This window comes from Paenibacillus sp. M2 (genome assembly GCF_046713495.1).
GTDB classification, from domain to species: domain Bacteria; phylum Bacillota; class Bacilli; order Paenibacillales; family Paenibacillaceae; genus Paenibacillus; species Paenibacillus amylolyticus_B.
Genome location: NZ_CP169648.1, coordinates 2,017,929 through 2,248,614 on the forward strand (window position 1 = coordinate 2,017,929; position 230,686 = coordinate 2,248,614).

227 protein-coding genes and 1 tRNA gene (2 of these 228 only partly in view) are annotated in these 230,686 nt (G+C 45.8%); 180 read left to right on the forward strand and 48 right to left on the reverse strand.

The window, feature by feature from the left end; genetic code table 11:
• Positions 1-197: the 5' portion of a serine hydrolase domain-containing protein gene (locus ACETMN_RS09325; RefSeq protein ID WP_411736045.1), read on the reverse strand. Its footprint begins 721 nt before the window's first position; 197 of the gene's 918 nt are visible here — the first part of the coding sequence; it begins with the start codon at positions 195-197; the stop codon falls past the left edge of the window.
• Between the two features lie 473 nt (positions 198-670).
• Between ACETMN_RS09325 and ACETMN_RS09330 the strand changes: the two genes are divergently transcribed.
• The 6 genes from ACETMN_RS09330 to ACETMN_RS09355 all read left to right on the forward strand — a co-directional run bounded on the left by ACETMN_RS09330 (position 671) and on the right by ACETMN_RS09355 (position 8,337).
• The gene (locus ACETMN_RS09330; protein ID WP_091014675.1) at positions 671-1,435 is read left to right on the forward strand and encodes an alpha/beta hydrolase; all 765 of its coding nucleotides are present in this window, start codon (positions 671-673) and stop codon (positions 1,433-1,435) included.
• A gap of 11 nt (positions 1,436-1,446) precedes the next feature.
• Positions 1,447-2,406: an ABC transporter permease gene (locus tag ACETMN_RS09335; protein ID WP_017689585.1), complete on the forward strand. Its 960-nt coding sequence runs from the start codon at positions 1,447-1,449 to the stop codon at positions 2,404-2,406.
• A gap of 18 nt (positions 2,407-2,424) precedes the next feature.
• Positions 2,425-3,327: a carbohydrate ABC transporter permease gene (locus ACETMN_RS09340; RefSeq protein WP_036610027.1), complete on the forward strand. Its 903-nt coding sequence runs from the start codon at positions 2,425-2,427 to the stop codon at positions 3,325-3,327.
• Between the two features lie 53 nt (positions 3,328-3,380).
• On the forward strand, positions 3,381-4,976 hold the full coding sequence (locus ACETMN_RS09345) for an ABC transporter substrate-binding protein (RefSeq protein ID WP_091014670.1): 1,596 nt from the start codon (positions 3,381-3,383) through the stop codon (positions 4,974-4,976).
• A 98-nt stretch (positions 4,977-5,074) separates the two neighbouring features.
• Positions 5,075-7,243 (forward strand): beta-glucosidase BglX, encoded by a 2,169-nt coding sequence (gene bglX / locus ACETMN_RS09350; RefSeq protein ID WP_411736046.1) that lies wholly within the window; start codon positions 5,075-5,077, stop codon positions 7,241-7,243.
• 77 nt (positions 7,244-7,320) lie between these two features.
• On the forward strand, positions 7,321-8,337 hold the full coding sequence (locus ACETMN_RS09355; protein WP_411736047.1) for a LacI family DNA-binding transcriptional regulator: 1,017 nt from the start codon (positions 7,321-7,323) through the stop codon (positions 8,335-8,337).
• A gap of 302 nt (positions 8,338-8,639) precedes the next feature.
• Here ACETMN_RS09355 and ACETMN_RS09360 read toward each other — a convergent pair whose 3' ends face one another.
• Positions 8,640-9,704 carry a phosphodiester glycosidase family protein gene (locus tag ACETMN_RS09360; RefSeq protein WP_411736048.1) on the reverse strand — a complete coding sequence of 355 codons (1,065 nt, stop codon included), beginning with the start codon at positions 9,702-9,704 and terminating at the stop codon, positions 8,640-8,642.
• Positions 9,701-10,111, reverse strand: coding sequence for a uroporphyrinogen-III C-methyltransferase (locus ACETMN_RS09365; RefSeq protein ID WP_091014659.1), 411 nt, complete (start codon positions 10,109-10,111; stop codon positions 9,701-9,703). The genes ACETMN_RS09360 and ACETMN_RS09365 overlap by 4 nt, the downstream gene beginning before the upstream one ends.
• Before the next feature lie 439 nt (positions 10,112-10,550).
• Here ACETMN_RS09365 and ACETMN_RS09370 point away from each other — a divergent pair, with 439 nt between their 5' ends.
• From ACETMN_RS09370 to ACETMN_RS09380, 3 genes are all read left to right on the forward strand, one after another.
• On the forward strand, positions 10,551-11,207 hold the full coding sequence (locus ACETMN_RS09370; RefSeq protein ID WP_411736049.1) for a response regulator: 657 nt from the start codon (positions 10,551-10,553) through the stop codon (positions 11,205-11,207).
• A gap of 136 nt (positions 11,208-11,343) precedes the next feature.
• On the forward strand, positions 11,344-12,567 hold the full coding sequence (locus ACETMN_RS09375; RefSeq protein ID WP_411736050.1) for a PLP-dependent aminotransferase family protein: 1,224 nt from the start codon (positions 11,344-11,346) through the stop codon (positions 12,565-12,567).
• Between the two features lie 191 nt (positions 12,568-12,758).
• A complete protein-coding gene (locus ACETMN_RS09380; RefSeq protein WP_091014655.1) occupies positions 12,759-13,385 on the forward strand; it encodes an FMN-dependent NADH-azoreductase in 627 nt (208 codons plus the stop codon).
• 116 nt (positions 13,386-13,501) lie between these two features.
• On the opposite strand, the gene ACETMN_RS09385 is transcribed toward ACETMN_RS09380, so the two are convergent.
• Entirely contained in the window at positions 13,502-14,347 is an 846-nt protein-coding gene (locus ACETMN_RS09385) for a DUF2161 domain-containing phosphodiesterase (protein WP_411736051.1), read from the reverse strand.
• 361 nt (positions 14,348-14,708) lie between these two features.
• Between ACETMN_RS09385 and ACETMN_RS09390 the strand changes: the two genes are divergently transcribed.
• The 5 genes from ACETMN_RS09390 to ACETMN_RS09410 all read left to right on the forward strand — a co-directional run bounded on the left by ACETMN_RS09390 (position 14,709) and on the right by ACETMN_RS09410 (position 24,832).
• The gene (locus tag ACETMN_RS09390) at positions 14,709-16,604 is read left to right on the forward strand and encodes a PrkA family serine protein kinase (RefSeq protein ID WP_036610009.1); all 1,896 of its coding nucleotides are present in this window, start codon (positions 14,709-14,711) and stop codon (positions 16,602-16,604) included.
• Between the two features lie 244 nt (positions 16,605-16,848).
• Entirely contained in the window at positions 16,849-17,856 is a 1,008-nt protein-coding gene (locus ACETMN_RS09395; RefSeq protein WP_091014650.1) for a globin-coupled sensor protein, read from the forward strand.
• Between the two features lie 129 nt (positions 17,857-17,985).
• Entirely contained in the window at positions 17,986-18,990 is a 1,005-nt protein-coding gene (locus ACETMN_RS09400) for a LacI family DNA-binding transcriptional regulator (RefSeq protein WP_091014649.1), read from the forward strand.
• 273 nt (positions 18,991-19,263) lie between these two features.
• The gene (locus tag ACETMN_RS09405; RefSeq protein WP_411736052.1) at positions 19,264-22,086 is read left to right on the forward strand and encodes an endo-1,4-beta-xylanase; all 2,823 of its coding nucleotides are present in this window, start codon (positions 19,264-19,266) and stop codon (positions 22,084-22,086) included.
• 265 nt (positions 22,087-22,351) lie between these two features.
• On the forward strand, positions 22,352-24,832 hold the full coding sequence (locus ACETMN_RS09410) for an EAL domain-containing protein (RefSeq protein WP_091014646.1): 2,481 nt from the start codon (positions 22,352-22,354) through the stop codon (positions 24,830-24,832).
• 136 nt (positions 24,833-24,968) lie between these two features.
• Here the strand turns inward: ACETMN_RS09410 and ACETMN_RS09415 are convergent, their stop codons facing one another.
• Positions 24,969-26,405: a SpoVR family protein gene (locus ACETMN_RS09415; RefSeq protein WP_076252399.1), complete on the reverse strand. Its 1,437-nt coding sequence runs from the start codon at positions 26,403-26,405 to the stop codon at positions 24,969-24,971.
• On the reverse strand, positions 26,402-27,571 hold the full coding sequence (yhbH, locus tag ACETMN_RS09420; RefSeq protein ID WP_036609998.1) for a sporulation protein YhbH: 1,170 nt from the start codon (positions 27,569-27,571) through the stop codon (positions 26,402-26,404). The genes ACETMN_RS09415 and yhbH overlap by 4 nt, the downstream gene beginning before the upstream one ends.
• Before the next feature lie 310 nt (positions 27,572-27,881).
• Between yhbH and ACETMN_RS09425 the strand changes: the two genes are divergently transcribed.
• The 10 genes from ACETMN_RS09425 (at position 27,882) to ACETMN_RS09470 (ending at position 38,099) form a co-directional block, all read left to right on the forward strand.
• A complete protein-coding gene (locus ACETMN_RS09425) occupies positions 27,882-29,216 on the forward strand; it encodes an MFS transporter (RefSeq protein ID WP_091014645.1) in 1,335 nt (444 codons plus the stop codon).
• 423 nt (positions 29,217-29,639) lie between these two features.
• Complete coding sequence (locus ACETMN_RS09430; protein ID WP_091014644.1) at positions 29,640-30,908, forward strand: sulfotransferase family protein; 1,269 nt, start codon at positions 29,640-29,642, stop codon at positions 30,906-30,908.
• Complete coding sequence (locus ACETMN_RS09435) at positions 30,905-32,836, forward strand: asparagine synthase-related protein (protein ID WP_091014639.1); 1,932 nt, start codon at positions 30,905-30,907, stop codon at positions 32,834-32,836. Before ACETMN_RS09430 ends, ACETMN_RS09435 begins: the two co-directional genes overlap by 4 nt.
• 65 nt (positions 32,837-32,901) lie before the next feature.
• Entirely contained in the window at positions 32,902-33,036 is a 135-nt protein-coding gene (locus ACETMN_RS09440; protein WP_105598020.1) for a paeninodin family lasso peptide, read from the forward strand.
• Positions 33,037-33,089: 53 nt separating this feature from the next.
• Positions 33,090-33,227, forward strand: a complete 138-nt coding sequence (locus tag ACETMN_RS09445) for a paeninodin family lasso peptide (RefSeq protein ID WP_174806426.1) — start codon at positions 33,090-33,092, stop codon at positions 33,225-33,227.
• A 138-nt stretch (positions 33,228-33,365) separates the two neighbouring features.
• Positions 33,366-34,313, forward strand: coding sequence for a hypothetical protein (locus ACETMN_RS09450; protein WP_091014638.1), 948 nt, complete (start codon positions 33,366-33,368; stop codon positions 34,311-34,313).
• Positions 34,310-34,609, forward strand: a complete 300-nt coding sequence (locus ACETMN_RS09455) for a lasso peptide biosynthesis PqqD family chaperone (RefSeq protein WP_017689560.1) — start codon at positions 34,310-34,312, stop codon at positions 34,607-34,609. The genes ACETMN_RS09450 and ACETMN_RS09455 overlap by 4 nt, the downstream gene beginning before the upstream one ends.
• A 4-nt stretch (positions 34,610-34,613) precedes the next feature.
• Positions 34,614-35,096, forward strand: coding sequence for a lasso peptide biosynthesis B2 protein (locus tag ACETMN_RS09460; RefSeq protein ID WP_091014637.1), 483 nt, complete (start codon positions 34,614-34,616; stop codon positions 35,094-35,096).
• A 52-nt stretch (positions 35,097-35,148) separates the two neighbouring features.
• On the forward strand, positions 35,149-36,282 hold the full coding sequence (locus ACETMN_RS09465) for a nucleotidyltransferase family protein (RefSeq protein WP_256975113.1): 1,134 nt from the start codon (positions 35,149-35,151) through the stop codon (positions 36,280-36,282).
• A gap of 20 nt (positions 36,283-36,302) precedes the next feature.
• Complete coding sequence (locus ACETMN_RS09470; protein WP_223199905.1) at positions 36,303-38,099, forward strand: ABC transporter ATP-binding protein; 1,797 nt, start codon at positions 36,303-36,305, stop codon at positions 38,097-38,099.
• 185 nt (positions 38,100-38,284) lie between these two features.
• On the opposite strand, the gene cysC is transcribed toward ACETMN_RS09470, so the two are convergent.
• Positions 38,285-38,923: an adenylyl-sulfate kinase gene (cysC, locus tag ACETMN_RS09475; protein WP_091014633.1), complete on the reverse strand. Its 639-nt coding sequence runs from the start codon at positions 38,921-38,923 to the stop codon at positions 38,285-38,287.
• 207 nt (positions 38,924-39,130) lie between these two features.
• Between cysC and ACETMN_RS09480 the strand changes: the two genes are divergently transcribed.
• Both ACETMN_RS09480 and pdaA read left to right on the forward strand, forming a co-directional pair.
• A complete protein-coding gene (locus tag ACETMN_RS09480; RefSeq protein WP_091014632.1) occupies positions 39,131-39,541 on the forward strand; it encodes a hypothetical protein in 411 nt (136 codons plus the stop codon).
• A 96-nt stretch (positions 39,542-39,637) separates the two neighbouring features.
• On the forward strand, positions 39,638-40,417 hold the full coding sequence (gene pdaA, locus ACETMN_RS09485; protein ID WP_091014629.1) for a delta-lactam-biosynthetic de-N-acetylase: 780 nt from the start codon (positions 39,638-39,640) through the stop codon (positions 40,415-40,417).
• Positions 40,418-40,609: 192 nt separating this feature from the next.
• Here the strand turns inward: pdaA and ACETMN_RS09490 are convergent, their stop codons facing one another.
• Both ACETMN_RS09490 and ACETMN_RS09495 read right to left on the reverse strand, forming a co-directional pair.
• The gene (locus ACETMN_RS09490; RefSeq protein WP_091014628.1) at positions 40,610-41,458 is read right to left on the reverse strand and encodes a DegV family protein; all 849 of its coding nucleotides are present in this window, start codon (positions 41,456-41,458) and stop codon (positions 40,610-40,612) included.
• Positions 41,459-41,563: 105 nt separating this feature from the next.
• Complete coding sequence (locus ACETMN_RS09495) at positions 41,564-42,034, reverse strand: hypothetical protein (protein ID WP_091014627.1); 471 nt, start codon at positions 42,032-42,034, stop codon at positions 41,564-41,566.
• A gap of 328 nt (positions 42,035-42,362) precedes the next feature.
• On the opposite strand from ACETMN_RS09495, the gene ACETMN_RS09500 reads away from it, so the two are divergent.
• On the forward strand, positions 42,363-42,749 hold the full coding sequence (locus ACETMN_RS09500; RefSeq protein ID WP_091014626.1) for a DUF423 domain-containing protein: 387 nt from the start codon (positions 42,363-42,365) through the stop codon (positions 42,747-42,749).
• Between the two features lie 125 nt (positions 42,750-42,874).
• On the opposite strand, the gene ACETMN_RS09505 is transcribed toward ACETMN_RS09500, so the two are convergent.
• Complete coding sequence (locus ACETMN_RS09505) at positions 42,875-43,447, reverse strand: hypothetical protein (protein WP_091014625.1); 573 nt, start codon at positions 43,445-43,447, stop codon at positions 42,875-42,877.
• A gap of 463 nt (positions 43,448-43,910) precedes the next feature.
• Here ACETMN_RS09505 and ACETMN_RS09510 point away from each other — a divergent pair, with 463 nt between their 5' ends.
• From ACETMN_RS09510 to ACETMN_RS09520, 3 genes are all read left to right on the forward strand, one after another.
• Positions 43,911-44,171 carry a hypothetical protein gene (locus tag ACETMN_RS09510; RefSeq protein WP_091014624.1) on the forward strand — a complete coding sequence of 87 codons (261 nt, stop codon included), beginning with the start codon at positions 43,911-43,913 and terminating at the stop codon, positions 44,169-44,171.
• A 146-nt stretch (positions 44,172-44,317) separates the two neighbouring features.
• Positions 44,318-44,926, forward strand: a complete 609-nt coding sequence (locus ACETMN_RS09515) for a hypothetical protein (protein ID WP_091014623.1) — start codon at positions 44,318-44,320, stop codon at positions 44,924-44,926.
• Positions 44,927-45,140: 214 nt separating this feature from the next.
• Positions 45,141-45,443, forward strand: coding sequence for a YunC family protein (locus ACETMN_RS09520; protein WP_091014620.1), 303 nt, complete (start codon positions 45,141-45,143; stop codon positions 45,441-45,443).
• Positions 45,444-45,570: 127 nt separating this feature from the next.
• Here ACETMN_RS09520 and mtnA read toward each other — a convergent pair whose 3' ends face one another.
• Positions 45,571-46,644, reverse strand: coding sequence for an S-methyl-5-thioribose-1-phosphate isomerase (gene mtnA / locus ACETMN_RS09525; protein ID WP_036609936.1), 1,074 nt, complete (start codon positions 46,642-46,644; stop codon positions 45,571-45,573).
• A gap of 23 nt (positions 46,645-46,667) precedes the next feature.
• A complete protein-coding gene (gene mtnK, locus ACETMN_RS09530) occupies positions 46,668-47,885 on the reverse strand; it encodes an S-methyl-5-thioribose kinase (RefSeq protein WP_179198443.1) in 1,218 nt (405 codons plus the stop codon).
• 296 nt (positions 47,886-48,181) lie between these two features.
• Here mtnK and ACETMN_RS09535 point away from each other — a divergent pair, with 296 nt between their 5' ends.
• The 10 genes from ACETMN_RS09535 to ACETMN_RS09580 all read left to right on the forward strand — a co-directional run bounded on the left by ACETMN_RS09535 (position 48,182) and on the right by ACETMN_RS09580 (position 57,749).
• On the forward strand, positions 48,182-48,643 hold the full coding sequence (locus ACETMN_RS09535) for a Dps family protein (protein ID WP_017689542.1): 462 nt from the start codon (positions 48,182-48,184) through the stop codon (positions 48,641-48,643).
• A 124-nt stretch (positions 48,644-48,767) separates the two neighbouring features.
• Positions 48,768-49,343, forward strand: a complete 576-nt coding sequence (locus ACETMN_RS09540; protein ID WP_411736053.1) for a DUF1802 family protein — start codon at positions 48,768-48,770, stop codon at positions 49,341-49,343.
• Between the two features lie 368 nt (positions 49,344-49,711).
• A complete protein-coding gene (gene sufC, locus ACETMN_RS09545; protein ID WP_036609931.1) occupies positions 49,712-50,494 on the forward strand; it encodes a Fe-S cluster assembly ATPase SufC in 783 nt (260 codons plus the stop codon).
• Between the two features lie 25 nt (positions 50,495-50,519).
• Complete coding sequence (sufD, locus tag ACETMN_RS09550) at positions 50,520-51,824, forward strand: Fe-S cluster assembly protein SufD (protein WP_091014617.1); 1,305 nt, start codon at positions 50,520-50,522, stop codon at positions 51,822-51,824.
• Entirely contained in the window at positions 51,821-53,041 is a 1,221-nt protein-coding gene (locus ACETMN_RS09555; RefSeq protein ID WP_091014616.1) for a cysteine desulfurase, read from the forward strand. Before sufD ends, ACETMN_RS09555 begins: the two co-directional genes overlap by 4 nt.
• On the forward strand, positions 53,031-53,462 hold the full coding sequence (gene sufU / locus ACETMN_RS09560; protein ID WP_017689537.1) for a Fe-S cluster assembly sulfur transfer protein SufU: 432 nt from the start codon (positions 53,031-53,033) through the stop codon (positions 53,460-53,462). Before ACETMN_RS09555 ends, sufU begins: the two co-directional genes overlap by 11 nt.
• A gap of 20 nt (positions 53,463-53,482) precedes the next feature.
• Positions 53,483-54,880, forward strand: a complete 1,398-nt coding sequence (gene sufB / locus ACETMN_RS09565) for a Fe-S cluster assembly protein SufB (protein ID WP_036669904.1) — start codon at positions 53,483-53,485, stop codon at positions 54,878-54,880.
• A 300-nt stretch (positions 54,881-55,180) separates the two neighbouring features.
• Entirely contained in the window at positions 55,181-56,530 is a 1,350-nt protein-coding gene (locus ACETMN_RS09570; RefSeq protein ID WP_179198442.1) for a jacalin-like lectin, read from the forward strand.
• Between the two features lie 208 nt (positions 56,531-56,738).
• Complete coding sequence (locus ACETMN_RS09575; RefSeq protein ID WP_091014615.1) at positions 56,739-57,458, forward strand: M23 family metallopeptidase; 720 nt, start codon at positions 56,739-56,741, stop codon at positions 57,456-57,458.
• 150 nt (positions 57,459-57,608) lie between these two features.
• Positions 57,609-57,749, forward strand: coding sequence for a hypothetical protein (locus tag ACETMN_RS09580; RefSeq protein WP_017689533.1), 141 nt, complete (start codon positions 57,609-57,611; stop codon positions 57,747-57,749).
• 132 nt (positions 57,750-57,881) lie between these two features.
• Here ACETMN_RS09580 and ACETMN_RS09585 read toward each other — a convergent pair whose 3' ends face one another.
• A complete protein-coding gene (locus tag ACETMN_RS09585) occupies positions 57,882-58,931 on the reverse strand; it encodes an HD-GYP domain-containing protein (protein ID WP_091014614.1) in 1,050 nt (349 codons plus the stop codon).
• A 124-nt stretch (positions 58,932-59,055) separates the two neighbouring features.
• Entirely contained in the window at positions 59,056-59,802 is a 747-nt protein-coding gene (locus ACETMN_RS09590) for a molybdenum cofactor biosynthesis protein (RefSeq protein WP_091014613.1), read from the reverse strand.
• Between the two features lie 120 nt (positions 59,803-59,922).
• On the opposite strand from ACETMN_RS09590, the gene ACETMN_RS09595 reads away from it, so the two are divergent.
• From ACETMN_RS09595 to ACETMN_RS09625, 7 genes are all read left to right on the forward strand, one after another.
• Positions 59,923-61,353, forward strand: a complete 1,431-nt coding sequence (locus tag ACETMN_RS09595) for a bifunctional metallophosphatase/5'-nucleotidase (protein WP_091014612.1) — start codon at positions 59,923-59,925, stop codon at positions 61,351-61,353.
• 73 nt (positions 61,354-61,426) lie between these two features.
• The gene (locus ACETMN_RS09600) at positions 61,427-62,548 is read left to right on the forward strand and encodes an HD domain-containing phosphohydrolase (protein WP_192134750.1); all 1,122 of its coding nucleotides are present in this window, start codon (positions 61,427-61,429) and stop codon (positions 62,546-62,548) included.
• A gap of 220 nt (positions 62,549-62,768) precedes the next feature.
• Positions 62,769-63,905 carry a radical SAM/CxCxxxxC motif protein YfkAB gene (yfkAB, locus tag ACETMN_RS09605; protein WP_411736054.1) on the forward strand — a complete coding sequence of 379 codons (1,137 nt, stop codon included), beginning with the start codon at positions 62,769-62,771 and terminating at the stop codon, positions 63,903-63,905.
• Between the two features lie 46 nt (positions 63,906-63,951).
• A complete protein-coding gene (locus tag ACETMN_RS09610; RefSeq protein ID WP_411736055.1) occupies positions 63,952-65,304 on the forward strand; it encodes a hemolysin family protein in 1,353 nt (450 codons plus the stop codon).
• 171 nt (positions 65,305-65,475) lie between these two features.
• The gene (locus tag ACETMN_RS09615) at positions 65,476-65,715 is read left to right on the forward strand and encodes a spore coat associated protein CotJA (protein ID WP_124113811.1); all 240 of its coding nucleotides are present in this window, start codon (positions 65,476-65,478) and stop codon (positions 65,713-65,715) included.
• Positions 65,705-65,980, forward strand: a complete 276-nt coding sequence (locus ACETMN_RS09620) for a spore coat protein CotJB (RefSeq protein ID WP_091014607.1) — start codon at positions 65,705-65,707, stop codon at positions 65,978-65,980. The genes ACETMN_RS09615 and ACETMN_RS09620 overlap by 11 nt, the downstream gene beginning before the upstream one ends.
• 93 nt (positions 65,981-66,073) lie before the next feature.
• Positions 66,074-66,643, forward strand: coding sequence for a manganese catalase family protein (locus ACETMN_RS09625; protein ID WP_091014606.1), 570 nt, complete (start codon positions 66,074-66,076; stop codon positions 66,641-66,643).
• Positions 66,644-66,816: 173 nt separating this feature from the next.
• Here the strand turns inward: ACETMN_RS09625 and ACETMN_RS09630 are convergent, their stop codons facing one another.
• The 4 genes from ACETMN_RS09630 to ACETMN_RS09645 form a co-directional block, all read right to left on the reverse strand.
• A complete protein-coding gene (locus ACETMN_RS09630; protein WP_091014604.1) occupies positions 66,817-67,809 on the reverse strand; it encodes a 3-oxoacyl-[acyl-carrier-protein] synthase III C-terminal domain-containing protein in 993 nt (330 codons plus the stop codon).
• 54 nt (positions 67,810-67,863) lie between these two features.
• The gene (locus tag ACETMN_RS09635; RefSeq protein ID WP_036609902.1) at positions 67,864-68,214 is read right to left on the reverse strand and encodes a hypothetical protein; all 351 of its coding nucleotides are present in this window, start codon (positions 68,212-68,214) and stop codon (positions 67,864-67,866) included.
• A gap of 187 nt (positions 68,215-68,401) precedes the next feature.
• A complete protein-coding gene (locus ACETMN_RS09640) occupies positions 68,402-68,770 on the reverse strand; it encodes a carboxymuconolactone decarboxylase family protein (RefSeq protein WP_091014603.1) in 369 nt (122 codons plus the stop codon).
• 12 nt (positions 68,771-68,782) lie between these two features.
• Entirely contained in the window at positions 68,783-70,414 is a 1,632-nt protein-coding gene (locus ACETMN_RS09645) for a thiamine pyrophosphate-binding protein (RefSeq protein WP_091014602.1), read from the reverse strand.
• A gap of 411 nt (positions 70,415-70,825) precedes the next feature.
• Between ACETMN_RS09645 and ACETMN_RS09650 the strand changes: the two genes are divergently transcribed.
• Entirely contained in the window at positions 70,826-71,797 is a 972-nt protein-coding gene (locus tag ACETMN_RS09650; protein ID WP_091014601.1) for a Gfo/Idh/MocA family protein, read from the forward strand.
• 179 nt (positions 71,798-71,976) lie between these two features.
• On the opposite strand, the gene ACETMN_RS09655 is transcribed toward ACETMN_RS09650, so the two are convergent.
• On the reverse strand, positions 71,977-73,695 hold the full coding sequence (locus tag ACETMN_RS09655) for a methyl-accepting chemotaxis protein (RefSeq protein ID WP_411736056.1): 1,719 nt from the start codon (positions 73,693-73,695) through the stop codon (positions 71,977-71,979).
• Between the two features lie 294 nt (positions 73,696-73,989).
• Here ACETMN_RS09655 and ACETMN_RS09660 point away from each other — a divergent pair, with 294 nt between their 5' ends.
• From ACETMN_RS09660 to ACETMN_RS09695, 8 genes are all read left to right on the forward strand, one after another.
• Positions 73,990-74,676 carry an HAD family hydrolase gene (locus ACETMN_RS09660; RefSeq protein ID WP_047844222.1) on the forward strand — a complete coding sequence of 229 codons (687 nt, stop codon included), beginning with the start codon at positions 73,990-73,992 and terminating at the stop codon, positions 74,674-74,676.
• A gap of 207 nt (positions 74,677-74,883) precedes the next feature.
• A complete protein-coding gene (locus ACETMN_RS09665) occupies positions 74,884-75,774 on the forward strand; it encodes a carbohydrate ABC transporter permease (protein ID WP_091014599.1) in 891 nt (296 codons plus the stop codon).
• A gap of 22 nt (positions 75,775-75,796) precedes the next feature.
• Positions 75,797-76,666 carry a carbohydrate ABC transporter permease gene (locus tag ACETMN_RS09670; protein ID WP_091014598.1) on the forward strand — a complete coding sequence of 290 codons (870 nt, stop codon included), beginning with the start codon at positions 75,797-75,799 and terminating at the stop codon, positions 76,664-76,666.
• A 14-nt stretch (positions 76,667-76,680) separates the two neighbouring features.
• Complete coding sequence (locus tag ACETMN_RS09675; protein WP_411736057.1) at positions 76,681-78,522, forward strand: sensor histidine kinase; 1,842 nt, start codon at positions 76,681-76,683, stop codon at positions 78,520-78,522.
• 11 nt (positions 78,523-78,533) lie between these two features.
• On the forward strand, positions 78,534-80,138 hold the full coding sequence (locus ACETMN_RS09680) for a helix-turn-helix domain-containing protein (protein ID WP_091014596.1): 1,605 nt from the start codon (positions 78,534-78,536) through the stop codon (positions 80,136-80,138).
• A 134-nt stretch (positions 80,139-80,272) separates the two neighbouring features.
• Complete coding sequence (locus tag ACETMN_RS09685; RefSeq protein WP_091014594.1) at positions 80,273-81,670, forward strand: ABC transporter substrate-binding protein; 1,398 nt, start codon at positions 80,273-80,275, stop codon at positions 81,668-81,670.
• Between the two features lie 67 nt (positions 81,671-81,737).
• Positions 81,738-82,073 carry a cupin domain-containing protein gene (locus ACETMN_RS09690; RefSeq protein ID WP_036669940.1) on the forward strand — a complete coding sequence of 112 codons (336 nt, stop codon included), beginning with the start codon at positions 81,738-81,740 and terminating at the stop codon, positions 82,071-82,073.
• A complete protein-coding gene (locus tag ACETMN_RS09695) occupies positions 82,070-83,992 on the forward strand; it encodes an alginate lyase family protein (protein ID WP_091014592.1) in 1,923 nt (640 codons plus the stop codon). Before ACETMN_RS09690 ends, ACETMN_RS09695 begins: the two co-directional genes overlap by 4 nt.
• Before the next feature lie 62 nt (positions 83,993-84,054).
• On the opposite strand, the gene ACETMN_RS09700 is transcribed toward ACETMN_RS09695, so the two are convergent.
• The 5 genes from ACETMN_RS09700 to ACETMN_RS09720 are packed head-to-tail and all read right to left on the reverse strand — an operon-like array spanning position 84,055 to position 90,417.
• A complete protein-coding gene (locus ACETMN_RS09700) occupies positions 84,055-85,233 on the reverse strand; it encodes a YheC/YheD family protein (protein ID WP_091014591.1) in 1,179 nt (392 codons plus the stop codon).
• A 35-nt stretch (positions 85,234-85,268) separates the two neighbouring features.
• Positions 85,269-86,375, reverse strand: a complete 1,107-nt coding sequence (locus ACETMN_RS09705) for a YheC/YheD family protein (protein WP_091014589.1) — start codon at positions 86,373-86,375, stop codon at positions 85,269-85,271.
• On the reverse strand, positions 86,375-87,748 hold the full coding sequence (locus ACETMN_RS09710; protein ID WP_036609869.1) for a YheC/YheD family protein: 1,374 nt from the start codon (positions 87,746-87,748) through the stop codon (positions 86,375-86,377). Before ACETMN_RS09710 ends, ACETMN_RS09705 begins: the two co-directional genes overlap by 1 nt.
• A gap of 60 nt (positions 87,749-87,808) precedes the next feature.
• On the reverse strand, positions 87,809-88,999 hold the full coding sequence (locus ACETMN_RS09715; protein WP_091014587.1) for a YheC/YheD family protein: 1,191 nt from the start codon (positions 88,997-88,999) through the stop codon (positions 87,809-87,811).
• Between the two features lie 50 nt (positions 89,000-89,049).
• A complete protein-coding gene (locus ACETMN_RS09720; protein ID WP_091014585.1) occupies positions 89,050-90,417 on the reverse strand; it encodes a YheC/YheD family protein in 1,368 nt (455 codons plus the stop codon).
• Positions 90,418-90,653: 236 nt separating this feature from the next.
• Here ACETMN_RS09720 and ACETMN_RS09725 point away from each other — a divergent pair, with 236 nt between their 5' ends.
• The 3 genes from ACETMN_RS09725 (at position 90,654) to ACETMN_RS09735 (ending at position 92,978) form a co-directional block, all read left to right on the forward strand.
• Complete coding sequence (locus tag ACETMN_RS09725; protein ID WP_036609862.1) at positions 90,654-91,001, forward strand: YlbF family regulator; 348 nt, start codon at positions 90,654-90,656, stop codon at positions 90,999-91,001.
• A 112-nt stretch (positions 91,002-91,113) separates the two neighbouring features.
• Positions 91,114-91,398, forward strand: a complete 285-nt coding sequence (locus ACETMN_RS09730; RefSeq protein WP_085981456.1) for a hypothetical protein — start codon at positions 91,114-91,116, stop codon at positions 91,396-91,398.
• A 245-nt stretch (positions 91,399-91,643) separates the two neighbouring features.
• Positions 91,644-92,978 carry a DRTGG domain-containing protein gene (locus ACETMN_RS09735; RefSeq protein WP_091014583.1) on the forward strand — a complete coding sequence of 445 codons (1,335 nt, stop codon included), beginning with the start codon at positions 91,644-91,646 and terminating at the stop codon, positions 92,976-92,978.
• A gap of 143 nt (positions 92,979-93,121) precedes the next feature.
• Here ACETMN_RS09735 and ACETMN_RS09740 read toward each other — a convergent pair whose 3' ends face one another.
• The 3 genes from ACETMN_RS09740 to ACETMN_RS09750 form a co-directional block, all read right to left on the reverse strand.
• Positions 93,122-93,463: a YtpI family protein gene (locus ACETMN_RS09740; RefSeq protein WP_091014581.1), complete on the reverse strand. Its 342-nt coding sequence runs from the start codon at positions 93,461-93,463 to the stop codon at positions 93,122-93,124.
• Between the two features lie 82 nt (positions 93,464-93,545).
• On the reverse strand, positions 93,546-94,034 hold the full coding sequence (locus ACETMN_RS09745) for a hypothetical protein (RefSeq protein ID WP_017689500.1): 489 nt from the start codon (positions 94,032-94,034) through the stop codon (positions 93,546-93,548).
• A 21-nt stretch (positions 94,035-94,055) separates the two neighbouring features.
• Entirely contained in the window at positions 94,056-94,385 is a 330-nt protein-coding gene (locus ACETMN_RS09750) for a YtrH family sporulation protein (protein WP_026081169.1), read from the reverse strand.
• 267 nt (positions 94,386-94,652) lie between these two features.
• On the opposite strand from ACETMN_RS09750, the gene ACETMN_RS09755 reads away from it, so the two are divergent.
• The 9 genes from ACETMN_RS09755 to ACETMN_RS09795 all read left to right on the forward strand — a co-directional run bounded on the left by ACETMN_RS09755 (position 94,653) and on the right by ACETMN_RS09795 (position 104,970).
• On the forward strand, positions 94,653-98,786 hold the full coding sequence (locus tag ACETMN_RS09755; protein WP_411736058.1) for a DNA polymerase III subunit alpha: 4,134 nt from the start codon (positions 94,653-94,655) through the stop codon (positions 98,784-98,786).
• Positions 98,787-99,097: 311 nt separating this feature from the next.
• Complete coding sequence (locus ACETMN_RS09760; RefSeq protein WP_036609851.1) at positions 99,098-99,589, forward strand: phosphatidylglycerophosphatase A; 492 nt, start codon at positions 99,098-99,100, stop codon at positions 99,587-99,589.
• Positions 99,590-99,873: 284 nt separating this feature from the next.
• Positions 99,874-100,062 (forward strand): hypothetical protein, encoded by a 189-nt coding sequence (locus ACETMN_RS09765; RefSeq protein WP_017689496.1) that lies wholly within the window; start codon positions 99,874-99,876, stop codon positions 100,060-100,062.
• Positions 100,063-100,269: 207 nt separating this feature from the next.
• Positions 100,270-100,404: a hypothetical protein gene (locus ACETMN_RS09770; RefSeq protein ID WP_258170212.1), complete on the forward strand. Its 135-nt coding sequence runs from the start codon at positions 100,270-100,272 to the stop codon at positions 100,402-100,404.
• A gap of 63 nt (positions 100,405-100,467) precedes the next feature.
• Positions 100,468-101,361, forward strand: coding sequence for an acetyl-CoA carboxylase, carboxyltransferase subunit beta (accD, locus tag ACETMN_RS09775; protein WP_036609844.1), 894 nt, complete (start codon positions 100,468-100,470; stop codon positions 101,359-101,361).
• The gene (locus tag ACETMN_RS09780) at positions 101,362-102,393 is read left to right on the forward strand and encodes an acetyl-CoA carboxylase carboxyltransferase subunit alpha (RefSeq protein ID WP_210107639.1); all 1,032 of its coding nucleotides are present in this window, start codon (positions 101,362-101,364) and stop codon (positions 102,391-102,393) included.
• A gap of 105 nt (positions 102,394-102,498) precedes the next feature.
• Positions 102,499-103,926, forward strand: a complete 1,428-nt coding sequence (gene pyk / locus ACETMN_RS09785) for a pyruvate kinase (protein ID WP_017689492.1) — start codon at positions 102,499-102,501, stop codon at positions 103,924-103,926.
• A 101-nt stretch (positions 103,927-104,027) separates the two neighbouring features.
• On the forward strand, positions 104,028-104,564 hold the full coding sequence (locus ACETMN_RS09790) for an acyl-CoA thioesterase (RefSeq protein ID WP_091016122.1): 537 nt from the start codon (positions 104,028-104,030) through the stop codon (positions 104,562-104,564).
• Positions 104,565-104,571: 7 nt separating this feature from the next.
• On the forward strand, positions 104,572-104,970 hold the full coding sequence (locus ACETMN_RS09795) for an FxsA family protein (RefSeq protein WP_091014578.1): 399 nt from the start codon (positions 104,572-104,574) through the stop codon (positions 104,968-104,970).
• Between the two features lie 101 nt (positions 104,971-105,071).
• On the opposite strand, the gene ytvI is transcribed toward ACETMN_RS09795, so the two are convergent.
• The 3 genes from ytvI to ACETMN_RS09810 all read right to left on the reverse strand — a co-directional run bounded on the left by ytvI (position 105,072) and on the right by ACETMN_RS09810 (position 108,131).
• A complete protein-coding gene (gene ytvI / locus ACETMN_RS09800) occupies positions 105,072-106,190 on the reverse strand; it encodes a sporulation integral membrane protein YtvI (RefSeq protein WP_036609832.1) in 1,119 nt (372 codons plus the stop codon).
• 381 nt (positions 106,191-106,571) lie between these two features.
• Positions 106,572-107,759: a tyrosine-type recombinase/integrase gene (locus tag ACETMN_RS09805; protein WP_405131859.1), complete on the reverse strand. Its 1,188-nt coding sequence runs from the start codon at positions 107,757-107,759 to the stop codon at positions 106,572-106,574.
• A gap of 18 nt (positions 107,760-107,777) precedes the next feature.
• Positions 107,778-108,131: a helix-turn-helix transcriptional regulator gene (locus ACETMN_RS09810; RefSeq protein ID WP_167433577.1), complete on the reverse strand. Its 354-nt coding sequence runs from the start codon at positions 108,129-108,131 to the stop codon at positions 107,778-107,780.
• Positions 108,132-108,286: 155 nt separating this feature from the next.
• Between ACETMN_RS09810 and ACETMN_RS09815 the strand changes: the two genes are divergently transcribed.
• The 61 genes from ACETMN_RS09815 (at position 108,287) to ACETMN_RS10115 (ending at position 144,418) form a co-directional block, all read left to right on the forward strand.
• The gene (locus tag ACETMN_RS09815) at positions 108,287-108,520 is read left to right on the forward strand and encodes a helix-turn-helix transcriptional regulator (RefSeq protein ID WP_405131860.1); all 234 of its coding nucleotides are present in this window, start codon (positions 108,287-108,289) and stop codon (positions 108,518-108,520) included.
• Positions 108,521-108,565: 45 nt separating this feature from the next.
• Positions 108,566-108,745, forward strand: coding sequence for a helix-turn-helix domain-containing protein (locus tag ACETMN_RS09820; protein ID WP_405132413.1), 180 nt, complete (start codon positions 108,566-108,568; stop codon positions 108,743-108,745).
• The gene (locus tag ACETMN_RS09825; RefSeq protein WP_411736059.1) at positions 108,729-109,448 is read left to right on the forward strand and encodes an ORF6C domain-containing protein; all 720 of its coding nucleotides are present in this window, start codon (positions 108,729-108,731) and stop codon (positions 109,446-109,448) included. The genes ACETMN_RS09820 and ACETMN_RS09825 overlap by 17 nt, the downstream gene beginning before the upstream one ends.
• Before the next feature lie 15 nt (positions 109,449-109,463).
• Positions 109,464-109,715, forward strand: coding sequence for a hypothetical protein (locus ACETMN_RS09830; protein ID WP_411736060.1), 252 nt, complete (start codon positions 109,464-109,466; stop codon positions 109,713-109,715).
• Positions 109,712-109,870, forward strand: a complete 159-nt coding sequence (locus ACETMN_RS09835; RefSeq protein WP_411736061.1) for a hypothetical protein — start codon at positions 109,712-109,714, stop codon at positions 109,868-109,870. Before ACETMN_RS09830 ends, ACETMN_RS09835 begins: the two co-directional genes overlap by 4 nt.
• Positions 109,867-110,289 carry a hypothetical protein gene (locus ACETMN_RS09840; RefSeq protein WP_411736062.1) on the forward strand — a complete coding sequence of 141 codons (423 nt, stop codon included), beginning with the start codon at positions 109,867-109,869 and terminating at the stop codon, positions 110,287-110,289. Before ACETMN_RS09835 ends, ACETMN_RS09840 begins: the two co-directional genes overlap by 4 nt.
• Before the next feature lie 14 nt (positions 110,290-110,303).
• Positions 110,304-110,678 (forward strand): hypothetical protein, encoded by a 375-nt coding sequence (locus ACETMN_RS09845; RefSeq protein ID WP_411736063.1) that lies wholly within the window; start codon positions 110,304-110,306, stop codon positions 110,676-110,678.
• Complete coding sequence (locus ACETMN_RS09850) at positions 110,671-111,564, forward strand: DnaD domain-containing protein (RefSeq protein ID WP_411736064.1); 894 nt, start codon at positions 110,671-110,673, stop codon at positions 111,562-111,564. The genes ACETMN_RS09845 and ACETMN_RS09850 overlap by 8 nt, the downstream gene beginning before the upstream one ends.
• Positions 111,561-112,088: a Holliday junction resolvase RecU gene (locus ACETMN_RS09855; RefSeq protein ID WP_411736065.1), complete on the forward strand. Its 528-nt coding sequence runs from the start codon at positions 111,561-111,563 to the stop codon at positions 112,086-112,088. Before ACETMN_RS09850 ends, ACETMN_RS09855 begins: the two co-directional genes overlap by 4 nt.
• Entirely contained in the window at positions 112,085-112,483 is a 399-nt protein-coding gene (locus ACETMN_RS09860) for a hypothetical protein (protein WP_411736066.1), read from the forward strand. The genes ACETMN_RS09855 and ACETMN_RS09860 overlap by 4 nt, the downstream gene beginning before the upstream one ends.
• Positions 112,484-112,668: 185 nt before the next feature.
• Positions 112,669-112,878, forward strand: coding sequence for a zinc-finger domain-containing protein (locus tag ACETMN_RS09865; protein ID WP_411736409.1), 210 nt, complete (start codon positions 112,669-112,671; stop codon positions 112,876-112,878).
• Positions 112,879-112,883: 5 nt separating this feature from the next.
• Complete coding sequence (locus tag ACETMN_RS09870) at positions 112,884-113,357, forward strand: hypothetical protein (protein WP_411736067.1); 474 nt, start codon at positions 112,884-112,886, stop codon at positions 113,355-113,357.
• A gap of 37 nt (positions 113,358-113,394) precedes the next feature.
• Complete coding sequence (locus tag ACETMN_RS09875; protein WP_411736068.1) at positions 113,395-113,565, forward strand: hypothetical protein; 171 nt, start codon at positions 113,395-113,397, stop codon at positions 113,563-113,565.
• Positions 113,566-113,791: 226 nt separating this feature from the next.
• Positions 113,792-114,415 (forward strand): hypothetical protein, encoded by a 624-nt coding sequence (locus tag ACETMN_RS09880; RefSeq protein WP_411736069.1) that lies wholly within the window; start codon positions 113,792-113,794, stop codon positions 114,413-114,415.
• A complete protein-coding gene (locus ACETMN_RS09885) occupies positions 114,412-114,798 on the forward strand; it encodes a hypothetical protein (RefSeq protein WP_411736070.1) in 387 nt (128 codons plus the stop codon). The genes ACETMN_RS09880 and ACETMN_RS09885 overlap by 4 nt, the downstream gene beginning before the upstream one ends.
• Complete coding sequence (locus ACETMN_RS09890; protein ID WP_411736071.1) at positions 114,795-114,977, forward strand: hypothetical protein; 183 nt, start codon at positions 114,795-114,797, stop codon at positions 114,975-114,977. The genes ACETMN_RS09885 and ACETMN_RS09890 overlap by 4 nt, the downstream gene beginning before the upstream one ends.
• Before the next feature lie 50 nt (positions 114,978-115,027).
• Entirely contained in the window at positions 115,028-115,249 is a 222-nt protein-coding gene (locus ACETMN_RS09895; RefSeq protein ID WP_411736072.1) for a hypothetical protein, read from the forward strand.
• 33 nt (positions 115,250-115,282) lie between these two features.
• Positions 115,283-115,726 carry a BC1872 family protein gene (locus ACETMN_RS09900; protein ID WP_411736073.1) on the forward strand — a complete coding sequence of 148 codons (444 nt, stop codon included), beginning with the start codon at positions 115,283-115,285 and terminating at the stop codon, positions 115,724-115,726.
• A 26-nt stretch (positions 115,727-115,752) separates the two neighbouring features.
• The gene (locus tag ACETMN_RS09905; RefSeq protein WP_411736074.1) at positions 115,753-116,022 is read left to right on the forward strand and encodes a hypothetical protein; all 270 of its coding nucleotides are present in this window, start codon (positions 115,753-115,755) and stop codon (positions 116,020-116,022) included.
• A gap of 32 nt (positions 116,023-116,054) precedes the next feature.
• Positions 116,055-116,498, forward strand: coding sequence for an HNH endonuclease (locus tag ACETMN_RS09910; protein WP_218780901.1), 444 nt, complete (start codon positions 116,055-116,057; stop codon positions 116,496-116,498).
• 62 nt (positions 116,499-116,560) lie between these two features.
• On the forward strand, positions 116,561-116,986 hold the full coding sequence (locus ACETMN_RS09915) for a YopX family protein (RefSeq protein WP_411736075.1): 426 nt from the start codon (positions 116,561-116,563) through the stop codon (positions 116,984-116,986).
• Entirely contained in the window at positions 116,983-117,219 is a 237-nt protein-coding gene (locus ACETMN_RS09920; RefSeq protein ID WP_411736076.1) for a hypothetical protein, read from the forward strand. The genes ACETMN_RS09915 and ACETMN_RS09920 overlap by 4 nt, the downstream gene beginning before the upstream one ends.
• Positions 117,209-117,490, forward strand: a complete 282-nt coding sequence (locus tag ACETMN_RS09925; RefSeq protein WP_411736077.1) for a hypothetical protein — start codon at positions 117,209-117,211, stop codon at positions 117,488-117,490. The genes ACETMN_RS09920 and ACETMN_RS09925 overlap by 11 nt, the downstream gene beginning before the upstream one ends.
• Complete coding sequence (locus tag ACETMN_RS09930; RefSeq protein ID WP_411736078.1) at positions 117,487-117,726, forward strand: hypothetical protein; 240 nt, start codon at positions 117,487-117,489, stop codon at positions 117,724-117,726. The genes ACETMN_RS09925 and ACETMN_RS09930 overlap by 4 nt, the downstream gene beginning before the upstream one ends.
• On the forward strand, positions 117,723-117,956 hold the full coding sequence (locus ACETMN_RS09935; RefSeq protein ID WP_411736079.1) for a hypothetical protein: 234 nt from the start codon (positions 117,723-117,725) through the stop codon (positions 117,954-117,956). Before ACETMN_RS09930 ends, ACETMN_RS09935 begins: the two co-directional genes overlap by 4 nt.
• A complete protein-coding gene (locus ACETMN_RS09940; protein WP_411736080.1) occupies positions 117,953-118,162 on the forward strand; it encodes a hypothetical protein in 210 nt (69 codons plus the stop codon). Before ACETMN_RS09935 ends, ACETMN_RS09940 begins: the two co-directional genes overlap by 4 nt.
• 35 nt (positions 118,163-118,197) lie before the next feature.
• Positions 118,198-118,593 carry a hypothetical protein gene (locus ACETMN_RS09945; protein WP_411736081.1) on the forward strand — a complete coding sequence of 132 codons (396 nt, stop codon included), beginning with the start codon at positions 118,198-118,200 and terminating at the stop codon, positions 118,591-118,593.
• 504 nt (positions 118,594-119,097) lie between these two features.
• Positions 119,098-120,138, forward strand: coding sequence for a hypothetical protein (locus tag ACETMN_RS09950; RefSeq protein ID WP_411736082.1), 1,041 nt, complete (start codon positions 119,098-119,100; stop codon positions 120,136-120,138).
• A 2-nt stretch (positions 120,139-120,140) separates the two neighbouring features.
• Complete coding sequence (locus ACETMN_RS09955; RefSeq protein WP_411736083.1) at positions 120,141-120,827, forward strand: hypothetical protein; 687 nt, start codon at positions 120,141-120,143, stop codon at positions 120,825-120,827.
• Positions 120,828-120,895: 68 nt separating this feature from the next.
• Positions 120,896-121,438, forward strand: a complete 543-nt coding sequence (locus tag ACETMN_RS09960; RefSeq protein ID WP_301880184.1) for a site-specific integrase — start codon at positions 120,896-120,898, stop codon at positions 121,436-121,438.
• 252 nt (positions 121,439-121,690) lie between these two features.
• On the forward strand, positions 121,691-121,924 hold the full coding sequence (locus tag ACETMN_RS09965; RefSeq protein WP_411736084.1) for a hypothetical protein: 234 nt from the start codon (positions 121,691-121,693) through the stop codon (positions 121,922-121,924).
• Positions 121,902-122,237: an HNH endonuclease gene (locus ACETMN_RS09970; RefSeq protein ID WP_411736085.1), complete on the forward strand. Its 336-nt coding sequence runs from the start codon at positions 121,902-121,904 to the stop codon at positions 122,235-122,237. The genes ACETMN_RS09965 and ACETMN_RS09970 overlap by 23 nt, the downstream gene beginning before the upstream one ends.
• A gap of 197 nt (positions 122,238-122,434) precedes the next feature.
• A complete protein-coding gene (locus ACETMN_RS09975; protein ID WP_411736086.1) occupies positions 122,435-122,644 on the forward strand; it encodes a hypothetical protein in 210 nt (69 codons plus the stop codon).
• A gap of 190 nt (positions 122,645-122,834) precedes the next feature.
• Entirely contained in the window at positions 122,835-123,119 is a 285-nt protein-coding gene (locus ACETMN_RS09980) for a hypothetical protein (RefSeq protein WP_411736410.1), read from the forward strand.
• On the forward strand, positions 123,116-124,792 hold the full coding sequence (locus tag ACETMN_RS09985) for a terminase TerL endonuclease subunit (RefSeq protein ID WP_411736087.1): 1,677 nt from the start codon (positions 123,116-123,118) through the stop codon (positions 124,790-124,792). The genes ACETMN_RS09980 and ACETMN_RS09985 overlap by 4 nt, the downstream gene beginning before the upstream one ends.
• A 68-nt stretch (positions 124,793-124,860) precedes the next feature.
• On the forward strand, positions 124,861-125,955 hold the full coding sequence (locus ACETMN_RS09990) for a phage portal protein (RefSeq protein WP_411736088.1): 1,095 nt from the start codon (positions 124,861-124,863) through the stop codon (positions 125,953-125,955).
• Between the two features lie 3 nt (positions 125,956-125,958).
• Entirely contained in the window at positions 125,959-126,666 is a 708-nt protein-coding gene (locus tag ACETMN_RS09995; protein WP_411736089.1) for a head maturation protease, ClpP-related, read from the forward strand.
• Positions 126,667-126,688: 22 nt separating this feature from the next.
• Positions 126,689-127,849 (forward strand): phage major capsid protein, encoded by a 1,161-nt coding sequence (locus tag ACETMN_RS10000; RefSeq protein WP_411736090.1) that lies wholly within the window; start codon positions 126,689-126,691, stop codon positions 127,847-127,849.
• A 34-nt stretch (positions 127,850-127,883) separates the two neighbouring features.
• Complete coding sequence (locus ACETMN_RS10005) at positions 127,884-128,228, forward strand: hypothetical protein (RefSeq protein WP_411736091.1); 345 nt, start codon at positions 127,884-127,886, stop codon at positions 128,226-128,228.
• Between the two features lie 53 nt (positions 128,229-128,281).
• Complete coding sequence (locus ACETMN_RS10010; protein ID WP_411736411.1) at positions 128,282-128,530, forward strand: hypothetical protein; 249 nt, start codon at positions 128,282-128,284, stop codon at positions 128,528-128,530.
• Complete coding sequence (locus ACETMN_RS10015) at positions 128,517-128,882, forward strand: phage head closure protein (protein ID WP_411736092.1); 366 nt, start codon at positions 128,517-128,519, stop codon at positions 128,880-128,882. The genes ACETMN_RS10010 and ACETMN_RS10015 overlap by 14 nt, the downstream gene beginning before the upstream one ends.
• Positions 128,883-128,885: 3 nt before the next feature.
• Positions 128,886-129,260, forward strand: a complete 375-nt coding sequence (locus ACETMN_RS10020) for a hypothetical protein (RefSeq protein WP_411736093.1) — start codon at positions 128,886-128,888, stop codon at positions 129,258-129,260.
• 2 nt (positions 129,261-129,262) lie between these two features.
• Positions 129,263-129,583 carry a hypothetical protein gene (locus ACETMN_RS10025; RefSeq protein ID WP_411736094.1) on the forward strand — a complete coding sequence of 107 codons (321 nt, stop codon included), beginning with the start codon at positions 129,263-129,265 and terminating at the stop codon, positions 129,581-129,583.
• 5 nt (positions 129,584-129,588) lie between these two features.
• On the forward strand, positions 129,589-130,173 hold the full coding sequence (locus ACETMN_RS10030; RefSeq protein ID WP_411736095.1) for a major tail protein: 585 nt from the start codon (positions 129,589-129,591) through the stop codon (positions 130,171-130,173).
• A 105-nt stretch (positions 130,174-130,278) separates the two neighbouring features.
• Positions 130,279-130,644: a hypothetical protein gene (locus ACETMN_RS10035; protein WP_411736096.1), complete on the forward strand. Its 366-nt coding sequence runs from the start codon at positions 130,279-130,281 to the stop codon at positions 130,642-130,644.
• 67 nt (positions 130,645-130,711) lie between these two features.
• Positions 130,712-130,834, forward strand: coding sequence for a hypothetical protein (locus tag ACETMN_RS10040; protein ID WP_411736097.1), 123 nt, complete (start codon positions 130,712-130,714; stop codon positions 130,832-130,834).
• A 12-nt stretch (positions 130,835-130,846) separates the two neighbouring features.
• Positions 130,847-131,161 (forward strand): hypothetical protein, encoded by a 315-nt coding sequence (locus ACETMN_RS10045; protein WP_411736098.1) that lies wholly within the window; start codon positions 130,847-130,849, stop codon positions 131,159-131,161.
• 36 nt (positions 131,162-131,197) lie between these two features.
• Positions 131,198-131,341, forward strand: a complete 144-nt coding sequence (locus ACETMN_RS10050; RefSeq protein ID WP_411736099.1) for a Com family DNA-binding transcriptional regulator — start codon at positions 131,198-131,200, stop codon at positions 131,339-131,341.
• A gap of 40 nt (positions 131,342-131,381) precedes the next feature.
• Positions 131,382-135,815: a phage tail tape measure protein gene (locus tag ACETMN_RS10055; RefSeq protein WP_411736100.1), complete on the forward strand. Its 4,434-nt coding sequence runs from the start codon at positions 131,382-131,384 to the stop codon at positions 135,813-135,815.
• Positions 135,816-136,628 (forward strand): distal tail protein Dit, encoded by an 813-nt coding sequence (locus tag ACETMN_RS10060; RefSeq protein WP_411736101.1) that lies wholly within the window; start codon positions 135,816-135,818, stop codon positions 136,626-136,628.
• 13 nt (positions 136,629-136,641) lie between these two features.
• Complete coding sequence (locus ACETMN_RS10065; RefSeq protein ID WP_411736102.1) at positions 136,642-138,108, forward strand: glycosyl hydrolase family 28-related protein; 1,467 nt, start codon at positions 136,642-136,644, stop codon at positions 138,106-138,108.
• A 101-nt stretch (positions 138,109-138,209) separates the two neighbouring features.
• On the forward strand, positions 138,210-139,727 hold the full coding sequence (locus ACETMN_RS10070; RefSeq protein ID WP_411736103.1) for a phage tail spike protein: 1,518 nt from the start codon (positions 138,210-138,212) through the stop codon (positions 139,725-139,727).
• Between the two features lie 64 nt (positions 139,728-139,791).
• On the forward strand, positions 139,792-140,364 hold the full coding sequence (locus ACETMN_RS10075; RefSeq protein ID WP_411736104.1) for a hypothetical protein: 573 nt from the start codon (positions 139,792-139,794) through the stop codon (positions 140,362-140,364).
• A gap of 44 nt (positions 140,365-140,408) precedes the next feature.
• Positions 140,409-140,585, forward strand: a complete 177-nt coding sequence (locus ACETMN_RS10080) for a hypothetical protein (RefSeq protein WP_411736105.1) — start codon at positions 140,409-140,411, stop codon at positions 140,583-140,585.
• A 123-nt stretch (positions 140,586-140,708) separates the two neighbouring features.
• Complete coding sequence (locus ACETMN_RS10085; protein ID WP_411736106.1) at positions 140,709-141,107, forward strand: hypothetical protein; 399 nt, start codon at positions 140,709-140,711, stop codon at positions 141,105-141,107.
• 2 nt (positions 141,108-141,109) lie between these two features.
• Complete coding sequence (locus ACETMN_RS10090) at positions 141,110-141,379, forward strand: phage holin family protein (protein WP_411736107.1); 270 nt, start codon at positions 141,110-141,112, stop codon at positions 141,377-141,379.
• Positions 141,376-142,233: an N-acetylmuramoyl-L-alanine amidase gene (locus tag ACETMN_RS10095; protein ID WP_411736108.1), complete on the forward strand. Its 858-nt coding sequence runs from the start codon at positions 141,376-141,378 to the stop codon at positions 142,231-142,233. The genes ACETMN_RS10090 and ACETMN_RS10095 overlap by 4 nt, the downstream gene beginning before the upstream one ends.
• A gap of 98 nt (positions 142,234-142,331) precedes the next feature.
• Positions 142,332-142,664, forward strand: coding sequence for a YolD-like family protein (locus tag ACETMN_RS10100; RefSeq protein ID WP_411736109.1), 333 nt, complete (start codon positions 142,332-142,334; stop codon positions 142,662-142,664).
• An 87-nt stretch (positions 142,665-142,751) separates the two neighbouring features.
• Entirely contained in the window at positions 142,752-143,378 is a 627-nt protein-coding gene (locus ACETMN_RS10105) for a hypothetical protein (protein WP_411736110.1), read from the forward strand.
• Complete coding sequence (locus ACETMN_RS10110; RefSeq protein WP_411736111.1) at positions 143,375-143,914, forward strand: accessory gene regulator B family protein; 540 nt, start codon at positions 143,375-143,377, stop codon at positions 143,912-143,914. Before ACETMN_RS10105 ends, ACETMN_RS10110 begins: the two co-directional genes overlap by 4 nt.
• A gap of 132 nt (positions 143,915-144,046) precedes the next feature.
• Positions 144,047-144,418, forward strand: coding sequence for a hypothetical protein (locus tag ACETMN_RS10115; protein WP_339194530.1), 372 nt, complete (start codon positions 144,047-144,049; stop codon positions 144,416-144,418).
• Positions 144,419-144,658: 240 nt separating this feature from the next.
• Here the strand turns inward: ACETMN_RS10115 and ACETMN_RS10120 are convergent, their stop codons facing one another.
• The gene (locus ACETMN_RS10120; protein ID WP_110893616.1) at positions 144,659-144,883 is read right to left on the reverse strand and encodes a helix-turn-helix domain-containing protein; all 225 of its coding nucleotides are present in this window, start codon (positions 144,881-144,883) and stop codon (positions 144,659-144,661) included.
• 165 nt (positions 144,884-145,048) lie between these two features.
• Here ACETMN_RS10120 and ACETMN_RS10125 point away from each other — a divergent pair, with 165 nt between their 5' ends.
• The 5 genes from ACETMN_RS10125 to ACETMN_RS10145 all read left to right on the forward strand — a co-directional run bounded on the left by ACETMN_RS10125 (position 145,049) and on the right by ACETMN_RS10145 (position 149,787).
• Complete coding sequence (locus ACETMN_RS10125) at positions 145,049-145,273, forward strand: helix-turn-helix domain-containing protein (RefSeq protein WP_411736112.1); 225 nt, start codon at positions 145,049-145,051, stop codon at positions 145,271-145,273.
• A gap of 443 nt (positions 145,274-145,716) precedes the next feature.
• Positions 145,717-146,829, forward strand: coding sequence for a citrate synthase (gene citZ / locus ACETMN_RS10130; RefSeq protein ID WP_017689488.1), 1,113 nt, complete (start codon positions 145,717-145,719; stop codon positions 146,827-146,829).
• Between the two features lie 147 nt (positions 146,830-146,976).
• On the forward strand, positions 146,977-148,269 hold the full coding sequence (icd, locus tag ACETMN_RS10135) for an NADP-dependent isocitrate dehydrogenase (RefSeq protein WP_036609828.1): 1,293 nt from the start codon (positions 146,977-146,979) through the stop codon (positions 148,267-148,269).
• A 15-nt stretch (positions 148,270-148,284) separates the two neighbouring features.
• Positions 148,285-149,226 carry a malate dehydrogenase gene (gene mdh / locus ACETMN_RS10140; RefSeq protein ID WP_036609827.1) on the forward strand — a complete coding sequence of 314 codons (942 nt, stop codon included), beginning with the start codon at positions 148,285-148,287 and terminating at the stop codon, positions 149,224-149,226.
• A gap of 135 nt (positions 149,227-149,361) precedes the next feature.
• Positions 149,362-149,787, forward strand: a complete 426-nt coding sequence (locus ACETMN_RS10145) for a hypothetical protein (RefSeq protein ID WP_091014576.1) — start codon at positions 149,362-149,364, stop codon at positions 149,785-149,787.
• Positions 149,788-150,055: 268 nt separating this feature from the next.
• Here ACETMN_RS10145 and ACETMN_RS10150 read toward each other — a convergent pair whose 3' ends face one another.
• Positions 150,056-151,615 (reverse strand): histidine kinase N-terminal 7TM domain-containing protein, encoded by a 1,560-nt coding sequence (locus tag ACETMN_RS10150; RefSeq protein ID WP_091014575.1) that lies wholly within the window; start codon positions 151,613-151,615, stop codon positions 150,056-150,058.
• A gap of 406 nt (positions 151,616-152,021) precedes the next feature.
• Here ACETMN_RS10150 and ACETMN_RS10155 point away from each other — a divergent pair, with 406 nt between their 5' ends.
• The 12 genes from ACETMN_RS10155 (at position 152,022) to ACETMN_RS10210 (ending at position 165,165) form a co-directional block, all read left to right on the forward strand.
• Positions 152,022-152,894: an SDR family oxidoreductase gene (locus ACETMN_RS10155; protein ID WP_047842322.1), complete on the forward strand. Its 873-nt coding sequence runs from the start codon at positions 152,022-152,024 to the stop codon at positions 152,892-152,894.
• Between the two features lie 251 nt (positions 152,895-153,145).
• Entirely contained in the window at positions 153,146-153,493 is a 348-nt protein-coding gene (locus tag ACETMN_RS10160; protein ID WP_091014574.1) for a cupin domain-containing protein, read from the forward strand.
• A gap of 43 nt (positions 153,494-153,536) precedes the next feature.
• Entirely contained in the window at positions 153,537-155,357 is a 1,821-nt protein-coding gene (pnpS, locus tag ACETMN_RS10165) for a two-component system histidine kinase PnpS (RefSeq protein ID WP_091014573.1), read from the forward strand.
• A 116-nt stretch (positions 155,358-155,473) separates the two neighbouring features.
• Positions 155,474-156,202, forward strand: a complete 729-nt coding sequence (locus ACETMN_RS10170; RefSeq protein ID WP_036609823.1) for a response regulator transcription factor — start codon at positions 155,474-155,476, stop codon at positions 156,200-156,202.
• A gap of 152 nt (positions 156,203-156,354) precedes the next feature.
• Complete coding sequence (locus ACETMN_RS10175) at positions 156,355-157,536, forward strand: methyl-accepting chemotaxis protein (protein WP_091014572.1); 1,182 nt, start codon at positions 156,355-156,357, stop codon at positions 157,534-157,536.
• Between the two features lie 227 nt (positions 157,537-157,763).
• Complete coding sequence (gene pstB / locus ACETMN_RS10180; protein ID WP_076209092.1) at positions 157,764-158,519, forward strand: phosphate ABC transporter ATP-binding protein PstB; 756 nt, start codon at positions 157,764-157,766, stop codon at positions 158,517-158,519.
• 63 nt (positions 158,520-158,582) lie between these two features.
• Positions 158,583-159,242 carry a phosphate signaling complex protein PhoU gene (gene phoU / locus ACETMN_RS10185; RefSeq protein WP_017689478.1) on the forward strand — a complete coding sequence of 220 codons (660 nt, stop codon included), beginning with the start codon at positions 158,583-158,585 and terminating at the stop codon, positions 159,240-159,242.
• Between the two features lie 234 nt (positions 159,243-159,476).
• On the forward strand, positions 159,477-162,131 hold the full coding sequence (polA, locus tag ACETMN_RS10190) for a DNA polymerase I (RefSeq protein WP_091014571.1): 2,655 nt from the start codon (positions 159,477-159,479) through the stop codon (positions 162,129-162,131).
• Positions 162,132-162,249: 118 nt separating this feature from the next.
• Positions 162,250-163,077 carry a DNA-formamidopyrimidine glycosylase gene (gene mutM, locus ACETMN_RS10195; protein WP_036669994.1) on the forward strand — a complete coding sequence of 276 codons (828 nt, stop codon included), beginning with the start codon at positions 162,250-162,252 and terminating at the stop codon, positions 163,075-163,077.
• A gap of 142 nt (positions 163,078-163,219) precedes the next feature.
• Positions 163,220-163,999, forward strand: coding sequence for a manganese efflux pump (locus ACETMN_RS10200; protein ID WP_262928150.1), 780 nt, complete (start codon positions 163,220-163,222; stop codon positions 163,997-163,999).
• Between the two features lie 9 nt (positions 164,000-164,008).
• The gene (coaE, locus tag ACETMN_RS10205; protein ID WP_411736113.1) at positions 164,009-164,605 is read left to right on the forward strand and encodes a dephospho-CoA kinase; all 597 of its coding nucleotides are present in this window, start codon (positions 164,009-164,011) and stop codon (positions 164,603-164,605) included.
• Complete coding sequence (locus ACETMN_RS10210) at positions 164,602-165,165, forward strand: lytic transglycosylase domain-containing protein (protein WP_062833563.1); 564 nt, start codon at positions 164,602-164,604, stop codon at positions 165,163-165,165. The genes coaE and ACETMN_RS10210 overlap by 4 nt, the downstream gene beginning before the upstream one ends.
• An 82-nt stretch (positions 165,166-165,247) precedes the next feature.
• On the opposite strand, the gene ACETMN_RS10215 is transcribed toward ACETMN_RS10210, so the two are convergent.
• On the reverse strand, positions 165,248-165,469 hold the full coding sequence (locus ACETMN_RS10215; RefSeq protein ID WP_017689472.1) for an alpha/beta-type small acid-soluble spore protein: 222 nt from the start codon (positions 165,467-165,469) through the stop codon (positions 165,248-165,250).
• Positions 165,470-165,584: 115 nt separating this feature from the next.
• Between ACETMN_RS10215 and nrdR the strand changes: the two genes are divergently transcribed.
• The 4 genes from nrdR to ACETMN_RS10235 all read left to right on the forward strand — a co-directional run bounded on the left by nrdR (position 165,585) and on the right by ACETMN_RS10235 (position 167,634).
• A complete protein-coding gene (gene nrdR / locus ACETMN_RS10220; RefSeq protein ID WP_091014564.1) occupies positions 165,585-166,052 on the forward strand; it encodes a transcriptional regulator NrdR in 468 nt (155 codons plus the stop codon).
• A gap of 185 nt (positions 166,053-166,237) precedes the next feature.
• Positions 166,238-166,310, forward strand: a tRNA-Ala gene (locus tag ACETMN_RS10225).
• A gap of 159 nt (positions 166,311-166,469) precedes the next feature.
• On the forward strand, positions 166,470-166,757 hold the full coding sequence (locus ACETMN_RS10230) for a hypothetical protein (RefSeq protein WP_411736114.1): 288 nt from the start codon (positions 166,470-166,472) through the stop codon (positions 166,755-166,757).
• 268 nt (positions 166,758-167,025) lie between these two features.
• On the forward strand, positions 167,026-167,634 hold the full coding sequence (locus ACETMN_RS10235) for a hypothetical protein (RefSeq protein WP_411736115.1): 609 nt from the start codon (positions 167,026-167,028) through the stop codon (positions 167,632-167,634).
• Positions 167,635-167,796: 162 nt separating this feature from the next.
• Here the strand turns inward: ACETMN_RS10235 and ACETMN_RS10240 are convergent, their stop codons facing one another.
• Positions 167,797-167,883: a putative holin-like toxin gene (locus ACETMN_RS10240; RefSeq protein WP_371121677.1), complete on the reverse strand. Its 87-nt coding sequence runs from the start codon at positions 167,881-167,883 to the stop codon at positions 167,797-167,799.
• Between the two features lie 437 nt (positions 167,884-168,320).
• Between ACETMN_RS10240 and ACETMN_RS10245 the strand changes: the two genes are divergently transcribed.
• Both ACETMN_RS10245 and ACETMN_RS10250 read left to right on the forward strand, forming a co-directional pair.
• Entirely contained in the window at positions 168,321-168,518 is a 198-nt protein-coding gene (locus ACETMN_RS10245) for a hypothetical protein (protein WP_411736116.1), read from the forward strand.
• Positions 168,519-168,534: 16 nt separating this feature from the next.
• Positions 168,535-169,296, forward strand: coding sequence for a DUF4393 domain-containing protein (locus ACETMN_RS10250; protein ID WP_307538068.1), 762 nt, complete (start codon positions 168,535-168,537; stop codon positions 169,294-169,296).
• 223 nt (positions 169,297-169,519) lie between these two features.
• Here ACETMN_RS10250 and ACETMN_RS10255 read toward each other — a convergent pair whose 3' ends face one another.
• From ACETMN_RS10255 to ACETMN_RS10265, 3 genes are all read right to left on the reverse strand, one after another.
• Positions 169,520-169,882: an abortive infection family protein gene (locus tag ACETMN_RS10255; RefSeq protein ID WP_411736117.1), complete on the reverse strand. Its 363-nt coding sequence runs from the start codon at positions 169,880-169,882 to the stop codon at positions 169,520-169,522.
• A complete protein-coding gene (locus tag ACETMN_RS10260) occupies positions 169,855-170,256 on the reverse strand; it encodes a hypothetical protein (protein ID WP_411736118.1) in 402 nt (133 codons plus the stop codon). The genes ACETMN_RS10255 and ACETMN_RS10260 overlap by 28 nt, the downstream gene beginning before the upstream one ends.
• Before the next feature lie 612 nt (positions 170,257-170,868).
• The gene (locus tag ACETMN_RS10265; protein ID WP_411736119.1) at positions 170,869-174,495 is read right to left on the reverse strand and encodes an S-layer homology domain-containing protein; all 3,627 of its coding nucleotides are present in this window, start codon (positions 174,493-174,495) and stop codon (positions 170,869-170,871) included.
• A gap of 473 nt (positions 174,496-174,968) precedes the next feature.
• On the opposite strand from ACETMN_RS10265, the gene ACETMN_RS10270 reads away from it, so the two are divergent.
• Entirely contained in the window at positions 174,969-183,248 is an 8,280-nt protein-coding gene (locus ACETMN_RS10270; protein ID WP_411736120.1) for an immunoglobulin-like domain-containing protein, read from the forward strand.
• A 104-nt stretch (positions 183,249-183,352) separates the two neighbouring features.
• Here ACETMN_RS10270 and ACETMN_RS10275 read toward each other — a convergent pair whose 3' ends face one another.
• On the reverse strand, positions 183,353-184,291 hold the full coding sequence (locus ACETMN_RS10275) for an FAD:protein FMN transferase (RefSeq protein WP_341072844.1): 939 nt from the start codon (positions 184,289-184,291) through the stop codon (positions 183,353-183,355).
• A 9-nt stretch (positions 184,292-184,300) separates the two neighbouring features.
• Positions 184,301-185,230 (reverse strand): LysR family transcriptional regulator, encoded by a 930-nt coding sequence (locus tag ACETMN_RS10280; RefSeq protein ID WP_341072846.1) that lies wholly within the window; start codon positions 185,228-185,230, stop codon positions 184,301-184,303.
• A gap of 182 nt (positions 185,231-185,412) precedes the next feature.
• Between ACETMN_RS10280 and ACETMN_RS10285 the strand changes: the two genes are divergently transcribed.
• On the forward strand, positions 185,413-186,027 hold the full coding sequence (locus ACETMN_RS10285; protein WP_341072848.1) for an NADPH-dependent FMN reductase: 615 nt from the start codon (positions 185,413-185,415) through the stop codon (positions 186,025-186,027).
• 15 nt (positions 186,028-186,042) lie between these two features.
• On the forward strand, positions 186,043-188,469 hold the full coding sequence (locus ACETMN_RS10290) for a flavocytochrome c (RefSeq protein ID WP_341072850.1): 2,427 nt from the start codon (positions 186,043-186,045) through the stop codon (positions 188,467-188,469).
• A 153-nt stretch (positions 188,470-188,622) separates the two neighbouring features.
• Here ACETMN_RS10290 and ACETMN_RS10295 read toward each other — a convergent pair whose 3' ends face one another.
• Complete coding sequence (locus ACETMN_RS10295) at positions 188,623-190,038, reverse strand: PLP-dependent aminotransferase family protein (RefSeq protein WP_192132524.1); 1,416 nt, start codon at positions 190,036-190,038, stop codon at positions 188,623-188,625.
• 152 nt (positions 190,039-190,190) lie between these two features.
• Between ACETMN_RS10295 and ACETMN_RS10300 the strand changes: the two genes are divergently transcribed.
• The 6 genes from ACETMN_RS10300 to ACETMN_RS10325 all read left to right on the forward strand — a co-directional run bounded on the left by ACETMN_RS10300 (position 190,191) and on the right by ACETMN_RS10325 (position 198,513).
• Entirely contained in the window at positions 190,191-191,240 is a 1,050-nt protein-coding gene (locus ACETMN_RS10300) for an LLM class oxidoreductase (RefSeq protein ID WP_197997738.1), read from the forward strand.
• Positions 191,241-191,701: 461 nt separating this feature from the next.
• Positions 191,702-192,511, forward strand: coding sequence for a lysophospholipase (locus ACETMN_RS10305; RefSeq protein WP_411736121.1), 810 nt, complete (start codon positions 191,702-191,704; stop codon positions 192,509-192,511).
• A 47-nt stretch (positions 192,512-192,558) separates the two neighbouring features.
• A complete protein-coding gene (locus ACETMN_RS10310) occupies positions 192,559-193,086 on the forward strand; it encodes a MarR family winged helix-turn-helix transcriptional regulator (RefSeq protein ID WP_105598075.1) in 528 nt (175 codons plus the stop codon).
• A gap of 192 nt (positions 193,087-193,278) precedes the next feature.
• Entirely contained in the window at positions 193,279-194,628 is a 1,350-nt protein-coding gene (locus ACETMN_RS10315; protein ID WP_411736122.1) for an FAD-binding oxidoreductase, read from the forward strand.
• 185 nt (positions 194,629-194,813) lie between these two features.
• Positions 194,814-197,501, forward strand: coding sequence for a LuxR C-terminal-related transcriptional regulator (locus ACETMN_RS10320; RefSeq protein WP_341072855.1), 2,688 nt, complete (start codon positions 194,814-194,816; stop codon positions 197,499-197,501).
• A gap of 91 nt (positions 197,502-197,592) precedes the next feature.
• Positions 197,593-198,513 (forward strand): NAD(P)-dependent alcohol dehydrogenase, encoded by a 921-nt coding sequence (locus tag ACETMN_RS10325; protein WP_341072857.1) that lies wholly within the window; start codon positions 197,593-197,595, stop codon positions 198,511-198,513.
• Positions 198,514-198,723: 210 nt separating this feature from the next.
• Here the strand turns inward: ACETMN_RS10325 and ACETMN_RS10330 are convergent, their stop codons facing one another.
• The 3 genes from ACETMN_RS10330 to ACETMN_RS10340 form a co-directional block, all read right to left on the reverse strand.
• Positions 198,724-199,020, reverse strand: coding sequence for a putative quinol monooxygenase (locus tag ACETMN_RS10330; RefSeq protein ID WP_192132513.1), 297 nt, complete (start codon positions 199,018-199,020; stop codon positions 198,724-198,726).
• 97 nt (positions 199,021-199,117) lie between these two features.
• Positions 199,118-199,768 carry a nitroreductase family protein gene (locus tag ACETMN_RS10335; protein ID WP_341072859.1) on the reverse strand — a complete coding sequence of 217 codons (651 nt, stop codon included), beginning with the start codon at positions 199,766-199,768 and terminating at the stop codon, positions 199,118-199,120.
• A 27-nt stretch (positions 199,769-199,795) separates the two neighbouring features.
• Entirely contained in the window at positions 199,796-200,215 is a 420-nt protein-coding gene (locus tag ACETMN_RS10340; RefSeq protein ID WP_017689456.1) for a MarR family winged helix-turn-helix transcriptional regulator, read from the reverse strand.
• A 419-nt stretch (positions 200,216-200,634) separates the two neighbouring features.
• Here ACETMN_RS10340 and ACETMN_RS10345 point away from each other — a divergent pair, with 419 nt between their 5' ends.
• The 10 genes from ACETMN_RS10345 to ACETMN_RS10390 all read left to right on the forward strand — a co-directional run bounded on the left by ACETMN_RS10345 (position 200,635) and on the right by ACETMN_RS10390 (position 215,737).
• Entirely contained in the window at positions 200,635-202,656 is a 2,022-nt protein-coding gene (locus tag ACETMN_RS10345; RefSeq protein ID WP_411736123.1) for a helix-turn-helix domain-containing protein, read from the forward strand.
• A 51-nt stretch (positions 202,657-202,707) separates the two neighbouring features.
• The gene (locus ACETMN_RS10350; RefSeq protein WP_091017618.1) at positions 202,708-204,309 is read left to right on the forward strand and encodes a helix-turn-helix domain-containing protein; all 1,602 of its coding nucleotides are present in this window, start codon (positions 202,708-202,710) and stop codon (positions 204,307-204,309) included.
• Between the two features lie 108 nt (positions 204,310-204,417).
• Entirely contained in the window at positions 204,418-205,398 is a 981-nt protein-coding gene (locus ACETMN_RS10355; RefSeq protein ID WP_091017616.1) for an ABC transporter substrate-binding protein, read from the forward strand.
• Positions 205,399-206,211: a hypothetical protein gene (locus tag ACETMN_RS10360; RefSeq protein ID WP_091017614.1), complete on the forward strand. Its 813-nt coding sequence runs from the start codon at positions 205,399-205,401 to the stop codon at positions 206,209-206,211.
• A 235-nt stretch (positions 206,212-206,446) separates the two neighbouring features.
• Complete coding sequence (locus ACETMN_RS10365; RefSeq protein ID WP_076318384.1) at positions 206,447-206,968, forward strand: TetR/AcrR family transcriptional regulator; 522 nt, start codon at positions 206,447-206,449, stop codon at positions 206,966-206,968.
• Between the two features lie 119 nt (positions 206,969-207,087).
• Positions 207,088-208,041 (forward strand): NAD-dependent epimerase/dehydratase family protein, encoded by a 954-nt coding sequence (locus tag ACETMN_RS10370; RefSeq protein WP_091017781.1) that lies wholly within the window; start codon positions 207,088-207,090, stop codon positions 208,039-208,041.
• Between the two features lie 350 nt (positions 208,042-208,391).
• Entirely contained in the window at positions 208,392-212,999 is a 4,608-nt protein-coding gene (locus ACETMN_RS10375; RefSeq protein WP_411736124.1) for a beta strand repeat-containing protein, read from the forward strand.
• Positions 213,000-213,110: 111 nt separating this feature from the next.
• On the forward strand, positions 213,111-213,350 hold the full coding sequence (locus ACETMN_RS10380) for a DUF896 domain-containing protein (RefSeq protein WP_091017611.1): 240 nt from the start codon (positions 213,111-213,113) through the stop codon (positions 213,348-213,350).
• Positions 213,351-213,686: 336 nt separating this feature from the next.
• Entirely contained in the window at positions 213,687-215,117 is a 1,431-nt protein-coding gene (locus ACETMN_RS10385) for an NAD(P)-binding domain-containing protein (protein WP_091017609.1), read from the forward strand.
• A 134-nt stretch (positions 215,118-215,251) separates the two neighbouring features.
• Complete coding sequence (locus tag ACETMN_RS10390) at positions 215,252-215,737, forward strand: hypothetical protein (protein WP_411736125.1); 486 nt, start codon at positions 215,252-215,254, stop codon at positions 215,735-215,737.
• Positions 215,738-215,884: 147 nt separating this feature from the next.
• Here the strand turns inward: ACETMN_RS10390 and ACETMN_RS10395 are convergent, their stop codons facing one another.
• Entirely contained in the window at positions 215,885-216,568 is a 684-nt protein-coding gene (locus ACETMN_RS10395) for a G1 family glutamic endopeptidase (protein ID WP_091017605.1), read from the reverse strand.
• A 189-nt stretch (positions 216,569-216,757) separates the two neighbouring features.
• Here ACETMN_RS10395 and ACETMN_RS10400 point away from each other — a divergent pair, with 189 nt between their 5' ends.
• From ACETMN_RS10400 to ACETMN_RS10415, 4 genes are all read left to right on the forward strand, one after another.
• Positions 216,758-217,504 carry a DeoR/GlpR family DNA-binding transcription regulator gene (locus ACETMN_RS10400; protein ID WP_017689448.1) on the forward strand — a complete coding sequence of 249 codons (747 nt, stop codon included), beginning with the start codon at positions 216,758-216,760 and terminating at the stop codon, positions 217,502-217,504.
• Between the two features lie 2 nt (positions 217,505-217,506).
• On the forward strand, positions 217,507-218,418 hold the full coding sequence (gene pfkB / locus ACETMN_RS10405; protein WP_091017603.1) for a 1-phosphofructokinase: 912 nt from the start codon (positions 217,507-217,509) through the stop codon (positions 218,416-218,418).
• A 91-nt stretch (positions 218,419-218,509) separates the two neighbouring features.
• Positions 218,510-220,477: a PTS fructose transporter subunit IIABC gene (locus tag ACETMN_RS10410; RefSeq protein ID WP_105598088.1), complete on the forward strand. Its 1,968-nt coding sequence runs from the start codon at positions 218,510-218,512 to the stop codon at positions 220,475-220,477.
• 200 nt (positions 220,478-220,677) lie between these two features.
• Positions 220,678-221,466, forward strand: coding sequence for a class I SAM-dependent methyltransferase (locus ACETMN_RS10415; RefSeq protein WP_411736126.1), 789 nt, complete (start codon positions 220,678-220,680; stop codon positions 221,464-221,466).
• 139 nt (positions 221,467-221,605) lie between these two features.
• Here the strand turns inward: ACETMN_RS10415 and ACETMN_RS10420 are convergent, their stop codons facing one another.
• The 4 genes from ACETMN_RS10420 to ACETMN_RS10435 all read right to left on the reverse strand — a co-directional run bounded on the left by ACETMN_RS10420 (position 221,606) and on the right by ACETMN_RS10435 (position 225,201).
• The gene (locus ACETMN_RS10420; protein WP_036609757.1) at positions 221,606-222,745 is read right to left on the reverse strand and encodes a zinc-dependent alcohol dehydrogenase; all 1,140 of its coding nucleotides are present in this window, start codon (positions 222,743-222,745) and stop codon (positions 221,606-221,608) included.
• Positions 222,746-222,824: 79 nt separating this feature from the next.
• Entirely contained in the window at positions 222,825-223,988 is a 1,164-nt protein-coding gene (locus tag ACETMN_RS10425) for an oxalate decarboxylase family bicupin (RefSeq protein WP_091017597.1), read from the reverse strand.
• 173 nt (positions 223,989-224,161) lie between these two features.
• Entirely contained in the window at positions 224,162-224,281 is a 120-nt protein-coding gene (locus tag ACETMN_RS10430) for an FCD domain-containing protein (protein WP_411736412.1), read from the reverse strand.
• Positions 224,282-224,352: 71 nt separating this feature from the next.
• Entirely contained in the window at positions 224,353-225,201 is an 849-nt protein-coding gene (locus tag ACETMN_RS10435; protein WP_411736127.1) for an SDR family NAD(P)-dependent oxidoreductase, read from the reverse strand.
• A gap of 172 nt (positions 225,202-225,373) precedes the next feature.
• Here ACETMN_RS10435 and ACETMN_RS10440 point away from each other — a divergent pair, with 172 nt between their 5' ends.
• The 5 genes from ACETMN_RS10440 to ACETMN_RS10460 form a co-directional block, all read left to right on the forward strand.
• Positions 225,374-225,808: a MerR family transcriptional regulator gene (locus ACETMN_RS10440; RefSeq protein WP_411736128.1), complete on the forward strand. Its 435-nt coding sequence runs from the start codon at positions 225,374-225,376 to the stop codon at positions 225,806-225,808.
• Positions 225,809-226,052: 244 nt separating this feature from the next.
• A complete protein-coding gene (locus ACETMN_RS10445; RefSeq protein ID WP_091017592.1) occupies positions 226,053-228,656 on the forward strand; it encodes a tetratricopeptide repeat protein in 2,604 nt (867 codons plus the stop codon).
• Entirely contained in the window at positions 228,640-229,323 is a 684-nt protein-coding gene (locus tag ACETMN_RS10450) for a DUF1266 domain-containing protein (RefSeq protein WP_179198561.1), read from the forward strand. The genes ACETMN_RS10445 and ACETMN_RS10450 overlap by 17 nt, the downstream gene beginning before the upstream one ends.
• 4 nt (positions 229,324-229,327) lie before the next feature.
• A complete protein-coding gene (locus tag ACETMN_RS10455) occupies positions 229,328-230,230 on the forward strand; it encodes a LysR family transcriptional regulator (RefSeq protein WP_210107676.1) in 903 nt (300 codons plus the stop codon).
• 161 nt (positions 230,231-230,391) lie between these two features.
• Positions 230,392-230,686: the start of a spermidine synthase gene (locus ACETMN_RS10460; protein WP_411736129.1), read on the forward strand. 443 nt of this gene lie beyond the right edge of the window; 295 of the gene's 738 nt are visible here — the first part of the coding sequence; it begins with the start codon at positions 230,392-230,394; the stop codon falls past the right edge of the window.

The following is a 230,686-nucleotide window of genomic DNA, read 5'->3' on the forward strand; positions in this document are numbered from 1 at the left end:
TGTATCAGACCTTCTTCAAGCGCAAGACCAACGGCCATAGACGTGAAGGATTTACTGATGGAATGTTGTACCCTGCGCTGATCCTTATCCCGGTCCCAATGGGCAAGCAGATGCCCTTTTTGTAATATACGAATGGAAAAAACGTTCAATTGTTGCACCGTAATCGAATGAATGAAACCTTTGAGTTGCTCAGACATATTAACCTCCCTAATATCAGGTGAAACCTGAGTAAAATCGGTTGGTGAAACGTTTCCGTAATTTGAATGCAAAATCAGAACCCATGTTAGTATAAACCTGGTTTGGTGTCAATTAAAGTTGTAATAGCACTTACTAAATTTTCATATTTTCGTAATAATAGTGTCTTTGGACGCAAATTTAGACTTAAAAGAGCATTTTTTCGAGAAAAAAACGCGAAATTTGTAAAAAGGTTATTGACAGGATTTACTCATCGGGCTTATGATTTATTCGAAACGATTCGAAGAAATCGCTTCCACATTAAAAGTGTTGTAATGAAGTCCATGTGAATCAACGTTGGCTATGTTTTGAAACGATTCGAGAAAATCGTTTCGATAACCCATCGTAATACAAGGGAATCTACAACAGCCTGCAATCCAACGCCAGAGAAACGAATGAGTAAAGACAGCAGGCGATGATGAGAGGGGTTACATTTATGGCACATATAACGATCGAAACTGGATCGCCAACCTTATGCATGAATACCAGCATACATGTTGTGTCCAGTGACTCCGGAGAGACTTCAGGCGGTACACTATATCTATTGCACGGGGCAGGCGATAATGCGAGTACCTGGCAGCGGTTAACCACAATTGAGATGTATGCAGCGCAATATGGCTGTACTATCATTATGCCGGAAGCGAATCGAAGCTATTACACCGATATGGAATACGGCCTGAATTACTTCCACTACATCACTCAGGAGTTACCTGAAATATGCAAGCGTCTGCTCAATCTGAATCCTGATCCGGAGAAAACATACGTCGCCGGTTTATCCATGGGTGGATATGGTGCACTGAAATGTGGACTAACTTATCCAGAGCGATATCGCAAAGTAGTGTCCCTATCCGGCGTAACGGATATCCAGACACGACTCCATGATCCCCATATGCCAGCGACCATGATCAAGGAAATGAAAGCGGTTTTTGGAGAATGTTTACAGGTAAAAGCCGATCAGGATATTTACGCACTGTCGGCCAAGCTGCTTGAACAGGGTGTTCCTTTACCGGATATCCTCAGTTGCTGTGGCGATAGTGACCCCTTCGTAGAGATGAATCGCGACTATGCGAGATACATGCAAGGGACTGCCTTTGATTTTCGGTATGTGGAGACGCCGGGGGCTCATGAATGGAAATTTTGGGAGCACCACCTGAGAACAATGTTTGATTTTCTGTACAACGACAAGACCATAGTAGAGTGAGGAGATGCAATGTGAAACCTGCAGCCGAAGGACCTAGCAAAAAGCTGAAGGGAAACGTGAAGGGCAATTCGCTCTGGACTGAAATCTGGAAGCACCGAATGACATACACCCTGCTTATTCCGGGGCTTGTCTGGCTAATTCTGTTTGCCTACATGCCGATGGGTGGCCTGTCTCTGGCATTCAAAGATTACAAGGCCAACCTGGGCATCTGGGGAAGTCCATGGAGCGGATTCGAGAACTTCAAATATGTTTTCCGTGATCCAACCTTTATCGATGCAGTATGGCGTACGCTGTACATCAATATTCTGAAACTGATTATTCAGTTCCCGTTCCCGATCATTCTGGCGCTGTTGCTGAATGAATTGCGGATGCGCAGAGGGAAAAAATTGTTCCAAACCGTTCTTACATTCCCGCACTTCCTGTCCTGGATCATCGTATCCGGGGTAGTCATCAATGTGCTGGCATATGACGGACTGGTAAACAGCGCGCTCGGATTACTCGGATTGCCAACGATTAACTTCCTGGGGTCTGAATCCAACTTTGTACCAATGTTGCTGTTAACTGATATTTGGAAATCAAGTGGATGGGGCGCGATTATATTCCTGGCTGCCATTTCCGGTATTGATCAGGATCAGTATGAATCAGCACAGATTGACGGGGCTTCCCGTATGCAACAGATGTTCAAAATAACTTTACCGAACATCCTTCCAACCATCACAATCATGTTTATTCTCTCGGTTGGTGGATTGATGTCTTCCGGGTTTGACCAGATCTTCAACTTGGCAAATGCGGCTACCAAAAATGTATCGGAAGTACTCGATGTATATATCTATCGGATTACGTTCCAGTCATCTACCGATTTCTCATTCTCGACAGCGGTCAGCTTGTTCCGTTCCCTGGTGAATATGGCCTTGCTGCTTCTTGCTGACAGATTTGCCAAGTGGCTTGGCGGAGACGGTTTGTTCCGATAAGAGAGGAGGAAAAATGAGATGAGCAAGAAAGCTAACAAAAAACCGAGAATTGGTACAGAAAAAATGACACTTCTCGATTACATTATTTTCGCCGTATTATTAGTGCTTGCCCTGATGATCCTGATTCCGTTCTGGAATGTCATCATGATTTCATTTGCGACACAAAAAGAATATGCTGACAATCCATTTTTGATGTTCCCTAAAGAATGGACATTGGATTCCTACAAGGCATTGTTCGCTGACGGAACGATTCTGACGGGGTACAAAAATACAATTATATTGCTAGTCATCGGCTTGCCACTCAGCTTGTTCCTGACAACAAGCATGGCATATGGCCTTAGTCGCAACAAATTTCCGTTTAAGAAGTTTCTCTTTTTCCTGGTATTGTTCACCATGATCTTTAATGGTGGTATCGTACCGCTGTACCTGATCATGAAATCACTTCATCTTACAGGTACGCTGTGGTCCGTTATCCTGGCGGGAAGCTTCAGTGCGTTTAACATGATTCTGATGATGAACTACTTCTACACCTTGCCTGAATCGCTGATGGAATCGGCGAGACTGGATGGAGCAGGAGAGTGGAGAATTTTGTTCTCCGTTGTTCTTCCGCTTGCTACACCAATTATGGCTACAATCACGTTGTTCTACGGTGTGGCTTACTGGAACAGTTGGTATGATGCGATGATATTCCTTCGAAAAGCGGATCAGTTACCGCTCCAGAATGTACTCCGAAATATTATCGTGACATCTACGACGAATGCATCCAATGCATCCAGTGTGGATGCTGCCCAGGCAAGCAACTTCTCAATGGGCATGAAGATGGCGGCCGTATTTGTCACCATGGTACCAATTATGTGTTTCTTCCCAATGCTGCAAAAACACTTTGCCAAAGGGGTATTAACAGGGGCAATCAAAACCTGATATACGTATAGGATTTTGTATCAAAATTCAACACAAAAACATGGGGGTAAAACATGAAAACGAAGAAAAAGTTGTCAGTAAGAGCTCTCTTTGCCATCACGCTTAGTGTAGTTATGCTGATGGTGACCGCTTGTTCCAGTCAAGGAGCTTCAGGTGGTAACGAAAAAGATGCAGAGGGAAATTACAAAGACAACCTGACCATCTCTGTAGCTAACCTGACAGAAATCAAAAACGGGAACCTGGATAATGACTTCCACAAGTTCTGGACAGACAAATTTAATTTAACATGGGACTACAACTATATCGATTGGGATTCATGGGGCGAGAAGCTTCGTCTGTGGATCAACTCTGGCGACTTGCCGGATGTAGCGGTATGGAACTACGTACATGGCGATGCCATTAACAGCATTGAACAAGGTTTGTTCTACAAATTCCCGGATGACTGGAAAGAACGCTGGCCTAACGTGGCAGCAGCTTACAATTTGACGGGTCTTGGAGACAAGTTGGAAGAATTGACAGGTGGAACATATGTCCTGCCTAGACCAATCTATTTCGAGAACAAACCGGCTGACCCACTCACGAACCAAATTGGTGTCATTGCGCTTCGTAAAGACTGGGCTGAAGCAGTTGGTTTTGAACTGAAAGATGCTTATACAACAACCGAATTGAACGAATATGCTGCGCTAGTGAAAGAAAAAGATCCAGGCAAAGTGGGTAACAAACTTGTACCTCTGTCCTACAATGCGGCAGATGCCATGACAAACATGATTATGCCAAACAGTGTGCATGCCATGACTGACTCTCCGTTCTACAAAGGTGAAGATGGTAAGTTTCACTGGGGACCAGCAGATCCTGAAACGCTGACAGGACTTAAATTGATGCAAAAAGCCTATAAAGATGGACTGCTCAATCCTGAGTTCTACACATGGAAAAACAATGAAGGTCAAAACAACTTCAAAGTAACAGGTACAGCTGCTGTAACAAGTCTGGGCGGACTGGCTTCGTACAGACAAGGTCTGGATTCCGATATGAAAAAAAATCTGGGTGTAGATAGTGATGAACTGGTACACACAGCAATCGTAGTAGGCGATGACGGTAAATACCGTAACATGGAGCAAGCCAACTTCTGGTCGGCATTGATCTTCAATCCAGAAATTAGTGACGAGAAATTCGAACGGATCATGGATCTGATCGATTACTCCGCAACAAAAGAAGGACAGTTGCTCATCAACATGGGCTTTGAAGGAAAAGATTGGAAATATGATGAAAACAACGAACTCGTTAGCTTGTTGCCAGAAGGAACGGTATTGGAAGATAAATATCCAGCACGTTTCGAAGGTCTGTATCTGCTCGGTGACGACTTCAGTGTTGTAAACCCTGCAATCAAAAAAGATTACCGTGATAGAGCCGTTAAATTGTTCGAAGAAAAAGCAAAACTTGGTACAGAAGGCAAATCGCTTGCACCATACGATTGGGATGTCAACCTGTACGATTCCAAAGCTAAGAGTCAGGCTTCATTCGACTACCAGAATGAATATGCCAACTTGATCCTCAAAAACGGAGATCTAGAGGCAAACTGGAAAGAATGGGTAAACAGTAAAATGTCCCTGGTTCAACCTTATCTGGATGAGCTAAACGATAAATTCTAGTAATCATTCAGTAATTAATTTTGAACCCGGTGCGCGGTCTCTCCCCGAACGCAGCCGGGTTCTTTATTTCAACAACTTGTAGTGGAGGATATGATCAGATGAATAACGAGCAGTTGTTAGACCTGGTAAAACAGATGACGTTGGAGGAAAAAACAGCTCAGCTTCTTCAGTTAACTGCCAACTTCTATGAAGGAACAAATGTTGAAGGTCAGATCACAGGGCCGATGGAAGAGATGGGAATTACGGAGCAGTCCGTGGATGCCAGTGGGTCCATTCTGGGATTGTCGGGTGCGCAGGCCATCATTGATGTACAGCAAGCTTATATGAAAAAAAGCCGTTTGGGCATTCCGCTTTTGTTCATGGCTGACGTAGTTCATGGATTCAAAACCATTTTCCCGATTCCATTGGCGATCGGTTGTTCATGGGACACAGAACTGGCTGAGAAAAGTGCTGAAATTGCAGCACGTGAATCAGCTGTATCCGGTTTGCATGTTACCTTTGCACCGATGGTGGATCTGGTTCGTGACCCGCGCTGGGGTCGTGTGATGGAAACAACAGGAGAAGACCCTTATCTGAACAGCTTGTTTGCGGCTGCGTTTGTACGTGGATATCAGGGCGACAGCTTGAAGGATGAGCCAGATCGTCTTGCAGCCTGTGTTAAACACTTTGCGGCTTATGGAGCGGCTGAGGGTGGTCGGGATTACAATACGGTGGACATGTCTGAGCGTAACTTGCGTGAGTACTATTTGCCAGCGTACAAAGCAGCGTTGGATGCGGGTGTGGAGATGGTCATGACTTCGTTCAATACGGTTGACGGTATTCCGGCAAGTGGCAATGAGAAGTTAATGCATGGCATTTTGCGTGACGAGTGGGGCTTTGATGGTGTATTGATCTCGGACTGGGCTTCCATTCGCGAAATGATTGCGCATGGTGCTGCGGAAGATGATCGTGAAGCGGCATATCGTGCCATTCGCGCAGGAGTAGATATGGAGATGATGACACCTTGTTATGTGCATCATTTGCCTGAACTGATTAAGAGTGGTGAAGTGGATGAGAAACTCATTGATGAAGCCGTTCTGCGAATTCTGCAACTGAAAGAAAAGCTGGGATTGTTTGATAACCCACTTCGTGCAGCTGATCCTGAACGTGAACGTGAGATTGTATTCTCCAAAGAGCACCGTCAGGTATCGTACGAACTGGCAACAAAATCAGCTGTTCTGTTGAAGAATGATGACAGCGTGCTTCCACTTCAACCTGACGCTAATGTAGCCCTTATTGGTCCTTTTGCACAGAGTCCTGATATTCTGGGCTGGTGGTCCTGTGAAGGAGTTAAGGAAGATGCAGTTAAGTTGGGAACAGCTCTGCAAGAACGCCTGACGACGGGTGGAAAAGTTCAATTCGCTCAAGGCAGTAATGTTCATACGATTACAGCTGAGCAGATTGCCGAAGCCCTGGAAGTGGCAAGCAAAGCAGATCTGATTGTCCTTGCCCTAGGTGAAGACTCCGAGATGAGTGGAGAAGGTGGATCACGCACGGATATTCGTCTGCCAGCAGCCCAATTGGAATTGGTTAAACAGCTCAAAGCAGCCGGAAAACCGATTGCCAGCGTTATTTTCAACGGCCGTCCATTGGATCTGCATGGTGTAATCGATGAATCGGACGCCGTTCTTGAAGCCTGGTTCCCAGGTAGTGAAGGCGGAGCAGCAATCGCAGATGTTCTGACAGGTGTAGTGAATCCATCTGCACGTCTGACGATGTCTTTCCCGCAGTCCGTAGGTCAGATTCCGGTCTATTACAACCATTTCAATACAGGTCGTCCGCTGAACCCGGAAAAGACGGAAGAACGTTATGTCTCCAAATACATTGACAGCCCGAATGAACCTTTGCTTCCGTTCGGTTATGGTCTCTCATACACTTCGTTCTCTTATGGTGATCTTGAAGTGTCAAGTAACGAGATGACTGCCGAAGAGTCCCTGAGCATTCAAGTACGTGTAACGAACACGGGTGAGCGCGCAGGCGTGGAGACCGTTCAGTTGTACGTTCGTGATGTAACGGGTGAAGTCGTTCGTCCTATGCGTGAACTGAAAGGATATGTGAAACTTGCACTGGCGCCAGGCGAGAGTGGTACAGCTACGTTTACGTTAAATGAAGAACAGCTTCGTTATCACCATTCTGACTTAAGCTACCGCAGTGATCGAGGCGAGTTCCATATTCTCGTGGGTGCAAACAGTCGGGATACTCAGAAGAAATCATTCAGACTTGTTTAATCCGATGAATGGAAAGAGTAATGTGTCAGGCCTTTTGTTATGGAAGGCCTGATGAACATAACAGGGGAGCGAAGAATGTGGTCAGTATCAAGGATATCGCCAAACAGGCGGGAGTTTCCATCTCTACTGTGTCATATGCGCTGAATGGCAGCAACAAAGTGACCGATGAGACGAGTTCCAAAATTTTGGCCATTGCCAAAGAACTGAACTATGTTCCAAATGCCGCAGCAAGAACACTGAAGAAGAGGGAATCCAAAATTCTAGGTGTATTCTTGACCGATTTTAGAGGAGATGTGTATGGGGACTTGCTGAGTGGCATGAAATCCGTATGTAATGCTCAAGGTTATGACCTGATCGTGTGCAGTGGTAAACAATCCCATCGCATGCTTCCAGAGAGGATGATTGATGGTGCGATCATTCTGGATCATACGTTTGCAAGTGAGGAACTGATGCAGTACGCCGATCGTGGGCACAAAATCGTTGTATTGGACCGTGAGATGGATCATCCCAACATTAATCAGGTTCTGCTGGATAACAAAGCCGGGGCGACACTTGCGATGGAACATCTTATTGAACAGGGACATAAGAAAATCTATGTGGTGACAGGGCCGGAAGGTTCGTTTGACTCTGTGCAGCGGTTAAAGGCTGTGAGACAGGTTGCGGAACGTGAAGCCGATGTGGAATGGATTGAGATCACGGGAGATTTTGAGAAGAGTGGTGGAGAACAAGCCGCAGAACAGATTGTACAGGTGTATGATGGACCCGCAGCGGTATTCTGCCTCAATGATGAGATGGCTATTGGCTTGTGTGATCGTCTGGCAGACAGTGCACTTGGTATTGGTCAGGAGATTGATGTCATCGGATTTGACAATATTGAATTGAGCAGATACGTCCAGCCGAGATTGGCAAGTATTGATTATTCCAAGCGCAAGTGGGGATCGCTCGCTGCTGAACAATTGATCAAAATTATTGCTGGAGAACCCGTCGATCATGAACGAATTTATGTGACATTAGTTGAGGGTGGGTCGGTGAGTGGGCCTATTCCGTCTGATTCGGTTATATCCATGCGGAATGACCGGGCGGTTAGCTATTGATCCCGAATACAGCAAGAGACAAGGCTTAGAAGAATCGAATCATTCTTTTAAGCCTTGTCTCTTGCTATTTCGAGGATGAAGCAATAGAAAGAAAAAGCCTCTCCGGAGAGAGGCTTGGCCTTTACAAGCCTTTTGTTTTGTCATTGTTGTAGGATGAAGTGAGAATGCCTGTAATGAAGAGAGTCAATACGATTGCAATAATCCAGAATGTCAGTGAAAATGACATGCCCTTCGCACCTCCTGCACAAGCTCATTTTCTTCTATTATAACCATTATAGGTAGAAAAGAAATGCTTCACCCTATTATTTGTAAAATAAAAAGTGTGTGGGCACCGGTCTGAGGTTGCCATCTGAAGGGTTATTCACAACCCGATTATTCAGAATAAGCGAGGATGATCCACCGCCATCCAGATTATAGGCGTCGATCACCCCAAGCTTGTACAACCGCCCTTGCAGCTCTTCAAGGGTAGCACCGGAACTTCCGCCCTCATTATATCCGTCAACTACAATAATCAATAACTGATCATCCTTATAATTGCCAATGACTGTACGTGGTGCTCGTTTGGGTGATACTTTCCATTTGGCAGGAATTGTGGTTTTACGCCCATTCTTTAGCAGCACCGGAACAAACGTAGCCCCAAATTGCGGTTGCAGGCGATCCAGTGAGTTTTTGTCGAAGAACTTGCCTCCGACCAGTTTGCCGGTATCGTTAAGTCCTACAAAAAACAGATCTTTGAAACTGGCCTGGAAACCGTTCACGTACTTCCCGTCCATGATGGTTGTGCTAAGTGGATAACGTTTGCCGCCACTGTCAGCAAATCCACCTGCGTTAATTCCGGCAATTGCACCGTTACGCTTCACAGCCTGCATGGTCGTCTCAGAACGCCCAGGTTCACTGTCTAGAGCCATCTGCATGGCTGTAGGGTCTTTTAGCTTGATCTTCATGGCATAGCCCTTATAGCTGCCAGGATTCACTCTGTACATTTCAATCGTTAGCCGGTCACTGTCTACCCGTTCAAATGGAACGCCAAGCTTGGATGAAATCCGTTTGTTGTAAATCGTTTCCGGACGATCCGCCTGGGCAGAAGCCTTCTGCACAAGTGTAGACATTGTACTTGTTGTTTTATTATAGAGCTGTGTCGTTCTTTTAATAGAAGAAGAAGTCTGGACAGCAGCATCTTTTGCCCCCGCAAGCTCTTGGCTAATTGCTTGGGTCCAGGGTGTAATCGTATCCTCTGACAGTTCGGTCGGCGTCAAACCTCCGGGTTCAAGTGGAGGACGAAGCAGCAGCAGGCATATTATCAATCCAACAAAAGGAGCGAGTGCAAGCATAAAAAAACGATTAACCTGTTTGACGGGTGTAATCATTTGAGCAGGTCCATCTTTTTCTGGAGTGTCTCCAGTTGTTTTTTGACTTCGCTCAGCTGGGTATACAGTTTGTTGCTGTTATCCGTTTTGTCACTTGCATTATCCTTGGTGAAAGTCAGCAATTCATTAAAGGATTGAACCTGTCCCTGCAGGTTTTCTACTTCCTTTGATATCGTTGTTAGCTGATTTTCGTAGTCGGTTTTTAGCGCTGCGATCTGCTGCTGATTATGGGCTTGAAGCTGATTAATCATCTGTTGCTGGAGATGGTTACTATAATAGTAGGTTCCAACGACTCCTAGTGCAATGAGAACAATCCACATTACCAGAAACAGCTTGATTGAAGATCCAGCCTTGCCTTTGGCGCTCCGGGTGTGATGGATGTCAGAGGACGGGGCAGATGGTTTCATATCATCACTCCTGGTCATTAATAGGTACAAAAAAATTTCCAGTCCTCATTCTATCATGCCCCTATTGATTACGCAAAAATGAAATTCTTTACTTAATAGAGTAAAAAGAGATTGCATCGGAAGGAAGTCCTAGGATACAATTTCTTATAGATGCAATAAGTAGGAACTTTGGGCAGGTTTTTCGACTTTTTTAGATAGAAATGCAGGAAGTTTATACTATATTTTGACCTTTCCGGGGATGGGAAGATGGACGTTATGGTGTTTTTATAACAAAATACAGTGAAAATAGAGCTTTTTTATCGGCTGCCTCCTGTATTTTTCTGTTTTTCGACATAATCCGACCTATGCTTCTTCTATACTCGGATTGTCGCATAGACGATGAAATCATCATGGCAGAATTTAAAAGTTATTTGTCCAATACATAACAGGGGGAACAACAATGAAAAAAGTATGGCAGGTGGTCATCATAGATATCCACCCCACCAGCATGCTCGGTACAAAATTGATTTTGGAAGAGCAGCAAGATCTGACGGTACGTGGCATGACTTCGACCGGAACAGAAGGGCTCGATCTGGTGAAAATTCACCAGCCTGATCTGATTCTGATGGATTATCGTCTTCCAGAGGGACAGGCAGATCAATATATTGCCCAGATGAAGAATCTGTCACCTCATAGTCACATCATCATTCTGACGGATGAAGACAATGTGAAGCTGTTTCGTCATCTGATGAGTCTTGGTGCAAGCGGCATGTTATCCAAACAGGCTTCCCCTAGCCAGCTGATTCATCTGATCTCTGGGTTACGTGAGGGCCATGTGTCCATTCCATTGGCGTGGTTAAACAGTGCGGAGTGGGCGCAACCTGTGGAATCTCCGACAGAATCACGTGTCATTGAATTAACAGAAACCGAAACTTTTATCATGGAAAGAATTGTTCAGGGTGTAACCTATGATAAAATAGCGAATGAGATCAACGTTAGCAGACGTTCCATTGATAATTACCTGCGTAAAATATACGTGAAGCTGGAAGTAAGCAGTAGAGCGCAGGCCATTGAACGTTATGCCTTGCACGCAAGACAAGTGAAGACGGGATCCTGACGAAACAGGTTTGTTCTTCCCATGATCACAACAGTTCGGTATGCATCCGGTCATATTCGATGGCGAGCAGGAATAGGTTGTAGGGCTGCGGACTGCGAGTACAGTTTCGGAATAGGGATGAAAGGGGAACGGATCGATGAAATATTTCTTTGCTTCCCGTACCAACAGGCTTTTGTCGTCACCACTGAGGGATATACGTGAGATGTCTGGCAGGGATTATTTCATTTCTCTGGCAGAAGAATTGCCTGCGGAGGAGTTGTTTCCTTTCAAATTGTTGGAAGAAGCAGCGGTGTCTGTCTTTAGTTCAGGCCCCTCCGCATTGCAATATGGAGAGCCAGCAGGCTACACACCCCTAAGAGAGTGGTTGAACAAAGACTGGAATGCACGCAAAGGCATACGAACGGTACCCGAGCAGATTCTGTTGACCACTGGTACCCAGCAGGCCATCGATCTGGTGATGCGTCTATTGCTTGAGCCAGGAGATTCTGTACTGGTTGAACATCCCACATCTCCAGGCTGTCTTGAGGTTTTGGAGATGCAAGGAGCCAAGATTGTGCCCGTAATGGGTGATCGGGACGGCATACTGCCAGACCTTTTGGAGCATCACATGCAGCAGGTTAGACCGAAGCTGCTTTTTGCTGCACCCAGTTTCTCGAATCCGACCGGTGCTTTGTGGAGTATGGAGCGGCGGGAGGCTGTCCTTGAGCTGTGTTCGCGCTATGGTGTACTGCTTGTGGAAGATGATTCTTACGGAGAGCTCCATTTCGATGGCCTTGGGCCAACGGAATTCTATCGTAAATATCCTTCACTCTTTGCACTGGATACTGCCGATCAGGGTGGACATGTTCTCTACATTGGTTCATTCAGCAAAACAGTAGCGCCCGCTCTTCGAACCGGATGGGCCGCTGGACATCCTGCGCTGATTCAGGCAATGGCCTCGGTTAAACGAATTGCAGATGGTCAGTCCAGTCCGATGAATCAGCGGCTGTTGTATCAATTGCTTGCTCATTCCCCTTTTCGTTGGAGTGATCACTTATCCATGTTGAATCGGGAGTACAATACAAGGCTCAAGCTGATGCTTGAACTGTTGAAAAGACCGGGCTGGAAAGGGTGTCAGTACAACATTCCAGAGGGCGGAATGTATCTATGGGTACAGTTGCCGGAAGGATTGGATAGTGGCGCTCTGCTTAAAGCGGCTTTGCCCAAAGGTGTATCTTTTCTTCCTGGATCACTATGCTCCACAGGTGTACAGGATCAACGTTACATCCGATTAAACTTTAGCCATCCGGGCAGGGATGAATTGCTTCTTGGCATGAACCTGATTAGTGAAGCCATTTCCGAATTTACGGCTCGTAGCTAAGTCAGATCAAAAATAGATTTTGTAGCAAAAATAAAAATTGGTTCATGACCAAAGTGATTACGTTATTGCATCCACTAACATTTTTATATATAATATGAATTAATGAGTTGTTGGTTTCTTTATATAAGCTACAATGGTGGCCAGTTCAGGAAAAGCACTCATATATTTTATCTAACGGGGGAAAATTCAACATGTCTAATATTTTATTTGTTAAAGCAAATGACCGTCCTGCAGATCAAGCAGTCAGCGTTAAATTGTACGATGCATTCTTGAGCGCATACAAAGAGTCCCACCCAGGTGACACAGTTACTGAGTTGGATCTCTACAATACAGAATTCCCATTCTATGGTAACACTGCTATCACAGGTACTTACAAAGCAGCTAACGGTTTTGAACTGACAGCTGACGAGCAAAAAGCAGCTGCACTTGCAACACAATTGCAAGATCAATTCCTGGCAGCTGACAAAGTTGTATTTGCATTCCCACTGTGGAACTTCACTGTTCCAGCTCCATTGGTAAACTACATTGCTTACCTGAGCCAAGCTGGTAAAACATTCAAATACACTGCTGAAGGTCCTGTAGGACTTGCTGGCGACAAAAAAGTAGCTTTGCTTAACGCACGTGGTGGCGTTTATTCCGAAGGCCCAATGGCAGCTGCTGAAATGTCCCTGAACTTCCTGAAAACAGTTCTCGGCTTGTGGGGCATTCAAAACCCTGAAGTAGTTATCGTTGAAGGACATAATGCTTCTGCAGATCGTGCTGAAGAAATCGTTACTGCAGGTCTGAAATTGGCTTCCGAAGTAGCAGTAAAATTCTAATAACAATCTTCTATATAGAACACATCAAAACACCTGTAGTCTCCACTGGAGATGACAGGTGTTTTTTTTTTTGCATTCTCATTTTTTTCACATCCGTTACTTCAGATGATTCCAGTTTAGATCCTGCCTGTATTTTTTAAGTAAAACTCAGATGATTCAGCAATGTGTGCAAGGTCGTCCTTATTTTCACCAGATACAGAATACGTTACATCGAGTTCATTAATGGTTCGTTCAATCATATCATTATCCTCAAGCATGTGTGCATGCTCGGTTAACGCCTGTACTCCCTTAATTGTCAGAATATACTTTCCACGGGAGAGGCGTTCAAACCAGCCATAATAGTTTTTTTGCAGAATCGCTGCTGCAGATCCTACGCCTGTCTGTCTGGCAAGGTTGGCCGGAGAGGCTTCTCCGTTCGTTCGTAGAGCGGATGCGACACGTAAAGCCTTCTCACGATATGCTGTGACCAGCTGTCTGCGTGTGCTGCCTCCCGTATTGTAGTCTCCACTGCGTTCGTCGAATTCCTTGAGCAATCGTTTCCGTCGAACACCGCTTTTGCGGGCAACTTGATTGGCACTAGTAGTGGGCGTCTGGGCGGAAGGTTCGCACAGTACATCAATCAGGGGGGCTTTGGTTTTGTAAAATGTGACAGTCAGCAGCCCCAGACCAAGTTGTCTGCATAGTGCAGCCAGTTCGCTCCAGCGCTGGTTCACAGCTCCGCGTTTACTGCGATTGCGCTCGACGGCCAGATACACGAACGGGCTAAGCTTCAAGCGTTGCATACCCTGTAACAACAGGGAGAGGTTAAATGTTTTTTTCATCTCCACAATGAGTGGTTCGTCCTGGTCCGATCTGACCCCTACGAGGTCACAATGTCTGACTTCCGCTTTGACGTCGAAGCCACGCTGCTCGAAGAAAACCTTCACAGGCGAATATAATTCGGTTTCGTATTTCACTGCCATCGTCCGTGCTCCTTTCCAGAAGTGGCCTGTCTCTGACCATGTGTTGTCCGTTATCCTGAATTTAGAACCCTCATTATATCATATTCGTTCTTTTTTTTCTGAAGGCACAAGATGTCTGATAGAACAGGGAAAAGCCAAAATTCGAAGCGGTTGATTGAAAAAAAGAGGTCAACTTATCCGAATTGCCGCATAGGTATGTAATACACTTTTCACAACAAAACAAGACGTTTGGACAGAGGGTGGCGGGACTACACAGGACCGCAAGATTGGTATTCAAGCAGGAGCCGCAATTCTATTGATTTCTTCATACCATTCGGAATGGTTGACAATCACACTAAAGGAGCCATGGGAGGTACCAAGCATGAATATTTTTGAACGCGTTGCGGAACATCGGGCAGAGAGTGACCGTTTGACATGGAACGGAACATTTGAAGATTATATTGCACTGCTGAGAGAGGACCCGACTCCGGCAATGACGGCTCACGCCAGAGTGTATGAGATGATTGAATCGTTTGGCGTGGAAGAAGTAGGTGGGCATAAGCGGTACAAGTTTTTTGAACAGGAGATCTTTGGACTGGATCGTTCGATTGAAAAGCTGGTTGAAGAATACTTCCACTCGGCTGCACGTCGTCTGGATGTGCGTAAACGGATTTTGCTCCTGATGGGTCCCGTAAGTGGAGGGAAATCGACGCTGGTGACGCTGCTGAAGCGGGGGCTTGAACAGTTCTCGCGGACAGAGAAAGGTGCCATATACGCCATTGATGGATGCCCGATGCATGAGGAACCGCTGCATCTGATTCCACTGGAGCTTCGTCCTGAAGTGGAAAAGGAAATTGGAGTCCGTATTGAGGGTAACCTTTGCCCATCCTGCCAGATGAGACTGCGTACCGAATACGGTGGTGATATCAGCAAGGTGCCGGTGGAACGGGTCATTGTTTCCGAAGATAATCGCGTGGGAATAGGAACGTTCAGTCCATCCGATCCGAAATCACAGGATATTGCCGATCTGACGGGGAGTATCGACTTCTCCACCATTACCGAGTTTGGTTCCGAATCTGATCCACGTGCCTATCGTTTTGATGGGGAGTTGAACAAGGCGAACCGTGGACTGATGGAGTTCCAGGAGATGCTGAAATGTGATGAGAAATTCCTCTGGAATCTCCTGTCGCTCACGCAGGAAGGGAACTTCAAAGCAGGACGTTTCGCCTTAATCAGTGCAGATGAAATGATTGTGGCGCATACGAATGAATCGGAGTATAAGTCTTTTATCTCCAACAAGAAGAATGAAGCACTGCAATCCCGGATGATTGTCATGCCGATTCCGTACAATCTGAAAGTGTCCGAGGAAGAGAAAATCTATGCCAAGCTCATTCAGCAAAGTGACATGAAGCATGTTCATATTGCACCGCATGCACTGCGGACTGCAGCCATTTTTTCCATACTTACCCGCTTGAAGGAAACGAAGAAACAAGGCATGGATCTCGTTAAAAAGATGCGCATGTATGATGGTGAAGAAGTGGAAGGATACAAAGAAGCCGATCTTCGGGAGATGCAAAATGAGTATTTGGATGAAGGAATGTCCGGCATTGATCCACGGTATGTCATTAACCGGATCTCCAGTGCTTTGATCAAGCAAAATCTTCAGTGCATTAACGCGCTGGACATTCTGCGGGCGATCAAGGATGGTCTGGACCAGCATGCCTCGATCACGAAGGAAGAGCGGGAGCGTTATCTGAACTTTATCGCTCTTGCACGCAAGGAGTATGATGAATTGGCCAAGAAGGAAGTGCAGAAAGCATTTGTGTACTCATTCGAGGAATCCGCAAGAACGTTATTCGAGAATTACCTCGATAACATCGAAGCATTCTGCAACTGGTCCAAGATTCGTGATCCGCTCACGGATGAAGAGATGGACCCGGATGAGCGTTTGATGCGTTCAATCGAGGAGCAGATCGGGATCTCCGAGAATGCAAAGAAAGCGTTCAGAGAAGAGATTCTGATCCGAATCTCGGCATACTCCCGCAAGGAGCGCAAGTTCGAATACAGCAGCCATGACCGTTTGCGTGAAGCGATTGAGAAGAAGTTGTTTACTGATCTGAAAGACATCGTCAAGATCACAACCTCAACCAAAACACCGGATGCAACACAATTGAAACGTATGAATGAAGTGATCAAACGTTTAATTGAGGAACATGGATATACCGCAGCCAGCGCGAATGAACTGTTACGTTATGTGGGCAGTTTGCTTAATCGCTAATCGGCAACAAACCATTCCGGATCAGGCTCCTGATGTCTGCTGTGAGGCTCCTTCACAGCAGGGTCAGGGCCTTTTTAATTACATGAAGGTCCATATTAGTCTAAAAAGCTGACAAATAGGGTTAATTTTAAAGAGAATTAGTTCTAATGGTATATGTATATTTAGGTATTTTAGTCTATAATCAATACATATATTTACAATTTAAAGTAATTTAGTGTTTATTAAGGAGCTGACTGAACCAGATATGAGTAGTATTTCCGCAACAAGACAGAAGCAACTTGATTACATGGGATTAACCGCAGGGGATCTAAAACTGCTTGCCGATCATCGGCCTGTTTTTAAAAAAGTCGTTAATGAAGTAGTAGATCATTTCTACAATCATGTGGGAAATTATCCTGAATTGGTAGATCTGATCGCTCGATTCTCTACCATTGATCGTCTAAAAGAAACACAGAAGATGTACTGGTTATCGATGACAGATGGAATCGTGGACGACGCATATATTGAGCAACGGATTGCAATTGGGCTAGTGCATTCCCGTATTGGCCTGTCCGAAGATTATTATCTGGGTACCTATATGGTATACCTTGATATTGCAACGAGCATATTCCAACAGGTTATCCCCGATTCCTGGCATCTTGTTATTCAGGCGCTCAGCAAAATGTTTAATCTGGATTCACAGCTTGTCCTTGAGGCATATGAGAAGAAAGAAAAAGAAAAGTTACATCAGCTTGCCGATGACCAACAGCATACATTGCACGCGATTACGCAGATTACCCAAGAGCTTACAGGCATGATTAGTGAATTAAATGAGAGTGCAATGGCTATATCGAGTGTAGCCAAAGAAACAGCGGCTTCTCAGGATCAGGCCCAAGTTCTGCTCACCGAATTGACAGGGGAGATCCAGCAGATTGGAAAAATGGGTGAACTCATTCGCGAGATATCGGATCAGAGTCATCTTGTCGGTCTGAATGCAGCGATTGAAGCTGCTCATGCAGGAGAGTTCGGACGTGGCTTCGAAGTAGTCGCTAGTGAGGTGCGCAAGCTTGCAGCCAGTTCCCGGGATGCCCAGGGTAAGATTCAGTCTAATCTGGAGCAGATCATGAAGAAACTGAGCAGTGTGCAGCAGGAGTCGGATCATACGTCCAGAGGGGCACGTAGCCAAGCTTCACGCTCGGCTGAACTCGCTGTATTCGCAACAACAATGGAGAAACTGTCTCTGGATTTGAAGAATCTGGAACAGCAGGAATAGAGCTTAAAAGCATTAGGAACCTTCCATACCGTTTCAGGCTGTTTTAAGCTATAATGGGTAGACAAACCTGCCGATGTTATAGAAAATGCAGCCGGAGACAGGGGATTCGAAAGAGGTTGAGGTGATCAGATGGCTTCTATCCATGATGTAGCCAAGGAAGCGGGAGTATCTGTTGCAACCGTTTCCAAAGTAATAAACGATTATCCTGATGTAAGTGAAAAAACACGCAAAAAAGTCAATATAGCCATCGAATTATTGAAATATCAACCCAATGTGGTCGCACGTGGACTTGTCAAACGCCGTTCATGGACGGTGGGAGTGCTGTTAACGGTTCCGTTTACGAATCCTTTTGTGTCGGAGTTGCTGGAAGGAATCAAGACAGCGCTGGAGAACAGTGGATATGACCTGGTCCGGTTGTCTACTCGATTCGATGATCCGGCGTACTCGTTCATCAAACATTGCCGCAGTCGTAATGTGGATGGCGTTGTGGTATTCGGGGAAGGCAGAGAAAACGCGAGTATTCAGGAACTGGTGGATGCAGAGATTCCAACGATGTTTGTTGATACGGACATGTTGGGCAAACGTGCTGGTTACATTACTACGGATAACGCGAACGGGATCTCGATGGGTGTCAAACATCTGCATGAGCTTGGGCACCGCAAAATTGCCTATATCTCAGGGACACTTGGACCTGCAGTAGCCAATCTGCGATTGGAAGGATATCGGGAAGGGCTGCGAGAATGCGGCATCCCATATTCTACGGTATATCTGGAAGTCTGCGATTACTCATTCGACGGGGGGAGCAAGGCTGCCCGGAGATTGCTGGCACTTCAGGACCAACCAACGGGAATTGTCTGTGCTTCAGACATGTCTGCCTTTGGTGCGATTCATGAAATTGAAAAGCATGGACTGAGTGTACCGGAAGATATCTCGGTTGTCGGGTTCGATAACACGTATTATGCTGAGGTATTCAAACCGGGGTTGACCACGGTGAATCAGAATATCTATTCTATTGGCATTAAGTCCATCGAATATCTGATTGCCATGATCGAGAATCCATCTTATTCTCCTCCTGTGGTGACGGAACCTTCCAATCTGGTCGTCCGTCAGACGACAGCACCCTTAAAATCCTAAAAATGTAAATAGTAAAGATGTTTACGCGAAGCACAGCTAATAAGCTGTGCTTTTTGTCGTTCTATATCTAACTTGGAAACATATGGTTAATGGAGTGATGCAAGTCCTATAGTTTAACGGGTAAACAAAGTTTACTGGCAATCGTATAATGAAAGTGCTTACAATTTTCTGTCCATTAGCATCTATCCATCCTGAATAACGATCTTGTAAAAGGCTGGCACATGGCAGAGCAAAGGTTATTCTTCACAAACAACGAACCAAGGAGGAGATCGGATGCATTTGAGAAAATGGTGGAGCTTGTGCTTGTCGGCTGTATTGATCTTCAGTTTGTTCCCAAGTGTGGGAACAGGAGGGACACGTGCTGCGGCTGCGGACGTTAAGACTGGCGATGATGGAGTACTGTTCGAGGCTAATTTTGAAGATGGTGTGTTGGGACAATGGCGTCCACGTGCGAGTGAAAAGCTTGATATCGTAGCGCAAGCAGGTCACGACAGTACACGCAGCCTGAGAACCTCTTCCCGTACCGAAACGTTCCATGGACCCTTAATTGAAGTCATAGACCATGTACAGAAGGGCAGCACGGTTCATATTTCGTTTTGGGCCATGTACGATGAAGGACCGGACAGTCAGGTCATCAACGGTTCACTGGAGAAAGAGTACAATAACGACGCTTCAAGTCGAGAATATGCTACGTTTGCCTCTGCAACTCTGAACAAGGGACAGTGGAAAAAAATCGAGGCAGATGTGGTGATCCCTGGAGAAAATAGCGGCATCACCGGATTCCGCATGTATGCAGAGACACCTTGGAAGACGTCAGCGGAAGTGACGCCGGCGGATACGATTACTTTTTACGTGGATGATGTACTGATCACGGAAGCCGAAAAAATTGAAATAGAGCCGAACATTCCGAATCTAGTGGATGTTGTGGGACAACACTATGCAATGGGAGCGGCAATCGACCAGTCTGCACTGGATGCGGAAGATCCGCATTCCCAACTGTTGACGAAACATTTTAATAGTATTACAGCTGGAAACTTTATGAAAATGGATGCGATGCAGCCTCAGGAAGGACAGTTTGTCTGGTCAGAGACAGATCGCCTGGTGAAGTTTGCCGAAGCAAATGATATGGAAATCAGAGGTCATACGCTGTTATGGCATAGTCAGGTGCCGGACTGGTTCTTTACCGATCCGAATGATGCTTCCAAACCTGCCACGCGGGAACAGTTGCTTGCAAGGATGAAAACCCATATTCAAACCATCGTTACCCGGTACAAAGGAAAGGTTCATACATGGGATGTCGTCAATGAAGTCATCTCGGACGGAGGCGGCTTGCGGAATGAGGCCAGTAATTCCAAGTGGAGAGATATTATTGGGGATGTAGATGGCGACGGAGATGACAGTGATTACATTGAGCTGGCTTTCCGATATGCACGTGAGGCTGACCCTGATGCTGTACTGGTTATTAATGACTATGGAATGGAGGGCAATGGAAACAAGGTAAATGATATGGTTAAGCTTGTAGAGAAGCTGCTTGCCAAAGGAACACCGATTGATGCGGTTGGATTCCAGATGCATGTGTCGATGTACGGACCGGATGTAAAGCTCATTCGTGAGGCTTTTGAGAAAGTGATTGCTCTTGGTGTGAATGTACAGGTTACGGAGCTGGACGTTTCGATCTATTCAAGTAATTCTGAACTGGAGATGCCTGTCACAGATGAATTAATGTTGCAACAAGCTTACCGTTATCGTGAACTGTTCGACCTGTTTGACGAGTTGGGAAAACGCGGCGTAATGGACAGTGTTACCGTATGGGGACTTGCGGATGATGGTACATGGCTTGACAACCATCCAGTTAAAGGACGCAAAGATGCACCATTGTTGTTTGATCGTAAATTGAAAGCAAAACCGGCCTATTGGGCACTGGTGGATGCTACCACTCTTCCGATCTATCGTAATGAATGGACAGCATTGAAGGCCAGCCCTTCTTTCCCGAATCACAAAGGACAGGAAGATATTCTTTGGGGTGCTGTGAAAGGACTCGAAATTAATCATCTGGCAGATGGTACATCTGCGGTTACGGGTGAGGCTCGTATGATGTGGGATGCGAAAAAGGTGAATTTACGAGTGGAAGTGAAGGACACCACACGTCGCAAAGGGGATCAGGTGCAGGTTTTCCTCGCGGAAGAAGTCAAGGGGACAGGCGCTGCAACTTCTGAAGCTGATCTGTCTGCCAAGAAGAAAAATCCGCCGTCTGCAAATGGTCAATATACATTTAAACGGGATGGCGGTAAAGGCAAAGATAAAAATACTTACAACGTACAGGAGACAAAAACCGGTTATGTTGTATACGCATCACTGCCTATGTCAGCTGCTTTACTTACCGAAGGCCAGGTCTTGTCTCTGGATTTTCGGATTACGGATGAATATGCTGCTGGAAAGACAGCGACCATCGTTTGGAATGATATTTCCAATCAACAGCCCGACAAACCAGCCAACCGGGGCAAACTGAAGCTCGGTTCTGTCTTGAAACAAACCAAGGTCACTTATGGCAAACCTGTCATTGATGCAAAAAAGGATAACGTCTGGAAAAAGGCTGCATCTGTTAAGACGGATGTCTGGGTGGTCGGAAACTCAGGTGCAAAGGCGACTGCGCAGCTGTTATGGGATGAGAAATACCTGTACGTATTGGCAGATGTGAAAGATCCTTTGCGAAGCAAATTAAGTTCTAATGCACATGAGCAGGATTCGATCGAGATTTTTATCGACCCGAGCAAAGATCAGACAACATTGTATCAGGAGGATGACGCCCAGTACCGGGTCAATTTTGATAATGAGACTTCTTTTGGAGGAAATGCACGGAAAGAAAGTTTCAAATCAGCTACCCGATTAACAAGCGGAGGGTATACCGTTGAAGTGGCAATCCCACTAGATAGCGTTCGTGCTGAAGAGCAAAGATGGATTGGGTTTGATCTTCAAGTTAATGATGATGGCGCGGGAGATGGCAAGCGAAGCAGTGTGTCCATCTGGAGTGATTCATCAGGTAATTCTTATCAAGATACTTCCGGTTTTGGCAGTCTGTTACTGACTCGTAAATAGAATATTTAGTTGCGAATTAGAATATGAGAATGTTAGCTATTCAAGATTGTATATCTGGAAATAAGTGTTGATTTTAAAGGCTGGGACGTTTAGACTATATACATTCAAATAAACGGGTTCCAATGTATGATAACGGCTTCAACTAAGTCTGTTGTCACGAGTCAAATGATGCGGAGGGAGTGCCTGTCATCCAGACAGCGCACTCGCTTCTTTTTTACATTTTTGCATACATACGAAGCATTTCCCGGTTGAAAGGACAGAGTGAGTGGAGCACCTACATGGTACGTACAACTTAGAACTTGTTATTTTATCCTATATTATTGCATCGTTAGCTTCGTACGCAGCCCTTGACCTTGCAGGCCGTGTAAGTCAGGCTAGCGGAATGGCGCGGAATGTATGGCTTACCTGCGGTGCATTCTCAATGGGGCTGGGAATCTGGTCCATGCATTTCGTAGGTATGCTGGCTTTTGTTCTGCCTACGCAAGTCTCCTATTCTACCGGTAAGGTTGTTTTATCTGTTCTACTCGCTATTGTTGCATCGGGGGTGGCCTTGAACATTGCGGGTAGACAAACGGGCAGGATAAGCAAGCTGATGATTGCTGGAGTACTGATGACAGCAGGGATCAGCTCGATGCATTATGTGGGAATGGCAGCGATGTCAACTCCGGTTACGTATGAACCAGGCAGAGTGGTATTATCCATTCTGATTGCAGCACTTGCTTCCTTTGCGGCATTGTGGCTCATGTTTTACTTCCGTTATCATCAATCAAGACATACCTGGGTTTACAAGATGGGCAGCGGTCTCATTATGGGTATTGGAATCTCTGGCATGCATTATACCGGGATGTCAGCCGCACATTTCCATCATTCACATGGCTCGATGGTAAGTTCAGGGATGCAGATTGAGCCAGGCATTCTCGCCTATTTGATCGCATCGGGCACATTTATTGCTTTGGGCTTGACGTTGTTCGGCATATTTATCAATCAGCGAATGTCACAGAAAGATCGACGGATTCATGAGAATGAGCAATGGTATCAGGCCCTGTATCATAACCATTCGGATGCCATTATTTCAGTGGACAAGGAAGGTATTGTCAAAGGCATTAATGCTGCGGTAACAACAATCACCGGTTATCCTGAAACAAGGGTCATGGATCGCTCCATTGATGAAATTGTTCAGCAGATCGATATAGAATGGATCAGTGAATTCGATTCCATCGATTGGGATGATCATAAGCTGGAGCAGGCGCATTATATGGCTAAGATGAGAGATATACAGGGTGAACTTCTGGATCTTAGTATTGTTGTGGTTCCTGTAGTCATTGATGGTAACCATGTGGGAAGCCACATTCTGATCAAGGATATTACGGAGGAGAAACAGGCTCAGGAGAAGATTCGTCACCAAGCTTTGCATGATCCGTTGACGGGGCTGCCCAATCGGCGCAAGCTGGATGAGGTGCTGGCATGTACAATCCAATCTTCAGAAGAAAAAGGACATTCGTTTGCTGTTATGGTGATGGATATAGACCGATTCAAGATGATAAATGACTCTTTGGGACACTCCGTTGGAGATGTATTTCTAAGAGAAGTCAGCAACCGGATCATGAAAGCCATAGAATCTTCGGATCCCTTGGCTATGGAGAATGTCATGCTGGCCCGGATGGGCGGGGACGAGTTCACACTCGTTGTGACCCAGGATCAAGCGACAGAAGTAAGAGTGGCAGAACTTGCTAAACAGATTGTTGAAGCCATTCAGTTACCCTACCGCTTGAAGGAGAATGACTTTTACGTAACCGCCAGCATTGGAATTGCGATGTACCCGGATCATGGAGTTGGCGTGGATGCTTTGCTGAAACATGCGGACTCCGCCATGTATGAAGTGAAGAAAAACGGCAAAAATGGTTTCCAATTCTACACTGCCCAACTGGATTCGGAACTATATGAACGCATTGAGCTGGAGGGTTATCTTCGTAAAGCGTTGGAACGCGATGAGATGGTCCTGTACTATCAACCACAGATTCGTACCGAGGATAGCCGCATGATTGGTGTGGAGGCTCTTATACGTTGGAACCATCCACTCAAAGGACTGCTTGCACCCAATGTGTTCATCCCGCTTGCAGAAGAGACCGGTATGATCTATGAGATTGGCAAATGGACGCTGCGCGAAGCATGCAGGCAGATGAAACTCTGGCATGCAAGCGGTGGGCCGCTCATTCCGGTATCGGTAAACTTGTCCAGCCAGCAGTTCCATCAATCGAATTTGGTAGAACAGGTCAAGAACGCACTCTTGGAGACAGGGCTGGAGGCACGGTACCTGGAGCTGGAGATTACAGAGAGCATGATGATGGATGCCACGGTCTCTACGGCAATTCTGAATGAACTTAACGCACTGGGTGTCAAGATCAGCCTGGATGATTTCGGGACGGGATACAGTTCACTGAGTTATCTGAAGCATTTCCCGATTCACAAGCTCAAGATTGATCGTTCGTTTGTGACGGACATTACAGAGAGTCACAGCGATCAAGCCATTGTGGCGACCATTATATCGATGGCACAGAATCTCAAGATGGAAGTCATTGCGGAAGGCATTGAGACGAAAGGCCAACTGGATATTCTGATGCAGAATGATTGCCGGGAGATTCAGGGATATTATTTCAGTCGCCCACTGCCGGCAAGTGAAGTGGAGCATGATTTTTTTGTACCGCTGCGATTGCAGGGGAATGGTGCACCACCGGTACCATCCTAATTTTATGTATGCCAAGCGGCAAGTCCCCGTGTATGTCGGGAGCTTGCCGCTTTTTTTGTTTTTTTATGGTATGTCGCCATTCTTCATACGTGATACGAAGGTTCTCTTTTTTTTAAAGGAAAGGATTGTTGGAACCTCACATAAACTTGCGGTGGTGTTTCTTGCCATCATACGTAAACCAGATCGGTTTATCCTCGACACGTGTCTCCACATGTACGGTACGTCCCCAGAGGCGATACAGATAAGGCAGGGTGCGTTCCATATATTTCAGATCCAACTCAATGCCTTCATATTGATGTTTCAGCACGAGTTCCCCTGTCCGCAGATAATCGGCATCCTGTACGACCAAGTAAGGGGAGCCCCCGTTGACACGTGAAAATACGAGCTGATCCCGTATGTTCTCCCAGGACTTGTCGGTGATTTTCCAGTCCGGGCCTTTTTTCTCAAATACGTAGAGGTCCAGATCCTCGGTTAATTGTTTGGTCATGTAATTGCGGATAAAGGAGGTATCGGAATCAAATTCACGCACCTCGAACATTTTGGCACGACCTTGCCCCGGTTTGCGGCCCCAACGTTCCTGTTCTTCCCGGGTTGGGTTATCCCAGCGCCGTTCAATATCCTCGAAAATCTTCAGTCCCAAATAATACGGATTCAGACTTTGTTTGGATGGTTGCACCACGGAGGAGTTGAGCTTCGCAAATTCGATCGTATCCTCACTGTTCAGATCGAGCTCACGGATAATGCGTTGATGCCAGTAGGATGCCCAGCCTTCGTTCATGATTTTGGTTTCCATCTGTGGCCAGAAATATAACATCTCTTCACGCATCATACTCATGATATCCCGCTGCCAGTCGGTCAATACTTCGGAGAATTCCTGAATAAACCACATGACATCCTTCTCCGGTTCAGGCGGAAAATGATGGACCTGAATACCTTCAGCGGGTGCTTCTTCCGTCTGCACGTCATCAAGTGACCATAGATCATCATAGCGGCCTTCCGGCCGAGGTTTTTTCTCACCCCGCTGCTCCCGCATTTTCATCTCCATATAACGTTGTTTGTCCAAATGACGGGGTTTAATCAGCTGTGGGTCCACATGTTCCTGAATTGCGATCACGGCATCGATAAAGGCTTCAACCGCTTCCGTTCCGTACTCCATCTCATAATTGCTGATCCGATCCGCCGTAGCAGCCATACTTTCGACCATATTACGGTTGGATTTGGAGAAGCGGGCATTGTTTTTGAAAAAATCGCAGTGTGCCAGGACGTGGGCTACGATCAATTTGTTCTGAATCAGGGAATTGCCATCCAGCAGAAAGGCATAACAAGGGTTGGAATTGATGACAAGCTCATAAATTTTGCTGAGCCCAAAATCGTACTGCATTTTCATCTTATGAAATGTTTTACCAAAGCTCCAGTGACTGAATCTGGTAGGCATGCCGTAGGCTCCAAATGTATAAATAATATCCGATGGGCAGATTTCGTACCGCATGGGGTAATAGTCCAGACCAAAACCATTGGCAATCTCCATAATCTCGGCAATAGCGTATTCTAGGTCGCGGATCTCATCTGTCATCTAACGCTGCCTCCTTCCCGTTTCTGGAAAAAGCTGCGCAAAGCTTTGTACACTTCGCCTTTTTCTTTGATCACATAATACATGAACTGATCCATTTTGATATGACGATAAGCCGACATCAGTGTACTGCTGCGGTTGTACTGATTCACTTCGCCGTATCCAAACATATTGCTACGCTTCATTAACTCCCCGATCAGCTTCACACACCGTTCGTTATCCGAGGTCAGATTATCCCCATCAGAGAAGTGGAAGGGGTAGATGTTGTAGCTGGAAGGTGGATATCGGCTGTCAATAATATCCAGCGCCTTCATATATACAGAGGAGCAAATCGTACCTCCGCTCTCGCCACGGGTAAAGAATTCTTCTTCGGTAACTTCCTTGGCTTCTGTATGATGGGCGAGGAAAACAATCTCAACTTTCTCATACTGACGGCGTAGAAAACGGGTCATCCAGAAGAAAAAGCTGCGCGCGCAGTATTTCTCAAACGAACCCATGGACCCGGATGTATCCATCATGGCAATGATAACGGCATTGGATTGTGGAATAATTTTGTCTTCCCATGTCTTGTAGCGCAGGTCATCCGGACTGATGTGATGGATGCCTGGCGTACCGGTTGTTGCATTGCGACGCAGATTCTCCAAAATGGTACGTTTCTTGTCAATATTGGACTGCATGCCTTTTTTGCGAATATCGTTGAAAACTACCGTATGTGTCTCAATCAGGTCTTTGTCTTTCTGCTTCAGATCGGGTAATTCCAGCTCAGCGAAGAGCATATCTTCCAATTCCTCAATACTCACTTCGGCTTCCACAATATCATGACCAGGCTGATCGCCAGCTTTTTCGCCCTTGCCGGGTTTCTGCGAAGCAGAGGGATCACGACCGATGACGTCTCCGACCTGACTGTCACCGTCTCCTTGACCAACATGTTTTTGCTTCTGGTAGTTATACACAAAACGGTACTCATCCAGACTGCGGATTGGTACCTTGATGATTTGTTTTCCATCAGACATGATGATGTTTTCTTCCGTAATCAGATCAGGCAGATTCTGTTTGATGACATCTTTCACCTTTTGCTGATGGCGTTGTTGGTCCTGGTACCCTTTGCGGTGAAGCGACCAATCTTCCTTCGACACGACGAACGAGTAAGGCTGGTGTGAATTTGACATGTAGGCACCCCCATTGATTACGCGGCACAGTTTGGCCTGTCGGTAATTAAGTATATTCACGGGCGAGGACGATATGTGATGAGAGTGGATATAAAATGATACAATTACGCAAGTTCACCTCTGAGGTAAGGTGAGTCGAAAGAACAGAATTGCTCCATTTTTTACAGAAACAGTGAACACGTGTGATATCCTTCCTATACAATAGGAGAAGTACATCTACTCCATTTCTAGCTTCATTCCTCTTCTCGATACTGAAAACCAGATTTCATGAACACGATCCAATAGAGATGCATGTAAAGGAAGGATTCATGTGAATAAAAAGGCGATCAAGGCTTGGATTATGTATGATTGGGCCAATTCGGCTTATGCAACAACAGTACTGGCAGCAGTATTGCCCGTATTCTATGCTTCGGTCGCTGCAGCAACGCTGGATACGGATATGGCTGCCTCCTACCTGGCCTATACACACTCCATTGGCATGTTGTGCGTAGCTCTGCTAACACCGTTGCTAGGCACGCTGGCTGATTTGTCAGGACGGAAAGGAGACTTCCTGCGTGTATTTGCAATTATAGGCGTCCTTGCTACATTGGGATTCAGCGCAATCGGTGAAGGGGACTGGTTCCTTGCTTCCGCGTTGCTGGTCATATCTACGATCGGTTTTGCAGGTGGTAACACCTTTTACGATGCAATGCTGCCGGATCTGGTACCCGTGGAACGAAGGGACATGATATCCTCCAAAGGTTATGCCTATGGTTATATTGGAGGAGGTTTGTTGCTTGCGGTGAACCTGCTGATGATTCAGCAACCGGGCTGGTTCGGGATGAGCAGTACACTGGCAGGCACAAGACTTGCGTTTATCTCCGTCTCGTTGTGGTGGTTGCTGTTCTCGATACCGATCTTTCGCCATGCTCCGAGACGGCCTGCTTCACCGGACATGCCCGGCTCGTGGAGAGGGTATACTGCGGTGGGCGTGCGCAGACTGCGGCAGACCTTTCGTCAGATGCGGCGTTTTCCCCAGTTAATCCGCATGCTGGTGGCTTTCTGGTTTTTTAATGACGGTATTAATACCATCATTCTGATGGCTACCATCTATGGAACAAGTATAGGCATAGGCACAGCCGACTTGATGCTCGCGCTACTGTTAACCCAGTTCATCGGTTTCCCATGCACTTTGTTACTGGGAGCGTGGGCACAGCGTTGGGGAGCAAAGCAGGTATTAATCGTTAGCTTATCGGTCTACATATGTATTGTGATTCTCGGTTATTTCATGACACAAGCGATCCACTTCTATGTACTCGCCGGGTTGGTTGGTGTCGTGCAGGGTGTGAGTCAATCCACAGCGCGTTCACTGTTTAGCAATCTGATGCCGGCAGGCAGAACAGGAGAGTATTTTGGTTTTGTGAATATTACAGGCAAATTCTCTTCAATCTTTGGTCCATTTGTGTTTGGTTATGTTGGGCAGATCACGGGTTCCACGCGTTGGGGTATTCTGTCGCTCATCTTCTTTTTCGTCGCGGGAATTGCTGTATTATTAACCGTGAAGGTACAGAAGGGGATGCAGGATGCTACACAGGCAGATCAGGAAGAAGAGCGAAATGGGAGTGTTGGAGCTCCTGGGAAAAGTTCAAATGTAAGGTTTACCTGATGGTTGTTCACCCGGTTTCATATTAAGTTTCTCATAGGATTACGTATGGCTTCAGGCATTGTTCCTCACAGAACATGTCTGGAGCTTATTCGCGTTTGTGCAATCAGAACATAATTGATCATGAATAAGTGCTTAAATGACAGACAACAGAATACAGTGAAAGAGTATGAATTTATGAAAAGGTGAAAATAAAAGATTGACATGATACATTTTGTATCATAGAGTAAAACTATAAATACATATTGTATCTGAGAGTTGTCGAATGTAACCAAGTGTTTTGCTTCATTCCCGGGTGAACTTTCGACGGAGTATTGCAAAACGCTGACCTATAGCGTGCATATTACTCGTTTTGCCAAACACAAAGGTAGAGTCTGGTCTATCCCAGCTACATATTTATACTAATGAACAGAGGAGAGGCTGCCATTGATCGATGCTCAAGGTAACGGACTTGTTTTCTTACTATGTGTTCCCCGCAGTGGTAGTTCCTTATCCACCGTCATGCTGCAAAATCATAGTCGTATATTTGCCACCCAGGAAATGTGGTTTCTGATGAATCTTGTCGATTTGAACAAAGCTGATTCACGTGCTTATGGTGGCAGCTCCATCATTCGTCAGTTCTACAATGCCATGGTATCTGAGGATGTCTTCGAAAAGGCGTGCAGAAGTTTTGCTCTTGAGATCTATAATGGATTCCTGGAAGGGAGCGGAGCAGACTTCATCGTTGATAAATCTCCACGATACTATTACATGCTGGAATGGCTGGATCGTCTGTTCCCTCAGTCCAAGCGCATTCATCTCCAGCGTAATCCTCTGGCCATAGCAGCATCATTCAAAAAGGTAAACCGCCACACAGGAGAAGGATTCGACCTGACTCATAGTCTGCAGAGCCCCAAATTAAATATGAAATCTGTAGATCTTACACTGGGTATGCTCCGCTTGAATGAGTATTTTGCCGAACCACATTCCAATGCATATGAATTGCAATATGAACGATTGGTTTCCAATCCTCAGGAAGAACTCGAGAAACTATGCGCGTTTCTGGGAATTCGATATGAACAGGGTATGGAGCAGTATGGACAGTTTCTGGATAGTGCCAAGTCTGACATGTTCTACAGTATGGGCGTGGGTGATCCATTCCTCTCTTCGCATCAAAAGGCACATCAGGGTTCTGTTAACAACTGGAAAAACATATTAGAACCACATGAAGTTGAACTGTATTGCCGTGTGATGGGGGCAGAACTGTTCCACCGGATGGGATACAGTGAACAGTTGGCAGAAGCCGAACAATGGACGGGTGTACATTATGATGCAAGTCCGGATCAAGAGGTCATTGATCGAATCACGCATCAGTTGACAGCAGCGACAGGTTGCCAGTGGCAACCGCAATACCGAATGCAACCGGCAGATTCTGTCGTACATGATCCGCTTGGCAATCTTAATGACCAAGTTGTCGAGGAACCGGAAAAGATAGATCCCACACTGGCTGCACTGGCAACGATCAGGCAGCTGCAGGCCGCACTACGGGCGGCAGATCATCGTCTGGAACGGGGATATAGTGAGCGAGAACGCTTGAAAGTCCAGCTGGCTTCTGCTCAAAGCAAAATACAGCGTATCAAATCATGGGTACCATTTGGTCACCAGATCAGCGCCTGGGCTTCACAGCGCAAGATTCTACGGGGAGGCAAGTCATGAGCGCCATAGCAGGAATTGTACACAACGATGGTCAGCAGGCGCTATGGGAAGACAGCTGGCGTCTGTACGCAAGCCTGGGGCATGTCCCTGCGGATACAACAGGGGTGTGGAAAGGCAACGAGGCGTTCCTCAGCTGTCATGCCCAATGGATTACACCGGAATCGGTTAGCGAGAAGTTGCCTTTATATGATGAGGAAAGTGGTCTGACCATCACGGCAGATGCCATTCTGGATAACCGGGAACAACTGGCTGATCAACTACAGATATCCAGAGCTGAACTGGCAATGTTGGCGGATAGTGAACTGATCCTGCGTGCCTATCAACGCTGGGGAGACGATGTGGCTGTCCGATTGCTGGGGGATTTTGTATTCGCGATATGGGATGAGCGGAATCGAAAACTGTATGCAGCGAGAGACATTACAGGCATGAGAGCTTTTTATTACCGACATGATGGTTCACGTTTTGCTTTCTGCACACTCATGAATCCGTTGCTTGGGCTTGAAGGGGTACATAAAGAACTTGATGAGACTTGGCTGTCCGAATTCCTTGCCATTCCTGACATGCATGATTCAGCAGATATCAATTCGACCGTATATCGGGGAATAAGCCAACTGCCTTCTGCACATACACTTGTCTTCCGGGATGGGAGACTGGAACTGAAGCAATATCATCGCTGGAATGAAGTCGAACCTCTGAGGCTTAAATCCGATGGTGAGTATGTAGAAGCGTTTCGGGAGGTCTTTGGGCAGGCGGTTGGATCGCGATTGCGAACTCACAGGCAGGTGGCTGCTGCTTTAAGTGGCGGACTGGACTCGGGAGCCGTGGTTGGTTTTGCTTCCGGTACACTGAGAAGTCAGGGTAAACGGCTGCAGGCCTATAGTTATGTTCCCGTACCGGATTTCACAGATTATACGTCGAAAACGTTGCTCGCAGACGAACGGCCCTTCATACGTTCAACCATTAATCATGTCGGCAATATCACAGAGAACTACCTTGATTTTGAAGGCAGAAGTCCACTCAGTGAAGTAGATACCTGGCTCGACATTATGGAAATGCCCTATAAATACTTTGAAAATTCATTCTGGATTCGCGGATTCTATGAAAAAGCGAGCCAGCAAGATGCAGGCATCCTGCTCACAGGCGCACGTGGTAATTTCACCATCTCCTGGGGGCCGGCTCTGGATTATTACGCCAGTCTCCTGAAAAGTGGCCGCTGGTATCGCTGGTTCCGTGAGATGCAGCAGTATAGTGAGCGGACCGGAATGCCCTTCTCCCGTATAGCTAAGATCACCGGGAAAAAGGCATATCCGGAGTGGTTCAAGGCTCAGTCCAAAGGAGCAAGCCAGGCCGCGTCCGTGCAGTTGATCCATCCTGATTTTGCTCAAAGAACAGGTGTACTGGAAAGACTCAAATCCATTATTGTTTTGCAGGGCGGTGCCCAGGCTGATGCACTCAAAGTACGTGCCGAGAAATTCAATAACCTGGCCATTGCGAACAAAAACGGTGCAGTAGCTACAAAATGTTCTCTGCGTTACCGCGCTTGGGAACGTGATCCGACAAGTGATGCCAGAGTCATCCGGTTCTGTTTGTCCGTTCCGATTGAACAATATGTGAAACAAGGGACGGATCGTTCATTGATTCGCCGGGCTACTTCACCGGAGTTGCCTGACAAGGTCAGACTGAATCAACGGGTACGGGGTGTGCAGCCTGCAGATTGGTTACATCGCATCATTCCGAATTGGGATGCCTTTACGGCTGAGTTACGTGCTTTGTGTTCTGACAGCAAGGTTGCTGGCATATTAAACACGGAGCGTATCAAGTCTGCCCTGGCCAATTTTCCGAGTCCAAGACCTGAACTTGCTTCGCATCCAGATCTGCGATTGATGATGCATAGTCTGATCGTCTATCGGTTCATTCGGAAATTCTGATATAGCCCGGTGAACTGTGGGTCCGGCTTTTCCTTACATTTGACTCATGATAGGAGGTGAATACGATGCAAAGGGAAAAAAAGGAATGGCAAGAACCAGCACTGGAAATATTGGAAGTCAACCAAACAATGGCGGGCACGGGTTACAAACATATCGACTGGGTTACGGTTCACGATGCGGATCTCTACGGAACTAGTTAGAAAGCTTTACCATATGCCATCATACTTAGAACTGCGAAAAGGAGGTGAATACGATGCAAATGGAAAAAAAGGAATGGCAAGCACCAGCTCTTGAAGTGTTGGAAGTCAATCAAACAATGGCCGGTACTGGCTACAGACAAATTGACTGGATCACGGTTCACGATGCGGATCTGTACGATCCAACTTCCTAAGTTATTTAGTTCCAAAACGTGTCATCATACTTAAAGGGCGGAAATGCAACAAATCCAGCTTTTCGCCTCCGCCCTTATATTGAGCAACATGAATATAAGGGCTTTTTTTACATTTTATTACGAAGGAGGCGTCGTTCATTGTTAGCTGTGCATTATGTGGCGTATGGTCTGCGCTGGTCGAGCCAAATTCGAATGCCTGAACTACAGATTGCACCCAAGGATGCGGAGACTGATTTTGATGTCGTGGATGTGCACATCGAGTCTTCAGATCTGACCCCATTGTGGGAGGATTGGGATGTAGGCAACGACAACTTTGTGGCACGGGATGGCAGCCTTTTTTTCCAAATCGAAGATGCAGGCCTGTTTCTAATGGAGCATGGAAAACGTATCATTGTATCCCCTCAGCCTGGAGCGGACGAGAAAAAGGTCAGATTATTCATCCTGGGCACATGTATGGCTGTCATTATGATGCAGCGTGGTATTCTTCCATTGCATGGCAGTGCTGTGGTTATTGATGGCTGGGCTTACGCATTTGTCGGACATTCGGGGGCAGGAAAATCGACGTTGTCGGCTGCACTGGCATCACGCGGGTATCCGCTTCTCACCGATGATGTTGTCGCACTGACCTGGGATGCCGGGGGAAGAGCCATCGTATCACCTGGTTATCCGCAGCAGAAATTGTGGCAGCCCAGTCTGGATGGTTTCGGCATGAAGGAACAGGATTATGCCACGGTTCACGCAGAGATTACAAAGTATGCGATACCTGTTCAGCACTATTTTCATGAGATGGCCGTACCACTTGGTGGAATATTCGAACTTGCTCCCCAACCGGAGGAAAACCATACATCTGTTCAACTGGTTGAAGTGACGGGGCTAGAACGACTGCATCTGTTATGCTCGCATACGTTCCGTGGTGGACTCGTTGCAAGACAGGGGCTGGCACAATGGTTGTTTGAGACGGCTTCAAGACTTTCAGCAAGTGTGGAGATTGGCAGATTGGTCAGAACGGGTGCTGAGTTTACAGCATTTGAGATGGTGGATCGGATCACAGATCATATACGTAAAGGAGTGCATACAGGACAATGACAGCGACTACGCCGATGAATGTGGAAGACCGGGTAACCCGGAAGGAAGGCAATCTGGTCAGTGATATGGGCAGTGAGAAAGTCATGATGAGCATTAGCTCTGGAAAATACTACAATCTGGGGAGTACCGGTGGACGAATCTGGGACCTGATCGCAGAAGAACGCACGCTGGGTGAAGTTGTTGAGGTACTTGCTGCGGAGTACGAGATTGAGCCAGATGTATGTCGTGAGCAGGTGGTGCAATTCCTGGAACATCTGTCCCGTGAAGGTTTAATCGACGTTACTCGCGGAGTGTAGAATCATGTTGCGAAAAATAAAGGCTTATCTCTCGCTCCCGCGGTCAATGCGTCGACTGGTATGGGAGGCCTATATCCTCCTTGGCTGGGCACGCATACAGAAGGCTATGCCATTTGCCAAAATCGCGCCAGGGCTGGGTACGCCTATGGTAGAAACACCGATGACAGGACTTGATCGCAGCGAGGTCATTACTATACGGAATATTTCCAAAGCGATTTCGCTCGCCAGCAAATATACGTTATGGGAAAGCCGCTGCCTTGTAATGGCGATTGCCGGGATGAAGATGCTTGAGCGACGCAAGATAGAGAGTACGTTATATATGGGGACTGCGCGGAATAAGCAAGGACATATGATGGCTCATGCCTGGCTGCGAAGTGGTAAATTGATCGTGACCGGAGCTGATACTATGGACCAATATACGGTTGTCGGTGTGTTTGGCAAACGGTGTCCGGAGAAGGGATCTGGGGAGATTGTCTATGATACATGAAAGTGAACTCTATTCATCAGGGTTTCCAAAGGAGCTTAAGCTGATTTTGAGCATGATTAGAGGTGATCTGACGGCTCTATCCCCTGAAGAACTCAAGGCGGGTTTGCAAGGAACCGATTGGCAGCTCTTTCTGCGGCTTGTCTATCATCACCGCTTATACTCTGTCCTTTATTTGAAAATGAAAGAATTGAACTCTGCAATCATTCCTGCAGATGTTATGGAGAGTCTGAGACAACAATATACGGTCAATACGTTCCGCATGTTACATCTGACAGCTGAAATGGAACAGGTTTGTGGAGCCTTTCGTGAACGCGGTATCCGCAATATTACACTAAAGGGACCAGCGCTCGCCCATGATCTCTATGGCGATGTATCCATGCGAACCTCCAAAGACCTGGATATCCTGATTCCGTTTAATGATGTGGAAGCGGCTGAAGGCATTCTGGCTACCCTCGGATATGTATCCAAGGAAGGGGAGCGGGCACCTACGGTGCGCAGCTGGAAATGGCGGGAACATCATATCTGTTACACTCATCCGGTCAAAAGGACTCAAGTGGAGATCCATTGGCGCCTGAACCCGGATTCGGGCAAAGAAACCGATTTTGAATTGCTGTGGAAACGCAGCCGGTTCAGTTCATACACACAGACACCTGTCCGTATGCTCGAACAAGAAGATCTATGGGCCTATCTCGTAACCCATGGTGCACGACACGGCTGGTTCAGACTGCGCTGGTTACTGGATATCGACCAGATGATCCGCAGCATGCCACTTGATGTGAAGAAATTAGAGAGACGTCTGAAAGCGGAGGGACGTTTATCGATCGGTTCGCAGGCTCTTCACTTAGCCTCAGATCTGTTGAATACGTCGCTGGATGTAGAGTACAGGTCCTTGATGTCCTTGAGTGACCGTACAGGCAAGCGATTAGCCAACGAAGGTGCAAAGTTCATGAACGACATGCTGGAAAGTCCGGCTGATATGAAGTCTTATCCATCGTATCTGTTTAAACTTCGAAGTACAAAACAGAAATGGTTTTTCTTTATTGAACGTTTATATCCAAGTACATGGGATGTGGATCAATTGCCACTTCCACGTTCTTTGTTTTTTCTATACTTTCCGTTACGTCCGTTTCTCTGGTTCTGGCGGCGAATTAAAAGGTATACGGTGACGGAAAGGGGTAAAGTATGATCTCGGAATTAAGGTATTTCATGCGAAAGTTGCATCATGTCACGGGGCCCATTTTATATTGGAATCTGCTAGGGATGATCTGTATCAGTCTCATGGAAGGGATCGGTATCTACATGCTTGTTCCGATGCTGAGTCTGATTGGCATATTTGAGATGGGCTCCACAGGCTTAAACATTCCCTGGCTTGGCGAGGTGTTGAATCGTTTTTCTGATAATAGCCAATTGTTACTCGTATTGTTTACCTTTGTGTTGATTGTCTCCGGACAGGCCTGGATGCAGCGTCTCCAGACGATCCGCAATACTCGAATCCAGCAGCAATTTGTACGAACGCTGCGCATGGAAACCTATGCTGCTATTATTATGGCGCAATGGTCATTTTTTCTCCAAAAACGAAAATCCGATTTCAACCATATATTAACGACTGAACTTGCACGTGTGAGCCAGGGAACGAGCATTATGCTGCAAATGGCAGCCTCTCTGATCTTTACGGGTATTCAGATCGGTCTTGCTTTTTGGTTATCCGCCAAATTGACGGCACTTGTGCTGGTCTGTGGATTGTTATTATTTATCGTCTTACGAAAATTCGTCAAGCGGGCCAAGCAGATCGGAGACCAGACCTCTGAATTCTCACAAAGTTATTATAACGGCATTACCGAGCATTTTAACGGCATTAAAGATATTAAGAGCAATATGCTTGAGCGCTCACACATGAACTGGTTTGAGCGTATGTGCAGACAGATAGAACGCAATGTCATTCAATTTAGCCAATTGAACAGTGGGACACAGCTGATTCACCGGATGTCCGCGGCAATCATCATTGCGGCATTCATCTATCTTTCTCTCCGTGTAATGACGGTGCCACCCGCAAGTCTGCTGCTCATTATCCTTATCTTTTCCCGGTTATGGCCAAGGTTTACGGCGATTCAGTCCAATCTGGAGTACATCAGCTCCATGCTGCCTGCATTTCGGGTAGTCAGAGAACTGCAAGCGCAGACGGCGAAAAGTCGTGAGATTAGTGCAGAGATTGCTTCGGCAGGAGACGTTGGAACTGATGGGATTCAACCTATGGAACTGAAGGAATCTATCACCTGTGAGGATGTCTGCTATCGCTATGAGGGAAGTGATGCGTACTCATTGAGAAATGTGCACGCTTCGATTCCAGCAAGGGGTATGACCGCAATTGTGGGGAAATCCGGAGCAGGCAAGAGCACGCTGATAGATCTGATTATGGGCCTCGTAAGGCCTGAATCTGGTCGTATTCTGATTGACGGAGTGCCTCTGTCAGAAGAACGATTATTGAGCTGGCGAAGTTCCATCGGATATGTCTCCCAGGACCCATTCCTGTTTCATACGAGTATTCGTGAGAATCTGCGTCTTGTTGATCCAAATGCAAGTGAAGAACAGATGTGGCAGGCTTTGCAATTTTCCTCCTCTGCGGCATTTGTACGGAAGTTGCCTCAGGGTCTGGATACGATCATTGGTGATCGGGGTATTCGTCTATCCGGGGGTGAACGTCAGCGATTGGTGCTTGCCCGGGCTATGCTGCGTAATCCTTCTGTATTGGTACTGGATGAAGCAACGAGTGCGCTGGACAGTGAGAATGAACAGTACATTCATGAGGCGTTAGAACGGCTAAAAGGACATGTGACCATTATCGTGATTGCACACCGATTGTCCACGATACGGACGGCAGATCGTGTAATTGTGCTTGATGAAGGTCGGGTGATTCAAGAAGGCGGGTACCAGCAGTTATCTACAGATCCGGTAGGGACGTTCAGAAAGCTTCTTAATATGCAAGCGGGTGTCGTGGGGCAGTAAGTGAGTAAGTAAGTGAGTAAGTAAGTGAGTGGACATTAGAAGACGTTCAAACGCGATGGTAGAGCATGTGTATCTTCTTCTCTGTATTCATTTATTGATGGTATAACCAGCAATGGGTTCACGTAAAAGAGGCGCGCCACGATGGGCGCGCCTTTCATGTTGGTGGTTCGTATATTGACCATGGATTAATGAACAACAGCTGTTTTCGTAGGAAGCGGCAGTTGAAGAGCACCGATCTGCTCCAAATGCTGTACGATCTCTTGCACGGCTTCCTCAATGGACCATTGCTCTGTATCGATAATAAATGAAGGAGATATTGGTACATCATAGGGGGCGGAAATGCCTGTGAAATGCGGGATATCACCATTGCGGGCTTTTTTGTATAGACCCTTGGGATCACGACGCTCACATTCTTGAATTGAACAGCGCACATAGATTTCAATGAAATCATCTGGTTCAAATAACTGTCTAACCATCTCCCGATCCTGTTCATGAGGAGAGATAAAAGCCGAAAGTACAAACAACCCGGCATCTACCATTAACTTCGATACTTCTCCAATTCGCCGCAAATTTTCTTGACGATCCCCTGTTGTAAAACCGAGATCACGGTTCAGTCCATGACGTACATTATCCCCGTCCAGAACATAACAGCGTACGCCTTGGTCGTAAAGATACTGCTCCAGGGCAAATGCAAGGGATGACTTTCCTGCACCTGATAACCCGGTGAACCAGATGGCACGACTACGGTGCCCATTATGTTTCTCCCGGTCCTGTCTGTTGATGCTGGATGATTGCCAGGTTATATTGCGCTCTTCCTTCGACATGAGTATCCCGCCTTTTCCCTACCATGATATGTATAATATTTTAACATATTTACAAGATTATAGCACCTTACAGATTTCTTCAAAATAAGCGTGAATCGACAAAATATCGGGTATAGATGTAGTACATACATAAGCATTATGCATATATCCAAGGAGTTTTTTGCATGAAATGATGTAAAATGCTCACATCGCAGGAGGAACAATGTCATGAACGAAAACATACAAAACATACAAGTTGGATTCAAATGCCCGGATTGCCATCAGGAGGTTCGAGTGGAATTTATAGATGAACAGGTCAGCACAGTTCGTTGTAAAGGTTGTGACAGAGCGTACACCCTTTTGAAGCCAACCATTGGTGATGAAATTCTTCTGGATTGGGAACAGGAGGCGTTATATCACAAGCTGAGAGCAGAACGATCTGAACTGGATAATCATAATATGTCTGCCTTGATTATCAAAGTTATCGAGTTGCTTACATGGCGTGATCGGGGAGATGGACAAACTCGTGCCATACAGACCGTGAGGGAATGGCTTGCCTCCAGTGGCAAACCCCAGACCTTGCTTGAATTGTTCTATCAATCTCCGCCACAACCTGAAAATAAACGTTTTGATCGTTAAGGATTTACATACATTAGCTGTTCCTGTGGCATATTACCTGAAGGTGTTCGTGTGTGCAAACGACTAACCGAATTTTCAGGAACAGGAGCGGATGGAATGAAGCGAATGGTTCTATATATACTGGTGACACTGTTATCCATCAGTATGGTGCCGGCACTGACTGAAGCATCACCGGTTACCGGAGCGTATCACTTTGGCTTCAAAAAAAGTCAAAACGGTCAACTGCCCTCCATTGATCAGGAAGGCTTTAAATCGATCTTACAACATAACGATGCCATTTTCCTGGGGGATACGAAGCAAAAGGAGTTGTATCTCACGTTTGATAACGGGTATGAGAATGGATTCACACCTGCCATACTGGATGTTTTGCGTACCAAGAAGGTGCCAGCGGCTTTCTTTGTGACAGGTCATTATCTGAAAGATCAGCCTGAGTTGGTCAAACGTATGGCGGCTGAAGGTCATATTGTCGGTAATCATTCATGGAGTCATCCGGATATGACCCGCATCTCCAATGAAAAGCTTAGAGAGGAACTTGAGAAGGTCAAGTCAGAGGTCAATCGGTTGACGGGTCAACAAGCGACCTTTTTACGCCCACCGCGCGGGATTTTTAACAATCGTACGCTTGCAGAGAGTCATGCTCAGGGTTATGTGAATGTGTTCTGGTCTGTTGCTTATAAAGATTGGGATACCAATGTGCAGCGTGGCGCACAATATGCTCATCAACAGGTGTTGAAACAACTCCATCCGGGCGCTGTCATTTTGCTTCATTCGGTATCCAAAGATAACACGGAAGCTCTGGGTTCCATTATTGATGAGGCCCGCAAGCAAGGATATGCATTCAAAAGTCTGAATGATCTGCGGACCAAAAATTATTGATCTGTATCGTAATGAACAAAGGACCAAACGTAAGTCATCAAAAAATTTAGCGAAATATTAAAGGGCATCCTGAGCGATTAAGCTCGGAATGCCCTTTTTAGTTATAACGGTATGCCAGTCCAAGTATTGGATGTACCACATATAGATTTAGAAGAAAGGATCGGGTAATACGATACGATGTAAAGTGTAATACTATAAAACAGTGTTATAGATGATTCCAATTGTTTTCGGGCCGCAATGACTGCATACTACACAACCAGCAGTGGTTAGTTCAACTCGGGCACCGGTTTGTTCCTGCAAAGACTTCTGCAAGTCAAGCGCATCCTCTTCAGCCATGGTGTGCACAACAATCAGCAGGTCTGGATCGATCTGATCCTTATGGCTGAGCGTATTATTCAGCATTTGTTCCAGCGCTTTCTCCCGTTTGCCGCGCACTTTATAGGCAGGTGCCATCTTGCCATCCGTTACCCGGATGACAGGACGAATCTTGAGCAGGCTTCCAATCAGGTTCTGCATGCCCGAACAGCGTCCGCCTTTATGCAGATACTCCAGTGTATCGATGACAAACTCGGTGCGTACATTTGATTTCATTGCCTCAATCAGGTGTGTAATCTGAGTCAGGTTTTGTCCTTTATCAGCAGCATGTACAGCTTTCATCACCATCAGCGCAATTCCTGATGAGAGATTCTGTGAGTCAATGACCGAAATTCGACCTTCCGGGAACTCGGAACTCGCTAGTCGTGCATTTTGATAGGTAGAAGAAAGTTCAGAAGATAAGCTGATATATAAAATCTCATCCCCTTGATCTATGTAAGGTTGAAATGCCGTTATGAAGTCAGCGGGGGAAGGTGCAGCTGTTTTGGGAAGACGCCCATCTTGGCTAACACGTTCATATAGCTGTTCAGGTTTAATCTCAGCACCGTCTTTCAGTGATTCTTCACCGAACACGACATATAAAGGGATGATTCCGATATCGTGCTGCTGGATCCATTCTGGAGCCAGATCACTTGTGCTGTCCGCAAAAATTTTGATTCGTGACATGTCAATCTCCTTTAAAAACAATGATTTTGGCAAAAAATATAGATTATACTTATGTGTAAACCCATTCATTTTAATTATAAGGAAACATGACGCTGATGCAAAGCGTTACATCAGCGTCATGCCTACCAAGATAAGTCCAACGAATAACAGAATCATGATCCCATTTAATATGGTTCCGATAATGGCAAAAACTTTCTTTCGATTCTTGAGGACAAGACCAATAATTCCGACGATGCCTCCGGCCAAATTGAGAATCAGGCAGACCAGAATGGCTAATGAAGCCAGAACCACTGCTGGATGCAAGGCGATCTCTTCTGTCTGCAACGGGGTGAGAACTCCGATGGACTCGTTTACAGCCATTGTGGCAATAAAGAATATCAGAATATAACCCAAGATTGCAACCAATCCAATAACAAAGCTGGCGATCCCAGGTCCGGAATGTTTCAGTGGTATCATTGGTTGCCTCTCATGATCTGGCGGGTAGGCTTCATACCCATTGTTATTGTATGGATCTGCATGGCCAGGGTTCTGATCCGTGTTGTTATAACCTGAATTATAGGAATCACGATTATCCATAATGTTGACTTGCCTCCCTTAATCATCGTACTGAGTGTTATTAACCTAATCGATGAGTAATTACTAGCTTCATCCCATCTTCTCGGTACTAAAAACCAATCTTTTTGAAATTGCACTTAAAATACAACGATTACATACCTGTTTACTTTTCCATAAATATCGATAAAAATCAAGGATTTACGCTTGTTTCCTACAATTTATAGGGCAGGGATAGAATTGTTAAGTATAAACAGACATATGATCTTTGAAGCTCCACCCCGACTGGTAAAGGAGGAGTGGATTCGCTACAATAATAGGAGGAAGAGTTGAATTAAGGGAGAGAACTTATATGCAACGAAGATGGATGATGCTTGGAGCTGTAATGACCATGCTATCAGTGGCGATAGGTGCGTTTGGTGCTCACATGCTCAAGGATACGATTGGACCGGCGGCCATAGCTACATATGAGACAGGTGTGCAATATCATATGATTCATGCATTGGCTTTGCTCATTATTGGCTTGACGGCTGGTCAACTTGGAGGATCTACAAAACTGAAGTGGGCAGCACGTTTGTTGTTTATCGGAATTATCGTGTTCTCAGGCAGCTTGTATGTGCTTAGTATTTCTGGCATCAAGATTCTGGGTGCCATCACACCGATTGGTGGGGTAGCCTTCATTGCCGGATGGTTGTTATTGGCATTAGATGTATGGCAGCGAGGTAAGGATCGCTCCTGATCGGTCCAAACAAATCTTGGAGGGTTCAATCCCCCATGAACCATAGAACTAAAAAAGCAACTTGCGTTAGAATGTTCCGTCATTCTAACGCAAGTTGCTTTTTTGTTTTAATCCGATGAAGTTAGTTACAGAAACTCATCGATTTCATTGGTTCGGAACGTATACACTTGTTTTTCATCGACATGGTAGATGCTCACAATACTGGTATCACGATCAAAATTCAGAATACGGCAAGGAATGCTCTGATGTTTACCGTTCTTGTTATTGACAACAATACGGGTGAGTTTATTCTCTTTAATGAGCGTGTCAATCCACGCGTCAAACGAGTTTCCATCGGAAACATTGGATGTTTGGGTGGCAGGCTTTTTCTCGCTAACCGGTTTTTCTTGTTGATTCTGTGTTTTGACTGGAGCAGGTGAGGCAGGTGTCTGAGCTGCAGTGGACGCCTTCTGTGCTGCGTTGGCTTTTTTGCGTTCGTTGTGAAGTGTGACGAAAGAGTCCTTCTTGGACTGGAGTGTCGCTTCAATAATTTTGCCTAACTCTATGCCGGATTGAATCCGAAAGTCCGCAATTTGTTCTTCATTGTTTATGAACTCCAACAGGGACTGCAGTGCCAATGCATTTGAGCGGCTCTTAATAAGTATATCGACATTAAATAAAAAGCCGATGTCCTCTTGATTGGATAAGGTTTCTTTCATTCATCCCAGCCCCGTTAAAAAGTATGTCAGCTCAAAAAAACGCTTCAATTCACTATATCATTAAAAAGGAAATTATCATAGTGCTAGAGACGCAGAAATATGTCGAAACAAATGGGTAAATATCACAGATAAACCTTATTATTCACGTCTTTTAGAAGTGTCCACAAGACAATCTAGACTGAGGAAAGCAACTTTCGTGAACTGTGGAAGAGGAGGTGGATCGGGAAATTTGTTGACCGATGCAGTCCGTTATTGTTGGAGAGCGCGTATTGGCATGTGCGGAGCAACTTATCGCACCTCATTTTGGAGTAGAGTCGCAAAGTGCTGGTACATGTAAATAATGAACCCGTATGAGACAACATTCATCTTATGCCCACTCTAATTGTTTGTACTATGACGTTTAACAACCGTCTTCTCGTTATTGTGTTACAATATGCTCATCACACATTAAGGAATGAAGATTATGCATCAAGAGGACAGTGTATTTGAACAGATTATGAAGCAGAAAAGATTGAAGCCTATCAAGCCTGAAACTACAAAAGTTCAAGTTAAACCAATACATAAAAAGAAACTAGCTCAGGAGCAATTAAGTGAATTGGATGTTCAGTTCAAAAAGTCAGTAGCTGAATCAATAGATCGAAGTGTACTTCATAGACGTGTACTGGGAATTAGAAGAGATTTAACGGAGATAAGGCGATTAAAGAATGATGAGCATACGTTTTAAGTTAGGCTCAATTCAACTCATCTTGGGTGAGGGGGGCTTTTATTGGTGTTTATTCCTTGCGTTCTAATCCCTTCTATCAAATCCCATAGACCCGCTCCTTTTGGCATGGTATAATCATTCCATAATTTAGGAGATGAGGTCTACATATGAAGAAGTTAGTTTTGTCGTTTTTAGTTTTATTATTGTTTGTCGTTTCAACTACATATGCATCAGCAACAGCAACTACTAAGTATGATTTTAAGAACGTAAATTGGGGAATGACAGTCAATCAGGTTAAAAAGAAAGAGAAGTCGAAATTGTTAGATACAACCAAAATCAAGGATATCTCACTACTGGAATACAAAACTACGGGATTCAGAGTAAACGCAAAACTAGTATACATATTCTATAAAAATAAATTAGTACGGGCAGTATACGAGATTTATCCTAATGATTCTAAAAAAACCACTATGGATAAGTACTATAAATACTTCAGCATAAAACGTGATCTCTTAGACGAATATGATGGTTCAATTAACTTCAAAGATGGTTTAACTCCAGGTGGGAAACGAGTACTTTATGATAGCGAGGAAGTAGAAAAAGATATAGTCACGGGTGCTATTGCTCTTGAATCTAATTGGGTAATTGACAAGAAAAAAACCAGTATTAGTTTGATGTTGGCTAGGGTTACTGATGCTGTAAGACTCAGAGTGATATACACAGATTATAATTTAAAGTATGACCTTGATGAACTTATAGATGCTCAAAAATATTAATGATTATTATGAGAGCTGCCTCATTTCTGAGGTGGCTTTTCATATTCCAATGAAAGCATATATCTATTATCTAAGTCTGGGAAAAGAATTACCAACAATATATTTGAACTGTAAGTACCTACATTTTCTCAAACACGGCAGGTGTCCACACGACAATCCAGAATGAGGCATACAATTATCGTGACCTGTGGAAGAGGAGGTGGATCGGGAAATTATGGTGACGATGGAGCCCATTATAGTTGGAGAGCATGTATTGGTTGGGGTAGAAGTCAAGCTACCGAAAACAACGTTGTTGACCATTAACACATCCAAAGGATATATCATGTGCGGAGCACTCGACGTGGGATTACTTAATGAGAAGCTCGGGGATCGAAAAATTATTGCAGCTCGGGCGGTTGGTGTGCGTACACTGGAGCAATTGTTGCATGCACCTATGGAGTCGGTGACAACAGAAGCCGAGGCCATGGGCATTACGGTTGGCATGACGGGTGTAGAGGCTTTGTTGAAAATGATCTAAGAACTAACAAAAGGGCTCCCCATGTGGGAAGCCCTTCTTTAGCGTCTTAGCGTTCTAATACAGAGCCGGGCACATCAGTAGCTACTAGCTCTATACACGAACCTTTTTCTTGAATACTCTTATTAAGTTAAGCTTCTTCCTTTGCGAACAAGGCAGCCAGATTTTCTTGGAAAGGAGCGCGAACAACGCCTTTCTCCGTGATAATAGCTGTTACATATTCGTTAGGCGTTACGTCAAATGCTGGATTGTATACTTTAACACCTTGCGGCGCTGTACGTTTACCAAATCCTTCGGTCACTTCTTCCGCAGCGCGTTCCTCAATCGGAATGAGGTCCCCGGATGGAGTGGACAAGTCGATAGTCGACAATGGGCTCGCTACATAGAACGGAATATTGTGAGCCTTGGCAAGCACGGCCACGCTGTATGTTCCGATTTTGTTAGCTACGTCACCGTTAGCTGCAACACGATCCGTTCCGACGATAACGGCTTGAATCCAGCCTTTGGACATCACCATGCCTGCCATGTTATCACAGAGCAGCGTAACGTCTATGCCGGCTTGCTGTAGCTCAAATGCAGTCAGGCGTGCACCCTGAAGTACGGGACGAGTTTCGTCTGCAAATACCTTCAGGTGAATGCCACGTTCCTGTGCGAGATACATTGGAGCAGTTGCCGTACCATATTTCGCAGTAGCCAGTCCACCTGCATTACAGTGAGTGAGTACACCCATACCATCTTCGAATAAAGGCAGTGCATTCTCGCCGATCATGCGGCATACTTCTTCGTCTTCCTTCTGAATTAACAGAGCTTCTACTTCAAGAGCATCATTGCCTTCATCCAGGCTCAGGCCGGATTCAACGACCTCATTTGCTTTTTGCATCATGCGATCCAGTGCCCAGAAAAGGTTCACCGCGGTTGGACGGGAAGTAGCCAGATGAGCACATATGGATTTCACGTGGTCCAACCAACCTTGAACAGTTGTTCCGTCATATGATTTGGCACCCAATACAACACCAAATGCAGCAGCAATACCAATCGCCGGAGCACCGCGTACTTTCATGGAGTGGATGGATTCCCATACTTCCTCGGGTGTATACAGTTTCAACATGAGGATCGTTTCGGGCAGCAGACGCTGGTCAAGCATTTCAAGCTTGTCCTTTTTCCAGATGAGAGAGGACAGAGGCTGATATTCAGGGGTTGTCATGGGTGATTCCTCCGTTCCTTATGTTAAGCCTTAGTAGTAGTAACAGCTGTGGATACAATATCCATTACTTCGCCGATGGTATTCAAGCGACGATTGTTCTTGATCAATGCTTTACCAATGGACAACGCTTTACGCTGAGCATGTTCACGTTCAGTCGCATTTGGAATGGTATCTATATCTGCCACGTGAGCGAGTCCCACGATACGACGAACCATTTTGGCACCTGCAAAGCCGATCGAATCTCTGAACAATTGTTGGACATACAGATCCTGATAGCCTGGCGTTTTTGCCATCGGATCAACGAGGTCGTGAACCCAGAGGGCACGGAAACGAGATTCGAATTCAGTCCATACATCACCAACCATATTCAGCATAAGCGTCTCACGCTCACGCAAAGCAGTCTCATCCTGAATCCATCCTGGCAGGGATGAGTAATTCAAGAGCAGGTTCGCAAGGACTGCACCAACATCAAATCCCATGGGGCCGTAATATGCAAATTCGGGATCGATGACCTTTGTTGATTCAGGTGTAACAAAAATACTGCCTGTATGCAGATCTCCATGAAGCAGTGCCTGCCCGTGTGTCAGGAATTTTTCCCGTAGTAATGCCACTTCAAGGTGAAGTTCTCCATCTGTGCGAAGGGCTTCAGCCTCGTCTTCAATGGAAGCATCATAATTATTTTTCTCGGCGATCCGATAGGGTTCATCAAAGATCAGATCCTCCGTTATTTTGCATTGGTCCGGATTAATGAATCTGCCCTGTTTTTCCTTCTTCAATTGCTGATCCATGCCCAAGTCGGATGTGAAGAACAGCGTTCTTGCCATGAATTCCCCAATATGCTGTGCAAAAAGAGGATAGGAAACACCTTCGATCAAGCCTTTGCGCATGATCACATGATCACTTAGATCTTCCATAACCGTTAACGCGAGGTCATCATCGTAATGATACACTTCGGGTACCATACCTGGACACAGACGATACTCTTCCTGAAGAATCTCACGTTCAATGCGGGCACGTACCAGAGAGAGCGGCCATGATTCTCCAACCACTTTCGCATAAGGAAGCGCCTGTTTGATAATGATACTTTTATCGGAGTTCTGATCCGTGATGTGGAAAACCAAATTCAGATTGCCGTCGCCGATCTCGTGACAATCCAGATTTGCATCTGCCGCAAATGGACCCGGTAATGTTTTGGCCAGTTCAATTGCATCCTGGGGGGTAAACGGGCGATATTGGGACAAAGGTGCCACCTCCATATATATGAAGAAACAGGAAAACCCACTTCTTTGCTTGGTATATGTCAGTATATCGGAAATAACGCGGTTTTTGAACTTTTTTTTGAGACAAGTCAAGTCGATCCTGATTCGAACTTCCGGTTCAAGGGTAAAAACAAATAGGTCGGACGGTTGAGAGAAACGCCGTTAACAAGCCTCTCCACTACATGTGGTGACACATTATTAACTCTCTGTTACGCATTGCGGGACAACCTGCTTACCACGGCATGACAGACTAATTTTAAATAAAGGATGGGATTAATATGGCTACAAAAAACAAAACAGATCAAGCAAAATCGGTGGAACAAGTACTTAATCGTCAGGTAGCTAATCTGAACGTATTGTATGTTAAAATCCATAACTATCACTGGTACGTTAAGGGACCTAACTTCTTCACGTTGCATGTGAAATTCGAAGAGTTCTACAACGAAGTTACAGTACAAATGGATGAAATCGCAGAGCGTATCCTTACGCTGAAAGGTAGCCCAGCGGCTACAATGAAAGAGTATCTGGAGCTTTCCTCTATCCAAGAAGCAGCAGGTGGAGAAGACGCAAAAACAATGGTTCAAAACCTGATCGAGGACTTCGCTACACTTTCGAATGAATATCAGGAAGGTATCGAAGTTGCAGATGCAGCTGAAGATCAACCGACATCCGATATGCTGACAGGTTTTAAGGCTGACCTTGAGAAACACATGTGGATGCTTCGCTCTTTCCTGGGTTAATATAGCCAAGATTTTGCCTAATACAAATGGTCTCTTGCGTAAGCTTTCTGAGCCCTTATCATGTTGTCAGAAACGCACTGAGCGTCTATACTGCTGACAAGAACGATAGGGGAGGGAACCGCTTATGTTAGAACCAACGATACCGGCTTTAAAAGAATGGGCATCTGCAATCAAAGCACTGGAAACGGGTCGCCAGATTATGGTGATGCGCAAAGGTGGTATTGTAGAGGAAACCCGACATTTTGAGCTGAAAAGTCCGGCGTTTTACCTGTATCCGACTTATGAACATCAGCGTAAAGAACTGATTAAGTCCTCGGATCAATCCTATGTTGAAGAATCACTGGCCGAATGGGTGCACGAAGCTTTGACAATCCGTATTACTGCATATGCCGAAGTAACGCAGGATCTGGAGATACGAGATCAGGAGATGCTGGATCGACTTCTTGACTTTCATATGTGGACAGCGGATTTTGCCGAAGACCGTTTGAAATGGAAACGGAAAGATCCGCTCCATGTATTGATTTTACGTGTGTACCTTTTGAAAGAACCGATGGAAATCCCCGTACTGCCTGAATATAATGGTTGCCGTTCATGGATTTCTATTCCGAATGGTCCGGTGCCGCGCGAAATGACGCCGGTGGTGGACGTTGCGGATTTTGACGAACAGGTACAGAAGATTAACGAGATGCTCAAATTGTAAATGGTAAACGGAGGGACTTGTCCATAATTTGGATAAGTCCTTTTTTTAGATTAGTATACAGCAGAGGACATAAAAGCTTGAATTGCCGTGATTTTTCTCACTGTACATTTCTGCGTAAGATGTTTTCTGATTTGATTCAATTTGTCTTTTAATATAGAATCAGAAAGAATAATGTTTCCTGTAAGGACCAACGTTCTTAGGAAATGACTTGATTATCATTGAGAATCAGTTTAGAATTATTCTAAAGTGTTCTTGCTTTGAAGATTCGAGTACAAGAGAAATTCAGGGGAAGCCCTGTTCAGATATAATAGGCGCTTTTTCGTTTTCGACAACAACATCAATTTAATCAATGGAGGGAAACAATACACATGGCTACGAATTTCGTCATTGAAGGTCTGAAAGCGACGATCGAAGGTAAGGAAATCCTGAAAGGCATCAACCTGGAAATGAAAGGTGGAGAAATCCACGCAATCATGGGACCAAACGGAACAGGTAAATCCACTCTGGCTTCTGCCTTGATGGGTCACCCTAAATATGAAGTAACAGACGGTAAAATTACGCTTGATGGTGAAGATGTATTGGATATGGCTGTAGATGAGCGCGCACGTGCAGGTCTCTTTCTGGCTATGCAATACCCAAGTGAAATTGCAGGTGTTACAAACTCCGACTTCTTGCGTAGTGCAATTAACGCACGTCGTGGCGAAGGTAACGAGATCTCCCTGATCAAGTTCATTCGTCAAATGGAAGGTAAAATGAAAGAACTCGACATGAACCCTGAGTTCGCTCACCGTTACCTGAATGAAGGTTTCTCCGGTGGTGAGAAAAAACGTAACGAGATTCTGCAAATGATGCTGCTTGATCCGAAAATCGTAGTACTTGATGAAATTGACTCCGGTCTGGACATCGATGCTTTGAAAATCGTGGCTGACGGTGTGAACGCTATGAAGAGCGAAGATCGTGGCTTCCTGATCATCACTCACTACCAACGTCTGTTGAACTACATTACGCCTGACTATGTTCATGTAATGATGCAAGGTCGTATCGTGAAATCCGGCGGACCTGAATTGGCTCACCGTCTGGAAGCGGAAGGGTATGACTGGGTAAAGGCAGAGCTGGGAATTACAGACGAAACTGTAGGCCAAGAAGCGTAAAGACAAAACGGAGGAGGATTAATCAATGACTACACAAACAATTCTTCCGGTTGAATCTGAAGCGCTTCGCGCCTTGTCGGAAAGCAACAATGAACCCGGCTGGTTGACCGAACAGCGGCTCGAAGCTTTAAAGCTTGCGAGCGGGCTTGCGCTTCCTAAACTGGAAAAACAAAAAATTGAACGCTGGAATGTCAGCGAGTACGGAACATATAAAACAAGTGAAGCTATTTCTTCTTTGACAGAAGTACCTGCTTCTATCAAAGATCTGGTTCAGGATCAAGCTGAAGGCAGTCTGGTTATCCAGCGCAATTCCGGTACGGTATACTCTAAGGTGTCTGCTGATCTGGCAGCAAAAGGAGTCATCTTCACGGATCTGGCTACAGCGGTTCGCGAACACGGCGATTTGGTAAAATCATATCTGAACACAGCGGTGAAAGCGGATGAGCATTCTCTCGCTGCATTGCATGCGGCACTTTGGAATGGCGGGGTCTTCCTGTATGTTCCGAAAAATGTCGAAATCGAAGTACCACTGCAAGCAGTGTTGCTTACAGATGACGCATCTGCAACTTTTGCACCTCACGTGCTTGTGGTTGCAGAAGCAAACAGTTCAGTAACTTATGTTGATAACTATGTATCTGGCGAATTGTCCGCACCTGTTTTCCATAATGGTGTTGTGGAAGTATTCGCAAAATCTGGTGCTAAAGTACGTTTCGCATCGGTTCATCAACTGAGTGTAAATGTAACTGATGTTTCATTCCGTCGTGCAGTGTTGGAGAATGATGCTTCCATCGAGTGGATTGTAGGCGAAATGAATAATGGCGACACAGCCAGCAACACGATGACTGTGCTTAAAGGTAATGGATCAAGTTCTGATTCCAAAGTCATCGCTGTAGGTTCCGGTTCGCAGAAAATTAACTACACCACAGAAGCTCGTCACTTCGGCAAGAATACACCAAGTCAGATGATTACACGTGCAGTTATGCGTGAAGAAGCTTCTGCAATCATTAACGGAATCACGAAGATTGAGAAAGGCGCTACCAAAGCCGATGGACAGCAGACAGAGAAAGTGTTGATGCTGAGCCCTAAAGCACGTGGAGATGCGAACCCAATCCTCCTTATTGATGAAGATGATGTAACAGCAGGTCACGCGGCTTCTGTTGGTCAAGTCAATGCCGAGCAGATTCATTACTTGATGTCGCGCGGAATTAACCGTACGGATGCCGAACGCCTGATCATCTATGGCTTCCTGGCTCCGGTGGTGGCGGATATTCCTCTGGAAGCACTGCGCACCCAATTGCAGTCCCTGATTGAGAAGAAGCTGGGACAATGAACCCGTCCATTCGCGAGCAGTTCCCGATCCTCCACCAGGAAATCAACGGACACCCGCTCGTATATTTAGATAGTGCTGCAACTTCACAAAAGCCTCGTGCTGTGATTGAAGCGGTCAAACATTATTATGAGTATGAGAACTCCAACGTACATCGTGGTGTTCATACCCTTGGAAGCCGTGCAACGGACGCTTACGAAGGCGCACGGGAGAAGGTAGCCAAGTTTATCAATGCACGTAGTACACAGGAGATTATCTTTACCCGCGGGACAACGACAGCCCTGAATCTGGTGGCTTCATCGTACGCCCGCGCCAATTGCAAAGAAGGCGATGAAATTGTTATCACGCAAATGGAGCACCATAGTAATCTGATTCCTTGGCAGCAGGTTGCCAAGGAGACAGGTGCAACATTGAAATACATTCCGCTTCAGCCTGACGGTCATATTGAATTGGCTGATGTCGAGAAGACGATTACGAACAATACTAAAATTGTAGCAATCGCTTATGTATCCAATGTTATGGGTCTGATCCATCCTGTGAAACAAATTGCTGAAATTGCACACCGCAATGGTGCTGTCATCGTTGTTGATGGCGCACAAAGCACACCTCACATGAAGGTGGACGTTCAGGATCTGGACTGTGATTTCTATGCATTATCCGGTCATAAAATGTGCGGACCAACCGGAATCGGTGCACTCTACGGCAAAAAGGCGCTGCTGGAGTCCATGGAACCCATTGAGTTCGGTGGTGAAATGATTGATGATGTGGGTCTGTACGAATCCAACTGGAAAGAGCTTCCCTGGAAGTTCGAAGGCGGAACCCCGATTATCGCAGGTGCGGTAGGGTTGGGAGCTGCCATTGATTTTCTGGAGCAGATTGGTATGGATGAGATCGCACATCATGAGAGTGTGCTGGCAGCTTATGCAACAGAACGTCTGTCCGAAATTGATGGGTTAACGATCTATGGCCCAGCCAAGCGGCATGTGGGTGTTGTTACCTTTAACCTGGGTGATGTTCATCCGCATGATGTGGCAACCGTACTGGATGCGAGTGGCGTAGCTATTCGTGCCGGACACCATTGCTGTCAACCGCTAATGCGCTGGCTTGAAGTTAGCTCAACAGCTCGTGCCAGCTTCTATCTATACAATAACGAACAAGATGTAGATCGGCTTGTCAGCGCCTTAATCCAGACAAAGGAGTATTTTGGCGATGCAACTTGATGATCTGTACAGACGTGTTATAATGGACCACTACAAAAACCCGCGTAACCGCGGAACATTTGATAATGACGCTGTCACGGTGAATTTGAACAATCCAACGTGCGGCGACCGGATTTCACTACAAATTTTGCTGAAAGACGGAATCGTTCAGGAAGCCAAATATACGGGTGAAGGCTGCTCCATCAGCATGTCCTCTGCATCGATGATGACAGAGGCCGTCAAAGGCAAAACGATGGAACAGGCACTCGATATCGCTAACCGTTTTTCCTCACTGATGAAAGGTGAAGAAGTCGATTTCGACGATTATGAAGATCTCGAAGCCCTATCCGGTGTGAACAAGTTCCCTGCACGCATCAAATGTGCCACTCTGGCCTGGAATGCATTACGCAAAGGGATTGACGAAGAGAACAAAGTACAATAACGATAGGGAGGTAGAGCAAGATGGCTAAAAAAGCACCAGAAATGGAAGAGTACAAATATGGTTTTCGCGACGAGCACAAATCCATCTTTCAAACCGGTAAAGGTCTGACTGCAGAAGTGGTTACCGAAATTTCCAAGATTAAGAACGAACCGGAATGGATGTTGGAATTCCGTTTGAAATCCTTGAAACAATTCGAAAAGATGCCAATGCCGAAATGGGGCGGAGATCTCGACGGATTGGATTTCAATGAAATTCAGTATTATGTGCGTGCTTCGGAGAAACAAGGTAAAACATGGGAGGAAGTTCCTTCTGAAATCAAGGAAACCTTTGATAAATTAGGTATCCCTGAAGCAGAGCAAAAGTTCCTTGCAGGTGTATCGGCTCAGTATGAGTCCGAGGTTGTATACCACAACATGCAAAAGGAATTGGAAGACCAAGGTGTAATCTTCATGGATACCGACACGGCTCTCAGAGAGCATCCGGAAATCCTGCGTGAATATTTTGCAACAGTTATTCCACCAGCAGATAACAAATTTGCTGCATTGAATAGTGCGGTTTGGTCCGGAGGAAGCTTTATCTACGTGCCTAAAGGCGTTAAATGTGAAGTGCCTCTGCAAGCCTACTTCCGGATTAACTCTGAGAATATGGGACAATTTGAGCGTACACTCATCATTGCGGACGAAGACAGCTTCGTTCACTATGTAGAGGGCTGTACAGCTCCAATCTACAGCACGAACTCACTGCACAGTGCGGTTGTTGAGATCATCTGTAAGAAAAATGCTCGTGTTCGTTACACAACGATTCAAAACTGGGCACCAAACATCTACAACCTCGTTACGAAACGTGCGGTTGCAGAAGAAAATGCAACGATGGAATGGGTCGATGGTAACATCGGTTCCAAACTGACGATGAAATATCCAGCGGTTGTACTGAAAGGCCGTGGAGCTAAAGGTTCCGTACTTTCCATCGCTGTAGCTGGTAAAAACCAGCATCAGGATGCAGGTGCGAAAATGATCCACTTGGCTCCGGATACAACATCTACGATTGTATCCAAGTCCATCAGTAAACATGGTGGTAAAGTAACGTACCGTGGTTTGGCTTCCTTTGGACGTCAAGCTGAGGGCGCTAAATCCAACATCAAGTGTGATACACTCATTCTCGATAATGAGTCCACATCGGATACAATTCCTTACAATGAAATCATGAATGATAACATCATGCTGGAGCATGAAGCTACAGTCTCCAAAGTGTCTGAGGATCAACTCTTCTACCTGATGAGCCGTGGTCTGACTGATGCAGAAGCAACACAGATGATTATCATGGGCTTCATTGAGCCATTCACGAAGGAATTGCCAATGGAATACGCCGTTGAGATGAATAGATTGATCAAGTTCGAAATGGAAGGCTCTATTGGTTAATCCAATACAGCGCTTTTTGAAGCGGTGAAGTTGAAGCTAGTTGCTGATGCTTAGCGGTAGATATAGTTTTATGTGATCGAATACCCTCTAAAGCAGACTTTTTAAAAAGTCTCTCTAGGGGGTATTTTTATTAAAAAATCTGGGGATAACAGCGATCAGAAGGTTATTCTGTCATCGGAGTGGCAAGTGTAAATATTCTTTAGTTCAAATTGTATATTTACAAATGAATAGACCAGCGTTATTCTTCCATTAATGAATATTACATATATTTGAATTGATTAAAATATAAGGGGGTATATGATGCGAAGAAGTATAGTTAAAAAAGGAGCAGCCTTGGTATTGTCTGCTGTTGTTGCCTTAACGAGCTCACCGTTATTTTTATCAACGACGAGTGCTGCAGAAGGTGGATCGGTATCGGGTTCATTCAAGGTACTTAGTTACAATGTAGGTGGCCTTCCGGATCTGGTATCCAGCTCCAACCCCAAGGAGTACACCGTTCAGATTTCCCCCAAATTAAATGACTATGACATTATTAATGTGCAAGAGGATTTTAATTATCATAATGAGCTGATATCCCAAGTCACTCTGCCGTATTTGACGACAACAAGCGGAATTGCGGGTTTTGGTAGTGGGTTGAACAGTCTGTCCAAATATCCATTCCGTGACTTGAAACGTATTACCTGGGATAAGCGATCTGGTCTTTTTGACAATGGAAGTGATGAATTGACTCCAAAAGGATTTACAGCAGCTACATATGAGATCACACCTCAGGTGAAAGTGGACGTGTACAACTTGCATGCGGACGCAGGTAGCGATGATAAATCGCTTGAGGCCAGACGAGATAATATCAGACAACTCTCCAATTACATAAAGGAGCACTCGGACGGGAACGCTGTTATCGTATTCGGGGATACCAATACACGGTACACCCGTGCGGCTGACAATATAGAGTTGCTCATGTCTGAGAATGGTTTAAGAGATCCGTGGATCGATTTGATTCGAGGTGGGAGTATTCCCGCTGATGGAGACGCCCTTATGGATGCAAGCAATTTAAATGGACCCAACTATGAGATAGTGGACAAAATTTTGTATCGCGGAAGTAAAGCGTTGTCCCTTAATGCAGAGAGCTTTCGGTTAGAAAATCAAACGTTTGTTGACCCGAGTGGAAAGCAACTCTCCGATCATTATCCGATTACAGCGGAATTTGTGTACAGCACATCTTCTCAGTACCAACTAAGTTCAACAATCGGAGGATCTGGAGGAACTGGGTTTAATGATCTGAATCAGATTCCCGATGCCAGACCTAGCTCAGTAGTGCTTAATTCAGGCAACCGTGTAGACGGCATTTCAACGCTGTACAGGGATGGAACGAACCTGGCACATGGTGGTCAATCCAACATTGCCACACTGAACTTGGCAGACGGAGAGTACTTAACCGAGGCAACAATTGGTCAGGGGACACGTAATGGAGATAAACGGATCTTTTACGTGGAGTTGTCCACCAATCTTGGGAATAAAGTTGAAGGCGGACAAAAGACCTCGGATCAAATCAAACTTGAGGCACCAGCAGGGTGGTATATAGCCGGATTTTATGGAAGAGCAGGACAGGAATTGGATCAGCTGGGGGTCATCTACAGACCTCTGAATTAGGAGTGTGTAGTGGTGGAAATAAAACATAGTATATGTAACTGATAGAGGATTCATATTAGCATAGCGCGCCGCTTGGGATATACGTTGGAGAGACCATTTGGTTTCCCTAATAATATTCTGAGCGGTATTTTTGTGGAATAAAATAAGACCATTAGCACAAGCCATTTCATAGATTTTAGCATTTAATGATAGAAAAGGATGTGAGTGTATGAGCGTGAACCCTTTCGAGGGATATCGGATTACAAGTTCATTCGGCTATCGAATTCATCCTATTCATGGTGGACAGACATTTCACCGCGGAATTGATCTCGTGACAGAGCCTTGGAATGGCCCCGTCTATGCCTTTATGGAAGGTAGGGTACGTTTTGCTTCCGAAGGAGTTACAGGCTCCGGATTCGGCGGTTACGGGCTTACAGTTGCCCTTCAAGATCATCGTGGCTACTTGCATTGTTATGCTCACCTTTCGCGGATTGCCGTAACCGTTGGGCAGCGTGTGAAGCGAGGGCAGCTTATCGGTAATCAGGGAAGCACGGGTCAGAGTACTGGCCCGCATGTACATTATGAGATTCGTAAAACAAGTGCACCATCTTACGGTTATACAGCCAGCGAAGATGGTGTGACAGAACCGGGTGCGTATCTACAGGCCGAATACGGAACTGCATCTCAGGAACAGGAGGCTCCGCCGATGACCACTGAGCAGAAGAAAGTGTTTGAAGCCATGCAGAAAACGCTGGAGATTCAAGGGGGATGGATTCAGCAACAGGAGCAACTTTCCAATATGGATTGTCCCGCATGGGCGCAGCAAGCATTTGATTATTATCGACCGTTTATTATGAATGACAAAGGCAGTTATGAATTTTGGAGATTACTTGTTATCATGTACCGCAAGGAAAAAGGCATCCAGGTTGATTCGGATTCCGACATATAGATCTCTGCAAAGAACAGGGAATAGCAAAAGGCTAACCCACTCAGGTAGATGCAGACAGACAACCATTTATCAAATGTTGCCTGTTCGCCCGGTTCATTCCAACGGAAACGTCATATGTTAGGGTATACCTGATGAAGAGGAGGCAATCACATGAGCGAAGTAGGATATGGCTGTGGTGGCAACGTAGGCGGAGTAGGCGGCGTTGGCGGATACAATATGTTCACAAACACTGGTGCAATTTTGGTACTGTTCATTCTGTTGGTTATCATCACAAAAGCATTCTGCGTGTAATCCAACATGATCGAATCGGAATAGACAAAAGGGAAGCCGATGATGGCTTCCCTTTTGTCATATGCCAACCTGTGAGTTGGTTATTTCAGTTACTATGGGGTTCTTCGTATACATGCTGTGTACAATGAACAGTTACTGTACATAAATCTCAACGATAGCAATATCTCTTTCTTTCGCTAAATCGATAAAGGCCGTAGAGGTCTGAACGAGTGGTCGGAAATAATCCGCAGGATTATTCATGACAATGAGTCCCGTCTGACCCGTGGTGAGCAGAACCCTTTTACCGATAAAATTAGGCAGCATGTGCTTGATCAGTTCCTGCGTTGCTTCAGCATTTAACTGACCAAAGCTGAGACTGTACAGCTCACACAGAACAGAAATCAGTTCCTGTTTGGTCTGGTATACCCGATTCGTCGTCATGGCGCTGTAAACGTCTGCTACAGCAGTTATACGGGCATATGGGTGGATCTCGTCTCCTCGCAGTCCATGAGGATAACCACTTCCATCCTCGCGCTCATGATGTTGAAGTGCAACCATTGCCAGAATTTCATCCTGCGTGGATTCTTTAATGATATCGTACCCATAGAATGTGTGTTTCTTCATTTCGTCAAATTCTTCCGTGGTCAATTTACCAGGTTTATGTAAAATCTCAGAAGGAATCTTAGACTTGCCGATATCATGAAGATATCCTGCTTTGGCTACCGTTAGACATTCCTCGGGGTTGTAACCCATCCAGCCGGCGATATAAAAAGCGAGCATTCCGACTTGCAATGAATGGTTGTACGTATAATCGCTATCCCCGTCCAGCATAAGCAACAAGGAGACAACATCTTTTTGTTTTTCCAACTGTTCTGTTAGGGTAAACAAAATCTCATCGACCTGTGTCTCATCAATAAAACCCTTCTCCATTGCTTGTTGAAATAGAGATTCAGTACCTTTGATCGTATCGTTAAACAAGTTAGTTAACAGACGGGATTGATCGGAAGGTAAGGTTTGTGCATCAGAGTGTAGGTCGGATGTTGTGTGTTCTACATCTGCGTACTCGATTCCATGTTGCAACAGTTTGGATAGGTCATCTTCACTGAGGGTGGAACCTTTCATCAGCATGTGGAGACCCGAACTGTTGTATACATCATTTTTTAACAGGTCACCCGGTTTAAGATCAGTAACATGCACTCTCACGTATAAACCACCTTTTCTCGACTAATATCGACACATATAATTATAATAACAAGAAAAAAATGGGTTGACAACGACTTATTTACTATTAACCCACTCTGTCTAAAAAGGTGTAAAGGCTCATTGTTTAGTTCTCCATGGGGTTCCATGGTCCTAATTGATGTCCCTTCCATTCAGATCCATCTTCCCAAATTTCCTTTTTCCAGATCGGAACAGTCTGTTTCAGTCTCTCGATGGCGTAACGGCTTGCATCATAACAGTCGTTGCGATGAGGCGAGGAAACGGCAATGACTACACTAATCTCTGCCACATCCACTTTGCCAATTCGGTGACTGATTGCACATAACACACCAGGCCAGCGATCGGAGATTTCCACACCAATGGCTGCCATCTGAGAAAGAGCCATCGGCACATAGGCCTCGTATTCAAGATGAACGGTGCGCTGTTCACCGGTCATTTCACGAGTCGTACCTACAAAAGTAAGAGCTGCCCCGTGATTCGGGGTAATCACTAGCGCCGTTGTTGCTTCCACGGACAGAGTGGATTCTGTAATTAGAAATAAGCCATCCTCAGTCCGATGCTCTGGAACGGTAGAGCGAAGCTTTTCATCGGATATATCCGTACCATCACCTCCAGAGACGGGAGGGATCAACGCAAGTTCATCTTCTGAGCTAAGTATAGTATCGGCAGGAGCGTACTGCTGGTTAACTGCCAAAAAGGATGTCCTTATCTGAGAAGCTGCCTCTGGGTAGGCCAGACTCAGTTTTTCTTTTAAATCGGCAGCGGTTGGCATGTCTCCAATGTACTCAAACTCCAGAAGGGATGTATTTAAACGTTCTGCAATGCCTGCAAATAGTTGAATTGTCAATTTCATAGATATGACTCACCTCTTTTTGATCTCTAAACCCTATAAATATATCATAACGACGCGGAAAATGTTATGCTTATCCATTAGAAGAATGAACGTTTATTGAAGAGCAGGGGAGGCGGTGTGATGAGCACCAGGGAGAAGCAAACGTTAACGATTCTGCACACCAACGACATTCATAGCCACTTCGGCTCCATGAGCACCATCGCCGCTATGATCAATGAGGAACGTGACCTGGGTGGCAACTTCCTTGTATTGGATATCGGCGATCATATGGACCGGATGGCCGTTGAGACAGAAGGGACGCTGGGGACGGCTAATGTTGATGTTATTAACCTGACGGGCTACGATGCCATTACAATCGGTAACAACGAAGGACTAACCTTTACGCCAGATCAGCTCTCACAGTTATACGCTGGACTTCTGTGTCCTGTGGTATGCGGCAATGTTGTGGAGCGAGATACTGGCCTTCCGCCAGTGTGGATGAAACCTTCTCTGATTATGGAGAAAGGTCCATTTCGCGTTGGTCTGCTGGGGGCAACTGCCCCTTTTACCACGTTTTATGAACTGCTTGGGTGGGATGTTCTGGACCCTGTGGAGTCACTAAGAGCTCAAGTGGAAGCATTACGTGATGAAGTGGATGTAGTGGTTGTTCTTTCACATCTGGGGCTTTCGACAGATCGGAGACTGGCAGAGCAGATTACTGGAATTGATGTTATTCTCGGTGGACATACCCATCATGTTCTCGAAGAACCCTTAGTCATTGGTCAGACCGTGCTGGGCGCAGCCGGGAAATTTGGTCAATGGCTTGGGAAAGTGGTTCTGGAACGAACAAGTGTGGGAGAACCTCTCCAACTGGTAAGTAGCGGTTGTATGGCTGCCAAGAGTATATTACTGGATGATCAGGTCGCGCTGGCAATCGCTACGAATCGTACGGAGGCCGAAAGGACACTCAATCAGACGGCAGTGATAACGGATCGGGTGCTGCCCATCACGTATGACCGGGAATCCCCGTTTGCAACCTTGCTTGCACAAGCTGTACGTCATTTCACGGGGGCACAGCTGTCTCTGGTGAATGCAGGTCAGCTTCTCGGAGATCTTCCACAAGGTAATATTACAAAAGGAATGTTGCATTCCCTATGTCCATCTCCTATAAATGCTTGTACAATATGCTTGAGTGGAAGTCATATTCGTGAAGCACTTGAGCAGTCCTTGTTGGACGAGTTTTCAGGTAAGCCCATTGTGGGATTTGGTTTTCGTGGTCATATTCTAGGCACGTTATGTATGGACGGAATGGAAGTTCAATACAATCCAGATGCGCCAGCCTATGAGAAGATCCAGGCCATATCCATCAATGGGGAGCCTATGGACGAACAATGTGAGTATATCGTTGGGACACTGGACATGTTTACGTTCAATGTGGGGTATCCTCCTCTTGCTCATGGAACCCGTACGCTCTATCATCTTCCGGAATTCATACGCGATTTGCTGGAAACGGAAATAAAACGACCAGGGGCTCTGGACGACAGCCTGCGAGCCCGCTGGCATCAAAGCTAAATTTAAAGTACTTGCCTTCTGCTGAAGCGGCGGCTAGTGGTAATTACATCTACGGAGCGGGAGAGGATAGGCTGTGCGTTTAGTACATATAAACTTATTGCAGCCTGGCATGAAGCTGGGGAAACGTATTTATAGTGAAGAAGGCCTTGTATTACTTAGTGAAGATGTAGAGCTAACCAATCGATTGATTGGACGCCTTAAGGATCTCGGAGTCGGTTATGTGTATATTAAAGATGCTGCGACAGAGGACATCATCGTTCCTGAAATGTTGCAGGAAGAGACCCGAAGGAAAGCACTGGTCGAGATCAAACAGCAATTTCAGAGCATGTCGGGAATGAAAACGAAGAATCGGATTCCTCATTTCGGTAAAGCGCTTAGTGGTGTGATGAATGCGATTCTGGAGGACATCGGCAGCCAAAAGGAAGCCATGATTATGCTGATGGACATGAACTCCAGTGATTTTGACCTATATAACCATTCTCTGAATGTATGTGTGTACACGCTGGTTCTTGGTGTCGCTTCGGGTTACACACGCCAGCAATTAATGGAGATTGGTCTGGGCGCTTTGTTGCATGATATCGGCAAAACACAGATTGCACCAGAAATTTTGCATAAACCTTCCAGATTGAGTGACGAGGAATTCAAAATCATTCAGCAGCACACTACATATGGACACCGTATTCTCAAAGATGAACCAGGTATACCGCTTCTATCCGCGCATTGTGCATTGCAGCACCATGAACGAATTGATGGCAGTGGATATCCCTTTGGGCTAAAGGATAAAGAGATTCATGAGTATGCCAAATGGATTGCTCTTGCTGATTCGTATGATGCCATGACAACGAATCGAGTCTACAAGCAAGCCTTGCTGCCACATCAGGCCGTAGAGGTGCTGTATACGGGCTCAGGAACGCTTTATGAACAACGAATGCTGGAGAGATTCAGGGATTGTGTAGCGATCTACCCCGTGGGTCTATCGGTCACGCTCAGTACGGGAGAGGTTGGGGTGGTCGCAGCGATTCATCCACGTGTTCCTCAACGTCCACTTATCCGGGTGCTCAAGGATGCCGACGGCCAGACCTTATCTTCGCCCTACGAAATTAACCTGTCTACAGCACTGTCCGTGATGATCACAGGTGTAGAGGGTGTGGAGGATACACCTTCAGCGGCTCAAAGTGAACAGGTGGAAAGCTGAACAACTTGAAAGATGATTAGCGCTCATGTCGTAATATCCGGACCGTTTCGTAACTCGGTCCAGAGTTGCCTGAGCGTTTTTTGTCATGTAATGGACAGGGTCTGCGTATGCCGGAGCATTCAAAATTGTGCTATGATAAAAGATAACTCCAAAAAGAGAAACACAAGGTATGATGTAAATAAAACTTTTTAGGTTAATAAAAGGAATAAGGTGAAGAACAATGACCATGCTAAACTCAGGATCGGTACAACCGATGCCTTTATCGCCAACGAATGATCCATGGGATCCGATCGGCTCTTTGCGTACATATGGACGCCATGTGCTGACCAGTGTAGAAATGACCGTGACACATCTGTGCAATATGAGATGTGAGCATTGTGCCGTGGGAGATATGCTTACGATGCGTGAGGCGCCGGCTCTTCCGCTCCCTCTGATGCTGAAACGGTTGGATGAAGTGGAGCATCTGCAGACGATTAGTCTGACGGGTGGCGAGCCAAGCTTTAGCCAGAAAACAGTGGATGAGATGATTATCCCGCTGCTCAAATATGCCAAGGAACGTGGAATTCGTTCCCAGATCAATTCGAATTTAACGCTGGATATCAGTCGATATGAGCAACTTTTACCTTATCTGGACGTTATGCATATCTCATTCAACTATCTGAATGCTGACGATTTCCATCAAGTTGGATTTGCGAATAGTGGCAGACCTGTGAAACGTGAAGTCGCGGTGAAGATGTATGAGAAAATGATTGAGAATTCCCGCAAATTGAGTGAACAAGGCATGTTTATCTCTGCGGAGTCCATGATTAACTTCCGCACGCACGACAAGCTGGATGGTATTCACCAACTGATTCGTGAGATGGGCTGTGTTCGTCATGAAGTACATCCGATGTATAACTCAAACTTTGCTTCGTCGTTGCCCGTGTTATCACTGGACCATATGAGAGCAGCTATTCATCGTTTGCTTGATGTGCGTGACAAAGATATGTGGATGTTATTCGGGACCCTGCCATTCTTCGCGTGCAGTGCAGCAGAGCAGGATCGGGAACTGATCAACCGTTTATACAGCGAACCAAATGTGACGGTACGTAACGATCCGGACGGACGCAACCGCGTTAACGTTAACATGTTCACGGGTAATGTGTATGTGACGGATTTTGCGGATATCCCGGCGTTTGGCAACATTCGTGATCGTAAACTGGATGAAGTGTTCCATGAATGGTCAGCTGAACATCCGTTGAATCAAACGGTCAATTGCCATTGCGATATTGCATCCTGTTGCGGACCAAACCTGCTAGTGGCAGATATGTATTACAAGGGTGTAGATTTCAAATCGAGAAAGGCAATCACACGTTGATATTCCAGGTGTATTCCTGAAATAGATAGAAAAGGGGAGTTTCAACTTGGATATTCATACCGAATTTCATCTTGGACAGCTGGTATTTAATCTGGTCTGTGTCTTTTTGCTCGTATTTTTGAATGGCGTATTTGTTGCAGCGGAATTTTCCCTTGTGAAAGTAAGGCAAACACGTTTAACTCAATTGCAGAGTGAAGGAAACCGTTTGGCTGGTTATGCACTGAAGGTGAATAGTAAACTGGATTCCTATCTATCGGCAACTCAGTTCGGGATTACGCTGACATCGCTTGGACTCGGGTGGCTGGGAGAACCGGCCATCTCCGAATTGCTCGTTGAGCCACTCATGTTTAAACTTGGTGTAGGAGATACAGGGCTTATTTCGACCGTGTCGGTCATTATCGGTTTCTGTATCATTACGTTTCTGCATATTGTGTTGGGTGAGCTTGCACCTAAATCGTTAGCTATTCAAAAAACAGACGGAGTGGCATTGTTTTTATCTGCGCCCTTGCTGTTGTTCTACAAAATCTTCTTCCCGTTCATCTGGGTACTGAATGTATCGGCCAATGCATTGCTGCGTCTGGCGGGTATCGAACCTGCCAGTGAAGGCGAAGCTCACTCGGAAGATGAACTTCGTATTCTGATGAAGCAGAGTGCTAAAAGTGGTGTCATCGATAAAGATGAGATCAAACTGATGGACAACATCTTTGATTTCTCCGATATGTTGGCACGTGAAGTCATGCTGCCACGCACAGACATGGATTGTCTGTACACACATATGTCTTTGGAAGAGAACCTGGAGATCATTAATGCAACCAAACATTCCCGGTATCCCGTAGCAGTAGAAGACAAGGATGAGATCATTGGATTTATACACATCACCGATCTGTTGCTGGCTAAACCGGAGCAACAACATGATCTGGCTTTACTCGTCCGTCCAATCTTAAACGTTCCTGAATCCATGGAAATCAGCCATGTGCTGCGTCTGATGCAGAAGAAACATTCTCAGATGACGCTGGTTGTGGATGAATATGGCGGCACAGCTGGATTGCTGACTGCGGAAGAAATTCTGGAAGAGATCGTTGGAGACTTGTATGACGAGTTTGAGGATGAGCGTCCGCATATGGAACGCAGTGGAGATTCCTTTTCCATTGATGGTCGTTCGCTTATTGAAGAAGTTCATAAGTGGACCGGAGCCATCATTGAGGATGAAGAAGTGGATACCATTGGCGGATGGCTTTTTAAAGAGCTTGGAGGTAGTCCAGCCAAGGGCAAAACTCGGGAGCTGAATGGATACGTCTTTGAAGTGGAAGAGTCTTCTCGTTTGCGGATTACTCGGGTTCGAGTGTTCAAGCAATCTGTTCCTCAAGACTTGAATTCGGAAGATCAGTCATCACAATAAATAGACCTCTGAAAGTACCGCCTCTGTGGTGGATTTTCAGAGGTTTTTTTTGATGTGTCAGCTAAAAGGGGATTAACTTACGGAACTGAAACATATGGATATAGAGACGGGAAACAATCGTTTGAAATGTATGTTGCATACAAGTAAACCTTGAGAAAGGAGCGTAGTTCTATGAAAGATCCGCAGCTTCGTGCTTACGCCCCGTTTGTGGGGCCGTTTGACCCTTGTCCGCCTGTAGAGATTCGAACGTATCTGGTTCCTCCGCAATTATTTATTCCATTTCAACCTATGGGTTGGCCGCAGTACAGCCCGGCAGAAGCCTTAAGAATTGGAACGTTGTGGCCTGCATTATACAGCCCTTATACACCAGCAAGATCGAAAGGGAGGAAGGTGGAATTGGATGGAGCCTGAAGTGCCCAAAGCCTGTGATGCAAGGTATTATGAGCTGTTAGAGGAGCTCCAGGCACTGGACTTTGTATTAGTTGAGCTGAATCTGTATCTGGACACCCATCCGGGTGACTTTCAGAGTATTGAACAGTACAACAAATTCAGTCAGGAGCGCATGAGAGTTGCACATGAATTTCAACAATTGTACGGACCGCTGATGAACTTTGGTCATGCATTCTCCAAATATCCTTGGGAGTGGTCACAGACACCGTGGCCATGGCAAGTGTGAAATAACGCCTCGGGTTTCCGTGCACAATTGTAAAGCCGGGGACTCGGGGAATATGCCAGCAAGATTGATTTGATTCAAAAAGGAGGGCTCTGCATGTGGGTGTATGAGAAAAAATTGCAGTATCCTGTTCGGGTTAGCAAATGTGATCCTCATATGGCAAAATTGCTGGCTGAACAATATGGAGGAGCGGATGGTGAGCTGGCGGCAGCTCTGCGGTATTTGAACCAGCGGTATACCATTCCGGATAAAATTATCGGGTTATTAAATGATATCGGCACAGAGGAATTCGCTCACTTGGAAATGATTGCCACCATGATCTACAAGTTAACAAAGGACGCGTCGGTGGAGCAATTGGAAGAAGCGGGACTCGGGCCTAACTATGCTCAGCGCGATTCTGCCTTATTTTACACGAATTCCTCAGGTGTACCTTTTACTGCAGCATACATTGCTTCGAAGGGAGATCCGATCGCGGATTTGTACGAGGATATTGCAGCAGAAGAGAAAGCCCGGGCTACATATCAATGGTTAATCGATCTGACCGATGACGTGGATCTGCAGGATAGTCTGAAGTTTCTGCGGGAACGGGAGATCGTGCATTCCTTACGTTTCCGGGAGGCCGTGGAGATTCTGAAAGACGATCGGGATACAAAGAAGATTTTTTGAACAGGTGGAAAATAGGAACCTGGCAGTCCGGTGAGGGCTGCTTTTTGCTTTGAAGAAATGGAGAGGCTAGAAGAAGTGTATGTGCTGAGATGTGGATTGCTTACATATAAAAAGACGATCCTCTTTGGAAGAAAGAGAACCGTCCTGTTTATTATATTTTGGCGAAGTAAAGCCTAGTATTCAACCACCATGGCAACATTTTGCCATCCGGCTCCGACGGTCCAGAATAACACTTTGTCACCACGCTGAATCTGCCCGTTTGTAACCGCTCGATGCAAGGCAATGAACGGACTGCTGGTTGAGGTATATCCGAACTCATCTCCGATATAGACAGCAATGTCATCACCGATGCCGACGTTCTCGGATACTGCGCGAATGTTACTAATAGATAGCTGGGAGAAGCAGGCGGCTTTGATCTCGTCTGGTCCAATCTCGTTACGTGTCAGCAAAGTACGAATGGACTCGGAAGCGGCATCCACACAGATGGAATCATCAAATGGGATGAATTTCACATGAAAGGCACCCGCATCTACACCTGTTTTGCCCAATTTCGCCAAGCCTTCTGCAGGAAAAAGAGAATTACCATACACACAGGTATCCGTCTGATAGATGGAATCAATGAAACCGACAGCATGTTCATCCCGCTCTACAATAACCGCCGCTGCTGCATCACCGAAATTGGCAAAGTATACGGGATCATCTGGACTGGCGTGAGGAGCCACGTAATCGGAGCCGATGATTAATGCCCGGCGAATTCGAGGATTGCCCAGCATCTGCCGGCTAACCTGTTCGAAAGCAGCGGTCATGCCTGCACAGTTCGCGTTACTGTCAATACAGATCGTGTGAGAAGCTCCGTTAATCAGGCGATGGATCATCAGGGAATTCGTAGGAAAGATGTATTCTGGCGTTTGGCTTGCATAAGCAATCAGATCAATATCTGCACCGGTGAGTCCGGTTTTCTCCAGTAGATTACTGGTTGCCTCATAGGCCATGCTTAGTGAATTTTCGTCATCGTTGTCAATTTTATAACGTGTATCACGACCAAGTGCCTGTAACAATCCACGAATATCTACACCTCTTGAATCAAAATGTTCAATATAAAAATCATTGTGCACCTTGGTTGCTGGATGATAGATATCGATATCTACAATACGAATTCCGGCCATCTTCATTCTCCTCTTGAGCGGAAGGGTGAATTCACAGCTTGTCCGCCTGATTTATTAAGTGGTAACGGTAGATATGATTTCGAGATTGTCCAGACCGACTGACCGACCAAGTCGGGACAATTGCATTTTTAGAATCGCGTTGTTCTCGAGGGTCAACACGACTTTTTTATATTCATCTTTTTTGAACAATTGAAGGCAGCCTTCCAGAAGAGGAACAATCTCCGGAGCAGTAACATTCAACTTTTTGCAATCGATGTTCAGGTCATACTCCTTGGTGTTAATAGAAGCGATCGTATCCTGATAGGCCGAGATGGAACGCAAACCGTCTTCTTGAGAGAAAGAACCCTCCAGTTCAATGTTTAACACCTTGTTTGGAACGTCAGTCTTCAGAATGAAATTTCCCATGTTTGATCTCTCTCCTTTAAATGAGTTAAGGCTATCCTGCTAATGGATACACAGCCCCATAGGGCCTCTGCTGAAAGCTTCTAAGATGAGAGCTGGTTCGAAGGATAATTTAACCATATTATAAAGGTAGGAATGTAAAAAGATCAATAAAAAAGTCGAATCATGTATAAAAATGTAGAAAAGTGAATTACTGTATTTCGTCCAAGGTGGCAAGCAAAATATTAAATGCACTTATAATGCGTGGAGCACCCACACATGGTGCCAGATGTAGCAATATTCCCTTGAGCTGATCCACCGTCACTCCCACGCTCAGAGCCATGGTGTAATGCACCCCTAATTGTTCATACTGGCCTTGGGTGATCAACGAAGAGATGATAGCAACTTCCTTCCATTGATCCGAAATCGTGGTGCGCTGAAAAATATCCCCGTATGCCGTCCCCATAATAAATTCCGACAATTCGGGAAAATGTTCTTTGATGGGGGCGAGGGCTCTTGCACCGTACTCCCCAGAAAGCTTCGCGAAACGGTCTAGTCCCTGAGTTACATGTTCACTCATGATCTGCTCCTCCTAATTCAAAGTTACGGTGCGGTGAGCCGTGGGTGGAATTTCATCTCGATCGGTCAGAAGCTCAATAACAGTTACCTGATTCAACGTCTGGGCTGTGTTCAGCGCAGATGAGAACTCAGCAAGAGTTTCTGCTCGAAACGCAACTGCACCGAGAGATTCGGCGAATTTGGCTGCATCCATAGGAACTTCATATAAAGTACCATCGATTCTGCCCGTTGTTTTTTCCATTCCTTTGAGTGCCATGTCCAGTTGTTTGTTGTTAACAACAATGAAGATGACGTTCAGATTGTTGCATACCGCGGTATGGATCTCCGTCCCAAGCATCATGAAACATCCATCCCCGGTGATACATACAACGGTCTCTTCAGGTGAAGCGGCCTTTGCACCTATCGCCATACCAATGGCGTTCCCCATGCAGGCAAAGTAAGCGTCAAACACAAAGCTGCCTGGTTTCTTGACTTTATAGCGCTGGACCGCATGAAATCCATGGCTGCCATCATCAACAAACAGCTTATGATCGTACGGAAGCAGATCGCTCATTCCGTCTAGCACAGAAGCCAGAGACAGTTGGGGGAGATCTGGTAAAGGGACCGTGTAATCCATGGGTGCAGTGGTTCTCACAGGAGTAGGGAGGTCTTCTAATGTGCCCAGCAAATATTGCAGGTTGTCCTTCAAATCACCTGTGATATGTAAGGTTTGAGCGCTCAGAATCTTGCCTACAAATGTAGGATCAGCGTCAAATTGAATGAGGTGTACCGGATGATGTTCAGGCTTCAGATTGCAGAGGGTCATGTCACTTAGACGTGAACCGAGTACGATATAAAGGTCACTTTGGTTCAACATGTCGTCTGCATGCGGGAAACCTCCAACACCACAAGGTCCATGGTACAGGGGATGGTCCCACGCAATCGCTCCTTTTCCACCAGGAGTAGTAATGACGGGAATGTGTAACGATTCGGCCAATTGAAGCAATTCATCATGGGCTCTGGCGCGACTTACACCTTTACCAGCAATAATTAAAGGGCGGTTGGATTGTTGAATGAGAGGAAAAATGCGATTCAGATTAGATACGCTAAACAGAGGTTCCGGTTCGGGAATAACAATCCGGCATTGGAATAACAATTCAGTCTGTACGTCAAAAGGAATACAGAGGTGAACAGGGCCTTTATTAGGGCCGAGTGCAATGGAAAGGGCATGATTCAGCAGTGTGCCGAAGTGATCTCCACGCTCAACCAGTTTGCTGAATAGCGTAGCAGGTCTGAACATTTCGGCCAGATCAGCCAGATAGGAAGAAGAATCCTGACACTGGGGGAGCCCCAGTTCCTGAATGGATTGATGACCCGTAATAAACAGTACAGGCAGATTGTTGGCCTTTGCATGGGCTGCTGCAGTAAGCAGATTGGTTCCGCCTGGACCGGATGTGGCAAAGGCAACGCCGAGTTTACCTGTCTGTAATGCATAACCGGATGCGGCAAAACCTGAGCTGGATTCATGACGGCCTGGAATGAACTCTAATCCGTAATCCACCATTTTCAGTACAGCAGGACAGATGGATTTACCAATAATACCAAAGACATGAGTAACGCCTAGATTACGCAGAGTTTCTGCCAAATAGTCCGCAACTGTTCTCATGCGGGACACCTCGCTTCATGAAATAGGTTATTAGAACCATACGCATATTCCATTTATTGAATGCAAGTTACAGTCTAAGGTTGTAAGAGGAAATATTCATTGTTATTAGGAAGAGTATCTTTTTTTGTGGTTTTTTGTCAACCTGTTTTTATGAGTCTGAATTCCTGATTCTTAAGTTGGTAACGCTTTAAGTGTTGCTGGATAAAGTGAAAATAATTGGTTATATATCCCTGCAACGAATTACCCAATCGCAACGGAATTACAAATAATGTAAAATTATGACTGTAAATGAAGAATTTCAGCCTCTAATAGCAACTTGAAAGCTAGAGGTTTATTTTTTTTCGTAACAACGCATCGCATTCGCAATTCTTTGCTTTCTGCTATACTGGAAAGGAATTGGGAGGGGATGGGATGACAGTCATCAAGATGGCTCTGATTGGGCTGGGTAAAATGGGATTACATATGGTTCATCTAATCGAGAATACAAAGATGGATACAAAGATTGAGATTGTAGCGGTGTGTGATGCGAATGAGGACGGTTTGGCGTCTTTTGCAGCTTCTCATCGGGGAGTTAGGACGTATACGGATTACAAGCAATTGATGAATGAACATCAGATTGATCTGCTGTATATTGCAGTTCCGCCTAAATTTCATTACCCTGTTGTCATGGAAGCGCTGGAACGCAAAATTCATGTATTCTGCGAGAAACCACTTGCCAATAGTGTAGAAGAAGCCAAAAAGATGCTGGATGCAGCAGAGCAGGCTGGCGTAGTTCATGCCATCCACTTCTCTATGCCGCATGAACCTTCCGTGCTGAAGTTGCAAGAGATGATTGAGCAGTGTACAGTGGGGGCCATTCGCAAAATAGATCTCATTTTGCAATTCCCGCAGTGGCCACGATCATGGCAACAGAATGCATGGATTACGAGCCGGGAACAGGGTGGATTTATTCTTGAAGTGGGGATTCACTGGATTCATATGATTCAAAAGGTGTTTGGAGCCATCCGGGTAGTGAGCACTCAGGTTCAATATCCTGAGAATGGAGACTGTGAACTAGAAGTACAGGCTGCAATGGAACTGGAAGACGGGACTCGAATTCAGTTAAATGGCATCTCTCAATTTGCGGGGGAAGAACGTGTATCCATGGTGGTGTACGGCATAGAAGGCACGATTGCCCTGGAAAATTGGGAAGATTTGAAGACGGGTCTGGTGGGGGAACCACTGTCTCCAATAGAAGTGCTTGAATCCGCCAGTGAATTGCCGGTTCTTAAACATGTTATTGCCCGTATACAGGGCAAACCAGCTAAGATATATGATTTTAACGATGGGTATCAGGCACAATTGATACTGGAAGCGCTACGGAACACGGAACAATCGAGATAAGAAAAGGAGTGTTTAGGTTTTTTCATATGAGGTGCCCGGTGCACCTTTTCCTGATTCAGCTCTCCTTAACACAAAGAAGCATTGCAGAGGCTCGGGTGAGTCTGTCTGCGATGCTTCTTTCCTTTGATATATGCTCATGATACAGCTATTTAGATACTCGATTACTAGGTTGAGTCGGATTATGCAAGCTTGAATCGCTTAACCAGCTGATCAAGTGCATCGGACATTTCATTCAACTGCTTGGACGTGTCAGACATTTCCTGCAGAGAAGCAAGTTGTTCCTCCGTCATCGCAGATACTTCTTCTGTAGCTGATGCAGTATCTTCCACAACAGCCGATACTTCATTGATGGACCTCATCACAGCCTCACTACCGGAAGTTAACTCCTCGACAACAGCAGATACCTCCAGAACTTCACCACTGAGATTATGAATATGCTGAGTAATAGTTGAAAAAGCATTACCTGCATCCTCAATGGTCCGCAACCCTTCATTCACATGTAGAGTGCTCTCATCAACCACCTGCACCGTACTTTGAACACCTGCTACCACGGTTTCCAATATACTTGTAATCTCTTTGGCTGATGTTGCACTTTGGTCTGCAAGATTACGAATTTCCGCAGCAACGACAGCGAAGCCGCGTCCATTTTCGCCAGCGCGGGCAGCTTCGATTCCAGCGTTAAGTGCAAGCAGATTGGTTTGTCTCGCAATACCCGACATTGAATCTGCAATGTTGATCACTTGATCAGACATCTTCGAAATTTCATTAATGGCTTCCTGTACAGAGAGGAAGGATTGCTCAATGGAACTCATTTTACCTACAGCATTATCAATGCGCTGTTGCCCATCCACAGCAATGGATTCGGTACGAACTGCACGGCCTGCCACGTCACTTGCCGAGGAGGCGACACGATTAAGCCCGTTGAGGGATTGCTGCATCGCAGCTACCATGGTTTGCGTAAGAGCAACCTGTTCATCAGCGCCTTCAGCCACGCGTTCCATGGCAGTGGCAACTTCTTTTCCTGCAAGATGGCTATCGGCAACCCCTTTATCCAATCGATCCGAAGCTGTGCTCAGAATCATGGCATTGCTTTGAACGTCCAGCATCATTTGCTGCAAACCAGTGAGCATTGTATTGGCTGCCTCCGCGAGTTCACGAGTTTCGTCTTTCATTGGCGTAGCGATTCTCAGTGTCAGGTCACCATTGGAAGAACCGATGTCATTCAATGCCTGCTTTACGGTACGAATGTTTCTAACAATGGCACGTGACAGGACCAAAGCAGTAATGAACGAGATAATGGCCACAACGATAAGTGCCCCATACAGTTCCAAGTTCAGCAGTGTGTTTTTTTGCTTCAGTGCTTCTGTACGGTTATCGGTTAACGTATGCTCGTTGGTTCGAAACGTATCGAGAGCAGTCCGAATCTGGTCCATGTCTCTTTTACCTGGATCATCTGCGAAAAAATCTCGAATGGACTGTGTATTATTGGCTTGGCGAAGGGCAACCATAGGTTCACCAGCGACCTGGACCCAGTTCTCCATATTAGTATGTATGTCTTCCAAAAGTGCAAGCTGAGCCGGATTATCCGAAATTAAAGCAGCAAGTTCATCTCTGAGTGTAATAAGTTGCGCTTTTCCTTGGGTGTAGGGATCGAGATAATTGTCCTGACCCGTGATGATGTAACCGCGTTGACCTGTTTCCATATCTACCATGTTTCTTTCGAGTTCATAGGTGAGGGCATGTACCCTCATATCGTGATCGACCAGAAAATCCAGTTCCCGTTGGAGCTGACTTGTACTGTTCTGAATCAGCAGGATGCAACCAGCCAGTACAGCCAGTACAAGTAAATATCCTAATCCAATCTTATAAAAAATCTTAAAGGTCTTTCGCTTTTTCATGTTTGTTATTCCTCTCTATGGGGTATATGTAGTTGTCGAAAAAACTGGAAATGTGATAATTATAGGTCTTTAGATTAGGTGTCTAAAGAACTATTTTTTAGTATTATACGTAAAGAAACTTCTTTTGTATATAGTTTGTTTAACTATAATATAACGTTTGGTTAATGTTGTATAAGGTTGGGGTTGATGATGTTTTACAATCGTTGGTTTACACGTTCAAACGTTATGTTTATCATGGGAAGGGAACGATTCCAATTACATATACAATATCCCAATCCGAAAGGAACATTGGACATGAATAAAGAGAAGGTATTGCTCAAACCGGAAGCGATGATTTTTGACATGGATGGTACGCTGTTCCAGACAGAGACCCTGTTGTTGCCAGCTTACCAGCAACTATTTGATACATTGCGTGCCGAAGGGCATTTTGAAGGAGAAACTCCACCCGAGGAACGGATGCTGGGAAGTTTGGGCATGTTGCTCGAAGATATATGGAAAGTGGTTATGCCTGAGGCGTCGGAAGCGGCACATCGCCGTGCAGACGAACTGTTGCTTCAACTGGAGATTGAGGGGCTTGATCAAGGAAGTTCTCAATTGTATCCGGGTGTGAAGGAAACGCTGCAAGCATTAAAACAACAAGGAGTGCGTCTTTTTGTCGCAAGTAATGGGCTGGAGGACTATGTGAAGGGTGTGGCGTTTGCACACGAGATTATGCCTTTCTTTGAAGGGGTATACAGTGCAGGCCAATACAAGACTCCCTCCAAGATTAATCTGGTGCAGATCCTGCTTGAGAAACATCGTATTCAGGACGCATGGATGGTAGGGGATCGCTCTTCTGATGTGGAAGCGGGTAAAATGAACGGTCAGGCGGTCATCGGCTGTGCCTATGCCGGGTTCGGACGTGATGAGGAGCTTGCAGGCTCAGATGTGCTCATCTCTGATTTTACAGAACTGCTGCGTCTGTATGATGAAGCAGAGTAGCCTCTACGCTGTATAAGTATACTGAGAGATTTAAGATTACGAACCACATGATATAAACCTGTAGACTCAACGGAAATTCGTTGAATACAGGTTTTTTTGTATGATCATGCAGTCACATTCTCCCCTGTAGAAAGTTGATTTCCCTATCCCGCTTTCCTTCATATTCCCTCTATACTTCATTCAAAAGCTATAGGGGGTTCGATTCTGGTGAAACCATCCAAAATACATGCCTATATGTTCATCTTTCCAAGTCTTTTTTTAACTGTTGTATTCGGGATCTATCCGCTGTTATGGGCGCTGCGTTACATGTTCTATGATTATCAAGGCATCGGGACACCTGTCTTCATCGGGCTTGATAATTTTGGACGAATTCTGCGTGACGGCCAATTCTGGGATTCTGTAGGCAACACGGGTGTGTATGCCCTGGGCAAACTCGTCGTTACAATTCCACTATCGTTAACTCTGGCGATTATTCTGAATCGTAAATGGAGAGGGCGATCCCTCTTTAGGGCGATCTATTATCTTCCCACTATTTTTAGCGCTTCGGTCATGGCGATTGTATTTTTTATTATTTTCAACTCCTATAACGGAATATTGAACCAATTGCTGCTTAAGTATCATGTGATCTCCGAATCCATTAGCTGGCTGGGGGCTGAACATGCCATGTTAACAACCATCATCATCGCCATCTGGGGGGCTGTGGGCAACTATATGTTGTTGTTCATTGCGGGTCTTCAGAGCATTCCTGAAGAGTTATATGAGGCGGCATCGCTGGATGGAGCGAGTGAGTTTCAGAAACTGCGGAATGTAACGATTCCGTTGCTGGGTCCTGTCTTGCAGATGATCATCATGCTGGCAATTACCACGGCGCTGAAAGGTTACGAGAGTATTATGGTGCTGACGGAAGGGGGACCGTATGGCAAAACAGAGGTGATGTATCTGTATTTGTTCAAACTGTTGTTTCCCGTGTCGGCTGACACACAATCACTCCAGCAGCTCGGTTATGGCAGTGCAGTCGGTTTCACAACGGCTCTCATCGTAGGGGCTGTGACGCTCATTTATTTCCGGATATCCAAAAAGCTCAATGATGTCTATTAATCCCATTCAGGAGGAAACGATGATGACTCAAAACGTACTTGCTCCCTCAGGGTCTCCCCAACTCATTCGCTGGACCAAGCGAACGGTACTTTGGCTGTTTTTGATCGCAATCGCTCTGCTGTCGCTGTTCCCCATCATACTTGTATTGCTCGGTTCCTTCAAAACAAACCAGGAATTGACCGGAGGAGCCACCATCTGGCCGAAGATTTGGCAGTTCTCCAACTATGCTCAGGCTTGGAAAACCGCCAATTTTTCGGGTTTTACGATGAACAGCGTGTTTGTTAGCATCAGTACAACAATTGGCACGTTGCTGGTAGCTTCGATGTCAGCCTACGCTGTGGATCGAGTGAATTTCAAAGGGAAAAAGGGGTACACCCTGCTCATGGCATCCACTCTATTTATTTCCATAGGCGCAGTTGTGCTGCGTCCGCAATTTGACCTCATGGTCAAGCTGGGGCTGAATACCACGTTGTGGGGCGTTATTATTATACTGATCAGCGCACACGCTGCCACATACTTTATTCTGATTGGATTCTTCAAGAGCATCCCGCGCGAACTGGATGAAGCGGCGATGATTGATGGCTGTAATTTTTTCACCACATACTGGCGAATTATTCTTCCGCTCCTGCGGCCCGGACTCGCCGTTGCAGGTCTGGGTGTATTCCAGAGTTCTTGGAATGAATATATTCTTCCATTTGTGTTCACCATGAGCAATCCGGACTTGCAGACTTTGCCGGTTGGGCTGGCTAATCTGCGATATGGCATCGGAGCTGCGGCTGAGGTCCAACTGATGATGGCCGGAGCCTGTCTGTCCATTTTGCCGCTGCTCATTGTTTATATTTTTGCCAACAAATCATTCATGCAGGTGACCTTGGGAGCTGTGAAAGGATAGGCGTGAGCACAATCATGGAAACGGTTTTACGGGTAATTCCACTGTGCTATACTCATTTTAATTCACAGCGGACGGGCCAAGCCGTGTTCAAGGAGCGAGCGCCGATGATATTCGACTTTTATAAAATGTCCCTGAAAAAAAGAATACAGCTGTTGTACATTTTTCTTGTAGTCTTGTGCATCAGTGTGACCGGGATATGCTCTTATCTCTTTGCTGCACGAAACATTGAGCAGAATGCACTTGAACTGAAACAAAGCATTCTGAACAAATCAGTGCAGGTTATGGATGAACATCTAAGGCACATTGTTGTATCCTCTTTTTCTTTTATGCTTAATGAAACGTTCACCCAGGTCATGAAGGACGTGGGAAAAAATAACACATCTCATTATTATCAGAATCTCTCGCTGCTGCAAACGTCGTTTGCGCAATTGAAGCTCGTAGAGCCACTGATTGATACCGCTTATCTGACAACACCCATCGGTGATTTTTTCTCGACCAAAGATTTTCCGAATCGCAATAACTCGTTCGACAGGGAATACGGACGCTACGTGAAGCTGCAAGGCTGGAATACGATGTGGTTTGGTTCACATCAGAGTCAGTTATTCCAATCCCAAGGAAATGTGTTATCTCTGTTGCTCAAACCCATTGTGATCGATAATCATACCTATTCCAATGTCTATATGGTCGTCAATATGAAGGAAGAGGCGATGCGAGACATTCTGACGCAGGATCTCATGAATAACCAGATTCAACTGTTTTTGCTGCACAAAAACGGAAATGAAGTCATTCGGCCCAGGTCCCGAAATTACGATTTCATTATGGAGCCTGACTTTACCCAACAGTTTAGCCGTGACGATGCTGGAAATTTCATCTACAGGAACGATCAGGGGGAGGACATGCTTGTTAACTATTCGGCATTATCGATGAACGAGGATTGGGTCATGGTAAGTGTACACTCCAAGGCTGACTTGTTGTCCCCCCTACAAAAGATACGCTGGCTGATCATCCTGATTATGTTGTTTTGCATTTTACTCGCACTCGGGTTGTCCAGGCTGCTGGCCTCCGCTCTGCTGAAGCCACTGAACAAATTGCGACGCCTAATGGTTGAGGTGGAGTCCAATGATCTGGATGTACGGTTTCGCAGCAAGTATGACGATGAAGTCAGCGCCGTAGGGCATCGTTTCAATCGGATGTTGGAGCAGATTCAGATTCTGTTTGAAGAAGTACGGACAACGGAGCAAGACAAACGGCGGTTTGAAGTCAAGGCGCTTCAGGCGCAGGTTGATCCTCATTTCCTCTACAATACGCTTAATACGATGTTCTGGAAAAGTGAGAGCGGAGAGAAGAAGGATGTAAGTGAGATGATCGTTTCCTTATCCTTGTTATTCCGTCTAGGTCTGAATGATGGCAAAGACATCACCAGTGTGGAGCAGGAGATCAAACATGTCGAACAATACATGCAGCTTCAGCAAAAATGTTATGAGGATCTGTTCATTTATCGGATTGAGGTGGGGGACCCGTCTTGTTACGCTGTCGATATTTTAAAAATATTGCTCCAGCCCTTGGTCGAGAATTCCATCCTGCATGGATTCAATGACAAAGAAGATTTGGGCGTTATCCTGATCCGCATTGATCGTCAGGGTGACACACTACGGCTGGAGGTGGCTGACAATGGATGTGGTATGGATGTAGCCAGTATCTATGCTGAGGATGCTCCTGACGGGGGACGCAAAGGTTATGCCCTATCCAATCTCCATGGCAGATTAAGCCTGCACTATGGGGATGTGGCCTCGATTGTATTTCATAGCAGTACAGATGTAGGGACAACAGTTGTTATCACGATTCCGATCACCTGAGGAGGGGCAGTATGGGCCAATTGACGATGTGTGTTATGGATGATATCCAGGCAGTTGTAAAGGGCATATCTTCAACTATTCCGTGGGAAGATCATCAGGTTCGGATTGCAGGCACGGCGAATAATGGAGAGCGCGGTTGGTCCTTGTTGCTGGAGCAGCAACCCGACATCGTGATTAGTGATATCCGGATGCCCAAGTTGAGCGGGCTGGAGCTAATGAAGCGGGCATTGGATGCCGGACTGCGAGCCAAATTTATTTTCATCAGTGGTTATTCGGATTTCCAATATGCACAGGAGGCCATCAAGCTGGGTGCATCCGACTATTTGCTCAAACCGTTTACCCCTGAAGAAATACTCGGTGCGGTGTTGAAGGTAAGACAGGTGATTAAGGAAGAACAGGCACAGTGCAAACAGTTGGAACAGTTGGAGCAGAAGGTGGAGAGCAGCAGCCAGTACGAGCGTCACAGCTATCTACTGGGTTTGTTGCGTCATGAAATCGGGGGATTCCTGAATGAAAGTCGCTGGAACGAGCTGCATATTGATCTCGATTCATCCAATCTTCTCGTCATGGTCATCGAGGTGGATGGATATACGCGATATGGTTACACGATGCATCTGGATGCCGAAATCGTTCCTTTTGCGGTCCAAAATATTATGGGAGAAACCATAAACCGCTATACCAAGGGCGTTGTTTTACGGGAAAACCGATACCGGCTCGCAGCCATATTTAACACACCAAGCCACATAGATGTCTCCGAGCTACTGGAGCAATGCCGCCAAAATGTGGAGCGATTCAGCAAAAAAACAGTCTCGATTGGTGTTGGTACAACTGCCCGTAGACCACAGGAAGTCTGGACGTCCTACGCACATGCAGATCAGGCGATATCCTATCGTTTTTACAGTGAAGGAAATTGCATCCTCAAGTACGCTGAACTGGAGAATCAGGCCTGTGTGGCTCCGGTGTATCCTTTGGAGAAGGAGAAAGAGCTTTTTTACGCACTCAAATGTGGTAATGAGAGCACCTGTCACCGCATCATTGATGAAATTCTCGAAGAATGGCAGGTCTCCGAAGGTTTTCCCGAGCCGCTCACGATGATTCGTTTGCTGTCCGGACTGGCTTTTGCCATCTACCGTGCCTTTTGTGATGAGATTACAGCAGAGGAACGCTTGCGTCTGGAGGCCGACCTGACAGTGCTTGAAGCGATGCGCTCCTTGACGTTTGAGGGCTGGAGGGGATACATCAAGCATTTTAGCAGTATGGGTTGTGAGATTATGGACAAAAAACGACTCACCGATGTCAAACAGGCGATTAGCAAAGCACAGGAATATATCAGTCTGAATCTTGCAGAAAATCTGACGCTGCATGCCTGTGCCCAATCCGTACATTTAAGTCCAAGTTACTTTGCCAATGCCTTCAAAAAGGAAACCGGCATAACGCCGATTCAATATATTACCAAGATGAGGATGGAAAAAGCAAAAGAGTTGCTGGTTGCAGGTGTACAGGTGCAAGAGATCTGCCAGAGGCTGGGTTATGAGGACAGGCCTTATTTCAGCGGTTTGTTTAAGAAATATTGCGGCATGACGCCAACCTGCTTCCGGCAAATGTATGAGAACTGAAAACAGATACGGATCGTCATTTTTCCCACCATGCAAAGTCAGAATGTCCCTCACCTCCATGAAAGCGTAGCGATTATCATTACGTTAACGGATAACCAAACGGGTTGTCCAGACAAGCATAAGGGGGCATATCAATGGTTAAAAAGTGGATGGTGACTACGCTAAGTGCATTACTGGCGCTAAGTTTGGCAGGTTGTTCTGCTGACAGTGGTACTTCGGCAAATAGCGAATCGGGGACGAGCGGGGAGAATGCCGGAGGGAAAACCAAAATCATATATTGGACACCGGACCGCCATGATGCTGATTTTATGAAATCCAAGATCGATGAGTTCAACCAGACGAACAAGGACAACATTGAAGTGGAGATGACCGTGATGGGGGACAACTATCCACAGGCGGTCGATATTGCTTTTGCCAGCAAGCAGGCACCCGATGTGCTGCAAGTTAATGATTTTCAGACATATTATCAGAAGGGGTATCTCGCCCCGATCGATGGATATATGAGTGATGAGATGAAGGCCGTATTTAAAGACAGCTTGATTGAAAATAAAAACACGATTGATGGAAAAATATATTCCCTCCCCAATACAGGGCAGGTCTGGCGACTTGTGTATAACAAGGATATTTTCAAAATGGCAGGGATCGAGAGTCCGCCAAAAACGTTGACTGAGATGGTTGCGGATGCCAAAAAAATTACCGAAGTTGGTAAAAGTGAAGGCATCTATGGCTTTGCCAGCCCATTCAAGAGCAGCAGCGGCTTCTGGAGAGCAGCCAATACAATTGCAGGTGCGAGCAATAATGTTGGTATTGATGGTTACAACTACAAGACTGGCCAATTTGATTTTGGGATGTACAAGGATATCGCAATGGCGCTTCGTCAGATGAATCAGGATGGCAGCATGCTGCCAGGGGTTGAAAGTCTGGACATCGATCCGCTCAGAGCCCAGTTTGCTCAAGGCAAAATCGGAATGTACATTAACCACTCCGGTGAACCAGGAGTATATAAAGATCAGTTTCCTACAAAAGAAAATTGGGCAGCGGCTCCTGTGCCAACAAATGATGGAACGATCAAGGGCGCTTCACAAGTCATTGGGGGCTCCTACATCGGCATCAATGCAGATTCTGCCAACAAGGAAGCGGCATGGAAGTTTATGGAGTATGTGTACAGCACAGATCTTCAGAGTGAGTATTACGAAAAAGGATACGGAATCTCACTGATTCCTGCTGTATTAAGCTCTGACAAAAAACCAAGCATTCCGGGCATTGAAGGTTTCCTGCCCAAACGTTATGATGCCATTTTCCCGGCAAATCCAAGTGTGGTAACCGAGAGTTCACTGGAAGGCACCAAATGGAGTGAGGCTTTTTCAATCTTTGTATTCACGGGTGGCGATCTCAATGCTGTGATCAAAGATCTGGATACAAGGTACAATGCGGCTCTGGAGAAAACCAAAGCGGCAGGGCTGACCAACATAACTGCTGATCCTTCGTTTGATTCTTCCAAACTTCAGGGTAAATTGTCCACAGAAGACTAATAAACGTTCATAACGGCCGTGGTTTAACTACTTCGGTCGCTTATTCACAAGGAAAGGGGAAAGCAAAATGATTATTAATCATGCGTCTATCGATGCACATATCGTGAACGAAACGAGTTCCCGCAAGATCTTGGGTATGGGCGGTACATTAATGATGGTGGAGGTTACCTTTGCTAAAGGTGGTATTGGAGAAGTTCACTCCCATGATGCGCACGAGCAGGTCAGTTATATCGTCAAAGGCAGCTTTGAGGTTCAGGTCGGTGAAGAAACTCGCATCTTAAAAGCAGGAGACAGCTTTTATGCCGGTTTTAACGTCCCGCATGGAGTCAAGGCACTGGAGGACTCCGTCATTCTGGATGTATTTACCCCGTTCCGTCAGGATTTCCTTGAGGCATCCCAATGAGCGATTTTTACCTTTCGGCAACGGATCTGCAACGGGCTGCCCAATATTATGAAAAACATTTTCCGGAAGAAGCCCGAAATTCGCTCACGATTGCCAATCGTGCCATCCTGAATGAATTTATCGTTCCTTATACCAACGATCTGAATCGCTGGATTCCGATGGGGACACCTGTGGACTGGCTTCACAACCCGACCAATGATCTGGAGTTCACATGGGGCATCAATCGACACTGGCATATGCTCGATCTGGGCAAGGCGTATCTGATGAAGGGCAATCCGCTATATGTAACAGCATTTATTGACCACTTCCGTAGCTGGAGACAGCAAAACCCGGTACCTGTAAATCTGGTTTACGACGAGGCTGTGTTCTTTCAAAAACCCGGTCCGTGGCGCCTGCTGGAGACGGGACTACGTGTACAGTCCTGGATATCGGCATATAAATATATGGAAGCGAGTTCACTGATAGACGAAGGCTTTCAGGCGGAGTTTCGACAAGGTCTGGACGAGCACGCCGAGTTTTTGACCCGTTACCTCGGCAGCACGGAAATCAATCATGCCATTATGCATATGCAAGGGTTATTCATGATTGCTACGTTCTACCACCAGCACCCGCGAAGTCCATACTGGCGTCAAGTGGCGATGGAACGTCTTGAGCTGTGTTTGCTGCATCAGTTGGGTGAAGAAGGAATACAGGTTGAACTGACAACACATTACCACAATGCCAGCATCGAGATGTTTGGCACGCCTTATCGGTTGGGCGAGATTTCAGGGCATCCTTTCTCGGCATGGTATGCCCGCTGTCTGCGCCAAATGACTGCATTCACCGAGGCGCTGATCCGACCAGATCATCAGTCTACCGGTATTGGTGATTCGGATTGGGTTGGCGATGGACGACAACGACTGACCTTGCTTGGCGCGATCCTGGACGATGATGATTTGATGGCTCGCGGAACGGATAGCTCTGAGTGTCTTTGGTTGCTGGGTGTGGAGAAATATGAGCGATGCCTCCGACTACAGGCTTCTTCTTCTCCGGCGTTGTCGACCCGAGCTTTCCCGCAGACAGGATATTATGTCATGAGGGACAAGTATCAATATCTTTTTTTTGATGCGGCTGCCATGGGCGGAGCACACGGACATGCGGATGCGCTGAATGTGGAGTGGATGTGGAAGAACCAGCTTTTCTTCACGGACACCGGACGTTATACGTATGAAGAAGGGAAATGGCGTCGGTACTTCAAAAGTACGCGGGCGCACAATACCGTCACGGTGGATGGTCTGGATCAGACACCCTATCTCTCCACACAGCAATGGGGTGAACCGGAGGCTCAGGCCACAACGTTACGTTGGGAGAGCAATGACAGCTATCACTTCATTGATGCTTCGCAGGATGGATATACGCATTTGTCAGATCCAGTTACACATCGTCGGTGGATGCTGGCAGGGGTGGAAACCCCTATACTACTCATTGTGGATTGGCTGGAGGCTGAAGCAGAGCATACTTTGGAGCAACGTTTTCACCTGCATCCGCAAACGGATATTGCGTTGAGGATCAATGAAGCTGGAGAAATGACGGCGGATATGAGCTATGAGGCATCCTCTATAACGCTGACGATGCAATGGGTTACGGCAGGCATGGGAAAGGGAGCCTTCGCGTTGACGGAGCAGCCCGGCTGGGTATCTGAGGTGTATGGTTCCAAGTCGGAAACATCGGTCATCCAGGGCAAGGCTGATTTCTCGGGTAAAGTGGGTATTCTGACGTTGTGCCTGCCCGCGGATCATACAGACCGGGTTACACGTGTTACCACATGCCAACTGGAACCTGACCTGATGAGATTGTCATTATCTTATGTGCAAGGTGAGGAAAAAGGGTATATTGTGATTGACAACGACACGCTGCAATGGACGAAAGAACAGAAATAAAAACAGTGAAGCAGGAGCAGATGCTCGCACTTGGCGAACATAGACTCCTGCTTTTTCTTCACTCACTTGGCTTTCCTTTTTCTTTTTACTCTGGGTGATTTTTGCGTAATGGGCCTGGGAATGGCTGGCTTTCTGGCCGTTCCGGGAGGTCTGTTGCGATATACCCATAAGGCATACTCCAGCGGCTGAGTGATGGCTTTATAATAGATATCCCGCTCCCCGATGCGAGCGAATACTTCACGTGCAGGTTTGGGGTTAACTTCAAGCAGGTAGATACGCCCGCTTCTGTCAATCGCCAAATCCAGTGCCAACTCACATAGGTCCCCATACGTATCTTCCAGAAACGAAGCAACATCAATACCGAATTTCTCTGCAGTTGTGTTAATTTCTGCCCGGAGTTCGTCATCTTCGATCCATTGCTTCATGAGTCGGTCCATCGCTATTGCCTGACCGCCGCCATGCAGATTGGAGGTCACGCTTTTTTCTGCACCCATGCGTCCAGCACATCCAGTAAGCTTCCATTGTCCTTCACCGTTCTTCTGAACGAGCATGCGATAATCATGCACACGTCCATTCGGAAGCTGAAGTTGAATGCCCTTTTGTACAAGATACTTGTCTTTCATGTTCCAGTGCTGGAGCAACGCGCCAAGTCGTGATAAATGAACTTTACGTGGAGTGATGATACGACGCTTCTGATCCCGCCCTTGAACAAGCACTGTATTAGCCTCGCTACTGCTGCGTTCAATGCGCAGAATACCACGTCCACCTGTTCCATTAATGGGTTTGAGATAGACCAGAGAAGAAACTTTGAGCATCCGGTTTACATCGGACATATCCTGAAATAGAGCGGTTTCCGGCAGGTGTTCACGAAAGTTGGCTTTTTGCAAAAGGGTCTGGTGAATGGTCCATTTATTGCGCAGTGGCCTGTTCAGAAAGAGCAGATGCCCATATTTCTCACGAAAAGCAAGCAATTGCTGGAACCTTCGGTTACGCTGAATCCGGCAACGATCAAAGATCAGGTCCGGGAATGATCGCCACTCCCTGGACCAGCCTTTTCCTTCATGAAAAACCATGGCTTCAATTTGTTTGCCGCCGGGGTGTACGTCGGCTGGTGTGAATACATAGATATCGAGTCCCCGCTTGCGCCCTTCAAGAATCATTCTGCGATAAACGCTTCGTTCTTCAAGAGCGCGATGTTCATTTAAGTACAACGTCATAATGCCCAGAACAGGTGAGGACACAAACAATCACCTTCTTTTTGCAGTATTCCTGTCTATCATCGTTTGGACTGACGGGCAAGATAAGCGCTGTAGTGAAATATACGTTCCAATGATCGCCGTCTGATCTGTGGTTCATCAAACTTCATGGGCTTTGCATTGGCTTCGAAGAACCAGAGTTCCCCCAGGTCATCAATGCCCAGATCCATGGACATTTCTCCGAGCGTGTAACCTGATCCCCGTTCTACCTGTCTTGCAATCATTAATGAAGTGGATTTCACACGTTTCATCAGGGTTGTTGACATTTCTTCGCCAAAAAGCTCGGTCAGCAGCTTCTCAGGGTCTTCTACGCTCCCGCCGCGCGGCACATGCGTTGTAATGCTGCGGGAGCCAGCAAGTCTCGCTCCTACACCGGTTACGCTCCATTGGCCCTTGGTGTTCTTTTGTACAAGAACACGCAAATCGAAGGGGCGTTTACGAGAGGATGCCAGTTCAATGCCTTGTTGCATGATATAGGGCGTATGTCCGGTTTCTTTGCGAATTCGTGCCCATAACTTGGCAAGTGTAGATGCTTTATAGGTCGTGCTCCTACGTGTGGTTTGTATTTTGAGTCGATAGGGAAGCCGTTCTTTTTCCTGGAATTTAAGCATCATGATTCCTTTACCAGCTTTGCCGCTCTCGGGCTTAAGGTACAGATAGGGATACGCCCGTAGAACGGCACCCAGAGAAGAAGCACTCCGCATCCGCCGAGTATAAGGGATCAGTTGCTGAGTCGATTTGGATTTCTTAAGCCATTCGAACAGATCCCATTTGTTGAAAAAGAATGGGTTATACAGTTCGATTCCTGATTGCATGCATTCATCAATTTTACGCTGAACGGAAGGTTTTCCTTCGTCCTCCCGGTTGGGAATACGATTGTACAGAACATGGGGAAGGGGGAAAGGTTGTGAAACCCACTTTCCACTCCCCTTGTTGTACGTGTATCCTTTTACGGTGGGACCACTCACGTTCAGATCCCGAACAGTTACAATGTAAACCACGTATCCCATGCTCTCGCCTGTTTGTAAGATATCCTGAAAATTTTGATGATTTCCCCTGAACATGCGCTGTTTATCATGCATGGTCAAAACAGCAATGACAGGTTTGAAATCATCATGAAGGCTCATCAAATTTCTTCCTTCTTCCGGAACTTGCTCAAATACAGGCAGTGTTCCAAGATGTGCTCCACCGACGATTTGCCCTCCACCCGGAGTGAAGGGTGACGGAAAATGGAGCGCCCGGGTTTGGCGTTCGCTTCGAACATCCATACATGTTCCTCCTGATCAATGCCCAGATCAAAGCCAATCTCACCAATCAGATGCTGGTGCTGGGTTTCAATCGCCTGGGCCAGTGTAATAGCGACGGATTTGGCATGCTGAAGAACTTCTCCCGCACGATCGCCGAAGTTGCGACTGAGCGCCTGCTCAGGAGTCATTAGGGAGCCGCCATTTTTGATGTGTGTTGTGACGCTGCCACGTCCTGCCTTTTTGGCTCCAATCCCGACAACAACCCATTGATTGTTACCATTTTTGTGCATGTGAAAACGAAAATCAATTGGACACTCATCAATCTCAATTAGACGTATTCCCTGCTGAACTACATATCCGCGTAGCTGTTTGCCATGTCTTCCCTGAAGCATGCGCATCAGACTGTTGAAGGACCCAAAACGCAGGAGTGCATTACCACCTTTTTTGCGATAACGTGCGAAATATCCACGTTTGGGCGAATAAGTCAGGCGGTAGATCCCGTTCCCCAGACTTCCTGCAGTAGGCTTATAGTAGACGAACTGATGGCGTTCCAACATTTCCTTCATCTGTTCAACGGAAGGGTTGGTAATCGATTCAGGGATATACCGTCCTGCCGCCGGCTCGTTCTCCAGCAACGTATAGATATCCGATTTATTGAAGAAGCTCCAGTTGAAGAACGGAATTTTTCGGCGAACAAATCGTTCCCGCAGCTGGTTGATTGCTGGTGAGAAGTCTGAGCGTCTGCTCGGCAATCGGTTGTAGACAACATCGGGCAGAGGTACCGTTCTGCGGGTGAAGCTTCCGTTATCATTCAGGAAAAAACCCGATACCGTCTCGTTCTGCCAATTGATATCCCGAGGAGTAAATGCGTAAATGTAGGATTTACGGCTACCTTCACGGAGTAACTGTTTGATGAAACCAGTACGAGAACCGAATGGATTCGTGCTCGTCGCAGGCCCATCAGAGAGTACGCCGATCAGTGGACCTAACTGGACCTCATCATTTTGCAAATTACGGAGATAAATACTGCCCCGTTTGGGAACGTTCATCATATTACGGATACCTGAAGCGAGATACAGATGTTTACCTGCTTTTTTGATTGGTTTGATCGTTGCAGGTACCCGGTCACGCCCGAAGCGAAGGTGCACCGTTTTTTTGCCGGACAGGTTGAGGCTCTTCATTAAAGCGTTGGATACATAAACCACTTTATCCGGTTGCTTGGTGAAATGCAGATTGCAAAAGGTCAAACTCATGATTTATCCTCCTATCCTGAAAAGATCCTTGGGCTCCATGGCAAGCGGGCGCTGCGGGCCTCAGCCGCCGTGAATCGGGATGGGTTTCAGGCCAGCTTTGCTGGATGTATTCGGCAATTTCATTGGACGAATGACGTCCGTGAGAACATGTTGTTGCAACAGATAACGGGCATAGGCAAGCGGCCGGGTATAAGTCAGGGTATGCATGCGTCGGTCGCCCGCTTCTGCGAATGAGGTGCGGCCTGGTTTGGAGTTGACTTCAATTAGCCAGAGTTGGCCCTCTGCATCTGCTCCGAAATCAAGCCCCAATTCGGCTAACCTGCCGAAACGGCTTTCCAGCAGGGTGGGGATAAGAGTAGCAGTCTGCCGGATGCTCTTCAGCAGATTTTCCGTGCGGATCGTTCCATATCGCTGGAGCAGATATGCGTGGGCAGGATATGCTTTACCCCCACCGTGAAGATTGGACGTGAGTGACCCTTCAGGTCCTTCCCGTACCATACATCCGGTTAGCGTCCAGCGACCTTGCCCATTCTTTTGCATTAGAGCCCGTATGTCGAATGCTCTTCCATGATGGCTAAGCTCCAGATATGGCTGCACGATCATCTTACGCTCAGCCTGATGTGATGCTAGCCAGGAAGATACAACCTGGGTATGGTTGAATGTAAGAAAAAAGGGTTCATTGTCCTTGTTACGCCCCTCCACGACCCATGTTGATGGAGTCGCTCCCTGAGACAGGCGAAAGGTATTTTTGCCATGAGTCCCGGATACCGGTTTGAAGAACAGTCCTTTGGGCCAACGGTCCAGCCATGTTTCCCAAGGAATATGCGATCCGATCCGGGTTGTGGGAGCAAGTTGAGACCTCAATTCAGGATTTCGGGACAACACACGATGTACCTCCCATTTTCCTGGAAGGGAAGCAGACCAATAACGGTGTTGATCTGTGCCGTTGGTTGGTATCCATTCCCTAAGCTGTTGTCTGACGTACCTGGAGATAGGGCGAAGACAACGATCCATAATGAGATCGACTGCAGGAACAGGTACCGAATTCCACTTCCCTTGATGATAGACATATCCCCATTGAAGAGGGAGATGGACTGCATCATTCGATATCGGAATCACAATAATCTGAAGGGCGTATCGCATACTCCCCAAACTGAGACGACGGCAGAAAAGTTCATCTGTAAAGGGAGGTGAGCCTTCGGTTGCACGTACCAGAATGGCCAGTATCTTGGTCTGAGATGATGGAAACATTACGCTGCACCTCTCCTCTATCAGATTTGTTTCCAATAGGGAATAACTTTTCAAAAACCCGCCAGGTACGTAGAGTATTCAAGCATGGCTTTGACGGAAGGGCGGATCTTGCTCTCACTCAGTGGTGTATTATCATTCTTGGATGGTTTGGAGTTGACTTCGAGCAGCCATACGCGCCCAGTGGTGTCCAGAGCCAAATCAATACCAAGTTCACCAAAATGAGCAGGGATGGCACTCTCGATCCCTTTTGCGATATCCAGTGCTGCGGTGTGCAATCCTGCATACGCGGAAGCTTTGGCTGATCCAGACAACTGTGTTTTGGCAACAGCATCCTTGACGGTGCTTAGACTTCCACCCCGTGCCAGATTGGATACGTAGTGACTCCCGCCTGCAATCCGGGCGACGATGGAGGTTACACTCCATTTACCTGTACGGTTTTTTTGCACGAGCGCACGGAAATCCACGGGTCTGCCACTGTTGTCAATGAGAGTCAGCCCTTGTTGGATCTGATAACGCGTTGTTTTCATTTTCCCAGACATACTGGCATACAGTTTATCCAGAGAAGTATACGTTTGTTTCCGGGTACCCCCGACGCCAGTCGCCAGAGTCAGGAAGCTTCCGTCTGTCTGACGTGAGACCCGGATGATCCCTTTGCCCAAAGAACCGCGTACGGGCTTCAGAAATACAACCGGATGTCGGTTGCACATCGTCTTGAGCATGGCGGACGTCTTGAGCAAATGAGACTCGGGAAGAACTCGTTTAAGCGTTGAAATGGACTTGAGTGCGTCAAACACTTCGTTTTTGTCCAGAAACTTTTCATTGAAGGTTTGCGTGCCGTAGAGCGATTTTACTTCTTTCATAAAATGCTGTACGCTAGGTTTGTTCTCAAGCTTGCGGGACGTTAGCCGGTTATTGACGACGTCTGCTACAGGCAGAACAGTCTTTTTCCAGCCGTCATCATACACCCAGCCTTTCATATAACCCGTTACCGCTCCAATATCCTCCGGTGTGAAAAAGGATACATAGGCGCCTTGCTTACGGCAGGCGTTCACCAGTTCTTGACAGAACATCGTGATGGAGCCAAAGGGCCGATCGGGCTGATCGGGATAATCCTGGCTAACCAGTACACTGATGTAGGGTCCAAGGCGAAGCGTACGGCTGGCTGAACGATAGGATACCCTCAGGACCGAACGTGGAACGAGACCGGTCTTGGTGGCAACTGTCTGATTGATGCGCAGCCCGTCATACCTTGGTACCGGAATAACAGTGACTTCGCGGCGGAAAGAGCCAAATTGCAGCTGAAGCGGCCTTCCTGAAGGGATTTTAAGCGCCTTAAGCACCCCTTCGCCCAGCATGATGACGTCGTCCTGCAGGATGCCCGAGCCGGTAACCTGAATCGTTACTTTTTTAGTGGACATCACGGATCTCCTTCCGGGCGGCAACTTGATGTCTGATCTCGAAGTTGAACGGCATCTGAACATGGCATGTGCTTCATCATATGAGGACATATAACCCTTGGTGATTGACCCATATGGATTAAATGCATTTGATTTAAGGCAGGTTATGGATGGCCTGTTTCAGATCGTCCTTGTTTGACAGGAGAGAAAAGCGTGTATTAACACGGATGAACAAACCAATCTGAGGAGGAATAATAGTGAACATTTATGACAAAGCCAATGATTTGGCCAAAGCACTGAGAGAAAGCAGCGAGGTGGAAGAGATTACTTCCGCGATGAAGCTGATTGAAGCTGATCCGGATGCAAAAGCAATGCTGGATAACTTCCGTGATCAACAAATGGAATTGCAACAACGTATGATGAGCGGGGATATGCCCGCTCCGGATGAGATGGAGAAAATGGAGAAACTGTTTGAAGTACTGAGCTTGAATCTGAACATCCGTCGCTTGTTTGATGCGGAGCGTCGCCTTAGTGTCATTATTGAAGACGTGAATAAAATTATTGCTGATAGTCTGGGTCATCTGTACGGTGGCGCTGAAGCGTAAAAAGGTAGTTCAAAAAGGTTGTCTTGTTTTTTTACCTGAACCTTCATATTAGCTCCTTATCGTTCATAGACTAGACATATAGAGTCGATCAAGAACGAAGGAGCTGTGAATGGTGAAGAGGTTGAAAAAAGCAAAACATGTGATCTATCTGCTTATTGCGTTGTCGATGCTGGTCATTGCACTGCCGCGGATTTCCTTTGCTGGAGGAATGGACTGGGTTAATATTTTTGGCATCGTATGGGTGCTGTTCTCTTTATTAATCGTTGGTGCACATCTGCATTTTATTCTCGGTGTGGATGAAGAGAAGAAGCGTGCACTGGAAGCCGTTCGCCGGGCGAAGCTGCGGCAGTGGGAGATGAAACTGCTGGACAAGCAGGAGCGGAGCGAGTCTGTATAAGGTGTGGAAATACATTCTGCACGTCAGGGCCAACAGCGTTGGTTCTGCCTCTGGAATAAGACCGGATTACCTTGCGCATAAGGGGTCCGGTCTTTTTGGTATATAACGGATTAGCGTACAACATGGAAGAGTGAACTCATTCGGTGCCATTCCCCTGAGAGCGGGATAGGATATGGGGTTATTTTCCTAAAGCCGTGTTATAATAGATACAGTATAGTACAGATGCATCTTCGGGGGTGGTACAGTTGGACGGACAGGAAGAGAACGTAACGAAGCATGAACAGTTACTTCAACATATTGAACAACTGAAGGTTGGCAGCAAAATATCAGTACGTGGACTTGCACGGGAGTTGGGTGTAAGTGAAGGGACAGCATATCGTGCGGTGAAAGAGGCGGAGAACTTCGGGCTGGTCGTGACCAAAGAACGAATTGGAACGGTGCGGATCGAGAAGAGACCTCGGGGCATGTCGGAACAGTTGACCTTTGCTGATGTTGTGACCATTGTGGAAGGCCATGTGCTGGGGGGGAACGAAGGTCTCGCCAAACCGCTGCACAAGTATGTGATTGGTGCGATGAAAGAACAGGCAATGGCCCGTTATATTGACGCTGGAAGCTTGCTGATTGTGGGTAACCGTGAAGATGCTCACTCGCTTGCCCTCGAACAAGGAGCGGGCGTGTTGATTACGGGTGGTTTTGGGACAAGTCGTGAAGTAAGAATTATGGCTGACGAGCTTGGGCTACCGATTATTTCATCCAGACATGATACATTCACGGTGGCTTCGATGATTAACCGTGCGATCTTCGACCGGCTGATTAAGAAAAAAATTATGCTTGTTGAGGATATCATTGGTCAGAAACCTCGCTTGCAGGTATTGAAGGTGACCAGTTCAGCCGCAGATTTTCATATGTTGGTTTCAGAGACGGGTGAACATCGCTTTCCAGTCGTGGATGAATGGAACCGGGTCATCGGCATTGTGAGTCTGAAGGATGTCAGTGAGCTGAAAGAAGATCAAAGTATTGAGAAATGCGTGGTACGCCGCCCGATTACGGCTTCATTGCAGACATCTCTTGCTTCTGCTGCCCAGATTATGACTTGGGAAGGAATCGATTTTCTGCCAATCGTGGATCGGAACCGCAAACTGATTGCGTCCGTCACACGCAAGGAAGTGCTTCAGGCCATGCGGGATGCACAGAAGCAGCCACAACTGGGAGAGACGTTTGATCATCTGATCTGGAACGGGTTTGCCGAGGAGCGCGGTGAACAGAACGAATTGTTATTTCACGGATTCATCATTCCTCAGATGGCAACGGATCTGGGTACGATCTCCGAAGGTGTTCTGTTGAATGTGATGACTCAGGCTGGCCGACGGGCAGCGTGGGATGTTACAGGGAACGACCATGTGGTGGATAATGTAACGACGTATTTTGTTCGACCGGTTCAGATTGAGGATCAGATCCTGGTTCGACCGTTAATTCTGGAAACCAGTCGTCGAACGTGCAAAATGGACATTGTGGTTACCCGTGAAGGCAGTGTGGTATGCAAAGCGGTAATGACATTGCAGTCGATTGACCATGCCTAGCAGGGTACGTTGCCTGGGCATAGACAAAGAGAGTACTCCCTGATCGAGAAGCTCTGCCGGGTTGCGCTGTCGCGCGGTTCTGGCTTCGCTTAATGAAGGGAAGTACTCTCTTTTTGCAGACAGAACGATAACACATCAACGAATCATGCAGATTGTCCGGAGGTTTTACCTGATCCATTACTGGACCGTTGTTGAAGCCTCGCATAATAACTGCGGTTACGTATTCCGGCAAATACATTATACGCACCCATAATCAGAAATAGCGCTTCCACAACCACAGATAAAGTGGAACCCGTGAAGACAAACATCAGGATCAGTGCAAGCACAACAAGCATGCCACCCATCCAGATATTTGTCCACGAACGGTACAGACCGGCGCTGGCAGCATCCGAACTTCTGTGTGAACGAATACTGTTCAAGGCTGCAAAAACCATGGTAACAGCAAAGATGGCGATTAGAGCATATTTGAGTACATCAATGAACACAAAGACGCAGCTCCTTTTCTGGAAAGCATTTACTGCCCTTATTGTACCATGCAGAGATGCAGACAAGGGCAGTTTTTTGCTGTTACGCAGGAACGTGCATGCGAATCTGTACCCAAACTTGCAGTACCCCTTCCATAACTAGCATCGTTTTGACCTGAACGGTGTACTCCTTTTCCCTGACCGAGTACACTTTCTGATTCAGCATGATTCTCGTCATTTTACTATACTCATCGATGTTGAATACATCTCTGCCCCGAAGTACCTCAAGTTCGTCTCCGAGCTTCTGTAACATCACTTTCAGAGAAGCCTCATCTGGCCCCTTATCCGATTCTTCTGCACGGACCTTGATTTCCTTGATAACGGTTTGGCGTTTACTGTATTTTTTCAGCGTTTTGATATCCTCCTCATTCTGATGCAGCTGAAGCTGCAGCTCCTGATTGTTCAGCCACAACGCATTGTAACTCAGGTGAAATACGCCGTTGTAGACGACACATCCAGCGATCATTCCCAGAACAAACACAGCGGTCATTCGCATCAGCGGGCGGTAACGGGAAAATGGCGGAATTCTCATGAACGCTGTTCCTGTCTCATATTAGCTCCGGCCTCCGCCGCACACCCATTTCACCAGCTCGGTTCCCATATGCGCGCCCATAAAAGCAGAGATTAAATACAGGATTTGTTTGACCGCCGGAGACAGGTTACCATCCAGGAAATTGCTCTCAATGACACGCATGGGATCTATTGTGCCGCCAACAGCGGCTGCGAGTGCCCATATCTTTATTTTCCCAGAAATATCGAGCATCGTCTGTGTCGGAGGCTGAAGAGAGATCACTGCTCCAATACCTCCGATCATCGCGCCGCCCAGCACGATTCCAAACGCAATAAAGAAATCAAGAATGGCTTTGGACAAAAATGTGCTCACTGGCAACACCCCTTTCAGACCTAGCAGCACACCTCCTGTCTTCGGTCTGTCACAGGGGGAGCGGCTTGTACTTCTATTGTATGGGCGTGCCCCCGAACGTTATGATAAAATAGAATAATAAAGTCTCCTTTTAAGAGGTTGTTACAAAATCTAATAAAGAGACTCCATTTTTTATTTATTTAATTCATATATATGAGATAGATAGGGTAGCAAACGGATCAGAAGATCCGATGCTGTGACTATCTGCGGCGAAAGGAAGAAAAAAACATGAGTTCTTTTGTGCATTTGCACGTTCACAGCGAATACAGTTTGCTGGACGGCGCTGCGCGTATTCCGGATCTCGTGAATAAGGCTGCAGATCTCGGAATGACGACACTTGCGCTGACCGACCATGGCGTGATGTATGGTGCAATTCCTTTTTATAAAGCATGTATGGAGCGAGGCATCAAGCCGATTATAGGGTGCGAGGCATACATGACAGCAGGGTCCCGCAAAGAGCGGGGAAGCCGCAAGGATCAACTGATTCATCACTTGATTTTGCTGGCCAAAAATATGACGGGTTACCGTAATTTGATGAAATTGTGCTCCATTGGACATCTTGAAGGCTTTCATTACAAACCCCGTGTAGATATGGAAAGTCTGGCTGCCCATCACGAGGGCATTATCTGTCTAAGTGCGTGTCTGGGTGGTGAAGTACCACAACATTTGCTGCATGGAAGAGAAGAAGAGGCGAGACGTGCGGCGTTACGCTACAAAAATATCTTTGGTGACGACTTCTATCTGGAACTTCAGGATCACGGGCTTTCCGAGCAAAAAAGGGTAAATCCGCAGTTGATCAAACTGGCTGCTGAGCTGGAGATCCCGCTTGTAGCGACCAATGATGCGCATTACCTGTCGGAAGAGGATGCTGAGCTTCAGGATGTGCTGATCTGTATCGGAACGGGCAAGACGGTGGATGATGAGAATCGGCTCCGAATTGGAACCAATCAGCTCTATCTGAAAAGTGAAGAAGAGATGGCTCGTTTGTTTCCTCATGTACCGGAAGCTCTGGAAAATACCGTTCGCATTGCGGATTCCTGTGAGTTGAAGCTGGAATTCGGCAAATCAATTTTGCCGGAATACAGACCGCTTCCTGATGGACTCAGCCCTTCGGCGTATCTTCGTCAGCTGTGCGAAGAAGGAATGGAGGAGCGTTATGCGCAGTCCACGCGTTGGACAGATGCGGAGCTTCGATCCGAACTCGAACAACGATTGGCGTATGAGCTGGGTATAATCGACAGCATGGGATTCTCGGATTATTTCCTGATTGTTTGGGATTTTATCGCCTATGCGCATAAACAAGGCATTGTTACTGGACCGGGCCGGGGCTCCTCGGCAGGTAGTCTGGTAGCGTACACTTTGCATATTACCGATGTTGATCCGATGAAATATAATCTGCTCTTCGAACGATTCCTGAATCCCGAGCGGATCTCCATGCCGGATATAGATATTGACTTCAGCGATGAGCGGCGGGATGAGGTCATTGATTATGTCGCGCATAAATATGGCAAAGCCCATGTCGCCCAGATTATTACGTTTGGAACGATGGCTGCTCGGGCGGCCGTGCGTGATGTTGGACGTGCACTGAATGTGCCTTACGGCGAAGTGGACAAGGCTGCAAAGCTGATTCCAGCGCAGCTCGGCATTAACATCGAGCGGGCCATGGAAGCTACACCTGAACTGAAGGCGCTGTATGAAACCAAGCCTAAGACACGTGAGCTGCTGGATATGGCCATGAAGGTCGAAGGTATGCCACGTCATGCTTCGACGCATGCAGCGGGAGTGGTTATCTCCCGTGACCCGCTGACCGATGCGGTGCCACTTCAGGAGGGCAGTGAAGGGACAGCGTTAACCCAGTATTCCATGGAAAACCTGGAGTCGATTGGGCTGCTTAAGATGGACTTTCTTGGTTTGCGTACCCTCTCAATCATTGAGCGGTGTGTACGCTGGATTGGGGAACATGGAGAAATTCCGGACTGCCGTCTTATTCCCGATGATGATCCGTTAACGTACGAGATGCTTGGGCGAGGGGACACGATGGGCATATTCCAACTGGAATCTGCCGGGGTACGCCGTGTGCTGAAAGAGATGAAGCCAAGTAGTTTTGAAGATGTAATCTCTGTACTTGCCTTGTACCGTCCGGGTCCGATGGAGTTCATATCCAAATACATTCAGGGCAAGCATGGACAGATTGAAGTGGATTACCCCCATGTGGATCTCGAGCCTATCCTGAAAGATACGTATGGCATCATCGTGTATCAGGAACAGATCATGCAGATAGCCTCCCGGATGGCGGGTTTCTCGCTGGGTGAGGCAGATTTGCTCCGCAGAGCGGTCTCCAAGAAGAAACGCGAAGTGCTGGATCTGGAGCGTGGACACTTTGTACAAGGTAGCCTGAAACAAGGGTATAGCGAAGAAGAGGCAGACCTGGTCTATGATATGATCGTCAAGTTTGCCAACTATGGCTTTCCGCGTGCTCATGCCGCAGCATATGGTGTGCTTGCGTTCCAGACGGCGTATCTGAAGGCGCATTATCCGGTTCATTTTATGGCATCCATGTTAACAGCTGTAATGGGCAGTCATCGGAAAGTGGCAGAGTACGTAGTGGAATGTCGGCGTATGGACATGGAGGTGCTTCCGCCGGATGTGAATGAGAGCGGTATTCTGTTTACACCTGTATTTGTGCCGTCCGGCAGCGCAGGAGCCGGGGATCAGAGCAGCGCATCGCAGCAGACTGCGGGAGCAGATGCCAAGAGTGACGCCGGAAGCTCTTCCCAAGAACATGCCGCGAATGGTAACGGGAGTTCCTTCAGGGAAGATCGCGTTCATGAGCATAATGGGCATTCGGAACAAGCAGAATATGGTGAAGCACCCCTGCCGGATGATCCCGGTCCTGGACCCGATGAGGACAGTGGTGGATATGATTGGCAGGCAGCGACAACCATGCCTGAGGCATCCGACAACCGGAAGGAACCGGGATTGGTGGCGGCTTCTTCATTGGAAAATGGTAATGACGAAGGACAAGAAGCGTCTTCCTCTCACGAGGAGCATGGGGAACTGTCCTCTGCGGAGAAGAACGTTGCAGTGTCTAATGATAGTCCGGATGAGGAAAAATTAACGGGTGCAATACGATTTGGTCTGGCCGCTGTGAAAAATGTCGGTACCCAGGCAATGGAAAGCATTATGATCGTAAGGCAGGAGAGACCGTTCGACAGTTTGCTCGATTTTTGTCGTCGTGTGGATCTGCGTGTATGCAACAAACGTGTGATTGAATCGCTGATCCAGGCTGGAGCTTTTGACACATTACCTGGGCATCGGGCCCAATTGCTGGCGATGCTGGATGAGACTGTTGAAGCAGCGTTGAAATGGCGCAAGGAACGTGAGGATCTGCAGATTCAATTGTTCGACTTTGTTGAGACGCCAAACTGGGAGATTGAATATCCGGAAATTCCTCCTTATTCCTCAGGGCAGCAACTGGAGCTAGAGCGAGAGTTGTTAGGTTTGTATCTCTCTGGGCATCCGCTGGATGACTATGAAGATGTGCTGGAATCGAGTGGGGCTGACCGGATCATGGAGCTGACCGAGGCTGCAGACGACACGATGACCGTCGCTGCGGGTATGGTTGTGTCCGTGAAGTCGATTACGACGAAACAGGGCAAAGCTATGGCGTTCATGGAGCTGGAAGACCAGATTGAACGCTGTGAAGTGGTTCTCTTTCCCGAGGTATGGCGGCGTAGCCAGCAGCATGTCGGGAAAGGTGAACTGCTCGTCGTGCGTGCCAAAGTGCAGCAGCAGGACGAAGGGTTTAAGCTGCTGGCTGAGGAAGTGGTGCCGTTGTCACCGGCGGCACTGGAGCAGCAGCTGCGCAGCCGCGACCGGCGCGTCAAGCCCGGCAGCGGCAGCTCTTCGCGCCCGGCGCAGGCGGCTTCGCCGCGGCGGCCAGCGGGTGCAGGAGCCGAAGCGCAGCGCAGCAGCGCAGGCGGGGATGCTTCCGGTGCGCGTAGCAGCGGGAGCCAAGGCTCGGCAGCGACGCGCAGCGGTGCAGCGGGCGCAGCCACGGCGGCGGCTTCCCGCCCTGGCGGTGCCGCTGAGGCGGCAGGCAGCCCGGCGCAGAGCCGCGAACCGCGGGCTGTGGAGCAGCGGGTGTTCGTGAAGATTGCCCCGCATGCGGAGAAGCCTGAGCTTCTGGCACGTCTGAAGCAGCTGCTTCAGGAGCATCCCGGACCTGTGGCGACAGTGCTCTTCTATGAGCAGCAGCAGAAGCTGCTTGCGCTGAGTGATGCCTACCGGATTAAGCCATCACCAACCTTGTTCTCCGATATGGAGAAAATGCTGGGTGAAGGTACGGTCAAGATTAAATAAAAGACTGTCCCGTGTAATTGATGGTTCTTATTCCATAAAAAAAACCTGTTTAGCTCAATGCTGAACAGGTTTTTTTTGATTATTTTAGTGCGAGCGCGGTTCACTGACGACAGGGTTTAAACAAACAAATTACAGACTTTTTATAGGCCAGCTACAGACCAGAGCGGAATGTACAATCCTGCAACATGTCCAGGGTGCGACTGGTCTTAACCATCCGCACATTTTATGAACATTTTAACAGGTTGCTGCATACACTTGAGAACACCGAAGGACCTCGCGGTCCTCGGGGGATTGATGCGGGAGGTCGAGATATGTCATATGAAATCGTAGAAGCCATGCTGGCCCGGCGGGGTGTACGGATTGATGCAATCGCAGCAATTGTATACCGTCTGCAAAAAGGGTACCACCCCGAACTGACCTTGGACGACTGTGTAACCAGCGTGAAATCCGTTCTCCAGAAACGAGAGGTGCAATATACGCTCTATACGGGTATTGCTCTCGACGAACTTGCGGAGAAAAAGCTCTTGCCCCAACCGTTACAGGCTATTATGGAAGCGGATGAATCCCTGTATGGAGTGGACGAGACTCTGGCCCTCGGCATTACTCATGTGTATGGTATGATTGGTTTAACCAGCTTTGGTTACCTGGATAAAGAAAAAATAGGTGTAATTCATGATTTGAACGAACACACAACAGCCATTCATGTCTTTTTGGATGATCTGGTCGCAGGGGTGGCCGCTGCGGCTTCTGCCCGGATTGCTCACAAAAATATTAAAGCCAAAAAATACCCCTCAGACCTTTAACCCCCTGTATTTCCATGCTTGTCTGTTATGATCAATCTAATGGCTCATATGAAGGTCTTCAAGGGCGGCTGACGCTGCCCTGATAAGCTTGCGGCTGCTTATGGAAGAGGTATGAACAAGAAGATTTCGTCAACCATATGAGTTATTCGTGGGGGACTAATGTCCCTCATGATCCCAAATTCTCCCCAAAGGTCCCGAACCCTTTCTTGCAGAAAAAAAGTGAGGTATGTTATCATTAGTCCAATATACGGGCTCTGAACATTAGCTTAGGGGGCGGACAAGGCATGTGGACGGTGATTTACATTGCACCGACAGCAAAGGTTGCGGACAAGATCAAGACCAAGCTTTCGGAAGAAGGTTTTCTGGTACAGACCCGTCCCATCAGTTTATCCAAGCAGCAATTTGAGATTCGCGTCCCTTCTGGGGAATTGGAAGAGGTCCAGGAAGTGCTGAATTCCATTTTGCATTCCTGATTTGTTCGACATCAACGTGCCTTGGCAGATGAAGAAGTACCATCGGTACATAAGGGACTAATCGCGTAAGCGGAGAGAGGAATCGACTTGCATGTATTGTATGCTGCTGTCCTTCCTTCTTTTTTTGTTAGGACAAGGACCGACCTGGTTGCTCCCGGAGACCCTACCAAGATAGATTCAAACATCGGCGCAACAATCTTTCGGTTTTTGCAGGTAACATCAATCGTGCTGACAGAAGCCGGTGATCCTTGCCCTGTACCGGCGGATTTTTTTGTTGTGAATGCTGGACAAGGCCCATGGCAGCGTGTGGGTCGTAAGCGGTTTACCGTAGCACGCGGATGAAGCTGCCACAAGCAGCGATCTGCAGGTTGCGGCCATCAAATCAACGGCTGGAGAGGTGTAGTTGTGTTCAAAGATATATTCCAGAAGAAACGGAAGTACGCTACCATACCTTCCGAGCGTGCACTTCCCGGCGAAGGCCAGGAAGTCCTAGAACGCCCAAAACGTGAAATACCTGAAGGGCTTATGAACAAGTGCAGCAAATGCGGCACGATTCAATATAGCAAGGAATTGGAGAAAAATCTGAAAGTATGTCCTGCCTGCGGTTACCATATGCGTCTTAACGCTATGGAGCGCATTGCTATGGTACTTGATGATCAAGGATTTGTTGAATTTGATGCTGATATGATATCGGTTGATCCACTTGGCTTTCCTGGATATAGCAACAAACTGGAACAACAGCGCCTGAAATCAGGTCTTAAGGAAGCTGTAATTACGGGGGAAGGAACCATTGATGGCCTGCCTGTAGTTGTGGCTGTCATGAGCTTTGATTTCTTCACAGGCAGCATGGGTTCTGTTGTAGGGGAGAAAATTACCCGTGCCATTGAGCATGCCACAGAAAAACGGTTACCATTGATTATTTTTTCAACATCAGGTGGTGCCCGGATGCAAGAGAGTATTCTCAGTCTCATGCAAATGGCCAAAACAAGCGCAGCTTTATCCCGTTTGGATGAACAGGGCGGGCTGTACATTTCGGTCATTACGGACCCAACGACAGGTGGAGTCTCGGCAAGTTTTGCGAGCCTGGGCGATATTAATATTGCCGAACCTGGCGCTGTATTTGGTTTTGCCGGCAGAATCGTTATCGAACAGACCATCCGTCAGAAGTTACCTGATGATTTCCAAACGGCTGAATTTAATATGCAACATGGTCAGTTGGACATGGTTGTGCACCGGAAAGAGCTTCGGGCCACTCTTGGCAAGCTTCTGGATATGCATAGTGAAAAAGGAGGGGTCTAAATGGCGGGTGAGTTGCCATATGAAGCGCCTCTGGTTGAGATGCGCAAAAAGATTGATGAACTCGTACAGTTTGGACAGGAAAAAGGGATCGACTTCACGGACGAGATTGCCCGCCTGGAAGAACGTTACCATAGACTTGAAGAAGAGATCTACACTGGCATAACAGCAGCTCAGAAGATGCATCTGGCCCGTCATCAGCAGCGCCCAACGGCGCTGGACCTGATCCAGCTGATATTTACGGACTTCATTGAGCTGCACGGTGATCGCATGTTCGGAGACGATCTTGCGGTTGTTGGCGGACTTGCCAAGTTGAATGGAAAGACAGTAACGGTAATCGGACAACAGCGGGGGAAAGACACGAAGGATAATATCGCCCGCTTTTTCGGTAGCGCTCATCCAGAAGGTTTCCGAAAAGGACTGCGTCTGATGAAACAAGCGAACAAATTTGGCCGTCCTATTATTACGTTTATTGATACTAAAGGGGCGTATCCGGGTAATACTGCAGAAGAGAGAGGTCAATCGGAAGCGATTGCTCGCAACCTGATGGAAATGGCGAAGCTATCGGTTCCTGTTATTGTTGTGGTCATCGGCGAAGGTGGAAGCGGCGGTGCCCTCGCTATGGCTGTGGGTAATCGTGTGTTGATGCTGGAACATGCGATCTATTCTGCAATCTCTCCGAACGGCGCTGCTTCTATTCTCTGGAAGGATGCATCCAAGGCAGATCAGGCGGCTGAAGCAATGAAAATAACAGCCAAAGACCTGCTGGAGATGGAAGTCATTGAAGAGATTGTCCCTGAGCCACGCGGCGGTGCTCATCGGGATTATGAAGCGTCTGCTGCTTTCATCAGTGAAGCTTTGGTCCGTCATCTCGACGATATGAAGGGTTGGAGCGGGGATCAACTGAAACAGGATCGTTATGAGAAATTCCGTAAAATTGGATCGGTCACGTTTGAACCTCAAGCATCCATTGAAACCCCTCAAGAGCTTGTAGAAGTCGATGTTGCGAGTAATTTGTCGGGAAATGCTGAATAATGTGACGAATTTCCTATACAAATGAGCAAAAGTATAGTAAATTTAATAGTTGGAAAAAGAAAAATAGATAAAGAGTAATACCTTTAAAATCGGAGGAAACCCAAAATGCGTAAAACGAAAATTGTATGTACCATTGGTCCATCCAGTGAATCTCTGGAGAATACCAAAAAATTGATTATGGCCGGTATGAATGTGGCCCGTCTGAACTTCTCCCACGGTGATTTCGATGAGCACGGCGGACGGATCATTGCGATTCGCCAAGCATGCGAAGAGTTGAACAAAACAGTAGCGATTCTGCTGGACACCAAAGGACCGGAAATTCGGACAGGTAAACTCGAAGTTGAACCAATCGAATTGGTTCAAGACGAGTACATCACTTTGACAACAGAAGAAATTCTGGGCACCAAAGAACGTCTTTCCATTACGTATACAGATCTTCCGAATGATGTTGAACCGGGATCTACAATTCTGATCGACGACGGTCTGATCGGACTGACTGTGGTGGAAGTGCAAGGCACCGAGATCAAATGCCGTATCGTTAACGGCGGATCGATCAAAAGCAAAAAAGGTGTTAACGTTCCGGGCGTTGCTATTTCTCTGCCGGGTATCACCGAAAAAGACGCTAACGATATCGTATTTGGTATCGAACAAGGTGTCGATTTCATCGCGGCTTCTTTTGTACGTAAAGCAAGTGACGTACTTGAGATTCGTGAATTGCTTGAAAAACACAATGCTGGACATATCCAAATCATCTCCAAAATCGAAAACCAACAAGGTGTCGATAACCTCGACGAAATCCTTGAAGTGTCTGACGGCCTGATGGTTGCTCGTGGAGACCTGGGTGTTGAGATTCCTGCGGAAGAAGTACCATTGGTACAAAAACGCATGATCCAAAAATGTAACGTTGCAGGTAAACCGGTTATCACAGCAACACAAATGCTGGATTCCATGCAGCGTAACCCGCGTCCAACACGTGCGGAAGCAAGTGACGTTGCGAATGCGATCTTCGACGGTACGGACGCAATCATGTTGTCCGGTGAGACAGCTGCGGGTAAATACCCGGTTGAATCTGTTCTGACTATGTCCCGTATTGCTGAAAAAGCAGAATCTGCTCTGCCTTACCAAGAGTTGTACCTGAAACAACGTGTTGCTCAACAAACAACAGTTACAGAAGCAATCAGCCAATCGGTTGCTCTCCAAGCTCAAGATTTGAACGCAAAAGCGATCATCACTTCGACTGAATCAGGACACACTGCACGCATGATTTCCAAGTATCGTCCAGAATCTCCGATTATCGCTGTGACAACGGAAGACAGAACTTCCCGTCGTTTGGCTCTGGCTTGGGGTGTAACTCCTGTCAAAGGAAGACTGGTTGATTCCACGGATGCTTTGTTCGAAAACGCAATTGAAGGCGGCGTAAAATCCGGACTTGTTAAAGAAGGAGACCTGGTTGTGATCACAGCAGGTGTACCTTTGGGTCGTTCCGGTTCTACCAACCTGATTAAAGTAAGCCAAATTCCAAACAACGCTTAATAGCGTCTTGGATGGAGAAGCAACAGGAAAGAAGCAATGGGGCGTTCTTGTCCCGTTGCTTTTTTTCCATCTTATTGACACTTTACAACCATTTAACACGTATGAATGATATAACGAAGGAGGCCGATAACGTGCGAGAACAGAGCAATGGCAGCTGGTATGCGGCACGTCTTCGTGTACGCTATCAAGAAAGTGACCAGATGGGCGTGGTCTACCACGCGAACTATTTGAATTGGTTTGAAATCGGTCGAACTGAGATGATTCGCCAAATGGGGTATACATATCGTAAAATAGAGGAACAGGGGTTACTGCTTCCCGTAACCGGACTGGATGTGAAGTATCACAAGCCTGCCCGATATGATGATGAGATTATCATTTTCACCCGTATTGCTGCATTTAGTGGTCTGCGACTGAATTATGAGTATGACGTAAGACGCATGTCTGAAGAATCTGATGAGCATATGGCGATTGGAGAACGGGTATGGTCAACTGATGAATCGCTCCCTGGAGAACGGCTAGTTACAGGTTCTACCCAGCATGTGTGGGTAAATGGAGACTGGAAGCCAGTTCGGCTGGATAAGGCAGCCTCTGAGCTATACAGCGCGCTTGAAAAGGTGTGGCTTTTGGGAAAGGGGTAATACGTCAATGCGAAAATGGATGTGGGCTTTACTCTTAATCATTCCGGTGATTGAATTATTTGGTTTTATTCTGATGAGTGACTGGTTCGGAGCCGGAAAGACATTGCTTCTCATGATTCTCACGTCCTTGATTGGTATAGCAATGTTGCAGTTTGAAGGGCGAAAAGTACTTGTGGACGCCAAATCCGAGATGGAGCGTGGCAAGGTACCTGGCAGAAAAATGGTCGATGGTCTTTTTATTTTTGTCGGTGGTTTCTTGCTCTTGATTCCAGGTTTTGTAACGGATCTGATCGGGTTTACACTGATATTTCCATTAACACGTCCGGTTTACCGTCTGTTCTTCCTGGGATGGCTGGAGAAAAAAATGAAAAGTGGAAAAATTACGTTTTATCGTCGTCCGAAATGAAACACCAGTTGTTATGCATAATGGAAAAAGGCTCCGCTCACCAGATGATTTCTGTTGAACGAAGCCTTTTCTATTTTCCTGGGTGCTCATAAGATGATGCCTCATCGGACACGTCCGTTGATGATATACGTTCTGAGGTCGCGTAATACGTTAGCCCGATTGAACGCATCAAGAATCACGAGACTGACAGGGCCAATGATCAAGCCCAGAACACCAAACAACTTCAAACCTACAAACATGCCAACCAGCGTGGCAAGTGGGTCGAGCCCTACACTGCTTGCAAGTACCTTCGGTTCAATAATCTGACGGGCGATCAGTAAGATCAGATAGATAATACTAATGCCAATACCCAGATACAGATCCCCATTCATAAAGAGGTACGCTGCCCAAGGCACCATGATAAGGCCAACACCCAGATAAGGAAGCAGATCGACCAAACCAATCATCAGAGCAATGGTGAAGGCTGAATTAACTTGCAATATAAGTAGTCCAATCATAACGAATAGTGCTGTAATCGAGATCATGATCAATTGTGCTCTTGCGTATCCAAACAGTGCCTTCTTAAGGTCGGTCCATATGTCGGATATCGGCTTGCGAATGGAAGAGGGGACCCATCCCGATACGGTGATGTTGTGCCTGGTCCAGCTTTTGCTAATGAAGAATGTAGACAATAGAACAACGATTAATACCGCGCCCATGTTAGGCAGGGAAGTCAGCAGACTCAGAATCATGTTGAAAAATCCGGTGACCAGATCTGTGACGGCTGTACCCACCGTTTCAGTTGTTTTACTAATATTGCTGTTGATGGTTTCCTGGTAGTTGGGATTTTCCTTGTAAAATTCATTGATCTGCGCAGTCAAACTTTGAATGGTGTCATTCTGGGTCCAGCGCACAAACGTGTCCTTGATCTCATCAACATGAAGATCAAAGCTTGTCGTAAGTGAAATGACTTCTTTTACCATGCGGGTAATCGCCGCAGACAGCACCACCGCAATGGCTCCAAAATAAAGGATCAGTGAAAGAGTTACAGCCAGCCAGCGCGGGAATCGTGCTCGATGCTGAAGCAGTTTCACTAAAGGATTCATGGCATAGGCGATAATCCAGGCAATCGCAAAAGGGTACAAAAGCGGGAACAGCAAGTATATGGCAACGGCGATCAGAACGGCCGCAATGATAACCCATAAGCCCCGGAGCAGGCGTTTCATTATTATTCTATCCAAGCATCAACTCTCCTTAGTTCAATTAAGCCGACCTATGTATGATCCATGAAGCAGTATTAAAAATAGATGGCTATCTTAATTAATATAGAGCATTTACAAGGTTTTGAAACGCCGGGATGTTACCAGATCTTGTTCAAAAGCGGACTTTTGAACAAGATCTACGAGGATTCTTTCTTTTGCCTAGAGTATGCCTTAGTATTACAGAATATAGCAATAGAAAGTTCTTCATACGACAGGATTGGTTAAAAAACATTAAATGTCAACCTTGTTTTTGTAAAGGCTTTCAAAAATGCTTTATCAGTCCGATAAAGAAGTATGGCCTTGAAACCCTTATGTATCAAGGCTTTCTATACCACAACACCCACGATCCACCCACAAACCCTAAAATATGTCCCCAATTAGAGCGTCTAATTTGTCCGCAGCATCAAGTTTTCTAGCTTGCGTCACGTGTAGGTAGACTCTTTCTGTCACTCTGTCATCTTCGTGCCCCAACATATCTTGAATGGTCGGCAGATCCACTTTTGCTTCGGCCATTAAGGATGTGAATGTATGTCTCAATAGATGGGGCGTTATGCTTTCGGGCAAATCAGCTTTCTCCAAAATATCAGACATAATCCCTCTGATCGTACTCATCGGCATTGGGTATCCAAGATATTGGTGTTCGTTAAAAAAAATGAAGTTGTGGTCATCAAACCATTTCCCGTGCTGGCGCAATAATGATTGCTTATATTCCAATTGCTCTTTAAGAATATTTACAACGCTTTGGCTAATCGTTATTTTCCTTACGGACGACGGTGTTTTAGGTGGTCCTATCTCATAATTTTTTAGGGAGTTAGGGATGTACAAAGTTTTTGTTATTGAAAGTGTTTTGCCGAATTCTGAAAAATCGCTCAATTTCAAGGCGCATAGCTCCCCAATCCGGACGCCGGTATAGGCCAAAACAAAAAAAATACGAAATGCTTGTTTGCTTGAAGCGGTTAGAGAGGTTTTTAAAAAATGAATCAACTCATCTTTTTCTAAATAACGAGGAATATCATTGTCCAACTCAACTTCTTCGACAGTTTTTTTATATTTAGGCACTTTCACATGGAGGACAACATTTTTCCTTACAAGATCATGCTTCATAGCTCTCTCGAAGATCATCTTTAAAGTAACATACAAGCTAACCAGAGAACTCCTCGCATACCCATCTTCTTTTAGATTGTCAAAAACGTCTTGGAGATAAAATGCGGTGAACTCTTGGATATACATTGATCCAAACATGTCATCCGCTAAATTGATCATGCTTTTACGAGTAGCAACAGTACTTTTCCCGACACCGCTTTTTGAATACTCTTCAATCCATTCCGCAGCCCAGTATCTGAATGTTATTTTTGATTTATCTATAAGCATGCCGTACATTAGTTCAGCGTCAATTCGGATTGATTCATTAAATGCATCATCATACGAATCAAATGCAGGCGTTTCTTTCTGTATCCTTTTCCCAGTGATGGGGTCCTTCATGTCATAACGATAGGTGAATTTGCCTGATTTTGTTTCTCGGATATTAACCTTTTTCTTTTTTGCCATGTTGATCACCTCAAAAAATCAGTTGTCTTCTTTGTCCAATGAACGTTCCATCAATATATTGAACATTTTTACTTCCTCTGGAGGCAGGGATAAAATTAGTTCGATTGCTCTTTTTTGATCTTCTGTAATTTCTTTATTATGTATTTCTAATTCGGCACCAAACATAGGAAGATCAAACAATAAATCGTCGATTGTTATATCCAACACCCTAGCTATCAGGTCGACTTTCCCCATTCTAGGTTCATTTCTGCCTGATTCCCAATATCCAATCGTCACACCTGAAACTCCGATTCGTTCACCTAATTCCTCTTTGGTGAGCCCTCTTTTTTCGCGGTACCTCTTAAGATTCTCTGCAAAAGATATTTTCTTCACGTCGATTCTCCTCTTTTGAAATTATGTATTCATCCTATCATTAAAATTCTAATATTTCCACAATAAATCTAACTTATACTTAAAAAAAACAAAATTATGCTTGAAGTCTAACTTTAAGTTTGGTATATTGAATTCACCGGAGGGGGTGACCAACCATGGTGAGGCGAACACTCAGGGAATGGAGAGCCTACAGAAAGTATACAAAGTCAGCAATGGCGGCGAAATTAGGCATTCATAACAGCACTTATAAACGAATCGAAGACTATCCTGAGAAAACCACGTTCGAGGAAGCTGTTAAACTTGCTGAGGCTCTCGAATGTCAAATTAGTGAGATCATTTTTTTTGAGGGAAATCCTAACTTTATGTTAGGTGAAGTTCTTCAGGTCTAACATTACTCGTAATTGAAAGGGGTGAGTACATTGTCATCCGAACTAATGACGATCAAAGATTGCATGTCTCACTTTAAAGCAAGCAGAGCAACAATAATGCGTCGTCTTTCCTCTGGAGAACTAAAAAGTTTTAAATTCGGAGGAAAACGACTGATAAAACGCGAGTGGGTAGCGCAGTTCGAAGAAATGAATAGAGAGGTGGATTTCGATGTATCAACAAGATAGAAAAGACTTGATGACAGTAAGTGGTGTTCGAGGGTTCATTGATGAAAAGGGAATTGCGCAGCTTAATCTCGAAGATGCCGCAAGAGGGCTTGGTTTTACGGACACGTCAAAAGGAGTTGAATACGTAAAGTGGGATCGCGTTCGCCAATACCTGAACGACTTGAGGTTTTCGACAGAAGTGTCGAAGGAATCGTTCATACCTGAAAATATTTTCTATAGATTAGCTATGAAAGCAAAGAACGCTGCAGCGGAAGATTTTCAAATGAAAGTGGCTGATGAAATACTGCCAGAGATACGGCGGACAGGCAGTTATAATGCCAACAAATATCCGGCAATAAGTCAGGAGCTTCAATCAATTATTATGTTGGATATACGAACGCAGGAATTCGACCAACGCCTTCATCGTATCGAAAACAACACAACAATTGAACATGGTCAACTTCTCTCCCTTCAATCAACGTCTCATAAAGTCGTAACTGAATTGCTCGGGGGAAGAAACTCAGAGGCATACCGAAACAAGGGATTACGCAGCAGGGTATACAAGGCGCTGTGGAGGGATTACAAAGGTTACTTCAACATTAACTCCTATCACAACACTCTAATTAAGAGTTTTGACAGAGCGTTAGAACATATTGAATCTTGGAAGCTCCCCGGTCAGCTACAACGCGAAATCGAAGAGGCTAATCGCCAAATGTCATTTTAAGAAAGGGTGAACAGAATGGAAGAAGTGATTGAGCAAAACGCATTGTCGTGGATTTTCCCTGGAGCGGTTCCACTCCAACAGCTCCAGCATTTTCGTGAGAGGTTGGTAGAAAGCTTTATCCATGCTGACGAAGATTATCTCGAATTTTACGGAACGCAAGCTCATGCGATTATGCGAATGGATTGGCCAAACGAAAACAAATTTCAATACCTTCAAGTGCTTGATGATGTGTACACAGAATTGGCAGATAAGGCGGGGCGCTTATGACACTCGAGAGATTGTATGAACGGATGGAGATTCGCAAGCGGATCGTTGAACTGGAAAGGTTGAAGGCAAAGGCTCAACCCGGTACAGGCGATTGGTTTGATGAAGATATTGAGTTTTTGAACTATAAATTACAACTCCGGGAGGGACAAGCATGAACCAGAATACAAAGGATCGTCAGCGCCGGGCGCTACGTGCACAGCTTCTTCAGACATATAAACAACTGGCGGACGCAGTTGATGTCCATAAACAAGCCGACTTCCGACTCAAGTCGCTCAGACTTCAGAAATTGTTGAAAGCAGTGGATAATCCGGTGGATGATCGAGAGTATTTGACTCAAGGCATGACAGTAGGGCACTGCATGAATTGCGAAGTTCCGATTTCGAGGTATAACATCCAAGCGGTTAAACGTAAGAAGATAATGTTTTGTTGTGAAGGATGCAAGGAACATTATGACGAGCTTTGTGGACATAAAAAAGCGGCTACGTCTAGAGAACGCAACCGCCATTCAAACCACTTCTTTAATTCAATTAACGTAATTATACCAACTACTCAGCGGCAAATCAAGTTGGGGTAAGGGAGGCGGAGCACATGACAGATTTCAGGCCATACCCTAAATCGCAACAGTTAAAGAGTAAGCGAGTCAAACTGACCCAGAAGCAGAAGGGTGACATTATCGACGCGGTGGACAAGCAAGTGAAAGAACGTTCACGGGGCATATGCGAATCCTGCGGAGATAAGCGGGCGATTGACCGCGCTCATCTTACGGGGCGTACCCATATAGATCATCGGACTCAGGTTTACGATCTGGCCCACCTTTGCAAAGAGTGTCACGTGATGTTTGATGGAACAATAGAAGGCATACGGATGCGGCGTTTACTCGCTGCGATAATCAATCACGCTTTGGAACTTCCGGGAAATTCCCGGAACTACAAGGAAACGGACGGAAGTGTTTTCGATGGCTGAGAAGCGAATGATTTCAAAAGTAATTTCCATAAGCGAAAAAGTGAACGAATTGCCAGATATCTTTGACATGTTGCTTTTCACTTGGATGATCCCACATACAGACGACTTCGGTCGTCTTGCCGGGACTCCAGCAAAGGTACTTGCGTTGGTTGTTCCGATGTTGGACAAGACCAAAGCCGATGTCAACGAGTCACTGGAGCATTTACAGGCGGCAGGATTGATTAAATGGTACGAGAGCGAAGGGCAAAAAGTGGTGCAGATCGAGAATTTCGAGGCCCACCAGTCCGGTTTACACAAGAGAACACGCTCTAAATTCCCTGATCCACCTGATGATTATTCCGAGAGATTCCCGGAAGTTCCCGGAGTTTCTGAGCAGTTCCGAAATATTCCCCTAGAACTGAATAGAACTGAAGAGAACAGAACTGAACTGAAGAGAACAGAAGAGAAGAGAAACGAAGAGAACAGAACAGAAAAGATCTTAGATGCTGGTCGTGGTCTTGATGATGTTAATCTTTTTAGATTATTTGAATCCGAGGGATTTGGAACACTCAGTTCATTGATATCAGACCAAATAACATGTTTGGAAAGAGATTACGGAAATCGGTGGGTCGCAGAAGCTATGAAAGCCGCTGTTCTCTCTGGTAAACGTACAGTTAGATATGTCGGAGGCATCTTAAAGAATTGGAAAGCTAATGGGATTGATGAACCTTGGAAACAGGAGAATTCGCCTGCGGCAGGCAGAGGACGAAACGGAAAACCCAAAATTGATGTGGTCTCAGCAAGTCCTAATCCGGACGAGCCGGGACTATCGGAAGAAGAGTTTGAAGAAATGATGCGTTTTGCAGCTGAACAGCAAGCAAGTAAAAAACAGGAGGTTCCACAATGACACTTCAAGGCAATCGTGGGATGGGATTTGAAGCAATCATAACTTTTTCAAACGATAGATACGACAAATTAGGACTGGCCGTGGTAAACAAGCGGCCTACTCCGGTCAAGGTGGTCAGAGTGGCTGGATCTACAGTGGTTGAAGGGTATTACGAAGAACCTTCCACCGTTGACTATGACGGGATCTTGAAAACGGGACGAGGAATTGCTTTCGAGGCAAAGTCGATAACAAGTCTGGATCGGTTCCAGCTCAAGAATCTTAAGGACCATCAAGTCGAGTACTTGTTGAAAGCTCACAAGATGAACGGAGTATCGTTCCTGCTGGTAGAGTTTCGGAAGCAACATAAGACATATTTACTGCCATACACGGTCCTGAGGTTCTTCTGGGACGCTTACAAACGTAAACAAGGGTCAAGTATTCACATCTCGGACTTCGACGTTCACGCCTACGAGGTTCCAAGCAAGCGGGTACCCGTAGATTACCTTCGGGCAGTAGAACGTCACTGGAAGGCGTCAGGGTCATGATTATCACATGTTATAAGTGTACATCGGACATGTTGGAGATCCGGACGGACTTGTATCGGTGCCCATTTTGCGGATTCGAAGCACGTCAGTTATCAATGACTCGTGAAATCACTCAAGACGATATCAAGGCAGCAGCCAAGAACGATATCAGCAAAGGGCACCTGATCGAACGGGTGAGACGATATAACTGGCCTATCGAAGAGGCGGTAACAGATCCGGTACGGAAACATGAGAAACACGGAAAATGGCCGGAGATCGCCGGACAGAACGACATTCCAAAGGCGACATATTACGCCAGGGTAAAAAGCGGATGGGGTCACGAAAGAGCGGCTACGGAAAAAGTAGACCGCAAGAAAGCATCAAGAACACGGCGGAAGAGTGGTGTTACTACATGAACGGAACAGGCTGGAAGCAATACAGGGATATAGCAGAAGCCAATAACGTTGGATATAAAGTATTTCAGCATAGGGTGTACTCTGGTATGTCACCGATAAAAGCCGCTACTCTACCAACGGAACCTAAAACTAAGAGGGTTGACTTGTCCTACTTGGAAGGTCGGGTGGAGAAAGTTGAAGGGCCTATGAGCAGGGTTGAGGCGTTAGAACAAATTGATATTCAAACCTTCAAGCACTGCGACTCGTGTGACGTTAGAATCCAGATGAATAAGCGTAACGGCACCAACTCATCTCGGCTAGAGAAAATTTGCATAAGCGAATGTCCGGTAGGGCAACAAATCCAAAACCTGAGCCAGTACCTTACAGTTGGTCCTAGAAAATCAATCAAGGGGTGACGGATATGAGTTACGAACATCGCGTTATCACACCCAAGCAATATGCGGATGCGGCAGCTAATGGAATTCGAAATCGAGTTTTAGAGGATAGAGTTAGAAAACTTGGATGGTCCATGAAAGACGCAATCAGCAAGCCGATCAAGGAACGGCAGAAACACGGAGATTGGCCGGAAATAGCTGAATCAAACGGGATCAGTAAGGCGGATTACTACCGCAGGGTAGCGACATTGGGTTGGGACATGAAAAAAGCCGCTACTGAGCCGATGAGGAACAAAACGAATCTTAAACGTGATGAGCTGAAATGGGTGGATTTAAAAGAGATTGCGGCATCTAACAACGTATCATACAGCACATTCATGCGGAGGTTATCCGAGGGTGAAAGTCCGAAACAGGCGGTATCTCGTCCACCATTAAGCCGCAGGGAGCATATGAAACGTCAGTTGGAATCAGGAAAAATCAAATATGCAATTAAGGGATAACAGAGGAAGGGAATACCACACAAAGGAGTGGATAAACGTGTACCGGATCGACATATACAACCGCGCCGGCAAAGTAACGGAAAGCGTGAACCACGAATACGGCATGCTTAGTTGCATGAAAAAGGCGTTGGATCTACTGACCCTGCCGGCAAACATGGCAGTAGAGATATACAAGGATGACAAATGGATCAAAGGATTCAAAAAGTAGGGTTTAGGCCCACCAAAGGAGAGATAACACACATGCCAGACGAGAGAACGCACGAGTGCTCAGGCAGACCTAACACGTTAAATTTCATCCGATATAGCCCAGCGGAATATGAGTGGTTGTTTTGCACAGGCGCGAACGAAGAAAGTGTAATTTACCATTGCCCATATTGTGGCGAGGAATTAGAGGAAGTGTGAGGCTCCGGCCTCTAACCAAGGAGGGATATACAATGTCAAAACGAATGGTCAAAAAGTATTTCAAACGTGTTTCTGAAGCGCAGGCAGCAGGCCGGGAGGTTCCATTCTTCTATCTGTCCAAGACACGCCGGATCATCTCTGATTTCATTGATAACCAGTATGTCACAGTATTCAGACCGTGGTGGTACGACCAGTTTGACAACTGGAGCGACTACAATCTGTCTGACGAAATGAAACGACACTATACTGATGTGATTTGCAAGGTGGAGCAACAATGGTCGGTAGATATTAAACAGATCGGTGATGGGTATAAAGCCCTTAAGCGTGTCCAGGTAAGGAAACAGCGGAAAGCGAAGCCTGATCCTCCTGTGAGGAAATTACGCAATCCTGAGACGTTTTTTATAACAGACATGCAAAAAGGGAAAGTCGAAGTTACGGGTGAAGTCGTGTTCACCAGACGAGGATATAAATTCTTTATACGCCTAGTAGAAGGCGCGTGGGGTCGGGAATGGTGGGTATCTGATGTAGCTTGTGGAATGAGAATCTCTAAATCGCAAAGGTACAAGCAGGCCGTGAAAAAGGCTCAGGAAATCATTGATCAGAGTTTTGAACGGTATATAAATACAGTCAAGTTGAAGGAGGAAGAACAGTCATGAAGTTTAACCTTGTTCTGATAGATAACAGATTGGTCATTGATATGAACGTGAATGATGTCTTGGAATTCAAGGCTGACGGTTACACGGGACTGCCAGAAAAAGTGGATTTGGACGTAATGGGAGAAGCGGATGTAATCGGCATTGTTGAACTTTCGGATGAACAGGTTGCCAAGATCAAGGCAGAGTACAAAAACGGCGGAGAATGCGCGTGGTGCGGCGAGATAGCCTCTGAATTGAGTCTCCCACACATCTATGACTTTGTTCGCGATAAACGGATGTGTCGCAACTGCTGGAATCATGATCGTGAAGTATACAAGGGATCGTACGGTGACGACATTGGTGAATTTAAGCCGGTGGGTCAGGAAGGAGAGGGGAACCAATGAACAGGAACTTAGAAGATCCAAAGGTAAAGGCTGCAATTCGTTTGCTAAAAGCAAAAGGTGTCACCCTTGAAGAGATCGAGAAGGTATACAAATATTACGCGGAACTTGAACGGAAGCAGAATCAAAATAAATGGGATTATACAATCGGGTTCACGGATGACGAATTAGGAAGCTGGTAAAAAACAAGGATAGGGGCCTTAGGGCCTCTCCCTACTAAGGAGGATATATAATGCAAAACTTAAAAATAGCATGCTGGGCAACAATCGGACCAAAAAGAATCTATGAGATCCACGATGAGAAAAATCGCTTCTTCGGATTTGTCAATGTGGACGCTCTTCAAAAGATGGGGTACGTAAAACGGATTGATCACACCAAGAAAGTTAATGAATTTATCAGCACGCCAGAAGGTATGAAATGGGTCGAGCAAAACCGATTCTTTAATGCCATTTAACTAAGGAGGATATAACACATGAATGTAAAGGATATGACAAACAATCAGCTAGCGTTGACCCGGGAGCAAGTGATAAACGCCGAGCCTGGAACGGATCTGAACGTGATGGTCGCTGAACACGTATTCAACTGGCGGCGTATATTAGGGCCTGATAACGACTATGACGGTCCGGTGGAGTACGGCGAGGTATTGATACCTCCGAACATGAGTGAGGCTCACGCTTACGCTATGATGCCGCCAAGAGGAAGAATACCTCTTTATATATTTGTAAACAGAGAATGGTCATCGGACATGACCGCAGCATGGGAAGTGGTTGAGAAGCTCAAAGTTAGCCAAGTGACTCGTAACGAAAGTGGATTCTCTCATTCTGATCTTAAATACAGAGTGATAATCGGTAAAAATCAACACGTAGCATACGGTGACACTGCACCGGAAGCAATCTGCAAAGCCGCGTTATTGGCTGTACTGGACTTATAAAACCTAATTCAAAGGAGATTGATACCATGAGATATTTCGAATTCAACGGTCCTTACTGGGCACTGATTAAAGCAAAGACAGAAGAGCAAGCCATTGAAAAGTATAACGAGATCGTAGCAGATTACGATGAAGAAACGGACGATGAAATAAAAGAAGTAGAACGCGATTATGCACTTGTGGTTCATGCGAGAACTGAATCTGACGATGGCGGACCTGTAAGAAATGTAACTGAAACGCTTGAAGATTTTAATAAGCAAGAAGCGGACATTTTAGCTATTACAAGTGAACTCTGCTAGATGGTTGGACTTATAACATAGGAGGGATAGACGTGAGGAAAATTGCTTTCGAAGTTAAACCAAACGAAAATGGATGCCTCATTATAACTTCAAACAAAGCGAATGGTGACGGCTATGTGTATGTATACCGAAATCGTAAACACAGACGAGCTCATAGACTGGTATATGAAGAGTGCTTTGGAGAAATACCAGAAGGCTTGGTCGTTAGACATAAATGTGATGTTAGGAACTGTGTAAACCCTGAACATTTGGAGTTAGGTACCCAAGCAGATAATGTGCAAGACCGAGTAATACGGGGCAGGAGTTCAGCAGGCGAACATAACGGGAGAAAAAAGCACAACGAAAAGACAGTTCGTGAAATTAGACGTTTAGTTTCTGAAGGTATGACCACAAAAGGTATTTCAGCTAGATTAGACGTTAATTTTCACACGGTCAAGAATATAAGAGAACGGAAAACATGGAAGCATATCATTTAACTTAACGAAGTGGAGGCCGTATCAGGTGTTGGTCGGTCTCCCCAAATAGGAGGATATACAAGATGCGTAAATTCAGAGGTAAAGCCATCGACCACGGCAAGCATCATGGAAAGATGGTGTATGGACATCTGTCAGAGTGGGAAAGCGGGTCATGGATCGATTGTGGCACTGAGCAAGAGTCGGAATGGGTTCCAGTTGATCCAGAAACAGTAGGTCAGTATATCGGCATAAACGAAGGGAGCAACAACGCTGAATGGTATGAAGGAGACGTCCTTTCTCCTAATCCACATTTGCAGAATCAAGAGCTTCAAATAATCTGCTACGACAGCCACCAAGCAAAGTATAAAGGAGTTCCATTGAGCGCATATCTGATCAACGCAGGAAATGGTAGTTGGACAGGGTTTGACATCAAGTATTTCCAAAGAAGAAAAGGGAACATACACGACAATCCTGAGCTGTTGGCTCCCAAGGAAGGAGCGGAACAATGAGAGGACAAAAATACGCAGCAGTAGCACAGGACGATTTCCACTATGATGACAATCCGTGGTTGCAATGGGAGAAAGACGCCGAATATGCAGCATACGACGATGGTCACACGCTAACAATCGCATCTGAAGCAGGAGGTAACGTATACCTGATCGATAAGTCGAGGGAATGGTTCTGGAACAATTTCACGTTCACAAAAGTGGGTGGGGAAGGAGCGGATACAGATGTTAACTGATTTCAGGAGATCATTTAAACCGACTCAAGAAGAGATCGAAAGGTCCCGGAGATATGTAGAATCGGTAAACGCTGAGATAACATCGCACCTGATCGAAAAAGGATTAACGGAAGAGGAAATCACTCTTTTGGAAGAACTTGAGGGTAAAGAAACTCAAAACCTCAGGTCCTTTCAATCGTATTCTAACCGTCACAGCCTACTGAAAAGTGGATTGATTACAGTCGAGCTAATTAAAAATGACATAAGAAAATATAAGGAGGGAGAAGCGTGAGACAGTTCGGGTTAACTTATGACGATGCAGTAGCTATCCAGGCATCACTATTAGATGGGTTGAAGGCACAAAGCAGACTTTACCAAGTCTCCAGCCATGACCTGTCACCAGGTGAAAGAAAAAAGGTGATGTTTGAGACCAAACAAGCCATGAAAAAGATTGTCTATCTCAACTCGTTCACAAGGGCCAAAAGTAAAGCAGATCTGCGGGATATAGGGAAGTTGGTGGTGGAATGAACAACCGAGTAGCTGGTTTGATAAATGAGTGGGAAGGCGTAGCTCCGGAGGATTTGGTGGTGGCATTGCAGGAACAAGCTCAGGCAATGAAAGAAATTACGGAAATCAACTGGCAGCTCACCTTTGAACGGGACCTGGCGCAGCGTGAAGCAGATCATTACAAGGCAAGATGCGTTAAATTCCAGATGGATGAGAAACGTCGATTGCATGCAGGTGGTGAAAGCAAATGACCGAACAGCTAGAAGCAACGTTCCATTGGGAATGGACAGAAAAAGCAGTTGAGGAAAATAAGTTCCAAAGTATTGCGGCAGGAACACCTGTTTGGGATAATTATAGAAAGAAAGCACCAAAACGTTGGCTGGATGCAGGATTGATCCGCGAAGCTAAGAAGCCATTGATACCAGTAGGACAAGCTGCATTTGATTTCGATTCATAGGAAAGGGGCCATATATGGGGGCTGCGGTGTACCAAATGGAATTTTACGAGAGCATAACGAAGGATGAACGGAACGAGGTTAAGTTGTTGCTGAAACGTTATCCCAAGTTGAGTCGGATCGTAACTGAATTGAGAAGCAGACCTGAATTAACACCAAAGCAGCAGGAGCGCCTGAATGAGTGGGGTCTCCTGGTTGATGAAATCGACGTTGCTTTTGGTTTGATCATAGATGATGAAGTGAAACTGATTTTCGAACACCGTTATATGAAGGGACTCAAATACTCCAGCACAATAGATCGTTTCTGGGATAAGCACCGGAGAAGTGAAAAGACGATTGACCGCAGAATAGGCCGTGGAGTGGACACGATTGCTGAACATCTGAAGCTTTGCGGCATCGTAGGAAAAAGTGACGGTAGATTGACGGTGATATGACGGCGGAGTGACGCCAAAGTGACGGTCGATCAGTTATACACTAGGCACATAAGAAGGGAATTGCTTCCTTCCGGTGTGCCAGGGTGTACCGTTATTCCACCCGGACTCGATCATGCTAGGTGACCCAGTCAAGCATCATAACTGGCGAAGGGCGGTGTGATGCGGGGAAGGTGGGTAAGATCACCCCAAACTGCTCCATCCGGGCGGTTATACAAATACGGATAAGCTTGTCATAACTAATAAGGGTTAAGCTTAGTGCGTAACGCGAGGTTATGAGGGGCGATAATGTGGTGCGAAAGCGAATGCGGGGCAGGCAGGTTCGAATCCCCGCAAGGCCGGATAAAATTTTCTTGATATTCTTTTTTTGGGCCATTCGGAGGGTTTCCGGGTGGCTCATTCTTTTTTAGAGTCTATAAAACTATAAAAGCATCCAAACGTTACATCCAGTCTTCAACACATGATTGGGTGTTTTTTAATTTTATAGAGTTTGGGAGCGTGTGGATAATGGCAAGAGGCAGGAGAACGCATAGGAATCTTCGAATTATTGACCGCGCAGCAAGCGAAGACCTTAGTTCGGCTCTGGACGGAGCAGAGAAGGCGAACCGCGGACTAAGGCCTTATGACTATTGCGATGCTGAATCAAGGAATCATTACATTCCTCAGTTCGCAAAGAAGTTGGGTAACCCAATGTACACGGCGGCGATGGCTGGGATTCAATCAATATACTGGTTCCGTGCAATCAAGGTGAAGGGTCTCATACCGAATCCGAAAGGCGACTATTACGCGACCTACTCCACTAACCATAACAATGTCGGTGGTATAGGCCTGGCGTATTCTAACAGTCCTACAGGGCCGTGGACGAAACATGGTCAGGTGTTTTTGGATACGGTTGTAGGGAATTCAACTGAAACGCCTTATGTGATTTGGAATGAGAAAGAAAAGCTGTTCTTCATGTATTACCAACAAAGCGGATTGGGCATCAATCAATCCACAGCCCTGGCAACATCGAAAGATATGATCAACTGGACAAGAGTTGGTTTGATTCTGGACAAGCCGCCAGGGTTCCCGGGAGACGGGCATACCGGATACTTCTCTTGCTACAGAGATGGTGGAAAATGGATAGGGTTCTCGATCATGGGCGGCGGCGACTTTGGTCGTAAATGCATTTGGCATTCTCATGATGGACGTAGCTGGTTAGCTGATCCAAGACCAATGATGGGCGGCAATGACGCTACACTGTCAGCTGGAGAAAATTTCTCCCGTTCCAATGCAGGCGTGTTTATGTACAAAGGAAACTTATGGTGGGTCGGGATGATGTCGGCTTATGCTTCAGGAGGCGTGACCACCGTTGCGAGACCGGCTATTGCTAAAATAACGAATGATTACCGGAATCTCAAAGAGCGGCCGCAGGATATTTACTTCCCTAAGCTTTCATGGGAAACGACAAACATGCAATCGATGATGGTGTCTGTCATGGATGGAGTCATTTACGTGTATTACAACACAGATAATAATGTGGGCGTAGCCTACTCGGTGGAGGTGTAGGCATGGTTATACGTGATGCGGCAGGGAATATCGTCCCGTTTGGTAAGGTTCACAAGGAACTGATCGCTGATTTCTTATTTGGTACAGCACCAGAATGGCTTGAGTTTGTGGGTACACCATCGTTTGAACCGTTGCCAGACAGAGGAACACTTACGGTGACTACAGCAGCAACGGTAGGGGCATCGGCAGAAATTAAGCTGAAGAATCTGATAGATAGCACGAAAGTGACAGCGATCGCAATAACTTTTGAAGGGCTACAATTCAATGGGAACATTGGAATATCTGTTCAGGTCGGGATTAAGGCAATAGATAGTAAGGCAGGTATCACGTTCTTTCAAAATGTTAATCAGAAATATGGTGTTGTCCGTGCCTACAAAGCGGACGGGACGTATACTGACTATCAGCAAAACATGGTCTTCTTCACTACAAACGGAGTGGCCGGAGATGAAGCGCAGAACCGCAAGAACCTAACTGTACTGTTGTGTACTGGATCGCAGTTCTCGGCAGGATTCGAAAGACCTTCTGTATGGCTTGGTGCGGACGATCAGTATGGCGGTGTGGCAGCTGACTTGAGTGGTGGGTTATTCCAACATGGAAATCTGCAATGCATCGCTAAGCTAACGACAAGCCTTGCTGAAGCGAAATATCTGAAATGTTCCAAGGTGAAGGTGGATATATGGAGCAACTAATATAAAACATTGATGAGTCGGTCGGTATAACCGGACGGCTCTTTTATTTTTGAAGGAGGTGTTGGCTGGTGAACGAAGTGCAACCTATCCGAGATCCAGCCAAGATCGAGGAGATAAAGGAATACTTGGGCGCTAAAAGCAAGAGGAACCGTATGATGTTCGTTGTTGGAATAAATACCGGATATCGAATACAAGATATGCTTCCGCTCCGAAAGCGGGATGTCATAGGCGAACACATCACCTTGATTGAAATGAAGACCGGAAAAAAGAAAATGCTGCAGATCAACCCAGTCCTCAAACGTGAGCTTAAACGATATACAGCAGATATGAATGACGACGACTTCTTGTTCAAATCCAGACAAGGGAAGAACAAGCCGATCAAGCGAGATATGGCCTATAAGATATTGCGTGAGGCGGCTGAGCATTTCGGAATGAAGGATATCGCCTGCCATTCCATGAGGAAGACATTCGGGTACATGATGTATCAAAAGACAAAGGACATCACACTCATTCGTAAGCTGCTTAACCATTCATCCGATGCCAACGCATTCAGATACATCGGTATGGATCAGGACATGATGGATGCAGCCATGAATCGATTCGGCTTATGAGTTATTCATAATATTGCACTTGTATAACTCAAAATTAATAAGTGTTATAAACCCTTGATTTTATTGGTAAAACCACAACGCGAACAGTTATACAAAATAATAAGATATGAATAACTCAATATTTATGCAGAAATCATGGTGAAACGACAGGTATTATAACGAAACAGACGTGATAAACCCTTATTTTAAAAGGGTTATTTGTGCGTTAAATAGACTGAATATTTATACAAATACAGAAATGGAGGAACAACGATGGCTAAAGTCGATAGCATCAAGGTTGAAATCAACGTAGACACTCATGAACTGGACGAGGCTATAGCTAAGGCAGAGCGCCTTAACGCCTTACTTGAAAGAGGCAAGGAACTACGAGATAAGGAACATCTTGAAGATGAAGCTGCAGCTAAGTCGAAGCTCATCAATGCCTTGCTTGAAATAGCCAAGGAACTACGAGGCGAGGAACAACATGAACCTGTACAAAACGATTGAACAGAAGCGTAAGTTTTATGACAGCGGAGACTGGAAGCGACTGAGGGCTGAGGTCAAGCAGCGTGACAACTATGAGTGCCAAATGTGCAAGCGCAATGGGTTAGTCAGCATAGACACGAACGAGTACAGCGAGTCAGCTCGCCGCAAGAAGATTCAGTTAGTTGTCCATCACATCAAGGAACTTGAGGATCATCCAGACCTGGCACTTGATATAGACAACCTGGAAACTGTTTGTGTTGACTGCCACAACAGGGAGCATGACCGCGTGTTCGAACGGAACGTGAACAAGTGGGAAGGAGATGAGCGCTGGTGATCAATGAACATTGCATTAAGTGCGGCGTCAGGATAAATGAGAAACGCGGACCGAATGACAAACCGTCAGCTAGAATTGTTTGTGACAACTGCTGCAGTAAGGCTCCTTGCTCACAGTGCAACAAAGCCTTGGATGTTATTGGAGTAAGGACCGATGGCCTGGAACTGCTTTGTGATGCGTGTAAGAGTTCTGTTCCGTTGTTGGTCATAGAAGTGAAGGATCTAAACAGCATCCCAATTGTGAGACACAATGGTGTAGCAATCAATGGGATGGTCGTAATCGAGTATTTATATGGAACCAAGACACACGAGGTTGGCAAACATGAGTACACGATTGAACATATGATCAAGCAAGGTAAAGACAAAGTTCCTTTGATTAGAAAATTGAAAGAAAAAATATTCGGATAACACCCCCCGGGTCAAAAGGTTTGGCGATTCCCCGGGGCCCGGGCACCGGTGGTGGGGTGTTCTGTCGGGTTTTTTAGAGTAAATATATCACGTTGGCATATTGGGAATAGGTGGAAATTAATAAAAGGGGGTGATTTTGTTGACTGCAGCAGACGGAGATAAGTTAAGAAAGCAAATTGAGCGTGATCTTATGAAACAGTTAAAAGCGAACGGGCCACCTCCTTCCTACCACAAAGATTTGGTCAAAGATTATCTGTCGTTGTGGGATTTGAAAAATGAACTGATTTCGGATATTGAAAGAAACGGAATTCAAATCTCCGGTATGCACGGTCCGAAATCAAACCCGTCCATTACCGACTTACACAAAACAAACGACCGTATGATAAAGATCCTGGATTCACTGAACTTGAACGTACCGAAGCCTGAGCAATCAGGTCCATCAACCAGGGGCGGAACGAAAAGTGATCTGATATGATCCGGCAGAAACACGTTGATGCTTATATCCAGCTTTACCATACGGGGGAAGTTAAGTTTAACAAGGAACGAGAACAGCTAATTGAATACCTGGAACGTGATGTGCTTTCCCGTGACGATCTGTATTTCAACGACGACATGATTGAGAACTGTATCCGGTTTGCGGCGAAGTGGTATTTCCCTTTGCAGCCATTCCAAAAGTTCTTGGTTGCTTTCGTTTTTTTATTTTTTAGGGATACTGACAGAGTGTTCTATCGGAAGTTCCTTTGGATGATGGGCAGGGGCGGCGGCAAGAACGGATTAATCACTGTTATATGTCATTTTCTGATCAGCGATCTTCACGGCATCAGGGAATACAACATATCCGTTATAGCAAACTCGGAAGAGCAAGCAAAGACTTCTGTCGAGGAAGCTGCTAAGACCATCAAGCGGGAAAAAATATTATCGAATCACTTCAAGCCGACAGCAATGCAGGTACTTTCAAAAAAAACCGATAGTATTTTCAAATTCAGAACGTCCAACGGTAATACGAAGGACGGTCTTCGTGATGGCGCGGTTGTGTTCGATGAGATCCACTATTTCGAGGATAACTCAGATGTCCGGGTTCACATATCTGGTTTGGGTAAGAAGAAAAACCCACGAGAGTTCTACATTGGAACAGACGGATATGTCCGGGACGGATTCTTGGACAAGTTCAAAGACAAAGCCAAGAAGGTTCTGAGTGGTGAGGCCAGGGTAAACTCAGTCTTCCCATTCCTTTGCAAACTGAACGATGAAAAAGAAGTTGATAGGCCGGAGTTATGGGAGCTTGCAAATCCAATGCTAAGCGAACCAAGGAATGAGTACTCTCAGGGTCTTTATGACACGATCTATGAAGAGTATGAAGACCTGGCGGACGATCCTTCGAACCGGGAAGAATTCATGACCAAACGTATGAATCTACCTGTTACCGACCTGGAACGATCCGTAGCGAAATGGGAAGAGATCGCTGCGACAGATCAACCGTTGCCGGAGCTGGAAGGCAAGGAAGCCATCGGGTGCATCGACTTTGCACAAATACGAGATTTTGCTTCTGTCGGTTTAGTTTTCAAACATGAAGGTAAGGTGCCGTTTATCACACATTCCTTTACGCGAAAAGAGTTCGTTGATAAGTATTATGGTTATTCCATGAAACGAGTGGACTCCAAAGAGAAGTTTGCTCCGATCAAAGAATGGGAGTCCAAAGGATTACTCACTGTTTTGAACGAGGAAATGATCAACCTGGAACATATCGTGAATTGGTTCGTCACAATGAGGATGAAATACAGCATCAAGAAAGTCATTGGTGATAACTACCGCATGGAAATGCTGAAGCCTTTGCTTGAAGCTGTGGGCTTCGAGGTTGAGGTTATTCGTAGGCCGGAAGCAATTCACGGCCTCTTAGCGCCGCGTGTAGAGATGTATTTCGCCAAAGGTATGTTTGTATGGGGTGACAACCCGTTGATGCGCTGGTACACCAACAACGTGCTTGTGACGATCAAAAAAGACGGAAACAAGGTTTACGGGAAGAAAGAACCGATCAGAAGGAAAACAGACGGGTTCCAAGCGCTTATTTGCGGCCTTTATCGTTTCGAGGAACTGAGCGAAGAAAGCATAGATGATGCATTGGATGCGCTTGAGTCCTTGAACTTCTAGGAGAGGGGGTGTGAGAAGGAATGGGATTTTTGGACAGTGTATTTAAACGCAACAGCGAGCTGGAATCATTGTTTGATTTTGATGTTTTGTACGACTCTTCCAATCGTTCGTATCTAAAAAGGATTGCTTTGGAAACGTGCATTAACTTCGTAGGTAGGACCATGAGTCTAAGTGAATTCAGGATTATGAAGGACGATAAACGAATTCATGACGATTGGGATTATTTACTCAATGTGCGTCCAAATACAGATCAATCCGCGGCAGAGTTTTGGCAACAGTTTACGCACACACTGATCGAGGAAAATGAAGTGCTGGTTATCCTCTCGGACAATAACGATCTTTTGATTGCTGACACCTTTTCGAGAGAAGAATATGCGGTTTATCCTGACATATTCGAAGATGTCACTGTGAAAGATTTTACGTTCAAACGGAAATTTCGGATGGATGAAGTTCTTTACCTGACATATAACAATGAGAAGCTAACCAAGTTCATGGATGGTATCTTCGAGGATTATGCTGATCTGTTCGGCAGAATGCTGGAAACTCAAAAAATGAGCAACCAGATAAGGGGTACCGTTGGTGTAGATGCTACCCAATCACTTGACGAGAAAACAAGGGGTCGACTTCAAGAATTTATTGACAAGCTGTTCACATCCTTTAAGACAAACGTTGTGGCGCTTGTGCCGAAATTGAAAGGGTTTGAATACACGGAAGTCAATGATGGATCAAATAACGGAAAATCGGTAGAAGAGTTAGCAAAGATTAAAAGGGATCTAATAAATGATGTAGCGAACATTCTTGGGATTCCAAACTCATTGGTCCATGGAGATATGGCTGAATATGACACAGCGGTTAAAGCCTATATCAGTTTCTGCATAAGCCCACTCACTAAAAAGTTTCACGATGAAGTAAATGCCAAATTGATGTCCAAAGAAGAGTATCTGGCGGGAAAGAGAATCGAAGTACATGGTATAGCTGATATGAATCCACTTGAACTTGCTGATGCAATTGATAAACTTCGAGCCAGCGGCACCTTCAACGGGAATGATATCAGGAAAATGGTGGGCAGTGAGCCGGTGGACAACCCGGCGCTTGATGAGTATGTGTTAACGAAAAACTATCAATCAGCTTCTGCTGCTAAAAATGGGGAAGGGGGTGAGTAAAAGATGAAGCATAAGATCAAAGGAGACATTTCAAGCTGGAACTCAAGCGTGTGGGATTTTAACTACATGATGAGAAGTGTCAAAGAAGATGAAGAAATTGACTTGGAAATCAATTCATACGGTGGTGACGTTTTTGTTGGCATCGACTTGATGAATACGTTACGGGGACACAAAGGCAAGGTGACAATAACCATCACGGGTATCGCTGCGAGCGCAGCTGGTCTTATTTGTATGGGGGCTGACGTAGTCAGAATGTATTCCAACACTCAATTCATGTTGCACCATGCGTGGACTGTAGTTGCAGGGAATGCCAAAAAGTTACGCAAAACTGCGGATGACTTGGATAGCGTTGGCGAATCTGTATTGGCTTCATACACCCATAGATTGGACGAAACAACTGCCAAGAAACTGTTGGAAGAAGAATCGTACCTGTCCGCAAGTAAAGCTCTTAAACTGGGATTAGCGGATGAAATTGTTGATGGCAAAGCTGAAGTGGTTGAATCTGAAATATTTAAGGATCACGCAGAGAAGTTCAATAACCAAATCACGTTGTTTAGTGACAATGATCCTGGCACAGATAACGAGCAAATAAGCGCGCTGAAAGCTCAGATTCATGAATTGAAAAATGAATTCAGTCAACTGAAAAACCAAAGCAAAGATCCTGATCCTGTTCCTGCTCCGGCAGCAACGGAAACAAGGATCTTTTTTTAATTCGAATTGGAGGTCGTGAAAAATGACGATGAAATTAAAAGGTAATATGGAAAACTTTGAGGCCAAGAAGGCAGCTTATATGAACATGATCAAAGAAGGTGCCGATGCTGAAAAGCAGGCCGTTGCTTGGAATGAAATGCAAGACGCTCTTGCGGAAGATTTAACAGAAAAAATCACAACACAAGTGCGTAATGATAACACGGATGCTCAAGTTCTTGCTGCGAGAGGACATAACGTTTTGACTTCGGAAGAGAAAAGGTTCTTCAACGAAGTAATTATCAGCGGCGGGTTCACTGAGAATATGATTTTGCCAGAAACAGTACAAGAACGAGTTTTCGAAGACCTGGTAGCGGAGCACCCGCTGTTGGATGCGATTGGTTTACAGGATCTCGGCGCAGTAACGCGATTTATTTACTCTGACGCGACACAAGCATATGCGTGGGGTGATCTGTTCGGCGATATCAAAGGCCAAATAAGCGCAGCATTCCGAGAAGAGAAAATCGGGCAACTGAAGCTCACGGCGTTTGCTGTAATTCCGAAAGACATGCTGGAACTTGGACCAACTTGGGTTGAACGTTACGTTCGTACTGTACTGGTGGAAAGTTATGCCGTGGGTCTAGAGTTTGGATTGGTCAACGGCCGCGGTCCGGCACAAAGCGAGCCGATTGGCTTGATGATGAATCGTGATAGCACAACCGGTGCGGTTACTCCGAAAACATCTTCTGGTACATTAACATTCGCTCCTTCTCTGATGGGTGAGGTTGTAGCCGGTGAACTGCATGGAGTTGTTCAGAATTTGACGACTGATGAGAAAGGAAAGGCTCGTAAGATATCTAATAAAGTTGTCATGGTAGTCAACCCGATCGATCTGATCAGTGTCCAATTCCGTAATACAATTCAAACAGCGAACGGCCAATGGGTTACGTCACTTCCGTATAACATCCAGCTTGTTGAGTCTGAAGAAATTCCGGCGAACAAAGCGCTGTTCTTTGTGAAGGGGCAATACCTCGCGGTTATTGCGGGCGGATACAAGGCCAATAAGTACGATCAAACCCTTGCTATCGAAGACGCGATGCTTTACACGATCAAGCAATTTGCGAACGGTAGACCGAAAGACAACAAGGCGGCGTTGGTTTATGACTTGGACATTCAATTCAGCACAGGCGGCGTAGACACTCCTTAATTGGGGTGTCTAACTCTTTGAAGGAGGGGATTGCATGAGTTTACAAGCGAAAGTTGTCAACCGGTTCCAAGAGACCGGGCATGATGATCGAATTTATCAACCTGGCGAGATTTATCCAGCAGAGGGGTACGAGGCCAATGATAAACGGATTTCTTTTCTTTCGAACATTCACCCGAAGTACAACAAAATCTATCTGGCTGAGGTTCAGGAGAATGAAAGTGCCACTCAGCCTGCGGCGGACTCAACCGTAAAAGAAGCTGATGATACCGAGAAGACGTTCCCGCATCATGTTGGTGGCGGAACCTATGAACTGTCGAACGGTAAGAAGGTAAAGGGTAAAGATGAGGCGCTTGAGGCTGAGGCTGCCCTGAAGGAGTGATTCTGGTGGCCGGAATTGTCACGCAAGAGGTTGTGAAGGAATTTTTGGACCGAATGCACCTGGATGATGAGGAAGATGGGAATCTGTTGAGGATTCTCAAAGCTTCGAATGACGACTTGGTAAGGGTTTGTGGTGATTACGACATCCAAACCCATGAAGTTTTCAAAGAGCTGGTATTTGAGCGATCCAGGTACGTCTATAACGATGCGTTGGAGTACTTTAACATCAACTTTTTGACTCAAATCAACAATCTCATGTTGGACAAGGTGTTAAGCGAGGTTGATGTAGATGAGGGACAATAAATACAACGCCAAAAGTCATAGTGGGAGATTCAACAAGCGGATCACAGTCATGGGACCGGTTGTATCCAAGGATGACATTGGTAATGAAACAGAGACGTTCGGTGAGTTATGCAAGCTTTGGTCCATGGTCAAGACAACCAAAGGATCTGAATTCTCGGCGGCAGCTCAAACCAACACGGAACACGTCACCAGATTTGTGGTCCGATATTCCAAAGCGCTGGACGAGCTGTTTGCGGAAAAGAAAACGCGGATTGAGATCCAGTTTAAAAACGTGACGTACGATGTGAAAAGTATCATCAATGACGATGAACTGAACGCCACGTTCACCATTATCGCTGAAGGGAGGCTATAGGGCATGGTCTCACTTGATAATCTAGCCAATGAAATCACTTCAGCCGTAAAAACGTATACCCAGGACGTCACTAACGGAATTGAGAAAGAGTTAGACAAGACATCCCGGACGGTGACGAAAGATATATCCACCAATTCTCCAAAGAAAAGCGGGAGATATGCTGCCGGTTGGGCAAGGAAGAAAATATCAGACGGTGTTGGTGTTCGTTATATCAGTTATAACAAGTACAAACCAGGCCTCGCTCATTTGCAGGAAAACGGGTATGCCAAAAGAGGAGGGGGCCGAGTAGCTGGGAAACCTCATATTAGGCCTGTGGTCGACAGAGAGTTGCCAGCGATGGTGAATCGAATTAAGTCGATCATCCGTAATGGGGGATGATGATGAATCAAACCGAATTATATCAAGGCCTTCAAGCGATTGGGTATCCAGTCGCTTATTCGCATTTCACAACGGAACCGAAAGCGCCGTACCTTGTGTATCTGTTCGCTTACGGTAACGACTACATGGCCGACAACTTTAATCACGCTGAAGTATCTGTCTATCAGGTAGAACTATATACCGAGAAGAAGGATCTGACGGCGGAGCAAAAGGTGAAGGACAAATTGCGGGAAATGCAATTGCCGTTCAGTAAATCGGAAACGTATTTGGAAAGTGAAAAAATGCATCAAGTTATTTATGAAATACAACTCATTGGAGGGTGAAATATATGTCAGAAAATAAAGTAACGTTTGGTTTGGACAAGGTACACATTGCGTTTTTCGATGATGTTGCTACTGAGCAGCCAGCTTGGGAGGTTCCGATTCCAATTCCTGGTGCTGTTCGTTGGGCGCCAGAGGCTCAAGGTGAGGCTTCCACATTTTATGCCGACAACACTACGTATTTCGTAGCAACAAGTAATAACGGTTATACAGCCGAACTGGAAATGGCCTTGATTCCTGATGAAGTCAAAGTCCGGATATTCGGTTGGAAGATTGACGACAACGGTCTGTTGGTAGAAGTTTCTGATGGAATGCCTGAGAAGTTCGCACTCATGGGACAAGTATTAGGTGACAAGAGAAATCGCCGGTTCGTATATTACGATTGCCAAGCAGCGCGGACGGCAAAAGAGTTGACGACCAAAGGTGAATCGATTGAGATCACAGGAGAAACGTTGTCGTTAACCGTGTCGCCAATTGAGTTGGATGGGGTAAACATCGTTAAGGGTGATTTGGAACTGAGTGCAACGAACGCTACACAGTTTAATTCCTTCTTTACGACAGTTTACACACCAACATTCACTGCGGGGGAGTAAACGCCTCTAATGCCATGTTAAGCCCGTCTGACGATGAGGTGCAGACGGGTGCAACGGAGGCGGAAAACCTCGACTTATCCAAAATAGAGAATGGAGACGATGAAAATGCGTGAACTTAAAATCGGAAACCAAACAGTACGGGTCAGAGCAACCGCTCTGGCTCTTCTTTTTTACAAGAAGGAATTCAAGACAGATTTACTTGGTGACATGATGAAAATGGTCGGAGGCGATGTGGATGGCGGGGAGATCGACCCGACTAATATCGATATGCTGTTCAATCTGCAGTTGGTATGGGCAATGGCAAAAGCCGATGCTTACGGCAAAGAGTTCCCGAGTTTCGAGCCGTGGTTAGCTTCCTTCGGGGATGACGTGGACTTGTCCGACCCGGCATTCTTGGTTGCGGCGCTGGAGGAAGCCGCAGAAGGCTTTTTTCGTAAAAACAACGGGATCAAAGGCGGAGTCACAACCTAATCGGGAATCTCGTCTGGAATTAGATCTGATTGCGATTGGTAAACGGGTAGGGCTCAGCTTTGAAGAGTTGAACAACCTGAGCTGTGGTGATCTGATCGATCTTGCTAAAAGCTTCACAGGCAATGACAAGAAGGATGAGGGTCCGAGAGAAGCCACGCAGGCGGATATTGATGCCTTTTATGGCAAGTAGGAGGTTGGCCGGATGATGAAAGTGGAATGTACTGATGGTTGCGGAGAGGAATTCGTGCTAATCAGTTATGGCAAGGAAAAAGTTCTTCCGAGAGTGGATCGCGTAGGGTTCTCGTGTCCTCATTGCGGTCACGTATACACTGCCTATTACGAGAATGAAAAAGTAAGAACATTCAACGCTTTGTTGACCGTTCTAATGCAGCGTCCTGGCAAAGGCGGTTTAACAAAGAGGCAGATTCAGGGCATCGACGTCCGGGTAGCCAATACAAAGAAAAAGCTAGCGGCGGAGATGCAACGGCTGAAGGTGTTGGTTGAATCCAAAACATAAGCGATTTGTAACTTGAAATGACTGTGTGGTGATTTTATGGATCTGCAACAAGTGAGGTGTCCCAAGTGTGGCCATCTATTGTTTAAAGCGCGGACTGCGGATGTCGAGATCAAATGTCTACGCTGCAAGCAGATTGTACAAGTGAAAATTAAGGAACAGAGCGTGCCGCACATTAAGTAGCGAGCCAATGCCTGCCTGGAACATAGGGTAGGTGGGCCGTGTGGCAGAAACAATTAAAGGGATTAACGTTGTCATCGGGGCGGAAACGACTGGCTTGAGTAAGGCGCTTGTCGATGTCAATAAAAAGTCCAGAGATATTCAAACAGAACTGAAACAGGTTGAGAAGCTGCTGAAGCTTGATCCTGGTAACACTGAATTGGTTGCTCAAAAGCAAACTCTCTTGGCAAGCGCGATCAATAATACGCAAGAAAAGTTAAATCGATTAAAAGCGGCACAGGCGCAAGTCAACCAACAGTTCGCAAGAGGAGATATTACCGAAGGGCAGTATCGAGCATTCCAGCGTGAAGTTGTTAAAACAGAACAGGAATTGCAGGGGCTAAACAAGCGAATAAACGAAACTACTGGCGAGATTACGGAACAAGGAAAACAGGTCAGCAAGCTGGGCAGGGATTTCGAAGAATCATTTGATCAAGCTCAGCAAGCTATGGGCAATTCCTACGAACAAATGAAAAAGGTTGGCGCTGGAATAACTCTTCTAGGAGTTGGGATAGGAGCAGGGCTCGGGGTTGCTGTTAAAAGCGCAGCAGACTTTGAGCAGGGGATGGCAAACGCCTATTCCGTCATGGATCCGGCTGAAGTAAGTAAGTTCCGTGGTGAACTTGAGCAATTGGCTATCACGATGGGTGCGGATACCAAATACAGCGCCACGGAAGCGGCTCAAGGTATAGAGGAATTGATCAAAGCCGGTGTAAAAGTCCAGGATGTCATGAACGGCGGTTTGTCCGGTGCCTTGTCTTTGGCAACGGCGGGTGAGCTGGAGCTAGCGGATGCGGCAGAGATCGCTTCTACGGCGCTCAATGCGTTTAAATCCGATTCGCTTTCCGTCCAAGATGCAGCTGACATTTTGGCCGGGGCAGCGAACGCATCAGCAACCAGCGTAAGCGAACTGAAATTCGGATTGTCTCAGTCGGCTTCAGTTGCCGCTTCAGTTGGATTGTCTTTCAAAGATACGGCTACTGCGTTGGCTGCATTCGCTCAGAACGGCCTTAAGGGGTCGGATGCTGGTACGTCTCTCAAAACGATGCTTATGCGTCTACAACCAACGACTAACGAGGCGTATGCTACCTTCAAGGATCTTGGCTTGTTGACTTTAGACACTGCCAAGGCGATGGAATACCTAGCAAAAAAAGGCATTGTCCCGGCAGAGGTTAGTGTAGATGGTATCACCACAGCACTAGCACGGTATCTGGCGCAGGCAGATGGGGCCAAAACCGTAACAGCGAAGTATTTCAAGGAAGCCAAGAACATGGCGGAAGCAAACGGATGGGTGTATTCCTCGTTTTATGATGCTAACGGGTCACTCAAGGACATGTCCGAAATTGCCGGAATCTTGAATGACAAGTTGGGCGGATTGAACGACATGCAGCGGCAAGCGGCTCTGAATACAATGTTTGGTTCAGATGCGATCCGTGCCGGTAACATCTTGTACAAAGAAGGTGCAGAGGGAATTGAAGAAATGGCTGCTGCCATGGACAAGATTGATGCACAAACGGTTGCAGCTCAGAAGATGGACACGTTCAAAGGGGCCATGGAGGAACTTAGCGGATCTGTTGAAACTGCGAAGATAACGATAGGGTCAGCACTTATTCCAGCGCTCCGAGCCGCAGCCGCAGCTATTCAGGCGGTTGTCGACGTATTCAACAGTATACCGGAGGGTGCGAAGACATTTGTTGCTGTAGCTGGTGCAATAACGGCTGGTTTAGCCCTCATTGTCGGACCTGTAACCAGTTTTATAGGTCTACTGCCAGAATTAAAAGCAGGATTGACCATGCTAGGCCCGGCGATGGCGGCATTGTCTGGTCCGGTAACTATCGTCATTGCCTCTATTGCCGCACTCGTCGCGGGCCTAACTTACCTGTACAACACGAACGAGACGGTGCGCAATGGCCTGAACGCAGTGTGGGAAGGTATTAAAGCGGCTGCTCTCGCAATATTCGGTGCTTTGAAATCGTTCTGGGCTACTTGGGGCGGGGAGATCACCGCACTATTCAATACAATGTGGTCCGGCATTAAGGTTGTATTCAATACGGTGCTGAAGGCCCTGACCGAAGTAGTGAAATCTATATTTAGCGGCATCAAATCCTTCTGGGCAACGTGGGGTAACGACATCACCCTGTTCTTCAAGGCGTTCTGGACAGGATTGAATATAGTCTTCAACACAGTGATCAAAGCCATCTTGGAATTCGTGAAGGTTGTCTTCAACGATATTAAAGCGTTCTGGGATAAATGGGGTACAACAATCACAGCTGCGTTCAAAGGCGTCTTTGAAATCCTGAAGACGTTATTCAGCGCGACCTTCACTGTGATATTCACGGTTGTCAAGACTGTATTCAACAACCTCAAAGCGTTTTGGAATACGTGGGGAGCCACAATCACAACCTTATTCAAAACAGTTTTCAATGTCGTCAAGAGCGTGTTCACTGGCGCTTGGAATGCAATCAAAATTGTTGTAGATACGGCCATTGGTGTTATCTCCGGAATCATTAAAACGTGGCTTGCGATCTTCAAGGGTGATTGGTCAGGTGCTTGGGAAGCAGCCAAAGGCGTAACCAAGACTGTATGGGCGGGTATCACAGGCATATTTAGTACGGCTTTCGAGACCATGAAGAATGTCGGTAAGAACATCATTGAAGGTCTGGTCCAGGGTATTGGCAACATGAAAGATGTTGTAGTTAATAAGGCCAAGGAAATTTCCGAAGCCATCGGCGGATTCTTCAAGAAGTTTTTCGATATTCACTCTCCTTCGCGTCTCACAACCGGATACGGGGAGAACATCGGGCAAGGTTTGGCTAATGGTATCAGTAACAAAACAAAAACGGCAGCCAAGGCAGCCAAGGAAACGGCAACCAAAGTCAACAAGGCTTTCAAAGATGCTTTTGCCACAGCTCAGTTCAACTTCAAGATGGGTAACATTGACACTAAAGGATATGTAGCCGCGTTAGAAAAAGTGAAGTCGTCTTATGCGAAAACATCGGCACAAATCCAGAAGGTCACGCTTGAGATTAAGAAGGCTAACGAGCAGCAAACAAAATCTGCTGAAAAAGCAGCTAAGGCTTCCTTTGCCGCTTCTAAAGCCTATATTGATGCAAGGGCATCAACAGGCAAGATAACACTGGAGCAGGAACTGGCAATGTGGGAAAAAGTCCAAGCTAAATACAAGGCTGGTACAACCCAAAATATTGCCGCTGAGAAGGAAGCTTATAAGATCAAACAAGAGTTGGCCAAATCGGGATTCGAAAACTCTAAGTCATTCATCGAAAAGGCAGCTGCTGCCAACGATATGTCCCTTGCGCAACAACTCACTGCCTGGGAACGCGTACAGGCTCGGTATAAAGCTGGCTCCGCTGAAGCGAAAGCAGCTGAGGAAGCGGCTGGTAAAGTTAAGCTTGAGATTTACAACCAACTAACTCAAGCCAGTGAAGACTTTCTTGCCAAAACAAAAGAGGTTAATGCAAATGTCGCAGCTGAAGAGTTGCGGCTAAATGGCGTGTATGAACAGGCGGTAGAACAAAGAGCCAAGGCGATTAACGACTTTGCGGGATTGTTTGATGAGGTTGTTGCTAAATCGGAAACGTCAGGGCAACAACTATTGGACAATCTTCGCGGTCAAGTGGAATACATGGCTACCTGGGCACACAATATCGAAACGCTGGCCGCACGCGGGATTGACCAAGGATTGCTTGAAGAGTTGAGAGGAATGGGACCGAAGGCGGCTCCTGAGCTGGCGGCATTGAATTCCCTAACAGATGAGCAGCTTGCTGAGTATTCAGGGTTGTGGAAAACGAAAACGGCTGAATCTAGAGCGATTGCGGCCCGTGAGTTGACTGGCCTTCGCGAAGATACCGACAAACAAATTACTCAACTCAGGGTGGATGCTGCTTCCCAACTCGATGGGCTGAAGGCTGATTTCGATGCCAAAGTGAAAGAAATCCGTTACGGTGCTGTAAATCAGTTTAATGCTATGAAGTCTGACTTGCCCAACATCGGTAAGCAAGCCATGCAAGGGCTGCTTGATGGTTTGGCATCGATGCAAGGTGCGGTTCAAGCCAAAGCGAAGTCGATTGCGGACTCCGTCCGGACAACAATGCAAAAGGCGTTGGATATCCATTCACCATCTCGTGAAATGGCATGGATCGGGGAAATGGCTGGACAAGGTCTTGTTCAGGGTATGGCTAACATGATGTCCAACGTTCAACAACAAGCTCGCTCAATGGCTGAGGCAGTTCAACCAACCGTAAGTCAACCGAGCGCCGTTGCTGCACCAGGGCAAGGAAACGTCGTACATCAAATTAGCATGGAGGGATTGTTCGCCGGGGCTAACATCATTATTCGAAGCGATGATGATATCAGAAAGTTGGCTCAAGCGATCGGAGATGTATCCACTCAAACAACAAGAGGACGGGGAGGTGTGTAAATGATATTCAATTCTGTGTTAACTATAGACGGGATTCTACCAAGCAAATTGGGGTTGGGTGTTTTTCGAAACACTCAACGTCCGATCCTGTCCTCTACAGTGGATAATACCGTAACGATCCCGGGAATGCATGGAGCCTATGACTTTGGGGCTACGATGGGTCCAAAGCAATTCGAATTGGAATGTGCATTTATAGAAAAAAACCATATGGAACTGCAGCGGCGCGCATCTGCGCTAGCTGTTTTTTTATTGGATGGAGACGGTAGGCCAAGAACTATGGATATCGTCTTTTCCAACTCACCGGATCGTAAATACTCGGTCAGATACGTAGGGAGTTTAAACATTGACCGTATATCCGGATTAGGTACATTTAAATTACCGTTTACTGCATTTGATCCTTTTGCCTACAGTAAACAGGACACAACCGAGTTGCTCACCTGGGATACGGACCACACATGGCAGGATGATTTTGCATGGGGTGATATTTACGAATTCGGATTCCAAGGTTCAGAGACAGTCCAAATTAACAATTTTGGGACGTTGAATGTTGAACCTTTGATTATTGTGACAGGTAGTTTCAGTTATCTATCACTAACTATTGGTGGCGTTGATTTTAAATACAACACAGCTTTTAACGGCACTCTAGAAATCAATTATAAACGTAAAACCGTTAAATCAGGCACTCAAAACGTTTTACAAAATACAAATGCCAAGTTTGGTAAGTTACCACCTGGCACCTCAGATTTAATCGTTAATGGTACGAATCTCAACATTTCAGTTGACGTAATCTTTAACGCTAAATACGCAGCATAAGGGGGTAATCAAATTGGCCGAAATTCAGAACATACCAATAAATGAAAAGCTAAGGGATAGTAATCCTAAAGTTAATCAAAACTTCAAAAATATAAATGACCAGCTAGTCGAACACATTGATTCAAATGCGGCGCACGATGCTAAAGACATCACTTATACAGGAACAGTGCCAGCTGACAATGCAAGCGTCGCAATCGACAGTATCAATGGTCGTATTAGCCAAATTGTTTCCCAAGCTGGAGACGATAACACAGAAATAGTTGATTCTCGTGGCGGGTATTCTGTTTTGGGGGATAGGCTATCCGCGTCTGATTCAAAGTTGGTTAATAAAGCAAACAGACGTTGGTTTGATATAAAAGATTATGGTGCGGTAGGGGATGGGATTGCCGATGACACGGCCTCGATCGCTCAAGCTCTACAAGAAATTAAAACTAGTGGAGGCGGAGTTTTATACATTCCGAAAGGGGTTTACAATAATGGCAATACAATTTCCCTGCCTTCAAACACTATTGTTCAAGGGGCAGGAAACGGTACGACAATAATTAAAGTCAAAGGCTCGGCAACAAGCGCTAATGTTTTTTTTATGAGCGCTGGAACCGAAAAAGTAGTAATCAAAGATTTAACCATAGACGGCAATAAAGCGAATCAGGCTGCATCAAACTACGCAATTCTGGGCTATAAAGCAGCTTATTGCACCCTGGATAATGTGAGTATTATAAACCAATTTGGCATTGGCGTAGGATGGTCGAATTCACACCATATGACATGTAGAAACGTTACAATAGAACGTTGCGGAGATAATAAGCCAGGCTTTTGGTGTGAGTTTGACGACAACACTTCGCCTTGGAATACAGGATTTCACACCTATGAAAACTGTGAGTCTAACTATAATGACCTAGACGGATTTATTTTTAATTGCCCTAATATCAAATTTATAAATTGTAAAGCTAATTATAACGGACAAAATATTGGTGGAGGAGGCGCATTAGGAGCCGGAGGATTCTATAATGACAGGTCTCAGAGCAATGTTAAATTTATAACTTGCGAAGCCAATAATAATACCGAATTCGGTATAAACGCAGTACTTGTGAACGCCTTGATTTCCAATGGTTCTTTCAATGAAAACATCTTGTCTGGTATCTGTATTAGAAGTGGGTCAGGGAGGATTAAAATACTCGGTTGCGACTGTGTAAATAACGGAAGGTACTCTGGAACACCAACAAATAGCGGATGGGGAAAAGCCGGAATACAATTTACAGGTGTCGCCTTTCTGACGATAACAGCATGTGGTTGTTACGGAGTAGGTAGCCCAAACACACAAACCTATGGTATTCAAAGTATTAACACAGAAGCAAGTGACTTCGTCGCAATAACGGGTAATAACTTAAAATACAACGTGAACGACGATTCAAATATGGGCCCTGGACACACTCAAGCTGAGCACAACATCACAAATCTGAAATACGATAATAATATTTAATTAGTGCCATTACGGAGTCACATCTATACCTTTGTAGGGCAAAACTATGCAAACAAGCCTCGATCAAATTCCGGGGCTTGTTTGCATTTGGAGGTGAAAATTTGATAACTATTTTAAACTCTTTACGACAACCTCTGGCAGTTCTAGAGGAGTATACGAATGATGAAATATCCGAACAAATCAACGGATCGTATACATTCAGATTCTCGGTCTATATGGATGACGAAAAAAGCCAGTACATTGCCATTGGTAACTTGGTCGAGGTAGAAAACCAATACTTCAACATCGTCAAACATCGGCGTACCCGATCCAGTAGCGGAGAGGTAATCATAGCGGTGGAATGTGAGCAGGTCTCTTACGATCTGCTCTTTCATGTTTTCGAGGATGGTTTCATCCATACATCTCCACCATCCGTGTTAATGAATATGGCACTATCGGGTACGGGCTTTTCGGTCGGAACGGTGGAAATTTCTAGTTTCGTGAGTGTAGAACTGAAAGAGAACGCAACAGCGCGGTCGATTCTATTCGAAATCGCTGTGGCTGCGGGTGGGGAATTGAGGTTCGACAAGTACACCGTGTCTCTGCTTGCCAGAAGGGGCCAAGACAGGGGCGTACAGTTCAGGCTAGGTAAAAACCTGCAAGGGATAGTTAAGGACGTTAACGGTCAATCTGGTGAGGTTTTAACGGCATATGAGATTGATGTCGTGGAACTGAATACGTTACCTGAGTTTGAAAGGCTGGAATATTTCGAGTTGGGCGACACCGTTGACATCATTGACGAGGAATTACAGATCAATGAACAACAGCGGATTATTGAATATGCCTATTCTCCACGGCAGCGGATCAACAGCAAGGTGGTTATTGCCAATTACATTGAAGGTATCCAGGATACGATATACCGGATTCAGACGACTACGGTCGGCAAGGATAAATGGATGTACGGGGTCAAGATCGGCCCGGACGAGGGCATTGTCATTGAGCGTTACGACAAACTCGCTAAATCCAAGTTCAACGCCGATGAATTCCGGATGCAAAAAGGCGATGGCAACGGAGGTTACACTGATTCACTTTATTTTGACGCGATCAACCAGGAGTACACGTTTACCGGGATCGTTCGGGCCGGCCAGTTTATAGGTGGTAGCATCAAAATAGGCGATGCATCAAACACTTATTTTGAGGTCACCGAAGATGGTAAATTTCTCGCAATTGATGGTGAGTTCGAAGGAAAGATAATAGGTTCAGAATTTATCGGTGGCACGATTACAGGGTCCTTGATTAGAACATCGGCAGCGGGTCCGCGGATCGAACAAAGCAGCGTTCTTGGTTTTCGAACATATGACGGAAACAGTGTAAACAGGATAAGAATTACCACTTCATCGAACAATGACGTAGCTGCAATGGTTTACTATGATTCTATTGGTAGATATGCAGGAGAGATAAATTCATATTCAGACGCGGGATTAACTATTTTCTCTGAGAATCTTTTTCTGGGTAGTAATAATTCAGCAAGTCCGATCAGGTTTCAGGGTGCTGCATATTTTTTAGGAAACGTCGGGATAGGAGATATCCCTGATATTGAACAGGCGATAAAAGATTTACGAATGCAGGTAGGAATGTAAATAATGGAACCATTCTATCCGATAAACGTTGTATACTAAAGGAAAAATTATCGGAGGTTCTGACATGAAAAAAATATCGATTGCACTTGGTAGTTTTGTTCTTGGTTTGGGTATCGCTTTACCAGTTGGCGTTTTCGCAGACGACATCAAAAGTCTAGTGGGTACAAAAATAACCGGAGAATACACTGTATCAGTTAACGGCGTTCGAATTACAGACCCGGCAATTGTTGCTGCAGGTAAATCACATGCGCCTGTAAGGGCTTTGGCAGACGCGCTCGGCGCAAAGGAGATAAACGTGGATAATACAGAAAAAACAATAGATATTACTGTTGGGTCTGTTCAGGAAACAAATGTTATCGAACCTGAAACAACAACTCCATCTACAGAAACGACAATTCCAAGTAGCAACGAGTATGCTTCTATGTCGAAAGTGGAAGTTAAGAAAAAGCGCGACTATTTATCTAACTCAGTAATCCCTCAAACGGAAACGGCAATTGAAAGATACGAAAAGGAACTTGAAAATCCTATCCCTTTAGTTGATACGGAATATATCAAATCAAAATTAAGTGGAGCTAAAGAAGACTTAATTAAATATCAAACAGCTCTTGCTCAAATGAACGAAGCGCTAGGAGAATAATAAGAGTCGCCCACAAGGGTGGCTTTTTCTTTTGGGAGGAAACTATGAAAGCGAGAAAACTTGTAGAATGCACGATTGACCTAGGTGACCCTGTCGGTGAGATTGGCGCAGTGATCAATGTTGTTATTGGAGCATTTAGAAAGGATCAGCAGATTGAGATCCTAAAAGCAATCCAGAAGAATGTTGTGGTTGCGCTTCAGGAAGATTCTGAAAAAGGATAATCCTTCCCTATATCAGAACAAGGTGGTGGTGATCATGCTTGTATAACCGAATATCTTAGTTGGCTCGCGGAGTGGTCGGGGGCTATTTGCAGTTTTCAATCATTAGAGAGATGGGGGAAACAGATGGATCAGAATCCAGGAGGTGTGATGGACATGCAATTGCAGGAGAGCATGAATACGCTTGTCAGCCTCCAAATTCAGCTGGCAAGGATTGAAGAAGGGATCAAACCTTTAACAGCACTTGTGCCAGCTATTGCAGAGGTGAAAGACGTATCTAAAGAGGCGCTTCAGTGCGCACAACAAACATCAAATGAGTTAGGTGAAGTGAAGGCGGCGCTTAAGCAAGCAACTGAGGTAGCAAATGAAGCCAACCGCCGGGCAGAGGAAGCGAACCGACGTCTTGATAAGCAGGAAGAATGGAATGGCTGGCTGAAAAAGGCCATCCTCGCTCCGGTGCTTACCACATTGATCGGACTAACTGTAACAGCCGTATGGGCTGTAATTAAATTAGGGGGCCAGTAAACATGGATTGGAATACGGTATTTACTCTTATTGATCCGAAATTGTTCATCGTCTTGGCGGCTTGCTGGGTTATCGGTTATGGAATCAAACAAGTGCCAAAGGTTCCGAACTGGACAATTGTTTTTATTGTTACCGCATTTGCTATTGTTGTCACCTGTTGGACGCTTGGGTGGTCACCAGAATCCTTAATTCAAGGTATATTGGTTGGCGCATTCGCAGTCTACGGCAATGAGTTGATCAAGCAGGCCAAGAGAGGGACTGATCAATCATGATTACAAAAGGGAATTTCTTGTTGTTGGATTCATCCGAATTTAACGGGTGGCTTCAGCAACAGAAAATAACTAGGACAATAAGTAAGCTCCAAGTCCACCACACATGGTTGCCAAACTACAGCACTCGCAGGAATCAGGACCATTTCAGATGCTTGGAGGGCATCCGGACAACACACCTGGCGAACGGCTGGAGCGGCACCGGACAGAATGTCACAGTTTTCGAGGATGGGAAAATAGCAATCAGCCTGGATCGGGATCTCAACAAAACACCCGCCGGCATTAAAGGGGAAAACACAGGTGCGTTGTGTGTGGAGATCATCGGTAACTTTGATGTTGGCGGCGATGCCATGACAGATGAACAGAGACAAGCCGTACTGCACTTGTACGCTTGCTTGGCTATCAAACTAAATATCCCTGTAGATACTAATCACATCGTTTATCACGCGTGGTATACGTCTGCTGGTGATTGGTTGGGTGACTATATCCAAGGCCGATCCAGCAAAACATGCCCGGGCACAAACTTTTTCGGACACGGGAATACTCGCTTGGCTGCGTCTCGCGGGTTTATTCCTGGTATCCAGGCAGAAGTGCAACGAATTAAGAATGGAGATGAAGAACCAATGACAGCAGCTGAGAAGAAAAGAATGGACGATTTGCAAGCTACCGTCGATGCTCAGTCCAAGTGGATCGAGTCTGAAAAAGCGAAAGCCAATATGGAATGCCCAAGCTGGGCAAAGACTGCATACGAATACTACAAGCCGTTTATCGCTGACAGTAAAGGCAGTTACGACTTCTGGCGGCAACTTGTCATAAATTACCGGAAGGAAAACGGCATTCAGGTCCAAAAAGTATAAGTGCATACTATTTCCGTAAATCCTATTGATAAAGAACGTATGTTCGCATATAATACAAACAAACAAACGTACGTTCTTATCAATTGGAGGAATATTCTATGGGTAAAAAACTTGAGGGTAACGGAATCTTTGAAAGTTCACGTATGATATTGCCCGAACACCGCGAAGCAATGTTGCGTCATCAAAGGGAACAACAACGTAGAGGTAAACCCATTATGGATGAGCAAGCTATTGAAGAAATCGTTCGCACTTTAGCCCAATCTTTTCACGAAAAAGTGCAGGTCGATCTGGTTGTGTTCAGCCCGTTTGACGACGAACATTACAGCGGGGTTGTAATTGGTATTAATCAGCGGATGGGTAGAGTCAACCTGTTGTTAGAAGATGACGAAAAGGAAATCTCGATTGCTGAAATAATCTCTGCAAACCTCTAAATTTGTATGTTTTTGGCTATGTAATTGCCACTCCTTCCAGTATAATTAAAGTATAACTTTAATTGATCTGCGAAGGAGAAATGCACCATGTGGGAGCCAACGAGGTTCTTACTTTTTTCAACACTTGAGACGATGTCCGCTTTCGCTCTAATGCTTGCTATCTTTAGAATAAAGGCCAGAAAATACATATGGCCTGGATTATTTATGAGTCTACTCATAAACTTTCAAAGTTATTTGATGCGTGAAGAGGCTTCTATGTCCGCCTTGGCTCCTGCACTAAGCACAATCCTTTTTATACTACTTATCACTACCGTAGTAAAAGTTCCTGTAATGTGGTCTTCGATAATCGCTATCCTAGGAACATTTAGTTATACCGTAGTGCAGACGGTCATTCTGTTTGTTTTCTTCCAAGGAGTGGACACAAGTACGTTGGCTACATCTGTTGAAGGATCTGCGTTACAAACAGTTACAAGTATTGTTGCTCTTGGGGTAACGTACTTCTTGCTGAAGTTCAAGATCGGGTTTACCGCTGACTTTGAAAAATTCAGGTTTAAATGGGAACACATCGGTGTTGTTGCATTTGTGGTCTTTTCACTGCTGGCGTCCACGCTAATGTTTTATATCAACAACATGCTTCTGGTTATTGTTCATATGGCCTTGGCTGTCGGACTTATTCTTTACTACGCTATTCGGAAAGAGAGAGATGAATATTGATAGAGGCTGCCGCTTGGCGGATCGCCAAACATATTAAGGCTGTTGTCCCTAACCACCCAGCTCCCATTGAGAATTTGAACCACTCCCTTATTATTTCAATAAACTTCTTTACCGTAATAGGACTAGCTGTACTCGGCGCATTATTTACTGGTCACGGAAAAGAGGCGGCTGTAATGTTGTTGGCCTTTGCTGTGTTACGACAACTTACTGGTGGTTTGCATTTGGAATCAAGTACATGGTGTGCGGTCGCCACTGCCGGCACGGCAACATTGTTGTCCTTGGTGACGTTAAATCAATTAACCGCAACTGTATTAACAGTAATCGGTCTATTATGTGTAATGGTTTTTGCCCCAGCAGGAATTGAGGATCAAACTATAATTCCAGAGCGATATTATCCGATATTAAAAGTAGTGGGGATGTTTATAATTGCTTCTAATTTTTGGGTAGGATCTTCGTTCGCAGCCATCGCTTACTTCGCTCAAGGAATTATGCTTGCAGCATATGTATTATTTAAAGGGGGTGAAAAACTAAAATGAAAACAAAATTCTACGCTGCTGTAGCAACTGCACTTTCTGCTTTGGCTGTGATCTCTGTAATGCCAGCAAGCTTGGCGTGGGTATCCAATCCGAAACCCCCAAAAAATTTGCTTAATAAATAGGAGTGGTGAAATGTTATCTGTAACAACCAGCCAGGACGGTGGGAAAATAGAAGACATCCATATCGAGAACATATTCTATATGGCATGGGAGGGAACGATTGATCGTTCAATCATTTATTCCACCGAAGGCACCTATTATCTACCAGGACCAGTGAAGTACTGGTTGAATGCAATCAACAACATGGGGTATAAATTTCTTCACGTAGACAGAGCGACTATTATAAATACGGAGAATGTGGTCTCTGTGAACTCAATATATAAAGAAGCATACTTTGAAAGTGAAATTACCAAACACTCAGTACGTTGCGAAATAGTTAACCATAGATATAAAACCTTTATGGAAGAACTTACAGTAATGAATCCGAGGGTTGTGTTGACATAAGGACCGCTAACGCGGTCTTTTTTTGTTTATATGTACACATATTATATGTCGAATTACTGTCGAATAATGTAGAATTGTAGGACGAACTCAGCGACACCAATTCTTGTTTACAAGAGGCTAATAATGGGATTTAATAGAGATGTGAGGTATGAAATAAATGGATTTCGAGTGAGGTTGTTGGTCAATCTTTACCTGAGGTAAACTTTCTACCGGGGAGGGGCTTACGCCTCCGCCGTTCGCCTAGTCGTCCCATTCATGCAATTCTTCCATAGTACACCGGAGTATTCTTGCTGCATGGGCTGCATTTTGATACGAAAAGTACTTCTTTCCAGAAATAACCTGAGATATGAACCCTTCAGTCAGGTTCAGCTCTCTAGCAAGATCAGTCTGCTTGATCTTACGTTTGGCTAAGAGGTACGGCAAACGGCTTCTCCCCGGTACAGGGTTCATCCATTTACACCTCATATGCCTAAATTATTCCACTTGCTATTATAGGCGCTTAAATGATGAATGTACAATGGGCTCAATTAAAATGTTTATTAGTTGCTCCATATTGTAAAAATAGGGATTATAAATTAAAATGAGAACATAAGTTCTTGTCTCGGACAACAAAGAGAAGGGGTGCGAAGTATGTATGTGTTGAACATAACTGCGGTTGATGAAAATAAAATTAGTCTGGCAGAGGCAAGGGATAGAAAAGGAATGACAATTGTGGAAGCTTCAAGCGCATTAAACATAAGTGCGGAGGAATTGGTTACATACGAACTCGACTCATCTGATATGGGATTTAAATTGGCAACTAAGTTGGGGGAGTTATACGGACTTCCTCTACATAAAATGGACTTCTCAGAGTAGTTCTATGATATTTCGCATAAAAAAAGCAGGATAGACTCCCTGCTTTTTTTCTTGAGTAATTTCCCCACTTATCCCCCACAAAGCGAGTGATACAGTTTGATACATCATGAAACACAATGACACATCAATAACGAAACAAACCGTTGGTGCTACAGTAAAAATGAGACAATATGACACAAATTGAAACCGATTGCAACAGCCTATTGATTATCAGTCCGATAAAGAAGTTTGATGTGCGAATGAACTCTCATCATGTTCACATAAACGACAAAATCCAGTATGATGTTATAAGTAAATACCGATTGACAGATAGGAAAACCGCAGTTTGAAATATTTGTTAATTTTAAAATGAAAATGTTTACAAAAAGAGAATAGGTGCATTTTGGCACTTATATGACACTCTGGAATGGTTCCTGATTTCGCTTATTAAAGGAGAGATGTATATGACAGCTACCAAAGGTCTGGAAGGCATCGTTGCAACAACCTCTTCGATCAGTTCTATTGTAGACGGTGTGCTTACATACCGTGGTTACGATATCGACGATTTGGCTGAACATGCCAGCTTTGAAGAAGTTGCCTATTTGTTGTGGTTTGGTAAATTGCCAACAACAGATGAACTGAAATCCCTTCGTAAAAGCCTGAGCGATTACGCGCCGATTCCGAGCGAGTTGATTGCACAAATCCAATTGTATCCGAAAAACGTCAGTACCATGGCAGCACTTCGTTCCGCTGTCTCTGCACTTGCACTGTACGATGAGCAAGCGGATGAGATGACAACGGAAGCGAATGAGAACAAAGCGGTTAAGTTGCAAGCACAGTTGCCAACGATTGTGGCAGCCATCGCCCGTATCCGTCAGGGCAAAGAACCTGTGGCTCCAAAAGAAGGCGCTTCCATCGCAGAGAACTTTTTATATATGATGACTGGTGAAGAACCATCCGAGACCGCAGTGAAAGCATTGGATCAAGCCCTTGTCCTGCATGCGGATCACGAGTTAAACGCTTCGACATTTGCAGCCCGTGTAACGGTTGCTACGCTGTCAGATATCTATTCCGGTGTGACTTCCGCCATTGGCGCACTGAAGGGACCACTGCATGGCGGTGCTAATGAAGCCGTTATGAAAATGTTAAATGAGATCGGTACGCCTGATCGTCTTGAAGCGGCAATTCAGGAAAAACTGAATAATCGTGAAAAAATCATGGGCTTTGGACATCGGGTGTACAAAAACGGTGATCCACGCGCCAAACATCTACAGAAGATGTCCAAGGAACTTGGCGAAATGAACAATGATACGCGTTTGTATGATATGTCTGTGAAGATCGAGGAATTGGTAACAGGACAAAAAGGACTGAAGCCTAACGTAGACTTCTATTCTGCTTCTGTATATACCCAACTGGAGATTGAACAGGAATTGTTCACTCCGATCTTTGCGATCAGCCGGGTTTCTGGATGGACTGCTCATATTTTGGAACAGCTTGCGGACAATCGCATTATTCGTCCACGTGCGGAGTACACTGGCCCTACAGAACAGAAATACGTTTCTATTGAACTTCGCTAATAGCCGCAAAAACAGTATAATAATATAGACGAGGTGAAGGGTTGGAAAGCAGAGGCGTTATTGGCTTGAGCTCTCAGGACCCTTCTCTCAACAAGACTAGTGGTATGATCAATACTGCATATACGAAACCTAGGAGGAATTTTAACTATGAAATTAGAAAAATTTGCTCACCCAACTGAAGGCGAAAAAATCCAAATTGATAACGGTACTCTTCAAGTACCTAGTAATCCAATCATTCCATTTATCGAAGGTGACGGTACAGGCCGTGATATCTGGAAAGCTTCCAAACGTGTATTGGATGCAGCTGTTGAAAAAGCTTATGATGGCAACAAAAAAATCGCATGGTATGAAGTGTTTGCTGGACAAAAAGCATTCGATACATACGGTGAGTGGTTGCCGAATGATACACTGGAAGCCATTCGTGAGTATATCGTAGCGATCAAAGGACCATTGACTACGCCAATCGGTGGCGGTATTCGTTCCCTGAACGTAGCCCTGCGTCAAGAGCTTGACCTGTACACATGCTTGCGTCCTGTTCGTTATTTCGACGGTGTACCTTCTCCGGTTAAACGTCCTGAGTTGGTAGACATGGTCATTTTCCGTGAGAATACGGAAGATATCTATGCAGGAATCGAGTATGCTGAAGGTTCTGAAGAAGTGAAAAAAGTGATCCAGTTCCTGCAACAGGAGATGGGTGCTAACAAAATCCGTTTCCCTGAGACTTCCGGTATTGGTATCAAACCAGTTTCTTCCGAAGGTTCGAAACGTCTGGTACGTGCAGCAGTGCAGTACGCAATTGACCATAACCGTAAGACAGTTACATTGGTACACAAAGGTAATATCATGAAATTCACAGAAGGTGCCTTCAAAAACTGGGGATATGAAGTGGCTGAAGAAGAGTTCGCTGACAAAGTATTCACATGGGCACAATACGACATCATCAAAGAAAACGAAGGTACAGATGCAGCGAATGCAGCACAAAAAGCTGCTGAAGATGCTGGTAAAATCATCGTAAAAGATGCGATTGCCGATATCGCTCTGCAACAAGTATTGACTCGTCCAGGCGAATTTGATGTTATCGCAACATTGAACCTGAACGGTGACTATCTGTCCGATGCACTTGCAGCGCAAGTTGGCGGAATTGGTATCGCTCCTGGAGCGAACATCAACTACGTAACAGGACATGCTATCTTCGAAGCAACTCACGGTACTGCACCTAAATACGCTGACAAAGATGTCGTGAACCCTGGTTCCGTTATTCTGTCCGGAGTAATGTTGCTTGAGCACTTGGGATGGCAAGAAGCAGCTAACCTGATCTACAAAGGTATGGAAACATCCATTAACAATAAAACAGTAACGTATGACTTTGCACGTCTGATGGACGGCGCTACTGAAGTGAAATGTTCTGAATTCGCGGATCAAATCATTAAAAACCTGTAAGGGGAGATGTGAATCTTGACTATTCAGCGCAAAAAAATCACAGTAGTCGGCGCCGGTTTTACCGGTGCTACGACCGCATTAATGCTTGCCCAAAAAGAACTCGGGGATGTTGTGCTGGTTGATATTCCTCAACTGGAGAACCCGACGAAGGGGAAAGCACTCGATATGATGGAAGCAAGTCCTGTTCAAGGATTTGACAGTCATATCGTCGGTACTTCCAACTACGAAGATACTGCAGGTTCTGAGATTGTAATCATCACCGCTGGTATCGCCCGTAAACCGGGTATGAGCCGCGACGATCTAGTCAATACGAATGCGGGTATCGTGAAGTCCGTTTGTGAAAATGTGAAAAAATATTGCCCTGATTCCATCGTCATTATTCTAAGCAACCCGGTGGATGCGATGACTTATGCAGCTTATCAGACCCTTGGTTTTCCTAAAAACCGTGTTATCGGTCAGTCAGGTGTTCTGGATACAGCACGTTATTGTACCTTCATTGCGCAAGAGTTGAACGTATCTGTTGAAGATGTTCGTGGATTCGTTCTTGGTGGTCACGGAGACGACATGGTGCCACTCGTTCGTTATTCGAGCGTAGGTGGTATTCCGATTGACACACTGATTCCTGCAGACCGCATTGAGTCCATTGTTCAACGCACACGTGTAGGCGGTGGTGAGATTGTGAATCTGCTTGGTAACGGCAGTGCATATTACGCACCGGCGGCTTCACTTGTTCAGATGACGGAAGCGATTTTGAAGGACAAGAAACGTATCATTCCAGTGATCGCTTATCTTGAAGGTGAATATGGCTACAATGATCTGTTCCTCGGTGTACCAACCATTCTGGGTGGTAACGGCATTGAGAAAATATTCGAACTTGACCTGACTGCGGAAGAAAAAGCAGGATTGGACAAATCGGCTGATTCGGTTCGCAACGTCATTTCGGTAGTAAACCTGTAAGTTTGAAAACTTTTTGAACAGAAGCCAAAAGAAAACCTCCGGTAAACCCGGAGGTTTTCTTTTCTTTGGATAAGATCCCCAGTATAATGGGATGTGATGTATAGCACACCGAAAATGTTGAGGAGGATGAAAATTTTGACAATGATTATGTATCTGCTCCATATTGTTGGAGCACTGGCGATGGGATTCTATTTGATTCTGCCATTTGTGGTCGGTAAAATCCGTACCTTGAATGCTGCAGCACAAGAGGGAGCCTTTGCATCGCTTCGTTCTTTGAACAAAGTCGCGCAGTATGGACTTGTAATCCAACTTTTAACGGGTGGTTACCTGATGACAAAAGGTGAGTATTCTCATGTCTGGATGGCTGTCGTTGTTGTTCTGCTCTTGGCTATTGCGGCTATTGGAGGAATTATGGGTAAACCGCTGCGACTCGCTGCAGAAGGTGTGAAAAACAAGCGCGATGTCGGTCCTGAGCAAAGCAAGATCCGTACGTTCAGTACACTTCTGGCTGTATTCTTGCTAATCATGGTGTACCTGATGGTGAATAATCAGGTGATCTAAGTGCATTGTGGACGGTTAATCCACCCTACTAAGATGTATTGTTAGTCGTTGGTTAAGCGTTTGCAGACGTAATTAGGACAAGCCGGATGATATGTAAGATGGTGTTTCGTTGAAACAAATGAAAAATAGACAGCCTCATTGGCTGTCTATTTTTTTGTTATTACCAGGATGATGAAATTAGCAGTCCTCGGTTTATTTGAACTGGAACTATAGGAATCACTACCATACATAACAGCATGCATATTCCATCAGACACGGTCTACATTGGTTAGGTTGAACTCACAGTATACGCACGCACTGCATTTCGACCATTGCGCTTGGATTCGTACAAGGCAGTATCAGCGTCGCGTAATAAGGACTCCAGCGAATCTGACCCTCCATTGTACTGGGCAATACCAAAGCTTGAGGTCAGTGTAATAGGCACTCCCTTAACATCCAGGGGGTCATTCAATAAGGCAACTCTCAGTTGCTCGGCAAGCTTCTCGGCTTCTTGAAGCGAGGTATTCGGAAGAGCGATGACGAACTCTTCTCCTCCATAACGAGCGAACAACATCTCAGGTCGCAAAAAACGATTACATACGGAGACTACATGAATGAGGGCCTGATCGCCAACATCATGCCCGTACGTGTCGTTGATGCGTTTAAAGTAATCAATATCAAATAAAATAAATGAAACAGGTTGCAGATTAAGTTGAGCTTCGCTCAACATTTTCCGCCCCTTATGCAAAAATTGAGTGCGATTATAGATTTTGGTCAGACCATCAAAATAAGCCAGTTGTTTGAGTTGTTCTTGCAAGAAGCGTTGTTCCGTTATATCAATGAGCATAATCAGACTACCTACAATCTGTGCATCCTTGTTATACACGTAAGATGTCCTGACCTGATAACAGACGGTCTCTCCATTTAACTGCCAGTACAGATCGGTTTGCAATCCTTCTTTGTGATAATCAACTGGGAACGTCTCTCCAGCAAGATTAAGCCATATATCATCCAAGAGTTGGCCAACCATGGTTGTATTAAGCTCTGGCAACATGTCACGCAGAGATCTATTGTAATCAACGAGTCGATTGGAACTATCCAGTACAATAACCCCTTCACGCATGCTCTCGAAAATACTGTCTTTGGCGATGGGTACGATGGTCAGGAGACGAGAGGATAGAATGGCCCAAATATACATGGCAGAGGTAATACACATGAGTACGGGTACGGGGTCCATCCCGCCAGGAGTCAAACCAAGCAAATACAGAAAAGCTGCGACCATAGGAATAATCTGTGAAGTAATCAGAGTCAGCAATTGACGACGGTACATTTTCTTGGTGTGTTTCCATTGTGCAATCAGAATGAGGCAGGCACATAACAGACAGGAGAACGTGAATGCACCGTGTACAACATACCATTGACCTACTGCAATATCCATCAGAGGAACTGGACTATCTACTCTCAGCCATACTTTTTTATAAAAAAGATGATGAAAGTCATTGGTTGCAACCATAACTAAAGTAATGGAAGGGATTACAAACAATGCGGCAGTTACCTTTTGGGATAACGTTTTTCCTGTGTACTTTATCATCAACATGAGACCAAGGGATGCGGAGAAAGGCATGCCTATATACTCCACGGTAGTCCAGAACTTCATTTGCTCCAGTGTGTTACTGGCCAGCTCAATCGCATAACCAAAAGTGTAAATGGAGAGTGCTGCTGTGTAGAGAATGAATATTTTGGAGCTGGGGATTTCGGATCTTCTGAAATAGGTATATAAACACAAAAAGACATTCAGCACGGCTGAAGTGGCTACGAGTGTTATATATGAATTAATATGCGATTCCATTGTCAGGTCTCCATGTTAGGTAGAATGATCAAACCAATAAAAATGAGAGTTAAAACACATCAGTATACTGTACATTGTACATCAGCCCAAGCAGCTTAGGAATACACTTTGTATCATGAAACAGTCTAATTTCGAATAAATTTCGAATTTTGGCAAAACAGGCATTGAAGAAAATCGGTTGTTTGATATCCAAAGAGAGTGGTAAATAACGAATAGAAGGTAGGACGCTGATAGAGACAGCACACTGAGGCTTAAGTTGCTGTTCATCGCAGAAGAATAATCTGAACTGTTCATGCCATCCTACAGAATGAGACTTTTTCAGAGAACGAAAGACAAGGAAGGACACAGTTGAAGTCCATGTCTTCTGTAATCCAAATATGTTCACATTTTGAGAGGAGAATGTTAGATGTCAACCAATACACAACAAAATCAAAAAACAATGCCAGCACAGCACCAGGATCAACGCCCCGGAATTGAATCGGAGATGCATCCCAGACCGGAGTTTGAAAAGCCTGAATACAAGGCAGCAGGTAAACTGACGGGTAAGGTAGCGCTCATTACAGGGGGGGACAGTGGGATCGGACGTGCTGTTGCTGTTACGTATGCCAAGGAAGGCGCAGATGTCGCCATTGTATACCTGAGCGAGCACGAAGATGCCAAGGAAACGAAGCGTCAGGTCGAACAGGAAGGACGCAAGTGCATCTTGATAGCCGGTGACATTGGTGATGATGCCTTTGCGAAGAAATCGGTTCAGCAGACAGTAGATGAACTGGGCAAACTGGACATTGTCGTGAATAACGCAGCAGAACAGCATCCACAGCAGAATCTGGAGGATATTACACCAGAACAACTGGAGCGAACATTCCGTACCAATATCTTTGGCATGTTCTATGTGACGCAGGCAGCCCTGCCACATCTGAAGAAAGGCAGTACGATTATTAACACGACATCCATCACAGCCTATCGCGGGAGCCCGACCCTGCTTGATTATTCCTCTACCAAAGGAGCTATCACTTCGTTCACACGTTCTCTGTCGATGAATGTGATTGAGAAGGGGATCCGTGTGAATGCCGTTGCACCAGGTCCGATCTGGACACCGCTCATTCCATCCACCTTTGATGAGAAAAAGGTAAGCGAGTTCGGTGCAACGCAACCAATGAAGCGACCGGGACAACCGGATGAACTGGCTCCAGCCTATGTATATCTTGCTTCAGATGATTCCTCGTATGTGAGCGGACAGGTAATGCATGTGAATGGTGGCGAAGTGGTGAACGGTTAATTCGTTAAAATGGTTTAGAAGCAATATAGGATTTATTATATAGAGAGACGTATCGCATTCAGCAAGGCTGAGCGGTGCGTCTTTTTTATATCAGGGGAATGTGCAAGTTTAAGATGCGGTTAGCAGCTGTTTACAAAAGTCTGCATCTGCGTTGATACATATATGATATTGTACGAATAGCCTTGCTGACTAGAATCTCCCTAATCTGTGATATGATAGATCGAGCAATTATACTCGGAGGGATAAGTCATATGAAAATGAGCAAACAGAATGCAGCGCATTATATATGGGGTGGACAGTGCGATGGCTGGCACCTTGTTCAAAACGATAAATTGAGCATCATTCATGAGCGAATGCCTGCAGGAACGGCTGAAACACGACATTACCATTCGGTAAGCCGTCAGTTTTTTTTCATCCTCAGCGGTGAAGCATGTATGGAACTTAATGGTGAAATGTTCGTGCTGAAAACCCATGAAGGAATAGAGATTGCCCCCGGAATGCCGCATCAAATGATGAATCGCAGCAACGAAGAAGTGGAGTTTCTTGTTATTTCCAATCCAGGCACCCGTGGGGACCGAATTGAACTGGATTCAAGGTAGAGCAAGACATAAGATGTCAATCTGATTATAAAGGAAGAGATAGATGAGACCGTTTCGAATTCGCCTTGCCATCATTATGATGGTGCTGATCGGTGTATCCGTCATTGTAGCTGGATATACGATGGGCAGAGTGTTTAAAACTACGCATATAACCGCATTAGAGCAAACCATGGTGCGCGAGATTAATCTGCTCAAAGCCACTTTTCCATTCCATGATGCAAGTGATCCAACCTCGGAAGCCACACGAAAGTATTATTCAGATCGAGCGCTGGAACTGGATCGACTGACGGATTCCCGTGTAACCTTCATCAATAAAGACGGCATGGTCATTGGAGATTCCGAGAGTGATCCGGCATCGATGGATAATCACTTGAACCGTGAGGAGATTAAGGGTGCCGTCGGAGATGGATACGGGCAATCCATACGTTACAGTGAGACATTGGGACAAGACATGCTGTATGTAGCGCTACCTGTGAATTCGGATCAAAGTGACATGATTGAAATGCCCAGCGGCAAATTTGATGGCTACATTCGCCTTTCGATGAGTCTGCATGCGGTTGATCAGGGCCTCCAGCGTGGTTGGATGATTATGTTTGCTGCACTTGGACTACTGTTCTTAATTGTCGCGTTTGTCAGTTATCGGGTTGCACGCGGACTAACCTCCCCGATTGAGCATATTACAAAAGTGGCTCATCGGATCACCAAGCTGGAATACGATGCCAGAGTTGATGTGACGCGTAGAGATGAGATCGGACAGTTGGGGCTTGCGATCAACGGAATGGCAGACAGCTTGCAGTCCCAGCTGAAGACGATTCGTGACAATGAAGCGTTGCTACAGAGTGTCCTTGCTAACATGACTGGAGGCATTGTCATGATCGATGCAGGGCAGTCCATTGCATTGGTTAATCGGGAAGCGGAGCGTATGCTTGGTATTCAGGCAGGAAAGGTTACGAGTAAGCCTTATACTGAATTGAAGAGACACTACGAATTAACACGTACCATTGAAGAGAGTGTTGCATTGAAAGAACGGATGCATGAAGAAGTGAGTGTGTTCAACCCGGAGGAAAAACTGATCCGTATTGATGGCGTACCGATGTCCGAAGATGATGGTAGTTATCGAGGCATGTTGTTCCTGTTGCAGGACGTGACGGCGATTCGCCGATTGGAGTCGATGCGCAGTGAGTTTGTCGCGAATGTCTCACATGAGCTCAAGACACCTGTTGCTGCGGTCAAGGGCTTTGCCGAAACGTTGCTCAGTGGCGGGGTACAGGATAAGGAAACGGAGCGTTCATTCCTGAAAATCATCTATGATGAAGGAGATCGACTTAACCGATTAATTGGGGATATTCTGGAGTTATCCAAAATTGAATCCAAACGCGCGCCGCTGCAATGTTCACCTGTTCATGTACACTCTTTCTTTGAAATGGTGCTGGGCACCTTGTCCAAGGTGGCGGAGAAAAAGCAGATTCGTCTGGAAATGCATGTTCCGGAGGAGTTGTACATTGAAGCAGATGAGGACAAGATGAAGCAGATTTTCATCAATCTGTTATCCAACGGCATCAACTATACCCCTGATGGTGGACGAGTGAAGCTACAGGTGACAATGGATAACGATGATGAAGTTGTCTTTGCGGTGTCGGATACAGGCATTGGCATACCGAAAAAAGATTTGCCGCGAATCTTCGAACGGTTCTATCGTGTTGATAAAGGCAGATCCCGTAATTCAGGGGGAACAGGCCTTGGGCTTTCCATCGTTAAACATCTGGTGGAACTGCATCATGGCAAATTGTCTGTAGAGAGTGAGCTGGGCATGGGGACAACGTTCCGTGTGATCCTTCCATTCATTCAGGAAGAAGAGATGTAGGCGTCTGGTATCAAAATGTAAAAAGGTTGTATTGTTTTACACCGCGTTAACAAATTAGTGCTATGATAGAAAAAGTGTTGTGGCAACAGACAACCTATGAAGAGAGAAGGGGTATCATGGCACAGCGTTTACTAGTTATTGAAGATGAACCTACATTATCAAGATTACTCACGTATAACCTGACACAGGAAGGTTACGACGTTACGGCAGAGGATCACGGATCTGCAGGATATGATCGGGCCTTGTCCCAGGAATTTGATCTCATTTTGCTGGATCTGATGCTTCCGGGCATGAATGGTCTGGACATTCTGAGCAAGTTAAGAATACAAGGTGTCAGTACACCGGTTATCATTCTGACGGCCAAGAACGGTGAAGCCGAGGTTGTACAGGGACTGAAATCGGGTGCCGATGATTATATTACCAAACCATTTGGTGTATCTGAGTTATTAGCCCGAGTAGATGCGGTATTAAGACGTTATTCCAATGGCGAAGATTTACCACAGCTTGAGGACAAAGATGGCTCACGAATTATTCTGGGAGAGCTGGAGATCTATCCTTTGAAATATGAAGTGACACTGGGTGGACAATCCATCAGTCTGCGTCCGAAAGAGTTCGAAGTACTTCTATATTTGGCTAAAAAGCCGGGTGTGGTACTGACAAGGGATGATCTGATGAACGCTGTGTGGGGCTTTGATTATATCGGAGGTCAACGAACCGTGGATGTTCACGTCAGCTCATTACGTAAAAAGCTGGAGCTGGACCCGGAATCGGTTCATATTGATTCCATTCGTGGTGTAGGTTATAAATTGGTTGTCAAAAGAAAAACTCCCCATCATTCAAGTTAGCAATGATCGGGGAGTTTTATTTTACGTTCATTTAACATAAAGGAAGATTTTTCTTTACGTAGAGGGAGTAGCATGGACTTATCTGAGTGATACTTTATACCTACATAATCCACCTCAAGACGGAGGTATTACGTAAAGGAGATTGCGCATTTATGCCCATGTTGCTCGAAGTGAAACCTGACCACCCTCATGTTGTTTTACATAATGAAGATATAGCGACACCCGAACAGCAGCCTCATGAAGTAAAGGTGGTTGCTGAAGAACCTGTAATCCATTTGCATGACTATTATCGTCAGGTACCTGTCGCCGGAGTCCATACCACCTGTGGAGAAGCTGCCGCGATGATGAATCAGGATCAGGAACACCCATGTATTGTACTGTGTGATGAGCAGATGAAACCTACTGGATTGTTAATGCGAGAGACGTTATATCGGATGTTAAATGGCCGTTTTGCCGCAGATCTATTCTACCGTAAGCCGGTCAAACAAGTAGTGAATACATCTCCCGTTATTGCAGATATTCAAATGGAAGCCTCAACGATTATTGATATTGCACTTGGACGGGATGAACAGCATTTCTACGATTGTCTGCTGGTTACGGACCAAGGCAGACTGCTTGGTGTGCTGACGATGCGTGACGTAATGTCGCTATCTCGCAGATTGCAACAGGCTGTTACGGAAGAGCGCATACGTACAGTAACCGAGAGTAGACAGGAGATATCCAGAATCAACGATGCGGTCACCAAGCTGGTGAATGCAGCGAATCAGACCGTTCATGAGGCCCGTGAGATCATGGCATTGTCCAAGCAGGGCGAAGAGAGTTTGAAACACGTTGATGCTTCCTATAACCGGGTACATCAGCATATGGAGAGTCAAGGTCAACATGCGGATCACATGCTGAATTCGATCAAAACAGGCTCAGGCATGGCACAATCCATTCGCTCCCTGGCAGATCAAAGTGGTCTCCTCGCCCTGAATGCTTCCATCGAAGCAGCTCATGCTGGTGAATATGGACGAGGTTTTCAGATTGTTGCAGGTGAGATTCGAGCGCTCGCAAAACAGACCCGTGAGGTTGCGGGGAACATGTCTTCATTGTTAGAGAATATTGGTGGATTGACCCTTCAGACTGTTGAACTGGTTAAGGCAAGCGGAGCGGAGATTGACGACAGTTCGGTGCATGTCACCGCAGGGGGAGCAACGTTCCGACAACTGAACAGTGCGGTGAGAGATTTGTCTCGTATAGCAGAGGAGATCGCCATGGAAGGCGGGAAAGCTGGAGAAGTTGCAGAGCACATTCGTACGAAGCTGGATGAGATGGTTTCAAATAGTGAGTAATATAAAGTAGTCAATAAGGCAGACATCAGGAATCAGATTGATCCATCAAGCAGATCATGAAGGTTAAGGATGTCTTTTTTACATTCCGTTAACATGAAAGTGATACTGTTTTTACAATGAAAGGGTAGGATATTATAGATGGCCGAGCAGCGATGAATGATTATCAGTATCGGTCTCAACGTAAAGGGAGTTTCCGTGTCCCTGCAGCGAAGGAGAAGTGAACATCCATGAAGGACCTCATTCACATTGAAAATCTTAATTTATATTATGATACGCATCACGCGCTTAAAAATATATCGATGGATCTGCCGGAAAAAACCGTTACTGCGTTCATCGGGCCGTCAGGTTGTGGTAAATCGACATTGCTTCGCACGTTAAACCGGATGAATGACATGATTCCGGGTGTTCGTGTGGAAGGACAGGTTATGCTGAGTGGCTCCGATATCTACAGTAACGAGATTGAAGTGGAGACACTGCGCAAACGAGTTGGCATGGTGTTCCAACAACCGAACCCTTTTCCAAAATCCATATACGATAACGTCGCTTATGGACCGCGCTTGCACGGGGTAACCCAAAAGGCTGAACTGGATCAGTTGGTGGAACAAAGTCTTGTCCATGCTGCCCTATGGGATGAAGTGAAGGATGTTTTGAAAAAGTCGGCACTTAGTTTGTCTGGCGGACAACAACAGCGTCTCTGTATTGCGCGGGCGCTGGCTGTACAGCCTGACGTTCTGCTGATGGATGAAGCAACGTCTGCACTCGACCCGATCTCCACATTGAAGATTGAGGAGCTGGTGAAGGAATTGCATCACAAGTACACGATCGTTATGGTTACCCACAATATGCACCAGGCGGCACGGGTATCTGGACGCACGGTATTTTTCCTGAATGGTGAAGTGGTGGAGGCAGCTGATACGGAGACGTTATTCTCCACACCGCAAGATTCCCGGACCGAGGATTATATATCTGGAAGGTTCGGTTAAGCGAGCTGAATTGGAATGATCCCGGCATACCCGGAGATGATGGATAAGGAGGACATGAAATCTATGATTCGCAGAAAAGAATTTGATCAGGAGCTTGAAGAGCTGCGTACCTTGCTCAAACAAATGGGTGAACATGTAGGAGCAGCATTGGATGGTGCTATTGAGAGTTTACAAACGATGAACGCGGAGAAAGCTCAGGTCATCATCAAGAATGATGCGAATCTGAATGCCCTTGAAGACAAAATTATGGAACTTGGCTCCAAACTGATCATCACACAACAGCCGGTGGCGAAGGATCTCAGACGTATTATCGTGGCATTCAAAATTTCCAGTGATCTGGAGCGTATGGGAGATCTTGCGCTCGATGTGGCAAAGGTGACACTTCGGATGGATGGACAGAAGCTGATTAAACCTCTGGTGGATATCCCGCAAATGGCAGAAATCGTGAAATCCATGATTGATGAATCCATTGAATCTTTCCTGAAAGAAAACACAGATCTGGCCTATAAAATGGCTCAAACGGACGATCAGGTCGATCAACTGTACAGCCACATGATCAGTGATCTCTACACGTTAATGACAGAGCATCCTAATCAGGCTTCACAGGCTATGCTGCTGATGATGGTTGGACGTTACATTGAACGTATTGGCGATCATGCAACCAATATTGGTGAGAGCACGGTGTACCTGGTGACAGGTAAACGTCCGGATCTGAATCAATAGGAAGAGCATTACTTTGGAATTGGGGAATCAGTGCTGATTAAGTAATGCAATCATATGAATGGAAAAGGACTTTCTCTCAGGTAGACTGTGTACAGCTGTCTGCGGAGAAGGTTCTTTTTTGCAATTAAAAATGATGTGAAAGAGGCTATTCTTTTTGATGTGACAGGTGGGTATGGTATCATGAGAGTAGATGTAAATTGAAGAGGTTGACCATATAATACGCGAGGTGCTGGAATGGACAAGTTTATTCTCATAGATGGAAATAGCATTATTTACAGGGCGTTTTTTGCAATGCCGCCTCTGACCAACTCGAAAGGTCTGCATACCAATGCGGTATATGGCTTCACCACGATGCTGCTGAGATTGCTTGAAGAGCATAAGCCTACACATGTTATGGTTGCATTTGATGCAGGCAAAATCACGTTCCGTCACGAAGGGTATCAGGAATACAAGGGTGGACGGGAGAAAACACCACCCGAGTTGTCAGAGCAATTCCCTTTGCTTAAAGAACTGCTGAAAGGACTTGGCATCGCTCAGTTTGAGCTGGCTGGATTCGAAGCGGATGACATCATCGGAACGTTAACCAAACGCGCAGATGAAGCGGGCAGACAGGTGCTCGTTGTATCGGGTGACAAAGATATGTTGCAGCTCGCCTCCGAACATGTACATATCGGGCTGACGCGCAAAGGGGTAACCGATATTGAGCTGTATGATCCTGCTCAGATTAAGGAGCGTTATGGTCTGACGCCGCTGCAAATCATTGATCTCAAGGGCCTGATGGGCGATGCGTCCGATAATATTCCGGGTATTCCCGGGGTCGGAGAGAAAACAGCGTTGAAGCTGCTGCACCAGTTCGGATCGGTAGAGGATGTGCTGAACGGTACAAGTGAGCTGAAAGGCAAGATGAAAGAAAAGATCGAGGCCCATGCCGAAGATGCTCGGATGAGCAAACAACTCGCGACGATTCACCGGGAAATTCCGCTGGAGCAGACGTGGGAGGATATGCAATTTGCTGGTTTAAAAGAAGAACATGCTGGCCCTGCATTGGCGAAGCTGGAATTCAAATCCTTGCTCGAACGCCTGTCGTTCAGTGGCAGCATTGGGTCTGAACAGGAAGCGGTCCCTGCTGCCGAGGTGGAGTCTTCCATAGCAACAGAGGACAACATAAGCGAGCTGTTCAGTTCCCTCGATTCCATTGATGTCCTCCATGTGGAGACACACGGTGATAACCCGCATCAGGCGAAACTGATTGGACTAGCTGTAGGTTCTGCTGGAACATATACGTTCATATCTCCCCAATTGCTTCATTCCGAGGCAGCGGCTCCGGTGCGGGCATGGCTTGGTAATTCAGACCAGCCAAAGCGCGGGTATGATCTTCATCGTGTTGACCTAGCCCTGCATGCGCATGGCATTGAATTCGCTGGTGCGTCATTTGATGTACAACTGGCTGCGTATTTGCTTGATCCAACGGAATCCAACCAGACGATTAGTGGACTCACGACCAAGTATGGTCTGCCGTCACTTGTGGAGGATGACACGGTTATGGGCAAAGGGGCCAAGTACAAGGTACCCGAAGCAGCTGTGCTGGGCGATTTCCTCTGCCGGAAAGCTGCTGCCGTGGCAGCGATTATTCCGCTTCAGGAACAGGCGCTGGAGGGCGATGAGATGAACTCACTTTTCCACGAGCTGGAGATGCCGTTGTCGCGTATTCTGGCAGATATGGAGAAGCAGGGGATTAAGGCTAACACAGCCGATCTGCAGGCGCTGGGAAGTGAATTTGAAGAGCATATCAGCAGACTCATGGCTGAAATCTACAAGTTGTCAGGGACAGAATTCAATCTGAATTCACCGAAGCAACTGGGTGAGATTTTATTTGATAGACTAGGATTGCCAGTGGTGAAAAAAACAAAAACGGGTTATTCCACAGATGCTGAAGTATTGGAGAAATTGGCTCCTTATAATGATGTGGTTAAGCATATTCTGCAATATCGTCAGCTTGCCAAGTTGCAATCCACTTATGTGGAAGGATTACTCAAAGAGATATCCGATCGGGATGGCAAGGTGCATACGTATTATCGTCAGACCATTGCTGCAACAGGACGACTTAGCAGTCAATTCCCGAACTTGCAGAACATTCCGATTCGGATGGAAGAAGGTCGCAAAATCCGGAAGGTATTTGTCCCTTCCGAACCCGGATGGTCCATTTTGGCGGCAGACTATTCCCAGATTGAACTGCGTGTTCTGGCACATATTTCGGATGATGAGCGCTTGAAGGAAGCATTTGTCAACGATATGGATATTCATACAAAGACCGCTTCGGATGTATTCGGCGTGAAGCCTGAAGATGTGGATGGGGATATGCGTCGTTCCGCCAAGGCAGTTAACTTTGGTATCGTGTATGGAATAAGTGATTATGGCTTGTCACAGAACCTGCATATTACACGAAAAGAGGCTGCGCAGTTTATTGATCAGTATTTTGAAGTGTTCCAGGGTGTCCGCCGATATATGGATGACATTGTGAAGGAAGCTCGTCAGGATGGTTACGTTAAAACGTTGTTGGAACGACGTCGTTACCTGCCAGAGATTAATGCCAGTAACTTCAATCTGCGTTCCTTCGCAGAGCGTACGGCGATGAATACACCGATTCAGGGAACAGCGGCAGATATCATCAAGCTGGCCATGGTACAGATGGATGAAGCGCTGCGGGAACGCGAGTTGAAGAGTCGTATGTTGCTTCAGGTGCATGATGAACTTGTATTCGAAGTGCCTGCGGATGAATTGGAACTGATGAAAGAGTTAGTGCCTTCTGTTATGGAAAAAGCATTGGAACTGTCGGTTCCGCTGAAAGCAGAAGTCAGCTTTGGTGATAACTGGTACGAAGCGAAATAAATCAAGCGCCGCGCGGTTTTTCCGGTATTTCACAAAAGGCCTTTCCATGTATGCGATATAAGAAAAGGGTCCCGCTGAGCGTCATCTTCCGTTATAATATAGGGGAGGTGAGAACATCATGCCGGAATTACCGGAAGTCGAAACAGTCAGAAGAACATTGAATCAACTTATTGTGGGCAAAACGATTGATCATGTTACCGTTAGCTTGCCGCGGATTATTCAGCGGCCGGACGACATAGATGCATTTGCAATGGAACTCGCGGGACATACCGTCATTGGGGTGGAGCGCCGCGGCAAGTTTTTGCGTATTTTGCTGGACGGGCTGGTGCTTGTCTCCCATCTGCGGATGGAAGGAAGGTACGGTGTGTACGAGCAGCATGAAGATGTGGAGAAACATACACATGTGATCTTCCATTTTAATGATGGTACGGAATTGCGTTATAAGGACGTGCGTCAGTTCGGTACGATGCATCTGTTTAATGCAGGTGAGGAACTAGTGTCCAAACCTTTGCTGAAGCTGGGACTGGAGCCGCTTGATCCAGCCTTTACGGTAACTGCATTCCGCGAGGCGGTTGGCAAGCGTACAACCAAAATCAAGGCTGTACTTTTAAATCAGGCATATGTGGTTGGTATCGGGAATATTTATGTGGACGAGGCTTTATTTCGCGCAGGTATCCATCCCGAGACCATCGCCAAGACACTGACTGAAGCTCAGTTAACGGTACTCCATGAAGCGATTGTGGCTACGTTGCAAGATGCAGTGAATGCAGGTGGATCTTCCATTAAGTCCTATGTGAATGGACAGGGTGAGATGGGGATGTTCCAGCATCAACTGAAAATCTATGGACGCAAATCAGAACCTTGTACAACTTGTGGTACGTTAATTGAAAAAACGGTGGTTGGTGGCCGTGGCACGCATTTTTGTCCGAACTGTCAGCTGCTGTAACATGAACTGAATGAACGAAATGATGAAATCATAGCACCCTTGGATTCCTCCCTCCATATACTGATATGGCAGAAATAAGCGGGCGTATACCCATACTGGCATCTTCAGTTGGCACGAGTACCGCACAGAGGAGGAGTCCGGGGTGCTGCATCATTTTATTTCATTGCTGGCGCTTGCTTTGGCGCTTAGTTTAGATGGTTTTGGAGTCGGGATTACATATGGGTTACGGAGGACTAAGATTCCCCTGTTATCTATCGCTGTTATTTCGATCTGTTCGGGATTGGTTATTGCCTTGTCGATGCAAGTTGGTGTGCTGTTGTCCCATGTCGTGTCACCGGATATCGCTTCCATTGTGGGCGCCGTTATATTAATAGGCATTGGTGCATGGTCACTGTTGCAACTTATTCGAAAGCAAGGAAAAGAACAGCTGGAAACAGGCATCGTAACGGTTGAGGGAGCAGGAGAAACAACGGTTAATGCGCTGGGGAAAAACGTACAAGGGACGCTGCCGGATTCCAAGGGCAGGAATCAGGTACTTGCACTGGATCTGGAGCAATCGGCTTCGGGTGATTCTCTCGAACGAATGGTATTTACACTGGAGCTGCGTAAGCTGGGGGTCGTCATTCAGATCCTTCGCAGCCCTTCCAAGGCGGATATGGATAACTCGGGAAGTATATCTGCTCAGGAAGCGATGTGGCTTGGTATTGCCCTGTCTCTGGATGCGTTTGGAGCAGGCTTGGGAGCGGCACTTCTGGGATTCCCTACACTATGGACAGCACTCATTATTGCACTGTTTAGTGGGGCGTTTCTGTCACTCGGCATGAAGGTTGGACTACGATTCTCAGCCCTGCGCTGGATGCGAAGACTATCTGTATTGCCAGCACTATTGTTAATGATTATGGGAATAATGAAGTTGTTATGAGGTGAAACGATGAATATAGGCTTAACCGGCGGGATCGCGACAGGCAAAAGTAGTGTTTCCGCCTATCTCGCCAGTAAGGGAGCGTTGCTCATCGATGCAGACGTTATTGCCCGGGAAGTTATGATGCCCGGGCATCCCGTGTTGGCCGCCGCTGTTAAGCGGTTTGGACAAGCCATACTGAACGAAGATGGAACACTGGATCGGAAAAAGCTTGGAAGTATTGTTTTTGAACAACCAGAAGAACGAAAGGCATTGGAGGCTATCACACATCCGGCAATCCGTAAAGAGATGCGTGAACGGGCTGCTGCATACGCGTTGCAACATCCGGATAAACTTGTGGTATCTGATATCCCTTTGCTGTACGAATCGGGTCTGGAGGATGGTTTCGAGGAAGTCATGGTTGTATATGTTCCAAGATTAGTGCAACGAGATCGATTGATGAGTCGGGATGGAATGACTGCAGCACAGGCTGAGACCCGGATGGATGTACAGATGGATATTGAGCGCAAAAAGCAGCTGGCAGACATTGTCATCGATAACAGCGGTTTATGGACTGAGACGGAGCAGCAAATTGACTCATATCTACAGCGTAAGGGTTTGTTATGAAAATATTGCGTAAGAAACGTGTCCTGCTGTTGATGTTTGTGTCCTTTGTACTAGTGTTATTTCTGAATACAAACTGGATGGCATGGTTCTATCCGATTCATTATAAGGAAGAGATTCGTGCCCAATCTCAGAGTTATGAGGTTGATCCGTTTCTGATTGCTTCCATTATCAAGGTGGAGACCAATTTCAAGACAAGCAAAGAATCCAAACGAGGTGCCATTGGGCTCATGCAACTGATGCCGGACACGGCGAATTGGATACTGGAACAAGCCAAAATTCCCGACACTTCGCTGGAGGAATTGAAGCACGAGCCTGAACGCAATATTCAATTAGGCACATGGTATCTGCGGAATCTGTCCGATCAATTCGATGGCAATGAAGCAGTGATGATCGCTGCCTATAATGCGGGACCAGGCAAAGTAAACAGTTGGCTTAGAGATGGTGTATGGGATGGCTCGTTCGATACAGTGAAAGATATTCCGTTTGGTGAGACGCGTCACTATGTACAAAGGGTCATTTACTATTATAATCAGTATGTAAAGATCTATAATACGTTCTAAGTATATAAGTAGAAGCACAGAGCAGGCCGGTTATTCACCGGCCGCTCCATGCTCCTCTGTGTAGCGTATTACGATGCAGATATTATTGGTATTGACCTGCCAATTGCTGTTCTGCAATTGTTACCAGACGCTTCGTGATGTATCCACCGATCGAACCGTTCTCGTAAGAAGTCATGTTACCTTGGTATCCGTCTTGTGGGATGCTGATTCCGAGTTCTTGAGCAACTTCATATTTCATTTGCTCGAGTGCTGCGGAAGCTTTAGTTACCACCAGGTTGTTGGAGTTACCGTTGCTTTGTGCCATTGCTGTTCACCTCCTCGTGAGTTGGTAAAAGTATTATGTCTCGGCAATGCATTTTTCATTACAAAATCAAGACAGGGAATATGTGGTAAAAGTAAAACGTGGGAAGTGATCTGATTTGAAGTGTCCTTATTGCGGTTATATGGGTACCAAAGTGCTTGATTCGCGTCCGGCCAACGAAGCAAAGTCCATTCGTCGTCGCCGTGAGTGTGAGCAGTGTGCCCGAAGATTCACAACGTTTGAGATGATTGAGGAGACTCCACTTATCGTCATTAAGAAAGATGGCAGTCGTGAAGAGTTCAGCCGGGACAAAATCCTCCGCGGGCTTATTCGTGCCTGTGAGAAACGTCCAGTCTCCGTTGAGACGCTGGAGATGATGGTATCTGAAGTGGAGAAATCTCTGCGTAATACAGCTGATGCTGAAGTGGAGAGTCGCCAGATTGGTGAACTATTGATGGAACAGTTGTTTCCAGTCGATGAAGTGGCATATGTTCGTTTCGCGTCGGTATATCGCCAGTTCAAAGATATCAATATGTTCATGAAAGAACTGAAATCCCTGTTGTCCAAAGACGTTCTGGAGGATTAGTGGAGTTGGTAATGGGAGAAGAGCAGTCTGGAGTTCCAGTCCGTGTGTGCCAGTGAAATCGGTTGTTCTTCTCCAATCACTCTGGATCTTAAAAATTTGATTGACAGCGAAAGCTGGATTTTATATGATATAGGAGTCGCTTGCGGAACGTAGCAGTGTTGGACAAGTTATCTATTTCATATCCTGGGGCCTTAGCTCAGCTGGGAGAGCGCATCGCTGGCAGCGATGAGGTCAGGGGTTCGATCCCCCTAGGCTCCATACTCGTAGAGAATCCGCTAATATAGCGGGTTTTTTCGTTTGTCTAGACGTTGACTGTTACCGTGGACACCTCGCAGATATGCGCTCCACGCATCGCAGATATACGCGCCTAATCCCTCGTTTTCTTACCGTAATTATTATCGAAGGAGACGGTATGGAATGGATAAACGTAAAGGAAGAACAAATAAGAGTGAGCGCACATCAACGCGCTTACAACATTCGCTAGACTATTTGTTCGATTATTACTACCAGGCGAAGAAGTCGGAAGGTCGAGCGGATAATACGCTAAAGACATACGTACAGAATTACAATTACTTTTGTGAATTTCTGGATGAGCGTAAGATCATTCGTGACATCCGAAATATCAACGTTGAAGTAGGGCGTGATTACATAATTTGGTTACGCGATGAAAAACGGAGGTTTAGTGATAACTGCAATGTTCCGTAATCTGTCCGTACTGTGGGGCTGCTCCCGGAATCAATTAACACGATGAGTTTTCCCCTCTAAACGCTGTTATTGGCAAGTTAGAAAAGCGGCACAAGACGAACCGACAGTCATAGTGACCCACCAGGCGCGCAAGCGAAGTATAAAATGAGGCGTAGTTCTCGCGGATTAATTTCCGGTGAGGGCAGCGTCTTTTGTCGTTTATATATAGTATAATTTTCCTGTATATAATAGAATAGAACTATAAAAAACGCAGGGGAGAAGGTACATAATGGACGAATTAACTTTATCAGAAAGCAAGCCAAAGCAGCGCATAAATGTATTATCTGCAGTTGCGTTGGGGATTTCGGCTTTAGCAGTCGCCGCATCAATTTATTTATTTGTTCAGAATTCAGAACTATCAAGCAAGACTGATAAACTTTCCGGACAGATTGTGTCAATTTCGAAAAAGAATGATGAATTACAAAAAACTGCAGACGCGCAAGCAGTTATTAATGAGGAGCAAGATACATATCGCAAGCTAACTTATTTAACAGCGTTGGCTCACGATATCGAAGACGGAATTGTTACGGATGATTTCGTTGTAAATAAAATTAGGTTCAGTTGGGGCGATGACGGTAATTTAAGCGATGTTGTTATAGACGTCGAAAATCAACCTGCTCTCTCATTATTGTACAAAAATAAGGGAGCCTACGAACTGTCTGATCGTGAGCTACGTGCTAAATCTGACGCAATCATCAAAGCAGTGAGCGAATACTATACTAAATCTCCTAACGCGCCAGCCTGGAACGATTCTACTTTCGTACAGCTCACGGTTCAAAATTATAACATTGGTGAGTCGACGGGCGGAACGTTTAAGCTCGTAGGTGAGACGAAGTAATAGGCGTAAGGAGGGTCCCGCGCAGGGTATGATTCCGCAAGCAGACAGAAAAAGACGCAGCTTTGGAGTAGACTGCGTCTTCAAAGGGTATTGCGTGTGTTGGCGGTAAGGTTTATGATTATTACATAAAGTAGATCGCGGTAGCAGCTCTTGGCGGGGAGGCTATCGCTTTTTTTGTGTCAGGGAAAGTAGACCAATAATAACTAATCCAAACTGCAACATGATCGTGAGGGCTTCGTATGTACTCATTTAAATCACCTCCCATTTCTATTCTAAAATTATACAGTAGATTCTATGTTGGTCAATTGTTCGCATAAAAAGGAGAACGAAATATATGATAACGGTGCTTCTACTAACTCGTTGATACCTCCGTAGTATAAGTGGACTAGCGTAATTTGGTAAAACGTCATATTCGGCGATTTTGATTTAGTGGGGAGTACAATTACCCTAATAAGAATAATCCTCTAATTTAAAGGATTTTTAGCGAATACGGTCTAGCCCCATTTTTGCAATGTACTCCTACGAAAACTCGTATATACTTCGTATTTCTCATTCTCATGCTGTTTTTCACTATTCGAAAATTATCCCGCGTTCACTCCTTCGATTTTGACGCCGAACAATAGCAGGAAATTTGCGCCAATTTGTCGAAGTATATACTTAACCCGCAACGAAAGGACTACTTCCATATGCGCAAGAAATCGCAATTCATGCGTCTGCTAACTTCTGATATCCAACTTTATACCGCGCAAATGGACCAGATGCCAATCGTTATATTTACCGACGCAGAGCTCGTTGGCAGCGGCGTGATCGAGGATATAACGGAGATGAGTGTTATGCGCGGAGTCTGTACGTTTAAATATGCGGAGGGAAAATATGATTATTGAAGAGGAGTGTGTGTGAATGTTTAAAGAGATAGGCCAAGCTACTGCTGAAGTATCTAAAGACGTACTTTCTCCTCCTGCACAAGAGTTGGGAAGAGTTCTTGGAGATATGGTTACTGTAAGCTTTGGTTGGCTAGAGAAAATCAAGATCAAACAAGAGCACAATATCAAACTATTTAAAGAAGAGCTACAAAATGGGTTAAATAAGATAGCGCCTGGTAACCTTGTTCTACCTCCTCTTCATATTGTAGGACCTGCAATTGAGGCGTCCAAATATTACATAGAATCAACTGAGTTGAGACAATTATTTATTAACTTACTTCTTTCTTCTTCAGACAAGACAAAACAATCTAATGTGCACCCTTCCTTCATTGAGATTATCAAACAAATGTCTCCGGATGATGCTGAGTGCTTTAGATATCTTTCTGAATTTAAAGGCAGTATTGGAGCATGTACTCTTCATTTATTTGAAGAAAAGTATGGAGATTCTTTCAAACCTTTAAGGTATATTTTAGATTTCCCTGGACTAGATGCTGAGAATTTTGTACATTATATGACCATAGCTAACAACCTAACTAGACTTGGACTTATTGAATGTTTAGACAATTCTGTGTCTTATGATAAGGAAAGCTGTGCAAATCTTAGGAGTATCGATTTTGAATCTGTATTAAAGGAGGATTTTGGCGAAAATGTAACTGTAGAGTTTCATGAGGCTTTTTGGAACTTTACAGCATTGGGACTGGCATTCCAAAACACTGTTATAGTAGGGATATCTGAGTAAAAGCAACTGACAAGCCGATCCATAAAACCTAGATTAACAAAAGAACCGCAGCCCATATGCAGGGTTAGCGGTTCTTTCGCGTTCTCTTCGTCAAATCCCTGTACATTTAGCGCGGCAAGCCCTTCCAGGTACGTTCCCCTTACAAGAGTCCTAACGCGCTGATTCCACGGTAAAACTGCGCAAAAAAAGACGCAGTATCAATTGCTGCGTCTAAATAATATTTCTATGTAACTTTATTTTCTATAATCCGTCCTATAGTTTTTTGGTATTCATAAGTAATAAATAAAAAAGAGGAGGGAGTTTTGGCGGAATTTACTGCTAAAATAGCATGATGCGTGCTTGGTTCGTAAACTCTGGAGTGGGAGTCTCCTACAGCATTTCGCAGTGAGCCTAAACCTTGGACGACACTTGCTAGTCCGGTTATTATTTGTTTTAAAGGAAGAATAATTTCTGGTTTTGAGGAGGCTAGATTTGATAGATTGCGAGCCTCATTGTGAAGTTTTACTAAATCATTCTTGGGGTCCGGATGATTCCCACTGACTTGATATACAATCTCTTTCAGTACTCCTTCAATTTTCGATCGCATTTCTCAATCTCTTCGTAATTATGCCTGTAAGTTAAATTTTCAGGAGGGTCAAATTCTACAGGAATAAATTGAACCATAACTGATTTACTTTTTAAAATATTTATAAATGGGTTAAACGTAGCCTGGATAAAAAGTAACGATTCTGAGTTTTTTCTTATCCCATCGTAAGCATATGTTAAAAATTCGTCTGGGTCCAGACAGCTTTTCAATATATCGGTTACATTGAGCCCGTCCTCATTGCATAACTTTGTGATGATGGATCTACTCTTATCGAAGTCCTCAGTCGAAATTTCATCTAGCCTGTCATGATTCCCTACACACTTTTTTAAACCATCCTTAACTCTAGTTAATATCTCGTGTGGATACTCAGCCATTATCTTTCCTCCTTCAGAAAATATAAGCTTTTTAGATATTAGTATCCTCAATGAACTCAATAACATCCTCGCAGATACGCGGAATTACACTCAATGCTACAAACTCCGTTTGACATCTTGGCAATAGTGGATGGTGAAATGCCGAGCTGTAACGTAGACCAAATTGCGCAGAGATACGCTTCTAATCGGTATAATGAAGGTATCGGTAAGGTAATAGCACGGGTAGTTCGTGGTCTGTACGATGGATAATACGCTATTTTGCGGGGGTTATAGTCTAACGTTGACTGAACGTAGGACAGAGCGGAGACAATTGCGAGCTGGCAGCGATGAGGTCAGGGGTTCGATCCCCCTAGGCTCCATAATCAAGAATGCCATCACATTATTGCGATGGCGTTTTTTTTTTTTGGTGAAATAAATCAGAACATGTATTAATGAAGTAGAATTTTTGGACTTGGGTACGGACTTGGGTACGAATATTCTAGATGCCAAAAATCGAGGGTTTAAAGTCCTGACTGTGGAGTTGTCCAAAAAAGTGCAGTAGAAAACAAGGAGACCCCTCCGGCTGGATAATGCCCAGCCGGAGGGGTCTGTATTTATCTGTATGCGCTTTCACTAAGCCGGATATTCGACGAACCTTACAAAGATCGTGGCTACTTCGGCGCGGGTGGCGGTGGCTTTGGGAGCAAAAAAGTTGCCCGGTTTGCCTAATACAATGCCGTTGCCTTGCAGCGCCTGAACGGCCTCCAACGCCCAGGAGCTGATCTCACTCTGATCCGTTAAGGACATAGAGTTGCTTTCAGGTATCTCATAGCCCTTGTACTTCATGTAATTGTACAGTATCACCAGCATCTGCTCGCGTGTCATCGGTGAATTGGGGTCAAACAGGTCTGCGTTTGTACCGTTGACTATGCCTTTTTCGGCCGCCCACTCGGCTGCCGCCGTGTACCACTGTCCGTCCTTCACGTCGCTAAAGCGGGAACTCGTGTAGCTGGAAAGGTTTACATTCTCAAGATTGGCCAGTACCTGCACGAACATTGCACGCGTCATTGCGGTGCCCGGTGAGAACGTCGTGGACGTCGTGCCGTTGAAAAGATCGTAAGTGTAGACGAAATTTATATCGTTGTAGAACCATTCGTGCATGTTGGCATCCGTGAAAGGATTGCCTGATATCACGAGGAAACCCAGTGGGGTGGCGTCATCAAACGCCAGCTCCGTACCCTCACGGATGTTCAGCGATATGCCGTTGTCTAAGCCGACTCTTGCGCCGCTTGGTCCTACCACAACCGCTCCGCCGCTCCGTATCTTCGATCCGCCGTGGAAATACACCTGGTTGCCGTTTGATAGGTTCACATGCGCGTCTTTGCCGCCTATTGTGACCGTACCGTCGCTCGCGATCGTCGAGCCGCCCGAAATGGTCACTGTGCTGTTGCCGCCGGGTAGTGTCACTTCGGCGCTCTTGTCTGCTGGAATACTTACCTTCCCGTTTGAGTCTATCGTTGTGCCTTCGGGTACCTTGATCTTCGTCCCGCCTTTGGTCGTAATCTCGCCGCCGCCTGGCAGGGTGGTGTTGCCGTTTTTGTCTGTGACCGCGGGTTTATCCTTCGGTGTATTCACTGTGTAGGTCGACTTCGACGTTTCAGCGTCTGTCCCGGTGCCCGTATTGTTGGTGTTGTGTGTATTACCACTGTTGCTTGTATTACCGGTGTTGCCCGTATTGCCTGTAGTGCCACCAGAACCAGGCACGGTAGGAGTTTTTTGAGACGTCGGCATCGCCGTCAAGCTGATCTCCGCGCCGTCGCCCTTCGCGTTCACCGCGATGATGGTGAAGTTGTAGCCTTGGCCGTTTGTCAGATTGTTGAAGGTATATTTGGTCTCCGCCGCATCCAATGCAACCGGTGTTACATTGCCATACCATACCTTGTAGCCCAATATCGAGCTGCCACCATCGTCAGCAGGAGCATTCCAGCTCAATGTGACCTGTCCGTCACCCGCTGTCGCTTTGAAGCCACTCGGTGCACCAGGCACGGACGGTTTTCTCTGTGCGAACATCCAATCAAAGACATCTGTGTAGTTGTTGTTCCAAGCTGGCAAGTTAGAGGACTGCGCCGTAGGTGCCATACTCCAAGTTCCCATAGTGATCTGGTTATAAAGAACCGCCGCTTCAACTTCATGCGCTATATAATCAGCCAGAACAGGTGTGTTGGCAGGATTCGGCCTCAGATTCGGCTGATCAAACTGATTGTAGGGCCACGTAAGTGCCTCATTACTCTCAAAGCGCGAAGCCCTCGCGTTGATCATTTTCGGCATATTGTTATTGATAAAGTTATTGAGGTTAGTCTGGTAGCCTCCGACATTATGAGCATTTAAAAACATCCAATAGGCCAGGTTGTAGTGAGCGTCATTGTCCTTAGCGTTCGGTGAACCGCTTACCGGGGCCATAGGTGCGGCGGCAGCGAAGAAGCCAGGGTAGCTGTTAACTAAGTTGTTCGTATACTGGCCGCCCCAGGAGAAGCCTGCTGCGTAAACACGGTTAGGGTCTACTTCGCCGCTGGCAATCAGGGCGTCTATGACCTTCTTAACATTCTCTGTGGAGGGAACAGATACGCCATTATAGGAAATATTCAGAACATGGCTGGCGTACTTATCGGGATTTTGCTCCATCTTTTTCATTAAAGCGACGGAGCCGTTGGCGGATTTCATGGCAGCTTTTTGGTCTGTCGCAGCGTTTGTGCCGCCGCGTGACATGCCGTGGGTATATACATAGAGCGGCAATCCTTTCATCACGTTACCTCCGTCATCCTTGTGAAGGTAGAGTGAACGATTGACCGAATTGTCCGTGAATGTTGTAAATTTATCGAGGATCGGATTCACAACTTTTTCCTGTTCAAAAACTACGTTGTGAAGCGGATTCCCTTCTGTCAGAACGATCTCACCCTTTTGAGTAATGTTGTAAACCTGCTTTGTCGAGTTGCTGCTACCATCCAGCGTTGTACTGCCGCCGCTCTCTGAATAAAACTCAGACTCAACAACGATGTAACGACCGCTCGCCAGTCCGTCCTGATAATCTGGTGAATGGCTAATCGGCCCCACATAGCCGCGTACCTTCGGTTCATCATTAGCATACACCCTTGTGATCTTGCGTGGTCCTTCAAAGGTCACTGCTTCGCCGTTCAGGGTCGTGTTCCTAGCCGATAAGGCAAACAAGTCTGGATTAAGCGCGGAGCCTAACGCCGCCTTCCCCTCGCCTAAATCAATGATAACAGCCGTTGTGTACTCGCCACTGGCAAAGTTGTCATTCCATACAATAAAGGGAAGTATCCCCGCGTCCGGATCGTTTTTGAATGTCACATGAATGGCATGATCAGCCTCAATATTCGTAAAGGTATAAGTGCCAGCAGATAGAGTCAAGGTCTCGCCGTCTACTGTTACGGTATCCACAATTTTGCCGTAATCGGGGGTAAACGTAATTTCTTTGTCAGAGCCCCGATCTACTCTCAGAACATCGCCGGGTGGGTTCGACATGATTGAGCCGCCCGGTCCCGCAGTGGCGGTAATTGAAAATCTGGTGTCCACTTCATTGGCTGAAGTGAGCTGCAGGCTGTCTGCAAATGAATCAGAGCTGGTATAAGCCGCGTCCGGAACTCCAAAACAGGAAACGACTTCATAGCGGTCAGCGCCGTTTTCTGTCGAGTTATTGATATAGACCTCAAAGGTAAGGTTCCCCTCCTGTAAGGTCAGAGTTCTTTTTGGTATTCTCATTTCCACGATGTATCCGGTTTCCGTGATCTGGGTCCATGCAGCCCTGCCTGGAGCGGCCTGCCCTGAAAACACACCCGTCGAGCTGACTCGCCATTGATTTGAGCCGCTGGTTCCGGTATCAACATAAAACTCCAGGCTGTCATACCGATGATCTGCGCCAGCTCCCTGATATAGATTACTGTCATTCACAACTACGTGGGCATACAGGTAGTCATGATCCCAAAGGATTCTGGCTGTGCCCGTGGCATGGGGTCTCGGGTCGGTGGGTACCGTGCTTTTGTTGATGTGATGCTCCATGGTTTGGTCCCAGAGGGGATCATTTGCCCCGAGTTCGGGAGTTCCAAAAATGGCGGTGGGTGTTTCATTCGCTTCTGCGTTCTCGATGTTGTCAGTGGCGGCAGCATAGCTGTTAGGCATTAGCGACGCCACCATGACCAAGCAACAGAGGAATGCGAGCATTCTGCTAAATCGTTTTGGCATAAATGAAAATCCTCCTTATTTTTTCGATCCGGTTCGCCCACGGCTTACCGGCATCTTATTCGGACACGTTGTCAATATGACAAGCGCCCAACTATATATATTAAGTTTATCAGGAGTTAAATCCTTTAATTTACACATAAACCATACGTATACATCCAGAACGGCAGAGATGCCGTTTTATTGTTTTGATAATCTTGTACGCATCTGTGCATGTAGATTGCTTCATATGAATGGTGTTGCAGTCTGCATTCATTTCAAATTGCAATAAAAAAATCCACCTTATGAACAAGAAACTACATTGAATTGGAATGGTGGAAGACGTAATATGAGAAGAAATGTAAGCGCATTCATTCCAGGGTGTTTCTTTAACTCCTTGAACGAGTTGGTCTTGTTTTAAAGCTGGAATAAGGATTGCGTGCTTTTGAATATTAAACGAGGGGAAGAATGCTATGCTAAAGCGGATTTCAATCATAATGTTAGCTTTACTATTGACCTTCAGTAACTGTTTGAGTCTTGTTCTGCCATTTAACAATCAAGCTTCAGCGGACCCCATAACACCAACGATGTTGGCACAGTATCCATTGCTTGAGGATGTACAGGATACATCCGGTAATGGCAAACATGGAACGGCAGTAGGAAACATTACGTATGCTGATGGTCTTACTTTACCTGGAGGAACAGACAGTACTACGAACTACGTGCAGCTTCCTACTGGATTGTTTGATCATCAAGAAAATACAACGATTTCTGTATGGATCAAGAGTAATACGGGAAGCGGGAACTACTCCGCATTATTCTACGGTACGCCAGCAGCTGAAAATAAATTGCCAACGAATTACTGGATGTTTAATCCATCGAATCCAAGTGGTGATTTTAAGTCCGTATTTACGGATCGCAATAATATTGACCAGCCTTGGACGACAGAGGTAGGCGTATCAGGCACTTCTACGTCACAGTACGAAGGTCAATGGGTTCATTATACAACGGTCATTACAGAACGCTCTATTACAGGTTACATTAACGGTGTAAGTATCGGCACGGCCGCCAAAGAGAAAACAACAGCAGACTTTGGTACGGATTTGCAAGCTTACATCGGTCGCTCCAATTATCTAGGGGATGCTACTTTTGCAGGTAGCTTTCAAGATTTAAGAATTTACGGAGAGGCACTAAGTAGTGAATATATCGCTGAAGTATATGAACAATCATTTAATGAAAAGCAAGTACAACAAGGCAAATTAGAGCTAACGTTAGGTGATGTATCTGCCGTGACAGAATCTCTTGAACTTCCTTCTGCCAATAAGTATGGCGCATTGATATCATGGACTTCCAGTGATGAAAGTGCGATTAGTCCAACCGGGGAAGTGTTCTTACGAGAAATGGAGCAACAAGTGACGTTAACTGCAACCATTTCTTTAGGTGGAAGCCAGGCAACGAAGGAGTTCGTGGTTACCTTACCACCTAAGGATGACTCTACTCAGCAGATTGCCGTTAAAGGTGTTTCGCTTAATGAATCTGCACTTGTTTTATCCATGGGGGACAGCGAGACATTAGTGGCTACAATTTCACCTTCAAATGCAAACAATAAAAGAGTCGTCTGGACATCTAGTGACTCAAGTGTAGCGGTTGTCAATTCAACGGGTGAAGTTACAGCGGTTAGTGATGGTGATGCCACAATTACGGTACAGACTGAAGATGGAGCGTTTACAGCTACATCAGCCGTTACCGTTAAGGGAAAATCACTCAAAGATGATCTTATTCTTCATTACGACATGAAAACGACTACAGAAGTAGACGGTCAACTCGTACTAAAGGATGTTGCCAACAAGGAAGTTACATTCGACGGGGTATTTAAAAATCCAAACAATGGACAATTCATTTCAAATAGTGAAGTTGGCTTTATTTCCTTTAATGGTGGAAGCTCTACATCGAACAGTGGGTATGTTGAGATTCCTAAGGGCTCCAATGGACTAGATTTATTACAAGGTCTGAATGAAATTACCGTATCTTCCATCGTAAACTGGACGAATGATGGTACGAATCGCTGGATTTTTGGTTTGGGTACGGTGTTAACGCCTGAAACGAACAAATATTTTTTTGTAACCCCACGTCACGGTAGTGGATCAGGCAATATGATTGCTACAGGTATATCCAAAAATGGCTGGCCGAACGAAGCATTAGTTACAGGTAGCGCAAACTCCAACCTGATCGGTGGACAGTGGAAGCATGTAACAGTTTCCTTCTCCGAAGCTAGCAACAAGATGACATTATTCGTGGATGGAGCTAAGGTTGCTTCAGGTAATACGAAGGGACTAAAGCTGTCAGACATTATTAATCCGGATGCTACGTTCTCTGGCTTTATCGGTAAGTCCATCTTCGCCAACGATCCATATTTTCAAGGTAGCATGGCTGATTTCCAAGTATATGATCGTGCGTTGACGGAGCAGGAAATGAGCGAGTTATATCAACAAGAAGCAGCAACTCACATCTCCAAAATACGTCAGCTCACTGTTGATGATGCAGCGAATCAACTTGACATGGGTCATTACTTAGACGAGGCAGATCAGAGTGCTGACAAGATAACGAGAAACGTTAATTTACCAACAAACGGTAAAAATGGCGTAAACATCACTTGGAGTTCTAGTCATCCTACTGTCATTTCTAACAGTGGCACTGTACAACGTCCGGCTGTTCAAGCAGGTGATGTTCAAGCAGAGCTTACGGCTACTTTAACGTATCAAGGCGTATCTATAACTGCTGTATTCCCTGTTACGATCTTGAAGCAATTCGATGATCAGCAGAAGGTTGATCTGGACGCTGAACAATTAGAGATCTACAATGCGGACAATGTTAAAGGCAACTTACGTCTTGTCACTACAGGTGAACAAGGCTCCACCATTACATGGACATCCAGCAGGCCGGCGGTTGTTAAAGGAACGGCTGAAGCGGCTGGTAACGCTACACAATTAGGCTGGGTGAGCCGTCAAGCTACGGATATACCCGTTACGCTAATCGCTACGATTACGAATGGTACAGCTTCGAAAGAGCTAACGTTTAACGTTACAATTAAAAAAGAAGCTGCGCCAGTAAAGCCTGATGCGTACTTCTTTGCGTACTTTACAGGTGAATATGAGGGTGGTGAAGAGATCTCCTTCGCTACAGCGGAAGATCCATTGTTCTGGAAAGCGCTGAATAATGGGAAGTCGATCCTGCAATCGGATATGGGTGAAAAAGGACTTCGTGATCCATTCGTTATTCGGTCAGCAGAAGGTGATAAGTTCTATATGCTGGCAACCGATTTGAAAATGGGCGAAAGTACAGATTTTGATCAGGCTCAAATTACGGGCAGTCATTACATGATGGTTTGGGAGTCAGAGGATCTCGTGAACTGGAGCGAGCAGCGAATGATCAAGGTGGCTCCTAAAACTGGAGGAAATACGTGGGCGCCAGAAGCGATCTATGATCCGGTAACTGGAGAGTATATTGTATTCTGGGCATCATCAATGAAAAACACAGAGACATATGGTGATTATAACGGAAGACCTGCAGGTCAGTACAATGTGATGTACTACGCGACAACACGAGATTTCTACACGTTTTCTGAGCCCAAGGTCATGATTGATGAGTCACTTCCGACCATTGATACAACGTTTATTGAGCATAATGATATGTTGTATCGATTCACCAAGTCAGAAGTGAATACGAAAGTGTATGTGGAGAAAGTACCAAATTTCTACTATGACAAGGATGGTATTGATGAGAATGGCCTTCAATACAACGCTGTTCCGGGTACGCGTGATAACAAACTTGGCTTGATCGGAAAAAATGGGAACAACGAAGGACAAACGATTTTCAAGGATATTCATGAAAACAAATGGTATCTGTTCCTTGATTCATGGCCATATCATGTACGATATACAACAGATCTGGATAGTAGCACGCAATATATAAACAATGTGTTAAGTAGTGATCAATATGCACTTCCGCCAGGACCACGACACGGGACGGTGATTCCAATTACACGTGCGGAGTATGATGCATTGCAAGAGAAGTATGCATGGAAAGGTCCAGCACCATCAACAGACCCGGTTGTACATTACTCATTTGATGCAAATACAGTGAATGGTACAACGTTGAATGACATTTCTGGTAATGGTCATCACGCAACACTCGTAGGTGGAGCAACGATTAATGAAGAGGATCGCATCGGTAAAACGGGTGGTGCATTAGAGCTTAATGGATCAACAGGATATGTGAAGCTGCCAGATCACTTGATTCAATCCTTGAATCTGGAGAAGGCTACGTTCTCAACATGGGTTCAAATGGATAAAAATCAAGCCAATCAAAGAATATTTGATTTTGCTTCCGAAACAGGCAGACAGGTTAACCGCAACACCATGTACTTGAGTACACAAGGGGATACAGGTAGTCTGGAGTTCGCTGTCGTAACCCCTTTTACAGAGAAATTTAGCAATGACAGCACGAAACTAGGATCAGATTATAAATATGCAGTGAGAAATGCTGGACTTTTACCAACGAAGACTTGGCAGCATGTTGCTATTACAATGGATGAATTTGATGCCGTTTTGTACGTGAATGGTCAAGAGGTTAAACGCAGATCTACATTTAACGTGGAGCCGAGAATGTTACTGGAAACAACGATGAATTATATTGGTAAATCGAGAAACAGCTCTCATAATCTATTTGATGGTAAACTGGATGATTTCCGTATCTATAATCGTGCATTATCTGTTGAAGAGATTGCAACTTTAGCTAATGAAGACGTTACTCCTCCAGTAGAGCAGCCGTCTGGGGCAGAACTCATTCTCCACTACGATATGAATGATATCGATGGTGCGACGGTTGTTGACCAAACAGGAAAGTTTAATGGAAAATGGATGAATCCGTCTAAAGCAGAATGGATTAGTAAACAAGATGCGGGTGTACTAAGCTTTACTGGTGGCACAACTAACTCCTATGTTGAGCTGCCACAAGGAGTTCTCGATGGATTAACGGATATCACCGTTTCATCCATTGTAAACTGGAGCGGTAAAAACGCTGCGGAGTGGTTATATGCATTAGGAAGACCAAACAGTAATACGCACTATACGTATTTCACACCACGTTATAATGCTAACGGTCTAGCCCGGTTGGGTATCGCGACGAATGCCTGGAATAATGAGTCTTCAGCTTCGACCACGGGCTTAAAGAATAATGAATGGAAAGTCGTTACGACGGTTGTTTCAGGTACAGATGGTACACTAACGCTTTATATTGATGGAGTTCCTGTTGCATCAGGCTCTACGAATGGAATGACATTAGAACAAATAAAAAATAATTCAGGCAGTAGTGGAAACATTGGTAAGTCATTCTATACAGATGATCCATACTTCGGCGGGTTGATTGCAGACTTCCAAATCTATGATGGTGCTATGACTGTTGCGGATATTAAATCACTTAAGGCTCAGGCAGATCAGAAGATTGCTTTACTGGAGGGCATGCTTGTATCGGCTGCGACAGAGAAATTAACGATTGATGATCTTCTTGCCTCGAATACATCAAAAGATGAGATTATAAGCAATGTAACTTTGCCAACATCAGGTGCTTATGGCACAACAATAAGCTGGACTTCGGATAAGGGGAATGTAATCTCAACTACAGGTGCCGTAACCAGACCAGCGAACGCAACTGGCGATCAAGTTGTAACGTTAACAGCAGTATTTACAGATGGTACAGAGACAGATCGCAAAACCTTTACGTTGATGGTTAAGGCATTGCCAAGCGATGCCACTTCTGTAGATGAAGCAAAAGCAGCGCTAGTCGTTCATAACATTAGTGATGTTAGAGGTCATCTCTCATTACCGGAATCTGGACTATATGGAACAACCATTACTTGGACTTCTGTTCAGCCAAATGTCATTTCAGTGACTGGTGAAGTACAACGTCCGGCACACGGTAGTGGAGATGTAGACGTGAAGCTTACAGCTACGATTACATTAAATTCAGCATCCACTACAAAGGAATTTATGGCGAAGGTGAAGGAACGGCCTGCTGATGAAAAATATGCGGGATACTTCTTCACATATTTCACTGGAGAAGGTAGCTCAACAGGCGAGCAAGTTCACTTTGCACTAAGTAACGGCAATGATCCGTTGAACTGGCGAGAATTGAATAATGGTAAACCTGTATTGACCTCTACCTTAGGGGAGAAGGGAGTACGTGATCCATTCATTATTCGTTCGCCTGAAGGTGACAAGTTCTACATGATCGCTACCGATCTGAAAATTAACGGCAATGGTAACTGGGGCAGAGCACAGACATGGGGCAGTCGTTCCATTATGGTGTGGGAATCGAATGATCTGGTCAACTGGACAGATCAACGCATGGTAGAGGTTGCACCGGAAGAAGCGGGTAATACATGGGCACCAGAAATTATGTACGACAAAACAACTGGTGAATATATCGTATTCTGGGCTTCAAGAATGTTTGATGATGCATCCCATACAGGTAGTGCATATCAAAAAATGATGTATAGCAAGACAAGAGATTTCTATACGTTTACTGAACCGAAAGTATATTTGGATTATGGATACTCCATCATTGACACAACGATGATTGAGCATGATGGAAAAGTGTATCGATTTACGAAGGATGAGCAGGACAACGGAGCTTCTGCTCCATTTGGCAAGATGGTTTTCCAAGAGGTTGGTAACTCGATCTTAGATCCAGCCTTCAAGATGATTAATCAAGGTGTGGGTAACATGAAATGGGTTGAGGGTCCAACGATCTTTAAATCAAATACAGATGAAAAATGGTATTTATTCGTGGATGAGTTTGGTGGAAGAGGTTATCTTCCATTCGAGACCACCAATCTTGCATCAGGTGTCTGGACATTATCTTCTAACTACAATTTACCCGCTAGTCCGCGTCACGGAACGGTAATTCCCATTACACAACGTGAGTATGATGCACTTAGTGGGAAGAACGTACCCGTTAGTGGAATTAGCTTGGACAAAACGACATTGTCAATCGTAGAAGGTCAATCTGGGCAATTGACAGCTACCGTGTTACCAGCTAATGCAACGAAAAAAGCAGTAACCTGGAATTCTAACAATCCAGCTGTAGCCACTGTAAGTGCGACAGGTCAAGTAACAGCTGTGGCACCAGGAACAGCAAGCATTACAGTAACTACAGAAGATGGTGGGTTTTCATCCAGCGCTACAGTAACAGTAACACCATTGGTAGAACCGACTGCACCAGGAGAAGTGACAAGACCAAGTGTAACAGCAGGTAATCAGAAGCTGACTTTGAAATGGAGTAATCCTGATGACAGCGATCTGGTTGCCATTAAGATTACAGGTCTTGGAAATACAGAGTTTAAGACGGTAACGCTGAATCATGCGACTAGCAGTTATGAAGTCACGGGACTTGCGAATGGTACGCGTTATGAATTCCGTATTACTACGGTAAACGCAGCTGGAAATGAATCCGCAGGGGTTGTGGTGTCAGGAACACCACAAGCACCAAGCAGTGGTGATGGAAATGGTGGCGGTAACATCCCTGCACCTACAGCACCAACAGCTCCAGGTGGAAATGAGCCAGTGGTCATGGACAACGGTCAAATAAACATTAAGCCAGTCGCAAGTGAGAACGGTGCTTCTATCGTGAAGTTAAGTGCAGATACGGTGAAACGTGCGCTTGATCAAACGACAGGCGGTAAGCTGCAAGTACGAGTTGATGGTGATCAAAGCTTGAATGAGCTAACGATTGAGCTAGCAATAGATGCAAGCTTAACAAGTGGAACGTCTACGGTAGATCGCATCGAGATCAACACTGGCTCTGCAGTCGTAACCGTGGCAACCGAACTGCTTGGAACAGGAACAAGTGCAGGGAAATCGTTAGGATTGGTGCTTAAGAAAATAGCAGCTAATCAACTGTCAGCTAGTGCACAAGCTCAGCTGAACGGTGAGGTCGTTTACGATATCGAGTTAACGATTGACGGTAAGAAACTTACAGAGTTTGATGGCAGAGATGATCTCGTGATTGAATTGCCATACACACTAAAGGCTAACGAAAATCCAAACAACGTCGTCGTATACGATGTGAAGGACAACGGGGAGCTACGAGTGGTGACGAATGGTAAATACAATGCAGCGACAGGAAAAGTAGAGTTCAAGCCAACGTATGCAAGCAAGTATACGGTAGCGTATGTTGCAACGAGCTTTAAGGATGTGACCCAAGACTGGGCGAAGGACGCGATCTCAGCATTGGGAGCAAGAGGCATTGTGAAGGGTATGGGCGACGGCGAGTTTAATCCGAATGGTCAAGTGACAAGAGCAGAATTCATCACCATGCTGATGAATATGTTGGAGCTATCAGATGAGAACGCAACGACAAGTTTTAGTGATGTGAAGCCAGGAGAATGGTACCATGGAAATATCGCAACCGCGCAGAAGCTGGGGATTGTGAACGGGAAACCAAATGGACGATTCGGAGTTCATGAGAACATTACGCGAGAAGATATGGCGGTTATGGTATACAAGGCGATCCAGATTAAGGAACTAGCGTTAGCAAGTGGTGAAGCTACTGCTTTCAAGGATGAAGCAAGCATCGCAAACTATGCGAAGCAAGCGGTAGAGGCAATACAGGGAGCAGGCATAATCAACGGTGTAGGTAACGATGAGTTTGCACCGAAGAAGAATGCCAGCCGCGCAGAAGCAGCAGTGATGATCTATAATTTGTTAGGTTTGATGTAGACACGCGCTTCTTGCATCAAGGAATAACAAAGCCAAAAACGTTACCACTTCTTGTGGTAGCGTTTTTTTGCATACCTTTACCTAGCATCAACGATCTTATTACTTTAGCTTGATATCGGCTCAATTCTTCCCCTAAGATTGTCGGTGTAGGCCAGTTCACCATCTGTAGTGATGACGGCAGCTTCGATATGTGTCAATTGATTTGCTTTATGAATAATGGATACCGCATCTAACCCAAACAATTCTGTTGTATAGATGTCGCAGTCCAGCGATCTATCCGCAATAATTGTTAAAGAAGCGATATTACTTTCGATCGGATATCCTGTTTTACTGCTGAATATATGATGGTACTGCTGGCCTTGCTTTTCTAAAACGCGCTCATATATGCCAGAGGTAACGACGGATTGCTCCCTGACGCTAACGAGTGCGGCTGCATTGCCTCTGGGTAAAAAGGGGTTCTGTATTCCCACGTTCCAGTGACTAGAACCGGAGGGGGAATCCCCATGAACCAAAACATTGCCGCCCATATCAACCATAGCTGATGCAGCTCCGTTTTTCTTAAAAAATGACATAACTTGATCAGCAAAATAACCTTTAGCGATCGCTCCAAGGTCGATTTCCATGCCCTTTTTGAATAAATGAACCGTTTGCAGCTCATCGTCAAGCTGTATATGCTCCGGATTTAAGAGCTCCAGCACTGATTTAATCTCGGTATCGTCCGGCACATGTGCCTCGTGAAAACCAATTCTCCACAATTTGATCAAAGGCCCTATCGCAATATTTAAAAATGAATCTTTATTCAGGCTGTGTTCTTTGCCTATCTTAATAAGATCATATAGTTCCTTGTCTACTCTAAGCGGATGTGATGCGGCTTCTTTTTTTAGCATGGCAAGCTGCGATTGCTCACTGTTGGCACTGAACACTTGTTCATAACGGACAAGCATATTCACGGCTTCCTCGGCAAGCTCTTCAGCATCTGTACCCTCGATATAGAGGGATATGTTCGTTCCCATGAGCGGTATCGTTCTCGTAAAAGATTTCATGACAGCCTCCTATATTGCACATTGTTGTCCGTGATTGAGAAACGTATGGATGAGGTCATGATCCACGCTATTCAGCTTTTTTTCTCCATGATGGGCTATAAAATAATCCAGACTCATTTTCTCTACAGGGATTGGATAGATGTTGTATTCCGAAGGGCACTCCTTGATATGGATGCTTTCAGGCACAAAGGTCAGTCCTAAATTATGCTTTGCAAGCTTGAGTACAGTGTAGATTTCATTGCTTTCCATAACGATATTAGGCTGTACCTTGTAGACACTGAGCAATTGATCAATCTGTTTTCGGATTGCCGAACCCTTGGACGTTAGAATAAGCTTTTGGTTCAAAATGGTGCTGATCTCAATCGTGCCCTCCGGGATGACTGCAACATTCTCTTGATATAATTCGCAGCAACGCGGAATGATGGCTTGGTAACTGTGCCTGCCCCAGTTAAACGAGTTCAAGTTAGGGGAGATACTGCTTGAATTTTGCCCGATCCAGAAGTCCAGCTCATTATTTTGGAGACGTTTCTCATTTTTTTCAGGTAAATCCTCGACAAGATTAATTTTATAAGCAGGATGAATTTCCAGAAAATCTGGTAAAAAAAGAGGCGTTAAGTAAGAACCAAGGCTGGGAAGGATTCCGATCCGTATCACCTTATTGCCAATATCCGATACATATGAGATTTCCCTTATAAGCTTGGCGTAGCTATGTTCGAGTGACGTTAGGTATTGATAATATATTTTCCCCTGCTCGGTTAATCGGTACGGAAGTTTGTTGCGAGTGATCAGCTCACAGCCCAATTCAATTTCGATTTTCTTGATAACCTTTGTGAGGTAGGGCTGAGATATGTAAAGGGATTGAGCAGCCCGGCTATAGTTACTGTATTTCAATAGGCTGTCAATGTAACACAAGATATCCTGCGATTCCAATTTAGACATGTACCTCACCCTTTTGTGAAAAAAGTAACAAACTTTGAATTTGAGGTGATTATAACAAATTAGTTATCAAACTGCAATGAATAACTATTAGATCATTTGAGCTTTGATATGTTAGAGTTAGGCCGAAAGAACGAGTCTGACATGTACGAACATCATCTTCGAATGACAGAGAGGGGATTACGATGAATTATTTAGCTATTGTGGGTACCAATTCGGATGTGTCAACTAACCGCATGTTGCTTCAATTTATGCAAAAGCATTTTTCGAGTGAGGCCCAGATTGATTTATATGAAATTAAGGATTTACCTGCGTTCATTGAAAAAGATGAAATAGAGGATGCTGAAGTTGATATTCCTGTGAAGGTACAAGACTTATTAGATCAAATCTCTAAAGCGAAAGGTGTCATTATCGCTACTCCTGAGTACGATCATGCAATCCCTGCCGTTCTGAAAAGTGCGCTGGAATGGATCAGTTACACGACTCAAACCTTGAAAGACAAGCCGGTTCTGATTGTGGGTGCTTCACATGGTGCACTCGGTTCTTCCAGGGCACAAGCGCATCTTAGACAAATCCTGGATTCGCCTGAGCTTGGTGCAAGAATGATGCCTAGCAGCGAGTTTCTTTTGGGAAAATCACAGGGTGCATTTGATAGCGGTGGTAATCTCATTGACGCTGACAAAGTAACGGAGCTTGAGGAAATCTTCAATGAGTTTGTTTTGTTTACGGAGATCACTACGGAACTGCTATCAAAAAGGACGTTGAAGAAAAAAACGAAAAAATTTTCCTGGCAAGAGTAGGGGGGGCTAATCACAATGAAAATCATAGCGATCGTTGGCACAAATGCAAAGAAATCGTATAATCGCAAGCTGCTTCAATTCATACAAAAGCATTTTGAGTCCAGAGCAGCCATTGAAATCCTCGATATTACAGATGTTCCGATGTTTAATCAGTCCGATAACCAAACAAACAGTGCAATTATACAATCGTTTAATGAAAAAATTATGGCAAGTGATGGTGTTATTATTGCGACTCCAGAATACAACCATTCCATCCCTTCATCTCTTAAGAGTCTGCTTGAATGGTTGAGCTTTGAAATCCATCCGCTGGCTGGAAAACCCGTGATGATCATAGGCGCGTCACAGGGAACACAAGGTTCCTCGCGTGCACAGCTGCATCTTCGTCAAATTCTGGATGCACCAGGTGTCGAAGCTAACGTGATGCCAGGGTATGAATTTTTGCTTGGCAGCGCACATAAAGCATTTGACGAATCAGGCAACCTGAACAATGAAGGAACGATTGATTTCCTGGAAACATGTTTCCTGCGGTTCCTTCGGTTTGCCAAAATTTCAAATCAGCTCAACGAAGAAGAGGAGTTTACCTATAGACCTGGTATGTATGAGATCAATGCCATAGGTCACAGTGGCAATCTGCCGATGAAGGTATCCTTTAGTGAAAATAGAATTGAAAGCATCGATATCGATTCGAAGGGTGAAACCGAAGGCATCGCCGATGTTGTTTTTGTAAGAATTCCGAATAAAATCATTGAGGGACAGACGCTGAATGTAGATGCTCTCTCAGGTGCTTCTGAAACCAGTAATGCTGTCATCAATGGTGTAGCCAAAGCGGTTAAGCTTGCCGGAGTGAACCCCGACATCCTGAAAAGACGTCCAAAACCTGCCAGCAGCCAGATGAGGGATGACGAAGAATATACTTGCGATGTGGTCGTTGTAGGTGGAGGTGGCGCAGGACTTAGTGCTGCTGCTACAGCTTTACAACAAGGAGCAAGTGCGATTGTACTTGAGAAATATCCTGCTGTTGGGGGAAATACGATCCGCTCAGGTGGTCCTGTCAATGCTGCAGATCCAATATGGCAACAACAGTTCACTGAGAATCCAGGGGAAAGACAGACGATTGAGAATTTATTAAGTACCGATGAGAGCTTGATCCATCCGGAATATATCGATGATTTCCATGCACTCAAAGAAGAGTTTACTGCGTATCAGGAAAAGTCCGGCACAGAAAAGGCTTATTTATTCGACTCCCCACTTCTTCACAGAATGCAAACGTATTTCGGGGGCAAACGAACGGACCTGAATGGAAACATGATCTATGGACAGTACGATCTGGTCAAAGTACTTACAGACCGTGCCTTGGAAAGTGTAACGTGGCTAGAGGATATCGGGGTTGAGTATGATAAAAGTATCGTATTTGCTCCAGTGGGTGCCCTTTGGCGTCGTGGCCATAAACCTGTCAAAAGTTATGGCTCTGCATTTATCATTGCACTTAGCAAATATGTAGAAGAGAATAGAGGACAAATTATTACAGATAGCCCAGTCAAACAATTGATCATCGAAGATGGAAAAATTGCAGGTGTTATCGCAACGGGTGTAAATGGTCAGAAAATCACCGTTCATGCCAAAGCGGTTGTGCTTGCTAGCGGCGGTTTTGGTGCTAATACACAGATGCTCAAGGAATATAACACGTACTGGAGCCATATTGACGATGATATCAAAACAACGAACTCCTATGCGATGACTGGGGATGGAATATCGCTTGGTAAGAGTGCAGGAGCAGCACTGACAGGCATGGGCTTCACTCAAATGATGCCTGTAGCCGACCCGGAAACGGGCGAACTCTTCAGTGGACTGCAAGTGCCGCCTGAAAACTTTGTCATTGTTAACAAAAAGGGGGAACGGTTCGTTAACGAATTCTCTGGCAGAGATGTCTTAACGAAAGCGGCTATTGAGCAAGGGAGTTTATTTTACCTGATTGCGGATGACGAGATCAAGAAAACCGCAGCAAACACAAGCCAGGAAAAGATAGATCAGCAAGTAGAAGCGGGTACTCTGTTTAGAGCCGATACGTTAGAAGAGCTGGCTGTGAAAATTAATATGGACCCTCAGGTTCTTAGAACTACCATTGATAAGTATAACTCTTATGTGGATGCGGGCTTTGATCCGGAGTTCCATAAGGATACGTTTAGCTTAAAAGTCGAGAAGTCTCCATTCTACGCTACGCCTAGAAAACCGGCGGTTCACCATACCATGGGTGGAATTAAGATCGACACCCAAACCCGCGTATTGGATGAAAACGGTCAGCCGATTGCACATCTGTATGCCGCTGGAGAAGTTGCAGGAGGTATACATGCAGGCAACCGTTTAGGCGGTAATGCCTTGACGGATATCTTTACTTTTGGACGGATCGCAGGTAAGACTGCTGTGGATGAGATGAACAAATGAAAAAAATGTATTTAAAGAAATATAGCTTCCTCCGAGTATAATATGCTCTCATATTTTAATGAAACCCGCTAAACACAGGGATTTCCGAGTGTTTAGCGGGTTTTTCCGATGTGGAAATGGTTTGGTTTTGTAGTCGTGGTCACACGAATGTTCTCAGACCCCAAACCAAGCCCGGTGAAGGGCGTATACACCTACTGTAATATCCTCAATACTCAATCCACCAAAACCAATCTGAACCATGGATTTCTCCGCTTGAGCTGGTTGCGCCCAAAAGGGGGATACCGGGTAGACCTGGACACCTTCCTTCTCAGCAGTAGCAATCAGCTTGTGTTCATCCATTCCATTATGTACACGCAACAAAATATGAAGTCCTGCATCCTCACCAATGATGGTAACTTGAGCACCCATCATCTTCTGAATCATTGAAATGAGTGTGAATTGCTTCTGTCGATATACCTTTCTCATCTTGCGAATATGGGCTTCCCAATGTCCATTACTCATAAACAGCTCTAAGGTATTCTGCTGAAAATGAGAGACCGTTTGATCATATAATCGGTAGTCTTGTTTACGGTGTAGCTCTACCATGGCCTGTGGTAGAACCATATACGCAATTCGTAATGAAGGAAGAAGGCACTTTGAAAATGTTCCCAGGTAAACGGTTCGCTGTTGAGTATCCAGGCTTTGCAAAGAAGGTATCGGTTTGCCGACATATCTGAACTCACTATCATAATCGTCCTCAATAATGATCCCATTCTGTTCTGTTGCCCATTTCAGTAATTGCATTCTCTTGGCGAGCGGCATGACCATTCCATAGGGGAACTGATGTGACGGTGTAATGTAGACGATGCGGGAATTGCTTTCGTATAACTTATGGATATGAAGTCCATCTGCTTCTAGCGGAATAGGGTGAATGTTTAGACCTTTATGTTGAAAAACCGTCCGAACACCGTCATATCCCGGGTCTTCCATCGCGATACCATGACTAACGTCACCTATTAAGCCAGATAACACACCGAGCAGGTATTGAACACCAGCTCCAATGATAATTTGATCGGGTGAACAATTTACTCCCCTAGAACTGTGCAGGTAATTTGCAATTTCAGAACGAAGTCTCGGTTCGCCAAGAGGATCGCCATACGAGAACAACTTCATTTGATTCTGGAGCAAGCTCTGATTGGATAACTTGCGCCAAGTGGCAAATGGAAAATGCTCAGCATCTACGTCACCATAACGAAAATTGTATCGAATCTCTGGGCTATCCTGAATACTGTTTTCCAACCACTCCTTACTCACTACATGGGACAAGGGCAATGCTTCCAGCTTCAAATCCATTATGTATAAGCCACTTCTAGGTCTGCTCTGGACATAACCTTCCGCTAATAACTGTTGATACGCCATATCCACTGTATTACGGCTAATGTGGAGGTGGCTGGATAGTGAGCGAATAGAGGGAAGTCGAGAATCGGCTGGTAACTTTCCGTTCAAAATATCTTTTTTAATATAGTTATAAAGCTGAGCGTATAACGGATCTCCAGACTCTCTGTTCAACAATAATGTCAACTCAATCATGTTAATCCTCCTCGTTGCCAAAACTGACCCTGTTATTTTGTCGAGAGTTGTCACTACTTATGGGGTCAATTGATGGTTACAATTATATCAGTTCCGGTCGAATTGAAAAGATATCAGTACACTGGATTACTATTGTTGTAGGAGGAGAAGGAATGAACAAACCTATAGATGTTATGGAACGAATAGAAAATCCGTCAACACAAGCGGTGGAAAACTTTAATCAACACCCTGGTTTCCGCCGTATGTTTGCCCCAGACCAATTAACAATAGGGCTGTTTTTACCACTTCAATTTTATAAAGGACACATGGATGTTCTAAAAGGACAAGCTGACCTCGTGGAAAGCATTGATCAACGCAATTTTGCAGCCGTATGGGTGCGAGATGTCCCTTTATTTGATCCTGGCTTTGGAGATGCTGGACAAGTATTTGATCCATTTGTCTATCTAGCCTATCTTGCTGCAAGAACCCAAAACGTCTCCCTAGTAACAGGAAGCGCAATCTTCACGCTTCGCCATCCGATTGATTTAGCCAAGGCAGCTGCATCCATTGATGTACTTTCGGGCGGACGACTTGTGTTAGGGATTGCTTCTGGCGACCGACCTGCCGAGTTTCCGGCTTATGGGATAGATGGGGAGCTTCGTGATGTGCGATTCCGGGAGACGGTGGAGTTTTTTCGTGAGCTTATACAGGATAGAACTGGCGCAATTCAATCTTCTCTTGGTCAATTGAAAGGACTTGAATTGCTCCCGAAACCCGCAGCTGGTGGTATTCCGCTCGTTGTGACGGGCTCAAGCAGGCAGTCTTTAGATTGGATTGCGGAGAACAGTGACGGCTGGCTCACGTATCCCGAAGCAACGGCAAACGAATCCGGTCCTCAGATGCTTGGTCATAAGATTAGTGCCTGGCGTGAAAAAATACCTAATGGCATGTTCAAGCCGCATATGACCAACGAATGGATTGATCTTGTGGAAGATGTCAATTATCCTCGAACACCGCTTCGTGGCGGGTACATATTACGTACAGGTCGGGCAGGTTTGATTCAGCTTTTGGAGGAATGGCGATCAGTCGGCGTTAATCATGCTGCACTAGGCATTCATTTTTCGAGTCGGCCTCCTGCTGAGGTGATTCAGGAGTTGGCAGAGGAAGTATTGCCGCTCTTTCCCACGCATGTGGGTCCGAAGCCGTTGTTTACAGGGTGGTAGAGCATAAAATTGTTGCCTGATGACACAGATGGCTTTTCTCCGTATTTCTGTTCACGATGAGAAGAGTATCGATCCGCTGACAGCGATGAGGTCAGGGGTTCGATCCCCTAGGTACCATAACGAAAAAGACGTCATTACGAAATATATTATGACGTTTTTTCGTTATGGATTGTTCAGGTAGCGAATGCGTAGCTTAGTCCGCGTGCGTGCATGAAGCTGTAAATCGACTCGATACAGCAGATCAGGGATGATGCCAAAGGTATGACATGCTCTTTATGTAAACGCTTTAATTAAATATAGACAAGGGATGCCGACGGTGATAATATTGTTTCTATAAGAAACAATATTGTTATTATAAAACATAATTATAAGGACTTCATTCTTAAGTACACGAATAACGCCCTGTACTAAAAAATTTAATTGTTTGGTGCTTGAGCGTAGCGAGAGGGATGGGAAATATTATGAGTATAATTGAAACAACAATCGAATCTTTTGACAGCACTCGCCTATATTCTAGTAAAAATTTAGTTAGTGATGCGAAGGCAGCTGTAGTTATTGTTCACGGACTAGCTGAGCATGCAGGGCGCTACGATTATTTGACAGAGAAGCTGAATCAGCGCGGGTTTAGCGTGTATCGCTTCGATCATCGGGGTCATGCCAGATCCGAGGGACAGCGTACGTTCTATAAAGAGTTTGATCATCTTATTGAAGATGTTCATGTCATTGTCGAGGCGGCATTGCAAGAGAGCGGCGATCTTCCGCTGTTTGTTATCGGACATAGCATGGGCGGCTTCGCAACCTCGTCTTTTGGAACGAAATATCCAGGCAAGGTTAAAGGTATCGTGTTATCCGGAGCGCTCACTCGTTACAATACAAAAGTTGCGGGAGAATTGCCGATGGATCTGCCTACAGGCACGTATTTCCCGAATGAGCTGGGCAGCGGCGTATGTAGTGATCCCGCAGTTGTATCCGCTTACGCGAATGACCCACTAGTTGAAAAGCAAATCTCTGTAGATTTGTTTAACAGTCTGGGAAATGGCATAACATGGCTGAAGGAGAACGCTGAGCAGTTTATAGATCCCGTACTTGTTCTGCATGGGGCGAATGACGGGCTGGTCAGCGAAAAGGATTCTCGTGATTTTTACGGAGATATCGCTTCAACCGATAAAACACTCAAAATTTTTGCTCATCTGATGCATGAGATATTTAATGAACCAACCCGTGATGACGTTATTGAAGAAGCGATTACATGGATTGAAAAACGGATCTGATTTCAGTAGAGTAAGAGAGAGAATCTGAATGATGAAAGGGATTACCCATGAAATTAGATTGGATGGGCGACCATCGGGAACTGATTGAAAAAATTATCAAATACGGCAACGCGTACTCGAATACCTATAAGTTGCAGCGAAGTTATGGTACGGATATGATGTTCTCGGCTTCACAGATTCAGACGCTGGAGTACATTCTGGAAGCCGAGGACAAGGAAGAGAAGATGACGGAAATGGCCGCGCGCCTGGGCGTAAGCCGCAGTACATTCTCCAAGAACGTGAAGAATCTGACCGAAAAAGGACTGCTCGAGAAATTCCATCTAAGCGGTAACCGCAAAGATATTTACGTCAAACCTTCGGCAAAAGGGCGCGAGGTATATGGCAAGTATACCGAATTTGTGCGAGAGCTTTGCTTTGATGAGATTTTCAAGTATGCAGATCAGATTTCAGATGTGGACAAACAAAACTTTATTCGCATTATGGATATGTTCGCCGATGTACTCGTCTGGTATGGTGAAAAGGAACAGGAAGCGCGTAAATTAATCAGAATTGATTCCGATTCGGGCAGCGACTAGTTTCGAGATAAAAGGGATTTTCCTCAAGGCTGTTCTGTGGCCTGAAAGGAAAATTCCTTTTTGCTTGCTCTGAAACACGAACCTTGAAATTAAGGGCACCAGCCCATTCCCTCCGCGAATGTCCGTCATACAGTATAAAGTGCTTGATGCAGCAGAGGCTGTAGGACAATTATTCAGCAGGGAGTGGGACGTGTGAAATCATCAACGAAGCTTACCGGACGGGTTATTTATAAAGGAGATCCGGGATATGAAGCGGCGCGCAAGAACTGGGACCCGCATACCGACAAATATCCTAAAGTTTTTGTTTTTGCCCAACGGACGAAAGATGTATCCAACGCTATCCGATGGGCCCGTGAAAACAATGTGCCGATCCGGCCGCGAAGTGGCAGACACGCGCTGGAAGTGAACCTTTCACAGGTGAATGGCGGTATCGTAATTGACGTGAGTGATCTGAATTCGATCAAGCTTGATAAAAAAAATGGAACCGTCGTTGTAGGAACAGGCAACCGGGTAGGAAGAATTGCGAATACCCTCGCCAAGCAAGGATTCATCGCTCCTTTTGGTGACAGCCCCACAGTTGGAATCGGTGGGATTACGTTAGGCGGGGGAATTGGACCTCTCCAGCGTACCATAGGTCTCATCAGTGATAACTTGCTTGAAGTGGAAATGGTGGATGCCAACGGAAAAGTCATTCGGGCGAATAAAAATCTTAATGCAGATCTCTTTTGGGCCTCACGTGGTGGGGGTGGTGGTAACTTCGGAGTATATACCCGTTACAAATTCAAAGTGCGCCGGGCACCAGCGAAGGCGACTGTATTTAAAATTACCTGGCCATGGGCTCAATTCGAGAAGGTACTCAAAGTATGGCAGAAGTGGGCTCCCTCGGTAAACACGAGACTGGGCAGTGAATTGTCCATCGGACCGAAAAAGGGTGGAAATGTTATGATGGAGGGACTGTTCCTAGGCTCTAAAACAGAGGCCCTCCGATTATTGCAGCCAATGATTAGTGTCGGTACGCCGACGGGCTCCACGGTTCGTTTGTTGCCTTACACGGAAGTTGTGAAGTTCTTATTGCAGCCTGACCCGATTCAAAAGCAAAGATTCAGTAACCAGTTCTCCTCCGGTTTCGGAAGAAAACCATTTCCTGATAAGGCCATCAAAACGATGCGGGCATTTTTGGAGAATCTGGAAGAGGGGCCTGGCGGATTCTATTTCCTGAACTGGGGAGGAGCGGTAAGTCGCAAATCACCTCGATCAACCGCATTTTTCTGGCGGAAAGAGAAGTTCTATGTGGAATGGACCAGTACGTGGATCAAACCATCCCATGCCGCTAAAAATATTGCACTCGCTCGTAATACTCGCAAGAAATTACAACCATACATTGTCGGTTCCTATATCAACGTTCCAGACCAAGGAATCAAAAATTCCGGTCCAGTGTACTATGGAGCCAACTATGCCAGACTGCGGAGAGTCAAAGCCAAGTATGATCCGAAAAATGTGTTTAACAATCCGCAAAGCATCACGCCGGCTCGGAGAGCGTAAGGTAGAGCCATCCATTTTTACTAGCAGCTAGTGCTAATCAGAAGTTAAGTTCATCTATGTATTACTGATAATAAAGACACGTCTTTTATGGCGTGTCTTATTGATTTTTATGGTAGTATAGATGCCAAAACGATATATGAAACGATACAGTTGCTGTTCGAGACCCTTAAATGGAGGTATTGCTCATGTATGCACCGATCTTATCTACGAAATTAACCATTCCAGTTCAGCGCTCTCATGTAGTGGATCGTCCCCGCCTGTATGTCCGTTTCGGCGAGGGGATGCACGCTAAACTCATACTGGTCTCTGCTCCTGCAGGATCAGGAAAAACACTACTAGTTAATCAATGGGTTAAGTCTTCCTCTTTAGATACAGCTTGGCTCTCGCTGGAAGAAGCAGATAACGATCCTTCGCGTTTTTTGACATATCTATGTGCTTCGTTACAGACGATTGTCCCCAAGCTTGCTGAAGGAATGATGGGATTTGTTCAATCTTCCGAGCCGCTACCTATCGAGACCATTATTACATACCTTCTTAATGAAGTTTCTGAAATAACCAATCATTTTATACTTGTTCTGGATGATTATCATCTCATGACTTCAGAAGTGATCAATCAAGCGCTGGTCTACTTACTGAGGCACATGCCCCCGCATATGCATATCGTCATGACTACGCGTCGGCAACCCAAGTTACCTTTGGCTCGACTGCGGGCAAGAGGGGAATTGATTGAAATACGTGGTAGTGATCTGCGTTTTACTTCTGCCGAAAGCAGTGAGTTTTTGGATCGGGTCATGGGATTGAAACTTTCAGAGGAACATGTTGCTCTCCTTGAAAAGCGAACAGAAGGCTGGGTTGCCGGGTTGCAGCTAGCGGCCTTATCCGTGCAGGGTTCTTCTGATCCGAATCACTTTATGGAAACGTTCAGTGGCAGGGACCCATTTGTACTGGACTATCTAATGGAAGAAATATTACAAGGGCTAACCGAACAGGTACAGAACTTTTTGTTGAAAACGTGCATGTTGGATCGATTATGCGGTTTATTGTGTGATGCGATCCTTGATATAGATGAACCAAAGGAACATGAATCCGTTGATTTTACCGGACAGGACATGTTGGAGTGGCTGGAGCAAGCCAATCTTTTCATCGTTCCCTTGGACAATGAAAGGCGATGGTATCGTTACCATCATCTGTTTGCAGATTTATTGCGTAAAAGAGTACACCAGAATTCAAATTACGCCGGCACAGCTGAGACCGATCTGTCTATTACTGAGATACATAAGCGAGCGAGCTTCTGGTATGAGAAGCATCAAATGGAGCTGGAGGCTTTCAATCATGCTGTAGCTGCGGCAGATACTCATCGGGCATCGGATCTGTTGGAAGGTAAAGGTATGCCACTTCTTTTTCGCGGAGGTGCTGTTCCTGCCTTGCAATGGTTGAATTCACTATCCTCAGCAGAAATGGATTCAATACCTTCCCTTTGGGTGATGCATGCGGCTGCGTTATTAGTGTCAGGACATATGATAGACGTGGAACCCAAGTTGCAATCTGCTGAACAAGCGCTACAAGATATGGGCCCCGAGCAGATCGATTCTGATCTGATCGGACATATCGCTTCCATCCGAGCCACGCTGGCTGTCAGCCGGCATGATGCGGATACAATTATTACGGAGTCACTTCGAGCACTCAAATATTTGCATCCTCATAATTTGCCCATTCGTGCAGCAACAGCTTGGACATTAGGATATGCATACCAGCTTCAGGGAAAACGTGTGGAAGCCGAATTGTCCTACGAGGAATCATTATTGAACAGTACCAGGATCGGACATCATATCATCACGATGATGGCGACACTGGGCGTGGGGAATATACAGGAATCCAACAACCAGCTACACTTGGCGGCTGAAGCCTATCAGCAGGTGGTACATATGGCAGGTAAACCACCGCTACCCATTGCTTGTGAAGCCCATTTGGGTCTGGCGCGAGTTCATTATGAATGGAATAACCTTGATGTGGCGATGTTACACGCTCAACAGAGTGTGCAGTTGGCACATCAATTTGTCCAAACGGACAGGGTTGTTGCAAGTGAGTTATGGCTCGCTCGAGTGACGCTTGCGAAGGCGGATCTTCATAAAGCCGCTATCATGTTAGATAGAATCAACGAAAGGGCCCAACGGTTAAATTTTACAAAGGCGATCCCTGATATTACTGCTGCATACGTTCTTGTGCTCCTTCGTCAGGGCGATCTGAAAAAAGCAATGCGATTATCATGGGACAGAAATCATGCGCTTAGTCAGGCCAGAGTATTGTTGAAGCAGGGGAACACCGTGGAGGCACTTGGTATTATGGAATCCTGTCTTCGCTTGGCCATAACCAAAGGCTTCAAGGATGAACAGCTCAAGGCAACAATCCTTCTGGCGGCTATCCATAAGGAACATGGAAATAGAACACAAGCTATCGAGTTCCTGACTGAGGCCATGACGATGGCAGAGCCAGCAGGCTTCATTCGTGTATTTGTAGACGAAGGTGTTGTTGTGCACAACCTTTTGAAGAGGATAACAGCACGCGGTGACTCACGTTTATATCTGCTTCAATTATTGGCTGCATTTGAAGCTGAGGACAACAGAATAGAAATGATTTCGGAAGAAACAAATGTATATCCGTACGTTTCTGAACTGCGAATTGATACGCTAAGCGTGAGAGAGCTCGAAGTATTACATCTCATTGCGCAGGGAAGATCCAATCAGGAGATTAGTGAGATACTTCATATTGCACTGCCTACCGTGAAAGGACATAACCGGATTATTTTTGACAAAATGCAGGTGAAGCGACGAACCGAAGCAGTGGCAAAAGCGCGTGAATGGAAGCTCCTGTAACTTGTTATTCACGAACGATACTTTAGTATCTAGGGGCCGAACCCACTTCCCGATATACTGTTGGCAAACAGGAATATGTGGAGGGAAAGATATGAGAGCTATCATATGTACAAAGTATGGATCACCAGATGTGTTGCAACTTAAAGACATAGCGAAGCCATCACCTAAAGATCATGAGATTCAGATTAAAATACACGCAACAACTGTAACATCGGGGGACTGCAGAGTTCGTGGTTCCAATGTTCCGTTTCTGTACTGGGTACCGATGCGTCTTTTTTTGGGATTCCGAAAACCTCGAAATTCGGTCCTGGGCGTAGAGTTGGCAGGAGAAGTTACGGCGATTGGCAAGGAAGTAAAGCAATTTAAGTTAGGTGATCAGGTGTATGCCATCAATGGATTGTCTTTTGGTGCCCATGCTCAGTATATATGTCTCTCCGAAGAGGATCCAGTTGCTCTGAAACCCTTCAACGCAACGTATGAGGAAGCAGCAGCAATTCCGTTTGGTGGAACTACGGCCTTATATTTTCTGCGCAAAGGAAACATTAAACGGGGAATGAAAGTGCTCATCTATGGAGCTTCGGGAGCCGTAGGAACTGCTGCTGTACAGCTTGCGAAATATTTTGGAGCAGAAGTAACGGGGGTATGCAGTACAACGAATGTGGAGTTCGCGAAGTCACTTGGTGCCGAGCATGTTATAGATTATATGAAGGAAGACTTTACAAAAACAAGTCAGCGGTATGATCTGATATTGGATGCAGTTGGCAAAGTCTCGAAAGGTCAATGTCGGCACCTATTGGCACCTAACGGTACATATGTCACTGTTGAGGGGCAAGGCATCGCAAGGGTCACTGCAAAGGATCTGATACTTCTAAAAGAGTTGATGGAGGCTGGTGAGATGCAAGCGGTGATTGACAGACGTTTTGCCTTGGAGCAAATTCAGGAAGCTTATCGTTATGTGGAAACAGGGCGAAAGAGGGGAAATGTCGTGATTACGGTCAAACATGAGAACTAATTGGCAGTGTGTCCTTTTTGAGTTGGAACGGAACCTAACGTCGCACAATTAGCCAACCTATTGCAAACAGTCCTTATGAGATACACTAGGCCACAAAGTAACTGTGAATCTGAAGTGAACACATTTTCAAAGAAATCAAGAAGCTGCCCTCGGTCATATGACCAAGAGCAGCTTCTTCACATGTTAGATACGCATGGCAGTTAATGAGCATTAAGCTTTAACTTGTTCTCCAGCAAATACTTCCACGTTCATTGGAGCGGCCATGAATGCTGCTGCTTGTTGAACAAAAGCTTGGAAATGTGTACTTGTGTTGTGGGAAGCTGTAGCAGCTTCATCTTTCCACAGCTCGATCATCGTGTATTGTTGTTCTTGTTCTGTGCTTTTTGCCAGGTCGTAGCTGATGTTACCTTCTTCTTGACGTGTTGCAGCAATCAGTTCTTTCGCAGCTGCGAGGAATGCTTGCTCTTGGTCCGGTTTAACTTGCAGATGAGCGTGAATGATAATCATAATGTATAACCTCCATATTGTGTTTGTTTGGAATGTGTTAAGAATGTATGCTTATTGACCAGTATAATCGTGACTTACAGGGAAACCGTCCCTGATATTATGCCCAAGTTGTGATTGTTTCTACTGGCAGACGGTAGGAAGGATGACCTTCTTTGGCTGATTTACCGATCGAGATCAACATAACCGGTTGATAACGCTCTTTGTCCATGCCAAATGCTTCTGCAATTTGATCTTTCTCATAACCACCGATTGGGTTGGTGTCATAACCATGAGCACGTGCAGCAAGCATCAATTGCATGGAAGCAAGGCCAGCATCGATCAGGTTAACGTCACGAAGATCGGAAGCAGCCATCTTTTCGTAATAAGGCATTACAGTTTTGAGCTGCATATCCTTAATGTCTTGTGGCATGTAACCAAGTTCTACAGCTTTACCAAAAATCTCATCCATGTATTCAACGTTGTTCATATCAATGAATACGCCAATAACAGCGGCAGAAGTCAAAACCTGATTTTGATTGAATCTTGCAAGAGGCGCAAGCTTTTCTTTGCCTTCAGCTGTATCTACAACCAGAAAACGCCAAGGCTGCAAATTGATCGAAGATGGTGCACGGGAAGCTTCTGACAGAATTTCAGTCATTTCTTCACGGCTGATTTTCACTTCAGGATCGTAAAGCTTCACAGAACGGCGACCGTAGGTAATTTCGTTGAAATCATTGGTTTTTTGGAATTTGCTTTGAATTGTATTCATGCATGGATCTCTCCTCTATATATGGGTTTAGAAATTGTTGTGCATACGTTCCAGGAAATCGGCGAGTGACTGAACTTCGTCTTCACTGAAATCCTGTAAAATCTGGTTGATAAAATTAGTCTTCTCAGCTTTGTAGCCTTCAATCTGCTTCCGACCGTGGTCCGTCAGACGAACAAAAGTGACCCGATTATCATCGGGGTTCTTACGTCTTGTAACCATCAGGTCTGCCTCAAGCTGTTTTAAGTGGCGTGTTATCGCAGCACTATCAATGTTAATGATTTTCTGCAGCATGGATTGGTTAATCTCATCGACCTGATCCAGCTCATGCAGAATTTCAAAGCGAGAGGAACTGATACCCGTACAGCGTTCGAACTTGGGACTGATTTTGTTGCCCAACACGTTCAGCAGGTTGATGATCTGTTCTTCTTTGGAAACAATACGTGTCATGACTAGACCTCCCGGGTGAATCTGAATCATGAACAACGGCGTATGTTAACCAATGATTAATGTTGCAGTATACAATGCCATTGCCTAATGATTATTTGGATGCTCTCGATCATTGATGTATCAATATTTGATGCGTCAATCATTGATGGCTCAATTAATATATCATGCCGTTTATGATTTTGCAACAGCTTAGAAAATGTTGCTGATGCTGGCGCTATTTTCCCGCTACGTATACATTACAGTCCGTATAGGGTGTCCAAATGTATAAGTTAATATTGATTATTTATGTTATTGAGAATTGTTATCAACTATTTTATAATAAAATGAAATGTACATGATGAACGAAATTAACAGGCAGTTCATAACAGCAGCAAAAAGGTATGTCGATGTAGCATGGCAGGAGGGAAAGTACAGCGGAGATGAATTTGAATGATCACATCAGGTTGTGGAATCATGTTTTTGTCAAAATACTGGATGTACGCCAAAACGCTTTGCATCCTGGGGAGAAGCTGAAGAATTATCAACTACCAGCGAGTACCTATCTGTATATCACCGACGGAAGTGCACGGATACGAATGGATCAACACAGATACATCGTGGAGGGATTCCACATCATTCATGGAGGCAAGCAGGCGTATTTAAACATGGAGACGGATTCGGGCGTGGTGTATTATATGATTTTGTACAAAGCCATTCTGTCCTTGCCCTGTGGGATGGAAATTCAGCATCTGATGGACCATGAACGTCCGTTTCAGGACCAATATGCACTCGTACCAACCCATCCGCTGCACATGTATCAGTGTATGGAGGAATTGAAGCAGGAGTGGGAGCAGTCTACCAAACTCGCAAAGTTACATGCCAAAACCTTATTTCATCAATGGGTATATTCTTTGTTGGCAGACGTACACGAACAATCCATTCAGACACATAAACCGGATACGGTCACACAGGCTATTGATTATATGAATGCTCATCTGCACGAACCCATAGCTCTTGATGTAATGGCAGAAGCATTGGAATGCAGCGTGGGGCACTTGTCCAGATTGTTCAAGCAAAAGTTGAACATCAGTCCCATCCAATATCTTGGCCAGATCCGAATGGAGAGGGCTGCACATCTTCTGGTGCATACGGGTGCTACGTTGCAACAGATTGCAGAGCAAGTCGGTTATCCAGATGCACATTCACTAAGTCGCAGTTTCAAAAAAATCAAAGGACTATCACCAATTCGTTACAAAAAAGGTCTAAGCCAACGGTTACATAACTCAAAAAAGGCATTGGCAATGAACCAAAAGCAAGATTTGCCCAGTGTGATGCAAGAAAATGCCCTTCATCCGCTACATCCCTCTTTATATAATGATATTGATTATCAATATCAAAAGAATGTTGGAGGGGAATTACTGATGCAAGGAAAATTCAAAATGACAGCAGTAAGCATGATGCTGTGTCTCACATTACTACTCGCGGCCTGTTCCAGTCCTGCACCGTCTGCAAGTGGTACGCAAACAGAGACTAACGCGGCTACTACACAATCGGGTAACCAGGTAACGGAGGCAGGGAAATCGACTGCTCAACCAGAGACACGGACGGTTTCTACATTGAGAGGAGATGTGGTGATTCCGGCCAACCCGCAGCGTGTTGCTTCGGATCAATATATGGGGTACCTGCTGAAACTGGGCATTGTACCGGTTGGTGTAAGAACATTTATGCTGAACGAAGGATGGATTGAAAAGTCTGGCATTGCTGCTGATGTTATAGCGGGTATTGAGGATTTGGGAGGAGAGTTTCCAATGAATCTGGAGAAGTTAGTGTCACTTGAGCCGGATCTTATCATCGGTTCCATTGATAAAAATATTGAGGATTACGAAAAAATTGCAACGACTGTCTTTTTACCTTATTGGGAAGGCGATAAAACGTCTGGCCCACTGGAAAAGCTGCGCCGAATTGCTGGTGTTTTTGGAAAAGAGAAGGAAGCAGAGCAATGGATCACGACATATGAAGAGAATATCGAAGAGACTAAGAAGCAGATTGCTGGTGTAATTAAAGAAGGCGAGACCGTATCGATTATACAAATAGGGTACAAAGCGTTGTATGTACTTGGTGCAGAAGGCGGGAACTATGGTAGTTCCACGATCTATGAGATGCTGAAACTGCCTCCAACTCAGCAAGCACTCGAAATGAAGGATGGATTCGAGACGATCTCCCTTGAAGTACTGCCTGAGTATATGGGAGACCATATCTTCTTATATGGTTCGGGTAGTGAGGACGCCAAAGAGATCCTGAACAGCGAGGTTTGGAAACGTCTGCCCGCTGTGCAGAAAGGACAAGTCTACGCCTATGGTTCCTTGGATGGTACAGAGGATGAGTTTGTCATGGAAGATCCCTATTCACTGGAGTTGCAGTTGGATAGTATAAAGAATTTACTATTGGGAGCTGAAAAATAGAGTGTGATCAGTTCACATAGAATCGGATCAGAACAGGGAGGGGACGTGAGCATGGAGGAAAATGATTGGATCAAACAACTGGAGCAACTACATTTCTCTGCTGTCCACGTCTGCCATTACTCTAGCAATCCGCGGGCTGTACAGCGTCGGATCTGGAAAAGGTTCGCCATTTGCAGGGTCATCGTTGGCAAGGGATCTTTGTCTATGGATAACATTGTACATACGGTATCTCAAGACGAGTGGTTTTTGTTGAAGCCAGGAATGCATGTGGAGTTTCAGACAGATATGGAAGCCCCCGTCCGATATCAGATCATTTTATTTTCCTGTGTGACACTTACCCGAAGCCGGAATGCTTGGCATAGCGATGCAGTTGATTTTCCTGTGACGGGCAAACTTAATGTTCCTTCCAATACACGTGATATTCAGGAGATGATGGATACCCTGGTGAGTGGAAAACACTCGTTTACGAGTCTGGAAAAGACGCGCAGGAAACATCTTTTGCATCAGTTGTTGATTCAGTTAATGATGCACGTGAATGAAGCAGCTCCCCCTGTAGCGGGGATGGATTTGGCACTTGAATATATGACGAATCAGTATATGGAAGACATTCGAATTGATCAGATGGCCCGCATGGCAGGGCTTAGTGTGAATCATTTTATAAGAACATTCAAACGACAAATAAATATGACCCCGATTGAATATATACTGAAGCTACGTATGACAAAGGCCAAACAGTTGTTATTTTCTTCAGATAAAATCAAGGAAATTGCGGAGCAAGTGGGTTATAAGGACGAGCACTATTTCAGCAGAGTCTTTAAGAAAAACGAAGGAATCGCCCCAACGTTGTATATGAAAAATAAAGTGAATCGCATTGCCACCTTATATTACGGGTTGGACGATTATGTGATAACGCTCGGTTTGAGGCCAGTATCCGCTTTATCCTATGGTCAGAGGGTGGCTCGTCATGTTGCCATACCTGCGCTTCAAGCACACAGTCATCAGGGGGTTATCCTGGATAGCTTCAATCAGAACTATGATGATTTGAGGCGAGTCCAACCGGACCTGATCATTACGAGTGATCGTTTGGAACCAAATGACTCACTGCATCGTATCGCGCCTACCACCATGCTGGAGCACACCAACCATTTTGGGGAAAGACTTCTGTATATGGCGGACATTATGGGCCGCACCGAACAGGCTGTACAGTGGATAGAACAACATGCTGAACTGAGTCGGGTTCTTCGAGGGCGTATTCAATCCAGGTGGGGGAAACAGAGTGCCATGTTCATCCGAGTGACTTCTCATTTCTACCGAATGTATGGATTGAACAACCAGACAGGTGCCCTATTGTATGATGATCTGGGATTTTATTTGCCTCGTGATTTTCCGGAACAACAGTGGGCTGTAGAGAGTAAAGTTAGCGATTTGCAGTTATACGACGTGGATCATGTGTTTGTAATGGTCGATCCCACAGAAGAGGCACGTGCTCAACTGAGGCAATTACAGCAATCCAGTGCATGGTTGGCATTAAAGGCTGTTCAAGAAGGCCATGTATATAATGCAGGAGATATTTTTTTCAAAACGCTGGGTCCAACCGGACGCATGTGGGCCATGCGATATGTGGCAGAGCAACTTGGGGTTACCTTACGGTGATATTGTGCAAGAGAAGAGAGTGGAATAATCCATGGTAAGCCTGTATGCTTTTCCCTACTATAGTGATAATGATTATTATTATTAAATAGCAGAGGGGATTTACTACAAATGGTAAGACAGAGAGCAGCAACGATGATACTGTTGGCCCTGCTTGTGCTCGTTCTGACGGCATGTAGCAAGGCATCAGAAGTAACGGAAGCAACGCCTCCGCAACAGGATACACCTGTGGAAGAGAGTGGTACGCAAACGATTGAGCATCTTAAAGGAACAGCGGTTGTACCGCAAAAGATAGAGCGTATGGTGGTATTATCTGCTGCTTACATCGATCACATGTTGACGATTGGTGAGAAACCAGCAGGCGTTAATGTAGAAGTTCGTTACGGAGGAGATTATTTGCCTTACCTTGCAGATCAGCTTGCCGGCGTTCCAACGGTAGGGTCGGCAGATAGTCCTAACCTGGAGGCTATCCTTCAGATTGATCCGGATGTCATCGTTATTGAGAGTCGAACTGCGGAGAGTATGTATGATCAGTTGGAGAAAATCGCTCCGACGATTGTACTTGGTACTGAATGGCTGGATTATGCTGATGATACAACCTATTGGACACAGGATCTGTTGACCATTGCCGGGATGTACAACAAAGTGGATCTGGCAAAAGAAAAGATAGCCGAGGTAGAGCAGCAGGCGAAGCAATTAAAAGCGAAGATCGAACAACTGGATCAAAAAAAGTTGGCTTATCTGCGTGTAAGAGAGAAGACCTTGCAAATATACGCGGCAAAAGGACATCCAACCAACACACTTTTATATGATGATCTTGGATTTGTGCCAACGACTGTGACACCTGCCGAACAACGTGAGGACTTATCCATGGAGAAAATAGCAGATGTGGATGCTGATTTTGTAATTCTGGAGATTGACCCGAATGCCGATGAGTATTTAAACAACATCAATGCAAGCTCACTCTGGAAGGGAGTACCGGCTGTTGGTGCAGATCAGGTCTATACGACAGACTCGTTCTGGTTGTTTAAGGGCTGGGGAGCGATTGGGCGAAGCGAGATTATCAACGAAGTTGAAGAGATGATTCAATAGATGAGACGTTATCCAAGACATGACTATTTAGAGATGTCGGAAGCGATACAGCAATTTTTTGTGACGACGATCCGAGTGGACTGCGATGATTCCAAGTATCCTTTCCGTGTGAAGGATCTGCTGAATGAAGAGAAACGAAACTTGATACTGCGTGAACAGGCTATGCAGCAAGGGCTTCAACTGGGAGGCAAAGGAAGTGTGGCCGTTGGTACACTTTTTGCTAAGCGTTACTCCGTATTTGTTATGTCCGTAATCTCAGCATTCAGTCTATACGATACGATACTTAGCATTGCAGACGATGATGTGCGGTTTGAATTGAATGGAGCAGGTGGCATGCGATATGAGACTCGGCTGAAGAGCACCTTTCTGGAGGGTGGAGATCCTGTTCAGCGCAGATCAGAGAGCGGCTTGCTCAAGAAGAGAATGCTGTTACATCTTGAACCCGTTCTGCGAGCAGTAGCCGTTAGTACAGGAGCGAGCGATAAGGTGATGTGGTCTCTAGTTGCCCATAATGTGCAACAATTGTATGAACGAATGATCAATGATCAGAGCATATGGAAGACGGATCAGCGGCTTGAACAGATCAAGGAAGATCAAAGCATATGGTTTGACGAACAAAATGAAAATGCATTTACATTTGCCATGAAGCTGAATCGCTTTGATCACCCCGAGTGGCAAGGACAGCCGTTCTTGATACGTCGATATTGTTGTTTGGCTTATCAAGTTGGAGACGGCAGTCATACACATGGTTATTGCAACAGTTGTCCGAAGCTGGATTCGGATTCCCGATTGAGCAAACTTCTCCAGCAGTGAACAGACACTCTTGTACCGTATGGTACGAATCTGTTTGAGACAATCCATGTTCTCTTCGGTTTCCAATGGGTAGAATCTAGGATCAACAAGCTACACAACCTGCAGCGGCTTGAGCCAGCGTCTGCGGGTTTGTTGGCTTTGTACAGGGTCACGATACCTTTGCATTGAGGGATAGTATTCGTTATACTACAAGCTATTGATCAATTAATCACTAACTATTGGAGGACGAATTACCATGGCTAAAGATACAGCAGCGTCGGTTAACCGGCGAAATGATATTATCTCTGCAGCAATTGACGTCTTCGCGGAAATTGGCTATTATCGTGCGACTACAGCCCAGGTGGCTGAACGGGCACAGATCTCACAGCCGTATATATTTCGTTTTTTCAAAACAAAAGAAGCTTTATTATTAACTGCAATTGAGGTCTCATGGACACGGGTGATTGATTCGTTTCGAATTGTGGTTGAGACGGCGACACCAGATCAGTTAGAGAATGATCTCATTGAAGCCTACGATAAGATTCTGGAATCGCACAAGAGCGAAATCTTGCTTCAGATGCAGGCGCAAACGATCCGGGAGGAAGTCATTCGTCAGGCCATGCAAAAAGGCATTAGTGATGTACGAAGCATGGTATTGGAAGCTTTCACCGTTGCAGGAATTGCTGAACCGCTAAAAAGAACCATGATTTTTCTGGCAATCGGGATGTTGTGTAATGTATCCAATGCACTGGATATGCCGGAGCTGAAGGAGCGATAGAGAGGGAGGAAAAATCCCTTTTTGAATTTTAGTTATTGATCAATCACTAAATATGGGTTATATTGTTTTCAGATAAGTAATTGATCAATCACTAAATGGATGAAAGAGGTCGATGTATGATGAAAAGAGCTATTGTGATTGGAGCCACAGGTGGAACAGGTGCAGCAATTACGGAAGAATTGATTAGACGGGGTATTTTTACAATTGCATTTGGGCGATCCCGTCAAAAACTGGAGCAACTTGCGGTAAAGTTGGGATCTCCAGATCACCTGCAAATCGCAGTGGGAGATGCATTTCGGTCGGATGATATTATCGCTGCTTCCCTAGAAACGGATGTCATGTTTCATTGTGCGAATGTCCCGTATAACGAGATGGAAAGCAGGCTAATTCCGCTGGGCGAATCCGTGATGGCGGCGGCAGAACACTTGGGTCTTAACGTGGTTGTAATAGACGGAATCTACCCTTATGGTAGAAGACAAATGAGCGAGGTAACGGAAGAACATCCGAAGCAGCCACATACCCGAAAAGGCAAGACACGACTTGCCTATGAACAGATGTTATTCAGCACAAGATGGAGCAGAGCTCAGGTGATGATTGTTCGCTTGCCAGACTATTATGGCCCATCGGCTAATCAAGCTTCCTATCTGGGTTCAACCCTTGAAGCGATAGCAAAAAGTAAGATGGCTTTTTTTATCGGAAATATGAAGGTACCCAGAGAGTACATCTATTTACCGGATGCTGCAGTCATGGTGGTGGAGCTGGCTAGCAGAGAGATGACGTATGGACAGAATTGGAACATTCCTGGATCGGGGATCATCTCGGGTCATGACATCGTGCGATTGGCACAGAAGGCTGCGGGAAGAAGCAAACCTGTGATGGCGTTAGGAAAAATAAGGTTGTCGTTGATTGGACTAGGTGTACCCGTTATGAAAGAAATTGTAGAAATGTTATATCTGACCGAGGAACCCCTGATCTTGAGTAGACAGAAATATGAGGAACGGATTGGCCCGGTTGTGGCAACATCTTTTGAAGAAGGAATTGCGTTGACGATTAAGGAGTTGCAGGGGGAGTAGAGGGGAATATATTTTTTGGAGAAAAGTAATTGATTGATCACTAACTGCTAAGGTGTTATAGGTATATTTAATAGGGGCGCACAAAGCTAGTCCAGGGCATAGAGTGTACTATTGTAAAATGCGGGGATTTGATGTGGTGTACAAGGAGGGGGGATTCTCTTGTGAGCGGTATATCCAAAAGGAGACGCAAAATTTCCTCAATCAGTACAGGTAAACGGAAATCAAAAAAATCAAAAAAGCACTCTATCCCAAAGAAGAAGAGTAAGTCTTGTAAGAAAAGCAGACGTAAATGCAAAAAAAAGAAAAGCCACAGGATTCCTTTCCTTCGCGGACCACGGGGTTATCAAGGAATGAGAGGATTCACTGGAGCAACAGGCGCTACTGGGTTAACCGGAGATCCTGGGTATCCCGGCATATGGGGAGCAACCAGTTTAATAGGACGGACCGGAGTAACTGGAACCACGGGAAGTACCGGAATAACTGGAGTCACAGGAACAACCGGCGCAACTGGCCCAACCGGAATTGGTGTGATGGGACTAACGGGATCTACTGGTGAGACAGGATTCACGGGAGTGACTGGAGCGACAGGAACCCCAGGAATTACAGGTCCGACGGGTGCCAATGGTTTAACGGGTATAACCGGATTTACAGGTACTACGGGTATTTCCGGAGCAACTGGTATTACTGGAACCACAGGTATCACAGGAGTCACAGGTGCTACAGGATTTACTGGGGCAATAGGAGCAACGGGAAGTACGGGTCTAAAGGGACTTACTGGTACGACAGGACCCACTGGGGGGATCGGGTCTACGGGAGCTACTGGTGTACCCGGAACTACAGGAAGTACTGGTGCGACGGGAGCGACTGGCGTCACTGGAGAGACGGGTCTAACAGGTATTACGGGTGAGACTGGAGTTACAGGAAGCACTGGTATTTCTGGAACAACAGGCACTACGGGAGCAACTGGATTAACGGGAGTGATAGGAGCAACCGGCGAAACAGGCACGACTGGTGTGACAGGACTCGCTGGGGCCACTGGAAGTACTGGTGAAACAGGATCAACAGGTACGACCGGATTACCTGGCGTTACGGGTACCACAGGTGTAACCGGTTCTACTGGAATTACAGGCCTCACGGGAATTACTGGAGCAACTGGTGCTACTGGCACTACCGGTATCACAGGTACGACTGGTGTGACAGGACTCGCTGGGGCCACTGGTATAAGTGGTGTCACTGGTGAAACAGGACCAACAGGTACAACCGGATTAACTGGCGTTACTGGAATTGCGGGCACAACGGGAACGACTGGAATAACAGGTGCAACAGGTATTACTGGATTTACAGGCAGTACAGGTGCGATCGGAGCAACTGGTGCCACGGGCACTACCGGAGTCACAGGTACGACTGGTGTGTCAGGACCCACCGGGGATACAGGAGTAACGGGAACTACCGGTACCACAGGAACAACGGGCGTTACCGGAGCAACTGGTGCAACTGGAGAGGCGGGTCTAACTGGGAACACCGGCATGGCAGGTGAGACAGGACCGACCGGCGCTACTGGAGAAATAGGAATTACAGGTACGACAGGCCCAACAGGTGCGACTGGAGGGACGGGGCTAACAGGAGTCACAGGTGTCACCGGGGAAACGGGTCTAACTGGGGCTGCAGGTGTAACGGGCTCAACTGGTTCGACTGGCCCAACAGGAGAGACAGGACTAACAGGTCTAACTGGAGCTACTGGAAGTACGGGTGCGACGGGAACAACTGGTGTTACAGGTGCAACCGGAGTTAGTGGCACAACAGGAATTGCTGGTGTAACTGGTGCGACAGGACTCACCGGGGTTACTGGTTCAACTGGTAATACCGGAGCTACTGGTATAACCGGGGTCACCGGCGAAACAGGGCCAACCGGCACAACTGGCTTGACTGGCGTTACGGGTACAATTGGTGTGACCGGAGCAACAGGCGTCACTGGAGAGACAGGAGCTACAGGTCTGACGGGAAATACAGGACCAACGGGTGACACCGGATTTACGGGAGCGACCGGAACCACTGGCGTTACTGGGGAGACTGGTCTAACAGGGAACACAGGTGTAACGGGACCAACCGGCACAACTGGTGTAACTGGAGAGTCGGGTCTAACAGGAGTCACTGGTGTCACCGGGGAAACGGGTATAACTGGGGTCACAGGTGTAACGGGACCTACCGGTTCGACTGGCCCTACAGGAGAGACGGGGTTAACCGGGATCACAGGTCCGACTGGTGTGACGGGACTGAACGGTGCAACTGGAGAAACTGGAATTACAGGTACAACTGGACTAACTGGCATTACTGGAACCACGGGTATCACAGGCGTGACCGGAGTTACCGGACTGACTGGAGTCACTGGGGAAACGGGTCTAACAGGATTCACAGGCGCGACGGGACCTACGGGATCGACTGGGGCGACAGGAGCAACCGGAATTACAGGTATCTCGGGAGTGACTGGCGTAACCGGAACGACAGGTGTTACTGGAGAAACAGGGTTCACAGGTCTAACGGGCCCTACCGGTTCGATTGGCCCAACTGGCACGACTGGTTTAACTGGCATAACGGGAACAACTGGTGTTACAGGTGCAACTGGAGGTAGTGGCACAACAGGAATTACTGGTATAACTGGCGCGACGGGACTCACCGGGTCTACTGGTTCAACTGGTATTACCGGAGCTACGGGCATAACCGGGGTCACCGGAGAAACAGGGCCAGCCGGCACGACTGGCTTAACTGGTGTTACGGGTACAATTGGTGCGACCGGAGCAACAGGCGTCACTGGAGAGACAGGTCTAACTGGGAGCACAGGAGCCACAGGAATTACTGGAGCTACAGGTCCAACAGGGGTCACAGGTACCACTGGTGTGACGGGACCGACCGGTGCAACTGGAGAAACGGGAATTACAGGTTCGACTGGCCCAACTGGTGGAACAGGACCGACGGGCACAACGGGTGTAACTGGTATTACAGGAGTAACCGGAGCAACAGGTGTCACTGGAGAGACGGGTCTAACAGGGGGTACAGGTGCAACTGGTATTACAGGTCCTACGGGTGCGACTGGAGAAACAGGAAGTACAGGTGCCACGGGAGTAACCGGAACAACTGGTGCAACTGGGCTAACAGGAGTCACTGGTGTCACCGGGGCTACAGGTGCAACGGGATCTACCGGTTTGACTGGCCCAACAGGAGTAACTGGAGCAACCGGTGTAACTGGAACTACGGGTGCGACGGGAACAACTGGTGTTACAGGTGCAACCGGAGTTAGTGGCATAACCGGGGTCACCGGTGAAACAGGACCAACAGGTACGATTGGGGCAACAGGTATCACGGGAGTTACTGGTGTAACAGGAGCCACAGGAATTACTGGTGCAACCGGAACTACTGGAGCTACAGGTCCAACAGGGGTGACAGGTACGACTGGAGCAACGGGAAGTACGGGTACTACGGGAGCTACTGGTGTAACTGGCACAACTGGCATAACCGGAGTCACAGGTACGACTGGAGTTACAGGAGCAACGGGTATTACTGGTGAAACAGGAATAACCGGCACGACCGGCGTAACTGGCATTACGGGTGTGACTGGAGCTACTGGAATTACAGGCGCCACCGGCACAACTGGCCAAACTGGTGAGACGGGTCTAACTGGGGTCACAGGTGTGACTGGAGCAACAGGAACTACGGGCATTACAGGAGAGACGGGTGTAACAGGCGCTACCGGTACGACAGGTGTAACGGGACCAACCGGTGCGACCGGAGCCACTGGGGAAACAGGTATAACAGGGGTTGCAGGAACGACTGGGGCAACCGGAACTACGGGAATTACTGGCGTAACCGGCTCGACTGGAGAGATGGGTGCAACAGGCGTTACCGGCACGACAGGTACAACAGGACCAACCGGAGCCACTGGTGCGACTGGCATAACCGGAGTTACTGGCGCGACCGGAGCAGCTGGGGCTACAGGGCTCACAGGTGTATCAGGAGCCACCGGCACAACAGGAATTACGGGTATCACGGGTGTGACCGGTGCTACAGGAACTACAGGTACAACGGGTGTAACAGGAGCCACCGGAGCAACTGGAGAAACAGGAATAACGGGAGCTACAGGACTAACTGGTGTAACTGGGACAACAGGAACTACAGGTGCAACGGGTACCACCGGAAGTACCGGCACAACAGGAGTTACAGGAATAACCGGAACAGCAGGCATTACGGGAGCTACTGGTTCTACAGGTGCAACTGGTTCTACAGGTGCAACTGGGGTTACAGGTATCACAGGACCAACCGGCCCGACAGGACCAACTGGAGCTAACGGAATTACGGGTGCTACTGGTGTAACGAGTGCAACAGGAGCAACGGGAGCAACTGGCACTACGGGTGCAACAGGTATCACAGGGGCTACAGGTGCAACCGGGGAAACGGGGGCCACTGGGCCAACAGGGCCCAACTTTGCAACACAAGGGTTCTCGGCCTTCTTGGCTACACTTTCTACAGCAACGAGCACACAGTTAACCAACTGGACGACAACGAGTCCTTATTATGGTAACGCCAACTTCAACGCAACGACAGGTAATTATACGGTGCCAGTGACAGGAAGATATTCCATTGTGGCCACAATCAATTATGCAACGACCGCAGCGATCGCCTTATCACTGGGCGCTGGGGTTAATCCAGCCTTTCTTGTCCAGAGAACATCACCAACGGTAACAACGCTTGTTAGTGGCTTGCTGCCTATCTTGAACGTAGCCGTTACATTGCTTACACTACGGGCTGTCTTGGGGAGCAGTTCAGTTACTTTGGCGGTAGAAGTGGCATTGAATGCGGGAGATGTGATTGGACTCTTCTATGCTGCTAACGGGCTAACGGTTACGTTGAACCTGGGCAGTGGTTCTACAAATGGCATTGTGTGGTCTGTGCATGAGATCACCTAAAAAATTCTCAACGGGTGGAGCCTATGGACAAATTCGTAAAATTGTAATAAGTTAGTTTGAAGATATTCGAAATATCTTTTGGAAATTGGACTAACAAGTGAGGTGGATTGCATGATTCCTATTTTGGGACGCATTAATGAATTAAGTCGAAAACAACGCAGCAGCGTCGGACTGACGAAAGCAGAAAAAGGCGAGCAGCAAGAGCTTAGAAAACAATATTTGCAGGCTATTCGAGGTCAGGTACTGACAACCATGTTGGCAGTATCCGTTGTGGACCCACTTGGTCATGATGTGACCCCCGAGAAATTAACCAATGAAAAAATGCAGCGCCGTGAACAGGCCGGCCAATAGCATTCCTTTAATAAGACAGACCAAGATTACATCTTGGTCTGTCTTTTTTTATATTCTGCAAATCTTCCGTCTAAAAGGAAGCACATCAAAAGAGGAAGGTACCATCCGTTAGGTATTTCGTGCGAATTAACAAGCATGTCAGTTATTTTTAGTGTTGGTGACAATAAAGCTGCCGCGAACTTCAAATCATCTCTGATAACTCATATAATAACGCTAATATATTTTAGGAATACAAGATGAAATCACAATTCTCCTCAATATAACTTACAACAATATCACATCCAATAATCAAAGAAAGAATAGTTCATATATGTATCTCGAAAGGGTTGATGAATCATGAGCCTGGAAGCTTTGAATGAACGTGTGAAGAATGATCTGACTTATTTGTCATTTGGTAGCGCGAACTGGGTACGTCCAAGAGAACATGCAGATGGTCGTGTTTATGATGTCGTCATTGTGGGTGGAGGCCAGAGTGGATTAGGGGCGGCATTTGGACTTCTTCGTGAACGGATCTCCAATATTGTCGTCATTGACGAGAATGCATCAGGGCTTGAGGGACCTTGGGAGACTTATGCACGTATGGTAACTTTGCGCACACCCAAGCATCTGACTTCCATCGATTTGGGTATACCCTCGTTAACCTTTCGCTCATGGTGGGAAGCACAGGTTGGGCCCGAAGGTTGGGAAGAGGTAGACAAGATCCCGCGTGGAGACTGGATGAATTATTTGCGCTGGTATCGGGAAGTATTGAAGCTGCCTGTGCTTAATGAGGTGAAATTGACGCTGGTTGAGCCTATGGAGAACGGAATACATCGACTTCATGTGAACAAGGCAGGAAATCAGATGGATGTTATACTTGCTCGCAAAGTCGTGTTTGCTACGGGAATACAAGGTGGTGGAGAGTGGCATGTGCCATCCATGATTGCCGATAGATTACCTCGGGATCGGTATGCCCATACGTCTGAAGCGATTGATTTTGATCGGTTAAAAGGTAAAAGAATTGCTGTACTTGGCGGCGGTGCTTCTGCATTCGATAATGCCAGTTATGCCCTTGCCACCGGTGTGGCGGAGGCTCATGTATTTGTACGGCGGGAACAACTGCCAAGTATTAATCCCATTCGTCAAATGGAACAATCCGGTATGATCGAGCGATACCATGCTCTTCCGGTTGCTGATAAATATGAAGTGATCTCTCATTTCTTCAAATTCAATCAACCCCCAACCAATGATACGTTTAATCGTGCGGCAGCCTGGCCTGGTTTCGAGTTGCATTTGAATTCGCCTTGGCTGAGTGTAGAAGCAACAGACCAAGGCGCGATTGTGCATACCGCACAGGGAGCATATGAGTTTGATTTTCTGATTATTAGCACAGGTCTTCTCAGTGATCCGGCACTCCGTCCTGAACTGAAGCTTGTGGAGCCATACATCGCCCGTTGGGAGGATTGTTACCAGGCTCCACCAGAGCATCGCAATGCGTTGCTGGACGCACATCCATACCTGAGTTCCGGGTTTGCGATGACCAGCAGAAGTGAGCAGGGGGAGGAGCAGTTGCATGGACTGTTTGTATTCAATTACTCTGCACTTGCCAGCTGCGGTCTGTCCGCATCGGCAATATCGGGAACCAAGAGCGCGGTGCCGAAACTGGTCTCTGCCATAGCGGATCAATTGTTCCTCGATGATCGGGAGATTATTTTGCAGCAATTCTATGCGTATGAAGAACAGGAATTTACGGCTACATGGGTGAAAAGTGGTGCCCTCGCTGAGTAATTGCACTCCATAATATTGCGAACGTGTGGCATCTGATGCTGCACGTTTTTTTGTTTTTCATATGATGAAGGTTACACTTGCCTTTAATTTGTTGTAAAATGTCGGTTGGAACATGTTAAAGGCAGGGATAATAGATGAATGAAATGAACTATGAACAATTTAGAGCCCATTTGAAGAAAGCGTCGCGTAAACGAAATGTACCTTTGATTAAGATCGTTGCATTTCAAGAGAAATACATGAAGATTGAAGAAGTTCAATTTTACGATGTGGAACAAAATCATATGAGTGTTCAGGCCTGCAATACGTTATGGATGCATCTGGAGAATAAATCTTTCCGTAATATGGTGTCCCAACATTTGCAATTTTATAGAGATATGCAGAACCTGGGTCGGCATTCCTTTGAGAATCTGATCAAAGAACTATATGATACGTCTGTTCCTGTGCTGCTCGATTACAATCCCGCTCATTATTACACCTCGGGGCAGCTCGCTGAGATTCTGGTCATGGATGAGGAGAGGCTTATTGAACAATTGGAGATGGGCCGCTTCAAAGGGGCTTTTATTAATGAGGATGGCAAATGGCTTAAACCAAAACCAGATGAAATGGTTGTAGAGTCATAAACGCCATACATTTCCCATGAAAAGCAAAATCCTGCAACGCCACGCATCTAGCGCTGGAGGCTGCAGGATTTTTGATGGAGATACGAGGGCCGCGAAATACCAACTACAAGAACATGAAGTAAATAACTTCATTCAATCGTTGAATACTCAAGTGTTGCGACGAACTGTAAATCCATCTTTGCACCGATTAGGGGCGCCAGGGATTGAGACGATACCTCGTCCTTGGACCATAATCCCTTTTTGAGAGGGACAAAAAGCAGGAGACTGTCCATTCAATCGGCACATGTTGAAGGTTACGGGGGTAAGCCGCGCCATGGAGGCAATGGAGCTCCCTACAGTGGGGGCTTCAACAATCCACTCCGCAGAGGACTGCGGACCCGAATAATACTGAATGGTACGGAAAGTCCAGCCTAGCGTTAGATTAGAGAGAGTAATGCACCAGGTTTTGCGTGTTAGTTTGGCGATGACTGCCCGAATGCGATGACCAGAGGAAACGGGATGTGGAATGATGATCTCTGCGTCAGGAAGGATCTCCCACCAGGCATAATAGCTGGGCTTGCCTTGAAACCAGTCGTGACCTGTTCCGGTCTGAATGAGACTGCTGTTCTCGAAACCATCAATTCCAATCCATGCGGATGAATATGTGTTACGGGTACTAGGTAGAACGTAGGGGACAGTCCATTCCGCTGAAATGCGACGGTATTGGTTCTGTGTTCCTGTGCGAGCATAACCGCTCCAATTGGAGGAGATCCATCCAAAACGAGGAGAGGAAACTTTCTTTTTCTGATGCAGGGCGCAAGGTTTGCGACGTTTGTGTGGGTGGTCTGTCATCAGGTCACCACCTTCGATAAAATCGGGACTAGATTATCAGATGCGCGTTCAGGAGTCAGGGAAAGGGACAATCGGACAAGAAAATAAGTCGAAAGATGCGGTTTTTTGAATGTTTTTAAATTATTTTGAATGAAAGTGGTTGTTTTTTGAGTGAATTATGATACTATAGAAGCAGTTGGAGGAATGAAGATGCTGACTGAAGAACGATATGCTGCAATTATAGAGCGCTTACATTTACAGGGAATTGTGAAATTGCAAGAGCTTGTTGATGTGTTGGGTGCTTCTGAATCAACGATTAGGCGTGACTTGATCGATCTGGAGAGTCGTCAGATGCTCAAACGCATCCACGGCGGTGCCGCACTGGTGAATGAAAAAACGCTGGAACCGGGCATGGAAGAAAAAACGTTCAAAAACATTCAACAAAAAACGACGATTGCCCGTTTGGCTGCACAGGAGATCGAAAATGGCGAATGCATTTATCTGGATGCAGGAACGACAACGTTAGCCATGATTCCTTTTATTGAAGCTAAAGACGTAACGGTTGTTACCAACGGACTTTCACATGTTGAGGCTTTGGTAAGCAAGCGTATTCGCAGTTATTTGCTCGGAGGTATGATGAAAATTCATACAAAAGCAGTCATTGGCAGTATCGCATTACAGAACATGGATAATTTCCGTTTTGATAAATGTTTTCTTGGAAGCAACGGAGTTGATCCCGAAATGGGGTATACAACACCGGATCCGGAGGAAGCCTTGATTAAAAGGCGTGCACATCAATTGTCGGGAAAATCTTATGTGCTGGCTGATTCCAGCAAAATAGGGGAAATTACTTTTGCCAAATTGTTTGATTTGGAGGAGGCCGATTTGATTACTGAGCAGATGCCAGAACATTGGCGGCCTGGAATCGCCCAGAAAACTAAAATAATTGAGGGATAACGATGATATATACGATAACTCTTAACCCGTCCATTGATTACATCGTGGAAGTGGATGAGCTGAAGCTTGGCGGATTGAATCGAATGAATCGGGATTTGAAGCTCCCTGGCGGCAAAGGCATTAATGTCTCTCGCATACTGAATCAACTTGGAGCAGATAACACGGCCATTGGTTTCCTTGGTGGATTTACTGGACGTTTCATTAATGACAAGTTGCAAGAAGATAACATTCGGACAGACTTTGTTACGATTGCAGACGATACTCGCATTAACATCAAGTTGAAGCATGGAGAAGAGACAGAGATTAATGGTCTTGGACCTGCAATAAGTGCCGAAGAGGCCGAGCAGTTGCTTCACAAATTGTCTTCGTTGGAAAAAGGAGATATTGTCATTCTCTCCGGAAGTGTACCGCCTTCACTTGGAACGGATTTTTATGATCGTCTCATTAAAGTATGCAAGCAAACAGGTGCTGAATTTGTAATTGATACAACTGGCCCTGCGTTAATGGAAGCTCTTGAACATGCACCATTGCTGGTGAAGCCAAATCATCATGAATTGGCTGAACTGTTCGGTGTAACGATTGATACTCGCGAGGAACTGGTGTTATACGGGCGTAAGTTGCTGGAAGCCGGTGCTAAACATGTGTTGATCTCCATGGCAGGTGAGGGTGCGCTATTTATTACCAAAGCGGAAGTTCATCATGCAAATGTGCCAAAAGGCATTGTGAAAAACTCAGTTGGTGCCGGTGACTCCATGATTGGCGGATTCGTAGGCACCTATGTACAGAGCGGAGATTTGCTGGAAGCTTTCCGCACAGGGGTTGCATCTGGAAGCGCAACTGCGTTCTCAGATGATCTGGCAACACGTGAATTGATTGATGAATTGCGTAATCAAGTAACCATTACGACGATTTAGCCTAACGGCCATATAAAAAGGTTTTTACTGTAATTGTAATGTAGTGAGGCCTGCCTAGGCAGGCCGACTGAACTTAAGGGAGTGTACCAAGATGAGAATAACAGACTTGATGATCCAGGAAACGATGATCATGGACCTGCAAGCCTCAACCAAAGATGAGGCTATTGATGAACTAATTGCAAGCCTGAACCGAAGCGGACGAATCAATGATCCGGTCCTGTTCAAGGAAATGATCTATAAAAGAGAAGCTGAATCCAGCACGGGTATCGGTGGCGGAATTGCAATGCCACATGCCAAAACAACAGCAGTGAACGAACCAACAGTTGTATTTGCCAAGAGTAGAAAAGGGCTTGATTTTGAAGCGTTGGACGATCAGCCAGCTCATGTGTTCTTCATGATTGCGGCTCCAGAAGGCGCAGGTAATACCCATCTGCGTACGCTTGCAGCTCTTTCCAGGTTGTTGATTGATAGCGATTTCATCTCACAATTGATGAGTACAGATACACCTGCCGAAGTTAGTGCATTGTTTGATGCCAAACAGGCAGAAGCAGCTGAGAAGGAAGCAGCCAAAGAAAAAGCAAAAGCTGAAAAAGCAGTAAATGCCGCATCCACTTCTACTACTGGTCAGCAACAGAATACTTCTGGTGTGATTGTAGGTAATGCCAATTCGGAAGATTTTGTTGTTGCAGTTACAGCCTGTCCAACCGGTATAGCGCATACGTTTATGGCTGAGGATGCACTTAAAAAGAAAGCTCAGGAAATGGGCATTAATATTCGCGTAGAGACCAACGGTTCCGAAGGAGCACAGAATGTTCTCACTGCTGATGAGATCGCTCGTGCTAAAGGGGTTATCGTTGCCGCAGACAAAAATGTGGAGATGGCACGTTTCGATGGCAAACCGGTATTGCAAAGACCGGTGAGTGATGGAATCCGTAAATCCGAAGAGCTGATTCGCAAGGCCGTTAACGGTGATGCACCGATCTATCGTAGCCAAGGTGGAAACGCCAAGGAAGAGGGCGCAAGTACTGGTAAGGTTAGTGTAGGTAGCAAAATCTATAAAGATCTGATGAATGGTATCTCGCATATGCTGCCGTTTGTTGTAGGTGGCGGTATTCTGCTAGCAATTTCCTTCTTGTTCGAACAGCTCGCTAGCCCTGAGAATCCGATTGTACAATTGCTTCAAACGATCGGTGGCGGAACAGGTGCGTTCCACTTCCTGATTCCGGTACTTGCCGGATTTATCGCGATGAGTATAGGTGATCGCCCGGCCCTGATGCCTGGTATGGTCGGTGGATTGATGGCGGTTAACTCAAACGCCGGTTTCCTTGGTGGTTTGGCTGCCGGTTTCCTGGCGGGTTATGTCGTTATTGGTCTCCGTAAGTTGTTCAAAGGATTGCCAAAAGCGATTGATGGCTTGAAACCAATCTTGCTGTATCCGGTATTTGGCTTGTTGATCGTGGGTGCAATCAGTTTCTATGTCTTTGATCCAATCTTTGGTTCACTGAACACATGGCTTGTAGATGCACTTGGTAACTTGGGTACAGGTAATGCGGTATTGTTGGGCTTGTTGCTTGGCGGTATGATGTCCATCGATATGGGTGGACCGTTCAACAAAGCGGCTTACACGTTCGCTATCGGCGTATTCACATCCAGTGGTAACACAGACGGTGCATGGATGGCAGCGGTTATGGCAGGCGGTATGGTACCTCCTCTGGCGATTGCACTTGCAACAACGTTCTTCAAATCCAAATTTACGGAGCAAGAACGCAAATCAGGCCTGACTAACTATGTACTTGGATTCTCTTTCATTACAGAAGGTGCAATTCCATTTGCTGCGGCTGATCCATTGCGTGTATTGACTTCTTGTATTCTGGGTTCCGCTGTTGCTGGCGGATTGACACAACTGTGGAGCATTAATGTACCAGCTCCGCATGGCGGGATCTTTGTTGCAGCACTGGCGAACCACGCATTATTGTTCCTGCTCGCTGTTGCGATTGGTTCTGTGATCTCCGGTCTGATTCTGGGACTGTGGAAGAAGTCACCAACGCTCGTGAAGTAATATATATAAAAAAACATCTCCTGGGTGAAATTCACTTGGGGGATGTTTTTTATTTGAGCTTTTTTGTTAGGTAGTGGAAAGTTGCCTCCGGATTTGTGTAAAATGCTTATTTAGCTTTTACATTCATGTGTGGTAAAATAAATATAATTATATTTTGAAACTATGTTTCGTCTAATGAAACTTGTGCAGGAGGAATTGGAATGTCTGATGTAACCAAAAGTCAGGTGCAGAAGCAGTTTGCGAAAAATGCAGGTAAATATGTGACGAGTTCGGGGCATGCCAGAGGTGAGGATCTCGCGTTGCTCGTGGCTTCATCTCAAGCCACTCCGGATATGAACGTGCTGGATATCGCCACTGGAGGAGGGCATGTCGCTAATGCATTGGCTCCACTTGTTCAGCGGGTGACAGCCCTCGATCTAACGGAAGAAATGCTTCAGGTAGCTGAAGCATTTATCCAGGGCAATGGACACCGTAATGTAGATTTTGTTGTCGGGGATGCAGAGAAGCTGCCATTCGATGATGATATCTATGACCTTGTAACCTGCCGAATTGCTGCTCACCATTTTCCGGACGTTTCTTTGTTTGTTCATGAGGCATTACGCGTTATGAAGCCCGGTGGAAGGTTGTTATTCATTGACAACGTGGCACCTGAACGGGATGAGAATGACCAGTTTTACAATGAAGTAGAGAAGTGCCGAGATGCAAGCCATGTTCGAGCATGGCGCAAGACGGAATGGATTCATATGCTGGAGTACGCGGGCTTCCGAATGGAAATGATGGTTTCCTTCCAGAAGCGCTTTAAGTTTGAAGAGTGGTGTAACCGTGCGGCACTGCCGGAACGGGAGAGGAGGGAACTTGAAGCAAGTATGTTGAGTGCACCGTCCATCATCAGAAAATTTTTCGATTTTGAAGTGACAGCGAACGGGAAGCTCGATAGCTTCCAAGGAGAAAGTGTATATATTCAAGCGACTAAGCCGACTCATGTCTGATTAGGTACAGACCATTTAGCTGGCTGAGCAGTTTATGCAACAGTAACAGGATGAATATCGATAAAATAAAACAAGCAGAGTACCTTGAACAGGTAGTTCTACTTGTTTTATTTTGCATATTTATAATCAAAACGACGGTTCAGGGTTTTAGTATAACTTTGGTACATTCGTCTTCATGATCGTTGAAAATGCGATACGCATCGCTTGCATTCTCTAGTGAAATCCGATGGGAGATGATCTCGGTTGGATCAAATTCACCAGCAGTGATTTTGCGGAACAATTCAGGCATGTAATGTATAACAGGAGCTTGTCCCATTTTAAGATTGATATTGCGTTCAAACAGATTGCCTAACGGAAACATGTTGTAGGAAGAGCCATATACACCCGTAAGTTGGAGTGTACCGAATTTGCGGATTGCTTTCATGCCGATTTCAATCGCACTCAGTGAACCGCCATGAAGTTTCAGCTTCTGTCCGATCTCCTCCAGCGTGGTTTTTTTACCATCCATACCTACACAGTCGATAACAACGTCGGTTCCGCCTTGTGTAATCTCGCGAATGTGCTCACCCATATCATCGTAATCTTCGAAATTAAAGATCTCTGCATCGTTCAAACGTTTGGCTTTCTCCAGTCGATAGGGCAGACGATCCACAGCAATAACGCGTTTGGCACCTTTCATCCAGGCGAACTTCTGCGTCATCAACCCAATGGGTCCGCTACCGAGTACGGTGACCGTATCTCCCGGTTTAACCCCGGCATTCTCGACGCTCCAGTAAGCGGTTGGAAGAACATCGGACAGGAACAATAAGGCTTCATCTTCCAGTTCACAGGATTCCGGAATCACAAACGGAGTGAAGTTCCCGTAGGGAACACGCAATAATTCCGCCTGACCTCCAGGGTGGTTTCCGTAACGCTCAGTGAACCCAAAATAACCACCTGTATGAATATCGGGATTTCCATTGGAATTATCGCATTGGCTCTCCATGTCATGATTGCAATAGAAGCATTCACCACAAGCGATGTTAAAAGGCAGGACCACACGGTCCCCCTTCTTCACACGTGTCACTTCAGGACCTACTTCTTCCACAATGCCCATCGGTTCATGACCGATAACGTAATCTTTGGCAGCAGGCAAGGCTCCCTGATAAATATGCAGATCCGATCCACATATAGCTGTAGAAGTAATACGAACGATAATGTCATCCTTCTGTTGCAGTTTGGGATCTTCAACCTCTTTGACTTGAATGTCCTTGATTCCCTGAAACGTAACGGCTCTCATCTTTCATATTCCTCCTTATATAGTGGGATTCTCTGACAATTACCCCATTTCAGCATAAATGATAGATATACATACTAAATTAAACGACAGGCCATTTTAATTTACGCAAGGCATTGAGCAACTCAGGCGGCGCATTCAGATTGTCACGGACCAGATCCCGCGGGGTTAACGCCATCCACTGATTCAGTGATACATCCTCAAATCGATCACTTCGGAATATCTCCAAAAACCATAAAGTGTCTGTGCCGGTATTTTGTATGTAGTGTCCCATTGCGACAGGAACATATCCGACATCCCCAGCCCGATAGTCAAATGTACGAGCAATGCCATTGCCTCCAAACACAGTCATTCTCCCTTGTCCTGTCAGATAATATTGCCATTCATCCGCATTGGGATGCCAGTGCAGCTCACGCATGGCGCCAGGTCGGATCTCAACGAGTGCTGCTGCAACGGTAGTTGAGATGGGGAAGTTAGTGGAGTCTACGATCCGCACGCTTCCGCCGGGTGTGATGAGCGGTTCTTGAGCCAGCAACCGGTGTTTGAATGTGAGAGGAACGGTACCATATGGCGACTGAACTTCCTGGCTCTCGATGGAACCCGGGACGGTATCTTGGAAAATGTAGACCTGTTCCTTCGGCATCGACTGAAAAGCGGATTCGGGCACGCCGAAATTAACAGACAATACCTCTGGTGGGGTATGGGCAAACCAATCCGATATGGATAACGTATTCAGATCGGAGAAGGACCCGTCATCAAACACAAGCAGAAATTCACAACCATCCTCCAGTCCCTGAATGGAATGGGGTAGACCTTTTGGGAAAAACCAGAGATCGCCAGGTCCGACATCCGCAATAAAATTACGTCCGTTCTGATCTACCGAAGTGATTCTTGCCGTTCCCCAGATCATATAAGCCCACTCAGATTGTTGATGCCAGTGCAACTCTCGTACACCTCCCGGTGTCAGGCTCATGTTCACACCAGCCAGTGTAGTGGCAATAGGGAGATCCCGTACGGTGATTTCACGTGACCAACCCCCATGGTTCAATTGCATATGCGTATCGGAAAAAGACATTTTTAGATTGGGCAATAACCCGTTATCGGTTACCGGAGGTACCAGCATATCGGGGTTCTGTATATCTCTCATGACGTCTCTGGGTCCCAGATCAGGTCCTCCAGCGCCATCACTGCGAATGGGTTGCGGGATAATAAATGGTTTTTCGTTAGGTTGCTGTCCTTTGGTCATTGAGTGATCCCTCCAGATTCAATAACATGTCACACGCGACATTGCATCGTTATGTTTACACCTATGAATCAGGGCCTGGATAATATGAGGGACAAACGACAAAAAAAAGACGTGACCGCATGCGGTCACGTCTTTATACGTATGTGAGAAAGCTGAACAATCCATGAATCCGGTTATCGAATCAGATGAAGGCAGAATTCCAGATCGGATTGAAGATGCTCTTTCATCAGTCGTTCGGCAGTCTGCCCGTCATGCGCCTTGATCGCTTCACAAATCTGATGATGCTCTTCTATGAGGAAGGGGCACTGATGATATAGTGCTCAACATCTCATGATTAAGATGGGTTGGTTGGGGGCTTTCCAGACTACACTGTATGAAAATGCTGCTCGTAGATCTCGTTTACCCGATGGAGAACGGCAGGACCTTGCTCTGTGAAACGAAGTGCTGTCGCTTTATTTTTCACCAGAAATGTACCGGATTCATGTCTGGTGGGTGATAAAGCCGCATTGTAGAGCAGCGAAGCGCCATGGCTTGGATGAGGAAAGAACCATTTCATAATAGGTTTGATATAGAAGGGCAGGCCGGATGTTTTGTTGCCCCTTAGCGTATTATTTCCACCGGGATCTACGCTTAGCAGTTGTATGCCATTCGCTTTGGCAGACTTGGCAACCTCACGTGTCCATAGAGATAGACCGAGCTTCGAAGTGGCATAGGGACCAAACAGCTTTTTGAATTCAGTTGGACGTTCCAGGATATTTAGATCAAATTGTTTGACCATACTGAACGCGGTGGTGGAAGTATTGACGACTGTTTTCATCTGTCCTTTGAGCAATAGCTCCACTAATTCCATGTAGATGATGTAAGGGACTACAGTTTGAAGTTCAAAGTGCAGTTCATGCCCCTGATCAGAGAAACGAAGCTCCGAAGCGCTGCCACCCGCATTGTTAAACAAAACATCAATTGAATCGGTATCGGATTTAATCTGATCCAGTGCAGTTCTCAAACTGTCGTAGTTGGTCAGATTAGCCTGAACCCAACGGAGCTGGCCTGAACGTAAGGCGTTCTGAATATCGGTATCCTCGGATGGGAAAGCAGAACGGTTGAGACCGATTACCTGCCATTCTTCAGCCAGTAACTTGCGTGTCAGTTCAAGACCAATTCCTGACGTTGAACCTGTGATGAGAGCGGTGCGAAGCTGATTTTGTATATTCATATATACCTCCAGATAGAATGGGATTACAGAACGAATCTGTATGCTGCGCTCATTCTATAACTTGGAGTCGACTCCAAGTCAAGGGGTGTTAGGGTGGAAGGGATCATGCTTGACTTGGAGTCAGCTCCAAGTTGTAATATGGAGAGAAATAAATATGGAGGAGGCCCATATGATGAGTGAGAATGAAGTGTTCTCCATTAAAGAAACGTCAGAACAGGCCGGATTATCGGAAGATACAATTCGTTATTATGAGAAGATTGGGCTGCTTCCCCGAGCTGAACGCAAAGCCAATCGCCATCGGGTATATCGCTCTGAGGATATCCATACGATGAAGTTGATCACTTGTCTGAAAAAAACTGGCATGTCTTTGGAAGAAATGAAGCCCTATCTCCAAATGTCCATGGATTCGGATCTCGCCGATTTTCCGGATGAACGGGAGATGCTGGTGAATCACCGAAAGAAAGTTGAAGCACAGATTGCTTCGCTACAGCAGGTCGTTGATTTTATCGATGAGAAGTTGGATAAACGAAGTATGTATCCTGATGAATGCCCTATTACCGGGGAAAACCAGATGTCTGTTTTTGAGAAAAAGAACATATTCGTTTGATGGCGCTGCTACCTGTTTGAATCCAAAAACCCACGTCATGATGATGCGGGTCTTTTTGCTGTTTCTAGCATTTAATATCGAGTGTATGGCCAGGTTATTAGATATCACTTTTTACGGAGAGGGTTGTCTGAAAAGAAGCTTAATGAAGCAGGGATATGATATATTAAAGAGCAATGTTACATTTTTTTGATAGCAACCACATCTGCAGATTGAGAAGAATTCCAGATAAGAGAGGAACGACAGCATGGATTACTGGGGAATACTTGGTATAGAGCCTACTGAAGATTTAAATGCGATTAGACGGGCTTATTCATTACGGTTAAAACAAAATCATCCAGAAGAGAATCCTGAAGGTTTCAAGGAACTTAGAGCAGCTTACGAGCAAGCTAGAGAGATTGCGTCAACAGGTTCAATTCAACCGATACATGTTGAGTCTGATGATGATCCTACTCACCACTTCACGGAAGATACGCAGGATTTAGCTCAAGGTATACATATCGAAGACTTACATATAACTCCTCCACAGCGGGAAGACCCGCTGCGTGAAGCTGTAAATCATTTTCTGGAGAGAACGATTAGACTGTATGAAGATTTTGACTCACGCATTCGTTACGATCTATGGGTGAACCTTGTAGAGGATGAGCAATTCTGGAGCATTCAGGTTCGGGAAAGACTACACAGCGAATTGTTAGATGTTTTGGCAGAACGAAGCTGGCTGCCTGGTATGGTTTGGAAATTATTAGATGATACGTTTGGCTGGATGGACAATGAACTGGAGTTAAGCGAGCGATTTTCTTCCTCGTTTCTAAATCACATTCGTTACCAAAGTCAAAGTTTATATGATTTGCAGCTTGAATATTTACACCAAGCGGCAGCAGCTGGTTTGGAGATCGACGATTATTTATATTTTCGTGAATTCGCAAGACGTGCACTCATTCATCAAGACTTGGACACAGCGCACGAGATGTTGGGCAAAGCTTACGCCATGTATGAACAAGACCCTGTGTTACTGCGCTTGATTGCGTTATATTCGATGAACGTTGAGGATTGGGAGACTGCGCTCCACATGTACTCCAGGCTTGCAGTTATACTATCGAATGAGCCTCAAATTCTCCGTCACTTGGCAGACATGTTACTGAAGTGTGGACATGTGGAAGAAGCGTTATCCATCAACATGCAGTTGTCGGAGGCAACTGAAGCGATGATCTATAGTCCTGCTTTATCATCTGCAGCGCAGTGTCTAATCCAGTTGGGTAGAAATAATGAAGCCATGGCCGTATATGAGGCAGCGTTAGAACGATTCCCAGCGGACTTGGAACTACGAACTCGTCTATGGCATGTACGGCATGAATATGAGCAAGAACGCATGACGATTTTGGAAGAGGAGCTTCAAAATGACAACCCTCCTGGAACGGAACAGATCGAGGAACTGATTGGGCTTTACCGTATAAGGAAACAATCAGACAAGGTAATATCCATGGTTGAAGGATTTGGATCAGAAGTACTGTTAAGCAGTAATGCTTGGTTTTTGGCTGCTCAAATGGCATACGATGTTGATCTAAAACTTGCTTTACACTACATTAATCAGTCTGTCACAAGGGCTAAAGAAGAGGTCTTTGTTCACCAAGAGGCTTTGTACTTACGCATAAAGGTCAATTATAATCTAGATCATTATGAGGCAGTAATCTCAGACGGTCTTATTCTGAAAGAACACATGGCAGAAGAGCCGGGAGTTTATTTTTATCTCGGGGAATCCTATCGTATGCTTGAAGAATATGAACAGGCGATCTTGAACTATTTGCAGGCAAAAACATTAAATGGGGGCGCAGGCTACGAATTTGGATTAGCTTTCAGTTACTATAATTTAGAAAAGTATGTTAAGGCTATAACGTGCTTTGAGACTTATATGAATGAAGGTAATGAAAGTGCTGATCTCTATCACTACCTTGGCATCTCGTATATGAATGTAGAGCGATTCGAGGATGCTGTTCAGTGTTTCCAAGCTTGTTTACGTATCGAGAGTTATCCGAGCACACTTTATCATCTATTTACAGCCTACAGAGGACAAGCCAAGATTGATCTTGCATTGTCTACCATTGAACAATATTTGGAGACTGGGGACACTGCGTATCAAAATGAAGCTCTTGGTGCAGCAGCGGATCTCCATTTTGATAGAAAGAACTGGACCACTGCTCATGATTTCTTCTTAGCGCTTCACAAAAAGATGCCGGAGGTTTCTTTATTAACAAAAATGATTGCTGTTTGCCTCCTTGCGGATCGTAAGTTTGAGGAGGCAGCAAAATGGATTCTGAAGATTCAGGATCACGAGCCTAATAATCCGTGGGCGCTTTTACAGATGATTCGCATCTTTGCCGAACTCAAGCAGTGGGATGAGTTGGACAGCGCTATGGTGCATTATTATAAAACAGTAGAACCTGCCAAGATTGATGGTTACAGCTATTATTATGGGGGCTTACATCTATATCAGGCACGTAAATACGATGTCGCTCGCAAAATGTTGACCCGAGCTTACGAGTTTGGTTTGCGGGGGGATACATGCAGTTTACTGAGTTTATCCTATATGCATCTTGGTCAAGGAGAGTTGGCACTTGTGTATGCCAGAGAGGCTGTGGCAGACCGGCCTGATCATCCGGATTACCTTGCACGTCTGCAGGATATGGAAGAGCGTCTGAGTCAACGGGGAGCCTGGTTTAATAAGCTGAAGTTCAATATATTCCAGATGGGATTGAAACAAACGGTACCACTTCAATTCCCTGATCTTTTGAATGATGAAGAGCTCAGACCGTATTATAACGTGGAGGTATTCAACGATGTATTCTTTGCTTGATGCAAGACAACAGTGGACACTGGCAGCGGGAGCTATTTTACTTGAGGCAAATGCTTTGGAATTCGCCACAGGGTATGATATTGAACGATTGGATGGGAAAAGGGAAGGCATCATTGAAATGTTTGGTCGAGCATGGAGTATTCGGGACGAGCAGTCATTTCATCAGCAAATGGAAAGTTTTCGAGAAGGAAGCGGGCACCATGATAAATTTGATCAACGCAGGGCGTTATTGTCTGTAATGACTCATCAGGAGCAGGAAAACTACATCCTTGGTTTGGAGGATGAGACGATCAGAACCCAATTGAGGGCCATCCAACTCTATGACAGCCGCCTGAATGCGGCAAGCATCAGCGCCTGGGACTGGGGAAGAGCCATATCAATTACACGCATGGCGATGCAGGTCGGTTATGTAGATGAGAAGACAGCATGGACTTTTATGTATGAAATGGCGCAGCGAATTCAAAAAGCGTATTCAAGTTGGACGGAATTCGGACTTGCCTACCTCATAGGACGTCAGTATGGGTATGAAGAATTGGAGACGGAGTCAGCCCTGGAGCACTTTTCGCTTGTAGAGCATTTGTTCGAACGGGCAGACAGTCCATGGAATGTACTTCCGTGGGAAGAAGCAACTGTTGGTCTGCCTGTTGAACCAGAAAGAGAGGGATAAGACCTTGACCCTACAACAATTAAAATATGTAATTGAAGTTGCTACACGCGGTTCCATGAATGAAGCAGCCAAACGCCTGTTTATCTCGCAACCCAGCCTGTCCAATGCCATCCGGGATCTGGAGCAGGAGTTGCGAATTACCATTTTTGAACGTACCAATAAGGGAATATCTCTGTCTAAAGAAGGCGTTGAGTTTCTGAGTTATGCGCGTCAGGTGGTTGAACAAGCTGAATTGTTGGAGAATCGTTATCTGAACGCCAAGCCATCCCCGCAGCACTTCTCTGTATCGACGCAGCATTATGCGTTTGCAGTGAATGCCTTTGTTCGTCTGGTACAGCAGTATGGTCAGGATGAATACGAGTTGGCACTTCGGGAGACAAAGACCTACGAGATTATTCAGGACGTGAAAAGCCTGCGCAGTGAAATTGGCATCCTGTATTTGAATGAGTTCAATGCCAAGGTGATTAACAAATTGTTAAAAGATGCGGGGCTGGTTTTCACCAGCTTGTTCACAGCCAAGCCCCATATCTTTATCAGTGTGAAGAACCCGCTGGCGAAGCAGGAGTCGGTTGCAATCGAGCAACTGCAGGATTATCCGTACTTGTCATTTGATCAGGGAGAGTACAATTCCTTTCATTTTTCGGAAGAGATCCTAAGTACGTTATCTCACCCCAAAAGTATACAGGTCAATGACCGCGCAACATTGTTTAACCTATTGATTGGTCTGAATGGTTATACGATCTCTACGGGTGTACTTAGCGCTGATCTGAATGGAGACGAGATCATTCCTGTACCGCTGGAATGTGAGGAATCCATTAATGTAGGGTGGATAAGCCACAAGAGCACTTCTCTCTCCAATCTGGGCGTGGAATATGTCCAGGCTCTGCATGAGGCCATAGGGTCCTAAACATGTTGAAAGGTTCATCAAAAGTCGTTTCCGTATAATCGGAAACGGTTTTTTTTGTTCTGTTTACGATCACTCAAGTATAGGGTGGTATGTTGTCATCCCGTGTAATAGAATGAAGGTATATGTCGAATGTGTGCAAGAGAGCGAAGGGAGAACGGTTAGTGAGAGTTCTGTATCGGAATAAAAGTGAACAGCATGAGCTGACGGTATATGATACCAAAAAGCTTTATGGAGAGAAGGGCCAGTTTCGTGTATTAGAATTCTCCAACGCAGCTGTGCAGGGAGCCATGGATCTGGATGAGCCTAACCGGATGGTGTTGGAGTATCCGAGAGCGATGGTGCATCTAATGGAACGGAATGATCCTGAGTTTGATACCGTATTTGTGGTGGGACATGGTATTGGCACATTGCCAACCTACTTGTCTGATCGTCAGGTAAAAGTAGCTGAGCTTGACG

Bases quoted from the DNA above. Each gene is read 5' to 3' on its own strand.
- ACETMN_RS09995 (WP_411736089.1), top strand. From the start codon at position 125,959: ATGAAGCATAAGATCAAAGGAGACATTTCAAGCTGGAACTCAAGCGTG.
- ACETMN_RS09630 (WP_091014604.1), bottom strand. From the start codon at position 67,809: ATGGCCGGAATTCGTATTGTAGATATCGATATCTATCATCCAGCAACC.
- ACETMN_RS10000 (WP_411736090.1), top strand. From the start codon at position 126,689: ATGACGATGAAATTAAAAGGTAATATGGAAAACTTTGAGGCCAAGAAG.
- pnpS (WP_091014573.1), top strand. From the start codon at position 153,537: ATGAGACCGTTTCGAATTCGCCTTGCCATCATTATGATGGTGCTGATC.
- ACETMN_RS10125 (WP_411736112.1), top strand. From the start codon at position 145,049: ATGTATGTGTTGAACATAACTGCGGTTGATGAAAATAAAATTAGTCTG.
- ACETMN_RS09515 (WP_091014623.1), top strand. From the start codon at position 44,318: ATGAAGAAGTTAGTTTTGTCGTTTTTAGTTTTATTATTGTTTGTCGTT.
- ACETMN_RS09890 (WP_411736071.1), top strand. From the start codon at position 114,795: ATGAACAGGAACTTAGAAGATCCAAAGGTAAAGGCTGCAATTCGTTTG.
- ACETMN_RS10360 (WP_091017614.1), top strand. From the start codon at position 205,399: ATGAGACGTTATCCAAGACATGACTATTTAGAGATGTCGGAAGCGATA.
- ACETMN_RS09805 (WP_405131859.1), bottom strand. From the start codon at position 107,759: ATGGCAAAAAAGAAAAAGGTTAATATCCGAGAAACAAAATCAGGCAAA.
- ACETMN_RS09795 (WP_091014578.1), top strand. From the start codon at position 104,572: ATGCGAAAATGGATGTGGGCTTTACTCTTAATCATTCCGGTGATTGAA.
- ACETMN_RS09510 (WP_091014624.1), top strand. From the start codon at position 43,911: ATGCATCAAGAGGACAGTGTATTTGAACAGATTATGAAGCAGAAAAGA.
- ACETMN_RS09815 (WP_405131860.1), top strand. From the start codon at position 108,287: ATGGTGAGGCGAACACTCAGGGAATGGAGAGCCTACAGAAAGTATACA.
- ACETMN_RS09905 (WP_411736074.1), top strand. From the start codon at position 115,753: ATGAGATATTTCGAATTCAACGGTCCTTACTGGGCACTGATTAAAGCA.
- ACETMN_RS10095 (WP_411736108.1), top strand. From the start codon at position 141,376: ATGATTACAAAAGGGAATTTCTTGTTGTTGGATTCATCCGAATTTAAC.
- ACETMN_RS09840 (WP_411736062.1), top strand. From the start codon at position 109,867: ATGAACCAGAATACAAAGGATCGTCAGCGCCGGGCGCTACGTGCACAG.
- ACETMN_RS09820 (WP_405132413.1), top strand. From the start codon at position 108,566: ATGACGATCAAAGATTGCATGTCTCACTTTAAAGCAAGCAGAGCAACA.
- ACETMN_RS10300 (WP_197997738.1), top strand. From the start codon at position 190,191: ATGAACAAACCTATAGATGTTATGGAACGAATAGAAAATCCGTCAACA.
- ACETMN_RS10075 (WP_411736104.1), top strand. From the start codon at position 139,792: ATGAAAAAAATATCGATTGCACTTGGTAGTTTTGTTCTTGGTTTGGGT.
- ACETMN_RS10410 (WP_105598088.1), top strand. From the start codon at position 218,510: ATGAGAATAACAGACTTGATGATCCAGGAAACGATGATCATGGACCTG.
- ACETMN_RS09650 (WP_091014601.1), top strand. From the start codon at position 70,826: ATGACAGTCATCAAGATGGCTCTGATTGGGCTGGGTAAAATGGGATTA.
- ACETMN_RS10240 (WP_371121677.1), bottom strand. From the start codon at position 167,883: ATGAGTACATACGAAGCCCTCACGATCATGTTGCAGTTTGGATTAGTT.
- ACETMN_RS09490 (WP_091014628.1), bottom strand. From the start codon at position 41,458: ATGTCACGAATCAAAATTTTTGCGGACAGCACAAGTGATCTGGCTCCA.
- ACETMN_RS09615 (WP_124113811.1), top strand. From the start codon at position 65,476: ATGAAAGATCCGCAGCTTCGTGCTTACGCCCCGTTTGTGGGGCCGTTT.
- ACETMN_RS09915 (WP_411736075.1), top strand. From the start codon at position 116,561: ATGCGTAAATTCAGAGGTAAAGCCATCGACCACGGCAAGCATCATGGA.
- ACETMN_RS10115 (WP_339194530.1), top strand. From the start codon at position 144,047: ATGTTATCTGTAACAACCAGCCAGGACGGTGGGAAAATAGAAGACATC.
- ACETMN_RS10100 (WP_411736109.1), top strand. From the start codon at position 142,332: ATGGGTAAAAAACTTGAGGGTAACGGAATCTTTGAAAGTTCACGTATG.
- ACETMN_RS09715 (WP_091014587.1), bottom strand. From the start codon at position 88,999: ATGTTTCCATCATCTCAGACCAAGATACTGGCCATTCTGGTACGTGCA.
- ACETMN_RS10340 (WP_017689456.1), bottom strand. From the start codon at position 200,215: ATGACACGTATTGTTTCCAAAGAAGAACAGATCATCAACCTGCTGAAC.
- ACETMN_RS10045 (WP_411736098.1), top strand. From the start codon at position 130,847: ATGATGAAAGTGGAATGTACTGATGGTTGCGGAGAGGAATTCGTGCTA.
- ACETMN_RS10385 (WP_091017609.1), top strand. From the start codon at position 213,687: ATGAGCCTGGAAGCTTTGAATGAACGTGTGAAGAATGATCTGACTTAT.
- ACETMN_RS10285 (WP_341072848.1), top strand. From the start codon at position 185,413: ATGAATTATTTAGCTATTGTGGGTACCAATTCGGATGTGTCAACTAAC.
- ACETMN_RS09465 (WP_256975113.1), top strand. From the start codon at position 35,149: ATGATTAGAGGTGATCTGACGGCTCTATCCCCTGAAGAACTCAAGGCG.
- ACETMN_RS09760 (WP_036609851.1), top strand. From the start codon at position 99,098: ATGTCATATGAAATCGTAGAAGCCATGCTGGCCCGGCGGGGTGTACGG.
- ACETMN_RS10005 (WP_411736091.1), top strand. From the start codon at position 127,884: ATGAGTTTACAAGCGAAAGTTGTCAACCGGTTCCAAGAGACCGGGCAT.
- ACETMN_RS10350 (WP_091017618.1), top strand. From the start codon at position 202,708: ATGGAGGAAAATGATTGGATCAAACAACTGGAGCAACTACATTTCTCT.
- ACETMN_RS10230 (WP_411736114.1), top strand. From the start codon at position 166,470: ATGGATAAACGTAAAGGAAGAACAAATAAGAGTGAGCGCACATCAACG.
- ACETMN_RS10355 (WP_091017616.1), top strand. From the start codon at position 204,418: ATGGTAAGACAGAGAGCAGCAACGATGATACTGTTGGCCCTGCTTGTG.
- pstB (WP_076209092.1), top strand. From the start codon at position 157,764: ATGAAGGACCTCATTCACATTGAAAATCTTAATTTATATTATGATACG.
- ACETMN_RS09570 (WP_179198442.1), top strand. From the start codon at position 55,181: ATGCGAAGAAGTATAGTTAAAAAAGGAGCAGCCTTGGTATTGTCTGCT.
- ACETMN_RS10060 (WP_411736101.1), top strand. From the start codon at position 135,816: ATGATATTCAATTCTGTGTTAACTATAGACGGGATTCTACCAAGCAAA.
- phoU (WP_017689478.1), top strand. From the start codon at position 158,583: ATGATTCGCAGAAAAGAATTTGATCAGGAGCTTGAAGAGCTGCGTACC.
- ACETMN_RS10420 (WP_036609757.1), bottom strand. From the start codon at position 222,745: ATGAGAGCCGTTACGTTTCAGGGAATCAAGGACATTCAAGTCAAAGAG.
- pyk (WP_017689492.1), top strand. From the start codon at position 102,499: ATGCGTAAAACGAAAATTGTATGTACCATTGGTCCATCCAGTGAATCT.
- ACETMN_RS10050 (WP_411736099.1), top strand. From the start codon at position 131,198: ATGGATCTGCAACAAGTGAGGTGTCCCAAGTGTGGCCATCTATTGTTT.
- ACETMN_RS09405 (WP_411736052.1), top strand. From the start codon at position 19,264: ATGCATTTGAGAAAATGGTGGAGCTTGTGCTTGTCGGCTGTATTGATC.
- ACETMN_RS10415 (WP_411736126.1), top strand. From the start codon at position 220,678: ATGTCTGATGTAACCAAAAGTCAGGTGCAGAAGCAGTTTGCGAAAAAT.
- ACETMN_RS10085 (WP_411736106.1), top strand. From the start codon at position 140,709: ATGGATCAGAATCCAGGAGGTGTGATGGACATGCAATTGCAGGAGAGC.
- ACETMN_RS09555 (WP_091014616.1), top strand. From the start codon at position 51,821: ATGAACCCGTCCATTCGCGAGCAGTTCCCGATCCTCCACCAGGAAATC.
- ACETMN_RS09640 (WP_091014603.1), bottom strand. From the start codon at position 68,770: ATGAGTGAACATGTAACTCAGGGACTAGACCGTTTCGCGAAGCTTTCT.
- ACETMN_RS10155 (WP_047842322.1), top strand. From the start codon at position 152,022: ATGTCAACCAATACACAACAAAATCAAAAAACAATGCCAGCACAGCAC.
- ACETMN_RS09970 (WP_411736085.1), top strand. From the start codon at position 121,902: ATGAACCTGTACAAAACGATTGAACAGAAGCGTAAGTTTTATGACAGC.
- pdaA (WP_091014629.1), top strand. From the start codon at position 39,638: ATGAAGCGAATGGTTCTATATATACTGGTGACACTGTTATCCATCAGT.
- ACETMN_RS09540 (WP_411736053.1), top strand. From the start codon at position 48,768: ATGTTAGAACCAACGATACCGGCTTTAAAAGAATGGGCATCTGCAATC.
- ACETMN_RS09495 (WP_091014627.1), bottom strand. From the start codon at position 42,034: ATGGATAATCGTGATTCCTATAATTCAGGTTATAACAACACGGATCAG.
- ACETMN_RS10435 (WP_411736127.1), bottom strand. From the start codon at position 225,201: ATGAATATACAAAATCAGCTTCGCACCGCTCTCATCACAGGTTCAACG.
- ACETMN_RS09580 (WP_017689533.1), top strand. From the start codon at position 57,609: ATGAGCGAAGTAGGATATGGCTGTGGTGGCAACGTAGGCGGAGTAGGC.
- ACETMN_RS10270 (WP_411736120.1), top strand. From the start codon at position 174,969: ATGTTAGCTTTACTATTGACCTTCAGTAACTGTTTGAGTCTTGTTCTG.
- polA (WP_091014571.1), top strand. From the start codon at position 159,477: ATGGACAAGTTTATTCTCATAGATGGAAATAGCATTATTTACAGGGCG.
- ACETMN_RS09920 (WP_411736076.1), top strand. From the start codon at position 116,983: ATGAGAGGACAAAAATACGCAGCAGTAGCACAGGACGATTTCCACTAT.
- ACETMN_RS10365 (WP_076318384.1), top strand. From the start codon at position 206,447: ATGGCTAAAGATACAGCAGCGTCGGTTAACCGGCGAAATGATATTATC.
- ACETMN_RS10080 (WP_411736105.1), top strand. From the start codon at position 140,409: ATGAAAGCGAGAAAACTTGTAGAATGCACGATTGACCTAGGTGACCCT.
- ACETMN_RS09445 (WP_174806426.1), top strand. From the start codon at position 33,090: ATGCAAATGGAAAAAAAGGAATGGCAAGCACCAGCTCTTGAAGTGTTG.
- ACETMN_RS09925 (WP_411736077.1), top strand. From the start codon at position 117,209: ATGTTAACTGATTTCAGGAGATCATTTAAACCGACTCAAGAAGAGATC.
- cysC (WP_091014633.1), bottom strand. From the start codon at position 38,923: ATGTCGAAGGAAGAGCGCAATATAACCTGGCAATCATCCAGCATCAAC.
- ACETMN_RS09835 (WP_411736061.1), top strand. From the start codon at position 109,712: ATGACACTCGAGAGATTGTATGAACGGATGGAGATTCGCAAGCGGATC.
- ACETMN_RS10210 (WP_062833563.1), top strand. From the start codon at position 164,602: ATGAAAATATTGCGTAAGAAACGTGTCCTGCTGTTGATGTTTGTGTCC.
- ACETMN_RS10295 (WP_192132524.1), bottom strand. From the start codon at position 190,038: ATGATTGAGTTGACATTATTGTTGAACAGAGAGTCTGGAGATCCGTTA.
- ACETMN_RS10250 (WP_307538068.1), top strand. From the start codon at position 168,535: ATGTTTAAAGAGATAGGCCAAGCTACTGCTGAAGTATCTAAAGACGTA.
- ACETMN_RS09965 (WP_411736084.1), top strand. From the start codon at position 121,691: ATGGCTAAAGTCGATAGCATCAAGGTTGAAATCAACGTAGACACTCAT.
- ACETMN_RS10380 (WP_091017611.1), top strand. From the start codon at position 213,111: ATGATTCCTATTTTGGGACGCATTAATGAATTAAGTCGAAAACAACGC.
- ACETMN_RS09360 (WP_411736048.1), bottom strand. From the start codon at position 9,704: ATGATTACACCCGTCAAACAGGTTAATCGTTTTTTTATGCTTGCACTC.
- ACETMN_RS10370 (WP_091017781.1), top strand. From the start codon at position 207,088: ATGAAAAGAGCTATTGTGATTGGAGCCACAGGTGGAACAGGTGCAGCA.
- ACETMN_RS10215 (WP_017689472.1), bottom strand. From the start codon at position 165,469: ATGGCACAAAGCAACGGTAACTCCAACAACCTGGTGGTAACTAAAGCT.
- ACETMN_RS09390 (WP_036610009.1), top strand. From the start codon at position 14,709: ATGAATATTTTTGAACGCGTTGCGGAACATCGGGCAGAGAGTGACCGT.
- ACETMN_RS10020 (WP_411736093.1), top strand. From the start codon at position 128,886: ATGGTCTCACTTGATAATCTAGCCAATGAAATCACTTCAGCCGTAAAA.
- ACETMN_RS09850 (WP_411736064.1), top strand. From the start codon at position 110,671: ATGGCTGAGAAGCGAATGATTTCAAAAGTAATTTCCATAAGCGAAAAA.
- ACETMN_RS09595 (WP_091014612.1), top strand. From the start codon at position 59,923: ATGAGCACCAGGGAGAAGCAAACGTTAACGATTCTGCACACCAACGAC.
- ACETMN_RS10445 (WP_091017592.1), top strand. From the start codon at position 226,053: ATGGATTACTGGGGAATACTTGGTATAGAGCCTACTGAAGATTTAAAT.
- ACETMN_RS09330 (WP_091014675.1), top strand. From the start codon at position 671: ATGGCACATATAACGATCGAAACTGGATCGCCAACCTTATGCATGAAT.
- ACETMN_RS10305 (WP_411736121.1), top strand. From the start codon at position 191,702: ATGAGTATAATTGAAACAACAATCGAATCTTTTGACAGCACTCGCCTA.
- ACETMN_RS10310 (WP_105598075.1), top strand. From the start codon at position 192,559: ATGAAATTAGATTGGATGGGCGACCATCGGGAACTGATTGAAAAAATT.
- ACETMN_RS09480 (WP_091014632.1), top strand. From the start codon at position 39,131: ATGAACGAAAACATACAAAACATACAAGTTGGATTCAAATGCCCGGAT.
- mutM (WP_036669994.1), top strand. From the start codon at position 162,250: ATGCCGGAATTACCGGAAGTCGAAACAGTCAGAAGAACATTGAATCAA.
- ACETMN_RS10330 (WP_192132513.1), bottom strand. From the start codon at position 199,020: ATGATTATCATTCACGCTCATCTGCAAGTTAAACCGGACCAAGAGCAA.
- ACETMN_RS09395 (WP_091014650.1), top strand. From the start codon at position 16,849: ATGAGTAGTATTTCCGCAACAAGACAGAAGCAACTTGATTACATGGGA.
- ACETMN_RS09870 (WP_411736067.1), top strand. From the start codon at position 112,884: ATGAGTTACGAACATCGCGTTATCACACCCAAGCAATATGCGGATGCG.
- sufD (WP_091014617.1), top strand. From the start codon at position 50,520: ATGACTACACAAACAATTCTTCCGGTTGAATCTGAAGCGCTTCGCGCC.
- ACETMN_RS10010 (WP_411736411.1), top strand. From the start codon at position 128,282: ATGCACCTGGATGATGAGGAAGATGGGAATCTGTTGAGGATTCTCAAA.
- ACETMN_RS09690 (WP_036669940.1), top strand. From the start codon at position 81,738: ATGATTATTAATCATGCGTCTATCGATGCACATATCGTGAACGAAACG.
- ACETMN_RS09980 (WP_411736410.1), top strand. From the start codon at position 122,835: ATGAAACAGTTAAAAGCGAACGGGCCACCTCCTTCCTACCACAAAGAT.
- ACETMN_RS10105 (WP_411736110.1), top strand. From the start codon at position 142,752: ATGTGGGAGCCAACGAGGTTCTTACTTTTTTCAACACTTGAGACGATG.
- ACETMN_RS10280 (WP_341072846.1), bottom strand. From the start codon at position 185,230: ATGTCTAAATTGGAATCGCAGGATATCTTGTGTTACATTGACAGCCTA.
- ACETMN_RS09435 (WP_091014639.1), top strand. From the start codon at position 30,905: ATGAGCGCCATAGCAGGAATTGTACACAACGATGGTCAGCAGGCGCTA.
- ACETMN_RS10030 (WP_411736095.1), top strand. From the start codon at position 129,589: ATGTCAGAAAATAAAGTAACGTTTGGTTTGGACAAGGTACACATTGCG.
- ACETMN_RS09660 (WP_047844222.1), top strand. From the start codon at position 73,990: ATGAATAAAGAGAAGGTATTGCTCAAACCGGAAGCGATGATTTTTGAC.
- ACETMN_RS09460 (WP_091014637.1), top strand. From the start codon at position 34,614: ATGTTGCGAAAAATAAAGGCTTATCTCTCGCTCCCGCGGTCAATGCGT.
- ACETMN_RS10440 (WP_411736128.1), top strand. From the start codon at position 225,374: ATGAGTGAGAATGAAGTGTTCTCCATTAAAGAAACGTCAGAACAGGCC.
- ACETMN_RS09590 (WP_091014613.1), bottom strand. From the start codon at position 59,802: ATGAAATTGACAATTCAACTATTTGCAGGCATTGCAGAACGTTTAAAT.
- ACETMN_RS10160 (WP_091014574.1), top strand. From the start codon at position 153,146: ATGAAAATGAGCAAACAGAATGCAGCGCATTATATATGGGGTGGACAG.
- yhbH (WP_036609998.1), bottom strand. From the start codon at position 27,571: ATGTCAAATTCACACCAGCCTTACTCGTTCGTCGTGTCGAAGGAAGAT.
- ACETMN_RS09625 (WP_091014606.1), top strand. From the start codon at position 66,074: ATGTGGGTGTATGAGAAAAAATTGCAGTATCCTGTTCGGGTTAGCAAA.
- ACETMN_RS10025 (WP_411736094.1), top strand. From the start codon at position 129,263: ATGAATCAAACCGAATTATATCAAGGCCTTCAAGCGATTGGGTATCCA.
- mtnA (WP_036609936.1), bottom strand. From the start codon at position 46,644: ATGACAACCCCTGAATATCAGCCTCTGTCCTCTCTCATCTGGAAAAAG.
- ACETMN_RS10015 (WP_411736092.1), top strand. From the start codon at position 128,517: ATGAGGGACAATAAATACAACGCCAAAAGTCATAGTGGGAGATTCAAC.
- ACETMN_RS10335 (WP_341072859.1), bottom strand. From the start codon at position 199,768: ATGAATACAATTCAAAGCAAATTCCAAAAAACCAATGATTTCAACGAA.
- ACETMN_RS09780 (WP_210107639.1), top strand. From the start codon at position 101,362: ATGGCGGGTGAGTTGCCATATGAAGCGCCTCTGGTTGAGATGCGCAAA.
- ACETMN_RS10235 (WP_411736115.1), top strand. From the start codon at position 167,026: ATGGACGAATTAACTTTATCAGAAAGCAAGCCAAAGCAGCGCATAAAT.
- ACETMN_RS10450 (WP_179198561.1), top strand. From the start codon at position 228,640: ATGTATTCTTTGCTTGATGCAAGACAACAGTGGACACTGGCAGCGGGA.
- ACETMN_RS09830 (WP_411736060.1), top strand. From the start codon at position 109,464: ATGGAAGAAGTGATTGAGCAAAACGCATTGTCGTGGATTTTCCCTGGA.
- ACETMN_RS09985 (WP_411736087.1), top strand. From the start codon at position 123,116: ATGATCCGGCAGAAACACGTTGATGCTTATATCCAGCTTTACCATACG.
- ACETMN_RS10120 (WP_110893616.1), bottom strand. From the start codon at position 144,883: ATGAGGTGTAAATGGATGAACCCTGTACCGGGGAGAAGCCGTTTGCCG.
- ACETMN_RS10400 (WP_017689448.1), top strand. From the start codon at position 216,758: ATGCTGACTGAAGAACGATATGCTGCAATTATAGAGCGCTTACATTTA.
- ACETMN_RS09710 (WP_036609869.1), bottom strand. From the start codon at position 87,748: ATGAGTTTGACCTTTTGCAATCTGCATTTCACCAAGCAACCGGATAAA.
- ACETMN_RS09575 (WP_091014615.1), top strand. From the start codon at position 56,739: ATGAGCGTGAACCCTTTCGAGGGATATCGGATTACAAGTTCATTCGGC.
- citZ (WP_017689488.1), top strand. From the start codon at position 145,717: ATGACAGCTACCAAAGGTCTGGAAGGCATCGTTGCAACAACCTCTTCG.
- ACETMN_RS09520 (WP_091014620.1), top strand. From the start codon at position 45,141: ATGGTGACGATGGAGCCCATTATAGTTGGAGAGCATGTATTGGTTGGG.
- ACETMN_RS10035 (WP_411736096.1), top strand. From the start codon at position 130,279: ATGCGTGAACTTAAAATCGGAAACCAAACAGTACGGGTCAGAGCAACC.
- ACETMN_RS10265 (WP_411736119.1), bottom strand. From the start codon at position 174,495: ATGCCAAAACGATTTAGCAGAATGCTCGCATTCCTCTGTTGCTTGGTC.
- ACETMN_RS09705 (WP_091014589.1), bottom strand. From the start codon at position 86,375: ATGAGCCTTCATGATGATTTCAAACCTGTCATTGCTGTTTTGACCATG.
- ACETMN_RS09900 (WP_411736073.1), top strand. From the start codon at position 115,283: ATGACAAACAATCAGCTAGCGTTGACCCGGGAGCAAGTGATAAACGCC.
- ACETMN_RS10260 (WP_411736118.1), bottom strand. From the start codon at position 170,256: ATGGCTGAGTATCCACACGAGATATTAACTAGAGTTAAGGATGGTTTA.
- ACETMN_RS09415 (WP_076252399.1), bottom strand. From the start codon at position 26,405: ATGACAGATGAGATCCGCGACCTAGAATACGCTATTGCCGAGATTATG.
- ACETMN_RS09635 (WP_036609902.1), bottom strand. From the start codon at position 68,214: ATGGGAAATTTCATTCTGAAGACTGACGTTCCAAACAAGGTGTTAAAC.
- ACETMN_RS10375 (WP_411736124.1), top strand. From the start codon at position 208,392: ATGAGAGGATTCACTGGAGCAACAGGCGCTACTGGGTTAACCGGAGAT.
- ACETMN_RS10090 (WP_411736107.1), top strand. From the start codon at position 141,110: ATGGATTGGAATACGGTATTTACTCTTATTGATCCGAAATTGTTCATC.
- ACETMN_RS09745 (WP_017689500.1), bottom strand. From the start codon at position 94,034: ATGAGAATTCCGCCATTTTCCCGTTACCGCCCGCTGATGCGAATGACC.
- ACETMN_RS10275 (WP_341072844.1), bottom strand. From the start codon at position 184,291: ATGAAATCTTTTACGAGAACGATACCGCTCATGGGAACGAACATATCC.
- ACETMN_RS09865 (WP_411736409.1), top strand. From the start codon at position 112,669: ATGAGCAGGGTTGAGGCGTTAGAACAAATTGATATTCAAACCTTCAAG.
- ACETMN_RS09720 (WP_091014585.1), bottom strand. From the start codon at position 90,417: ATGTCCACTAAAAAAGTAACGATTCAGGTTACCGGCTCGGGCATCCTG.
- ACETMN_RS10290 (WP_341072850.1), top strand. From the start codon at position 186,043: ATGAAAATCATAGCGATCGTTGGCACAAATGCAAAGAAATCGTATAAT.
- ACETMN_RS10320 (WP_341072855.1), top strand. From the start codon at position 194,814: ATGTATGCACCGATCTTATCTACGAAATTAACCATTCCAGTTCAGCGC.
- ACETMN_RS09670 (WP_091014598.1), top strand. From the start codon at position 75,797: ATGACTCAAAACGTACTTGCTCCCTCAGGGTCTCCCCAACTCATTCGC.
- ACETMN_RS09440 (WP_105598020.1), top strand. From the start codon at position 32,902: ATGCAAAGGGAAAAAAAGGAATGGCAAGAACCAGCACTGGAAATATTG.
- ACETMN_RS10390 (WP_411736125.1), top strand. From the start codon at position 215,252: ATGAATGAAATGAACTATGAACAATTTAGAGCCCATTTGAAGAAAGCG.
- bglX (WP_411736046.1), top strand. From the start codon at position 5,075: ATGAATAACGAGCAGTTGTTAGACCTGGTAAAACAGATGACGTTGGAG.
- sufU (WP_017689537.1), top strand. From the start codon at position 53,031: ATGCAACTTGATGATCTGTACAGACGTGTTATAATGGACCACTACAAA.
- ACETMN_RS10170 (WP_036609823.1), top strand. From the start codon at position 155,474: ATGGCACAGCGTTTACTAGTTATTGAAGATGAACCTACATTATCAAGA.
- ACETMN_RS10325 (WP_341072857.1), top strand. From the start codon at position 197,593: ATGAGAGCTATCATATGTACAAAGTATGGATCACCAGATGTGTTGCAA.
- ACETMN_RS10245 (WP_411736116.1), top strand. From the start codon at position 168,321: ATGCGCAAGAAATCGCAATTCATGCGTCTGCTAACTTCTGATATCCAA.
- ACETMN_RS09790 (WP_091016122.1), top strand. From the start codon at position 104,028: ATGAATGATATAACGAAGGAGGCCGATAACGTGCGAGAACAGAGCAAT.
- ACETMN_RS09845 (WP_411736063.1), top strand. From the start codon at position 110,304: ATGACAGATTTCAGGCCATACCCTAAATCGCAACAGTTAAAGAGTAAG.
- ACETMN_RS09370 (WP_411736049.1), top strand. From the start codon at position 10,551: ATGAAAAAAGTATGGCAGGTGGTCATCATAGATATCCACCCCACCAGC.
- ACETMN_RS10175 (WP_091014572.1), top strand. From the start codon at position 156,355: ATGCCCATGTTGCTCGAAGTGAAACCTGACCACCCTCATGTTGTTTTA.
- ACETMN_RS10425 (WP_091017597.1), bottom strand. From the start codon at position 223,988: ATGACCAAAGGACAGCAACCTAACGAAAAACCATTTATTATCCCGCAA.
- ACETMN_RS09675 (WP_411736057.1), top strand. From the start codon at position 76,681: ATGGAAACGGTTTTACGGGTAATTCCACTGTGCTATACTCATTTTAAT.
- ACETMN_RS09940 (WP_411736080.1), top strand. From the start codon at position 117,953: ATGACCGAACAGCTAGAAGCAACGTTCCATTGGGAATGGACAGAAAAA.
- ACETMN_RS09500 (WP_091014626.1), top strand. From the start codon at position 42,363: ATGCAACGAAGATGGATGATGCTTGGAGCTGTAATGACCATGCTATCA.
- yfkAB (WP_411736054.1), top strand. From the start codon at position 62,769: ATGACCATGCTAAACTCAGGATCGGTACAACCGATGCCTTTATCGCCA.
- ACETMN_RS09945 (WP_411736081.1), top strand. From the start codon at position 118,198: ATGGAATTTTACGAGAGCATAACGAAGGATGAACGGAACGAGGTTAAG.
- sufC (WP_036609931.1), top strand. From the start codon at position 49,712: ATGGCTACGAATTTCGTCATTGAAGGTCTGAAAGCGACGATCGAAGGT.
- ACETMN_RS09755 (WP_411736058.1), top strand. From the start codon at position 94,653: ATGAGTTCTTTTGTGCATTTGCACGTTCACAGCGAATACAGTTTGCTG.
- ACETMN_RS09655 (WP_411736056.1), bottom strand. From the start codon at position 73,695: ATGAAAAAGCGAAAGACCTTTAAGATTTTTTATAAGATTGGATTAGGA.
- ACETMN_RS10255 (WP_411736117.1), bottom strand. From the start codon at position 169,882: ATGCGATCGAAAATTGAAGGAGTACTGAAAGAGATTGTATATCAAGTC.
- ACETMN_RS10345 (WP_411736123.1), top strand. From the start codon at position 200,635: ATGAATTTGAATGATCACATCAGGTTGTGGAATCATGTTTTTGTCAAA.
- ACETMN_RS09950 (WP_411736082.1), top strand. From the start codon at position 119,098: ATGGCAAGAGGCAGGAGAACGCATAGGAATCTTCGAATTATTGACCGC.
- ACETMN_RS10395 (WP_091017605.1), bottom strand. From the start codon at position 216,568: ATGACAGACCACCCACACAAACGTCGCAAACCTTGCGCCCTGCATCAG.
- ACETMN_RS09505 (WP_091014625.1), bottom strand. From the start codon at position 43,447: ATGAAAGAAACCTTATCCAATCAAGAGGACATCGGCTTTTTATTTAAT.
- ACETMN_RS09860 (WP_411736066.1), top strand. From the start codon at position 112,085: ATGATTATCACATGTTATAAGTGTACATCGGACATGTTGGAGATCCGG.
- ACETMN_RS09385 (WP_411736051.1), bottom strand. From the start codon at position 14,347: ATGGCAGTGAAATACGAAACCGAATTATATTCGCCTGTGAAGGTTTTC.
- ACETMN_RS09345 (WP_091014670.1), top strand. From the start codon at position 3,381: ATGAAAACGAAGAAAAAGTTGTCAGTAAGAGCTCTCTTTGCCATCACG.
- ACETMN_RS09955 (WP_411736083.1), top strand. From the start codon at position 120,141: ATGGTTATACGTGATGCGGCAGGGAATATCGTCCCGTTTGGTAAGGTT.
- ACETMN_RS09470 (WP_223199905.1), top strand. From the start codon at position 36,303: ATGCGAAAGTTGCATCATGTCACGGGGCCCATTTTATATTGGAATCTG.
- ACETMN_RS09685 (WP_091014594.1), top strand. From the start codon at position 80,273: ATGGTTAAAAAGTGGATGGTGACTACGCTAAGTGCATTACTGGCGCTA.
- coaE (WP_411736113.1), top strand. From the start codon at position 164,009: ATGAATATAGGCTTAACCGGCGGGATCGCGACAGGCAAAAGTAGTGTT.
- ACETMN_RS09375 (WP_411736050.1), top strand. From the start codon at position 11,344: ATGAAATATTTCTTTGCTTCCCGTACCAACAGGCTTTTGTCGTCACCA.
- ACETMN_RS09935 (WP_411736079.1), top strand. From the start codon at position 117,723: ATGAACAACCGAGTAGCTGGTTTGATAAATGAGTGGGAAGGCGTAGCT.
- ACETMN_RS09365 (WP_091014659.1), bottom strand. From the start codon at position 10,111: ATGAAACCATCTGCCCCGTCCTCTGACATCCATCACACCCGGAGCGCC.
- ACETMN_RS09885 (WP_411736070.1), top strand. From the start codon at position 114,412: ATGAAGTTTAACCTTGTTCTGATAGATAACAGATTGGTCATTGATATG.
- ACETMN_RS09455 (WP_017689560.1), top strand. From the start codon at position 34,310: ATGACAGCGACTACGCCGATGAATGTGGAAGACCGGGTAACCCGGAAG.
- ACETMN_RS10150 (WP_091014575.1), bottom strand. From the start codon at position 151,615: ATGGAATCGCATATTAATTCATATATAACACTCGTAGCCACTTCAGCC.
- ACETMN_RS09380 (WP_091014655.1), top strand. From the start codon at position 12,759: ATGTCTAATATTTTATTTGTTAAAGCAAATGACCGTCCTGCAGATCAA.
- ACETMN_RS09765 (WP_017689496.1), top strand. From the start codon at position 99,874: ATGTGGACGGTGATTTACATTGCACCGACAGCAAAGGTTGCGGACAAG.
- ACETMN_RS09680 (WP_091014596.1), top strand. From the start codon at position 78,534: ATGGGCCAATTGACGATGTGTGTTATGGATGATATCCAGGCAGTTGTA.
- ACETMN_RS09645 (WP_091014602.1), bottom strand. From the start codon at position 70,414: ATGAGAACAGTTGCGGACTATTTGGCAGAAACTCTGCGTAATCTAGGC.
- ACETMN_RS09340 (WP_036610027.1), top strand. From the start codon at position 2,425: ATGAGCAAGAAAGCTAACAAAAAACCGAGAATTGGTACAGAAAAAATG.
- pfkB (WP_091017603.1), top strand. From the start codon at position 217,507: ATGATATATACGATAACTCTTAACCCGTCCATTGATTACATCGTGGAA.
- ACETMN_RS09695 (WP_091014592.1), top strand. From the start codon at position 82,070: ATGAGCGATTTTTACCTTTCGGCAACGGATCTGCAACGGGCTGCCCAA.
- sufB (WP_036669904.1), top strand. From the start codon at position 53,483: ATGGCTAAAAAAGCACCAGAAATGGAAGAGTACAAATATGGTTTTCGC.
- ACETMN_RS09400 (WP_091014649.1), top strand. From the start codon at position 17,986: ATGGCTTCTATCCATGATGTAGCCAAGGAAGCGGGAGTATCTGTTGCA.
- ACETMN_RS09825 (WP_411736059.1), top strand. From the start codon at position 108,729: ATGTATCAACAAGATAGAAAAGACTTGATGACAGTAAGTGGTGTTCGA.
- ACETMN_RS09895 (WP_411736072.1), top strand. From the start codon at position 115,028: ATGCAAAACTTAAAAATAGCATGCTGGGCAACAATCGGACCAAAAAGA.
- ACETMN_RS09880 (WP_411736069.1), top strand. From the start codon at position 113,792: ATGTCAAAACGAATGGTCAAAAAGTATTTCAAACGTGTTTCTGAAGCG.
- ACETMN_RS09620 (WP_091014607.1), top strand. From the start codon at position 65,705: ATGGAGCCTGAAGTGCCCAAAGCCTGTGATGCAAGGTATTATGAGCTG.
- ACETMN_RS09855 (WP_411736065.1), top strand. From the start codon at position 111,561: ATGACACTTCAAGGCAATCGTGGGATGGGATTTGAAGCAATCATAACT.
- ACETMN_RS09535 (WP_017689542.1), top strand. From the start codon at position 48,182: ATGGCTACAAAAAACAAAACAGATCAAGCAAAATCGGTGGAACAAGTA.
- icd (WP_036609828.1), top strand. From the start codon at position 146,977: ATGAAATTAGAAAAATTTGCTCACCCAACTGAAGGCGAAAAAATCCAA.